This is a genomic window from Actinomadura sp. NPDC047616, from assembly GCF_040642915.1.
Lineage (GTDB): Bacteria > Actinomycetota > Actinomycetes > Streptosporangiales > Streptosporangiaceae > Spirillospora > Spirillospora miaoliensis.
The window spans coordinates 115,344-326,426 of the sequence record NZ_JBEYTB010000002.1; the positions used below are offsets into that span (position 1 = coordinate 115,344).

Here is a 211,083-nt window from a genome sequence, read left to right on the forward strand (position 1 = left end):
CATCGTCCACGCAGTCCTGCAGGCTGGAGTGCCCGAAGCGGAGCAGACCGATGAGGTGCTGAACGCCGCCGCCAACTGGGCCGACCGGCTCGGGCAGTGGTTCCACTCCACCAGCGATCCCGAACACGGCTACCGGCGGGCTCTGCTGCTGGCCACGGCGGCGCTGGACGACGCCCCCGCCGCGACCGTGTTCACCGCCGCGGACCGCTTGGCCGAGTCGGTGAACCTGCCCCGTCCGCAAGGTGCCCCCCTGGTCGGCCCCGAGATCGCGGCGGTCGTCTCCGACGCCGATGCCGAACTGCGGGAGGGCAGGGTCCGGTTCGGTCGCCCGTCCTACGCCGAGTCCGTCCTGGACTATGTGTGGCGGTACCGTCCCCATCTGCAGGCGGTGCTGAGGCGCTGGCTCATCGACCTGCCCAGCCCCGCGGACCCGGCGAGTGCGCGGGCCGCGGACAGCCTGACGGCTCTCGCCCTGCGTCAAGGCGACGTGGACCTGGTCACCGGCGCCGCCACGGCATGGGCCACCGGCTCACCCGCGCTGCGGCCGCTCGCGGTCACCTCGCTGACCGCGGCCGCGGTCAGCGAGCAGATCGGGCGGGCCGTCCGGCAGCGGCTCTACGAGTGGTCTCGATCGGGCGCCACGCCCGAGCAGCTTCATCTTGTGGTCGCCGAAGTGTGCTCCGGTCCGCTCGCCAGGGCGTACCCCCAGATCGCCCTCACCCGTCTCCGGCATCTCGCCGTCCGGGCCAGCGAGCGGGTCCGCGGGGCGAGCGTCGGCGCCATGGCCGCGCTGGCACGGGACCCCCGGATGCGCCACGCGGTGCTACGGGAGATCGCCTCGTGGGTTGCCGGCGAGGACCCGCGACGCTCCACAGGGGTGTGGGCCTTCCTGTCTCTCACCGCCCTGCGCGACGACCACGACACTGTCGTCGTCCTGGCCGTGCGGAGCAGCGCCATCGCCTCCCTGCTGACCTTCCTGTGGCGGGAAGCCCTCCGCGACGCCACGCACAAGCCGGCCGCGATCTCGGCGGCCGTCGCCTGGCTGGAGGCGGCGGCGCACGGAAACGCACCCGTGGAGACGGTCATCGAGATTCTCGCCGCGACCTGCAGGACCAACATCGATCTCGCCAACCTGAGCGAGGTCGTCCAGGTCTGGCGGGGCACGGCCGACGCGGCGCAGGAGTCCCGCGACTCGCTCGGCCTGGAACTGCTCGAGCGGGGGCAACGCCGCGTCCTGGCCCACCTCGCCACCGCTCCCCACCCTTCACACGCCTGAAGGAGAAGAAGGCATGAGGCGTCTGTTCGACATGCTGCTCGACGGCCTTTTCGCGCTGTTGCGTGTGTTGACCGAGCGCAACCGCCCCGGCGGGTCGGTCGCCACGTTGCAAGCCCGGGTGCCGAGCCGGTTGGAGGAGGCTTACTTCACCGCGTCGGTCCGGGCCGTCTGGGCGGTCGCCAATGCTCGAATCACGGCGGACCGGCGCTGGAGGACCGAGCAGCGGCTGCGCGACTGCGTACGGCAGGTTGCCTGTCAGCACTCGGTTCTGGAGGTGGGCGAGGCCGAGACCGCGGTCAATCTCGCGCTCCAGGATCTTCTGCCCGGCCTTGGGCTCGTCGCGGCCGAGGCCACGTTGACCGCCGAGCAGGGTGGCCGCGAGCTCGCCGAACAGATGGAGGCACTGAGTCGGGAGACGGCCCTGGCCGAGGCCGCGCAGCGGGCGAAGCTCGATCAGCTGCGGGTGCTCGGCGAACGTGTGCTCCCCGACCCGGCTCTGGCACGGCTGTGGTGGATGGACGGCAGGCCGGACAAGCTCACCGCCATGGTCGAGATGGACCACGTCTTCGAACGAGCCGCCGCCCTCGTCAGGCCGCACCCGGACGGTGGTCCCCCACAGGATCCGGTGCCCGGCCTGATCAACGAATTCTTGCGCGGGCTCGGCCCGCAACACCGTGACCTGCTGCTGCGCCAACTTCACCAGATCTTCCTCGGCTACGAACGGTCCGACCTCGCCGACATGATCGACCTCGGGGGTCAGGCTTCGAACGCTCCTCGCCCCCGCTGGACGAAACAACCAGAAGACCTCAACGGGCAAGTTCCGGGAAGCCACCAGAGCTGAGCACGGCCGCAGCCGCGAAGTCATGGATCCCAACGTTTCTGTCATGCCGCACACCTCGGCCCATCGACCGTGGTGAGGGCCCCCTGAACAGGCACGGGCGGTGCGCGGCGGCTCTGGAACTGCCCATCACACAGGCGTTGACCAGGAGATCAGCCACTGAGCAGAGCCAGGACTGTCGATCCGGCGCCGACCGCGGGATGTTCTCCCGGGCAAAGCGACCTGCCTCTGCCGAGACGCTGACAGGCCAGCCGGCCTGGTGACGTCTTGGCCGCCGGCTCCGGCGGAGCCCCTGGCCGCTGGCGGCCGTTCGAGAAGCGGGGAGGTGCGGTCGCGCCTTCTTGCGCCATCGGCCTCTTGGAGCGAGTCACCTGCTGCGTATGCACGGCACCCGCCTCTCGTCAGGGGACGTGGCCGTATAGCAGGGCGCGGCCGGAGAGAACCATCGGGGTAGCGCGGTGCGGAACCACCGTTCGCGGTGCACGCTCCCCTATCCCGGACGTCCGTGGCGTGTTGTGCGCGGCATCGGCCTTCCGGACGGCGGGGCGTCCTGCCCTCCGGGTGCTGTGCGTCCTGCGGTTGGCGGATACGTGAACGCGGGGGCGATGAGGGTCCTGTCTGACGGTTGCGGCAGCGGGATGTATGAACGGGGCCCTTTGGGCCATACACGTATCCGGATCATGCGGGGGGTGCGGGGCGTGGAGGAGGAGGGCAGGTGGCATGTCGGCGGGTGGCGCGGGCAGGCGGAACGTGCGTTTTCGCCGGTCGCGGTGGGGCGAAGACTGGCGGATGTATTGGCTGTGTCACGAAGGGGTTACTCTGGGCGGCGACCCAAAAGCACCTAATCGGACGGTCGATAATGGGGGGCTGCTTCGGCGGGTGTGCTGCCGGGAGCGGGGACGAGCGAGAGATGGGAGGGTCGGGTAGTGCCTGACCAGCGACGCGAGCAGTGGACCAGCCGGGGAGGCTTCCTGTTCGCGGCGATCGGATCGGCGATCGGGCTCGGGAACATCTGGCGGTTCCCCTACGTCGCGTACGACAACGGGGGCGGGGCGTTCCTCATCCCCTACCTGGTGGCGTTGCTCACCGCCGGGATTCCGCTGCTCATCCTGGAGTACACGATCGGGCACCGGTTCCGGGGGGCGCCGCCTGCGGCGTTCCGGCGGTTGTCGCGGCCCACCGAGGCGATCGGGTGGTGGCAGGTCGCGATCTGCTTCGTGGTGGCGGTGTACTACGCCGTCATCATGGCGTGGGCGGTGCGCTACATCGGCTTCTCCTTCGGAGAGCAGTGGGGGAACGACCCCGAGAAGTTCCTGAGCGCCAAGTTCCTGCAGGCGGCGGACGCGCCCGGCGGCATCTCCACGTACGTCGCGGGCGTTGCCTGGCCCTTGGTCGCGGTGTGGGTGGTGACCCTGGGGGTGCTGGCGCTCGGCATCGCGGGCGGCATCGAACGGGTCAACAAGATCTTCATTCCGCTGCTGGTGGTGCTGTTCGGCATCCTGGTGGTGCGGGCCCTGTTCCTGGACGGCGCCGCCACCGGCCTGGACGCGCTGTTCTCACCCGACTGGTCGAAGATCACCGAGGGGAGCGTGTGGGTCGCGGCCTACGGGCAGATCTTCTTCTCGCTGTCCATCGGCTTCGGCATCATGATCACCTACGCCTCGTATCTGCCCCGGCGGTCCGACCTGAGCGGGTCGGCGCTGGTGGCGGGATTCGCCAACAGCTCGTTCGAGCTGCTGGCGGGCATCGGCGTGTTCGCCGCGCTGGGTTTCATGGCGTCCGCGAGCGGCGTGCCGGTCGGCGAGGTCGCCGCGTCCGGGATCGGGCTCGCCTTCATCGCCTTCCCGAAGATCATTTCCTCCATGCCGGGCGGCGACGTGTTCGGGGTGCTGTTCTTCGGCTCCCTGGTGATCGCCGGGATGACCTCCCTGATCAGCATCGTGCAGGTCGTGGTGTCGGCCGTGCAGGACCGCTTCGGCCTGGGCCGCCGCACCTCGGTGCTGGGCGTCGGCGGCGCGGTGGCGGCCGTGTCGATCGCGCTGTTCCCCACCGACCAGGGCCTTTACCTGCTGGACGTGGTGGACCACTTCATCAACCAGTACGGCATCGTGCTGGCCGCCCTGGTGGTGCTGATCGTGGTCGGCTGGGTCCTGCGCCGCCTGCCCGCCATGCAGGAGCACGCCAACACGGCCTCGGCGGTCCGAGTCGGGACGTGGTGGCGGGTCTGCCTGGGCGTGATCACCCCGCTGATGCTGGGCTGGATGATGTGGGACAGCCTGCGCGGGGAGTTCGCCGAGAACTACGAGGGCTACCCGACCTGGTTCCTGAACGCGGCCGGCTGGGGCGTGGCGGGCGGCGTGATCGTCGTCGGCGCCGTCCTGGCGCTGCTGCTCCGGCGCCGCGCCACCACTGCCGAGGCCGAGCCGGCGTCCGCGCCCGGGGCCGTCCAGAAGGGAGCGAGCTGATGTCCGCCGACGCCATCATCATGATGATCGTGGCCATCCTCATCGTCTGGGGCGGCCTCGTCGCGGCCCTCTTCCGCCTGCGCGCCCACACCGACCACCCGGACACCTGAGCCTCACGGGCCGGCTCGCCGACGCCGCGGTGGTCACCCTGACCACCGCGGCCGAACGGCAGGCGCGGTCCCGCCCGGCCGCCACTCTCCGACGGCCGGCCGCCGCTCTCCGGCGGCCGGGCACTCTCCGGCGGCCGGGCCAGTGAGCCTCCCAACCACCACCCTGCGAAAGCCGACCATGACATCTCGCGGTCGGCACGCGCCAATGGGAAAGACTCTCGACGACCCAGTCACCCTGCAGCTGCCCCAGTCCCCGATCTGGCGGCCGTGTCGCCGAGGTGACAGCACGCGCACCGATCCCCGCACCCGACTGGAGCTACGGCGCTCGCCGCAACCACTGCGGCGCCGAGAACCGTGCCCTCTCCGGAACCTCCAAGAGCCCCCACGCCCGCGGCAGATCCAGGTCAGCCCGCCGTATCTGCGCTAGTCCCCGTCGCTTACAGACGCTCATCCACCCAATCCCGAACCGCGGCGACCCCAGCCACTCCAGCACCAGGCCGATGTCCTGCTCGCGCAGCACGCGCACGACGGTCGCGCCGAGGGACGCCGCCGTTCTGCCGGTGGCGATGACCAGGCGGGAGGGGATGTCGGAGGTATTGGCGTTATGGGCGTTGGGCCGTCCGTGCTCCCAGCGCACATCCACGGGTCATCTGAGCCATGACAACACCATCTCGGCGACCAGCGGGAGATCTCGGAGTCCAGACCTTGCGCGTCGCGGCGCCCGCGGTCGCTGGCATGCCTTCTCCGTCCCGGGGCCGGGCGCCGCGCGCCGCGGCCCGCGCAGTCCTTAGGCGATGGGCGCAGCACGATCATCGACTCGCCGAAGTGCTCGGCCACGGCGCGATGCCGCAGACCGATCTGACGATTTCCACGACTGTGGCGCCTTTCGCTGAGTGGAGCTCGGGCGTAGACAGCCGAGACGGTCGTCGATGTCGGTGTGGACGTAGTCCAGCCGATGCCGCGCACGTATTCGCTGCGGCCGTCGGCGCTCCAGCCGCCGCGATCGGCACAGGTGGGCGGCGTCGGAGCGGGTGACGCGTCGGCGCACGTGGCGAGGTCGGCAAGGTAACAGCCTCAGCGCAGATGGGCGGCCTCGGCACAGATGGCGCGCGTCGGCGCACGTGGCGGGGTCGGTGTAAGTGGCGGCTCGGGGAAGCGTGGGAGTTGGCGCCGTACGTCGGGCGAGGGCACGGCCGCTCGGTTGGTTCAGCAGGCGCTTGGTGGGGGCGGCGTAGGGGTTGATGGCATCGGGCAGGGCGGTGCGTGGTCGTTGCGTGTCGGGGTCCTACGCCATGGACTTTGACGTGTGGCGAGGCGAGTTGGTCCTGGTAGGTGACGTTTGCGGCGGGCGTTCATCGTGGGCGAAACCTCGAGTGTGAGCAATCGTCAACGCTGTGTAGTCAAATTGACTACGATCGTGAGTCTGAGATGTCCGCGGCGATCCCCCCGGGGCGGAGAATGAAGCACCTTCTGCCAGATCCCAGACGCGTCGGCCGGGTTCGGAAAGCGGTCGTGCGGTGCGCGTGCGGGCTGTTGGGCAGCGCGGCCATGGCGGGCGCCCTCTCCCTCGCCACGCCCGGGGCGGCGCACGCCACGGCCAGACCCGACCCCGATCGGCGCCATGTCCGGCCCGTGCCCTGCCGCCAGGCCCCGTACTTCGCCGACTGGTACACCGCCCGGCTCTGCAAGGACATGTGGGAGGCGATGCAGCGAAGATCATGGACGGACAGGCCTCGTCCAGGCCGGACTCCCCCTCGGCGATCCAACCAGGAGCGCCGGGAGCGGGCGCCTAAAGCGCAGCCTCGTCCTACGGCCGCGGCCCCTCGTCCGCCCAAGCCGGCTCCTTCCCGCGTCAGTCCTTCACCATCGGTGGCCAAGACCATGGCGCCGAGCTCCACTTCGGCGCCGGCCTCCGTGCGGCCGTCTCCTCGGGCCCAGGTTGACGAGGAGCAAGGCGGGGCGCGGTCCCTGCAACCGCTGCTGTTGATCGGCCTCCTCCTGCCCACCGTGGCGGCCATCGGGTACCCGCTGCGCCATCGCATCCTCGCGGCGGCCGCCTCGGCTCTGCTGGCGGGCTCCCCACCTGCCGAGGAGGAGCCGGCCGTGCCCTTCACCTATCGGCCGGCCCTCGATCCATTCACGCTCCCGCTGCTCTGCCTGACGGGCGAGGGCGCCGCCGCGAGCGCACGGGTCATGGCGCTGGCAGCCTTGGAGGAGTACCGGGACAGCGCCTTGGTGGTGATCCCCCGCCCCGACGCCACGATGCTGTTCGGCCTGGCCGAGGACGACCTCCTCGACGATTCCACGGACGGGCTGTTCATCCCGGGCAACCTCGACGCCGCCTTGGCCTACATGGAGACGGAACTGGCCATGCGCAGGGAGGCGACCGCCCCGCACGCACGCCGTCTCCTGCTGGTGGCCGACTGCGAGAAGGAGGCCGACCGGATCTCCCAGCTCCTCGCGCGCCACCCCGGCGACGTGTCCGCCGTGCTGCTGGGCGACTGGCCAGGCGAGCGGGTCACGGTGGACGACGATGGGCGAATCGACGCGCCGTCCAGCGTGGTCGGCGCACTCCCCGAACGCCTTCCCGCCATGTCCCGTACCGAGGCCCGCGACCGTCTGTACGCGGTCGTCCGGAACGACACCCCCAAGAAGCGGCGACGCGGCTCACGAACACCGAAGCGCGCCTGAACACACGACTGCACACTCAGCCCGCCTTGGGCACTACGCCTGGTCGTCCAGGATCGCGGCCAGTCCGTCGGCGGCCCGCCCCGAGGCCACCTGGTCATTGACTGTTGCACCGCGCAGGACAGTGCGCACCCCCGCAGCCAGGACCGACGGGCCACACGCCGCCGCCCTCACAAAGCCGGACCAGGCGGCCATTTCCTAGCCGCCACGAGCCGTCGCACGACGGTGCCCGGCTTCCTCGCAGCGAGCGTCGACAGGGCACGCCGCCATCTTCACGAGGCAGGGCCCGGCGGCCGTGCCGGCCGCCACGAGCCATCGCATGACGGTGCGGCCGCAGCCAGGACCGGCGCGGCACGCGGGCGCCTTCACAAGGCCGGACCAGGCGGACGTGTGCTGGCCGCCACAAACCGCCCACGACGGTGCCCGGCCGCAGCCAAGACCAACGCGCGGCATGCCGCCGCCTTCACGAGGCGGGGCCCGGCGCCCGTGTGCCGGCCGTCATGAGCCGCCGGACGACGGTGCCCGGCTTCCCGGCAGACAGGGCCGACGGGTGGCGCGTTGCCGCCTTTACGAGGGGGGCTGGCGGTCGTGTGCTGGCTGTCATGGGCCGTTGGATGACGGTGTGCGGGCGTAGACAGGGGCGATGGGTGGCGTGCGGACGCCTGCTGGGGCCAGGTGGTCGTGGCTTGGTCGCCTCGAGTCGGCGTGAGGTGGGTCTCGTCGGGGCGGGGAGGGAGGCTGGGGGGCGCCGCGGGCGGGGCACGCGCACGGCCCCGGACCGGCCGTGCGCAGCTGTGACGCCACCGGCAGGCGTGGGGAGGCCGACGGGCGAGGTGCGGGAGACTGCTTTGCTGCGTGGGTTTTGGGCCAGGTCTGGGGCGGTGCTTTTGGTGAGGGTGGCTTTTCCTGGCTATGCGGGGAGTTTTTCGGGTTGGGTGGTGGCTCTTGCGGTGGCCAGGGCGCGGAGGGCGCGGCCGGCGTCGGCCATTTTGGGTGGGGCGGCGGTTGCGCCTTCGAGGTAGGCGGTGCAGTGCCGCAGCCAGTCGCGGAGGGTGTTCTCGCAGCGGGTCTGGTTGCGGCGGGCTCTCAGCAGGGCCGCGCGGCGCTGCTCGTGGCGGACGCGCTCGGCGACGTCGTGGTCGGCGGCCAGGGCGCGGACGTCGTCGATGGAGTAGCGGCCCAGTTGGTCGGTGCCGAGTTCGCGCTCGGCGGCGATGCGTTCGAAGACGTCCTTGGGCCAGTCGAGAATCGTGGCGGCGCCGCGGGCGTCGACGGTGTCGAGGAGCGGGCCCTTGCGCGTGGCGACGACGGAGGTGATCGTCTCGGAGGTGAGGGCGTCCAGGTCCCGCAGCAGGTAGACCGGGTTGCCCTGGTAGCGGCTGATCACGGAGAGGTCGCCGCGGGCGACGAGGATCTCGATGTCGGCCCGGTCGACGTCGAGGCCGACCCGCAGGGCGAGCCGGGCCGCGGCCTTGGCGGCGCCGATCGGCGGCTGCTCGCCGAAGGCGGACAGGATCTGCGGCCTGCGGTCGGTGCAGCGCTCGGCCAGTTCGGCGGACCAGCGGCGTCCGTCGAGGTCGGGCTCGGGCAGGAGGCCGTGCTCCCGGGCCAGGCGCAGTTGCCAGGCGGTGATGCCCACCAGGGCGGCGAACTGGCGGAAGGCGTAGTGCGTCCGAGGGGTTTCGGGACTCATGAGGACTCCTTTCGTTGCCGTGAGTACATCGTTCGCCACGGACGGCGAAGAAAGAAGTAGAACCCCATTCTGTGGATAAGTTTTCGGTGGTGATCGGCGTGCGGGATGGAGGCGTAATGCGAAGGCTGGGTTTGGGGCTGGCGGCGTTGGGACGGCCCGCGTACATCAACGTGGGGCGTGGTGACCAGTTGCCGGATCGGCGCGGCGTCGAGGAGATGCGCGCGGCCACGTGGGATGTGCTGGACACCGCGTACGAGGCCGGGATCCGGTGGGTGGACGCGGCGCGGTCCTATGGGCTGGCCGAGGAGTTCCTCGGTGGGTGGCTCGACGCGCGGGGGCATGACGACGTCGTCGTGTCGAGCAAGTGGGGTTACGCCTACGTCGGTGGGTGGCGCATGGACGCCGACGTCCACGAGGTCAAGGAGCACAGCCTGGCCCGTTACCGGGCCCAGTACGCCGAGACCCGTGGCCTTCTGGGGAAGAGGCTGAGCGTCTACCAGGTGCACTCCCTGACCCATGACAGCCCGTTGTTCAGCGACGTGGCCCTGCAGGCCGCGCTGGCGGAGGCGGCGGATGAGGGTGTAAGGGTCGGGTTCTCCACGTCCGGGCCCCGGCAGGGCGACACCGTGCGCAAGGCGATGGAGCTCGAGGTGGCGGGGCGGCGGTTGTTCAACGCGGTGCAGTCAACGTGGAATCTGCTGGAGCCGTCTGTGGGGGACGCGCTGCGGGAGGCGCACGAGGCCGGGGCTCATGTGCTGGTGAAGGAGGCCATGGCCAACGGCAGGCTCGCCGTCCAGGCGCCGGAGGTGGTGCGGGATGTGGCGGCCCGGCATGGGGTGGGGCCGGACGCGGTCGCCCTTGCGGCGGTGCTGGCGCAGGAGTGGGCAGGAACCGTGTTGCTGGGGGCGGTGAGCCCGGCGCAGTTGGAGTCCAACCTGGCGGCCGCCACGGTGTCGCTGGGGGAAGAGGAGCTGGCGGAGGTCATGGCGTTGGCCGTACCGCCGGAACGGTACTGGGCCGAGCGTTCCGCGTTGCCGTGGGTGTGACGGCGGTCAGCGGGAGGACGCGTGTTGGGGCGTCGCACCGGAGGAGACCTCCAGCACGCCCGTCTCGGTCACCAGGGCGCTGACGAGCTTCGCCGGGGTGACGTCGAACGCCGGGTTGAACGCGCGGGCGCCGTCGGGGGCGGCGCGCGTGCCGTTCCAGGCGAGGATCTCCTCGGGGGCGCGCTCCTCGATGGGGATGTCGCCTCCCGAGGCGGTGTTCAGGTCGACGGTGCTCCAGGGGGCGGCGACGACGAACGGTATGCCCGCCTCGGCGCAGGCCAGGGCCACGCTCACGGTGCCGACCTTGTTGGCGGTGTCGCCGTTGGCGGCGATCCGGTCGGCGCCGACGACGGCGGCGTCGACCAGTCCGCGCAGGATGGTGGCGGGCGCCGCGCCGTCGGCCTGGATCAGGTAGGGGATGCCTGACTGCTCCAGCTCCCAGGCGGTGAGGCGTGAGCCCTGCAGTAGGGGGCGTGTCTCGTCGGCGTAGACGACCTCGATGCGGGCGCGGGCGTGCAGTTCGCGGACGACTCCCAGTGCCGTGCCCCAGCCTGCGGTGGCAAGGGCTCCCGCGTTGCAGTGGGTGAGGATGCGCAGGGGGCGGTCGGGGGTTCGGGCGAGGATCCAGTCCGCGCCGTGCCGCCCTATGGCACGGTTGCCGCGCACGTCCTCGTCCAGTAGGGCCTGCGCTTCGGCCACGACGGCGTCGAGTCCCTTGGGCACATGGGGCAGAACCCGGTCGACGCCGGCGGCGAGGTTGACGGCCGTGGGGCGGGCGTCACGGATCCGTTCGATGGCGGCGTCGCGGGTGGCGTCGTCCCAGTCTTCCCGTTCGGCCTGACGGATGGCGATGGCGACGCCGAACGCGCCCGCCACCCCCAGGGCGGGGGCACCGCGCACGGTCAGGTTCTGGATGGCGGCCACAAGGGTGTCGACGTCTCGTACGTCGAGGTGTTCCAGCCGGTGAGGCAGCACCGTCTGGTCGATCAGCCGCAGCCCCTGCCCCGTCCACTCGACGGCCTGTACGTCATGCGCCATGGCCGCAGCATACGAACCGCAGGGGCGTGACGCGATCGCCGCCTTCCCGCAGGGTTCCCCTCCCCTGTGTCTCTTGCCCGCGCTGGGTCGGTCGTCTCGGCGGGTTGGGCGCAGGCGGGCTGAGGGGTGTGACACGGGGGCGGGCTCTGTTGCCTGGCGCGGCGCTCCGGGTGCCGACGGGCCGGCGTCCGCCATCGTCCGGCGTTCGGTCGTTTCACCGGTCGGGGATGTTGGCGTGGGCGTAGGGATTCGGGAGGGCTGGGCGGATGCCGGCAGGGCGGTCGGGTGAAGGAATTTTGAGGCGGGGCTCTGGCCGCGGGAAGGCCTATGGCGCCGGGGGTTGCGCGATGGGGGCCGGGCGGCGCGGGGATGCGGTGTGACCTGGGATAACTTGACATGCATCGAACCTGTGTTCGACATTGGTGGCGGTGATCCGGGGGCGCGCGATCGTGGGCGGGAGGGACCGTGGCGGAGTTGGCGTCGGTGCGGTCCGGTGCCGTCGAGCACCCGGCGGCGGGGGGCGCGCCGTCGCAGGACGGGCCGCGGGCGGATCCGGGGGCTTCCCCGGTGGGGGCCCTGCGGAGCGCCTACGTGCGGCCGACGGGGACGCAGGAGGCGCCGCTGACGCACGCGGCTGCGCCTGCGTCCGGGGCGCCGGATGGCTGGGCGGGCGTGCGGCCTGGGTCGGCGGTGTCGGCGGAGACAGTGCCCGTGCTGCCCGCGTTGCGCGATGTCGTTCCCGGCGGGGGCCTGCGGGCGGGGTCTGTTGTGGGGGTGGACGGATTCGCGTCACTGGGTGTTGCGCTGGTCGCGGGGGTGTCGAAGTACGGGGGTGTTGAGGGGCAGGGCGGTTGGTGCGGCGTGGTGGGCATGCCTGACTTCGGGGTGCTGGCGGCCGCGGGGATGGGCGCGGAGCCCGAACGGCTGCTTCTGGTGGACGAGCCCGGTGAGCGGTGGCCGGATGTGGTGGCGGCGCTTGTCGAGGCCGTTGATCTGGTGCTGTTGCGTCCCCCGGCGGTCCCTTCGGGCGCGGCTGTGCGGCGGCTGTCGGCGCTGGCCCGCAGGCACGGCTGTGTGCTGGCGTTGTCGGGGCCGTACGGGCGTCAGTGGCCGGGAGTCCAGTTGCGGTTGCGCGTGGGCAAGGCGGAGTGGGCGGGCGTGGGTGACGGGCACGGTCTGCTGAGTGCGCGGCTCGCCCGTGTGGTGGCCGAGGGGCGCGAGGGCGGGCGCAGCGCCTGGGTGTGGTTGCCCGGACCGGACGGGACGGTGACCGCCGAGACGACCATGCGGCCCGCCCTGGAGGTCGTGGGATGAGCCGGGTGCTGGTGGTGTGGTGTCCGGACTGGCCGGTCACTGCGGTGGGGATCGACGCCGCGACGCCGGGGGCCGTGGTGGTGGAGGGCCGGGTGGCGGCGTGCAGTTCCGCCGCGCGGGCCGCGGGCGTGCGGCGGGGGCAGCGGATTCGGGACGCGCAGCGGCGCTGTCCGGATGTGGTGGTGCGGGACCGCGACAGTGACGCCGAGGGGCGGCTGTTCGAGAGCGTGGTCGAGGCGGTGGCCGAGCTCGCTCCCAAGGTGGAGGTGGTGCGCCCGGGGTTGTGCGCCGTCCCGGCGCGTGGTGCCGCTCGTTTCTATGGCGGCGAGGAGTCTCTGCGGCTGCTGGTTCAGGACGCCGTGGTGGAGGCGGGGTTCGACTGTGGGGTGGGCATAGCGGACGGGTTGTTCGCCGCGGAACTGGCCGCGCGTTCTGGCGGGGGCGGAGTCGTGGTCCCTGCCGGCGGGGCGGCGGCGTTCCTGGCGCCGTATCCGTTGTCGGTGCTGGACCGGCCGGAGCTGGCCGACCTCCTGCAGCGGCTGGGCGTCCGGACGCTGGGGGCGTTCGCGGCGTTGCCGTCCGGGCACGTGGCGGGGCGGTTCGGGGCGGACGGGGCGCTGGCGCACCGGCTGGCCCGGGGTGAGGAGCCGCGTCCGGTGGCGCCGGCCCCCGCGACCGCCGACCTGTCGGTCCGGGAGGAATTCGATCCGCCCGCCGCGCATGCCGAGCAGGTGGTGTTCACGGCCAAGCGGCTGGCCGCCGAGCTGCACGAGGGGATGGCCGCGGGCGGGCTGACCTGCGTGCGGCTGGAGGTGACGGCCGGGTTCGCCGACGGCGGCGTCCTGCGCAGGCTGTGGCGGCATGACGGGGCGCTGTCGGCGCTGGCGGTGGCCGAGCGGGTCCGGTGGCAGCTGTCGGCCTGGCGGGCGCCTGAGGAGGCCGTGGACGCCGTGTGGGGAGGCGTCGCGTGGTTGGAGCTGGCTCCGGACCAGCTCGTCCCGGACGAGGGCAGGCAGGAGGCGCTGTGGGGGCGGTCCACGGTGACCGAGCGCATCGCGCGGGCGGTGGACCGGATCCAGGCGCTGCTCGGCCACCGGGGCGTCACCCGGCCCGTGGTGACCGGCGGCCGGGGCCCGGGTGAGCGGGTGACGCGGGTGCCGGTCGGTGACCTGCCTCCGGCGGGGGTTCCGGACGGTCCGTGGCCGGGGCGGATCGGGGGCCCGGCTCCGGCGGTGGTCCCTCCGGTGCCGCGTTCCGCGGCGGTCACGGACGCCTCGGGTGAGGCCGTGGGGGTGTCGGCGCGGTGTGCGGTGTCGGCGCCGCCCGCGCATGTCGCCGTGGAGGGCGGCAGGGCCGAGCGGGTGACGGCGTGGACGGGGCCCTGGCCCGCGACCGAGTACTGGTGGGACGCCGAGCGCGCGCGGCGTCGGGCCCGGTTCCAGGTCGTCACGGCGGAGGGGCACGCCTACCTGCTGGCGGTGGAAGGGGGTCGCTGGCATGTGGAGGCCGTGTACGAGTGAGCGGGGCGGACGGCGTGGGCTGGAGTAATCCGCCGATTCCGTGGCGCGAATTCGAACGGCGGTTGTCGTGGGGGCAGGAGAGGCCGGCCGCGCAGGCTCAGGCGGTGCCGGAGCGGGCGGCGGCAAGGGCTGTGCAGCCTGCCGCCGTGCCCTGGGCAGAGCTGCACTGCCACTCGTCGTTCAGCTTCCTGGACGGGGCGAGCGACCCGGCCGCTCTGGTGGCGGAGGCGGCGCGGCTGGGAGTGGAGGCCATGGCGCTCACCGACCACGACGGGATGTACGGGGCGGTGCAGTTCGCGCAGGCGGCGTCCGAGGCGGGCATCGGGACGGTGTTCGGGGCTGAGCTGAGCCTGGGGCTGCCCGGGCCTCAGACGGGTGAGCCCGATCCGGCGGGCCGGCACCTGCTGGTGCTGGCGCGAGACCCGGAGGGTTACGCGCGGCTGTGTTCGTCCATCACCGCGGCGCAACTGGCGGGCGGGGAGAAGGGGCGGCCCGTCTATGACGTCGAGGCGCTCGCCGACGCCCACGGCGGTCATTGGGCCGTGCTGACCGGGTGCCGCAAGGGGGCGGTGCCCACCGCGCTGCAGCGGCAGGGGCCGGAGGCCGCGGAGCGGGAACTTCGCGGGCTGGTGGACATGTTCGGCCGGGGCAATGTGTTCGTCGAGCTGGTCGACCACGACCATCCGGACGACGATCCGCGTAACGACGCCTTGGCCGAACTGGCGGCCCGTGTGGGCGTGGCGGCGGTGGCGTCCAACAACGTGCACTTCGCGGCGCCCGGCGCGGACGCGCGCCTGGCACAGGCCCTGGCCGCCGTGCGTGCGCGGCGCAGCCTGGACGACATGGTGGGGTGGCTGCCCGCCAGTGGTACCGCGCATCTGCGCGGTGGGGCGGAGATGGCGGTGCGGCTCGCGCGGTTCCCCGGGGTGCGTGAGCGCACTGTGGAACTGGCCCGGGAATGCGTGTTCGACTTCGCCGTCGTGGCGCCGCGCCTGCCGGACTGGCCCGTCCCGGACGGCCACACCGAAGCGAGCTGGTTGCGGCACCTGGTGGCGGAGGGGGCACGGCAACGGTACGGGCCGCCCGAACGGGAACGCACCCCGGGCGCGTACGCCCAGATCGCCAAAGAGCTGGACGTGATAGAGGAGCTGGGCTTCCCCGGCTACTTCCTCATCGTGCACGACATCGTGGAGTTCTGCCGTAGCCGCGACATCCTGTGCCAGGGGCGGGGCTCGGCGGCCAACTCGGCGGTCTGCTACGCGCTCGGCATCACCGGGGTGGACGCGGTGCGGCACGGGCTGTTGTTCGAACGGTTCCTTTCCCCTGGGCGCGACGGGCCGCCCGACATCGACCTGGACATCGAGCACCGTCGCCGTGAGGAGGCCATCCAGTACGTCTACGAAAAGTACGGGCGCGAGTGCACAGCGCAGGTCGCCAACGTCATCAGTTACCGGCCGCGCATGGCCGTACGGGACGCGGCGCGCGCGCTCGGGTTCTCCCCCGGGCAGCAGGACGCCTGGTCGCGGGGCATCGATCCGCGTGATCCGGTCGGCGCGGAGGCCGACATCCCGGAGGCGGTGACGGAGCTGGCGCAACGCATGCTGACGTTGCCCCGGCACCTGGGCATCCACTCGGGGGGCATGGTGATAGCCGACCGGCCCGTCGGGGAGGTCTGCCCCATCGAGTGGGCGCGGATGCCCGGCCGCAGCGTCCTGCAGTGGGACAAGGACGACTGCGCGGCTGCGGGGCTGGTCAAGTTCGACCTGCTGGGGCTGGGCATGCTGGCCGCCCTGCACGACTGTTTCGACTTGGTGGCCGAACACCACGGCGAACGGTACGACCTGCAGTCCATCCCCCCGGAGGACCCCCTGGTCTACGACATGCTGTGCGACGCGGACACCGTCGGGGTGTTCCAGGTGGAGTCGCGGGCGCAGATGGCGACGCTGCCCCGGCTCAGGCCGCGCGAGTTCTACGACCTGGTGGTGGAGGTCGCGCTGATCAGGCCCGGCCCCATCCAGGGCGGTTCCGTCCACCCGTATCTGCGGCGCCGCAAGGGGGACGAGCCCGCCGAGTGCCCGCATCCGCTCATGGAGAACGCGCTGGCGCGCACCCTCGGCGTCCCGCTGTTCCAGGAGCAGATGATGCAGCTTGCCGTGGACTGCGCGGGCTTCTCCCCCGCCGAGGCCGACCAGCTTCGGCAGGCGATGGGCGCCAAGCGGGCGCCGGAGCGGGTGGAACGGCTGCGGGAGCGGCTGCTGAGCGGCATGGCCGAGCGGGGCGTCCCCGCCGACATCGCCGAGGACGTCTACGAGAAGATCCTCGGTTTCACCGGGTTCGGGTTCCCCGAGTCGCACGCGCAGAGCTTCGCGCACCTGGTGTATGCCAGCGCCTGGCTCAAGCGGCACCATCCCGCGGCGTTCACGGCCGCGCTGGTGCGCAACCAGCCGATGGGCTTCTACACGCCGCAGTCCCTACTGGCCGACGCCCGCCGCCACGGGGTGGAGGTGAGGGGCGTGGACATCAACGCCAGCGGTGCGCACCCCACCCTGGAGGAGCCCGTGCCGGTGCGGTCGAAGCATCCGCATGCGCCCAGCGCACCGCAGCCCGCGATCCGCCTGGGGCTGTCAGGCATACGCAACCTGAGCGAGGACACCGCCGAGTCCATCGCCGCAGGCCGCCCCTACGCGAGCATGGAGGATCTGGCCCGGCGCGTCCCCCTGTCGGCGGCGGCACTGGAGGCTCTGGCCACGGCCGGGGCGTTCGACTGTTTCGGCCTGGCGCGCAGGCAGGCCCTGTGGGCGGCGGGCGCGCTCGCCGGGAGCGGCCCCGGCCAGCTGGAGGGCGCCACCCCGGGGACGACCGCCCCGGCACTGCCCGCGATGACTCCCGTGGAGGAGACCTTGGCGGACCTGTGGGCCACGGGGGTCTCCCACACTCATCCCATGGCGCACGTGCGGGAAGCCTTGGACGAGCTGGGCGCGGTGCCCTCCGAGGGGCTCCCGCAGGTGCCCACCGAGACCAATGTGGTGGTGGCGGGCCTGGTCACCCACCGGCAACGACCCCCGACGGCTGGGGGAATCGTCTTCATGACGCTGGAGGACGAGACGGGCGTCATCAACGTGGTGTGCCCGCCGGCGGTGTTCCAGCGGCACCGGGGCCTGGCGGTCGACTCGCAGGCGCTGCTGGTGAACGGGCGCCTGGAGCGCGCCGACGGGGTCACCAACGTCCGCGCCACCCGGCTGCGCCGCCTTCCCGTCCCCGGCCGCGTCCGCGCCCGCAACTTCCACTGAGCCTAGGACCAGTCGGGGTGCCCCAGGGAGGTCGCGTTGGGAACGATGCGCTGGTCGCCGGAGCCGTCCGAGCGTACGGCGCGCAGGCGGGGCTCGGCGTAGCGGCCGCTGACGTAGGCGATCCACGCGCCGTTCCGTGACCACGTGGGGTCCATGTCGTGTCCGGCGCCGGCGGTGACGCGGTGGGCGCCGGTGCCGTCGGCGTTCGCCACCCATATGTCGGCCTGGGGGTAGGCGCCGCGCGTGTAGGCGAGGCGCCGTCCGTCCGAGGACCAGGCGGGGTCGACGGCGCGGACGCCGTCGCCGGTGAGCCTCGTCCACGGCTGGTCGGGGTGCCGCGGGTCGAGCGTGTAGATCTGCTCGGTGCCGCCGCGCTTGCTCCAGAACGCCAGCCGCCCCGTGGCCGACCACGCGGGGTCGTCCTTGTCGGCGGGGTCGTCGGTGAGCCGTGTCGGCGTCGCCTCGCCGACGGTGATGACGAAGATCTGCGCGACGCCGTTGTCGCGGCCCATGAACGCCAGCCGCCGGCCGTCCGGTGACCAGGTCACGCGCCCGCCCGATATCCGGTCGGTGACCTTGCGCGGATCGCTGCCGTCGGCGTTCATCACCCACGCCTCGGTGCGGCCGCCGCCCGACCGGGTGAACGCGATCCGCCTGCGGTCCGGCGACCATACGGGGAGCGTGTCGCATCGCGGGCCGTCCGCCAGCGTCGTGGGGGCGGCGGCGCCGGGGACATACGTGCCGATGTCGCCGTGGCATGTGCCGGGCCACCCTGGCTGGGCGTCGACCCTGACGAGCATGGGGTCCTTCGGCAGCGCCCCCGGGGTCGCCGCCCCGGTGTCGGACGCGCCGTCGTCGCCGTTCCCGACCAGCAGCACGACGCCTCCTGCGGTGACGGCCGTCACGAGCGCAGCCAAGCCCGCGAGCACGAAAGGACGCGTTGAACGGCGCCGAACAGGGCGCCCCTGGGTCTCCCTCGTGACCGTCGCCGATTCACTCGGCCCAGCCACCCCCGCTTCCCGCTGCGTCGCGGGGTCGCTTGGGGCGGCGGCCCCGGGTTCCCGCAGGGGCGCGGGGGCGCTTGGGGTGGCGGCCGCCGGTTCATGGAGGGTTGCGGGGGCGTGCCAGGATTCGTCGATGGTCGTGTTGACGTCGGCTTCCGTGCCAGCGCCCCCGGTGAGGGACAGAAGGAGGTCGCGGGCGCTGGGGCGGTGCGCGGGGTCCTTGGCGAGGGCGCCGCGGACGAGGCTCGCCAAAGGTTCGGTGAGCACGCCCAGGTCGGGTTCGGCGTGGACGGCGCGGGCGGCCATGAGCTGGAACGAGCCCTGCCCGTAGGGGTTGCGGCCGTTGGCGGCGTAGGCGACCAGGCAGCCCCAGGCGTAGACGTCGACGGCGGGGGTGGCGCGTTGCCCGAGGATCTGCTCGGGCGCGATCCAGCCGGGGCTGCCGATGACCTGGCCGGTGCGGGTGTGGGACGCGGCGGCGTCCAGGGCGCGGGCGATCCCGAAGTCGATCACGCGCGGGCCGGAGATGGACAGCAGCACGTTGCTGGGCTTGAGGTCGCGGTGGACGAGCCCGGCGGCGTGGATGCCGACCAGGGCGGCGGCCACGCCGACCGCGACGCCGTGCAGCATGCCGGGCGACAGCGGGCCGTTGTCGGTGACGTGACCCAGCAGCGACGGGCCCTCGATGTACTCGGTCACCAGGTAGGCCACGCCGTCGTCCTCGCCGTGTTCGAGGACCTGCGCGGTGCAGAACGCGGCGACCCGCTCGGCGTTGCGGGCCTCGTCGCGGAAGCGGGCGAGGAAGGCGGGGTCGCCGGCCAGCCCGGGACGCACCACCTTCACCGCGACCGGCCGTCCGTCCGGGCCGCGGCCCAGGTAGACCGCGCCCATGCCGCCCTCGCCGATCTTGGCTTCGATGCGGTACCGGCCCACCCGGGGCGGCAGGTCCGGCCGGGTTTGCCCTAGGTCCGCGCCAGGGGTCGGCGGGCCGTCCATGGCGATCCCCTTTCACCGCCGGGTGGCCTCCGCGAGGCCCGCCCTCCGCCGCCGGGACCCGCGGGGAGCTGCCGCCAGGTGGGCGGCTCGGGTCCTCCTGTGCTCACGATGGCAGACGCGCCGCCGAACGGCCACCCTCCGGCGCAGGTCAACGCTTCGTCAAATCCCGGCCCCCGCACCTTAAAGATCCGCCGGGTTCCCCGCACCCAGCCGTTTAATCGCCCATTTCGGCATTAACCTGGCACGTCGGCTCTGAGGCGAGCTCGCCAGAGTCAGGGTGCGGCCACCGTCGTCCACACCGTCCAGCGTCGCCTACGGAGGGAGTGCTCTGTTGTCCGGGACGCGCCGGCGGCTGACCGGCCTACGGCACGGTGCCGCGGCGACGGCGCTCGGGGCGGTGGTCCTCGCCGGATGCACCGCACAGCCGAGCAGGCACACCACGGCGCCCGAGGGCTCCATCACCACGATCCGCAGCACCGACCCGGCCGCGGTGCCCGGGATGACCACCGTGACGCGCCTCCAGCGGGACGAGCGCCACCGGGTGTTCACCGGGTACCCGGACGTCCCCGGCGCGCCCGAGCTGACGAAGGCGCTGGCCGCCGCCGTGGACGAGGAGGTGGCCCCGTTCGACTCCGCGACCGCCCGCACCGCGCCGTTGCCCGCCGGGGACGTGCCGGAGCTCAACGTCCAGTGGTCGCTGACGGCCGCGTCGGGCGACGTGGTCGGGGTCCGGCTGGTGACGTCCCGGTTCCTGGGCTCCACGGGGGGCGAGTCGCGGCGCACGCTGTGGTACGACGACGCCACCCGGACGGTGCACCCGTCCGCCGACCTGGTGAACGGGCCGCACGGGCTGGCCGCGCTGGCGCAGCGGGTCCGCGAGCACGTGGGCAGCCAGGCCAACCCCGCGCGGGTCCGGCCGGATCCCCGGCTGTTCTCCTCCATGGGCTTCAACTCCGAGGGCGACCTGGTGGTGGAGTTCAGCGACTACGCCATCGCGCCCGGGACGGCCGGACGGGTCGCCGTCGTGCTGGACGGCGCGGAGTTCGGACCGCTGCTGTCGGACTTCGGGCGGCGCGCGCGCCAGGCCGCCCTGGCCTACCGGCCGAAGCTGGCCTTGCGTCGGGGGGCGTCCGGCAGCCCGTCCCCCACCGACCTCCCGTCCCGCGCGCCGAACCTGGGCCCGCAGTCGGCCACGCCGCTCCCGTCCGTGGACTGCCGCCGGGCCAAGTGCGTGGCGCTGACGTTCGACGACGGCCCCGGGCCCTACACGGGGCGGCTGCTGGACACGCTGGCCGCCCACGGAGCCCGCGCCACGTTCTTCGTGGTGGGCGGTAACGCCGTCGTCCATCGCGACCTGCTGCGCCGGCAGGTCGCCGGGGGGCACGAGATCGGCAACCACACGCAGAACCACCGTGACCTGGGACGCATGCCCGCCCTTCAGGTCAACATGGACGTGCAGGGCACGCAGCAGATCGTGCGCGGCGCCGTGGGACGCGCACCGAGGCTGCTACGGCCGCCGTACGGCTCGACCAACGGCACGGTGGGGCGGGTCGCCGCGTCCCTGGGGCTGGTGCAGGCGACGTGGAACGTCGACGTCCACGACGAAACCACGGGCGACCCCCGGGCGATCGCGGACCGCACCGTGTCGTCGGCCCGCCCGGGCGCGGTCATCCTCCTGCACGACACTCGGCGCCCGACGGTGGAGGCCGTCCCGCGCATCCTGAACCGGCTCGCCCGGAAGGGCTACCGGTTCGTGACCGTCTCGCAGCTGATGAGCGGGCTCCACGTGCCCCCCGGAGGGATCTTCGGCGGACACGCCAACGGACGCTGAGCCCTCAGCCGGTGATCATGTCGAGGCGGCGCAGAATGACGCCCTCGCGCAGCGCCCAGGGGCAGATCTCCAGCTCCGCCAGGCCGAACAGGTCCATCACGGCGTCGGCGACGATCGCCCCCGCGGGCAGCAGCGGCGCCCGTTGCTCGGACACGCCGGGCAGGTCGGCCCGCTCGTCGACGGTCATGCGGGCCAGCTTCTCGGTCCACTCGACCAGGTCGGCATGGTGCAGCAGCCGCTTGGCGTAGGGGCCGTCCGACGTGGGGGCGGCCCCGGTGATGCGGGCCAGCTGCTTGAACGTCTTGGAGGTGGCCACGGCGTGGTCGGGCGGCCCGAACCGCACCACGTCGCCGACCCGGCGGGCGATCTCGGCGCGGACGTGGCGGCGCAGCGCCCGCAGCTCGTCGGGGGACGGCGGGTCGGCGGACAGGTGGTCGCGGGTGAGCCGCCCGGCGCCCAGCGGCAGTGAGATCGCCACGTCCGGGTCCTCGTCGATGCCCGCCGCGATCTCCAGCGAGCCGCCGCCGATGTCGATCACCAGCAGGCGTCCGGAGGACCAGCCGAACCAGCGCCGCACCGCCAGGAACGTCAGCCGCGCCTCGTCGGGGCCCGACAGCGCGCGGATGTCCACGCCGGCCCGCGCGCGGATCCGGGCGAGCACCTCCTCGCCGTTGACGGCGTCGCGCACGGCGGAGGTGGCGAAGGCGACCAGGTCCTCCACGCCCTTGTCCTCGGCGACCTGCAACGCCTCGTCGACGAACTCGTTCAGCCGGGACTCGCCCTCGTCCGACAGGCGGTCGCCGTCCAGATGGGCGGCCAGCCGCAGTTCCTCCTTGTGGGAGAAGGCGGGCAGAGGGCGCGCCCCTTGATGGGCGTCCACCACCAGGAGATGCACGGTGTTCGAGCCCACGTCCAGCACGCCGAGTCGCATGCCCAGACGCTATCGGACGGATGCGCCGCCCAATCGCACGGATCATGCGTTTCGTCCCGTCGCCGGAGCCCGCCGTGGTCCGGTGACGGGTGCCGGAGCGTTGCTACCGTGACCGGTGTGAACGAGGAAGGCGGGGCGCCGCGGAGCTGGCGGGTGCCGCCGGTGCACATCGCGGTCAAGGCGGGGGCCGCCGTGGTGGTGGCGACGCTGGCCGCGGTGTCGTCCGGCGACCGGCAGTTCCTGCTGCTGGCGGGGGTGGCCGCCTTCGGGCTGGCCGCGCTCGCCCTGCGGGACGTCCTGGCGCCGGTACGGGTCGCCGCCGACGCCGAGGGCGTGACCGTGGTGCGCGGGTACGCGGGGAGGCGCCGGCTGGCCTGGCCCGCGGTGGCGGCGATCCGGGTGGACGAGCGGCGGCGCCTGCTGCTGCACACCCGGCTGCTGGAGATCGAGACCGCCGACGACCTGTTCCTGTTCAGCTTCTTCGACCTGGGGGCCGACGTCCACGACGTGGCGGCCGACCTGGAACGGCTCCGGAGGCGCGCTGCATCCCGCCCCGATGGTTAGGCTTACCTAAGAGACCGTGCGCGGCGACCGGGAGGAGGCACGGGGACGCGATGCGTGACTCCTTCCTGGGCATGCCGCTGTGGCTCGCCGTCATCGCCTCCGTGCTCATCATCTTCGTGCGCGGCCAGGCGTACTACTGGATCGGCCGCGGGGTGGGGCCGCGCGTCTACGCCTCGCGCGTGGGGCGGCGGGTCGGCGAACACCACCTGCGCCGCGTCGAGGGTCTGGTGTCCCGGCGCGGGGCGCTGGCGGTGTTCGCGGCGCACTGGGTGGCGGGGCTCCGGCACGCCATCCCGATCTGCGCGGGCGTGACCCGCATGCCCATGCCCCGCTACCTGGTGGCCTCGGCGCTGGGGTCGTTGCTGTGGACGCCGCCGTGGGTGGTCGGCGGGTACGCGGTGGTGTGGGGATGGCTGGAGGTCTTCGGACGCTCGCCCTTGGCGGCAGCCGGCCTGGCGGCCGTGCTCGCCGTCGCCGTGGGCGCGCTGGTGGCCGTCCGGCGGCGCCGCCGGCGCAACGGCCGGGACGCCGATCAGAGCGGCAGTTCGTCGTCCGCCGTGGGGTAGGAGCTCTGCGCGCCCGGCTTGCGGACGGCCGCGGCCCCCACCCGCGCCGCGTAGCGCGCGGCCTCGTCCAGGGCGTCCCCATGGGCCAGGCGCAGGCACAACGCGGCGGTGAAGGCGTCCCCCGCGCCCGTGGTGTCCACGACCTCCACCTTGGGGGACGCGACGGAGACCACACCGGACGCGTCCGCCGTCAGCGCGCCGTCCCCGCCGAGTGTGATGACCACCGAACGGGGGCCGCGCTCCAGCAGCGCCTCGGCCATCGCCGAGGGGGTCTCGAACCTCTCCTCGCTGCCGCGTCCGAGCAGGAACGCCGCCTCGTGCTCGTTGACCACCAGCGGGTCGCACAGCGCCAGCAGCTCGCCCGGCACGGGGGCGGGCGGGGACAGGTTCAGCACGACGCGCGCCCCGGCGTCCGCGGCCGCCCGCGCGGCGGCCAGGACGGTCGGCACGGGGGTCTCGAGCTGGAACGACACGACCGCCGCCGAGGAGATCATGTCGCGTGCCGCGGCGACGTCGTCCGGGGCGAGGCGGGCGTTGGCGCCGGGCGAGACGATGATGCTGTTGTCGCCGTCCGGCCCCACGGTGATGAGGGCGACGCCGGACGGGCCGGGCGTGACGAGCAGGTGCTCCAGCCGCACCCCCGCGTCGGCGAGCGCCCCGCGCAGGAACTCGCCGTGCCCGTCGTCGCCGACCCGGGCCAGGATGCCGACCCGGCCGCCGAGCCGCGCCGCGGCCGCCGCCTGGTTGCCGCCCACGCCGCCCGGATACGTGGCCAGGTCGGACCCGAGCACGGTCTCGCCGGGCGCCGGGCGCCGCTCGACACCGACGACCAGATCCGCGTTGACCGATCCCACCACGACGACGTCGAACTCCTTCGACACCGCACCCTCCTCGCCACCGAGCCGTACGAACGTGGGCTCAAGCTTGCCACCTCGGTCAGGTGCCGGGATCGCAGGGTCGCAGGGACGCCAGGTCCACGACCTCGGACAACTCCTCGACGGTCGGGTAGTAGCCGCGGCCGACGCGGGCGCCTCCGTCGGTCACGAGGAACGCGCCCGGCACCCCCGCGGGCACGCCGGCGGCGTCCGCCCACACCCGGTGGGCGCCGCTCAGCCGGACGGCGGTGACCCGTAGCCCGCCCGGGCCCGCCCAGCAGCCGCGTTCACCGTCCCCCTGATCTCCCCCCACGAGATCAACATTACTTTCAGTGATCATGTGAATACGAAGCGGGGTTGTGATAGATGGGGCCGCTGAGGCCGGTGGGGTGATCGTCGTTAGACTCCGGATGTGCGGTGGTTCGCCTTGTTCGTGACTTTCGCGCTGGCCGGATCCGTTCTCACCGGCACGGCGCGCGCCGCCGCGCCTTCACCGACTCCGGCGAGCCTCGCCGACCGGCTCGCGCGGCTGCTGGCCGAGGACCCGATCCAGGTCACCGACCATGCCCCGCGGGCGTTGCCCTACGACGCGCACGAGCGGATCCGCGCCGCGGTGGCGCGGCTGGGCGTCCCGGCGTACGTGGTGGTGACGCCGAACTCAATGGCGACCTCGCCGAGGCACCGGGAGCTGATCGCGTCGCTGCACGACCGGCTCGGCAAGGACGGCATGTACATCATCACCGATCCGTCCGGGTACGGCACGGCGCGGCAGTTCGGTGGAACGCTGCCGGCCGATCGCGCGTGGACCGCGGCGTCCCTGCAGAAGGGACGGGACGAGGGGGCCGTGGAACAGATAGCGCGGTTCGTCGACATCGTGTCCGCGCCCGACGTGCAGCGCAGGATCGAGCAGGCCCGCGAGAGGGCGCGCGAGGACCGGCCCTCCGACGGCCCCAGCCGGAGCGACATCAGAGACCGCAAGGAGATGGCGGCGTTCGCGGCGGGCACCGCCCTGACCGGAGTGCCGCTGCTGGTGCTGTTGCTGCGCCGAAGGTCCCGCCGTAATCCGGCCCGGGCGGCTCGACGATGATCAGACGCTTGATGACGGTGCTCGTCGCCGCGCTGCTGCTCACCGGCCTCTGGGCGCCCGCGGGTCCCGCCATGGCGGCGCCACCGCCCGCGCCGCATGAGGAGGCCCGGTTCGCTCGGGTGGCGGCGGAGCTCGCCGAGGATCCGCTGTCCGTCGACATGTATCTGACGGACGCCCTCAGCCGAGCCGACCGCAAACGGGTCAAGGCCGAGATGGCCGAGACGGCCGAGCGCATCGGCGTTCCCGTGTTCGTCGTCGTCATGCCCAACTCGATGGACTCGGAGTCCTTCGGGTATGACGACGCGTTCCTGTTCGGCCTGCGTGAACGGGTGGGACGCGACGGCCTGTACATCCTCGTCAATGAGCACGGATACATAGAGGTTCTGCCGTTCCGCGTCCCGCGCGACATCCGCTACACGCCGAGGGAGGTCCGCTCCCCCGCCGACCTGGAAGCGCCCATGGCGGACGTGCCCGACCGGTTGCGGCGGCTGTTCGACACCGTGGCCTCGGCCCCGTCCGCCCCTGCCGGCACGCCCACCCTCTACAGCGCACCGCCGCCCTTCGGGCAGGAGGAACCGCCGTTGGAGGCCGAGTTCTGGGGGCCGTTCCTCACAGGGCTTCTCGCCGTCGGCCCCCTTGCGGCGTTGCTGCTGTTCGCGTTGGTCCGCGCCCCGACGGCAGGAATTCGCGCCCTGCGCGCGCGGCCCAAGACGCCACCCCGTAGGGAGACCAAACCCTCGGTGCGTTATCTGCGTACGCGCGCCGCCCGCACACTCGGCGAACTGCGCGACATGCTGCCCGACCACGAGGAGTCCCCCGGGCACGCCTATGCCGCCCGTGCCTACGACGCCGCACAGATCCTCTTCGACGACGTCGCCCAGGGCGCGGAGGACGCGGCGGACGCCGACGAGACCGTACTCGGCTTGGTGTGGGTGATCGTGCTGGCACGGCAGGGCCGGGAGGTGCTGGACGGGGCGAAGTCCCGCCCCTCGGCGCCGTGCTTCGTCAACCCGCTGCACGGGCCGTCCGCCGGGCGCCGCTACAACAAGGGGCACGGGACCCGCCCCGTGTGCGCGGACTGCGCCGCCGTGCCCCCGTCGTCGCTGGTGGACAGGGCGCTGCGAGTCCCCGGCGGCCGTCCCCACTACAGCGTCCCCGGGCGCTGGTCCAGGTTCGTGTCCGCGTCGCGCCGTCGCGAACTGCCCTCGGCCGTGCTGGAGTCTCTCGGTGTCGATTGAACACGGGTCGGTTGAACACGGGTCGGTTGAACGTCTTCCCGGCGTCCGGAGCGCGCCGTCGCCCGGTGAACGGATCGCGGCGTCGTTGCGCAGGTCGCCGATCTACGTGGACCCGTCGCTGGCGTCCGCCCTGCCGAAGGGGCGGCGGCAGGCGCTGCTGGCCCGCATGCGCCGGTCGCCGATCCGCGTCCACGTCGTGCTCGTGCCGCTGGTGAAGGGCGGCACCTGGGAGGACCCCGACCAGCTCCTCACCGTCGTGCACGACCGGCTCGGCCGCGACGGCGCGTACCTGTCCCTGGACGACTTCCAGGACCAGCTCGCGGCACGGCAGTGGGGCGGCACGCCCGAACAGCAGGAGAACACCCGGTACGCCGCGCAGGTGCCGTTCTTCCTGGACGAGATGAAGGACGCGCCGCTGGCCGACCGGCTGATCCGCGCCGTCGACCTGATCGCGGCGGGCCGGGGCAAGGCCGAGTACGACGCCGCCACCGCGCACCTGGGCCGGCCGCGTCCCTCCGCCGGCCGCGGCGGCGGGCCCGTCGGCTCCGACAGTTCCTCCGGCAGGGGCGGCGACGATGGCGGCGGAACGGTGCCCCTGGTCCTCGGGGCGGCAGGGCTGGGCGTGGCCGCCGTCGCCGGGCTGGCGGTGTGGCGGTGGCGGCGGACGGGCCGCGTCCCCGCGCCGTCGTCGCACCGGCTGCCGCGCACGGTGCTGGCCACCGCCCTGCGCGCGAACGAGGAGGAACTGCGCGAGCAGGCCGCCCGCGAGGTCGTGGCGTTCGGCGAGCTGCTGGACCGGACCGACGTCGACGCCTCGGCACCGCGCGTGCGGGCCCTGATGACCGAGGCGCTGGACGCCTACCAGGCGGCGGGCAAGGTGCTGGACGCGGCGCGCGGCCTGCCGGACCTGGCCGGGGTGCTCGTCCTGGTCGACCGGGGCTTGGACGCGCTGGCGTCGGCACAGTCGCTGGCGGACGGCGGCCGGGAGACCCCGGGCAGCCCGCTGTGCTTCTTCAACCCGCTGCACGGCGACTCGGCGGTCACCGTGAACTGGCGTCCGCTGGGCAGCCGCGAACGGCTGCGCGTCAAGGCGTGCCACGACTGCGCCAAGGCCGTCCGCGCCCGCCGCACCCCGCAGATGCTGCTCGACAGGGTGGACGGACGCGCGGTGCCGTACTACGAGGTCGACGCGGACGACAGCCTGTGGGCCCGCACGGGGTACGGGCAGCTGCGCGACGACCTCGTCCAGCGAGTACTGCGCGGCGACCTTCACCGGTGACCTCCCCCGGTGAGACGGGGCGGACACGGCCGGTGACACCCGGGGTTTCACCGGCCGTTGGGCTGCCGGTCGGACGATGCTCCCACGGCCCTCGAACACGTCGCCTGAAGTGGAGACGTGGACGTGACCCGCAGGAGTTTCCTGTCCATCGCGGGAGCGGCGACGGTGTCGGCTCCCCTGGCGCCTCTGCCCGCACGACGCCTCCAAGGCCGCGCCCTGACGGACCCGTTCGAACTCGGTGTCGCCTCCGGGGACCCCGCGCCTGACGGCGTGGTCCTGTGGACACGGCTGGCGCCGCGTCCGTTGGCCGAGGACGGTCACGGCGGCCTTCCCCGGCGGGACGTCGACGTGCAGTGGCAGGTGGCCGAGGACGAGCGGTTCCGCCGTATCGTGCGCGCGGGCCGTGCCACGGCCCGGTATGCCGACGCCGGAAGCGTCCATGTGGAGGTCGACGGTCTTCGCCCGGGGGCGGAGTACTTCTACCGGTTCCGGGCCGACGGGCACCTGTCCCCCACCGGCCGGACCCGTACCGCCCCCGCCCAGGGCGCGCTCACACCCGTGACGTTCGCGGCGGCCTCCTGCGCCAACTACGAACAGGGCTACTTCACCGCCTACCGCCGCCTGGCCGAACAGCACCCCGACCTGGTGGTGCACCTGGGCGACTACATCTACGAGGGCGCGGCCAAGGACGACGACCCGATGCGCATCGTCCGCAGGCACACCGGCCGTAGCACGTGCCTGACGCTCGCCGACTACAGGCGCCGCCACGCCCAGTACAAGTCCGACCCCGACCTGCGCACCGCCCATGCGACGGCCCCGTGGGCGGTGGTCTGGGACGACCACGAACTGCAGAACAACTGGGCGGGCGACAGCCCCGAAGCACGGGAACGAACTTTCGTCGCCCGCAGGCGGGCCGCCGTACGCGCCTATTACGAGAACATGCCGCTGCGGCGTTCGTCCCTACGCGGCCCCGGACGGATCCGCCTCACGCGACGCATCCAGTGGGGCGACCTGGCCGTGTTCCACATGCTCGACACCCGGCAGTTCCGCAGCGGGCAACCCTGCGACGACGGGTTGCGCCTCAACTGCGACGCACGGCTGAACGAAAAGCGCGTGCTCCTGGGTGACGGCCAGCTGCGCTGGCTCGACCAGGGGTTGCGTACGTCACGCGCCCGGTGGAACGTCCTGGCGCAGCAGGTCTTCCTGGCCCAGCGCGACCACCGGCTCGGCCCGGGGCGGGAGATGGCGCTGGACGGCTGGGACGGTTACGCCGCCGAACGAACCCGCCTGATGAACGCGCTCGTCTCGTCGGGTGCGCGCAATCCCGTCGTCCTCACCGGTGACGTGCACGTCGCCCACGCCAACGACCTGCTCGCCGATTTCGACGACCCGGACTCGGCGCACGTCGGGGTGGAGCTGGTCGCCACGTCCATCGCCAGCGAGGGCGACGGAGAACCCGACCCGTCCACCAACGCCGCCATCCGCGCCGAGAACCCGCACATCGCGCTCATCGACCAGCGCCGCGGCTACCTGCTGTGCAGGGCCGCACCCGGTGAGATGACGGCGGACTTCCATACGGTCCCCTACGTCACCCGCAGGGGCGCGCCCGTGTCCAGCGCCGTGCAGTTCACCGTTCACGACGGCGCGCGTTCGCTGGGCCGCCCGGCCTGACCCTTACGGCTCTCCGGCAGGGCCCGCCGGACGCCTCAGTTGCCTACGCGAGGCCGAGCATGAACGCGGACGGGCACCGGTCGGCATGTGCTCGTTCAACCCAGCGCGTAGCCCAGCAGGCCGTCCGTCGGCATCGGGAGCGTTGCGAGCGACGAGCCGCCGGACACCACCGTGACGGCCCCGGCGAAACCCCGCGCCCCGGGCGCACCCACGTACAGGGTCCGGTTGCGTATGAGCAGCGCCCACCCGAACTGGCTCCGGCCGCCCGGCTCGACGCGCAGGCCGCCCCGCTCCGACAACCCGCGATGACGCACGCCGCGCAACGTCCGCACGGCCCCCCGCCCCGGCGCCCCGATCGCCAGGTCCGCCACTGCGTCGCCGTCCAGATCGCCCGCCGCCAGCGCGGCGCCGAACCCGTCGTAGGCGCCGGGACGGCGCTGGGACACGATGGGGGCGCGCTGACGCATCGACGGCCCGTGCAGGACCTGCACCGCGCCCTCGGAGTGACCGGCCGGGGTGCGGCCGTCGTCCTCCCCCGGCACGCCGACGGCCAGGTCGTCGACGCCGTCATCGTCGAAGTCCCCGGCGGCCAGCGCCGCGCCGAAACGGTCGAACCGTTCGGGTGCGCCGTGCACGCCGGGCGCGGCCTGCGTGAGGCGCCGCGCGGCGCGGGTCAGCGGATCGAGGACGGTCACCGCGCCCTCGCCGTACTCCCCGTCGCCGGGCGCGCCGACGGCGATCTCCGCGCGGCCGTCGCCGTCGAAGTCGCCCGCCGCCAGCACCGCGCCGAAGTCGTCGGTGCCGACGGCGCCGGACGGCGCCCGCAGCAGCGGTCCGGGCCGCAGCCCGCGCGCCGCGCCGCGTCCGCGCAGCCCGAACACGGCCACGCCGCCGCCTCCCGGCAGTCCGGGCACGCCGACGAGGAGTTCGTCGTCCCGGTCGCCGTCGACGTCGGCCGCGGCGAGGGCCGCTCCGAAGCGGTCCGTGCCGTGGGGCCGCCGCAGCGTGCGCATCGACAGCAGCGGCCCCTCCACCGGCCCGGACGGCGACCCGAAGAAGACCTGGACGGCGCCCTGACCGTCGGTGCCCGAACGCCGCGCGCCGAACGTCTCGTCCGGCACGCCCACCGCCAGATCCCCGCAGCGGTCGCCGTTGAGGTCGCCGACCGCCAGCGCGGCGCCGAACCCGTCGCCGCGTTCGGCCGGGTCGGTGCCGCGCTGCGACAGCCGGACGACCCCGCCGCCGTGCCGCACGGCGACGGCGCCCGCCCGGGCCTGCCCGCCGACCGTCGCGTACGGGGCGCCCGCCGCCACGTCCTCGGCGCCGTCGCCGTCCAGGTCGGCCGTTGACGAGCCACGGCACGGACCCGCGGGCACGGCGTCGCGGACGGGCACGGCGGCGGCGATCGGGGCCGCCGGCCGCGGGGCCGGCGGGACGGGGGCGGACGACGCGGCGGCCACCGCCGCGAGGGCGGTGGCCGCCGTCAGCCTGAACGCGGGGCGGCGGGGGATGCTCACGCCCGGTAAGCTCCCCGCCGCCCGGAACGCCCGTCCACCGGCCGGGTGACCTCCGCGTTAAGGCTTCCCGACCGCCCGTGTCACGCGGGTAGAGGCACGCGGGTTCAGCCAAGGACCTCGAACGTCGCCGGGTCCGGGCCGAAGCGGGTGCCCTTGTCGAGGGCGGCGATCGCGGCCTTGTCCTCGTCGGTCAGCTCGAAGTCGAACACGTCGAAGTTCTCGGCGATGCGCGACGGGGTCGCCGACTTGGGGATGACCACGTTGCCCACCTCCAGGTGCCAGCGCAGCACCAGCTGCGCCGGGGTCTTGCCGTGCCTTCCGGCCAGGCGGGCGAGCTCGGCGTCCTCCAGCAGGCCCTGGCCCTGGCCGAGGGGGCTCCACGCCTCGGTGAGGATGCCGTGCTCGGCATGGAAGGCGCGCAGCTCCTCCTGCTGCAGGTACGGGTGCAGCTCGATCTGGTTGAGGACCGGCACCACCTCGGTCTCGTCGAACAGCCGGGTGAGCGTCTCGACGGTGAAGTTGGACACGCCGATGGCGCGGACGCGGCCGTCGGCGTACAGCTTCTCGAACGCGCGCCAGGTGTCGACGTACAGGTCGCGGCTCGGCATCGGCCAGTGGATGAGGTAGAGGTCCAGGTACTCCAGGCCGAGACGCTCCATGCTGGCGTCGAAGGCGCGCAACGTCGAGTCGTACCCCTGGTCGCTGTTCCACAGCTTGGTGGTGACGAACAGCTCCTCGCGCGGGACGCCCGAGTCGCGCAGGGCGCGGCCCGTGCCCTCCTCGTTCTCGTAGGCCGCGGCGGTGTCGACGCTGCGGTAGCCGGTCTCCAGCGCGACCTTGACGACCCGCTCGGCCTCGGCGTCCGGAACCTGCCACACACCGTAACCGAGCTGTGGCATGGTGACACCGTTGTTGAACGTGACGTTGGGAACGGTCACGAAATCCCCCTGCGTTAAATCAGTGTTTTGATCACTTATCCGATATCAGATCCCCACCATGCCCGAAAACTCCGGCCCCCAACACGGGCGGCGCGGTGGCCGGGGTCACAGCGTCGCCACGTCGTAGGCGACCTTGTGCTCGTCGAGATCGCGCAGGGCCTCGGGGGACGCCCCCGCGTCGACGATGACGCGTTCGAACTCGGCGAGCGGCGCCACCCGGTGCAGCGCCGTGCGGCCCAGCTTGGTGTGGTCGAGCAGCAGCACGTTGCGCGCCGCCGACGCCAGCATCGCGCGCTTCACCGACACGATGTGCTGCTCCTGGTGGAAGGCGTAGCCGGCCGACACCGCCGACGTCGACACGAAGCACAGGTCCACGCTGAGCGACTCGATCGCCTCCACGCAGGACACGCCCAGGAACGAGTCGTGCATGGCGTCGTAGTCGCCGCCCAGCGCCATCAGCCGGATCCCGCGGAACTGCGCCAGCAGGTTCAGCCCCTCCAGGAAGTTGGTGACCACCGTCAGCGGCGTCACCTCCGCCAGCCGCGCCGCCAGCGCCAGCGTGGTGGTCGAGTCGTCCAGCATCACCGCCATGCCCGGCTCGATCAGCCGGACGGCGCGCTCGGCCACCGCGTCCTTCTCCGCCCGCATCGACTTGCGGCGGTAGGCGACGTTGCTCTCGAACACCCCGGACGGCTGGGCGGTCACCCCGCCGCGGAACTTGCGGACCACCCCCTGGCGCTCCAGCTCGTCCAGGTCCCGATGGATCGTCATCAGGCTGACGCCGAACCGCTCGGCGAGGTCGGCGGCCGACGCCGACCCCTCCGACAGCACCTGCTCGGCGATCAGCCGCTGCCGCTCCGAAGGTCCCTGCGCCCGCCGCGAGGCGCCCCGCGCATCGCTCTCCCCTTGCTCCATGGCACCATCCTCGCGCGTGTGGCGACCTCCCCGCGCGCCCACCGCGCGCCCGCGGCGGGCCCGTCGTCGGCCTGTTCTCGATCTACCGGGGACGTCGTCGTCGCCGGCTCCGTCCGGCCACCGCGTTGAGCAGCGTGGAGGCGATCAGCAGCACGCCGAGGGCCAGCAGCTGGAAGCGCGAGCCCGCCGACCCCTCGAAGTACAGCAGGATCCCGGCGTTGAGCCACACCACCAGCAGCGCCGCGACGATCACGCCGCCGACCCGGCCGACGCCGCCGGTGATGGCGACCCCGCCCAGCACGGCGATGGTGATCGCGGGCAGCGCCATGCCGTTGCCGACGGTCCCGGCGTCGGGACGCGCCGAGGCGAACTGCCCCACCGTGACGACCGCCGCCACCCCCGACAGCAGCCCCGCCAGCGCGAACGCGCGGAACCGCACCCCGCCGACCGACAGCGCCGCGTACCGGGCCGCGGTCTCGTTGGTGCCGACCGCGTACAGCCGGCGCCCGAACGCGGTGCGGTTGACCAGCAGCCACACCAGCACGGCGCAGGGGATCAGGAAGGTGAAGAACTGCCTGGGCACCGGCGGCAGCCCGAGGGGCGGTTCGGTCATGCTGGTCAGGTCGTGCAGGTCCTGGACGGGCTTGGTGGAGATCGGCGCGTTGTCGTTGCTGACCAGCGCCAGCGAGCTGTAGGCGTACCCGGTGGCCAGCGTGGCGATCAGCGAGGGGAAGCCGAGCACGGCCACCAGGAACCCGTTGACCGCGCCGAGCGCCGTGCCGAACGCCAGCGCGGCGACCAGGGACGGCCACAGCGGCCAGCCCCATTCGCCCACCATGAACCCGAACGCCATGCCGGTCAGGCTCACCATCGCCCCGACCGACAGGTCGATGCCGCCCCGCCCGGAGAGGATCACCAGCATCTCGGCCAGCGCCAGGATGCACAGCGGCACGAACGACTCCAGCGCCGCCGCCATGTACGTGGCGTCGTACGGGCCGAGCAGGTAGCCGCCCCGGTCGAGGATCATCATCCAGGCGACCAGCACGACCAGCAGCAGGATCAGCAGCGCCACCCGGTCGTGCAGCAGCAGGCGGCCCAGCCGGGCCAGGGGCGAGGGCGGCCGCGCCCCCGACGCGTCGTCACGCGTGGTGGTGTCCGCGGGCTTACTCGTCGACTGCGGCGTCACAGGGACCGCCTCCGGCGCTCGCGCAGCAGGTCGGACCCGACCGCCACGAGGATGAACACTCCGATGAACAGCGAGGTCAGCTCGTTCGGCCAGCCCAGCAGGGTGACCGCGCTGGTGACGGTGCCGACCAGCAGCGCGCCCAGCACGGTGCCGAGCACGGTGCCGCGGCCGCCCTGGATGCTGGTGCCGCCGATCACCACGGCGGCGATGACCTGCAGTTCCATGCCGGTCCCGGCGCTCTGCGCGACCAGCCCGCCGCCGCCGATCACGCAGCAGGCGGCCAGCCCGGCCAGCAGCCCGGTCGCGGCGTACACGGTGAGCAGGCGCCGGGTGACGCGCACCCCGGCCAGCCGCGCCGCCTCGGCGTCGCCGCCGATCGCGTACAGGTGCCGCCCGGTCGGGACGTGCCGCATGTACGCCCACATCAGCGCGGCCAGCACGACCGCCAGCAGCCACGAGTGCGGCAGCCCGAACGTGCGGCCCTCGGCGCCGCCGCCCAGGAGGCCGAGCGTGCCGGGCACCCCGGCGACCTCCCGCCCGTCGAAGATCTGCAGCGCGACGAACCGGTACAGGTTGAGCGTGCCGAACGTAATGATGATCGGATGCACCCGGCCGTAGGCGACCAGCGCCCCGTTGAGCAGGCCGAGCACGCCGCCGACCAGCAGCGCCAGCCCGACCGCGGGCCCGAACGCCAGGCCGCCGTCACGCAGCTGCTGCGCCACGATCACCATCACCACGGCCATGGCGCTGCCGACCGACACGTCGATGCCCGCGGTGACGATGACCGCCGTCATCCCGACCCCGATGATCGTCACCGGCGCCACCGTGGCCAGGATGTTCTGCAGGTTGGACGCGGTGAAGAAGGTGTCGACCGACAGGCCCAGCGCCGTCCACAGCAGCGCGATCACACCGATCAGCACGACTTCCTGGCCCTCGATCGCGCCCGCCGCGGGACGCCGCGCCCAAGGCCGTGCGAGCGCCGTCATCGTTCCTCTCCGCTCTCGTCGGCCCGGCCGTCGTCCGCGCCCCGGCCCGTGTCCTGGCCTGCATCCTGGTCAGTGCCGTCGCCCGCGGCGTCGCCCGAGTCGCCCGCGGCGGCGGCCAGGACGTCCGCCTGCGCGGCGCCGTGCGGGAACTCGCCGACGATCCGCCCGCCCCGCACCACCAGGACGCGGTCGGCCAGGCGGATCGTCTCGGGCAGGTCGCTGGACACCACCAGCACGGCGCTGCCCTCGTCGGCCAGGCCGAGCACCAGGTCGTGGATCTCGTCCTTGGCGCCGACGTCCACGCCCTGGGTGGGCTCCTCCAGCACCAGCACGGGCGGCCGTTCCACGAGCTGGCGGGCGAGCACGACCTTCTGCTGGTTGCCGCCGGACAGCGTGCCGACCGGCGTCGCCGGGCCGGGCGCCTTGATCCGGATGCGGTCGATGAACTGGGAGGCGACGGCGCGTTCGCGGGCCCGGTCCACCCACACGCGGGCGCGGCTCAACACCGGCAGGTGCCCGACGGAGATGTTGAAGCCGATGCTCTTGGACGCGAACACGCCCTGGGCCTTGCGGTCGCCGGGCAGCATCGCCAGCCCGGCGGCGACCGCGTCCGCCGGCGTGCGGGGACGGACCTCACGGCCCGCCACGCGCAGCGTGCCGGCGTCCGGCGGGTCGATCCCGTACAGGGCCCGCGCGATCGCCCCGGTGCCGGACCCGACCAGCCCGAACAACGCGACGACCTCGCCGGCGCGCACCTGGAACGACACGTCGCGGAAGGCGTCGCGCCGCGACAGGCCGGCCGTCTCCAGCACCGCGGGACCGTCCGGCACGGCCCGCCGCTGCGCCGCGCCGACCGGCGTGTGCCCGACCATCAGCCGCGCGATCTCACGGATCGTCAGCTCGGCGGTCGGCCGCGTGGTGACCCGGGAGCCGTCCCGCATGACGGTGACGCGGTCGGAGATGACGGTCAGCTCGTCCAGCCGGTGGCTGATGTAGATGACGCCGACGCCGTGCGACCGCACCGACCGCAGCACGCCGAACAGCACCTCGATCTCGCGGTCGGTGAGGATGGCCGACGGCTCGTCCAGGATCAGCACCTTCGCCTCGTGCGCGAACGCCTTGGCGATCGACACCAGCTGCCGCTGCGCCACCGGCAGGTCGGCGACGCGCACGTCGGCCAGGCCGGGATCGAGGCCGAGGCGGCGCAGCAGCTCGACGGCGCGGCGGCGCTGCGCGGCCCGGTCGACCATGCCGCGGCGGCGCAGCTCCCGGCCGATGAAGATGTTCTCGGCGACCGGCAGCTCGCCGAACAGCTGCGGCTCCTGGTAGACGGTGGCGATCCCCGCCTCGAACGCCGCCGCCGTGCTGCCGCCGGGCAGCGTCCGCCCGGCCATCTCCACGGTGCCCGCGTCGGCCGCCTCCGCCCCCGAAATGATCTTGATGAGGGTGGACTTGCCCGCGCCGTTCTCGCCGACCAGCGCGTGCACCTCCCCCGCGCGCACCTCGAAGTCGACGCCGCGCAGCGCCTGCACGCCGCCGTAGCGGCGCCGGACGCCGGTCAGCCGCAGCAGCGGCTCCCCGGCGCCGTTGGTCTCCTCTTCCACCGGCCGGGCCTCTTAGTAGTTGTAGTTGCCGACGTTGTCCTTGGTGAGCCGCAGCGGGTCGCCGAGGAGCAGCATCTTCTGGTCGGGGAAGTACTTCACCGCGGGCAGCTTGTCGCTGACCTTGTTGGTGGCCTGCAGCGGGGTGCCCTTCTTCAGCTGGGTGCCGGCCCACACCGTCAGGTAGCCGAGCTGCTCGACGTCCCACAGGATCGAGGTGCTGGACGAGCCGTCCATCAGGTACGGCTTCATCGACGCCGGGGTGCCGACCCCGACGGTGAACACCTTGCCGATCTTGCCGGTCTCGCGGACGGCCTTGGCGACGCCCGGCGCCGAGGTGGTGCACTCGCCCACCAGCCCCGTCAGGTCGGGGTGGGCGTTCATCAGGTCCTTGGCCATCGAGGTGGCCTTGGCCTCGTCCTCGCCCGCGTAGACGACGTCGACGATCTTGGCGTCCGGGTACTTCTCGGCGGTGTGCTTGCGCTGCACCGCGATCCAGGAGTTGAGGTTCCCGGCGGTCTGCCCGCACGAGACGATGGCGTACTTGCCCTTGCCGCCCATCTTCTCCAGCAGCGCGTCGGTGACGGTCTGCCCGATGCCCTCGGCGGTGGCCTGGTTGACGAACAGCTCACGCACCGAGTTGGGCGCGTCGGTGTCGGACGTCATCACCTTGATGCCGCGGGACTGGGCGTCCTTGAGGATCGGCGCCATCGAGTCGGGGTCGTTGGGCGCGACCACCAGCACGTCCACCCGCTGCTGGATCAGCGACTTGACCACCTCGGTCTGCGCGCCCGGATCGGCCGTGGTGGGGCCCTTGTAGATCCACTCCACGCCCAGGTCGGCGGCCGCACGGCGCCCGCCGGTGTTCATCGCCTCGAAGTAGGGGATGCCCTGCAGCTTCGGCACGAACGCGACCTTGATCTTGCCGTCGCCCGAGCCGCCGGAGCCGGAGGCGTTCTCCTTCTTGCTGCACCCGGCGAGCCCCAGGCTCGCGGTGAGGGCGAACGCGACACCGACGGTGACCGTCCTGGTCAGCCTCATCATGATCTCCTTTCGTCGGCCAACGCCGCCTCTTGGTCTGCCGCCGCGAACGCGCGCAGACGGCCGTACAGGTCCGACCAGCGGTCCGCGCCGGACGGCTCGACCGTGCCGGTGCGCGTCCCGGCCCGTACCGCCGCGCGCGCCTCGTCCAGGCCGGACAGCTCGCCCAGCGCCATGAGCTGGGCGAGCACGTTGCCCAGCGCGGTGGCCTCGACCGGCCCGGTGACGACCGGCACCCCGGTCACCTCGGCGGTGAGCCGGTTGAGCAGCGCGTTGCGCGAGCCGCCGCCGACGATGTGCACGGCGGGCAGGGGGCGCCCGGTGACCTCGGCGATGTCGTCGAACGCGGCGCGGTAGCCCAGCGCCAGGCTGTCGAGCACGCACCGCACGACCTCGTCCGGCCCGGCCGGGACCGGCTGCCCGGTGCGGCGGCAGTAGTCGCGGATGCGCGCGGGCATGTCCCCCGGCTGCACGAACCCGGGGTGGTCGGGATTGACCACGCTGACGGCGGCCGGGGCCGCCTCGGCGAGGCGCACCAGGTCGTCGTAGCTGTACCGGTGGCCCTCGCGCGCCCACTGGCGGCGGCACTCCTGCAGCAGCCACAGGCCCATGCAGTTGCGCAGCAGCCGGATGGTGCCGCGCACACCGCCCTCGTTGGTGAGGTTGGCCTTGCGTGCCGCCTCGGTGACGACCGCCTCCCCGGTCTCCACGCCCACCAGCGACCAGGTGCCGGACGAGACGTATCCGGCGTCGGAGTGGACGAACGGCACGCTGACCACGGCGCTGGCGGTGTCGTGCGCGCCGGGGACGATCACCGTGGCGTCGGCGTAGGCGGGGTGGTCGAGCGCGGCGGGCAGCACCGGGCCGAGGGCGGTGCCCGCGTCCACCACCTCGGGCAGCATGTGCGTGGGCACGCCCAGGTCGTCCAGCAGCCCCGTCGCCCAGGCGCGGCGGGTCATGTCGTAGGCGCCCGTGGTGCTGACCGCGGTGTACTCGGCGACGGTCGCGCCCGACAGCCGGTGGTGGAACAGGTCGGCCATCATCAGCAGCGTCGTCGCGTCCTCCAGCACGCCGGCGTCGGCGTCGGCCATCAGCTGGTAGACGGCGTTGATCTCCATCAGCTGGGTGCCGGTGTCGGCGTACAGCCGTTCGGCGCCGACGCGGCGCACCGCGTCGGCGAGCACGCCCCGGGTGCGCGGGTCGCGGTAGCTGACCGGGTCGGCCAGCGGCTCCCCGTCGGCGTCGAGCAGGCCGTAGTCCAGGCCCCAGGTGTCGACGCCGACCGAGTCGACCCGGCCGGCGAGGGCGCCCGCCTTGGCCAGGCCCATGCGCACCTGCGACCACAGGTGCTCCAGGTCCCAGCGCAGCAGGCCGTCGGCGTGACGCGGACCGTTGGGAAAGCGGTGCACCTCGGTCAGCTCGACGCGGGACCCGTCGAACCGGCCGAGGACCACGCGGCCGCTCTCGGCGCCAAGATCGGCGGCGACGACGGCGCGGGAACGCCCGCTCATGTGCCCTCCAGCAGATAACACCCACGGTGATGGAGTTCACAGAGCCTGTAACACAGGGATCGGCACCGTCAAGAGCTCGTTACGGATTTGTGAAACGAGCCGGGGTGCTCCGGCAACGTCCCTGCAGAACGCCGTCCGGGCGCCCCTCATGAGGGCGCGCCAAGGAGGCCGGGGAGGCACCGCCCGGCCCGATCCGCTTGATTTGTTAACGCTTCCTGGCTATAACTTCACAGAACGAGCCGCGATCTGATGGGGGTGCCGTGCCCGATCATCCCGGCGACGCACACCCGCCGCGACCCGCTCGCCGGACCATGGCCACATGAGGCCGCAACGCGGCGTCACCGCTGCGTGGAACGTTACAACAAGCCGTACCCTCGGTTTGCCGGCGCATTGCAACCAGGTGGCGGTTCCGCCGGGGCCGCCGCGCGACAACGACGGGATGACCACGTGACAAGGCTGTTCGTAGCCCGGCACGGCGAGACGGTGTGGCACGCCGAGAACCGGTACGCGGGCGTCAGCGACATCGCGCTCAACGACACCGGCCGCCGCCAGGCCGAGGCGCTCGGCCGCTGGGCCGCCGGCGCCGGGATCGACGCGCTGTGGGCCTCCCCGCTCGGCCGTGCCCGCGCCACCGCCGCCCCGGCCGCCGCCGCGCTCGGCCTGCCGCTCAAGGTGGACGCCGACCTGACCGAGGTCGACTTCGGCTCCGCCGAGGGCCGCACGCTCTCCGAACTGCCCGCCGACCAGGTCGCCGCCTTCCGCGCCGACCCGGTCAACGCCCCGTTCCCCGGCGCCGAGGACCCGCGCAAGGCCGCCGCGCGCGGCGCCGCCGCCCTGCGCCACGTCGCCGCCGCGCACCCCGGCGAACGCGTCCTGGTCGTCGCGCACAACACCCTGCTGCGGCTCACCCTGTGCGAGCTGCTCGGCATCCCGCTGTCGCGCTACCGCCGCGTGTTCCCCAGAGTCCTCAACTGCGCGCTCACCGAGCTGGAGGTGAACGGGACGGAGACCGGCCTGATCGCCTACAACGTCCCGGCCTGACGCGCCCGCGCCACTGAACCCCCTGCTCCGCCGCGCTCCCGTCCGGGCGATCGCCGCGTCCCCAGGCCGCCACCGCCTCGCGCGCGCGGCCCAGCCACCGCAGCGGGTCGCCCCGGACGGCGCGTAACACGTAGCACCCCTCCTGCTCCAGGCACTGCACCGCACCGGGCCTACTCATCGGCGACTGATGAGTGTCCGACGCGCCTCCGCCGCACTGGCGGCGGGCCCGATGGCGGCCTGCTACTGGACGGTCCCGTCGCACTCCCGCCGGCACGTTGCCATGGCGCTCTCACCTGCCTGTGACCTGCAGGTTCACGGGCTTGAGTCCGCCGGGACGGGTCGGCCGGGACCGTATCACCCGAGGGTGACAGCTCGATGGCGGCGAGGTGGGGCGGGCGGGGCCCAAAATTCCGGGAGGGAGCGCTGTGACGGCGCGGGGGCCGCGTTGCCGCTGGGCGGTCTGGTCTGGTGGTGAACGCCCAGGTCACGGGAGTGGGCGCGGCGCGGGCAGGGCGGGCGGATCGGTGTGGCGGCCCCCGGCCTGGATTCGGGTTGGGCCCGTATCCGGCCACCACCGGCAAGGTGTCCTTAATGAACCCTTTCACTCGGGGGATTACCTAATTTACAGGACAGAAAAAGAGCGCTCCCGAATAGTTCACGCGCGGGTCGTGACAGCCGGTGGGGCCGCGGGTATCTTCAAGGTGCTCTGCCGCCGGGCATATCAGAAGGCCCCTTACCGAGGCGAGGAAAGTGTTGAACAGATCGGAAATTATTTCTCACGACGAGCTGCAATCGTGGCTTATTGACCGGATCGCGTTCTACCTCGACCGGCCCGCCGAGGACATCGACGCGTCGGTGGAACTGGCCCGGTACGGCATGGACTCGGTCTACGCCATCAGCGTCGTCAGTGACATCGAGGACCACCTCCAGGTGGAGGTCGACGTGGCCGAGGCGCGCCGCCGCGGCACCGTCGCCTCCCTGACCGACTACCTGCTCGGCCTCGTCGCGTGATGGCCGCCCTCCCCCGGCGGCTGGTGGTGTTCGGCGACAGCGTGGCGGAGGGGCGGGACGACCCGGACCCCGCCGGCGGCTGGATCGGCTGGGCGGGACGGCTCGCCGACCTGCTGGAACTGCCCCGCGACCGCGTCGCCAACTTCGGGCGGCCGGCGGCGACCATCGCGGACGTGACCGGCGAGCAGCTCGCCGCGGCCGGGGACGCACGACCGGGCCTGGTGGTGCTCAACTGCGGGATGAACGACGCCCTCGCGGGGTTCGACCGGGAACGGGTCGCGCACCGCGTCGCGGAGGTCTTCGGCTGGGCGAGCCGTGCCGGGGCGGTGGCGATCGCGGCGCCGGTGCCGTGTCCACCGTTCCTGGAACGGGTTCCCATGTCGGCTTTCCGCAGGAAGCGGACCCTGCAAAGAATTGACGAGTTCAACGCCGAGCTCCGCCAGGCCGCCGAGAAACACGATATGACCTTCCTGGCACCGGGCGCGGTCCGCGAGGTGGCCGATCCGGCACTGTGGAGCGCGGACGGAATCCATCTCAATCCGGCGGGACACGCCTATGTCGCGGAAGTGATCGCCCCCATCGCCAGAGACCTGCTCGGGGAGCGGCCGGTCGGCGCCCCCGCGGACCGAGGATGGACATGAAGAAAGCAATTTCCTTTCCCCGTTCGAGTTTCCGGGTCAATTTTCCGACGACGCGGATGCTGGTGCTGCCGCTCGCGCCGGTCCTGCTCGTGCAGGCGCGGCGGACGGCGCGCCGCACGCCGCGGCTCGATCCCGCGTCCGGTGCCGACCACGGCGTGGCCGGGGCGGGCGCGCCGGACCTGCGCCTCGTGGTGATCGGCGACTCCACCGCCGTGGGGGTGGGCGCGGCCGCGCACGCCGAGGCGCTGCCGGGGTTCCTGGCCGCCGCGCTGCGGGAACGGCTCGGCCGGAGCGTGGCCTGGTCGGTCACCGGGCGCAGCGGCGCGACGGCCCGCAGGGTCGTCACCGACCTGGTGCCCGCGCTGAACGGCGCGGCCCCGGACCTGGTCGTGGTCACCGTCGGGATCAACGACCTCATCCGGCGGCGTCCGCTCGGGACCTGGGCCGCCGACCTGACCGCGCTCGTCACCGCCGTGCGCGGCGCGTACCGCGACGCGACGGTGCTGGTCGCCGGGATGCCGCCGGTGCACCGGTTCCCGGCGCTCCCGCAGCCGCTGCGGCTGGTCATCGGCGCCCGGGCACGGGCGATGGACCGCGTCATGCGCGAGGTGGCGCACGCCCACGGGGCGCTGCACGCGCCCATGGACGAGGCCATGGCGCGCGACCGGCGGCTGTTCGCCGCCGACGGGTTCCATCCCTCCCCCGCCGGTTACCGGGCCTGGGCCGACGACCTGGCGCGGGCGGTCGCGGCGCACGTCCCGGAGGGCGCGCCGGCGGGAGGGCCGGGATCGTGACCGGAACGTTCCGGGCCGCGGTGGAGGCCGCCGATCTCGCCGCGATCGCCCGGACCCTGGACCCGGGCATCGAGTTCCACAGCCCGGTGGTGGTGCGGCCCTACCGGGGCCGGGACGCGGTCGTCCGGCTGCTCGGCGTCCTCGTGGAGGTCTTCGAGGACTTCCACTACACCGACGAGCTGGTCAGCGCCGTCCCGTCCGCGCCGGGCGGGAGCCCTCCGGGCCGCGCGCTGATCTTCCGCGCCCGTGCCGCGGGCAAGGCCGTGCAGGGCGTGGACCTGCTCGAGTTCGGGACGGACGGCCTGGTCACCGGGCTGACCGTGATGGTGCGGCCGCTGCCCGCGGCGATGACGCTCGCCCGGCTGGTCGGCCGGCGGCTGGAGGAGCCGGCGGCGCCCGCCGCGCCCTGACCGGGCGGCGACGCCGGACGCTACGGACCCAACGAAGGGGTCGCGAACATGGACAGTCACACCCGCACGCGAACCGTCCAGGCGCGGTTGTCCCCGGCGCACCGCATCGCCGCCGACCTGGACGCCTACCTGGGAGACCCGATGGACGACGGCGCCGGGCCGTTCTCCTACCGGGCGATCGTCGAGGCCGAGGAACGCGACGAGCTGCCGCCGGGGGCGGTGGAGGCGGTCCGGGCCTGGGGCTTCCCCGGCTACCTGGTGCCCCGCCACCTCGGCGGGCGGCTGACCACGCTGGAGGAGCTGTTCCTGGTCACCCGCGCCGTGTCGCGCCGCAGCGTCACGGTCGCGGTGATGTACGGCTCGGGCCTGCTGGCGGTCAACCCGGTATGGCTCTGGGGCGATCCCAGGCAGCAGAAGACGGTCGCCGAGGGGGTCCTGCGCGGCGACCTGGCCTGCTTCGGCGTCTCGGAGGCCGACCACGGCAGCGACGTGACGGCGTGCGAGGCGCGCGCCGAGGCGGCCGGGGACGGCCTGGTGCTCACCGGCGTCAAGTGGCCGGTCGGCAACGCCACCCGCGGACGGTTCGTCACCGCCTACGCCAGGACGGGCCCGCGGGACTTCTCCCTGCTCCTGGTCGACAAGGACGAGCTCGATCCGGCGAGCTGGTCGGCGCTTCCGCCGGTCCGGACGGTGGGACTGCGCGGCCACGACCTGAGCGGCGTGGAGTTCACCGGCGCGCGGCTGCCCGCCGGGTGCGTCATCGGACGGCCGGGCTCGGGGCTGGTCCAGACGCTCAAGACGCTGCAGATCACCCGGACCGCCATCGCCGCGCTGTCGCTCGGCACGATGGACGCGGTGGTGCGCATCGGCATGGAGTACGCGGGGCGCCGCACGCTCTACGGGGCGGAGATCTACCGGATTCCGGTCATCCGCGACCAGCTCCTCAAGGCGCACCTCGACCTGCTGGTCGCCGAGTGCGTCGCGCTTCCGGTGGCGCGTGCGCTGACGGTGGCGCCCGGACGGCTGAGCCTGTGGTCGTCCATCGTGAAGTACTTCGTGCCCGTACTGGGCGAGGAGGTCGTCGCGGGCGTCGGCACGGTGCTGGCGGCGCGCGGCTACCTGCGGGAGGGCGTGGCGCACGGCGCGTTCCAGAAGCTGCAGCGCGACCACGCCATCGCGAGCGTCTTCGAGGGGACGACGCACGTCAACCTCGCCAACGTCGCCGCCCAGCTGCCCTACCTCGCCGGGGCCACCGGCGACGGCCAGGGGGACGACGACCTGCTCGCCGACCTGTTCACCTGGACGCAGGCGCCGCCGCCCTGGCGTCCCGACGGCCGGTCGCTGCGGCTCACCAACGAGGGGCGGGACGAGATCGGGGCGCGGTTCGAGGAGACCGCCGGGGCCGTCGTGGCGGAGGCGGGGGTCCACGCGGCCCCGGGCGTGGCGGCCAGGCTCGCCGACCTGGTGTCCGTCGTCGACGACCTGCGTGCCGGGCTGCGCAAGGGCGTCCTGGCCGACCCGGACGACACGTCCTCGGTGGCGGCGCTGGGCCGGGCCCGCCGCTACTGCGAGATCCACGCGATGGTGTCGTGCATGCTCACCTGGCTGCACAACCACCGCGCGTTCGGCGGGGCGTTCGCCGACGGGCAGTGGCTCGTGCTGTGCCTGGAGCGGCTCGTGCAGGGCGTCCGTCCCGACACCGCGCTGTCCGAGCAGTTCGCGCCGCCGGTGGAGGACGCGATGTTCCGGTGCCGCGACGGGCGCCGCTGGTTCTCGCTGACGGCCCTGGCCGACGACGGAGGGGTGAGGTCGGATGCGTCCGCGCGGTGACTTCGTGTCGGTCGTCCGGGACGCCGTCGAGGAGCACGGGGACCGGCACGGCTTCACCTTCGTCAGCGAGGAACCGGGGCCGGGACGCCGGTACCGGGAGACCGGCCTCGGCTTCGCCGAACTCGACCGGCGGGCGCGCGTGCTGGCCTGCCTGCTGGAGGAGCGGGGCCTGCGGGACACGGCCGTCCTGCTGCTCTACCCGGAGGGGCTGGAGTTCCTGGCGGCGTTCCTCGGCTGCCTGTACGCCCGGGTCGTCGCCGTCCCGGCGCCACTGCCCGCGCTCGACGCCGGCCGCGCGGACCGCACCCTGCGGATCATCGACGACGCCGACGTCACCTGGATCCTCACCGACGCGGCGCACCGGGAGCCGCTCGAGGGGTGGCTGGCCGGCGCGGGGCTGACCGGGCGGGTCCGGTGCCTGGACACCGAGACGATCTCGGCCGATCCCGGTGCCGATCCGGGCGGCCGGCCGACGCCGCGCCTGGAATCGGGAACCCCGGCGTTCCTGCAGTACACCTCCGGCTCGACCAGCGCCCCCAAGGGCGTGCTCGTCACCCACGGCAACCTGCTCTGCAACGGCGAGGAGATCAGACGCCGCATCGACGGGTCGGCCGGCACCGTGGGGGTCGGCTGGGTGCCGCACTACCACGACATGGGCCTGGTGGGGCAGTTCCTGGAGCCGCTGTACCTCGGCTGCCGCTACGTGTTCACCTCCCCCATCACCTTCATCAAACGGCCCGTGCTGTGGCTGGAGCTGATCACCCGGCACCGCGCGACGATCACGGTGGCGCCGAACTTCGGCTACGAGCTGTGCCTGCGCCGGGTGACCGACGCGCAGCTCGACGGCCTCGACCTGGGGTCGCTGCGGACCGTCAAGAACGGGGCCGAGCCGGTGCGGGCCGCGACGCTGGAACGGATGGTGGAACGTTTCGGGGCGGTCGGGTTCCGGCGGGAGATGTGGATGCCCTGCTACGGGATGGCGGAGACGACGCTGCTCATCGCGGCCGCGCCGGCCGGCGCCGGCCCGGTGGTCCGCTCCTTCGACGCCGAGGCGCTCGGCCGCGGCGAGGCGGTCCCCGCCGCGTCCGCTCCGTCCGCTCCGTTCGAGCCGGTGGCCGCGCGCGGCGATGCGCCGACGGCACGGCCCGGGGCGTCGCGGGCCGGGGGCGCCGGAGTGCGGCGGCTGGTGAGCAGCGGGCGCCCGGTCACGCTGGACGTGCGGGTCGTCGACCCGCGGACCCGCGTCCCGCTCCCGGACGGGCGCGTCGGCGAGATCTGGGTCCGCGGCGGCAGCGTCGCCCACGGCTACTGGCGCGACCCCGAGGCGACGCGCGCGACGTTCGGCGCCCTCACCGCCGACGGCACCGGCCCCTACCTGCGCACCGGCGACCTGGGGTTCCGCGCGGACGGCGAGCTGTACGTCACCGGGCGGATCAAGGACCTCATCATCGTCAACGGCCGCAACCTGTACGCGCACGACATCGAGGAGGTGGCGCAGGCGGCGCACCCGGCCGCCCGCACGACCGCCGCGTTCCGCCTCGACGCGGACGAGAACGAGCCGGGAGGCGGCGAGCGGGTCGTGGTCGTGCAGGAGATCAGCACCGGCGCGGCGGGCGGGACGCCGCTGGGCGAACTGGCCGCGCTCACCAGGGAGCGCGTGGCCCGCGCGTTCGGGCTGCCCGCGGTGAGCGTCGTGCTGGCCAGGCGGGGCGCGGTGCGGCGGACGACCAGCGGCAAGACCCAGCGGCGGGCGACCCGGCGGGACTTCCTGGACGGGCGGATCGCCGTGCTCGCCGCCGACCTCGAACCCGGCCTGAAACTCGGTCTGGAACCCCGCGCCGTACCCCGCGCCGAATCCGGCGGGGCGGCGTCGCCCGCGGGCGACGGCTCCGGCGCTCTACTCATCTAAAAATTTCCTAGTCAAAACAGTGACTGTTCCGACAATTGGGTGCTAACGTCTGACACCACCCTGAGTCAAGCAGGGAGACATGGGCCATGGCGCTACGTCACGCGGTGCTCGCGGCGCTGCTCGACGGCGAGTACAGCGGCTACCAGCTCGCCAAGATCTTCGATGTGTCGGTCTCGAACTTCTGGCACGCCGTGCCGCAGCAGCTCTACGCCGAGCTGGCCAAGCTGGAGACCGAGGGGCTGATCAGCGGACGGCGCGTCATCCAGCACGACCGTCCCAACAAGCGGGTCTACACCGTCACGCCGGCCGGGCTGCGCGAGTTGGAACGGTTCGCCGCCACCGCGGCCAAGCCGGGGATCATCCGCGAGAACCTGCTGGTCATGGTGCAGGCCGTGGACCACATCTCCGCCGCACCCGTGATCGCCCAGCTGGAGGAACGCGCCGAGGTCTCGGCCGCGAAGATCGAGATCTTCCAGCGCACCCTCCAGCGCCTGCGCGGCGACATGGACGAGGAGACCTACCTGCGGCAGGGCTCCCCGATCGGCCCGTATCTCACCTGCCTGCGAGGCCTGCGGTTCGAGCAGGAGAACCACGAGTGGTTCCGGAGCACCGCCCGGCTCCTGCGCGAACGCACCGCGGCCCGTACCGAGGAGGGCGGATGACCGTGCCGTCCCCTCCGCGCCCCGCCCTGGGAGGCGTCCACCATGTCAGGCGACCACCGCACCATCGAACGACGAAGTAGCGACCCCCCGCGACCGGGCGTGGAGGCGCCGCCCCCGGCGACCGTCACGCTGCCGGTTCCCCCCGCGTCCCCGTCTCCGTCCCCCTTCCCCAGTGCCGCCCGCGTCCTGCTGGGCGAGCTGGGCCTGCGCGCGACGAGCGCGTCCGTTCCCCGGGCCCGCGGCTTCAGCCGGGCCCTTCTGATCGAGGCCGCCGGCCCCGCCCCCCACGTCCGCCAGGACGCCGAGGTGCTGGTGTCGGAGCTGGTCACCAACGCCGTGCGCCACGCCGCCGCGACCCGCGACGGCGACGGCGACGGCGGCGACAGTGACGACCACGACGGCGGCGCGCTGCGCCTGCGGCTGCTGCGGGTCGGCGCCCGGCTGCGGATCGAGGTCCACGACCCGAGCCCCTCCGTCCCGCGGGCCCGCCACGCCGACCTGCTGGAGGAGACGGGCCGCGGCTGGTTCCTGGTGGCGGCCATCGCGGACCGGCACGGCACCGAGCAGACCTCCTCCGGCAAGTCGGTCTGGTGCGAGATCCGCGCCTGGCCGGACACCGGATTCGCCTGACCCGGCGCCGAACCGGCCCGGCGCCGGGCACCCGCGCACCCTCGCCCGCCCTCGGGCTCACCACACGAACCGCCATTCCCGGAACGGAAACGCCATGCGGGTTTACATGCCTATTTACGGTTCGTCAGATACGGGGCGCAGACGGCTGAATCGGCAGCGATGGGGATGTCAATGTCCGTGGACTGGTACCGGGCGGACGGGAGACCCGCCACGGCGGACGAGGCGCAACGGCTTCTGCTCGACACGAACGCGCGCCTGCTCGCACAGGACGTCGTTCGCGTCGGGCCGGTCGTCGTTGTCGTCTCCACATGGTTCACCGTGACCGATCTGGGATTGGCGGCGAACGGAAGGCCACTGCTATGGCAGACACTTGTATCCGACCTGTCGATGCACGCCGACATCGGCCGGTACACCACTCGGGAGCGGGCCGAGCGCGGCCATCGGGAGGCGGTGGCGTTGATCACCGAACGGCTGCGCTCCCTGGTCGCGCGGGCCGCCACGGACGGAGCCCCGGACGGGGCCACGGACGACGCCGCGGACGGGGGGTGAGGTGATGGCCACCGACGGTCCGGTGTCCTTCCCGTCCGGGGCCGCCGCGCCGGACGACGCCGCGGACAGCGACCCGGAAAGGGGCGGGGCCGCCCGCGAGGACGCTCGGAAATCCGCCCGCAAGGGCCGCCGGAAGCGTCCGATACGCCTGCGGATCACGGCGCTGCTCGTGGTTCCGCTGGCGTCGCTGATCGCGTTGTGGGTCTTCGCCGCGAATCTCACGCTGGGCCCCGCGTTCGACAAATACGATTTCTCGACGACGTACGAGAAGATCGTCCAGCCGGGCCTTTATCTGGTGAACCAGCTCCAGCAGGAGCGTTCGCTGAGCGTCGTCGCGATGAGCGGCCGCGACGCGCAGTCCCGCCAGCGGCTCGGCGCGCAGCGGGCCCGGGTGAACGCCGTCCAGCAGGTCTTCCGCAGCAGCGCCCTGTCCCAGGACGCGACCGACGCCGCCAAGCCCGAGACCGAGCAGCGCCTGGCGGAGGCGCTGCGGTGGCTGGACCGGCTGCCGCAGTACCGGAGCCGTGTCGACGCCGGCGACGCGGGCGTGCTGGAGGTCATCGACGACTACAGCGCCGTCCTGGACAAGGTCATCCAGGTGTTCAGCGACCTGGTGCTGGTGAACGACCTGGCCATCTTCGAGCAGGGCCGGGCACTGATCGGCATGGGCAACGCGCGCGCCTACATGCTGCGCGAGGACGCGCTGATCGCGGCGGCGCAGCTGCGCGACGGGCGGCTGACCGCGGCCGAGCACCTGGCGTTCGTGCAGTGGGCGGCGGCGGGGCGGCGTGAGTTCGAGGCCGGGCTGGCGGACCTGGACGGCGCCACCCGCGCGCCGCTGCAACAACTGGCCGACTCCCCCGAGTACCGGCGGTACCGGGCCGCCGAGACGGCCGTCGTCAACTCCTCGGGCGGGCGGCTGCCGGCGGAGGCCGCGTCCTGGCGGGCGACCACGACGCAGCTGTCGCGGGTCTGGGAGCAGCGGCTCACCCAGTCCAGCGCGGCCCTGAACGACCTGGCCGAGCCGATCGGCGACCGGATCGTGCGGCGGCTGGTGCTGGCGGGCGGGTTCGGCCTGCTCGCGGTGGTCGCCTCCGTCGTGCTGTCGCTGCTGGCGGCGCGGGGGCTGTCGCGGGAGCTGCGCGGCCTGCAGCGGGCCGCGCTCGACCTGGCGACCGACCGCCTGCCGCGCGTGGTGGCGCGGCTGCGCCGCGGCGAGGAGGTGGACGTCGAGGCCGAGGCGCCGCCGCTGGTGATCGGCAGGACCAGGGAGGTGTCGCGGGTCGGCGAGGCGTTCACCGAGGTGCAGTACACCGCGATCGACACCGCCGTGCGGGAGGCGTACCTGCGGCAGGGCATCAGCCGGGTGTTCCTCAACGTCGCCTGGCGCAGCCAGTCGCTGCTGCACCGCCAGCTGCACATGCTGGACGAGATGGAGCGCCGCACGTCCGACCCGGAGGTGCTGGCGGACCTGTTCCGCCTGGACCACCTGACCACCCGCATGCGCCGCCACGCCGAGGGCCTGGTCATCCTGTCCGGCGCGACCCCGGCGCGCGGCTGGAGCAGGCCCGTGCACGTCGAGGACGTGCTGCGCGCCGCCGTCGCCGAGGTGGAGGACTACACCCGCGTCGAGGTGGTCGTGGTGTCGGCCGGCGCCGCGCTGATCGGGGAGGTGGTCGCCGACGTCGTCCACCTGCTGGCCGAGCTGATCGAGAACGCCACGGTGTTCTCGCCCGCGCCGACCGAGGTGCTGGTGCGCGGCGAGATGGGCGCCAACGGGTTCGCGGTCGACGTCATCGACCGCGGCATCGGGCTGGACCAGTCCGAGCTGGACGCGCTCAACCTGCGGCTGGCGCGGCCCCCCGAGTTCGACCTGGCCGTCACCGACCGGCTCGGCCTGTTCGTCGTCGGGCGGCTGGCCGGGCGGCACGGCATCCGGGTCGCGCTGCAGCCGTCGCTGTACGGCGGTGTCAGCGCGGTCGTGCTGATCCCGCGCACGCTGATCGTGAACGTGGAGCAGTCCGAGGACGAGGCGGTCCCGACGGCGGGCCCGCGACCGGCGCCCCAGCGGCCCGCGGCGCCCCAGCAACCGCCGCGCCCGCCCCGCGACGGCGGCGGCGCGGACGTCCCGCCGGGTGCCTGGTCGCCGCCGACGCCCCCGTCCACGGCGATGCTGAACGCGCCGCCCGCCGTCGACACCTGGGGGTCGGGGACGGGGCCGCCGTCCGACGCCCCGCCGTCGTTCGAGGGTGCCGTCACCTTCGACGCCACGAATCCGGGCCACGCGGCCGCTCCGCCGCCGCCCTACCAGGAGGGCACGGGCGCGTCGAACGGCGCGGGCGGTTCCGGCGGACGCGCACCGCTGCCGCGCCGCGTGCGGCAGGCGAACCTGGCGCCGCAGCTGCGCGAGGACGACGACGGCCCGCTCGCGGCGCCCACGCCGCAGGGCGAGGACCCGCTGGCGGCGTGGGAGCGGCGGTCGGCCGAGGCGTCGCGGGAGCTGTTCGCGTCCCTGCAGGCGGGCTGGCTGCGCGGCCGGGACGAGGACGAGGGGCCGGACCACCGGCAGGAAAGGGGAACGTCACCATGACGCAGCAGGAAGTGGCGGCCCAGCTGGGCTTTCTTCTGGACGATCTGGTGGACCGGGTGCCGCCGGTCCGCAAGGTCGTCGTCCTGTCCCGCGACGGGCTGGTGATGGGGGCGTCCCGGGACGTGGGCCGCGAGGACGCCGAGTACCTGGCCGCGCTGGCGTCCGGGTTCCACAGCCTGGCGGTCGGGGCCGGGCCGCATCTGGACGCGGGCGAGATCCGGCAGACGATCGTCGAGATGGACAAGGGGCTGTTCTTCGTCGTCCCGGCCGGGGCGAACAGCTGCCTGGCCCTGCTCAGCGACGCGGGCGCCAACGCGGGCCTGGTCGCCTACGAGATGACGATGCTGGTCAAGCGGGTCGGCCGGCAGCTGTCCACCGGGCTGCGCCAGAACGGACGAGGACAGGACGGACGGGGAACGGGCCCGGGGCCGGGATCCGGGTGAGCGGGCGTGGACCGCAGCGCCCCCGGCGGCCTCCCCGGTCCGGGCGGGGAGCGGTGGCTCGACGAGGCCGCCGGGCCGATCGTCCGCCCCTACGCGGTGACCCGCGGCCGGACCCGCCCGCACGGCGAGCCGCTGGACCTGGTCACCATCCTGGTCGCGACGGGCGCGGCGCCCGCCGAGCCGGAGCGCCTGTCGCGCGAGCGGCGCCGCCTGCTGGCGCTGTGCCGCCGCCCGTACACGGTCGCCGACCTGGCCTCCGACCTGGACCTGCCGCTCGGCGTGGTCCGGGTGCTGGCCGACGACCTGATCCAGGCGGGTCTGCTGGGCGTCCAGCGCTGGTCCGCCCCGGCCGCCCCCCACACCGATCCGAACCTGCTCAGGAGGGTCCTCGATGGAATCCGCGCGCTCTGAGCCGCCGGGCGGCCCGGCCGCCGGACCGCCCCCGCCCGCCGGGCCGCCGCCGGGCGCCGGGCCGCCGCCGGGCGCCGGGCCGCCGGAGGAGCGGCCGGGCGGCGACGGCCCGCGCGTCGCGCTGAAGATCCTGGTGGCCGGCGGGTTCGGGGTGGGCAAGACGACCCTCGTCGGCGCGGTCAGCGAGATCCGCCCGCTGCGCACCGAGGAGGCGCTCACCGACGTCGGCATCGGCGTCGACGACCTGGACGGCGTGGCGGCCAAGGCCACGACGACCGTGGCGATGGACTTCGGCCGCATCACGCTGCGCGACGGCGTGGCGATCTACCTGTTCGGCACGCCCGGCCAGGAGCGGTTCTGGTTCATGTGGAAGGAGCTGTCGCGCGGGGCGCTCGGCGCGGTGGTGCTGGCCGACACCCGGCGGCTGGCGGCCAGCTTCGCCTCGATCGACTACTTCGAGCGCCGCGGCACGCCGTTCGTGGTGGCGGTCAACTGCTTCGACGGCGCCGACCGGTACGAGCCGCCGGAGATCCGCGCCGCCCTGGACATCGACCCGCACGTGCCGGTGATCCTGTGCGACGCGCGGCGGCGCGGGTCGGCCAAGGAGGTGCTGGTGGGGCTGGTCGAGCACGCGCTGCGGCTGGCCGGGACGCCCCCGCCGCCCCGCCAGTGGCGGACGGGGTCGGACCCCGCCCGCATCTCGCCGTCCTAGAGGCCGCCTGGGGACGCGTCGTCCTCCGGGGCCTGCCAGGGCGGGCGCATGACGATCTCGTTGACCGGGACGTCGTGCCCGGACGCGCAGCGCACCTGCGCCGTGACGGCCTGGCCGCACCCGGAGTGCGTGAGGGCGACCTGCGGCCCCTCCTCGTGCGGCAGGTACCGCTCGCCCCACTCCATCAGGCTCACCAGGGTGGGCGCGAGGTCCAGGCCCATCTGGGTGAGGTGGTACTCGTAGCGGGTGCGCTGCCCGGGCTCCCGGTACGGCTTCCTGCTGAGCAGCCCGGCTTTGACCAGGTGCTGGAGCCGGGCGGTGACGGCCGACTCGGTCATGCCGAGGTTGCGCACGAAGTCGCCGAACCGGCTGGTGCCGAAGTACGCCTCGCTGAGCACCAGCACGGCCGACGGCGGGCCCAGCGCGGACAGCGTCCGCGCGACCGGGCAGTTCTGCATCGACCAGGTGGAGCGGTCGGCGAAGGTCCCCGCGAGCGTGATCGTCACCTTGGCGAGTATATGCCGACCGAGCAGGCTGGCTAGCGTTGACCGAAGTCAGCTCTCGGCGTACCGTCCCTGACTATGGCGAACCAAAGTCAGGTCCGTGCGCGGGCGGTGCTCGCGGTGCTGTGCGTCGCCTCCTTCATGGCCGGTCTCGACCTGTTCATCGTCAACGTGGCCTTCGAGGACATCGGCCGCGACTTCGCCGGGGAGTCGCCGGCCGACCTGTCGTGGGTGCTCAACGGCTACACGATCGTCTTCGCCGCGCTGCTGGTCCCGCTGGGCAGGCTGGCCGACCGCTACGGCCGCAGGACGGTGCTCGTCGCCGGCCTCGTCGTGTTCACCGTCGCCTCCCAGGCGTGCGCGGCGGCGCCGTCGCTGTGGTGGCTGGTCGCGTTCCGCGTCGTGCAGGCCGCGGGCGCGGCGGCCCTGGTGCCGACCGGCCTCGGGCTGCTGCTGTCGGTGTTCCCGCCGGGACGCCGGGCCGGTCCGGTGCGGATCTGGTCGGCGTCCTCGGCGCTGGCCGCCGCGGCCGGCCCGGCGGTCGGCGGGGTGCTGGTGGACGCCTCGTGGCGCTGGGTGTTCGAGGTCAACGTGCCGATCGGGGTGCTGGCGACCGTGCTGACGCTGCGGCTGGTGCCGGACTCGCGGGACGGCGCCGCCGCCCGCGTCCCCGACCTGCCGGGCGCGGCCCTGCTGGCCGTCTCGATCAGTCTGCTGGCCCTCGGGCTGGTGGAGGTCGACGACTGGCCGGGCGGGCGGGTCGCGCTGGCGCTGGCGGCGTCCGCGCTGGTGCTGGCCGCGTTCTGGGCGCGCACGCGGCGCCATCCCGCGCCGGTGATCGAGCCGTCCCTGCTGGCCGTGCGCGCCTTCGCCTGGTCGAACGCGGCCGTGCTGCTGTTCAGCGTGGCGTTCGCCGCCAACCTGCTGATCGGGGTGCTGTGGATGCAGCAGGTCTGGGGCTACTCGGCGATCCGGACGGGCCTGGGCGTCGCGCCGGGGCCGCTGATGGTCCCGGTCTTCGCGCTGGTCGCCGGGCGGCTGATCGCCAGGCGGGTCCCGGCCGGCGTGGTGACGGCCGCCGGCTGCCTGCTGTGCGCGGCGGGGGTGGCGATGATCGCCGACGGTCTCGTCGCCGACCCCCGGTACCTGACGGCGCTGCTGCCCGGCTGGCTCGTCGGCGGGATCGGCGTGGGCCTGGCCCTGCCCACGATCCTGTCGACGGCGACCGAGGACCTGCCCGAGCACCGCTTCGCGACGGGCAGCGCGCTGGTGAACATGAGCCGGCAGATCGGCGCCGTGCTGGGCGTGAGCCTGGCGGTGGCGGTGCTCGGCACTCCCCGCGGGTACGCCGAGGCGCATGACGCGTTCGTGCGCGCCTGGCTGACGGCCGGCGTGTTCATGCTGGTGGCGGCGGTCGCCGCGCTGGGCATGACACCGCGTCGCCGGGAGCCGGCCGCGAGCGCGCCGGGAGCGGAGGCGGAACCGGAGGCGAAGCCGGTCGGCAGCGCCTCGCCGTCGTGACGGGACGCGCCGGGAGGGCAGGGGGTGGGCCCTCCCGGCGCGTCCCGTCCTCAGTTCCTCAGTTCGTCAGTCGCCTACGAGGCGGTGCCGTGGAAGGTCCACGTGCCCGATCCCACGGTGCGGGTCGGGCCGCCGGGGACGTGCACCTCCGCGGTGCTGTTCGGCGGGACGGTGACCGTGAGGGTGATCCGCCCGTCCTCCTTGGTCCAGGACGTGCGGGCCTCGCCGTACGGGGTCTGCCGGGTGGCGGAGGCGCCGGTCAGGTCGCCGACGACGGACGGCTTGACCAGCAGCTTGCGGAAGCCGACCGAGCCGGGCGCCTGGTCCAGCCCGGCCAGGCGGCTGGTGAACCAGGAGTCGATCGTGCCCAGCATGAAGTGGTTCTGCGACTGGCCGCTGCCGCCGTCCCACATCTCGCCGAGCGCGGTGTTGCCGTGGACGACCTGGTAGCCGTAGCTGGGGCTGTCCGTCCGCGTGGCGATCTTGTAGACGACGTCGTCACGGCCGTTCTCCGACAGCACCCGGAACGCGGCGGGCAGGGAGATCTCGCCCAGCAGCAGGTGCCAGCCCGCCTGCTCGATGCTCCCGACGAGCTGGTCGAGCATCCGCTGCCTGTGCTCGGCCGGGACGGCGCCCATGTCGAGGGCGAGGGCCGTGGCGCCCTGGCCGCCGCCGCCGAACTTCCCGGTGGACGCGTCGTACTGCCGCTCCCACAGCGCCCGCTGCGACTGCGCCGCCTTGGCGCGGTAGGCCGCGGCGTCCTCCGGCTTGCCGAGCGTGTCGGCGATCTTGGCGAGGGTGTCCAGGACGCGCCAGTACCCGTAGGTGGCCGACACCATCTTCGGGAACGTGCGGTCCGGGGTGATCCAGTCGCCGAGGGTGTAGTCGGTGACGCCGTCCTGGACGCGCGTCTCCAGGTGCGCCAGGTAGCGCTGCATCGCCGGGTAGTGGGCGCGCATCGTCTCGGTGTCGCCGTAGGCGCGGTACAGCTGCCACGGCACGACGACGAACGCGCCGCCCCAGTTGGCGTCGTCGCGGTACGAGCCCGCGAGGGTGACGTAGTCGGGCACGGTGGAGGGGATCAGCCCGGTGTCGGTCTGGCCGTCGGCCATGTCCCGCACCACCTTGCGCAGCAGGCTGTGCACGTCGTAGTTGGCGGCGAGGGTGTCGCCGACCAGGTGCGTCTGCTCCAGCCAGCCGAGCTTCTCGCGGCTCGGGCAGTCGGTGAAGACGCTCATCATGTTGCCCTCGATGGCGCGGCGGATCAGCCCGTGGATGCCGTTGATGAGGGCGTTCGAGGACGTGAACGACCCGGCCGAGGCGTTGTCGGTGTGCAGGACGTGGCCCCGCACGGAGATGGTGGCGTCCTCCGGCAGGCCGCGCACCTCCAGGTAGCGGAAGCCGTGGTAGCTGAAACGCGGGTGCCAGGTCTCCTCGGCCGCGCTTCCCGTCGTGTACTGGTCCCAGACGGGGGCGCCGACGTTGCTCTTGAGCTGGTAGACGCGGCCGTCCTTGAGCGATTCGGCCGGGAGGACGCGCACGCTGGTGCCCTTGGGGGCCCTGACGGTGATCTCGGGCCAGCCGGCGATGTTGCGTCCCACGTCGAACACCTTGTAGCCGTCGCCCTCGCCGACGAGCCTGCCCGGCAGGGTCTCGATGATCCGGACGGGTTCGGCGACGCGTCCGCTGAGCGCCCTGGTGGGCGAGTCGACGGTGACGGCTGGACGCCAGCCGGGACGGGCCGCGCCGGGACGGTCCCAGTTCGGCGTCCGGCGGCGGGCGTCGTAGTCCTCTCCCCCGTACCAGTTGGAGAAGGTGGTGGGGCCGAGGGTGGTCCGCCAGTCCGCGCCGCTGGTGACGCGGACCTCGCGGCCGTCGTCCAGGGTGACCTCAAGCTGCGCGGTGAGCTTGGGGTCGCTGGTGGTGCGGGCGAACTTGCGGTAGCGGTCGGCGGTGGAGATGACGTTGGCGGCGCCGTTGCCGAGTTCCACGCTGATCGCGTTGGCGCCCCGGCGCAGCATCTTCGTCACGTCGTAGGTGGCGTACTGGACGCGGTCCTCGAAGTCGGTGTTGGCCGGTTCCAGGACGGCGTCGCCGACCCGCCTGCCGTTCAGCCTGACCTCGTAGACGCCCAGGCCGCTGATGTAGAGGCGGGCGCTGCGCGCGTTGCGCGGCAGGGTGAAGTCCTTGGCGAACTGCGGCATCGCCACGGGCACGGGCGACTGCGGCGGCTTCTGCCCGGTGACCGCTGCCAGGCGCGTGTGCGGGCCGTCGGCGGCGTCGGACGCCGAGACGGTGAAGTCGACCGGCGCGTAGGGCACCTCGCCGGTGTCGGCGGGCCGGTCGGTGCGCGGGTACAGCAGGATCTGGTCGAAGGCGCGCGCCGACTTCAGGTCGACGGTGAGGGTGATCGGCTTCCCGGACACGTCGGCCGTGGTGTGGGCGGAGCTGGACCAGCCCGCGAACTCCTGGTTGCTGGTCTGGGTGCCGTCGGTGAGGTACCGGGGCAGCCACTGCCGGTTGACCTGCCCGCTGGTGTCGGACGAGGTGACGGTCGTCCCGGCGGCCAGGTTGGTGTCCGGGGCGGCCGAGTCGCGCACCTCGATCTCGGCGAGCTGCAGGCGCCACGTCTTGTCCGGCAGGTTCTCCACCAGGGGCAGGCCCAGCTTGGTGACGTCGACGCGGACGTGGCGGGCGGTCGTCCTGGGCAGCTTGACCGCGATGGGCGTGGGCCGCTTCTCCTTGAAGCGCCAGTCCGGGTGGGTGATCCAGGACGCCGACCAGTCGGCGGGCGCCAGGCCCGTCTCGAACCAGGACGGCGACGACCAGGCCGAGGCGCGTCCGCCGGTCCACACGCGCATCCGCCAGTGCACCCGGGTGCGGCCGGCGACCGTCTTGCCGGCGTAGTCGACGCGCTGGGCGGCGGAGCCCACCTTTCCGGTGTCCCACAGGTCGGGGCGGCCGCGGCGCAGCAGGTCGGGGCTGGTGGCGGCCTGGATCTGGTAGGCGGTCTGGGTGACGCCGCGGCCGGCGGCGCGCAGCCGCCAGGTGAGCGGCGGGGTGGCGTCGTCGATGCCGAGGGCGGTGGTCAGGTCGGCGGCGCGCAGCCCGGTGGCGCCGGCGGCCGTCACGGCGGAGTCGGCGAGCGAGGACGGGGCCGGCCCCCAGGTCACCAGGCTCAGCGCCACGGCGGCGGCGACGGGACGGGCCATGAGGGGAATGCGCACGTCAGGCTCCCTGGGTCTCGGAGTGCAGCGCGGCGACGGCCGCCGCGGTCAGGGCGTGGTCGTAGACGCGGAAGTCGCGCACCCGGCCCCGCAGGAACGGGTGGCGGGTGTCCTGCGACCGGCCGAGGAAGTTCTGGGACGTGGCGCCGAGCGCGAGGGGGCTCATGACCGGGCCGTCCTTGCGTCCGGTCTCGGCGCCGTCCAGGTACAGGACGGCCGCGTCGCGGTTCACGGTCACCGCGACGTGGACCCAGCGTCCGGCGGGAAGCGCGCCGGACGCGTCGACGTAGTCCTCGCCGTCCATGCCGTACGTCTTCATGGAGAAGCGGGCGCGGCCCGATCCGGTGCGCGAGTTGACGTAGAAGAACGTGCGCCGGTTGAAGCCGAGGTCGAAGACCCGGGCGTTGTTGGTGATCGCGTCGGCGTGCACCCACAGGGCGACGGTGAGTTCGGCCAGTCCCGTGATGAGGCCGCGGGGCAGGACGACGTGCCCGCCCGTGCCGTCGAGGACCGCCGCCGAGCCGTCGTCGGCCCAGGTGGCGCCCTGGGCGAGGGCGACGTCGGGCCGGCGTCCCGTGGCCTCCTCGGCCGTGCCGTCGAGCGGGTAGTGCGCCACCAGCCGCCGGCGGCCGCGCGGGGCCGGGGTGAGCCAGTAGACGTTGTAGCGCTGGTGGTGGATCTCGGAGAACGGGCTCAGCTTCACCTCGGCGCCGTCGGCGCGCACCGTGTATCGCAGCGGGTCGCCGTCGCGGCGGAGGGAACGCGGGTCGATGGCGGGGAAGGTGTTGAGCTCCGTGTCGCCATAGCCTCCCGCCAGCACGACGGGCCCGTGGGTGACGGCCTGGATGTAGGGGTTGTCGGGCGCCTTGCGCCAGACGGGCGTCATCGGCGTCGTCAGCTCGACCACGTCGCCCTTGCGCCAGCGCCGCTCGATGGTGGCGTACGTGCCGGGACGCGCGGTCACCGGCACGGCCCTACCGTTCACCCTGATCCTCGCCCGGCCGCCGCAGAGTCCACTCGTAGTAGTCCATGTACGGCGCTTTGGCGGGGTCGTGCAGGAACAGCGACCGCGTCAGCTTGAGCATGTTGTAGGAGTTGCAGTTCTCGCAGGTGACGTCGCTGAGGCGGCTCACCAGCTCGCCGGGCGGGCCGAAGAACTCCTCGTTGCTGTTCCCGCCGATGACGTAGGTGTGGTCGTTGACCACGGTGTCCCAGAAGAACGCGGCGATGGCGCGGTAGCGGGACTCGCCGGTCGCCTCGTACTCGCGCACCGCACCGACGATCTTGGGGATCTGGGTGTTGGCGTGGTAGCCGTTCAGCGTGTCGCGGCGGTCGGCGAGCGGGCCGAAGATCTCCTCGTGGTCGAAACGGCGGGCCGCGCGCAGGTGCTCGGGGTCACCGGTGACCAGGTACAGCTCGGCGAGCACGTCGTTCATCCCGCCGAACTCCACCCGCAGCAGCGCCTGCATGCGGTCGGTGCCGAGCTTGGCCGTGCGGGCGGCGACCCACGACGCCATGCCGGTCACCACGTCCAGGGCCTGCCGGTTGCCGCTCAGCCGGTACTGGTCGAGCAGCCCCGCCATGATCTTGTGGATGGTGTAGTACGGCGCCCACGGCTTCTCCCCCGCCTCCAGGCGGTCGAAGACCTGCTCCTCGAACGCCGACAGGTAGCCGCGCGAGTATCCCGCCGACGGCGCCGCCGCCTGGCACTTGGCCAGTTCGGCGACCAGGTGACGGGCCTTGGCGGCGTAGGCGTCGTCGCCGGTGCCGGCGTGCGCCTGCGCCAGCGCCGACAGCAGGTGGCCGGTGGAGTGGCCGCGCAGCTGGATGTCGGGCGCCTCCCAGCCGCCGCACGGTTCGGCCGACGACGGCAGGCCCACGTTCAGGCGGAACGTGTGCAGCAGCCGGTCGACGTCGATGAACTTCAGGTAGGCGCAGGTGCGCGCCATGTTGTCGCGGAACGGGCCGTCCAGCAGCGTGACCGCCGACAGGGGGAACGGCGACAGGACGGGCGCGCGGCGGGCGTGCCCCTTGGCGGCGGTGGTCTCGGCGGTGGTCTCCGCGGCGGCGGACGCGGGACGCGCGACGACCGCCGCGGTGGCGGTCGCGCCGGCCGTGCCCAGGAAGGCGCGGCGGCTCACCCCTGCGTTCACGCCCGCTCACCCCGGATCGTGTGGGTGCCGTGCAGGTTCTTGACGTAGACGTACTCGCCGTCGCTGTAGGCCTGGTTTCCTCTGGCCTTGTTGCCGTCCCAGACCAGGCGGCCGTCCAGATAGACCTTCATGCGGGTGCCGAACGTCGGCACGCCCGCGCGGCCCGCCGCTCCGGGGGGCGCGGTCAGGCGCGCGGTGTAGGTGCCGTTGGCGACCGTCCAGGACGCGTCCACCGCGCCGCGCGTGGTGGTCAGGCGGCCCTGGGCGAACCGCAGGTCGGCCGTGTGCGGGACGAAGTCGAACGACCGTCCCCCGGGTGAGGTGGGGCGCAGGCCCAGCACGTAGTTGGTGAGGGCGGGCGTGGGGCCGGTGGCCCAGGCGTGGGCGAGGCTGACGTAGGAGCTGCAGAAGACGCAGCCGTCCTCCAGGTTGCGGAACGACTCCCAGAAGGTGCTGCGCGTGCCCTGGGGGTGGTTGAGCATGTAGCCCCACTGGCGGCGGATGATGTCCACCCCGGCCTGGTCGGCGGCCCGTCCGCCGGCGGCGAAGTGGGCGTTGACCTCCATCGACCCGGAGAACACGCCGGGGTTGCCCTTGTTCTCGGGGGCGGTGCTGGTGATGGAGTTCCAGTTGCCGGTCAGGTCGGTGCTGATGCGGCGGGCCTTGGCGGTGTCGGCCATGCCGTACCAGACGGCCAGGGAGTTGCCGTCCTGGGGGTGGACCGTGGAGTCGGGGTACTGCTTGTAGGCCCCGGCGGTCTCGTCCCACAGGTGGGTGTTGATGGCGGTGCGCAGCGCCTCGGCCCGCTGGGTGTAGGACGCGGCCAGGGCCGTGTCCTTCTGCACCTGGGCGAGCTGCGACCCCGTGGTGAGCACCCGCCACAGCAGCACGTTGGCGGTCAGGTTCTCGCCCTTGGGCAGGATCCGCACCGAGTCGGACGTCCCGGTGATGGACACCAGGCCGCGCTGGCTGAGCTTGGCGCCGGTGTAGTCGACGGCCTTGCGGTAGGCGTCCCAGACGGTGGCCAGCCAGGCGCGGTCGCCGGTGTAGAGGTAGTAGTCCCACGTGGCCGCGAGCGTCCACAGGTGGTAGGTGTCCGAGCCGTACTTGTTCAGCTCCGGCCCGGCGTAGGGCAGCTCACCGGTGTCGCGCTGGTGCTGGTAGACGGTGGTGAGGGCGTTGCGGGCCGACTCGGTGTCGTTGAACGCCGCGTACGCCGCCGGCACCTCGATGCCCAGGTCGCCGGGCCACACCGTACGGTCGCGCTTGGCGCCGTCCACCAGGATCGTGTCGCCGACCCCGATGTCCCCGGTGTTGTCCCACAGCGCGGCAGGGGCCTCCCAGATGCGGCCGGTCTTGGGCGAGATGGTGTTGAGCTGGATGGTGTAGGCGCCCGCGTACCAGATCCTGTTGAGCAGGTCGTCGCTGGAGTAGAAGTAGTTGGCGTAGCCGGCGGGGTTCTTCATCTTGGGCGCGGCCGTGTAGTGCACGGACACGCCGTCCAGGTCGACGCTTCCGGCGGACTCCAGGAACACCGTCAGGTAGCGGAAGCCGCCGCGCAGGTACTTGGCGGGGGTCGTGTAGGTGGTCTCGCCGTTGACGTCGACGCTGAGGGCCCCGTCGCGGCTGCGCGGGCCGCCGGTCGAGGCGTCGCTGGTGACACCGACGTACTCCGACGACTCGGAGAACGCCAGCCCGACCCGTTGCGCCCCCCGGGAGGAGGCGAAGCTCACGGTGGTCAGGCCCGTGACGTCCTTGCCGAAGTCGAGGGTGACGTAGGAGCCCGCCCCGGTGAGCGTGGTGCGGCGCCCCGACAGCACGTTCTGCGCGTTGGCGACCGTGCCGTTGGTGGTGTGTACGGCGACCGGACGCAGGGTGCGGGACGTGGGCGACAGGTTGTAGGCGTCCCACGGCCGCGCCCCCTGCCCGTTCTGGGCGGCGGCTGTGGCGGGCGGGGCGGTGAGGGTGAGCGGCACCGTCACGGCGGCCACGGCGAGGGCGGCCGTGGTTCTGGCATGGCGTCGCCTGGCTACGCTGTGCAGCATGAATTCCTCGCAATCAGAGGGTTGAGGGGGGTTCACCGTGCGGGAGGGCGGGGGCATCGCCCTCCCGCACTTGATTTCAGGTGGTCAGCTGATCCCGGGGGTCAGCGGACCGGCGCCTCGCCGTACGGGACGAGCCGCACCGGCCCGATCAGCCCGTAGGCCTGCCGGGACGCCTTGCCGTAGACGTCCGGGTCGGACACCCGCAGCCGGTTGTTGAGCGTCGTCGCGACCTCCACCTCGATGGTGTTGGCGCCCTGCCGCAGGTGGGGGCCGACGTCCACGACGGGGTTCATCAGGTCGACCGGCGGCAGGACCCGCCCGTTGACGATCACGCGGCTGGTGTCGAAGACCTTGCCGAGCTCCAGGTAGGCCCCGGCGCAGGCGCCGTCGGACCACTTCCTGTCGAGCTGGACGGTGGTGCGGTACCGGCCGACGCCGGACACGTCCGCCAGCTCGGGGATGTCCGGCCACGCCTTGAGGCCGTCCAGGTCCACCTCCCGCCGGGTCACGGCGGTCTCGGTCGCCGTCCTGCCCGGGCGCCAGTCCTCCACCTGGAGTTTCCAGGAGGTGAGGGTGAGGGCCGCCGGCAGCTCCCCGACCGTGGTGGAGACGGTGCGGCCGGTGGACAGCGTGGTGGTGTAGGCGCCGGGCTCGGTGGAGCGGACGACGAGACGGCCGCCGTCGTAGCGCACCTCGCCCGCGTCGGTGCGCGTGGCGTGCGGAACGCCGGTGCCGGGGCGGCCCAGGGCGATGACGGTGGTCTCGCTGGGCTGCAGGGCGACCCGCACGGTCACCTTGTCGCCGTCCTCGGTGTAGACGGCGATCCGCTCGGCCTCGCCCGTCCAGGGGTCGAGACGGAACGGCACGGCGCGCCGGTCGGCGCGCGTGAGGGTGACCTGGTGGTCGATGGCGGCCACCGGGGGCTTGACCGTCTCGGCGTGCTTGCCGTTGCACAGGTAGTAGTAGTCGACGTCGCCGGCGACGCGGTGCCCGTTGAGCAGGGTGGAGCTCTGGGCGTACTTGACGTCCGGCTCGACGCCCAGCGCGGCCAGCGCGCCCGGCACCTCGGTGTCCGCGGCGACGACGCGGACCTTGGGCTGGGCGAACAGCTCCTTGAGGACGGCGCGCAGCCGCTCGTTCTCCCCCGCCTTCGGCACGCCCGGGACGGTCGCGGCCGACCAGTCCCCCAGGAACACGATCGGCAGCCCCGCCTTGGTGAGGCGCAGCAGCTTCTCGGCCGACCTCACCGGGATCGTGCGGTCGCCCGAGGAGAAGCGGTCGGCCTCCACGAAGACCGCCTTGTAGGCGGGGCCCTTGGGGGCGAGCCTGCCGCCCGACACCGTGGCGCTGGGCAGTTCCAGGGTGGCGGCGCTGATGAACTGGTGCGTCCACCCCAGCGGCACGCCCGTGCCGGTGAACCAGCCCGCGCCGATACCGGTCTTGCTGTAGCCCTTCTGCCGGAACACGGCGATGTCGATGCGGTTCGTCCCGGACTGCATCACGTGGTGGACGCGGCCCAGGTAGGCGGCGATGTCGGGGGCGTGCCGCCAGGTCGGCTGGCGCGGCCCCCACGACTCGGCGTACCCGATCCCCCCGTTGTAGGGGGTGAACCCGGCGAAGCCCGGCCACGCCACACCCGGAGCGGTCGCGTACGAGAAGCCGTGCAGGACCGTCTGGTTGAGCCCGGCCGCGTACGCCCCGCCCATGGTGCGCAGCAGCTTGTCCCAGGTGGTGTTGTAGGCGCCGCCCTGGTACGCCCCCGCCTCGCACGACAGGATCTTGCGGCCCGCCATGTCGCGGCCCCCGGCCAGGACGCGGTAGTCGTCCAGGTTCTTGAAGCCCAGCGACTCGCCCTCCGGCACGTCGATGATCGCCGCGGTCTCGATCGCGTCGGTCTGCAGCCCGTACGGCTGGGCGCGGAACTGCAGGCCGATCGAGTGCGCCCACTCGGTGAGCGCGGCGAAGTGGTGCTCGTTGAACAGGTCCGACACCGTGAGCCAGAAGTCGTGCCGGGCCTGCCGGGTGATCTCGGGCTCGTAGGAGTAGAGCGTCCGCTCCTTGCACTGCACGATCACCGGCAGGTACGGCCACAGCGGGTAGCCGCGGCGGCGGGCGAACTCCTCGGGCAGGTCCGGCGTCCAGTTCAGCGCCTGGGTCTCCAGCTCGATGGAGTCCTCGAACAGCGTGCCGCCCGCCTGCCTGATCAGCTTGCGGATCCGCTTGGTCAGCAGCGTCGACTCCCAGAAGTCGATGACCGCCTTGGTCCCCGCAGGGCTGAAGTGGTCGACCACCGCGCAGTCGGGCGCCGAGTGCGGGCCGGACTCGGGACGCTGCCCGCTGCCGCGCCGCCAGTACGACAGCAGCACCCACGACCCGTCGCCGGGGGCCGTCCACTCGATCCGCCCGTCCCGGACCGTGGCGGTGAGGTCCGTGAACGAGTCGCGGGCCAGGCCCGTCTCGATGCGCGTGGAGTTGGCGGTGTCGACGCGGGCGGCGTGCACGGCCACCAGATGCCGGACGTGCACGTCCTCCTCGGCTGCGGCGACGGGCTCGGGCACGGGGCCGCTGTAGGTCTGCCCGCCGGTCACGGTGGCGCTGCCGTGCGCCAGCTCCTGCACGGCGGCCGGGCTGTCGGGGGTGATCGTCGGGACGGCCGCGGGCCAGGCCGGGCCGATCGTCAGGTCGACGGTGATGCCGCGCCTGCGCGCCTGGTCGAGGGCGGCCTCGACGCCCGCGTTCCACGCCGGGGTGCCCCAGCCGTGGCCCTCGGGGTCCAGGACGGACTTGTCGCGGATGCTGTGGTGCACGGCGACGATCTCCGCGCCGCCGAACCCGGCGGCGGCGATCTGGTCGATCTCCCGCCGGATCTCCGCCGGGTCGACCAGCCCGTCCGGCCACCACCAGCGGAACCGCGGCCGGACCGCGGCGTCCGGCCGGGCGAACGCCGCGAACGACGGGGCGCCGGCGCCCGCCCGCGCGGTGCCCGCGCCGCCCAGCGGCGAGTTCAGCGCCACGGCCGCGCTCGCCCCCGTCACGGCCGTGTACTGGATGAAACGCCGGCGGCTGACGCCGGCGCCGTCGTGCTTGCTCAAACGAACTCCTGGTCATGCGGGGTGGGTGGAACTGAACGCGAAGGTCCCCGCGCCGGCCTCGTGGACGGCGTGGCCGTCCTCGTGGCGCAGGAACCGGGCACCGGCCTGCAGCACGTGCCTGCGCGTGGGCCGGCCGGGGGTGGTGTTCTCCATGCGGGTCCCCCGAGTCAGCGGGCCGAGGAGTGGAAGGTGAGGCGGCCGGAGCCGACCTGGTACACGGCGTAGCCGTCGCGCATGCCCGTGAACCGGGCGGTGGACGCGGCGGGGCCGGTGACACGCACGTCGGCGGCGGCGCGGGCCGGGACGTGCACCTCGGCGGTCACGTTGACCGGCAGGTCCACCGACATCTGGAACGCGGTGCCGCGCCGGGTCCAGTCGACGCCCACGTCGCCGCGCTGCACCGGCACGGTGCCCGACGCGCGGTCCAGCCCGGACAGCGGCGGGCGCACCCGCACCCGCGCGGAGCCGGGCGCGGTGACCGACACGCCCAGCAGGGATTCCTGGACGTCCACGAGCGCGACCGACCCCCACGGGTGGGAGTGGCTCTGCCCGGTCTCGGGCGCGTCCCACGACTCCCAGGTGAACGTGCCGCCGCGCGCCAGGATGTTGCCCCAGCCGGGGCCCTCGGTGTCGGTGAGGCGTTCGACGACCTGGTCGGGGCGGTCGGCGAGGGACTTCATCAGCCCGTGCGAGGTGAACGGCCCCATCCGCATGCCGAGCCCGGCGACGTAGGACACGACGCGGTCGCGGTCGGCCGCCGGGGTGACGCCGTAGGCGACGGCGTAGGCGTTGGCGATCTGCGAGGCGTGCGTGCTCTGCGTGCCGTCGCTCCTGAGGCCGTCGATGTAGACGCCGTCGGGGCGGCGCAGCCTGGCGTTGACGGCGGCGGCCAGGTTCTGGGCGTCGCGGCGCAGCGCGGCTGCGTCGCCGCCCCTGCCCAGGGCGTCGGCGGCGCGGGCGGTGGCGTTGAACAGGTCGACGCCCAGCGCGTTGATGACCGTGCGGGCGGCGGTGTCCATGTCGTGGCCGTAGCGCATGGTCGCGGGCCAGTCGATGATGCCGTACTGGTACTGGCCCGAGCCGCCGGTCAGGCGGGTCACCAGGCCCGTGCCGGAGTCGATGTGGCGGCGCACGTAGTCGGCCACGGCGGTCATCACCGGGTACGCGGCGGCCAGGGTGCGCGCGTCGCCGGACCGCAGGTAGTACTCCCACACCCAGCCGGGGAACATCTCGGTGTAGTCGGGGATGTCGCGCTTGCCGTCGCCGTTGGGGTACACGGCGTTGAGGCGGCCGTCGGGCCAGTAGCGGGCCTGCGACTCGATGAACTCGGTGATGGCCTGCCGGGTGAGGCGGCGCTCCCCGTAGGCGGACATGGTGGCCAGGGAGATGTCGACCGCGTCGCCGAGGAACTGGCCCTTCTCCCGGGTGGGGGTGTCCAGGAACTGCCACTGCGACCCGTACAGCGCCGAGCGCCGCATCAGGTCGTAGGCGGCGTCCACGCCCTCGTCGGACGTGCGGAGCTTCGCGGTGCGCGACAGGTCCACCTCGGTGTGCTGCACGACCGCGCTGATGTCCTCGGGCTCGACGCCCGCGCCGGGCTCGATCTCGAAGTAGCGGAAGCCCATGTAGGTGAACGACCGGAACGTCTGGTCGCCGTCGCGCTGGGTGTGCCCGTAGGTCAGGTCGGTGTCCTGGTTGTCGTCCTTGGACCGCGACACCGACCCGTCGGCGGCCAGCACGTACCCCGCGTGCATGGCGACGTGGCGGCCCGCCTCGCCGTCGCGGAACCGCACGACCGGCATGCCCGGGATGATCTTCCCGAAGTCGGCGACCAGCGCGCCCGACTCCAGCCGCGTCACCTTCCGCGGGCGGATCACGGTGTGGGCGAGGTCGGTCTCCTGGCCGGTGAGGGTCTTGAACGGCCCGGCCGGGTGGGCGCCGACGACCTGCGGCGCCTGCCAGGACGAGTCGTCGAACCCGGGGCGGTCCCAGCCGAGCGGCTCGGCGGTGGCGTCGTACTCCTCCACGTAGTCGGCGCCGTCGCCGTTGCGGCGCGGGGCCGTCTTCCAGGGGCCGCGCGTCACCTTCCACGATCCGTCGGTGACGACGACCTGCCGGGTGCCGTCGGCGTGCTCGACCTCCAGCCGCACCAGCAGGCCGGGCTCGCCCTTGGGACGGCCCTGCCCGCCCCCGTGCCAGTGGTACTGCACGCCCAGCGCGGCCGGGCGGCCCTCCTTCAGCCGCGAGGTGACGTCCACGGTGCGGTAGTAGCCGCTGTCGGGGTATTCGTAGGCGGGGCCGTGGTCGACGACCTCGCCGTTGAGGTGGAGCGCGTACTGGTGGCTGGCGGAGATGTGCGCCCGGGCCCGGACGACGCGGGAGGCGCCGACGGTGAACTCCTTGCGGGCCAGGGTGTAGTCGTCGGCCTCGGCCGTGGTGCGCCGGATCCAGCTTGCCTGCCAGTCCTGGTCGCGCAGGCCGGTGTCGAACTCGGCCGGGCGCGACCAGGGGGAGACCTTGCCGGTGCGGTCCCACGTCCGCACCGTCCAGGTGTAGCCGGTGCCGGGGGTGAGGGCGGGCCCGCCGTACGGCACGTACTCCTGGCTGCCCGACGCGACCTTGCCGCTGTCCCACACGCGCGCGCCGCCGTCGGCGCGGACGACGACCTGGTAGGCGGTCTGCGTCTCGCCGGGGTCGACGTCGCGCGGCCGCCAGCCGAACAGCGGCGCGCCCTCCACGTTGAGGGGGCGGGCGCGGTCACCGACGCTCAGCTCGACGGGGGCCTTCGGCGCGTGGCCCGCGGCCTTGACGGCGGCCGAGGCCATCGAGCCCGGCAGCGCGACGGAGACGAGGGTCAGCGCCCCCGCCGCGACGGCCAGGGAACGGTGCGAGATGGCACGCATGAGACTCCTCGGGGGTGGTGGAGCGAAATGGGGGTGGGCGCGCGCGGCGGGGGGACGCGCGCCGGCTCGTCGTTACTGGGCGGGTGCGGAGAACCGGTACGTGCCGGAGCCGACGGTGAAGACCGCCGCACCGTCCTCCATGCGGGTGAAGCGGGCCCCGTCCTGGGTCACCTCGGCTGCGGCGCGGGCGGGCACCCACACCTCGGCCGTGGTGTTGACGGGGACGGACACGTCGAGGGTGAAGCGGCCGTCACGCGTGGTCCAGGACGTCTGGATCGGGCCGTAGGCCGAGTCGTAGCGTCCCGTGGCCCGGTGCACCTGGCCCCCGGGGCGGGGACGGATCACGGTGTGCCGGTAGCCGGGCTGTCCGGCGGCGATGCCCGTGATGTTCTGGTACATCCATTCGCCCACCGCTCCGTAGGCGTAGTGGTTGAAGGAGTTCATCGCCGCGTCCTGGAAGGACCCGTCGGGCTTGATGGAGTCCCAGCGCTCCCACATGGTGGTGGCTCCCTGGTCGATCTGGTAGCCCCAGGACGGGAACGTACGCTGGTGCAGCAGCCTGTAGGCCACGTCGGTGTGCCCGGTCTGGGTGAGGACGGGCAGCAGCTGGGGCGTGCCGAGGAATCCCGTGGACAGGTGCCAGTCGCGTGCCTTGATGAGCTCGACGAGCCGGTCCGCCGCGGGCTTGCGGGCCGACCCGGGCAGCAGGTCCATGGACAGGGCGAGCACGTAGGCGGTCTGGGTGTCGCCCTTCACCCGGCCGTCCTCCGACACGTACGCCTTGACGAACGCGTCGCGGACGCGCCCGGCCAGCTCGTCGTAGCGCTCGGCGTCGTCCTCCTTGCCGAGGGCACGGGCGACCTTGGCGACCAGCCCGGTGCTGTAGGCGAAGTAGGCGGTGCCGATGACGTCCTTGGGCGTCTCGTCGCCGACGTTCAGCCAGTCGCCGTAGCCGGAGGCGGGACGCAGCAGTCCGGTGCTGTTGGTCTCCAGGTAGGAGATCCACTTCTGCATGGCCGGGTAGTTGTCCTCCAGCACCTGCCGGTCGCCGTACGCCTGGTACAGGTTCCACGGGACGGTGACCCCGGCGTCGCCCCAGCCTGCGCTGCCGCCGCCGATGAACCCGACCTTCGGGGCCACGTCGGGGAACGCCCCGTCGGCGGCCTGGGCGTCGCGCATGTCCCGCATCCACTTGGTCAGGAAGCGGGCGGAGTCCATGTTGTAGGTGGCGGTACGGGAGAACACGTTGATGTCGCCCGTCCACCCCATGCGCTCGTCCCGGGCCGGGGTGTCGGTGGGGATGGACAGGAAGTTGCCGCGCTGCCCCCAGGTGATGTTGCTGTGCAGCTGGTTGAGCATCGGCACGTCCGTGGAGAACGACATCGTCAACGGCTCGGCCGTGTGCATGACGCGCCCCACGACGGCGTCGCGCGACGGGGTGCCGGGGTAGCCGGTGACCTCGACGTAGCGGAAGCCGTGGAAGGTGAAGCGCGGTTCGTAGGTCTGCGCGCCCCCGCCGTTGAGCGTGTAGGTGTCGGTGGCCTTGGCGGTGCGCAGGTTGCCGGTGTAGAGGGTGCCGTCCTTGTTGAGCACCTCCGCGTGCCGGATCGTGACGGTCTGCCCCGCCTTGCCGCCGCCGGGGATGCGCAGCCGCACCCGGCCGACCATGTTCTGGCCGAGGTCGAAGACGTGCACTCCCGGCTTGGGGCTGGTCACCTTCACCGGCGTGATGTCACGTTCCACCCGGGTGGGCGCGTCGAGCCGGCCGACGGGCCGGGCGGTGGCCTCGTCGTTGACGATGACCTGCTTCCAGGCCCGGTCGTCGAACCCGGGGCGCGTCCAGCCGGGGGTCTCCTCGCGGGCGTCGTACTGCTCGCCCATGAGCAGGTCCGAGGTCACGACGGGCCCGTCGGCGCTGCGCCAGGTGCGGTCGGTGACGATGCGCTGCGAGGTGCCGTCGGTGTAGTCGACGTCCAGTTCGGCCCGCAGCCACGGGCGCTCGCCGTACTGGTTCGGCCCGAAGATCGCGATGTGGCCGGAGTACCAGCCGGGCGCCACCGTCACGCCGATCGCGTTGCCGCCGCGCCGCAGCAGCCCGGTCACGTCGTACGCCTGGTACTGCACGCGCCTGCCGTAGTCGGTCCAGCCGGGCGCCAGCTCCTCGGTGCCGACGCGGCGGCCGTTGATCTCGGCCTGGTAGACGCCGAGCGCGGTCGAGTACAGCCGCGCCCGCCTGACCTTCTTGCCGAGGCTGAACTCCTTGCGCAGCTGCGGCGTGAACCCGTCGGGCCCGGTGGTCACGGTCGTGAACGAGAAGCGCCGGTCTCCCGCGACGGGTTTGCCGTCCCGGTACGCCTGCCCGTGCTCGTAGCCTCCGCCGGTGTGGCTCCACCAGCCGATCTGCCCGGACGGGTCGGACTGCTCGACGTAGTACGTCCCGGCGGGCGCGGGCTCGTCCAGCACGAGGGCGGCCTCGGCGTTGTCCGGGTGGTTCTCCACGCGGCTGCGCGCCAGCAGTTCGCCGCCGGGGCCGCCCCTGTAGAGGGAGACGGTGACGTCGGCGTCGGTGGTGTGCCAGGTGGGCATGGGGATGGACACCCGGCTGACGGGCCTGTCGGAGGTGAACGTCTGCCCCTGCGTGCTGCCCTGGGTGAGCTGGGACGGGTCGTTCTGCCCGGTGAACGACGTGGGCAGCGGGACGGGGGCGTCGTGGCCGATCCACTGGCCGCCCAGGGTCGCGCCGTCCAGCAGGCCGGTCTCCCACCACGTGGGCTTGCTCCACGGGGAGGGACGTCCGTGCACGTCCCACACCCGCACCGTCCAGTGGTAACGGGTCCTCGCCTTCAGCTCCGGCCCGCCGTAGGGGACGAGCACCGACTGCGAGGAGGACACCTTGCCGCTGTCCCACACGTCGGGCCTGCCGAGACGGCCCGGGTCGGTGGCCACGCGGATCTGGTAGGCGGTCTGGGCCTGACGGCGCGCGGCCGAGCCGAGCCGCCAGCTCAGCCGGGGACGCGGCGCGTCGATGCCGAGGGGACGATCGCCGTGCTCGGTGCGGGTCTGATCGACGTGCACGCCGTCACCGCCGGGGGCGGACGCGGCGGCAGGGGCCGCCGCCAGGGATCCGGCGAGCGTGACGGCCAGGACGGGGACGAGTAGTTGTCGGAACGGGAATCGCCGCATGGGCTCCTCCAGTTTTCGGGCGCGGTGAGGCGCCGCGTGCACGGATCCCCCGATCACGTTCACGTGGTGTCCGCAGCGTGAGCCGCGTCAGGAAGGCTCTAGGGCTTGACCACGACGAGTTCGACGTCCATCAGGTCGGCCAGGGCCCTCAGGTCGGGCACCAGGTGGCCGGTGGCCAGGGCCCAGTGGTGGGAGATGCCGGTGGCGCTCCACGCGTCGGTCCACTCCCCCGGGTCGCAGCCGAAGTCGACCCGCGAGGTGGTGTTGCCGATCTCCAGCAGCGGCCCGTCGACGACCTCGCCCTCGGACGCGACGAACGCGAACCGCCCGTCCCGCCGCTGGATGACGCCGAACGCGGTGACCGGCCCGTGCTTGACGTCGAACTCGACCGACACGCCGTAGCCGCGCTTGCCGTGGTAGACGCCGAGGCCGCGCAGCAGCGGGCGGCGGGCGCTGATCGCCAGGTGCGCGGGGCCGTCGTGGCCCATCTCGACATGCCCCCGCGTGAAGTCGAGCGCCTGGAGTTCGGTGAACGAGCCGCCCGCGCCGAGCCGGTCGGCGATCAGCATGGCCAGGGAGGTGCGCAGCTCGTACTCGCCCGCCGCCGGGACGCCGCGCGCGGTCAGCAGCGACGCGCCGAGGATCATCCCGGCGCCCAGCCGCTCGTGCACCTCGCCGTCGAGCCCGCGGTGGTAGTAGGCCAGCGAGTCCAGCGCGAAGTCCTCGACCAGCCGGTCCAGGCCCACCGACACGCGCGCCGCCCAGGTCAGGTCGGTGTCGTTGACGGACTCGGCGAACTCGAACACCTCCCGCGCCTGCTTCTTGCGGGCCTCGGTCTCGGCGTCGGTGACCTTGTCGACCCGCACCCGCAGGTCGTCGAACTCCAGCACCTCGACGTGCCCGCCGAAGTTGGCGGCCACCAGCGTCAGGTCGGTGGACACGTCCAGCATCCCCGGGTACAGGTGCCCCATCAGGCCGTGCCGCCCGCGCCGCAGCGCGGCCCGCACCCCGGCCGCGCGCACCCACCGGCCGATCTTCGCCCAGGCGCGCTCGTCCTCCAGGTAGCCCGACACCGACCGGAACGGCACGCCGCAGCGGGCGAACGCGTTGGCCATCTCCGGCAGCGGGCAGGCGCCGCAGTACGCCAGCCACTGCCCGGTGTCGAACGTGGCGTGGTCCATCGACTCGGTGGGCTGCAGGTTGATCAGCAGCACCGGGGCGCCGGACCGCTGCGCGACCGGCACCAGCATCGTCGCGGTCATGTAGGTGGTCAGGAATCCGACGATCAGGTCGCAGCCGGCCTCCCGCAGCCGCTCGGCGGCGGTCGCGCCCTCCCGCTCGTCGGAGATGAAGCCGACGTCGACGACCTCGGCGCCCAGGCCGCGCATGCGCTCCGACACGCGCTCGGCCGAGCGTTTCAGCTGGGGCAGCAGATCCGGGAACTGCGGCCAGTACGCGCCCAGTCCGCCGGCGACGAGGCCGACCCGGACGGGCGGGACGGTGATGCGATCGGATGTCAGGTCCAGGTGTGCCGTCACGGTTCGGTCCTCCTCGGACGTGCGGCTGGGTGGGACGACGGGGCCGGCGCGGCTCCTGCGCGACCGGCGCCGGCCCCGTCGGGTCTGGTGCGGGGGTCGCTACCGCAGGAACGCGGCGGCGACGCCCGCGTCCACGGGCACGTGCAGGCCCGTGGTGTGGGTCAGGTCCCCGCCGGTGAGGGCGAAGACGGCGGCGGCGACGTGCTCGGGCAGCACCTCGCGCTTGAGCAGCGTGCGCTGGGCGTAGTACTCGCCGAGCTTCTCCTCCTCCACGCCGTAGACGGCGGCGCGCTTGGCGCCCCAGCCCCCGGCGAAGATGCCCGACCCGCGCACCACGCCGTCGGGGTTGACGCCGTTGACGCGGATGCCGTGACCGCCGAGCTCGGCCGCCAGCAGCCGCACCTGGTGCGCCTGGTCGGCCTTGGTGGCGCCGTAGGCGATGTTGTTGGGCCCGGCGAACACGCCGTTCTTGGACACGATGTAGACGATGTCGCCGCCCATGTCCTGCTCGACCATGACGCGGGCGGTCTCCCGCGACACCAGGAACGAGCCGCGCGCCATCACGTCGTGCTGCAGGTCCCAGTCGGCGGCCGTGGTCTCCAGCAGCGGCTTGGAGATCGACAGGCCCGCGTTGTTGACGACCAGGTCGACGCCGCCGAACGCCAGCACGGCCGCGCGGACGGCCGCGGCGATCTGCTCCTCGTCGGTGACGTCCACGGCGACGGCGGTGGCGACGTCGCCGGGCCGCAGCGCCCCGGCCGTGTCGGCGATCTCCGCGGCGACCTTCTCGGCCGCGGCCAGGTCCCGGTCGGCGACGACCACGCACGCGCCCTCGGCGGCCAGGCGCCGGGCGGTGGCCGCACCGATGCCCGACCCGCCGCCGGTGACCAGCGCGACCCGCGTGGCCAGCGGCTTGGGCTTGGGCATGCGGCGGAGCTTGGCCTCCTCCAGCTCCCAGTACTCGATGCGGAACTTCTCCGACTCGGGGATCGGCTGGTAGGCGGACAGCGCCTCGGCCCCGCGCATCACGTTGATCGCGTTGACGTAGAACTCGCCGGCGACCCGCGCGGTCTGCTTGTTGGCGCCGAAGCTGAACATGCCCACGCCCGGGACGAGCACGATCGCCGGGTCGGCGCCGCGCATCGCCGGGGAGTCGGCGGTGGCGTGCCGCTGGTAGTAGGCGGCGTACTCCTCGCGGTAGGCGGCGTGCAGCTCGCGCAGCCGCGCCTTGACGTCCTCCAGCGGCGCCGACGGCGGCAGGTCCAGCACCATCGGCGCGACCTTGGTGCGCAGGAAGTGGTCCGGGCAGGACGTGCCGAGCGCGGCCAGCCGCGGGTGCTCGGCGCGGGAGACGAAGTCCAGCACCTCGGGGCTGTCGGTGTAGTGCCCCACCTGCGGCCGGTCCGTGGACGCCAGGCCCCGCACCAGCGGGAACAGCTCGGCGGCGCGGGCGTGCCGCTCGGCCTCGGGCAGCGGCTCGTAGCCCTCGACCACCGGGCCGAACGGCTCGGCCTTGCCGTTGCGGGCGATGAACTCCTCGGCGGTGCGGATGATCTCCAGCGAGTTGGCCTGGCACTCCTCGCTGGTGGCGCCCCAGGCGGTGATGCCGTGGCCGCCGAGGATCACGCCGATGGCCTGCGGGTTGTCCTTCTTGATCTGGGCGATGTCCAGGCCGAGCTGGAAGCCGGGCCGCCGCCACGGCACCCACACCACCCGGTCGCCGAAGATGCGCCGGGTCAGCTCCTCGCCGTCGGCGGCCGTGGCGATCGCGATGCCGGAGTCGGGGTGCAGGTGGTCGACGTGCGCGGCGTCCACCAGCCCGTGCATGGCCGTGTCGATGGACGGGGCCGCGCCGCCCTTGCCGTGCAGGCAGAAGTCGAACGCGGCGACCATCTCGTCCTCGCGCTCGACGCCCGGGTAGACGTCGACGAGTGCGCGCATGCGGTCCAGGCGCAGCACCGCAAGGCCCGCCTCGGTGAGGGTGCCCAGGTCGCCGCCCGAGCCCTTCACCCACATCAGCTCGACGTCCTGCGCGGTCACCGGGTCGGTGACGGTGCCCTTGGCGGAGGCGTTGCCGCCCGCGTAGTTGGTGTTGCGCGGGTCCGAGCCCAGGGTGTGGGCGCGTTCCAGCAACTGCTCCACTTCGCGTGGAGTGGAGGTCATTATTCGCTTCCCCTCGTCGTTACTTGCCGGTCAACTTGCTCGTCGTGAACGTGTAGGTGCCCGAGCCGGTCTCGACCCGGACGGTTCCGTCGCCGCCCGCGCCCAGGACGCGGACGCCGCGCGCGGCGGTCAGTGCGGAGCCGCCCTCGGTGACGGCCGCCGCGGATGCAGCCGGGATGCGGATCTCGGCGGTGGCGCCCACCGGGACGTCCACGTCCAGCCGCAGGCGGCCGTCCTCGCGCCGCCACCGCACCGCGACCTTCCCGTGCGGCGTGGCGGTGGAGCCCTCGGCGAACGTCAGGTCGCCCAGGACCTGGGGCGCGACCTGGATCCGGTCGAAGCCGGGCGCGGCGGGGCGGATGCCCGCCAGGTCCTCGAAGAACCACTCGCCGATGGCGCCGCCGAGGAAGACGTGGTCGCGGGACCGGGCGTCCAGGTCCCACCGCTCCCACAGCGTGGTGGCGCCGTTGTCGATCCAGTAGCCCCAGCTCGGGTAGGTGCGCCGCGTGGCGACCTTGTAGGCCAGCTCGCCGTGGCCGCGCGCGGTCAGCTCGGTGAGCAGGTACTTGGTGCCGAGCGCGCCGGTGTTGAGGTGGCCGCCGCGTTCGTTGATGTCGCGGACGAGCCGGTCGGTGACCGCCTTCTGCGACTCCTCGGGCGCCAGGCCGAGCGCCAGCGCGATCAGCGCGGAGGTCTGCCGGTAGCCCGGGTCGGAGCGGGTGACGTAGGCGTCGCCGCGCAGGAACTCCCGGTTGAAGGCGTCCTTCATCTTGGCGGCCTCGGCCCGGTAGCGGGCGGCGTCCTCGGCGTGGCCGAGGGTCTGCGCGATGTCGGCCAGGGTGACCGCGTTGGAGTAGGTGTAGGCGGTTCCGGCCAGGCGCATGTCCTCGGGGGTGTTGCCGCCGTAGCCGGGCGCCAGGTAGTCGTTCAGCGTGCTCGGGTACAGGCCGTCCTGGCCCCGCTTGAGCCAGTTGTCCAGGTAGTGGCGCATGGCCTGGTAGTTCTCGGCGAGCACGTCGCGGTCACCGTAGCGCAGGTACATCTGCCACGGGATGGTGAAGAACGAGGCGTGCCACGGCGGGGCGTGCCAGCCCGATCCCAGCCCCCAGCCGTTGTCGGGCACGATCACCGGCAGCAGCCCGTCGGACTGCCGCTGGCTGTCGCGGTGGTCGGTCATCCACTTGGTGAACAGCCGCCGCAGGTCGTACTCGGACATCTCCATCTCGGCCATGAGCTGGGCGTCGCCGGTCCAGCCGTTCTTCTCGTACATCGGCGTGTCGGTGGGGATGCCGTGCCAGTTGTTGACCACCGTCTGCCGCGTCGCCGTGCGGATCGTGTCGAACAGCGCGTTGGAGCTGCGGAACGAGCCGACGGACCGCAGGTCGGTCCGCACCTCGCGGCCGTCGAGGTCGGCGGCGGTGGGCGCCTCGCCCGGCCAGCCCGTCACCTCGACGTACTGGAAGCCCTTGTAGGTGTAGCGGGCCTCCCACGTCTCGCCGCCCGCGCGTCCGGCGAGGGTGTACTCGTCGGTCTGGAAGCGGCCGGTGACGTGCCCGCTGACGGCCTGGACGGTGCCGTCGGAGTTGAGCCGCTCGCCGTACTTGAGCCGCACTGTGGCGCCAGCCGGGCCGTCGACGCGGATGCGCGCCCAGCCCGCGATGTTGCGCGGCAGCTTGAACACGTACGTGCCCTGCTTGGGGTTGGTGACCTGCACCGGGCGCAGGGTGTCGGTGACCCGGATCGGCTCGTGCTCCTCCGGGACGACGGTGTCGGACGGGGCCTGCACGGTGGCGGCCCGCTGCCAGGACGAGTCGTCGTATCCGGGCCTGTCCCAGCCCGGACGTTCGGTGCGGGCGTCGTAGGACTCGCCGCCGTAGAGGGAGTCGAAGCGCACGGGGCCCTCGGCGTACCGCCACTGCCCGTCGGTGGCGACGGTCTGGGTGCTGCCGTCGGTGTAGGTGATGACGAGCTGGGCCAGCAGGCGCGGCTCGGCCGTCCAGGACGTCTTGTGCCAGTTCCAGACGTTCTGCTGGGTCATGCCGTAGAAGCCGCGCCCGAGCCGCGCGCCGATCGCGTTGCCGCCGCGCCGCAGCAGGCCGGTGACGTCGTGCGTGACGTACTCGACGCGCTTGTCGTACCGGGTGAACCCCGGCTGCAGCACCTCGTCCCCGACCTTCCTGCCGTTCAGCGTCAGGTCGACGTAGCCGCCGGCGGCGGCGTACAGCCGGGCCTTCGCCACCCGCTTGCCGGGGACGGTGAAGTCGCGGCGCAGCAGCGGCTCGGGCCGGGTCGGGCGTTCGGGCTGGACCTGGCCCCAGGGCCCGCTCCCCCAGGCCGCCAGCACCTTGGCCGCCGGCCAGGACGAGTCGTCGTACCCGGTGGCCTTCCAGTCCCCGCTGGGCGCCGAGTTCAGGGAGCGCCAGGTGCCGCCGGTGTCGAACTCGCCGGGGTTCTGGCCGGGCAGCTCCAGGCGGGCCAGCAGGCCGGCGGGGCCCTCCTTGCCGTTGGCGGCCTGCACGGCGATGACGTTGCGGCCCTGCCGGAGCTGAGCGGTCACGTCCACCGTGATGGGACGGCGCCAGTTCTCCTGCTCGGGTACCGGATCGCGGCCGCCGACCTCGGTGCCGTTGACCCAGGCGGTGAAGCCGTCGTCGGCGGTCATCACCAGCCGGGCGCCGGACGGCACGGCGGACAGGTCGAACGCGCCCCGGAAGTAGCGGGTCGCGGCGGGGGCACTGGTGGCCGGGTCGCCCTCCGGATACCAGATCCAGTCGGTGCCGGTCAGGTCCGGCAGGGCGGCGTCGGCGGCGGGCGCCCCGATCCACTGGCCGCGCCAGCCGTCGCGGGCCAGCGCGGTCTCGAACGAGGTGGTCCTGCTCCATCCCGTCCACGTGCCGCGCGCGTCGGCGACCTTGACGCGCCAGGTGTAGCGGGTGGCGGGCCGGAGCGCGGGCCCGCCGTAGCGGATCCCGTGGCCCGCGGACCCTCTGATCTCTCCGGAGTCCCAGACCTTGCGGCCGCCGTCCAGCGCGACGGCGATGCGGTAGGCGGTCTGGCGCTGGCCCCGCTCGGCGGACGCGAGCGTCCAGCCGAGGCGGGGCCTGGGGTCGGCGACGGACAGGGGGTCGGCGGCGTTCTCGGTTTCCAGGGCGGTGACGCGCAGCCCGGCGGCGGCGTGCGCGGGCGTGACAGGGGTGAGCAGGAGCACGAACGTCGTCGTCACCGCCGCTGCGCGGCGGGATCTGGACCAGGACCGGGGGGTGGGGGACAAGTCCGTCGCCTTCCGTCCGTCAGGAGAGCCTGAAGTCGATCACGCGGATGGATGAGGGGGTGGTTCCGGAGGACTTGCGCTGGTACATCACCGACAGCACGCCGTCGGTGGCGATCCGTGAGTCGTCGACGAGGACCTCGCCGAACGCGTTGAGGGTGCGGCCGCCGTCGTAGAAGGTGCCGTCGAACAGCAGCTTCCAGTCCGTCCAGCCGCTCGCCTTGCTGGCGGCGACGATCCGGCCGAACGGCATGACGACGTAGGCGTTGTCGTTCTTGTCGAACACGATGCGGGAGCGGCCGAACGCCTCGTTCGGCAGGACGCGGCGGCCGCGGGCACGGCGGCGAGGGCGAGCAGGGCGGCGGCGCCGAGCGTTGCCGCTCGCGCCCGGCGGCCGCGCGCCCTGCCCAGGGTGGTCACGCTCCCCACCCCGCCTGGGTGCCGCCGACCCGCTCGGCGACGATCCGCTCGAAGTAGCCGGACGCCTTGTAGGCGGCGACCGGGTCCGGGTGCAGGCCCATCTCCTCGCGCAGCTCGGCGAGCAGCGGCCGCACGTCGGTGTTGAACGCGTCCATGAACACCGCGTTCGCGGCGAGCACGTCGCCGGACCGCTGCGCCTCACGCAGCGCGTCGGCGTCCACCAGCAGCGCCTTGGCGGTGGCCTCCTGCACGTTCATCACCGAGCGGATCTGCCCCTGGATCTTCGGCTCGATGTTGTGGCACTGGTCGAGCATGAACGCGATCCCGGCCGCCGGCTCGTAGCCGCCGCCCCGCACCACCTCGTACATGATCCGGTACAGCTGGAACGGGTCGGCCGCGCCCACCATCAGGTCGTCGTCGGCGTAGAAGCGGGAGTTGAAGTCGAACCCGCCGAGCTTGCCCTCGCGCAGCAGGAACGCCACGATGAACTCGATGTTGGTGCCGGGCGCGTGGTGGCCGGTGTCCACCACGACCTGCGCCTTGGGGCCCAGCTTGAGGCAGTGCGCGTAGGAGGTGCCCCAGTCCGGCACGTCGGTGGTGTAGAACGCCGGCTCGAACAGCTTGTACTCCAGCAGCATCCGCTGGTCGTCGCCGAGCCGCTCGTACACCGCCTGCAGGGCCTCGAACAGGCGGTCCTGGCGTTCGCGGATGTCGTCCTGGCCCGGGTAGTTGGTGCCGTCGGAGAACCACAGCTTCAGGTCGCGCGAGCCGGTGGCGTCCATGATGTCGACGCACTCCAGCAGGTGGTTCAGCGCCTTCTTGCGGACGGCCGGGTCGGGGTTGGTGACACTGCCCAGCTTGTAGTCGTCGTCCTGGAAGACGTTGGAGTTGATCGCCCCGACCCGCACGCCGCGCTCCTCGGCGTAGTCGGCGAGGGCGGCGTAGTCGTCGACCGTGTCCCACGGGATGTGCAGCGCCACGCTCGGCGCCACCCCCGTGAAGCGGTGCACCTGCGCCGCGTCGTCGATCTTCTCCTGGGGGGTGCGCGGCACGCCCGGCTGGGGGAACACCTTGAAACGCGTCCCGGAGTTGCCGTAGGCCCAGGACGGAGTCTCGATGTGCTGGCGGCGCAGGGCGTCCTTCACCGCGCTGATGTCAGTCATGTGTTCCTTTCCCCGGTCCCCGGTCTCCCGGTGGCCGGTCTGCGGGGCCGTCCCGGGTGCTCCGGGACGGCCCGATCGTCCTAGTCCAGGTGGAAGACCTCGGTGAGCGGCAGCATCCCCTGGTCGGGGGCGCGGCCGTCCAGGTCCTCGAAGAACGGCGCCATCTCGGCCTGCCAGCGGGTGTTGACCTCGGTGCGGGCCATGCCCTCCAGCGCCTTGTCGAAGTCGTCGGTCTCCAGGTAGCCGACCAGCAGCCCGTCGTCGCGCAGGAAGAGCGAGTAGTTGCGCCAGCCGGTGTCGCGCAGGGCGGCCTGCATCTCCGGCCAGACGGCGGCGTGCCGCTCCCGGTACTCCTCGATCCGGTCCTGCCTGACCTTCAGGAGGAAACACACGCGTCGCATGGGCGCCCTCTCCCGCGGCTCAGAAGTCGTACTGGTCGATGTTGCTCTTGTCGAAGACGGTGGGCGGGCCGAGGATGACCTCGCCGTCCTTGCCGATGGTGCGCGAGCCGAGCTTGCCGGCCTTGAACGACTGGCCCTCGGCGCCGCTGATCTGCCCGGACGCCAGCGCGGCGGCCGCGTAGGAGGCCAGGTAGCCCAGGTTCTTGGGGTCCCACAGGGCGAACTTCTCGACGGTGCCGTCCTTGATGAACTTGCGCATCTGGTTGGGCGTGCCGAGGCCGGTCAGCACGACCTTGCCCTTGTACTCCGACCCGGAGATGTAGCGGGCGGCCGCGGCGATGCCCACGGTGGTCGGCGAGATGATGCCCTTGAGGTTCGGGTAGGCCTGCAGCAGGCCCTGGGTCTGCTGGAACGACTTCTGGTCGTCGTCGTCACCGTAGGCGATCTTGACGAGCTTCATCCCGGAGTACTCCGGCTTCTTCAGCTCGTCCTGCATGAACTTGATCCAGGTGTTCTGGTTGGTGGCGTTGGCCGTGGCGGACAGGATCGCGATCTCGCCCTTGCCGCCGATCTGGTCGGCCAGCAGCTTGACCTGGCTGCGGCCGATCTCCTCGGAGCTGGCCTGGTTGATGAACAGGTTGCGGCAGTCCTTGGAGGTGTCGGAGTCGTAGGCGACGACCTTGATGCCGCGGGACATGGCCTGCTTGAGCGGGCCGCACACCGCGTTGGGGTCGTTGGCGGCGATGAGGATGGCGTCCTGCCGCTGCTGCACCAGCGTGTTGATGTAGGACACCTGCGAGGACGCCGCCGCGTCGGACGGGCCGACCTCCTTGGCCTCGCCGGCGTACTCCTTGGCCGCGGCGATCCCGGCCTCGTCGACGATCTTCTCGTACGGGTTGTTGATCTGCTTGGGCAGGAAGGCGATCTTCAAGCCCTTCTTGATCTCCGCGTTGGGGTTGGCGGAGGCCGAGGCCGCCGCGCCCCCGCCCGCGGCGGGTTCGGCGGAGTCCTTGGTGGTGCCGCCGCACGCGGCCAGGCCGAGCGCGAGCACGCCGGCGCTCGCGATGGCGCTCACCGAACGCCAGGAGAGGACGGAACGGACGGTCATCTGTCGTGCCTTTCGCAAAGTCGCATCGGCGATGCGACGGGGTGGGTGTTGTGCAGCGGGGAGAGGGGTCGAGCCGTCAGGACGCGGCCTTCGCCGCGACGGGGGCCGCGGCACCGCCGCCCCGGGATCTGGCCTCGCGGACGATGGCGATCACCCGCGGGGTGAGGACCGACACCACCAGCAGCAGCCCGGTCACGATCGACTGAATCTCGTTGGCGACGTCGTTGAGCATCAGCAGGTTGCGCATCATGCCGATCAGCAGGACCCCGGCGAGCACGCCGCCCAGGGTGCCCTTGCCGCCGTCGAAGTCCACGCCGCCCAGCAGCACCGCCGCGATGACGGTCAGCTCCAGGCCCAGGCCGTTGTCGGCGCGGGCGCTGCCGTAGCGCAGCGTGTAGACGAGCCCGGCGAACGAGGCGACCAGCCCGGACAGCACGAACAGGATCAGCTTCAGGCGCTTGACGCGGATCCCGGCGAAGTACGCGGCCTCCTCCTGCGCGCCGATGGCGAACAGCGAGCGGCCCACGCCGGTGGCGTGGAGAACGACGGCGGTCGCCAGCGCCAGCACGGCGAACAGCGCGATCGGGTACGGGATCGGGGTGCCCGGCACGTTCTTGACCGCCAGGTCGGCGTACTGCTGCGGGAACTGCGAGACGGCCTCGGTGCCCAGCACCACGTACGCCAGCCCGCGGTAGAGCGTCATCGTGCCGATGGTGACGGCCAGCGACGGCAACCCGAGCCGGGTCACCAGCACGCCATTGACCAGCCCGCACACCACGCCGACCAGCAGCACCAGCGGGATGATCGTCTCGATGGGCATGCCGCCGTCCCACAGCTTGCCGACCAGCGCGCTGGACAGGCCGAGCACGGAGGCGACCGACAGGTCCACCTGCCCGCACACCACCAGCAGCGTCATCGGCAGCGCGATCAGCGCGATCTCGCTGAGGTCGCCGAGGGCGAAGGAGATGTTGTCGGAGTTGCCGAAGTCGGGCGACAGCCCGGCGCCGCCGAAGAACACCACGATGAGCAGCGCGGCGACGACCACGTCCCAGCGCACCAGGCGGCCGGGTTCGAACCCGCCCCGCTTGCGGACGGCCGTGTCAGCCATGGCGGCGGCTCCTCTTCTTCAGTGCCTGGGTGACGCGCAGGGCCAGCACCCGGTCCACGCTGATCGCCAGCAGGAGCAGCAGGCCGGTGATGGCGTCCTGCCAGAAGGAGTTGATCTTGAGGACCACCAGGGCGCTGCCGATGGTGGTGATGAGCAGGGCGCCGAGCGCGGCTCCGTAGACCGTGCCGACCCCGCCGGTGATCGCCACGCCGCCGACCACGACGGCGCTGACGACCTGCAGCTCCCAGCCGTTGGCGTTGTCGGCGACGACGGTGCCGAAGCGGGCCAGCCACAGCACCCCGGCCAGCCCGGCCAGGACTCCGCTGACCAGGTAGGCGGTGAAGATCCGGCGGCGCATCGGCACGCCGGCCAGGCGCGCGGCCTCCGGGTTGGAGCCGATGGCATAGAACTCGCGGCCCGAGGAGTAGGAGCGCAGGTAGTACCCGACCGCCAGCATGATCACGATGGTGATCAGCGGCAGGTACGGCACGCCCAGCAGGCTGCCGTTGCCGAGGTCGAGGATGCTCTCCGGCACGTTGGCGGCGTTGATCTGGTCGCCGTGCGCGATGTAGTAGTCGATGCCCTGGATCACGTACAGCATCCCGAGCGTGACCACCAGGGCGGGCACCCGCAGGAAGCTGATCAGCAGGCCGTTGACGATCCCGCACAGCGCGCCGATCCCGATGCCGACGGCCAGGGCCGGCAGCAGCCCGCGGTCGGTGCCGGAGACGAAGTCGCCGACGACGAACGCCACCAGGCCGACCACCGAGCCGACCGACAGGTCGATGTTGCGGGTGACGACCACGAGCGTCTGCCCGACGGCCAGCAGCGCCAGGATCGAGGCGTTGAGGAAGATGTCCTTGATGCCCTGCTCGGACAGGAAGCGCGGGTTGGCGATCGTGGTGCCGAGCACCAGCACCACCAGCGCCGCGGCGATGCTCAGCTCGCGGGCGCGCAGCACCAGGTCGACCAGCCGCCCGTTGCGCCTGCCGTTCTCCGCCGCCGACGGCGCCCCCGGCGACGTGGTGAGAGTGGCGCTCACGCCGCCTCCCCCAGGGTGCCGGCGCGGCCGGTGGCGGCGGCCATGACCGTCTCCTCGGTGGCCTCGGCGCGCGGGATCTCGGCGGTGAGCCGTCCCTCGTGCATGACCAGGACGCGGTCGGCCATGCCGAGCACCTCCGGCAGGTCGGACGAGATCATCAGGATGGCCAGGTTCTGCGCGGCCAGCTCCGACAGCAGCCGGTGCACCTCGGCCTTGGTGCCGACGTCGATGCCGCGGGTGGGCTCGTCGACGATCAGCACGGCCGGGTCGGTGGCCAGCCACTTGGCCAGCACGACCTTCTGCTGGTTGCCGCCCGACAGCACGCCCACCACGTCGCTCAGCCGGGCGTACTTCAGCTGCAGGCGCAGCGCCCAGTCGGCGGCGCGGTCGCGCTCCACCTTCCGGGAGATCAGCGGGCCGCGGCCGGTGGCGCGGCGCAGCGAGCGCAGCTGGGTCAGGCCCATGTTGCGCTCGATCGACATGTCCATGACCAGGCCCTGCTGGCGGCGGTCCTCGGGGACCAGCGCGATCCCGGCGGCCATGGCCGCGGTGGGGCTGGCCGGGGGCAGCGCCGTGCCGTTCACCTCGACCGCGCCGGCGTCCCAGCGGTCCACGCCGAAGATCGCGCGGGCGACCTCGCTGCGGCCCGCGCCGACCAGCCCGGCCAGCGCGACGATCTCGCCGCGGCGCACCTCGAACGACACGTCGGTGAACACGCCCTCGCGGGTCAGCCGGGACACCTTCAGCGCCACCTCGCCCGGCGTCACGTCCTGCTTGGGGTACAGCGCCTCGACCTCGCGGCCGACCATGCGCTGGACCAGGTCGTCGGGGGTGAGGTCGGCGACGGCCTCGGTGCCGATGTAGGTGCCGTCGCGCAGGGTGGTGACCCGCTGGCAGATCTCGAAGATCTCCTCCAGCCGGTGCGAGATGAACAGCACCGCGCAGCCCTGGTCGCGCAGCGTCCGGGTGACGGTGAACAGCCGGGCGACCTCCTGGCCGGTCAGCGCGGCGGTCGGCTCGTCCATGATCAGCACCCGGGCCTCGCGGGAGATGGCCTTGGCGATCTCGACGACCTGCTGGTCGGCGATGGACAGGCCGCGCGCGGGCTGCTGCGGGTCCAGGGCCACGCCGAGCCGCTCGAACAGCTTGGCGGTCTCGGCGTGCATGGCGCGGCGGTCGATGCGGCCGAGGGCGGTGCGGGGCTGGCGGCCCATGAAGATGTTCTCGGCGACCGACAGGTCGGGGAACAGCGTGGGCTCCTGGTAGATGACCGCGACGCCGGCGGCCTGCGCGTCGGCGGGGCCGTGGAAGGTCACCGGACGGCCCTCGACCCGCACCTCCCCGGTGTCGGGGCGGTGCACGCCTGCGAACGTTTTTACGACGGTCGACTTGCCGGCTCCGTTCTCGCCCGCCAGCGCGTGCACCTCGCCCGCGTGGAGCTCGATGGTCACGCCCTGCAGGGCTCGCACGGCGCCGAACGACTTGCTCACGTTGACCAGCGCCAGTGTCGGCGGAGCCGACCGAGCGGGTGCGCTCACGGCCGCCCTCCTCGGATGGGGGTTCGATGTCTCGTAGATGAAAAACGTTTTAAGGTGATGTTGCGGAGGACGGTAGATGTGACTCAACCCACTCGTCAAGAGGCCACTTACCCCGAAACCGCTGGAGCTCCGGTGGGACAAGGGCTGAAAGGTTCTTGCGACGGATGTGGCGCATGGGGCGGTCGACCGCACCGCGGGCCGCAAGATCGCCACTGCGGGGTTGACACGTTTTAACGGCATGTCCCAAAGTGAGCGGGCACACACCACAGACGGAAACCGACCCGGGGGCGGCAGATGAGCACAGACGGCACCGGCGAGGTACCCGCGCCGCGCCGGTCCGCGAGCAGGCGTCCGGCCACGCGCAACGGCGCCGGGGGCCCGGCGACCGTGGGCATCAAGCAGGTGGCGCGGCACGCGGGGGTGTCTCCCGGCACCGTCTCCAACGTGCTCAACCGTCCCGAACGGGTGGCCCCCGCCACCCGCGCCCGGGTCGAGCAGGTCATCCGCGAGCTGGGGTTCGTCCGGCACGGTTCGGCGTCGACGCTGCGCGCCGGGCACAGCCGCACGGTCGGGCTGATGGTGCTCGACCTGTCGAACCCGTTCTTCACCGAGGTCGCCCGCGGCGTCGAGGACGCGGCCAGCGAGCACGGCTACGCGGTGCTGCTGTCGTCGTCCGCCGAGTCCGACGAGCGCGAGCAGCGCAACCTGCGGGTGTTCGCCGAGCAGCGGGTCCGCGGCGTGCTGGTCACGCCCGTGGACGACGGGCGGCAGGCCGACCGGCTGCGCGAGCGCGACATCCCGGTCGTCCTGCTGGACCACCCCACGCCCCGCGCCAACCAGTGCTCGGTGGCGGTGGACGACGTGGCGGGCGGCGAGCTGGCGGTCGGCCGGCTGCTGGAGGACGGCGCCCGCTCGCTGGGGTTCGTCACCGGCCCGTCCGCGCTGCGGCAGTGCGCCGACCGCCGCAAGGGCGCGCTGCGGGCGCTGCGCGCGGCCGGGCTGCCGCGCGAGACGATGCGGGAGCTGACCGTCCCGGCGATGAACGCGCGCGCCGGCCAGGAGGCGGCGCGGCGGCTGCTGGCCGAAGGCTCCCTGCCCGACGCCATCTTCTGCGCCAACGACCTGCTCGCCCTGGGGGTGATGCGGGTACTGCTGCAGTCGGGGGTGAAGGTGCCCACCGACGTGGCGCTCATCGGCTACGACGACATCGAGTTCTCCGCGGCGGCCGCGGTGCCGCTCAGCTCGGTCCGCCAGCCCACCTACCAGCTGGGCCGGATCGCCACCGAACTGCTGCTGGAGGAGTGCGACGACCCCGAGGGGCACGCCCACCAGCAGGTGATGTTCCAGCCGGAGCTGGTGGTGCGCGAGTCCAGCCGCCGCGTCGGCGCGGAGGGCTCCGGCATCGCGGAGATCTCCGTCGGCGCGGGCGGCTCCGAGGAGGAGCGATGAAGGTCGCGCTGTTCATCACGTGCCTGAACGACACGATGTACCCCGGCACGGGCAAGGCGGTCGTGCGGCTGCTGACCCGGCTCGGGCACGAGGTCGAGTTCCCGCAGGCGCAGACGTGCTGCGGGCAGATGCACTTCAACACCGGCTACCGCAGGCAGGCCCTGCCGATGGTGCGCGGTTTCGCCGAGGCGTTCGCCGGATACGACGCGATCGTGACCCCGTCGGCGTCGTGCGGCGCGATGGTCCGCGACTGGCACCCCAAGCTGGCGGCCGACTCCGGCGACCGCGCCCTGGCCGCGCGCGTGGAGGCGCTGACGCCCAGGGTGTACGAGCTGTCGGAGTTCCTGGTCGACGTGCTCGGCGTGACCGACGTGGGCGCCTACTTCCCGTACCGCGTCACCTACCACCCCACCTGCCACTCGCTGCGCATGCTGCACGTGGGCGACCGGCCGCTGCGGCTGCTGCGCGCCGTGCGCGGCATCGACCTGGTGGAACTGCCCGAGGCGACCGAGTGCTGCGGCTTCGGCGGCACGTTCGCACTCAAGAACTCCGAGGTGTCGGCCGCCATGTGCGCCGACAAGGTGACCAACGTGCGCCGCACCGGCGCCGAGGCGCTGTGCTCGGCCGACAACTCCTGCCTGATGCACATCGGCGGGGCGCTGTCGCGTACCCGGTCCGGCGTGCGCACGGTGCACCTGGCCGAGATCCTCGCCTCCACAGAGGAGGACCGAACATGAGCACCGGCACGAGCGGCACCGCCGGCCGCATGCCGACGTACCTGGGGATGCCGGCGTTCCCGGACGCGGCGCGGCGCGCGGTGGGCGACACCCGGCTGCGCCGCAACCTGGCGCACGCCACGTCCACGATCCGCGGGCGCCGCGCGGCGGCCGTCGCCGAGCTGGACGACTGGGCCGCCCTACGCGAGGCGGGCAAGCAGATCAAGGACCACGTCCTGGCGAACCTCGGCCACTACCTGCGCCTGCTGGAGGAGAAGGTCACCGAGGCCGGGGGCACGGTGCACTGGGCGCGCGACGCCGCCGAGGCCAACCGGATCGTGACCGACCTGGTCCGGGCGACCGGCGAGACCGAGGTGGTCAAGGTCAAGTCGATGGCCACCCAGGAGATCGGGCTGAACGAGGCGCTGGCCGAGGCGGGCATCGCCGCCTACGAGACCGACCTGGCCGAGCTGATCGTGCAGCTCGGCGACGACCGCCCGTCGCACATCCTGGTCCCGGCCATCCACCGCAACCGCGCCGACATCCGCGACATCTTCCGCCGCACGATGCCGGACGCGCCGGCCGGGATGTCCGACTCGCCCGCCGAGCTGGCCGAGGCGGCGCGCCGGCACCTGCGCGCCAAGTTCCTGTCGGCGAAGGTGGCGGTGTCCGGGGTCAACTTCGCCGTCGCCGACACCGGCACCCTGGTGGTGCTGGAGTCGGAGGGCAACGGGCGGATGTGCCTGACGCTGCCCGAGACGCTGATCTCGGTGATGGGCATCGAGAAGATCGTGCCGAGCTGGCGCGACCTGGAGGTGTTCCTGCAGCTGCTCCCCCGCTCCTCGACGGCGGAGCGGATGAACCCCTACACCTCCACGTGGACCGGCAGCACCCCCGGCGACGGGCCGTCGGACTTCCATCTCGTCCTGCTGGACAACGGCCGCACCGCGACGCTGGCCGACGAGGTCGGGCGGCAGGCGCTGCGCTGCATCCGCTGCTCGGCCTGCCTGAACGTCTGCCCCGTCTACTCGCGCGCCGGCGGGCACGCCTACGGCTCGCCCTACCCGGGGCCGATCGGCGCGATCCTGTCGCCGCAGATCCGCGGCATCGGCTCGGACGTGGACGCCTCGCTGCCCTACGCGTCGACGCTGTGCGGGGCGTGCTTCGAGGCGTGCCCGGTGGCGATCGACATCCCCGAGGTGCTGGTGCACCTGCGCGCCCGCGCGGTGGAGAAGGGGCACAAGCATCCGCTGGAACGCGCGGTGATGGACGTCGCGGGGTGGACGCTGCGTTCGCCCGCCCGGCTGGCCCTGGCGCAGCGCGCCGCGTCCGCCGGCCGCCACGTGGTGGGCCGGCGCGGCCGCATCCGGCGCCTGCCCGGGCCGCTGAGCGCCTGGACCGACACCCGGGACGCGCCGGCGCCGCCCAGGGAGTCGTTCCGCGCCTGGTGGAACCGCACCGGAGGGAAGGGCGAATGAGCGGGCGGGCAGGCGCGAACGCGCGCGAGGAGATCCTCGGCCGGATCGAGCGGGTGACGGGCAGGCGCTCCGCCGCCGACGCGGCCGAGTCCTACGGCAGGATCGACCGCGGTTACCTGCGGCGTCACCACGGTGAGAAGATCCTGGAACTGTTCGCCGAACGGGTCGCCGACTACCGCGCCGCGGTGCGGCTGGTGTCCGCCGGCGAGCTGCCCGGCGCGGTGGCCGAGTCGCTGGCCGCGCGCGGTGGCGGGGCGTTCGCGGTGCCGTCGGGGCTGCCGGACGAGTGGCTGGCGCGGGTCCCGCCGGAGCGGATCTCGCGTGAGCCGTCCGTGGCCGAACTGGACGAGCTGGCGGGCGCGGTCACCGGCTGCGCCGCCGCGATCGCCGAGACCGGCACCATCGTGCTGGACCACGGGCCCGGCCAGGGGCCGCGCGCGCTGTCCCTGGTGCCCGACTACCACCTGATCGTGGTCACCGCCGACCAGGTCGCGGCCGACGTGCCCGAGGCGCTGGAGCGGCTCGACCCGTCCCGTCCCCTCACCTTCGTGTCCGGCCCCTCGGCGACCAGCGACATCGAACTGTCGCGCGTCGAGGGCGTGCACGGCCCCCGCACCCTGGAGGTACTGCTCGTCCCATGAACGCTTCATCCGCGGTGTTCGCCGCCGTCGACTTTGGGGCGTCCAGCGGGCGGGTGATGGCCGCGCGCGTCGGACCGGGAACCCTGGAGCTCGAGGAGCTGCGGCGTTTCCCCAACCGTCCCGTGCGGGTCGCGGGCACGTTGCACTGGGACATCCTGGGCCTGTACGGCAACGTGCTCGACGGGCTGCGTGCGGCGCCCGCCGGCCTGGTGTCGGTGGGCATCGACTCGTGGGCCGTCGACTACGGGCTGCTGGACGAGCGCGGCGCGCTGCTCGGCAACCCCGTGCACTACCGCGACGCGCGCACCGACGGCGTCATGGAACGGGTGCGCGCCGAACTCGGCGACGACCACCTGTACCAGGTGTCGGGGCTGCAGTTCCTGCCGTTCAACACCGTCTACCAGCTCGCGGCCGAGTCCGCAGACGTCCTCAAGCGCGCGCGGACGCTGCTGCTGATCCCTGACCTGGTGGGGTACTGGCTGACCGGGCGGGTCGGCGCCGAACGCACCAACGCGTCCACGACGGGGCTGCTCGACGTACGCGGGGGCGTGTGGTCGCGAGCCCTGCTGGACCGCCTGGGACTGCCCGCGGAACTGCTGCCCGACCTGCGCGAGCCTGGCGATGTGGTGGGGACGCTGCGCCCGGACGTGGCGGAGGAGACCGGCCTGCGCACGGACCTGCCGGTGACGGCCGTGGCGTCCCACGACACCGCCTCGGCCGTGGCCGCCGTACCCGCCTCCGGTGACCGTTTCGGCTACATCTCCTGCGGCACCTGGTCCCTGGTCGGTGTGGAGCTGCCCGCGCCCGTGCTGACGGAGGCCAGCCGCAAGGCCAACTTCACCAACGAGGGCGGGGTGGACGGCACCGTCCGCTACCTGCGCAACGTGATGGGGCTGTGGCTGGTGCAGGAGTGCCTGCGCGCCTGGGACTCCCCCGACCTTCCCTCGCTGCTGGCGGAGGCGGCACGGGTTCCGGCGTTGCGTTCGCTGATCGACCCGGACGACCCCGAGTTCCTGCCGCCGGGCGGCATGCCCGCGCGCATCGCCGCGCACTGCCGCCGCCGGGGCATGCCCGAGCCGAGCACCCGCGCCGAGATCGTGCGCTGCGTGCTCGACAGCCTGGCGCTGGCGCACCGCGCGGCCATCCGGCAGGCGGCGGAGCTGTCCGGCCGTGAGGTGGAGGTGGTGCACCTGGTCGGCGGCGGTTCCCGCAACGAGCTGTTGTGCCAGCTGACCGCGGACGCGTGCGGGCTGCCCGTCGTCGCCGGGCCGGTGGAGGCCACCGCGCTGGGCAACGTCCTGGTGCAGGCGCGCGCGCACGGGGTCGTGGGCGACCTGGCGGAGATGCGCGCGCTCGTCGCCGAGACGCAGTCCCTGCGCCGGTACGAGCCGCGCGGCGACGAGTCCACCTGGTCGGACGCGGCCGCCCGCATCGGCCTGGCCTGAGCCGTCCTCGCCCTGCTGGGGGGCAGCCCCTGACAGCCGCCAATATCGGTGTTTACCACGATGTGAGGGGCACCTGCGAACGAAGATCATCAAAGTGATCTCCGGTGCGGGTCCGGCCGGAGTGGCGCGGCGGCCGCCTCACCCCGCCGCGCGTCGGTGACCGCCGTCTCGAGGGATCACCTCTCCGGAGATCCCGTGCAGGAGTCTCGATGCCCGCTCCCCCCGGTCTGCGCCTGCCTCCGCCGCTGCAGGTCGCCTGGCTCGTCGCCGACCCCATGCGGTTCTTCGCCGCCGGGCGCCGCCACGGGCCCGTCTTCCAGATCCGGCTCCCCGGCATGCCGCCGGAGGTGTGCGTGGCGACCGCCGACCTGGCCGAGCAGGTGCTGGCCGCCGACGGCGCGGGGGGCCGCGCGGGGGCGGTGCGGCGCGGGTTCCTCGGCCCGCTGGTCGGCGAGGCGTCGCTGCTGACGCTGGACGAGGACCCGTGGTGGCGGCACCGGCGGCTGCTCAGCCCGCCGCTGCACGGGCGGGCGGTGGCGCGCTGGGCCGAGCGGGTGGCCGAGATCGCCGCCGCCGACGTCGACCGCTGGCCGCTCGGCGAGCCGTTCGCACTGCGCACCCGGATGGAGCGGATCACCCTCGAAGTGATCATGCGGGTGGTGTTCGGCATCCGCGACGCCGGACGGCTGCGCCGCCTGCGCGTCCTGCTGCCGCGGCTGGTGGCGCTCGGCGGGAACGCCGCCGTGGTGCGCCTGCCGCCCGGGCCGCGCGAGTGGCTGCTGACCTCGCCGCTGCCCCAGCGCGCCGGGTTCCTGCCCACCACCCGGTTCGCGCGGGTCCGCGCCCAGGTCGACGCGATCCTCTACGACGAGATGGCCCGGCGCCGCCGCGACCCCGACCCGGACGCGGGCGACGTGCTGTCGCAGCTGCTCGCGGCGCGGGACGAGGCGGGCGAGCCGCTGACCGACCGGGAGGTGCGCGACGAGCTGATCACCCTGCTGGTCGCCGGGCACGAGACCACGGCCACCGCCCTGGCCTGGACGTTCGAGCGCCTGGTGCGCACCCCCCGGGTGCTGGAACGGCTGCGCGACGAGATGGCGGCGGGCGACGGCCACGCCTACCTGGACGCGGTGATCAAGGAGTCGCTGCGGGTCCGCCCGGTGGTGCTGGCCACGCCCCGGGCGCTGGCCGAGCCGATGACGGTCGGCGGCCACCAGGTGCCCGCCGGGTGGTGCGTGGCGGCGATCATCCCGCTGGTGCACTCCGATCCGGAGGTGTTCCCCGAGCCCGGGGAGTTCCGGCCCGAGCGGTTCCTCGGCCCGGACGCGGCGAAGGCCAACCGGGCATGGCTGCCGTTCGGCGGCGGCCGCCGCTACTGCGCGGGCGCCCAGCTGGCGCTGCTGCAGATGCGGGTGATCGTCACCGAGGTGCTGCGCCGGGTGGAGCTGCGTCCCGCCGACCCCGCGCCCGAGCGCGTCCGCCTCAAGGCGGTCACGCTGGTTCCGGCCAGATCGACGCGCGTCGTCGCCACCCCGGCGGGGTCCCGCAGCGGCTCGGCCGTGACCTAGGTGGGCGAGGAGGCCGGCGAGTAGAAGGGTGACGGGTAGGCAACGCCTAACTGAAGACTGTTGACATCCCCCTGGTTAAGACGGTTGATAGCAGAGGGCAACCGCCGGGGACGCGACCGCAGCGGTCCGGACGGCGGTGGGCCGGAGCGCTTGACCGGCCACGCCGTCGGCCGAATCGGTAAAGTGTCCCCTGCGACTGCCCGAAGATCGAGGCAAGACAGCAGCTGAACGTCTTCATCGCGGCGTATCGACCGCCTTGTCACTACTGGTGGGGTGTGGACATGGAGGGTCGTACGGACCAGCATCCCGACGTCCTTCCGGCGGCCCTGCCGCTGGTCGGACGCCAGGGCGTGCTGCGTGCCCTGGAAGAGGCGCTGGACGCCACGGCCGAGGGCGCGTTCCGGTTCGTCGCCCTCGTCGGCGAGCCGGGAGCGGGCAAGACCCGCCTGCTGAGCGAGCTGTCGGGGGCCGCCGCGGCGCGCAAGCTGCCCACCCGCGCGGGCCGCGCCGCCGAGTTCGAACAGGAGATGCCGTTCGGCGCCGTCGTCGACGCCCTCGACGACCACCTGGAGGAGCATCTGCCGGACCTCGGGCCGGGCGCGACCCGGCTGCTGTCGGCGGTGTTCCCGGCCCTGGCCGCCGCGCCCGCCGCGCCCGCGACCACCGGCCCGGCCGCCGAGACCGCCGACGGGCGGCGGGTCGCCCGCTACCAGCTGTACCGGACCGTGCGGCGGCTGCTGGAGGAGCTGGCCGCCGCGTCCGGCCTGGTGCTGATACTGGACGACCTGCACTGGGCCGACGAGGCCACCATCGAGCTGCTGGACCACCTGGTGCGGCACCCGCCGCGCGCCAGGGTGACGCTCGCCGTGGCGTACCGGCCCGCGCAGGCGTCGCCGCGGCTGGCCGCGCTGGTCGAGGACGCGGTGCAGAACGCGCGCGCCCTGCGGGTCCCGGTCGACCCGCTCACCGAGGAGCAGGTCGCGCAGCTGCTCGGCCTGCGGGAGCCCGACGCGCGCTGCCGCGAGCTGTACCGTGCCAGCGGCGGCAACCCCTTCTACCTGGAGGCGCTGGCGCGCAGCCCGCAGCGGCCCGTCACCGGCCCGGGCGACGGCGACCTGCCGCCCGCGGTGCAGGCCGCCCTGGTGCTGGAGCTGAGCGGCCTGTCGCGGACCGCGCTGCTGGTGGCGCAGGGCGCGGCGGTCGCCGCCGACGAGTTCGACCCGGCGCTGGCCGCGGTGGCCGCCGAGGTGTCCGAGGACGCCACGTTGTCGGCGCTGGACGAGCTGGTCGCCCGTGACATCGTGCGGCCGATGGCCGAGCGGTTCCGCTTCCGCCACCCGCTGGTGCGGCACGCCGCCTACGGGTCGGCCGCGGCCGGGTGGCGGCTGGCCGCGCACGGCCGTATCGCCGCCTACCTGGCGAGGATCGGCGCGCCCGCCGCGATGCGCGCCCGGCACGTGGAACGGTCGGGGCGGGTCGGCGACCCGGCGGCGATCGCCACGCTGGTGGAGGCGGCCCGCACGTTCACCGCGCAGGCCCCGGTCACCGCGGCGCACTGGCTGCGGGCCGCGCTGCGGCTGATGCCGGAGAACATGCCCGAGCCTCCCGAGCCGACCGAGGGCCGCGAGCCGCTGCCGTCCCGGCTGGGCCTGCTGATGGAGCTGGCGCAGGTGGAGTCGCTCGGCGGGCGGCTGACCGAGGGGCGCGAGACGGCCCGCACGCTGCTGCGGCTGCTGCCGCCCGACGACTACGACCGCCGCGTCACGGCGGCGCGGCTGTGCGCGCTGATGGAACGGCTGCTGGGCCGTCCGCACGAGGCGCGGGCGCTGCTGCTGGACGAGCTGCGCCGCATCCCCGACCCGGCGTCGCCGACCGGCGTGCCGCTGCGGCTGCGGCTGGTGGCCGAGAGCCTGTTCCGCGGCGACTTCCGCGCGGCCCACGCCGTTCTGGAGAACATGCCCGAGAACGGCGGGGACGGCTGGCCGTCCGCCGTGCGGATGGCGGTCACGGCGCTGCGGCCGATGTCGTCGTTCCTGTCGGGCGACCTGGCCGGCGCCGTCCGGCACGCCGAGACCGCCGACCGGCTGGTGGCCGAGGCGACCGACGACGAGCTGGCCGAATGGCTGGACGCGGTGGCCTGGCTGTGCTGGGCCGAGCACATGATGGGCCGCTACGCCGCGTCCCGGCGGCACTTCGAGCGCGCGGTGTCGGTCGCCCGCGCCACCGGCCAGACCTACATCCTGGCCACCCTGCTGACCGGGCAGGCCCGCGCCTCCACCATGGAGGGCCGGCTCACCGAGGCCATGATGATCGCCGAAGAGGCCGCCGAGACGGCCCGGCTCCTGGGCGCGGCGCCCCAGCTGGCGGGGGCGCTGACCCAGCAGTCCCTGACCGTCGGCCTGGCCGGTGACGCCAAGGAGGCGCTGCGGCTGGCCGACGAGGCGATGCGCGCCGGCGCCGACGGCGGCGAGTGGTACGGCGCGCAGGCCCAGTACGCGCGGGCGCGGGCGCTGCTCGGCCTGTCGCGGGTCGACGAGGGCGTCGAGGCCATGATGGAGGCCTGCAACGGCTTCGGCGAGGTGATCCTGCTCGACCCCGACGCCCGCCTGGCCTGCTGCGAGATCATGGCCGAGGTCGCCGCGCAGCAGGGCCGCGACGAGGACGCCGCGCTGTGGGCCGGGCGCGCCGAGCAGGTCGCCAACCCGCAGCTGGACAGCGACCGCGCGCGGGCCATGCTGGCGCGCTCGTACGCCGGCATGGCCGCCGACCCGAAGACGGCCGCGCGCCTGGCCCGTGAGGCCGCCGCGCTGTTCGAGGCGTGCTACGCCCGGGTGGACGCGGGGCGGGCGCGGCTGGCCGCCGGGGTCGCCGCGGCCAGGGCCAAGGACCGCGCCGCGGCCCGGGACGACCTGCGCGCCGCCGCCGATGTCTTCGCCGCGTGCGGCGCCCGCCTGCTGCACTCCAGGACCACGTTCGAGCAGCGGCGCGTCGGCATCCGCACGCCCGGCCCGGCCGGGCGGGGCGCGTCGGGACGCCGGGGCGGCGACGAGCAGTTCGGCCTGTCCCAGCGGGAGTTCGAGGTCGCCATGCTCGTCTCCGACGGCCTGACCAACCAGCAGATCGCCGAGCGCCTGTTCATCAGCGTCCGCACCGTCGAGACGCACCTGTCGCACATCTTCTCCAAGCTCGACATCACCTCGCGGGTGAACCTGGTGAAGGCGCTGGCCCGGCTGCAGGCCGACACGCAGGAGGAGTAGCGCGTCCTCGCGGCGGCGCGCGCGGCGGGAGCGCACGCGGCCGGGCGGTGCCGCGCGGCGACGACGCGCTCGTGGACGGGCTCGGCGCACCGTTGAAACGAGCGCGGTCTCCGGTGCGTCACATGACGCTGAAGGGCCCTCCGGAGAATCACGCACGACACGTCCTCCGGAACGGCACCGTGGAAGTCAGGGTTTACCACGATGTCCCCGCACCCGGGGGGACGCCATGGTTGTTCCCGAGCTGGGGAGGTCGATGGACATGGAGCGACCCGTCGCGCGCTACACGCACGAAGGCGTGGAGAAGGCCGAGATCTCGGTGCACCCGTTCTCCACCGAGGACGGTCTCGGGCTGAGCCTGACGCGTTTCCACCGCGCCGACTGCGACGACGTCGTGCTGCTCCTGCACGGGCTGCCGGCGTCCAGCGACATGTTCATCATGCCCGAGCACTACAACATGACGAACTTCCTGCTGGACAACGGGTACACCGACGTCTGGGCGCTGGACTTCCGGATGAGCAACCGGTTCCCCTACAACGCCGAGACCAACCGGTTCAGCCTCGACGACATCGCGCTGTACGACCACCCCGCCGCCCTGCGGGAGCTGCGCCGCCACATCGGCGACCGGCGGGTGCACGTCGTCGCGCAGTGCCTGGGCGCGGTGTCGTTCTTCATGAGCATGGCCGCGGGCCTGGTCACCGACGTCACCAGCGCGGTGTCCAACAGCGTCTCGCTGGTCACGCGGGTGCCCGCCTGGTCGCGGCTGAAGCTGAACTTCGGCCCCGGCATCGTCGAGTACGGGTTCGGGGTGTCGGTGCTGGACGCCTACTCGGCCTCGGCGGCCCGCTTCACCCGCAACCGGATGATCTCCCGGCTGGTCTCGGCGGTGCACCGCGAGTGCGACAACCCCGACTGCCACATGGTCAGCTTCATGTGGGGCAGCGGGCGTCCGGCGATGTTCTACGACCACGACAACCTGGCGCCCGAGACGCACCAGCGGTGGGCCGACCTGTTCCCCGTGACGGGGCTGAGCTACTACCGGCACATCCGCAAGATGGTCAAGGCCGGGTACGCGGTGAAGAACCTGCCGGGCGACCCGCGCTACGCCGCGCTGCCCGACAACTACCTGCGCGACGCCCCCGAGAACCTGCCGCCCAGCCTGTTCCTGACCGGCTCGGACAACCGCGTGTTCACCGACTCCAACATCGTCTGCCACCGGATCCTGTCGCGCAGGGCGCCCGGCCGGCACTCGCTGAAGATCCTGCCCCGGTACTCCCACGTGGACCCGATCGTCGGCCGCAACGCGCACATCGACGTGTTCCCGGCCATCCTGGCGCACATCCAGGAGCACAGCCACGCCCGGCAGGTGGCCTGATGGAGCACGTCGACACGGTGGTCGTCGGGTCCGGGTTCGGCGGCTCGGTGGCCGCGTACCGGATGGCCGAGGCCGGGCGGTCGGTCGTGCTGCTGGAGCGCGGCCGCCCGTACCCGCCCGGCACCTTCCCCCGCTCCCCCGCCGAGATCGGCCGGGCGTTCTGGGACCCCGAGGCCGGGCTGTACGGGATGTTCGACGTCTGGAGCTTCAAGGGCTTCGACTCGGTGGTGTCGTCCGGCCTGGGCGGCGGGTCGCTCATCTACGCCAACGTGCTGCTGCGCAAGGACGAGCGGTGGTTCGTCACCGACCTTCCCGGCGGCGGGCACGAGGTGTGGCCGGTGAGCCGTGACGACCTCGACCCGCACTACGACGCGGTCGAGAAGATGATCGGCACCGACGTCTACCCGCTCGACCGGCCGCCCTACGACCACACGCCCAAGGCGCACGCGATGCAGGACGCCGCCGCCGAGCTGGGGCTGCACTACAGCCTGCCCCCGCTGGGGATCAGCTTCGCCCCGTCGCGCGGCGCCGAGCCGGCGGTGGGCCTGCCGCTCGCCGAGCCGTCCTACGGCAACGTGCACGGCGTGCAGCGGCGCACGTGCCGGCTGTGCGGCGAGTGCGACATCGGCTGCAACGACGGCGCCAAGAACAGCCTCGACCACACCTACCTGTCGGCGGCCGCGTTCCACGGCGCCGACCTGCGCACCGAGCACGAGGTCAAGGGGTTCCGGCCGCGGCCCGGCGGCGGTTACGAGGTCGACTACGTCCACCACGACGTGAACGTCAGGAAGGACAGGCGGCCGGTCCGGACGATCGCGTGCGAGCGGCTGATCCTGGCGGCGGGCACGTACGGCACGACGTTCCTGCTGCTGAAGTCGCGGGCGGCGCTGCCGAAGCTGAGCAGGGCGCTCGGCACCCGGTTCAGCGGCAACGGCGACCTGCTGACGTTCCTGCTCAAGGCCAAGGACCGCGACCGGGTCCGGCCGCTGGACGCCAGCCGCGGCCCGGTCATCACCAGCGCGATCCGGCTGCCCGACAGCCTGGACGGCACGCCGGGCGCCGGGCCCGGCGCCTACATCCAGGACGGCGGCTACCCCGCGTTCGTCGACTGGATGGTGCCGGGGCTGGAGCCCGACGAGCAGGTCGTGCGGGTCGTCAAGTTCCTGTGGCAGCGGTTCGTCGAGTTCTTCAAGGACGCGCCCGACACCAACGTGTCCCAGGAGCTGTCGGACCTGATCGGCGACGGGGCGCTGTCGGTCAGCTCGCTGCCGCTGCTGGGCATGGGCCGCGACACCGCCGACGGGCGGCTGGAGCTCAAGGGCGGGCGGCTGAACGCGTCGTGGAGCACCGAGTCCAGCCAGGCGCACTACGCGCGGCTGCGCAAGACCATGCGGGGCATGGCCGACGTGCTCGGCGCGGAGTACGCCGACAACCCGATGTGGTTCCGCAAGCGGGTCATCACCGTGCATCCGCTGGGCGGCGCGCCGATGGGACGGCATGAGGGCGAGGGCGTCTGCGACGCCTTCGGCGAGGTGTTCGGGTATCCCGGTCTGTTCATCGCCGACGGGGCGGCGATGCCGGGGCCGGTGGGCCCGAACCCCTCGCTGACGATCGCGGCGATGGCCGACCGCCTGAGCTGCCGGGCGCTGGAGAGCACCGCGAGCCGGGGCCTGGGGACGTGCCCCCCGCCGCGCGAGGGCACCGGCGCACAGGAGACGGGGGACACGCGGGACACGGGGGCCGGGCCGGCCTCGGGGGAGGCCGGCCCGCCTGGAGGGGCGGGGAACGACACGGCGTACGGGGCGGATTCGGGGCGCCCCGAGCGGGGCCGGGGGACGTCCCCCGGGGCGGCCGCCCGTACGTCGCTGTCGTTCACCGAGGTGATGAAGGGGTTCGTGACGTTCGGCGAGGGCGACCCGCGCGCGGGCGAGCTCGCCGAGGCGCGCGAGCGCATCACGTTCCGCCTCACCATCACCGCCGACGACGTCGACCGTTTCCTGGACGAGCCCGAGCACACCGCACGGGCCGACGGGTGGGTGGAGTCCGCCGGCTGCGGGGGCCGGCGGTCCGTCCTGCGGGGCTGGTTCAACTGCTTCGCGCCGGCGGGCGCGGACGACCGCCGCCTGATGAAGTACCGGCTGTACTTCACCGACGGCGAGGGCCGGCCCCGCACCCTGACCGGGCAGAAGAACGTGCTGCACGGCCCGCCCACGCGGATCTGGCCGGACACCTCGACCCTGTACGTGCGGATCCTGGACGGGCACGTGGCCGAGGGCGAGGACGCCGAGGCGGTGGCCGCCGGGGTGATGCACATCCGGCTGCCCGACTTCGCCCGCCAGCTGACGACGTTCCGCACGTCCGGTGAGGACGGCGCGGCGGCGCTGGTGCGGTTCGGCCGGTTCTTCGCCGGCGAGTTGTGGGAGGTGTACGGCCCCGACGCGGCGTGACGGGGATCGCGTCAGGGCCGGACAAACGCGCGGCGCGAGGGAACTGCGGGGTGCCCTCGCGCCGCGCCTTTACTTCACGTGGCGGGGCCGCCGTGCCGCGCGCGGGCGCGGCGGGTCAGGACGCGGGTGCCTGCCCGTAGAGGCGTTCGACGTGCAGCCTCACCACCAGCCGCTGGTCGTCGACCATGGCGCGGCGGTAGTCGTCCCAGTCGGGGTGCTCGCCGCGCACGGCCCGGTAGAGGTCGACCAGTTCACCGACGGCGGCGTCGTGCGGGTCGGCGGCGACCGCCGACAGCTCGGCGGTGCCCTCGGCGACCGCGTACGCCCAGCCGTCGGAGGTCGTGACGTGCAGGCTGGCGCGCGGGTCGCGGCGCAGGTTGCGGGTCTTGGCGCGGGTGTCGGTGACCGACACGCGGATCAGCCGCCGGTCGGGGTCGAAGTGGTAGGTCACGTTGGACAGCTGCGGCCGCCCGTCCTTCCTGATCGTGACCAGCACGCCCAGGTGCCGGTCGGCCACCAGCTTCGCCAGGGCCGCCTCGTCCGCCATCGTGTGCCTCCCGTGGAACGCGTCGGATGTCCGTCTGGTCAACCTCCGGGGCGCGGCGCGGCTTCCCGCATCCCGCGCCCGGACCGTTGAACCCTTCCCGCTCGGCGCCCCGTACTGCCTTCCGACGCGGCACCACGCCACAGCGGAGGAAGCACATGAACGTCCGGGGACGGGTCGTCCTCATGGGGACCGTGGTCGCGGCCTGCACGACGCTTGCGGGCTGCGGTCTGTTCGGCGGCGCCCCGCGGGGCGCGGCGCCGGCCGGTCCGCCCTCGGGCGCCGCCGCCGTGGGGGCCGCCGGTGACCAGCCGTCGTCGGGCGGGTGGCCCTGGCGGGGGACGCCGCCCATCGAACCCCGGGGCGCCGCCACCCCGACCGGGCTGCGCGCGATGCAGGACAACCAGCTCGGCACGATCCTGGTCGACAACCGGGGACGCGCCGTCTACCGGTACGACCGGGACAGCCCCCGCCCGTCGCTGTCCCGGTGCGTGGGGCCGTGCGCGCAGACGTGGCCGCCCGTGCTGTGGACGCCGGCTCTGAACGTCTCGGGCGTGGAGCGGGCCAGGATCGGCCGGATCAGGCGGGCCGACGGCGCCCTGCAGGTCACCGTGGGCGGCTGGCCGCTCTACCACTACTCCCGGGACACCGTCCCCGGCGACCAGAACGGTCAGGGCGTGAACAACCTCTGGTTCGTCGTCAGGCCCAACGGCACCAGGTCCCAGGCGGGCACCGGCACGGCCGACGCCGGGGCGGGTGACGCCGGTACGGGCACGGGCCTCGGCACCGGCGCGGGCGCGGGCACGGGCCTCGGCACCGGGGCGGGCGCGGGCACGGGCCTCGGCACCGGGGCGGGCGCGGGTGCCGGGACCGGGGCGGGCGCGGGCGGCGGCTCCGGTGGTGGTGTCGGCGGCGCGCCCGGTGCGGGGGCCGTCCCCGGTAGCTGACCCGCGTCCCTTCCCGACCTTCCGTTCCCCCCATCAGCGGAGATCCCCGAATGGCCCACAGATCCTCGACCACCGTGGCGGCGCGCCGCCGCCCGCGCGGCGGTGACGGCGGCACCGGACCGTGGAGCTGGTTCCGCGGTCCCCGCCCCGCCGACGCCGTGGACGACCAGGTGATCGTCACCGAGCTGTACCGCGTGTACGGCCGTCCGCTGCTGTCGTTCGTGCTGCGGCTGACCGGCGGCGACCGGCACTGGGCCGAGGACGTCGTCCAGGAGACGATGATCCGGGCCTGGCGCAGCGCGCACCAGCTCGACGCCAACGCGACGTCGCTGCTGCCGTGGCTGGCCACCGTCGCGCGCCGCATCGTCATCGACGACCAGCGCCGCAAGAACGCCCGGCCGCAGGAGGCGGGCGAGGGCCCGCTGGAGAACATGCGCGCCCCCGACGGGTTGGAGGACCTCCTGCGATCAGTCGTCGTGTCCGAGGCCCTCCAGTCGCTGTCCCCCGCCCACCGCGAGATCCTCAACGAGACCTTCTTCCGGGACCGTTCGGTCAACGAGGCCGCCAAGCAGCTGGGCATCCCCGTCGGCACGGTCAAGTCCCGGGTCTACTACGCGCTCCGGGCGCTGCGCGTGGCCCTGGAGGAAAGGGGCGTCACGCCGTGACCACCGGCACATCGCACATCGACGTCGGCGCCTACGCCCTCGGCCTGCTGGAGGAGCCGGACCGGCGCGCGTTCGAGGCCCACCTGTCGGCCTGCATGCCCTGCCACGAGGAGCTGGCCGTGCTGCGCGGGGTCGCGGCGCAGCTGCACGGCATGCCGCCCATCGAGGACCCACGCGACGTCACGCCGGTCCCTCCGCCGCCCGAGGTGGTGTCCGACCTGCTGCGGCACCGGGCGCGCAAGGTGCGGCGCGGCCGGGCCGGGCGCGCGCTGGCCGGCGTCGCGGCCGGGGTGGTGCTGCTGGCGGGCGCGTTCGGCACCGGGGTCACCATGGCCGGGGACCGGACCGGCGACGGCGGCGGCACCGGTGACGGGGGCGCCGCGGCCGTCGGCGCCGGCCCGTCGGTGCGGGTCGTGGACGGCAGCGTCGAGACGCTCATGCGGGACGGGCATCGCGTCACCGCCTCCGATCCCGGCACCGGCGTGACGGGCACGGTCGCAATGGAGTCCAAGCTGTGGGGCAGCCGGGTGGGGCTGCGCCTGTCCAAGGTGCGCGGCCCGCTGCAGTGCGAGCTGGTCGCCGTCGACCGGGCGGGCCGCGCGCACACGGTGGCGGGCTGGTCGGTGCCGGCCAAGGGCTACGGGCTGCCGGGCTCCCCCGCCCCGCTGACGCTGCAGGGCGGCACCGCGCTGACGCCCGCCGAGATCGCCCGCTTCGAGGTGCGGACGATAGGCCAGGGCGGGGGCCGCACCCTGCTCACCGTGCCCACCTGAGCCCGCGGGGAGGCGCCGCGTGTCGCCCGCCCTGCGGCGGTGCCTCCCCGCTTCCGCACCCGGGCCCGGAGCGCTGCCTGGGCCGGTGTCCGACCTATCCCCCGCCTTGGCTCGGACGCCGCCCTTTCCGGGCCGTTGGGTGGACGGCTGCACGGCCACGATCCGTCCTCGTGGCCGTGCAGTCCGTTCATTGGGCCGGGGACGTCTCCCCGGGGAGCAGGGCTGCGCGGTGACGGGCGAGGGCCAGCGCGGGATAGCACTCCTGGGGCAGCGGCTGGTCTGCGTTGTCGAGAGCGGCGCGCAGCCGGGGCCCGACGGCCGCCGGGTCGTAGGGCTGCACGACGCACAGTTCGGCCTGCATCGCCTGGCGGGCGGCGGCCATGAGCGCGGGCACGTCCCCCACGATGACGACCTCGCTCGGGACGTCGCCGTGTCCGAGCCGTACGGCGAGCGCGTGCAGAGCGGATCCGTCGGGGGTGTAGCGGAATTCGCAGATGAGCCTGTCGCCGTCCAAAGGCCCCTCTTGGACGAGCCACACCTGCCCTGGGGTGACCTGGCCGAGCCGGCGCGCCCAGGGCGGTTCGTCGTCGGGAGTGCGGGTCGCGCTTCGGGCGGCGCGGGCGGCCGCCGGACGGGCCTCGGCCGGTCCGATCGCGGCGAGCGCGCGCAGGAACAGGCGCGCGGCGGGCGTCCCGGCGGACCGCAGCGTGGTGATCAGGTCCGCGAGGGCGGCGCGGCGCGCGGCGGGGTTCGGGGCCGCCGCCTCCAGCGTGCCGAGCTGCGCGGACGTCCACACCTCGGCCCGCAGCGCGTCGGGCAGCCCGGGCAGCTCGCCGGCGGCCCGCACGTACGCCTCGTAGACCTCGCGCAGGGCGGGCAGCATGAGCCGGGGGCGGCCGCCGGGCGGGGCGTCCGGTCGGGTGGTGCTCATCGGTTCAGGTTAGGCGACCCCGGCGGGCGCCCGGACCCCGGCGGGTGCCAGGGCCGGTGCCCGGGTCCCGCCCGGCGCGGGTGCCGTGCGCGCGCCGGGCGGGACGGGTTCGTCAGCGGCTCAGCCTCCGGTGCCGGCGCGCCGCCAGCGGCAGGAACACCGCCGTGATCAGCAGCGGCCAGGCCACGGCCAGCGCCAGGCTGTGCTCGGCGGCCCAGGAGCCGTCCGTCGCCGGGCCCGGGTTGCCGAACAGCTCGCGCGCGGCGGTGACCGTGGCCGACATGGGGTTCCACTCGGCGATCGCGCCGAGCCAGCCGGGCATCGTGCTCGGCGCGATCATCGCGCTGGACAGGAAGCTGACCGGCCAGACCAGGATCTGCACCGCCACCAGCGACTCCGGCCCCTTGGCGGCCAGGCCGAGGTAGAGGCCGACCCACAGCAGCGACCAGCGCAGCAGCAACAGCAGCCCGAAGGCGGCCAGGGCGCGGCCCGCGCCCTCGTTCCAGCCCCAGCCGATCAGCATGCCGGTGCCGGCCGTGACCAGCAGGTTCAGCGTCGACTGGAGCATGTCGGCGACGGCCCGTCCGGCCACCATCGCCGTGGCGGACACGGGCATGGCGCGGAACCGGTCGGTGACGCCCTTGGCGGCGTCCCCGGAGACCGCGGCGAACGTGGCCTCCACCCCGAAGATCATGATCATGGCGAACATCCCGGGCATGATGAACTCCCGGTAGTTCCCGCCGCCCGGCACGTGCATCTGGCCGCCGAACACATAGCCCATGATCAGCACGACCATCACCGCGAACATCAGGTCCCCGGCCAGCTTGCCCGGCTGCCGCGACCAGTGCGCCAGCGACCGGCCGGTGATCGTCCAGGTGTCGGCCAGCGCCCAGCGCAGCCTGCCGAGCGCGCCCGCCGGGGGCTCGGGGACCCGCCCGTCGAAGGTGAGCGCGCTCATGCCGCCACCTCCGCGGCGGGACGCTCCCCGGTGAGCCGCAGGAACACCTCGTCCAGTGTCGGCCGGCGCAGCCCGATGTCGGCGACCGCGACGCCCGCGTCGTCCAGGGCGCGCACCGCCTCGGTCAGCGCGGCCACCCGGTCGGTGACGGGCGCGCCGACGCGCCCGGTGTCGGCGTCGACGTCGGGCGCGGTGCCGCTGACCCTCTCGACGACGGCCGCCGCGGCGGGCACCGCGGCCGGGTCGGCCACCACCACGTCGAGGCGGTCGCCGCCGACCCGTTCCTTGAGCCGGTCCGGGCTGCCCTCGGCGATGACGCGGCCGTGGTCGATCAGCGAGAGGGTGTCGGCGAGCCGGTCGGCCTCCTCCAGGTACTGGGTGGTGAGCAGGACGGTGGTGCCCCCGGCGACCAGGCCGCGCACCGCCTCCCACACCTCGATGCGGCTGCGCGGGTCCAGGCCGGTGGTCGGCTCGTCCAGGAACAGCACGGGCGGCGCCAGGATCATGCTGGCGGCCAGGTCGAGCCGGCGCCGCATGCCGCCGGAGTACTTCCCGGCGGGCCGGTCGGCGGCGTCGCCGAGCCGGAACCGGTCGAGCAGCTCGTCGGCCCGGCGCCGGGCCGCGGCCGCTCCGAGGTGGTAGAGCCGCCCGAACATCACCAGGTTCTGGCGGCCGCTGAGGATCTCGTCGACCGCGGCGTGCTGCCCCACCAGCCCGATGCGCGCCCGGACGCGGGCGGCCTGCCGCGTCACGTCGTACCCGGCGACCTCGGCGCGGCCCCCGTCGGGCCGCACGAGCGTGGTGAGGACGCGGACCGTCGTCGTCTTCCCCGCCCCGTTGGGCCCGAGCAGCCCGTGCACGGTTCCGGCGGGGACGGCCAGGTCGACCCCGGCCAGGGCCTCGGTGTCGCCGTACCGCTTGCGCAGCCCCTCGGCGACGACCGCGTGCTGGGTCGTGCTCATCCGCCCACTCCTTCTCTGTATGCCGTACGGAGTTAATGCCCGGCGAGTATAACGTACGCCGTACAGAGTTTTGTTCCGCAGCATGCCTCCGGGCGCGGGCGGGTCCTCAACGCACGCCGGTCCTTTGCGAGGATGGGCGGGTGACCACCGAGTACAGCGGGACCGGAGACCCCCGGCGCAGCCTGGAACTGCTGTGGGGCGGACAGGAGCGACGACCCCGGCGCGGCCCGCGTCCCCGCCTGACCGTGGAGCGGATCGCCACCGTCGCGATCGGCATCGCCGACGCCGAGGGCCTGGAGGCGCTGTCCATGCGGCGCATCGCCGAGGAGCTCGGCGTGTCCACGATGTCGATCTACACCTACGTGCCGGGCAAGGCCGAGCTGATCGACGTCATGCTGGACCGCGCCTACGGCGAGCCCGCCCCGTCCGACGAGGTGCCCGGCGGCTGGCGGGCGCGGCTGGAGCACATGGCGCGCGAGCACTGGGCGCTGTACCACCGCCATCCCTGGATGCTGCAGGTGTCCACCGGGCGCCCGCCGCTCGGCCCGAACCTGCTGGACAAGTACGAGTCCGAGCTGCGCGCCGTGGACGGCCTGGGCCTGACCGACGTGGAGATGGACTCGGTGGTCGCCCTGGTGACCGGGTTCGCCCAGAGCGCGGCGCGCACGTCGGTCGAGCTGGCGCAGGCCGAGCGGCGCACCGGCTTGACCGACGAGCAGTGGTGGGAGGCGACCGCGCCCGTCCTGGACAAGTACGTCGACGCCGGCCGCTACCCGCTCGGCAGCCGGATCGGCACGTCCGCGGCCAAGGAGTACGGCGGCACCATCGGGCCCGAGCACGCCTTCGAGTTCGGCCTGGGCCGGGTGCTGGACGGCATCGAGGTCCTGATCCGCTCCCGCACCGGCGACGCCTGACCCGCCTCGCGCCCGGCCGCCGCCGCGGCGGGTGCGGCGGCGGGGTCAGCGGGCGCGGCGGGCCTTGGCGTGACGGGTCGGTTCGGCCGTCGCGGGGTCCTCCGGCCAGGGGTGACGCGGGTAGCGGCCGCGCAGTTCCGCCCGTACGGCCCGGTAGCCGTCCCGCCAGAAGGAGGCGAGGTCGGCGGTGACGGCGGCGGGACGCCCGGCCGGTGACAGCAGGTGCACCACCAGCGGGACGCGCCCGCCGGCCAGCCGGGGCGCGGCGTCCCAGCCGAACAGCTCCTGCAGCTTGACCGCCAGCACGGGACGCTCCCCGGAGTAGTCGACGCGGACACGGGACCCGGACGGCACCTCGACGCGCTCGGGCGCCAGCTCGTCCAGCCGTGCCGCGCAATCCCAGGGCGGCAGGGCGCGCAGCGCGGCGGCCACGTCGAGGCGGGCCAGGTCGGCGCGGCGGCGGGCCCCGGCCGCCGTGATCCAGTCGGCGGCGTGCTCGACCAGGGACGCGTCGTCCACCATCGGCCACGGGTCCCCGAGCGCGCGGCGGCAGAACGCCAGCCGCTCGCGCAGCGCGACGGCGGCGGGCGTCCAGGTCAGCAGGCCCAGCCCCTCGGCGCGCAGGCCGTCCAGCAGCGCCGCCCGCACCCGCTCCGGATCGGGCCCGGGCAGCGGACGCACCGTCAGCTCGATCGCGCCGAGCCGCTCGACGCGCCGGGCGGCCACGTCGCCGTCCCGCCAGGCGACCTCCTCGTCCTCCTCCAGCAGCGGCGCGGCGGCGAGCCGGGCGATGTCCTCGTCGATGACGACGGCCTGCCGGACCCGCGCGGAGGCGGCCCCGGCGGGACGATCGGCCACCGCGACGGCCAGCCATTCGGCGCGGGCGGCGGCCAACGCCGACCCGTCGGCCAGGGCGGCACCGGTGCCCGAGGCCATCAGGTAGCCGCCGTCGGGCCGAATCCGCGCCACACGCTCCGGAAACGCCAACGCGACGACCGTGCCCGCCACCGCGTCGTCATGCCCCGCGGCCAGCGGCGGGCCGTCCGGCAGGGCGTTCTGCAGGCGTCTGGCCTCGTCGCGCCAGCGGGCGGCGTGGGCGTCGGCGGGCGGCCCGGGGCGGCGCAGCGTGCGCCACACCGCGGTGAGGTCGTCGCCCGCGCCGCGCGGCGGCGGCTCCGACAGCAACGCGACCACCTGCGCGGCGGCACGGGCCCCGACCCGCGCGGCGCCGTCCACCAGCGCCCGCGCCAGGCGTGGATGGACGCCGGCGCGCGCGAGCGCACGTCCGCGTTCGGTGACCCTGCCGTCGCCGTCCACCGCGCCGATGGCGCGCAGCGTGCCGTGCGCGGCGCGCATCGCCGCCTGCGGAGGGGCGTCCAGCAGCGCCAGGCCGGCCGCGTCCGGGTCGCCCCAGCAGGCGGCGTGCAGCGCGAAGGCGGTCAGGTCGGCCAGCTCGATCTCGGGGCGGGGACGGGCGGGCAGCCGTTCGTGCTCGGCCTGGGTCCAGCAGCGGTAGACCGCGCCGGGGGCCTCGCGTCCGGCGCGTCCGGCGCGCTGCTCGGCCGCGGCGCGCGAGACCCGCACGGTGGTCAGGGCGCCGAGGCCGCGGGCGTGGTCGGTGCGGGGTTCGCGCGCCAGCCCCGAGTCGACCACGACGCGCACGCCCGGCACGGTGAGGCTGGACTCGGCCACCGAGGTCGCCAGCACCACTCGCCGCCGCTCCCCCGGCGCCAGCACGGCGTCCTGCACGGCGGCCGGCGCCTGGCCGTGCACCTGCAGCACGTCCACGCCCGCGCCGGACAGCAGCCCGGCCACCCGGGCGATCTCCCCGGCGCCCGGCAGGAAGCACAGCACGTCGCCGTCGCGTTCGGCGAGGGCCCGGCGCACGGTCGCGGCGACATGGCCCAGCAGCGCCGGGTCGACGCGCATGCCGTGCGGCGGCGCGGGCGGCCGCTCCGGCGCCGCCCAGATCACCTCGACCGGATGCAGCGCCGCCTCGGTCTCCACGACGGGCGCGGGGACGCCGTCCGCGCCGTCGGCGTGGGCGCCGCCCAGCAGGCGCGCCCACGGCGCGGTGTCGGCGGTGGCGGACGCGGCGACCAGGCGCAGTTCGGGACGCAGCGCGGCGCGCACGTCGAGGAGGAAGGCCATCGCGGTGTCGGCGTCCAGGTGCCGCTCGTGGCACTCGTCGAGGACGACCGTGGCGACGCCGGCCAGTTCCGGCTCGTCCTGCAGCCGCCGCAGCAGCACCCCCGTGGTCACCACCTCGATCCGCGTGCCGGGACGGTGCTCGCCGCGCACGCTGACGCCGACCCGTCCGCCGACCCGCTCCCCCAGCAGCCAGGCCATGCGGCGCGCGGCGGCCCGCGCGGCCAGGCGCCGCGGCTCCACCACGATCACCTTGCCGCCCGGGTCGGCGGGCCCGTCCGGCGGCAGCAGCCCCGCCAGCGCCGGCGGGACGAGCGTCGTCTTGCCCGTGCCCGGGGGCGCCGCCAGCACGGCGACGCCGCGTTCGTCCAACGCCGCGCGCAGCCCGGGCAGCGCTCGGCGCACGGGCAGCGCGGTCAGGGCCGCTCGGAGACGTTCGTCAGGCACCGCTCCAGTGTGCCGGGCGTCCGGTGGCGGTCATGCCGCCGCGTCGTCCATGATGTGAGAAACACCACGCGCGAAAAGGGCTCCCGACCCTTGCGGTGATAGTTGCACCGCGTATTTCAGCAGTGCGCGTAGAACGTTCTAAAGCAGCCGCCGAGAACACGCGACAGATGCTTCGTCGCGCTCCGGCGACCAGCGATATCTCTTCCACCGCAGTTGCTTTCCGGACGGAAGCTCCTCACCGGGGGACGACAGCGGGCCGGAGCTCAGGTATCCCGATAATCGAGTCGTCATCGCAGGCGCAGGGAAGGATTCGGGATGTTCGGCAGCTCCATCTACCTCCGCGACAGGGAGGCCTTCACCGGCGGATCCCCGCAGGCGGTGTACGAGGAACTGTGGCAGCGCGACCGAAAGGGCAGGCTGCGCACCCGCGCCATTCTCGCCGGTGTGACGCTTGTGCTCTGCGCGGTACTGGTGAACGGTGTTTTCGCCGTCGCCATGGCGTTGCTGGTCGCGGGGGCCGACGCGACGGTGCAGTGGTGGCTGTACCACCGTTCCCATGTGTGGCGGCGTGGGCTGCGCGGCGACCAGCGCATGGCCCGGCTGCTGCGCTTCACGCTGGAGCGGCGCGGGCACCGGGTCCTGCACGCCCGCACCATTCCCGGCCACGGCACCGCCGACCAGGTGCTCGTCGGCCCCGGCGGGGTGTGGCTGATCCGCAACGACGCCTGGCACCCCGAGACCGAGATCGGCAGGTTCGGCGGACGGCTGTTCATCGACGGGCGCACCCGCACCGCCATGACGCGCGAGCTGAAGGAGGCCGCCGCCACCGCCGGGCGGCTCATCTCCGAGCGCGCCGACATGGAGCTGAAGGTGGTGCCCGTCCACGCGGTGCACGGCGGCAAGCTGCTCAAGAGCCCGTTCACCGCCGACGGCATCCTGTTCGCCCGGCCGCTGCGGCTGCTGCTGTGGATCCGCCGCCACCCGCACGCCGTCCTGTCCCCCGAGGACGTCGAGACGGTCGCCCGCGCGGCCGTGCACGCGCTCCCCATCGGCGGCCGCACCATGACGTCCGAAGCCGCCTGAACGTCCTCCGCACCGGCCGTACGCCACCCGAGGACGCCGAGACGGTCATCCGGGCCGCCGCACCCCGCACCAATGCCCGCCGTCTGTCGCTGGCGCGCCGCCACCCGCGGACGGCGACGCGCCAGCCAACGCCCTCAGCTCCTCCTCGGCACGTCCGCCGGTCATGGGCGCTGAGGATGAGCGGTGGATCGGGCAGGGGTTCGTTCAGCTCGTGCGACGGCCGGTGCGCCACAGCCAGTACAGGCCGATGACGGGCAGCACCAGGGGGATGAACCCGTAGCCCTGGCCGTACACCGACCACACCGTCTCGTCGGGGAACGCCTCCTTGTCGGCGAGACTCAGCGACCCGACGGCGAGCACGCCCACCAGCTCGATCGAGCAGGACGCCAGCGCCACCCGCCGTGACGTGCGTCCGCCCAGGGCGAGCGCCACGGTGGCCAGCACGTACACGGCCGCGGCGAACGCCGACAGCGAGTAGGCGACGGGCGCGTCGGAGAAGCGGGTCGCCATCTGCACCGCGGCGCGCGCCCCGGCCGCCAGCGCGAAGATCCCGTACACGGCGACCAGGATCCGCCCGGGGCCGCTGCCCGTCCCGGCCTCCTCGGCCGTCCCGGCGGTCTTCTCGCGCACGTCCTCAGACAACGGTGCCCTCCCACAGCTGCCCGAGACGCACCACCATCACCGACACGGCCAGGCACGCCACCACGATGACGCCCGGGCCCCAGCGGGTCCGTTCGAGCAGCCCCCAGCCCGCGCTGACGACGGGGATGAGCACGACGCCGATGAGGTAGCCGACGAAGGTGGCGGTGTCGCCGGGCCCCTCGTCGCCGGACAGCTTGACGAAGCCCACCACCATCTGGGCGACCAGCAGCGCCTCCAGGACGCCCAGGGCGGCCAGGTGGTCCCAGCCCATCGCCCGGTCGCGCAGGGTCGTCACCAGGCTGTAGGCGGCTGCCAGCAACGACGCGATGATGATCACGGTGGAGAGGGCGCTCGACATAGCAGTCCCGAGACTACTACCGCCTGTAGAGCACCGGCCGTCCGGTCCCGTGGAATCATGAACGGCGTGAACGCGCTCGACGGCCTCATCCTGACCCGGCACGGGGAGAGCACCGGCAACCTCGCCTACCGCGCGGTGCAGGGCACCGACGCCGAGGAGACCGAGATCCCCGAACGCGACGCCGACATCCCCCTCACCGACACCGGACGGCTCCAGGCCGCCGCCTTCGGCCGCTGGCTGGCGGAACTGCCCGACGACGAGCGTCCCACCAGGGTCGTCACGTCCCCCTACCTGCGCGCCCGGGACACCGCCCGCATCGCCCTCGCGCAGACCCCGTTCGGGCCGGACGAGCCGGGCGGGCTGCGCATCGAGATGGACGAACGGCTGCGCGACCGCGAGCAGGGCATCCTGGAGGGCCTCACCCCTCTCGGCGTGCGCCGCCGCCATCCGCAGGAGGCCGCGCGCATGCGGCGCCTGGGCAAGTTCTACTACCGCCCCCCGGGCGGCGAGTCCTGGACGGACCTGGCCCTGCGGCTGCGCAGCTTCTACCGCGACCTGGACCTGTCGTCGCCGGGCGCCCGGGTCCTGGTGGTCGCGCACGACGCGATCGTGGTGATGACCCGGTACATCGTCGAGGACCTGTCCGAGCAGGAGATCATGGAGATCGAGAAGGATCCCATCGGCAACTGCTCGGTGACCCGCTGGCAGCGCCACGGAGGCATGCTGCGCCCCGCCGCCTTCAACGACTGCCCCCACCTGCTCGACGCCGATCCCGCCACCCCGTGACCCCCGGGCGGGCCCCGGCACGGTGACGCCCCCGGACTTTTCGGAGTCGAACTCACAGAACGCGTCCGAATCACGTCGGACGGCAAGCGGAATTGACCGGCCCCGGCATTTGCACGGTGGGTGCGTAAACGGTCGCAACGTGCTCGCGGCCGTCGAACCGCTAAAGGCTCGGACGCGGATCGCGGCCGGCGCGTAAGGCGCCGGGCGCCGCGGCCGTCCGTCCTGGGCGACGAGGACACGACGCGCCTGGCATTGGCACCCCCATGTCGCACCTGACCTGGCAACACGTGCGCCCGCCCCTGAACCGGCTCCCTTTGCGCACGCCCGACTGATCTTGAGTGCGGACTGTGCGTCCACGCACGTTCACTGAAACAACGTCAACCGTTATGCGGGAGTTCGCCTAAAGTTTAAAGACCCTCTCCGCCGCGTTCCGAGGAGCCTCTATGACCGTGGTCTCAGGTCTCGTCCGATACGTCGCCGCGGAGGCGGAGCGCCGCCTGCGAGAGGGACTCGACCTGATGTCCCGGCTCGGACAGGACCGGACCCGGCTGGACGCCTACGACGAACGCCTGCGCCGCATGGAGCAGACCCTCGACGGCCAGCAGGCCGAACTGCGCTCCCTGCGCGCCGACCTCGACTCGCTGGTCACCCAGCTCAACGACCGCGTCCTGCCCCGCCTCGACGAACGCATGGACGACACCGAACGCGACCTCGCCACCGTCGCCACCGGCGTGCTCCGCCAGGGCCGCGACAACGCGGCCAACGGCACCCGCCTGGAGACCGTCGAACAACGCGTCGGCGACCTGCGCTCCCGCCTGTCCCGCGTGGAACAGCGGGCCGGCCTGTGGCGCGACCTCCAGGCCAACCTCGCCCGCCTCGGAGAGGACCTCGACGCCCTGCGCACCCGCCTCACCGCCACCGACAACCCGCTGGGCACCGAGGCCCGCCCCTGACCCGCCACACATCGGAAGGGCTGCTTCCTGGTGGCGTCGCCCGATCGCCATCGGCCGCAAGCCCCGCGCCATGTGGGTGATGACCTTCCACTCGGCGTGCGCGCGGATCCTGCGCCGCGGGCCAAGCCTCGGCTTCCCCTCCAGCCTCTCGATCCACGACCAGGCCGACGCGCAGCGGCCGATGGCCGTGATCCCGGTGGCGGCCGGCCTCCCGCCGACGGGCAGAATATGCGCATGGCCCAGTCTTCGACCGTGAGCGGTCGCGTGATCGTGGTGGCGGGCGCGGGCGGTCCCGCAGGTCAGGCCGTGGTGCGCCGGCTGGCGGCGGACGGCGCGCGGGTGGTGGCGGCCGACGTGCGCCCGCAGCGGTGGGAGGAGCACAACGTGTTCCCCGCGGTCGTCGACCTGCTCGACGCCGACGGCACCCGCGCCTGGGCGGACGAGGTCGCCGCCGAGCACGGTGCCGTGGACGGGCTGATCCACCTGGTGGGCGGCTGGCGCGGCGCCAAGTCCTTCGCCGACACCGACCTGGCCGACTGGTCGCTGCTGCACGACCTGCTGATCCGCACGCTGCAGCACACCACGCTGGCGTTCCACCAGCAGCTGCGCCGCTCCCCCGCTGGACGGTTCGCGATCGTGTCGCAGCCCGGCGCGCGGCGTCCCACCCAGAGCAACGCCGTGTACGCCACCGCCAAGGCGGCGGCCGAGACGTGGACGCTGGCGCTGGCCGACGCGCTGTCCGGCAGCTCCGCGGCGGCGACGATCCTCGTCGTCAAGGCCCTGCTGACCGACGCCATGAGGCAGGACGCCCCGGACGCCGACTACTCCGGACACACCCACGTCGACGACCTGGCCAAGGCCGTTACCGCACTCTGGGACCGCCCCGCCGACGAGCTGAACGGACGACGTCTTGACCTCACCGGCTCCTGACGGCACCCGCGCACCGGACGCCGGCTTCGCCAGCGACAACTGCGCAGGGGCGCACCCGGAGATCCTCGCCGCCCTGACCGCGGCCAACCAGGGCTACCAGGGCGCCTACGGAGACGACGCGTACACCGCACGGCTGCGCGAGGTCGTCCGGCGGCACTTCGGCGACCAGGCCGAGGTGTTCCCCGTCTTCAACGGCACCGGCGCCAACGTCGTCGCCCTCCAGGCGATGTCGGAACGGTGGAGCTCGGTGATCTGCGCCGAGGGCTCCCACATCAACGTGGACGAGTGCGGCGCCGCCGAGAAGGTCGCCGGGCTCAAGCTGGTCCCGGTGCCCGCACCGGACGGCAGGCTGACACCCGAGCTGGTCGACCGGTACGCCTGGGGCTGGGGCGACGTGCACCACGCGCAGCCCAGCGTCGTGTCCCTGACGCAGAGCACGGAGCTGGGCACCGTCTACACCGCCGAGCAGCTCGCGGCACTCACCGCCTGCGCCCACGAGCGCGGCATGCGCGTTCACATGGACGGCGCCCGTCTCGCCAACGCCGCGGCCTCGCTCGACGTCCCCCTCCGCGCCCTCACCACCGACGTCGGGGTGGACGTGCTGTCGTTCGGCGGCACCAAGAACGGCCTGCTTCTGGGCGAGGCCGTCGTCGTGCTCGACCCCGCGGCGGTACGCGGCCTGCCCTTCCTGCGCAAGGCGGGCATGCAACTGGCGTCCAAGATGCGCTTCATCTCCGCCCAACTCGTCGCGCTCCTCGACGGGGACCTGTGGCTGCGCAACGCCCGCCACGCGAACGCAATGGCCCAGCGCCTGGCCGAGGCCGTCCGTCCCCTCCCCGGAGTGCGCATCACCCGCCCCGTCGAATCGAACGCGGTCTTCGCCACCCTCTCCAGCAAGGCCGCCGCCCGCCTGCGCGAGCACTACACCTTTTCGACCTGGGACGAGCAGACCGGCGAGGTCCGCTGGATGTGCTCATTCGCCACGACGGAACACGAGGTCCAAGCCTTCACCTCCGCCCTCTCCAAAGCCCTCACCGCCTGACACCCCCACGGCGAACGCCCCCCGGCTCACGACACAAAGACGCCCTTCAACAACAGGCCACCTGGGGAGAAGCCCCCGGCAACAACGCGAAATCCGCACGGCGCACATCGCGGCGGTGAAATGCAGGGCGGGTCCGTTGCAGGCAGGCGTCTTCTGCCCTCGAGAGACCGAGGCGGGGTGCTGGATGAACAGGCGCTTGGTCGGCGGGTTATCGTGTCACCGAACACGATTCGGTACAGGAGGCGAGCCGGATGGCCAACCGCACGTTCGTCGTCGGCGTCGGCATGACCAAGTTCGAGAAGCCGGGCTCCCGCGACTGGGAGTACCCGGACATGGCCAAGGAGGCGGTCGGCAAGGCTCTCGAGGACGCCGGGATCGCCTATGACCGGATCCAGCAGGCGTACGCGGGCTCCATGTACGGCGCGATGGGGCAGCGTGCGCTCTATGAGGTCGGCATGACCGGCATCCCGGTGATGACGGTCGCCAACGCGTGCGCCACCGGCTCCAGCGCCCTGTTCCTGGCCCGCCAGGCGGTCAAGGGCGGCCTGGCCGACTGCGTCCTCGCCCTGGGGATGGAGAAGATGCAGAAGGGCTCGCTCGGCGCGGGCGTCGGCAAGTCCAGGGTCACGATCATCGACCACCATCTGACGTCGATGACGGCGGGACGCCCATGGGAGATGGACAAGGCACCCATGCCGCAGATGTTCGGCAACGCGGGGCGTGAGCACATGGAGAAGTACGGGTCGACGCCCGAGCACTACGCCTGGATCGGCTGGAAGAACCACAAGCACTCGGTCAACAACCCGTACGCCCAGTTCCAGGACGAGTACACGCTCGAAGACATCCGGAACGCGCCGATGATCTACGAGCCGCTCACCAAGCTGCAGTGCTCCCCCACCTCCGACGGCGCCGCCGCCGCGATCGTGGTCAGCGAGCGGTTCCTGGAGGAGCACGACCTCGCCGGCCGGGCCGTCGAGATCGCCGGGCACCACATCGCCACCGACACCCCCGACAGCTTCGCTGACCACTCCTCCATCCAGGTCGTGGGCTTCGGCTGCTCCCGGCGCGCCGCCCGCGCCGCCATGGACGAGGCCGAGGTGTCGATCGACGACGTCGACGTCATCGAGCTGCACGACTGCTTCAGCGCCAACGAACTGATCACGTACGAGGCGCTGGGCATGGCAGCCGAGGGCGAGGGCCACAAACTCGTCGACGACCAGGCCACCACGTACGGCGGCCGGTGGGTCGTCAACCCGTCCGGCGGCCTGATCTCCAAGGGCCACCCGCTGGGCGCCACCGGCCTCGCCCAGTGCGCCGAACTCACCTGGCAGTTGCGCGGCGAGGCGGACGCGCGCCAGGTGGAAGGCGCCCGGGTCGCCCTCCAGCACAACATCGGCCTGGGCAGCGCCTGCGCCGTGGCCGTCTACAAGCCCGCAACGTAAGCGCACCCATCCGCCACGGGAGGCGCCCCCTGGCCCACCCGCACAAACCCACCACTCCTGACCTCGCCCAGCGGCCGATACAGCACAGACACTGACAACCCAGGTCCCCACCGCCAAAACCGCAGCCCTCCTGGCGCCGGACCACTGGCCCATCGCTTCTGCCGCAAGCCCCACCGCGACCTGGCCTCGCTCGGGGGCGTGCAGACGCCTCCGGCGGCCAGGCGCAGAACGCCGAGCTGACCGGCCAGGCAGAACCGGCGAACCCGCCCCCCTGCCGCCACGGCGGCAGGGGGGCGGCATCGCCCACCGACGTGCGACTGACAGCGCAACGCCGCCCGAACGACGCGGGCACCCCCGCCAATCACCGCCCACGCCGCAACCACCCGAACACCACAGAGCCCCACCGCCAATCACCACCACCGCAGAAAGGCCGCACGCATCACCCAAGCGCCCCCCACAGTGATCGAGCGGACTGGACTTTGGCGGGGGGCGCGGTTGATTTCGTCCGCGAGGACGAAGTTGACGAAGACGGAGCCGGGGTTCAGAGCCTCGGCCCGGCGGCTGGGGCGTCGGAAAGGAACGATGCGGAGCCCGCATCTGACACCGGGGTGCCCCGCAACCCGTGAGACAAATATTGACTTTCGTCTCACGACCTCTACTCTGGGGGCACCCGTCAGGGAGGTGCGATGTCCGCCTCGTCCACCCGCCCGGCGGCCGGGGCGCCGCTGGGGCCGGGGTCGCTGCTCTGGAAGTACGCCTCCGACCTGCGCTCTCTGTTGCCCGGCGCCGCCGCGGGGCTGATGCAGCTGATGCATCCGGGCATCGGCGCGGGGGTGGCCGAGCACTCGGCGTTCTTCGACGCGCCGTTCGACCGGATCTACCGGTCCGTTCCGCAGATCTGGGCGACGATCCTGACCCCGGACGGCGAGCGGCGCGGCCACGCGATCCGTGACCTGCACCGCGGCGTAGGCGGGGTCGACGAGCACGACCGCCGCTACCACGCGCTGGAGCCGGAGACGTTCTGGTGGGCGCACGCCACGTTCACCTGGGAGATCTTCAAGGCCGCCGAGATGTTCCACCCGGAGACGCTCAAGGCCGAGGACCGCCGGCGTCTGTACGACGAGACCGTCACCTGGTACTCCCGCTATGGGGTCAGCATGCGCCCGGTGCCTGCCGACTACGCGGCCTTCCAGTCGAAGTTCTGGCACATCTGCGCCAAGGTTCTGGAACTCACCCCGGCGGCGGCGCGCGCCCTGGACATCGCCAGATACGGATCCGACACCATCTCCCTCATGCCGGTGGGCGGGCCGCGGCTGGAGCGGGCCGGACGCCTGTTCGCCGAACGGCCCTTGCGCCTGGTGACGTTCGGATGCCTGCCGCCGATCGTCCGGGAACGCTTCGACATCCCGTGGAGCGCCACCGACCAACTCCGTTTCGCAGCCTTCGCCGTGGCCAGCCGCCAGGGCTACCGCATGCTCCCAACGCGTCTCAATCACTGGACGATGCGCAACACCCTGCGCTACATCGGCTCCCAAACCCGTGCCCAGCGCTACCAACCCGCCGCCTAAACCACTCCCCCACCAAAAACGACCCCGCGCACTCGCCAGCCGCTGCATCAGCACGCATCAAGCAGCCGCACCGACCAGTGGAGGACGTGGAACTCCTGCTTCGTGGCCGGTCTTCCCAACATCCGATGAGCGTTGGCCTCGGGTGAATCGGATGGTCGCATAACCTTCAGCCAGGAAGCCGACAACTAGGGGTGTGGAGACCATAGGCGCCGGCGCCGACCCGACGGTTTCCGCCAGGTGCGCGGCACCCGAGCAGGCGGACCCCGGCGGTGCCGCCGCGACTCCAGACGCAGTTCCCGCCCTGGTGCGAGCGGTCCGCCGGAGGCGCCGTGCCCTTGTCGGCCTGCTGGTCCTCGTCATCGTGATCGTCCTCGCGGTCGTGTACGGCACCGCCCCGCTCCGCGCGGCGGCGGCCGCGTTGCACGACGTGCGCTGGGAACTGGTACCGGCGTTGGCGCTCCTTTCAGTGCTGCACTACGTATTCGCGGCGGTGGCACTGCGCGGGGCGGCCGGGTGCCGGCTGCCGCTGCTCGAGACGACGCTTGCCCAGTTCACGGCCGCCGCGGCCAACCGCGTCACACCCGGTGGCCTCGGTGCCGTCGCCGTCAACACCCGCTACCTGGTCTGCCACGGAATGCCCTTGGCGCGCGCGGCCGTCGCCGTGGCGGTGCTGCAGGTGGCGGGTGTTCCCGCGGACCTGCTCATGATGAGCGCGCTGCTCGCCCTGGGCGGAGGGGACAGCCGCATGCTGGACGCGATGGGCAGCCACGCCGCCGCCGTCGTCGAGTTGCTGCCGTCCTGGCCGTTGGTCGCCGCGGCGGGGCTCCTGCTGCCCGCCGCGGTCCTGTGGGGGCGTCGCGCCGTCCGTTCGGCCGTGGTGGGACGGGCACTGGAGGGAGTGACCGGCCTTTGCCGCCGCCCCGGCGATCTCGTGCTCACCCTGGTGGCCTCCGCCTCCACCACGTTCGTGCTCGGCCTGGCGTTCGGAATCAGCGTGCTGGCCGTCCCCGGCGCCACGGCCGGCGCCGGCGACATGATGGCGCTTGTCACGGCCTACCTGGTCGGCGCGGCGGCGGGCGCGGCCCTGCCCACGCCAGGGGGCATGGGCTCCACCGAGGCCGCGTTGGTGGCCGCGCTCGCCGCCCTGGGCGTCGCCGCCGCTCCCGCGTTGCAGGCCGTGCTGCTGTTCCGGCTGGTCACGTACTGGGCGCCGGTTCCGGTGGGCCTGCTGACCTCCCGCACCCTGCGGATCAGTCGCGGATCAGCTCTTCCAGACAGTCCTGGAACTCCTGCGTGATGTGAACGGCCAGCGAGTCGTCCGGTGACTGCTCGACCGTCCCCGCCAGCGACAGCACGCCCTCGTGCCAGCGGTAGATGTGCGGCTGCACCGAACGCGGCCCTTGCTGGTACTCCTCCCACGCGAGCTCGATGAGCCTGTTGATGGCGCCGGGAATCGCCGCCTGCTCCAGCGGCGCCGCGTGCACCACGCTCTGCGTGGGGATGGCGAGCAGCACCCCGTACGGTCCGGTCACCGGGTAGTCCCCCACCCACAGGGCGTGCCCGGTGACATAGGCGGTGTCGCCGTACAGGGACGCGAGCCGGGTGCCGTCGACGGGCTGGACGTGGGCGTCCAGTGGCCCGTCTGACCGGACGTTCTCCCGCGCCACACGGAACAGCTCGTCCCGGTCGACCGGCCATCCCTTCACCATCTCGGTGGTCAGCACCATCAGCGTCGTGGGCTTGTCGATCACCACGACCTCGCTGAGCCCGGGCGCCACGGGACGGCGCACGATGTCCAGTTCGTCGCCGATGTCCTCGGCGTACACGCGCATCCGCAGCAGCGACCGCACCGACGTGTAGTCGTCGAGGTCCAGGCCGCCGTCGTCCAGGTCGGCTTCGGTGGCGGCGATGAGGCTGCCGAGGAAGTCGGCCACCAGCGCGGGCCACTGGTCGCGCGGCTCGCGCGCGGTCCACTGCCGCAGGTTGGTGAGCCGGATGCGGTAGGGGGTGTCGTCGGCGCGGTCCGGCCGGGACACCTCGACCTCGTCCGCGCTGATCAGCGCGCAGGCATAGCCGTAGTGCTCCAGCACCGTCAGCACCAATGGGAGAAGCGGGTCGTCCCCGACGACGGACCCGGCGTCCCCGTCGTGGGACTCCATGTGACCCCTCAGAACGGACCATCCGATGTTGGGGACAGCCTACGTGATCTAGGTGCCCGCCATGATGCCGTAGGGCCTGCCGGACGGTTCGCCGTACGCAGGCGGCTCTCCGGGCTCCGGCCGAGCCCGCCCGGCTTCTGACGCGGCTGCGCGCTGTGGCATCGGGGTGGAGAGGACAAGCCTTGAGGCAGGCCGCCGGCCCAGCGAGCAGCGTTTTCAACGCGAGGGCCAGTCGCTGTAGAAGTCCAGTGGCCACGAGCACCCCAGGGTGGCGGCGACGCGTCTTGTCGTGCGTCAGGTTTTGATGCGGCGGTTCAGGCGGGCCAGGTGGGAGGCGATGCGGTTCAGTGTGGCGTCGTCGAGGCTCCAGCCGCGTTGCAGGAGGGCCGTGAGCAAGGCCTCCAGGTAGGGAGCTGGCCGGGCGAGCAGGTCTTTGGTGACGGGGATGACTTCCCATTTCTCCTCCTTTCGCAGCCATCGGCGGCGGCGTTCGTCGTGTGCCCGGGCCTGGGCGCCGGTGTGGTGGCGTTCGCCGTCGTACTCCAGACCGACGCGTAACTGCTCGTAACCCAGGTCGACGAACAGCGGCTCCCCGTAGGGGGCGGCGACGCCGATCTGAGTGCGAGGCCGGGGGAAGCCCGTGTCGACGACCATCACCCGCGTCCAGCTCTCGCCAGGAGACGCGGCGCCGCTGTCGCCGAGGCGCAGTACGTCGCGCAGCCGCCGGGCATTGGGGCGTCCGGCGAGGTCGCGGGCCATGGCTGCCAGGGAGGCCGGATCAACGCCCCGCCGCAGGAACTGGTCGAGTGCCGCCACCGCCTCGCGGCGCGGCAGCCAGCGGGCGCAGTCGAGCGCCGTGCGCGCCATGGAGGTCACCCTGACGCCGGCCTCCTCCACGATGTCCTCGGCCGGTAATTCGTCCGGCGGCAGATCGTGGCCGGGCCGCACCAGTTCCACGTCCCACTGCCACTGGTTCACCCCGGGAGGCAGCACGTCCAGCCCCCAGATCCAGGCGGCGGTCCTGCGGGCGATGACCGCGTGCGGCGCCAGCAGGCGGCTGATCATCGACGCCCTGGCGGCCAGGGAGTCCGCCCGCTCGAATTCGAGGTCGGTTTCGGCGGTGACGGGGACGGCGAGTCCGTTCCGGATGCGCTTCCAGGTGAGGTTGCCGGCGCGTCCGCCGGCCGATGCGAACGTTTCCATGGCGACGATGATGCGCCTTCACGAGGATCCAGCGGAAGGCACCTCGAGATCTGTGGATAACCTCGTGACGCACGCCAGAATGCCTGACTTAGCAGGTTATAGTGGCGATCGCGAGAATGGAGGCGATAAATATGCTTTTGGAGCACCGGGGGCAGCGGCCCGCCGTCCACGAATCCGCGTACATCGCGCCCACGGCGGTGTTGTGCGGAGCAGTGGCGGTGGGCAAAGGAGCCCGCATCCTGCATGGCGCGGTACTGACCGCCGAGGACGGTCAGGTGCGCGTGGGCGAGAACGTGGTCGTGATGGAGAACGCGTTGGTGCGTGGCCGCAGGGAGCATCCCGCCGTGGTGGGCGACGCCGTGCTGATAGGGCCGCACGCACACGTCAACGGCGCGACGATCGAGGACGAGGTATTCGTGGCGACGGGCGTATCAGTCTTCCCCGGCGCCGTGGCCGGTACCCGCTCGGAGCTGCGCATCAACAGCGTTCTGCACGTCAATTCACGGCTCGCCCCGGACACGGTCCTGCCGATCGGGTGGATAGCCGCAGGAGATCCGGCGGCGTTGTTCTCCCCCGACCGGCACGACCAGCTGTGGGAGGTACAACGGGACCTGGATTTTCCGGGCACCGTGTACGGCGTCCCACGGGGGACATCACTGCGGGAGATAATGGCCCGGCAGGTCGATTTCTATGGGACGCACAAGGGGGATCGTCGCGTCGGTTAGTGCGACCTGCAGGGCGCGCCGAACCGTCACCGGTTCACCCGCGATCAGGCCGCTGCCGCGGCCCACTCCCCGATCTTCTTTATCAACGCAGGCGGGGCGGCGGCTTCCGCATGGCCGAACGAGGGCTCAATCCACAGTTCTCGTGGGTCGCGCGCCGCCTCGTACAACTGGTGGGCGTGCTCAAGGGGGAAGAAAGGATCGGCATCCCCGTGCACCACCAGCAGCGGTGTGGGGGCGATACGGCCTGCGACTTCGTAGGGCGCCTCGGGAACGGGATCCCATCCGCTGGCCGCGATCCGGGTACGGCGGGCGAGCCTGACCGCCAGGCGCCCCGTGCGCCGTTCGATCGCCCAGTGGACGCGTCGCATCGGCGTCGTCCCCCGGTAGTACCAGCGGGCGGGCGCGCTGATGGAAGCGACGCAGTCCACGCCTCCGTGCAGCGCCGCATGCCTTACGGCGACCGCTCCTCCCATGGAGAAACCGGCCACGGCGACACGCTCGTACCCACGTCTACGCGCCGCCGCGACAGCCGCCTCCACGTCCAGAACCTCGCGGTCACCGACCGTCGACAGGCCGCCGGACCTGCCATGGCCCCGGAAGTCGAGGCCGATGACGCCGCCGTAGCGGTTGAGCACGCCGGCGATGCGGCGCAACGTCGGCTGCCGCCAGGAGCAGGTGAACCCGTGCGCCAGTACGAAGCACAAGCCCTTCTCTCCAGGCAGGTGGGCGGCGTCTATGCGTACGGCGTCACTGGTGTAGAGCGTCATAGGTTCCAGGGATTGCACACTGACAATGATCCGTCATCGTCTGGTCCGCCCCTGCACCCGACCAGGGCCGACCGTGTCTGACGGCCACTGCTGAGCAGCGCGCGTCGTCCACCATCCGCGCGGACGGACCGGAAGACCGGCGCCGACCGCCCGCCTCCCGCAGCGCACTCACGAAGACACCGAGTGATCATTTGCGACGTTCGCGCAGGTCAGCAGCGTTTTACGGCAAGGACCAGGCGTGGCTCGGCAATTTTTTCGTGCATGCCCGTCGGAGCAGACGGCCGCCGAGCGATGAAGGGGGTATGAGCCGACCAGCACGGGTGGAACCGGATCCGGGTGCGGCGCTGCTGGACTTGTACGACACGGCGCTGCCCCAGGTCTATGGGTATCTGCTGTCCCGATGCGGTCGGCGGGCCCTGGCCGAGGACCTCACCGCCGAGACGTTCCTGGCCGCCGTCGAGGCGGTCCGCAAGGTCCCTCCAGCGGAGCTGTCCACGGCATGGCTGGTGCAAGTGGCCCGGCACAAGCTCATCGACCATTGGCGGCGAGCCGCGCGGGAGGAACGCGGGCTGCGCACGGTGGACGCCGAGCCGGACGAGCCGAACGACCCTTGGGAGGAACGCCTGGACGCGTTACTGGCGCATGAGGTGCTCGCTGCGCTCGGACCGCACCACCGCGCCGCCCTCACCCTGCGCTACCTCGACGGACTGCCGGTCCCCAAGGTCGCCGAGCACCTCGACCGCACCGTGCACGCCACCGAGGCGCTGCTGGTCCGGGCCAGGGCCGCGTTCCGTCGCGAGTACGCACGGCAGTGCCCGCCACCTGACAGGCCGCGGCCGCCGACCTGCCGTGGACGACAAGACGACCGCCGCAAGCCCGGAGAGGAGGGCCGCGATGACTGATCCACTGGAGGCCCTCCGTGCCCCAATCGAACCCGTCGATCCCGATCCCGCCTTCGCGGCGCGACTGCGCGAACGCGTGCGGCGCGCGCTGCTGGAACCGAAAGGAGCCGGCATGACCACCGACACCCGCGACGTCGTGTCCCCGGTCGAGGCCAGGCTGCACACGCTGACGCCGTACCTGTGCGTCGACGACGGGCAGCGCGCCCTGGAGTGGTACAGCCGGGCGTTCGGCGCCCGCCTGCGCACCGAGCCGACGGTGATGGAGGACGGCCGGGTGGGGCACGCCGAGCTCGCCATCGGCGACTCGGTGCTGATGCTCGCCGACGAGTGGCCCGAGCTCGGGCTCGTCGGGCCGCGGAGACGCGGCGGTCCGAGCCAGTCGATCTACCTGACCGTCCCGGACGTGGACACGGTCGTCGACCGCGCGGTGGAACTCGGCGCCGAGCTGTCCCGTCCGGTCGCCGACCACCCCTACGGACGCAACGGCGTGATCCACGATCCCTTCGGCCACCGCTGGATGATCACAACACCGCCGTCGTCGGCCCGCCCCACTCTCACGCTCCGGCACGGCGACATCGGATACATGGCGCTGTGGGTGCCCGACGTCCAGCGGGCCGCCGACTTCTACGGCCCGGTGCTGGGCTGGCGCTTCACCGCCGGCAGCGCTCCGCAGGGCCGCCGGGTCGAGGGTCCGTCCGGCCGGCACATCGGTCTGTGGGGCGACCAGGACCACGCCACCCTGTTCCCCTGCTTCACGGTCGACGACGTCCATACGGCGGTGCGCCGGGTGCGCCAGGCCGGCGGTGAGGCGGAGGAGCCCACGCGCGCGCCGTACGGGCTGGCCTCGAACTGCACCGACGACCAAGGCATGCCGTTCGCCCTCCTGCAGACCACCGACGACATGACGGCCCCGGCCCAGCCCGCGCCCGGTTCGGTGGCCTACCTGACCTTCGAGGTCCCCGACTCCGAGCGGTTCCGCGCCTTCTTCCGCGCCGTTCTGGGCTGGACCTTCAGTCCCGGCCGGGTCCCCGACGGCTGGAACGTCCTCAACGGCGGCACCGAGGTCCGGCCGATGAGCGGACTGCACGGAGGGCACGACCGTTCCAGGGTGGTTCCCATGTACGCGGTCGACGACATCGAGGCGGCCGTCGCCCGCGTCCGGGCCTCCGGCGGCGAGTGCAGTGCCCCCGAAGCGCAGCATTACGGCATCAGCTCCGTATGCACCGACAACCAAGGAAGCCGCTTCTACCTGGGCCAACTCCGGTAATCCCAGGTCGGCAAAGGAGGCCGACCCCTCGAACAAACCCTGGAGAGAACGCCTCGTGGATGTCGTCGCGGATCTCCCAGCGGATGCGCAGGCGGCGGAACCAGTGCAGCAGGCCGATGGTGCGTTCGAGGACGTAGCGCTGCACGCCCAGGCCGGAGCCGTGCGGGGCGCCGCGGCGGGCGATGCGCGGCTTGATGCCCTTGCCCCACAGCAGGCGCCGGTACGTGTCGTGGTCGTAGCCGCGGTCGGCCAGCAGGCACTGCGGGCGGCGGCGGGGCCGTCCCACCCGGCCGCGGTCGGCGGCACCGCCTCCAGCGGCGGCATCGGCTGAGTGACGTCATTCCAGTTGTCCGCCGGTCAACGCCACGGCGAGGGGGATGCCGTGGCCGTCGGTCAGCACGTGGTGCTGTGAGCCCGATCGGCCACGGTCGACCGGGCTCGGCCCGATTTCAGTCCGCCCTAGAGCGCCCGCACATGGGAGCTGCCGATCATCGCCCTCGACCAGTCCAGCCGCCCGGCGGCGTGCAGTTCGTCCAGCAGCAGCCGGTGCAACCTGCCCCACACGCCGGCCCGGTGCCATTCGGCCAGACGGCGCCAGCACGTCATCCCAGAGCCGAACACGCGGTGGCCGTCTCATTTCACGACGCCACGCCCTCTGACCTGCACGAACTCGTACACCACCTCCGTGGACGCAACCTCGGGGCACCGGACGCTACGCGAGGCGTTCGCTGTCGGCTTCACCTTGACCGCTAATTTCCGCAGCGGGTTTTGTGCGTCCACCACGAAGACAGCGTCACCACCTGCGTGCACGGTGCTCGCCGACTACTGCGTGGTCATGGTGCGTCCGGCGCTCGCGTTGGGCGAAGTCGTCAAGGACTGACAGTGATGATGTTCATGAGCGTCTCCCGCCGGGGTCTGCCCCTAGGACTGACTGACTTCGGGTCTTGAACGGGATGTGTCGGCCTCGGCGGGAGACGCTCATGTGCACTCACCGGACGTGGCGGGGTGACCTCATAGGAGCCTGGCCAGAGGCCCCATCACTGTCTTGTCCGTCCGCTCGGCTGGTGCGTGCCGCCCTGCCCCCAGCGACGAGCGACAGGACGACGATGCCTCCCATTACACCGGAAGACGCGGCGATCAGCGAGGTCGCCGGTGGGGTCGACACCCACTGCGGCACTCACACCGCGGCCGTGATCGACATGGTCGGGCGGGTGCTGGGCACCGAGCAGTTCCCCGCCACGGCGGCCGGGTATGCCGATCTGCTGGCCCTGGATGCGCGGCTTCGGGCGCCTGGTGCGGGTCGGTGTGGAGGGCACCGGCGTGTACGGGGCCGGGCTGGCCCGGCTGCTGCGCGACGAGCACGTCCAGGTGATCGAGGTGGACCGGCCCGACCGCAAGGCCCGCCGGTTCCAGGGCAAGTCCGACCCGATCGACGCGATCGCCGCCGCCAAGGCCGCGCTGGCCGGGGAGCGGACCGGTGTGCCCAAGCGGCGTGACGGCCGCATCGAGGCGCTGCGGAACCTGCGGGTGGCCCGCCGCAGCGCCGTCGATCAGCGCGCCGACGCCCAGCGCCAGATCAAGGCCCTGGTCGTCACCGCCCCCGACGACCTGCGCGGACGGCTGCGCGGACGGCTGCGCGGCCTGCCCGTCAAGGAACTGATCGCCACCTGCGCGGCCCTGCGGCCCGACCGGGCCGGCGCCGCGTCCCCGGCCACCGCCGCCAAGATCGCCCTGCGGTCACTGGCCCGCCGCCACCAGCGGCTGGCCGAAGAGATCGCCGACCTCGACGAGCTCCTGGAGCCCCTGGTGGCCGCCATCAACCCCCGCCTGGCCGCCGCCAACGGCGTCGGCACCGACGTCGCCGGCCGGCTCCTGGTCACCGCCGGCCAGAACCACGACCGGCTGCGCTCGGAGGCGGCCTTCGCCATGCTCTGCGGCGCCGCCCCGATCCCCGCCTCCTCCGGCCGCACCACCCGCCACCGCCTCAACCGCGGCGGCGACCGCCAGGCCAACGCCGCCCTCTACCGCATCGTGCTGTGCCGCCTGCGCTGGGACCCCCGCACCCGCGCCTACGCCGAGCGACGCACCAACCAAGGACTGTCCAAGAAAGAGATCATCCGCTGCCTGAAGCGCTACATCGCCCGCGAGCTCTATCAACTCATCACATCAAACGATCTTGAACTCGCCGCTTGACATCCATAGGAGCATCCCCCGAGACGCAAGCGGCCCGTGTCCGACAGGACGCGGGCCGGTGCATCACGGGGGGCTCGCCGTCGGCGCGGCTGATGCGGTGCGGTCCTCGTGGGTCAGGCCGGGGCCGGTTTCGCGGGGTGAGGGGACAGCACGGCGAAGGCTTCGGCGATGAGGGCCGAGCGGTCGGCGGTGCCGTCGGAGCGGAGCCATTCGCGGGCGGCCGCGTCGAGGGCGGCTCCGGCGGCCGCGGTGAGCAGGTCGGCGGTGAAGGCGTCCAGGGTGGAGCCGGGACGTTCCCGCAGGGCCGTCGCGATGCGGGCACGCAGTTCGTCGCGTTTCTGGTGGAGGCGGGCCCGCAGCGCCGGGGTCGTCTCGATCAGGCGCAGGCCGGTCAGTTCGCGCTGCGCGGCATGGATGCGGCCCTCCCAGTCGCGCAGCACCAGGTGCAGGCACGTCCACGGGTCCTCGCCGGCGGGCCGTTCCCGGATGGCGTCGGCGATCTGGTCGGCGAGTTCGTCGACGTCGCCGAACAGCACGTCCTCCTTGGTCGGGAAGTAGCGGAAGAAGCTGCGCTTGGACAGGCCCGCGGCGGCGGCGATGTCCTCCACGGTGGTGCGTTCGTAGCCGTGCTCGACGAACAACCCCAGTGCCAGCTCCGCCAGTTCGGCGCGTACCGCCCGCCGTGTCCGTTCCCGCAGCCCGGTCGTCTCCGCTCGTGTCATGCACCGAGGATAAGTTATGGCACTGAACGCCATAGATGACACTGAGTGTCATAGCATGGCGAGCCGGCGAGCCGTGAGGAGACGACGATGCATGGAAAGACCGCCCTGGTCACCGGAAGCACAGCGGGGATCGGCCGCGAGACCGCGCGCGGCCTGGCCCGGCTCGGGGCCCACGTGCTCCTGGTCGGACGGGATCCGGAACGCGCGCGCACCGCCGCGGCCGAACTGGAGGCCGCGGGTCCCGGCCGCGTCACGGCTCTCACCGCGGACCTCTCCACCCTGGACGGTCTGCGCCGTCTCGCCGGACAGGTGGCCGAACGGCACGACCGCCTCGACGCGCTGGTCAACAACGCCGGAGGCATGAACGCGCGCCGCCACCTCACCGGAGACGGCGTCGAGGCGACGTTCGCCGTCAATGTCCTCGCCCCGTACGCCCTCACCTGCCTGCTGCTGCCGATGCTGCGCGCGGCGGACGGTGCGCGCGTGGTCAATCTCACCGGCGGCATGCCGGGCGGGCCGATCGACCCGGACAACCTGCAGGCCGAGAAGACCTTCCTCGGCTGGACGTTCGCTCACTACAACCACGCCAAGACGGCGCTGATGGCGATGAGCCACCGGTTCGCCGGGCGGTTGCGGGACGACGGGGTGACCGTGAACGTCGCCTACCCCGGCCACGCCTACACGCCCGGCAACCGCGCCACGCCCATGCGCGCGTTCCCCTATGCCTACCGGCCCGTCGCGCCGCTCATCAGGCTGGTGGGGCCGTTGCTGCTGTCGGATCTGGCCAAGGCATCGCGGTCCAGCGTCCATCTGGCGTCCAGCCCGGAGGTGGAAGGGGTCACGGGCGCGTACTTCGACGCCAAGGCCCGGCGGACGTCCTGGCCTTCGGGCGCACTGGACGAGCGCGGCCAGGAGGCCGTCTGGTCCCTGTGCGAACGGCTCACCGGCCTCACCCCGTCGTGAGCGATGGGAGCCTCCATGCCGCGATCGGACGCCGACGGGAGGCGGGCCCTCGCAGGCGCCCGGCGAGTACACAGCGGCCGGCGAACGAGCCGGAGCAGGCGCCGGCCGCCGTCAAGTACTGAGCCCTTGCCTTGGGGCGGCCCTCTCGTTTTATCCTCGTGTGGCGAGTAAATATCGGGAGGGACCTATGCGAGACCTGGCGGAGGTGGCGGCGGTCCTGTTCGACATGGACGGCACGCTGGTCGACTCCGACGCGGCGGTGGAGCGGGCGTGGCGCGCGTGGGCCGCCGAGCACGGCGTGCCGGTCGCGGACGTGCTGGCGATCATGCACGGCAGTCCGGGCGAGCGCACCGTGCGGCGCCTGCTGCCCCACCTGGACGACGAGGCGGTCGCCGCGTCGGCGGCGCGGCAGATCGCGCTGGAGTACGACGACCTGGACGACATCGTGCCCATCGCGGGCGCGGCCGATCTGCTGGCTCTGCTCGCCCGGTGGGACCTGCCGTGGGCGGTGGTGACCAGCGCCGACGTGCGGCTGGCCAAGGCGCGGCTGGGCGCGGCGGGCCTGCCCGAGCCGCCGTTGCTGATCACCATCGAGGACGTCCGGCGGGGCAAGCCCGACCCGGAGGGGTACCTGCGGGCGGCCGAGCTGCTGGGGGTCGATCCGGCGCGCTGCCTGGTCGTCGAGGACAGCGTGCCGGGCATCGAGGCGGGCCGGGCGGCGGGCGCCACCGTGGCGGCGTTGCGCGGCCTGCCCGGCGATCTGCGGATCGGCGACCTCGGCGGGCTCGCGCATTTGATGGCGCGGGCGCGGCGGCGGCCGTGGTGGCGGGACGCGGTCGGCTACCAGGTGTACCTGCCGTCGTTCGCCGACTCCGACGGCGACGGCTGGGGCGACCTGCCCGGCGTCACGGCCCGGCTCGACCACCTGGCCGGGCTCGGGGTGGACGTGCTGTGGCTGACGCCGTTCTTCCCGTCGCCGATGCGGGACCACGGCTACGACGTGTCCGACCTGAGGGGTGTGGACGAGCGCTACGGCGGCGAGGCGGCGCTGCGCGAGCTGCTGGACGCGGCCCACGCCCGTGGCATGCGCGTCATCGGTGACCTGGTGGTCAACCACACCAGCGACCGGCATCCGTGGTTCCAGGCCGCGGCGGCGTCGCGCACCGGCCCGTACCGCGACTACTACATCTGGCGCGACCCGGCGCCGGACGGCGGCCCGCCCAACAACTGGCTGTCGCACTTCGGCGGCCCGGCATGGACGTTCAGCCCGGAGACCGGCCAGTACTACCTGCATCTGTTCCGGCCCGAGCAGCCCGACCTGAACTGGCGTAACCCGGCCGTCGCCGACGAGGTCGACGCGGTGCTCGACCACTGGTTCGCCTTCGGCCTGGACGGGTTCCGCATCGACACGGCCGCCTACCTGGTCAAGCATCCCGAACTGCCGGACAACCCGCCGCTGCCCGACGGCGCGGCGCCGTCGTTCGGGGGCGTGACGGCCGACTGGAACCGGCAGGACCACCGGTACGACATCCACCAGCCGGACGTGCACGCCGTCCACGAGCGGTGGCGGCGCGTGGCCGACCGGCACGGCGCGTTCCTGGTCGGCGAGATCTACGAACTGGATCCGGTGCGGCTGGCCGCGTACGTGGAGGGTGAGCGGCTGCACTCGTCGTTCTGGTTCGGCCTGGTGGAGACGGGGTGGGAACCCGCGCGCGTCCATGACGCCACCGTCGCCGCCGCCGCGGCGTCGCCACGCCTGTCGTGGGTGCAGGGCAACCACGACCGTTCGCGCGCCGCCACCAGGTACGGGGGCGGAACCCCAGGGCGGCGTCGCTCGCTGGCTCTGCACGTGCTCATGGCCGTGCTGCCCGGCACCATGTGGTTCTACCAGGGCGAGGAGCTCGGGCTGGGCAACGGCGTCGTTCCGTCCGGGCAGGGGCAGGACCCGCTGGGCGCCGCCCAACCCGACCAGGGGCGCGACGTCGCCCGGACGCCGATGCCGTGGACGCCCGGCCCCGGTCTGGGATTCACCACGGGCCGCCCCTGGCTGCCGGAGGGCGGACGCTCCCCCGGCGACACGGTGTCGGCGCAGCTGGCGCAGCCGTCGTCGCATCTGAACGCCGTCCGCAGGCTGCTGGCCGCGCGCCGGTGGGCCCATCTGCGCTTCGAGCGTGACGAGGACGTCGCGCAGCTCGTCGCCGAGTCACCAGACGACGGCTACCTCGTCTACCGCAGGGGCGGGCTGTGGGCGGTGCTGAACCTCGACGACGAGGCGGGCCCCGAGTTCGATCTCCCGGCCCCGGCCGTGTTCGACACCGACGATCCCGCCGTCACCCCTGGCGCGCCCCAGTCCGGACGCGTGCGCCTGGCACCCCAGCAAGCGCTCCTGCTGGCCGACGTCGAACCGGCGCCATGAGCGAGGTCGTCCCCTTCCGGATCGAGACGTCCGAAGAGCAGCTCGCCGACCTGCGCTCCCGGTTGCGGCGCAGCCGCTGGCCCGACGCGGAGACGGTCGACGACTGGTCGCAGGGCGTCCCCTTGCACTACCTGAAGGAGCTGTGCGGTTACTGGGCGGACGGCTACGACTGGCGGGCCACCGAACGGCGGCTGAACGCCCTCCCCCAGTTCCGCACGGTCATCGACGGGGTCGGCGTCCACTTCCTGCATGTGCGCTCACCGCGCCCGGACGCGCTGCCGCTGCTGGTCACGCACGGCTGGCCGGGGTCGGTCGTGGAGTTCCTCAAGGTGATCGGGCCGCTCAGCGATCCGGCCGCGTACGGGGGCGACGCGTCCGACGCCTTCCATGTCGTCTGCCCGTCGCTCCCCGGCTACGGATACAGCGACAAGCCCGAGCGGCCCGGCTGGGGCGTGCAGCGCATCGCCGACGCCTGGGCCGTGCTGATGGAGCGCCTCGGGTACGAACGGTACGGCGCGCTCGGGCATGACTGGGGGACGAGCGTTTCCACGCTTCTCGCGCAGCGCGCCCCCGGCCACGTGGCGGGAATCCATCTCGTCCCTCCCCTGGCGGCTCCCGACCCGGCGACCTTCGGCGACCTGACCGAGGCGGAACGGGCGGCCCTGGCCGACCTGGAGCGCGCGCGGGAACACGAGTCGGGTTACTCGGGTCAGATGGGCACCCGGCCGCAGACGCTCGGGTACGGGCTGGCGGACTCCCCCGCCGGGCTGTGCGCGTGGATCGTGGAGAAGTTCCGGGCGTGGAGCGACTGCGACGGCCATCCGGAGAACGTGTTCACCCGCGACGAGCTGCTCGACAACGTCATGCTCTACTGGCTGCCCGGCACGGCGGCGTCGGCGGCGCGGCTGTACTGGGAGAGCATCCGCGAGGTGTCGGAGTGGTTCACCGCGTCCACGACCGACACGGTGACGGTGCCGACCGGCTGCTCGGTCTTCCCCCGGGAGGTGCCCCGGCCGTCGCGCCGCTGGGCGGCGCGGCGCTTCACCGACATCAGGCACTGGAGCGAGCCGGACAGGGGCGGGCACTTCGCCGCGATGGAGCAACCGGACGTGCTGGTTGAGGAGGTCCGCCGTTTCTTCCGGCACGTCCGGTGAGCCCGGCGGGTCAGCCGGTGTCGGCGAGCCACGACTCCAGGCCCTCGTCGGTGAGCAGGGCGTCGAAGGCGGCCTCGGCGGCGCCGGTGACGGGGCTGAGCGGGCCGAGCGTCGACGACAGCAGCGGCGGCGGGTCGGCGCGGCGGAACCGCATCAGGCCCGCGCGGTATCCGGCGTTCAGGTCGTCCGCTGCCGTCGTGGCCAGTTCGATGGCCAGCCCGGACAGGCTCACCACGTCGGGGTCGAGGGCGTTGACGAGGCCGCCGACGCCGCGTCCCAGCGCGCGGGCGGCGGCGGCCACGGCGGCGCGGGCGGACGGGTCGCCGCCGGCGGCGGCCCGGAGGGTGCGTTCGGCGGTGGTGCGGGGGTCGCGCGGCGGGGGCTGGCCGAGCACCCGCGCCATGGCGCGGCCGTCGACCTCCAGGTCCCAGCAGCCGTGCGCGCCGCAGGGGCATGCGCGCGCGGGGTCGCCGAACGGCATGTGCCCGAACTCGCCGCCCGCGCCGGTCGCGCCGTCGACGGGCCGTCCGTCCACGACGAGGATGCCGCCGACGCCGACCTCGACGGTCAGGTGCAGCACCACGCGGGCGCCGACGCCGACGCCGCGCCGGGCCTCGGCCAGCCCGGACAGGGACGCGTCGTTGCCGACCAGCAGGGGCGTGCCGGAGCCGGGCAGCAGCCGCCGCAGGTCCACCTCGCTCCAGCCCATCCCGGATGCCTGCATGACCGTGCCGCCCCGTACCGTGCCCGCGACCGCGACCGACACGGCGCGCACGCGCGGGCCGTACCGCCGCCGCACGGCCGCGACCTTGCCGCGCAGGTGGTCGAGCACGGCGTCGGCGTCGCGGTCGGGATGCCGCCCGGACTCCAGGCCGGCGATGCGTCCGCCGAGTTCGACCGTCGCCACGCGCCAGTGCTCGTGGCCGATGTCGACGACGCAGACCAGCGGGCCGCGCGGGTGGGCCACCAGGGCGGGCGAGGGACGGCCCCGCTCGCCGGTGGGACGCGGGTCGGCCTCGGCGACCAGCCGTGCCGCCTTCAGCCGCGCGGTGATCTCGGTGGCCGAGCCGCTGCTGAGGCCGAGGGCGCGCGCCACGTCGGCCCGGGTGGCCGCGGGGTGCGCGTGGACGTGACGGAGCACCGCCAGCGCCCCTTGCCGCCGCTGGCTGCGGGCCCGATGCGCGGTCTGCTGCATGGTGACATCCTCGCCCACGGCGATTATCCTCGTGGCACGAGCATATTCCACCCCCCGGGGAGGCCGTCAGGTGACCAGGACCACCGGGACGCTGACCCGGTACGCGGCACTCGGCTGCCTCGGCTACGTGCTGGCCGGGCTCGGCGCGATCCTGCCCGAGCTGCGCGCCGAGCGTGACCTGCCGCGCGGCGAGGCCGCCCTCTACCCGTCGGGCTTCGCGCTGGGCCTGGTCGTGGTGGGGCTGGTCGGGCCCCGCCTGGTGCGGCGGCTCGGCGCGGCGGCGCTGCCGGTGTGCCTGGCGGCGCTGGCGGGCGGGTGCGCGCTGCTGGCGTTCGGCGGCGGCCGCGTCGACGGCGGCGCGGGCGCCGTGCTGCTGGGGCTGGGCGGCGCGGGGCTGGTGCAGATCGTGCCCGCCGAGCTGCGCGCCGCGCACGCCGACGGCGGCACGGTCGCGATCGGCGAGGCCAACGCGGTGTCCAGCGCGGCCTCGGTGCTCGCGCCCCTGGTGATCGGGTTCGTGCTCGGCCAGGGCCTGGGCTGGCGGGCCGGGTTCCTCGTCCCGCCGGTGGCCGTGGCCGCCGTCCTGCTGGTCGTGCTGGTGCCCGGGCGCGCACCGGCCGTCGTCCCACCGGACGGCGACGCCGGCGCCGGACGCGCGCCACGCGCCTTCCGCACTCTGTGGGTCGATCTGGTGCTGGCCGTGGCGGTCGAGTTCTGTGTGCTGTTCTGGGCGGCGGACTTCCTGCACACCGGCAAGGGCCTGCCGTCCGGGGGCGCGGCGGTCGCCTCCACGGGATTCGTGCTCGGCATGGCCGTGGGACGGGCGCTGGTCGCCCGCGCCATCCGGCTCGCGGGCGACGACCTGCGCCTGCTCTGCTCCGCCACCGCCCTGGCCACCGTGGGGTTCGCCGTGTTCTGGGCGGTGCCGGCGGCGTTCGCCGCCGTGGGCGGGCTGTTCGTCACCGGCCTCGGCGTGGCCCTGCTCTACCCGGTGACGCTGGGCCAGGCCCTGGCCGCCTGGCCCGAACGCCCCGTGCGCGCCGCCGCGCGCTGCGCGCTGGCCTCGGGTGTCGCGGTCGGCGCGGGCCCGCCGCTGCTGGGCTCGCTCGCCGACCTGTCCGGGATGCGCGCCGCGTTCCTGCTCGCGCCGACACTGCTCCTGGTGCTGCTGACCCGGTGCGTCCTGCGGCTGGTGTCGCGGAACGCGGCGAGCCGTTCCGAACCGGCGTGAGCGCCGTGCGGCGGGAATCTTCCCCCGATTTCACCGGGTTTTCCGTTGAGCGGAAAAGCGGGCTTCGCGGTCGTGGCCCTGAGCACAATGCTGGAGCAGCATGACCCTCACCCGACAGCTGCTGATCGCAGGCAAGGACGTGCCCGCCCGCTCGGGCCGCACGACGCGGGACGTCGCCCCCTACACGGGCGAGACGTACGCGACCGTGGCGGCCGCCGGGCCCGAGGACGTGACGCTCGCCGTCGACGCCGCGCAGGCCGCGTTCGAGGACTGGGCCGCGGTCACCCCCTTCGCCCGCCGGGCGATCTTCCTCAGGGCCGCCGACCTGCTGGAGGAGCGCGGCGAGCAGGCCGCCGACCTGATGGCCGGCGAGGTGGGCGGCACCCGGCCGTGGGCGCACTTCAACGTCGCGCTGGCCGCCGGCATCCTGCGCGAGGCCGCCGCCGCGATCACCGCACCGCGCGGCGAGGTGCTGTCGGCGCAGGAGGAGGGCGCGCTCGGGCTGGCGGTGCGCGAGCCGGTCGGCGTGGTCGCCGCGTTCTCCCCGTGGAACGCCCCCATCATCCTGGGCGTGCGGGCGGTGGCGGCGGCGCTGGCGGCGGGCAACGCGGTGGTGCTCAAGCCCAGTGAGGACGCCCCGCTGGCCTGCGGATACTTCGTGGCCGACGTGCTGCGCGACGCCGGGCTGCCGGACGGGGCGCTCAACGTGGTCAGCAACGACCCGGCCGACGCCGCCGCGGTCGCCGACGCGCTCATCGCCGACCCGCGGGTGCGCGCGGTCAACTTCACCGGTTCGACGAACGTGGGCCGGATCATCGGCGAGAAGGCGGCCCGTCACCTCAAGCCCGCGGTGCTGGAGCTGGGCGGCAAGAACGCCATCATCGTGCTGGACGACGCCGACGTGGACTACGCCGTCGACGCCGCCGCGTTCGGGGTGTTCATGAACGCCGGGCAGATCTGCATGTCCGGCGACCGGGTGCTGGTGCACGAGTCGCTGGCCGAGGAGTTCACCGCCAGGTTCACCGCGAAGGTGGCGGGGCTGCCGTCCGGCACCCCCGCCGACCCCACCACCGTCATCGGCCCGCTGATCTCGGCGGACGCGGCGCGCCGCGTGGCGGCCCTGGTCCGCGACGCGGTCGGCAAGGGCGCCCGGGTGCTGACCGGCGGCGGCGAGCCGGACGGCGCGGTGCACCCGGCGACCGTGCTGACCGACGTGCCCAAGGACGCCGACCTGTACTACGCCGAGGCGTTCGGCCCGGTCTGCGTGGTCGACACCTTCGCCACCGACGACGAGGCCGTGGCGCTGGCCAACGACACCGACAACGGCCTCACCGCCGGCATCATCACCGAGAACGCCACGCACGGGCTGAGGGTGGCCCGGCGCATCCACACCGGCATCGTGCACGTCAACGACCAGTCGGTGGCCGACGAGCCGCAGGCCCCGTTCGGCGGGTTCAAGGCGTCCGGGTACGGGCGGTTCGGCGGACGGTGGGGCATCGAGGCGTTCACCAACACCCGCTGGGTCACGGTCGCCACGCAGCACGCCCACTACCCGTTCTGACCCCCGTTCGCGAGCGGCCGCGGCCTTTCAGGGAAGGCGGCGGTCCGGCGCCGTTCGCGGCCCAGGCGCCCCCGTGGCCCGGGCCGCGCGCGGGTCACTCCCTCAGCGGGAAGGGCAGGGCGGGGATCCAGGTCCGCCACGCCTTCTCCAGCCGCCCGTCGGCGATCACCGCCGCGAGCGCGCCGTCGATCCGCCGCAGCGTGTCGGGACGGTCCTTGGCGACGGCCACGCCCCACCGGTTGCCGGTCGGCACGGTGAACGCGACCTCGAAGGCTGGGTCGGCGCCGAGCGGGGCGAACACCACGTCGTCGTCGACGACGGCGTCGACCTCGCCGCGGCGCAGCGCGTCCAGCATGTCGCCGAACACGTCGTCGGTGCCGCCGTCGAACGGCACGGTGACCGCGCCGGGGAACGTCTCGGCCAGCGCCATGTTCGTGCTCCCGGCGATCGCGGCGACCCGGCGCCCCCGCAGGTCGCCGGGGGCCGTCACGCCCGCGCCGCGCCGCGTCAGCACCGACTCGTCGAAGACCGCGTACGGGCGGGTGAAGTCGACATGGCGGCGCCGCCGCTCGGTGATGCCCTGGCCGCACCAGATGCCGTCCACCTCGTGGGCCTGGACGGCGGGGACCATCTCGGCCCACGGCAGGAACGCCCACTCCAGCGGGCGGCCCAGCACCGCGGCGACCAGCGCGGCGGCGTCCGGTTCGTAGCCCTGCCGCGTCACGCCGTCGGGGCTGCGCGTGAACAGCGGCGGCGCGTGCGCGTCGATGCAGGCCAGGCGCAGCGGCTCGGCGGCGGTCACGGCAGCGCCTCGGTGTACATGTCGCGCTCCCAGTCGGTGACGGCGCCGCAGAACCGCGCCCACTCGTCGTGCTTGAGCGCCAGGTACAGCTCGGCCATCTCCTCCGGCATGCTGGAGCGGACGACCTCGTCGGCGGCGAAGGCGTTCAGGGCGTCGCCGAGGGTGAGCGGCAGCGGCCCGAACTTCGAGACCGAGGCGTCGGTGCTGTCGCCCGAGTGCGGTTCGCCCGGGTCGATGCCGTTGTCGAGGCCGTCCTGGATCGCGGCGATCAGGGCGGCGTGCGACAGGTACGGGTTGACGCTGGCGTCGGGCAGCTTGCACTCCAGCCGCCCGTTGGCCGACAGCCGCACCGTGCAGGTCTTGTTGTCCATCCCCCAGTTGATCTGGGCGGGCGCGAACTGCCCCACGTCCCAGTACCGCTTGTAGGAGTTGACGGTGGGCCCCATCAGCGCCATCGATCCCGCGGCGTGGGCGAGGACGCCGCCCAGGACGTGCCGTCCCGTCTCGGTGAGGTGCAGCTCGCGGACGGCCGGGTCGGCGAGCACGTTCTCCTCGCCGCGCCACACGCTGAAGTTGTGGTGGCAGCCGTTGCCCATCATCCCGGTGAACGGCTTGGGCATGAAGCTGGCGGTGACGCCCAGCTCGCGCGCCACCTGGCGGCAGATCTGCCGGTAGGTGACCAGCCGGTCGGCGGTGCGGTCGGCGTGGTCGAAGTTCCAGTTCAGCTCCAGCTGGCCCGGGTCCTCGTAGTCGCCCTCCACCATGTCGAAGCCGAGCTGCTGGGCGTACCGGATGACCCGCTGGTAGATCGGGCGCATCAGCTCCAGGCAGTCGGCGTGGTAGGACGGGCTGGACCCTGGCCGCACCCGCACCTTCAGGCCCTCCCCCAGCCAGCTCATCTCCGGTTCGCAGCCGGTGCGCAGGTGCAGGCCCGTCCGCTCGGTGAACGCGGCGTGCACGCGCTTGAGGTTGCCGCGCGCGTCGTGCGCAAGGTGGCGTCCGCCGACCTCGGGCAGGTGCTCGGGCTCGTACACCTGGCAGAAGAACCGGGCGACCGTGCGGTCCCAGGGCAGCACGGCGAAGGTGTCCAGGTCGGGCAGCGCGGTGAACTCGGGCGCCTGCGTCCCGCCGCCGAGCAGGGCGCCCTCGCGGGTGACCTGCAGGTCGGCGACGGCGGTGCGGTGCATGTTCACGCCGCGTTCCAGGTTGCGGTGCAGGTGCCGGGCGGGGACGACCTTGCCGAGCACCCGCCCGGTCAGCGAGACGGTCTGGTAGTAGACGAACTCCACCCCGGTCTGCTGGATCTGGCCGACGATCTCGCGTACCGCCGCCTCGTCGGCGTTGCGCTCGCGGTGCTCGTCCAGCGGAGTGATCCCCGTCGCCGCCGGCTCCTGCGGGACGTCGGAATCGTGGGTCACGGGCATCTGTGCGGATCTCCTCAGGGGGCGGGCGTGAAGGTGACGGGCAGCTCGATCGGGCCGGTGTTGCCGCTGCGCGGCATCCACCGCGCCCCGTCGCCGGGACGCGGGTCGCGCATGCGGCGCGCCAGCAGCGGCAGGGCCTGGCTCATGTCGCAGCGGGCGACCAGGTGGCCAAGGCAGTAGTGGATGCCGCCGCCGAACCCGAAATGCGGGGGGCGTTCGGCGGTGATGTCGAACCGGTCGCCGTCCGGGACGGCGCGCGGGTCGGTGCCGGACGACTCGGTGAACAGGTGCAGGGTGGTGCCCGCGGCGATGTCCAGGCCCTGGAAGGTGAAGTCCTCCAGCGCCTCCCGGGTCACCCACGTGGTGGTGGGGTTGACCCGCATGACCTCCTCCACGGCCGCGCCGCCCAGCTCGGGACGCTCGGCCAGCAGCCGCCACTGCGCGGGATGGTCCATGAAGGTCTGCATGGCCAGGCCGAGCTGGTTGCGCGTCGTGTCGTACCCGCCGAAGATCAGCAGGACGAGGGAGTCGCGCAGCTCGGTCTCGGTGAGCCGGTCCTCGTCGTCGCGGGCCCGCAGCAGCGCGGTGACGAAGTCGTCGTGGGGGTCGTGGCGGCGCTTGGCGACGACCTCGTCCACGTAGCCGTAGAGCCGGTCCAGCGCGGCCTCGATCGCGGGCAGGTCGTCGCGGATGGTGACGTTCATGGCCAGCCCGATCGTGCCCGAGTCGCGGGCGATGACCGGCCACTCCTCCTCCGGCAGCCCCAGCATGATCGCGATGACGCGGGCGGCGTAGGGGGAGGCGAACTCGGACACGAACTCGCAGCGGTCCGGTTCCGCGAACCCGTCGACCAGCTCGGCGGCCAGGGCCTGGAAGCGCGGCACCAGCCCGTCGACGAGCCGGCGGGAGAACGCGGGGTTCAGCAGGCGGCGCAGCCGGTGGTGGTCCTGGCCCTCCTTGTTGAGCACCCAGTTCGACCACCAGTCGGCGAACGGGCCGCTGGTGATGCCGTGGTGCGCGGGCCACCGCACGCTGCCCTGCCGCAGCTTGGGATGGCGCAGCAGCTCGCGGGTCTCCTCGTAGCGCAGCACGGCGATGCCGTAGCTGGTCTCGGCGTACCAGTCCCGCTCACGCGCCTGCCGCACCAGTTCGGACTGCACGGAGAACGACGGGTCGGCGATGTCGAAGTACACCGGGGCACCCCCTTTCAGGTTGAGGCCGTCCGCGGACGCGGATCGACGGCGGCTGTCGCGGTGGCGGGGACGGCGTCGCCCGCGGGCGCGTCGCCGCGTCCGTAGTGGCGGGTCAGCGCCATGTAGGCCAGGCCCACGGAGACGACGACCGCACCGGACAGCGCGACGATCCAGTTGTCGTACCAGGGCGCGTCGGGGGTGCGCGGCCAGGCCATGTTGACCATCGCCGACACCCCGTACACCAGCGCGGCCGCGTTCACCGCCAGGCCCCACCGGCCGAGCGTGAACGGCCCGGCCGGACGCCAGCCCTTCAGCCGGGCCCGCAGCGCCGCCAGCACCACCATCTGGAAGGCGAGGTAGATGCCCAGCGACGCGAACGAGATGATCTTCGTCAGGGCGTCCGCGGACAGCTTGGAGCCCAGCACCACCAGCGCGGGCACCACGCCCGCCACCAGCAGCGCGTACGGCGGCACGTGCCGGGTGGCCGACACCCGCCGCAGCACGCCGCTGCCTGCGATCATGTCGTCCCGGGCGTATGCGTACAGCAGGCGGGACGCGGCTGCCTGCAGGCTCATCGCGCAGGACACGAACGAGATCAGCACGATGCCGAGCACGACCTTCGTCCCGGCCGACCCGAACGCGGCGGTCAGCGAGGTGGTGACCGGGTCGGGGTCGGCGCCGGAGATCACCGCGCCGACGTCGGCGACCGACAGCACCAGCGCCAGCGCGACGAACGTGGCCGCGGCCCCGCCGACGTAGATCGTCATGCGCATCGCCCGGGGGATGCGGCGCGCCGGGTCGCGGACCTCCTCGGCGACGTCGCCGCACGCCTCGAACCCGTAGTACTGGAACACCCCGATGAGCCCGGCCGCCAGGAAGGCCGCCGCGTACGAGCCGCCGCCCGCCGCGCCGAAGTCGTCGAACAGCGCGCCGAGGCCGTGGTGCCGCTCGGTGAGCAGCAGCCAGCCGCCGACCGCCAGCGCGCCGACCAGCTCGGCGGTGAACCCGATAATGGCGGCGCGGGCCAGGGTGCGGGTGCCGGAGAAGTTGATGACGGTGGCGATCACCAGGATCACCAGCGCGCAGGCGATCGTGTTGTTCGCGGTCGGCCGCACGCCCAGCAGCGAGGCGGCGTACGGCCCGGCGCCGTAGGCGACGCTGGCGATGGTGACCAGCAGCGCGATCAGGTAGACCCAGCCGCTCAGCCACGCCCAGCGGCGGCCCCACAGGCGGCGCGCCCACGGGTACAGGCCGCCGCTGACCGGGTACTGGGAGACGATCTCGCCGAACACCAGCGCGACCAGCAGCTGGCCGAGCCCGGCGACCAGGAAGCTCCAGATCATCGGGGGGCCGCCGGTGGCCAGCGAGAACGCGAACAGCGCGTACACGCCCACCACGGGCGACAGGTAGGTGAAACCGAGCGAGAAGTTGGCCCACAGGCTCATGTCGCGGCGGAAGCGCGACGTGTAGCCGAGGGCGGCCAGGCGGGCGTCGTCGTCGGACGCCGGGGGTCGGGACGCCGAGGGGTTCGGCGCCGAGGGGTCGGATGTCGGGGGTTCGAAGGTGGGGGATTCGGAGGTGGGGGGTCGGTGCGGAACTGCGTCACTGGGGGATGTGGAGGACACGGCAGACTCTCCCTCATGGGAAGGCGGCGGCCGAGCTGTAGGGCCGGACGAGACACCCCGCCGCGGGGTACGCGGCGGAGAACGGGGCGGCTGGATCGGCGGAACGGATCCCGGTGCGGCGCCTGTCCTGGGAAGCTGACGTCGGCTGATGCCCTGCAGTAGCATCTGCCGAAAACTTACGGGACCAGATGTTTGTTGACAAGGGGCCGCCGCCATGCCCGCGCCGGACGCGTCCGCGATCACCCGGCTCGCCGTGTTCACGCCGCTGGACAGCCTGGGCCGGGCCGAGCTGATCACGCGGCGGCTGGCCGACGCGATCTGTCTCGGGCTGCTGGCCGACGGCGAGCAGCTGCCCAGCGAGGCCGACCTGGCCGACCAGCTCGGCGTGGCCATCGCCACGGTCCGCGAGGCGCTCGGCGAGCTGCGCCGCCAGGGGCTGATCGTCACCCGCCGCGGCCGGGGCGGCGGCAGCTTCGTGCGCGGGCCGTCGCCCCGCGAGACCGCGACCCACCGGCGCGAACGGCTGCGCGAGCTGTCCGTGGAGGACCTGCGCGACCTCGGCGACCACTACGCCTCGCTGGCCGCCGGCGCCGCCCTGCTGGCCGCCGACCGCGCCTCACCCGAGGACGTGCGGCGCCTGACGGACGCCGCCGAGGCGTTCGCCGCCGCCGAGGACCCCGACCGGCGGCACCGCACCGACGGCCGCTTCCACGTCGAGGTGGCCGCGGCGGCCCACTCGGCCCGGCTGACCCGCGCCGAGATCGCCATGCAGACCGAGATCGGCCCGCTGCTGTGGCTGCCGGGCGCCGACGCCGCCGTCGGCGGCCGGATGGCCGAGCAGCACCACCGGATCGCCGGGGCGATCGGGGCGGGCGAGGGCGAGCACGCCGCGCGGCTGGCCCGCGAACACGTGACCGAGGCCATCGAGCGGCTCATCGAGCTGCACCTCAACCTGATGGGACGGTGAGAGCGGTGACGCAGGCATCGGCGCAGGCGCTGGCGCGGGCAGCCGCCGCGAGCCGGCGGGTCGGCGACGTCTTCGACGCGGTGCTGGACGCGGTGGAGGGCTTGGGCGCCCGCGCCGCGGCGCTGATCCGCGCGGCCGACCGGCCCGACCGCAGAACCGTGGCGCCGCTGCGCGAGGACGCGGTGGCGCTGATCGCACGGCACGCGGTGCTGGTGAGCGGGTCCGGGTTCGTCGCCGCGCCCGACGTGCTGGCGGACGCGCCGATGTGGCTGGAATGGTGGCAGACGACCGGGGATTCCGACGTGCCCGAACGCCTGGTCGTCGAGCTGGACCCGGCCCGCCCCGGGTTCTACGACTACACGCGGCACGGCTGGTTCACGGTGCCGCGCGACACCGGCCGCGCCCACGTGCACGGCCCGTACGTCGACTACTACGGAACCGACCAGTACATCCTCACGATGTCCACGCCCGTGCTCGACGGGGCGCGGTTCCTGGGCATCACCGGCGCGGACCTGTTCGTGCGCCGCCTGGAGGGCTCGGTGCTGCCGCTGATGCCGCCCGGCGCCGTGCTGGTCAACGCGCAGGGGCGGATCATCGTGTCCAAGTCGGCCCGCCACGTGACCGGCGCCCTGCTGCGCGGCCTCGCGCCGGAGGCCGTCCGGGAGGCCGGAGGAGGCGAGGTCGCCGAGGACGGCGAGCGCCTGCTGGCCCGCTGCGGCCGGCTGCCCTTCTTCCTGGTGACGATTCCCTGACCTCGCCCGGATTGGCGGCAATTGCCGCATTATCCGGATATAAACGGCGCCATCCACGAAAGTTGCAGCGACCATTTCGGCGCCATTTTTCTTGATCATTATTTGCGCGCCGGATTTTCCAGGCCGAAATCGCATCATCTCCCTTCCCGTGCGCGATGAATTCGCTACTGTATGTCGCCCATCGGCCCCCGTGTGTGGAGGATGCCCATGTCCGGCCCGCCGCATCAGCACCCCGGAGGTATCGCGACGGATACCGCGACGGGCACCGCGACCGCGGTGCAGCCGTGGCTGCTGGTGCTGCCCACGGCCGCGATGGCGCTGCTCGCGTGGGTGACGGCGGTGCTGCTGGTGGTGGCCGACCCGTCGGCCACCGGCACCCGGGTGGTGCTGGCCATGGCGGGCACGGGCACCGTCGTGCTGCTGGCCGCGACCGTGTACGGGGCCCGCGACGCCGCGCGCCGCGTCCGGCAGCGGGTGGACGCGCTGCGCGCGCTGAGCGCCCACGGCCGAGCCGACCTGCGGGCGCTGATGACCCGGCTGGAGAACGGCGAACGCCCCACGCCGCGCCGCGTGGCCCCGCCGCCCGCCGAGGCCGCCGACGCCGACCCGTTCACGCTGCTCGCGCTGGACCTGCACCGGGAACGGCACGCGGCGCGCGAGGCGGTCGTGCGGGCGGCGAGCCTGACGTCCGGCACCGGGGCCGACCGGCAGGTGGAGGTGTTCGTCAACGTGGCGCGGCGGATGCAGTCGCTGGTGCACCGCGAGATCGGGCTGCTGGACGAGCTGGAGGCCCGGGTGGAGGACCCCGAGCTGCTCAAGGGCCTGTTCACCGTCGACCACCTGGCCACCCGGATGCGCCGCCAGTCCGAGAGCCTGGCGGTGCTCGGCGGCGCGTCGTCCCGGCGGCAGTGGACCCGTCCGGTGGACATGTACGAGGTGCTGCGCTCGTCGGTCGCCGAGGTGGAGCAGTACCCGCGGGTCAAGGTCGTGCCGCCGGTGCTGGGGGCGCTGCGCGGCGACGCGGTCGCCGACGTGATCCACCTGGTGGCCGAGCTGATCGAGAACGCCACCCGGTTCTCCCCGCCGCACACCCACGTGCTGCTGCGCACCGAGCGGGTCACCGCCGGGCTGGCGGTCGAGGTGGAGGACCGCGGCCTCGGCATGGCGGCCGCCGAGCAGCGCCGGATGAACGAGCTGCTGGCCGACCCCGACCGGGTCAGCGTCGACGAGCTGCTGCGCGACGGCCGCATCGGCCTGTTCGTGGTCGCCGCGCTGGCCCGCCGGCACGGGGTGCGGGTGCGGCTGCGCAGCAACGTCTTCGGCGGCACCCAGGCCGTCGCCGTCCTGCCGAACGAGCTGGTCGCCTCGGCGCCGCGCGAGACCCCGGCGGCGATTCCGGCCCCGGCCCCGACACCCACCCCGGCACCGGCCCCGCCGGCGGGCGCGCCGGGCGCGCCCCCGGCCCCGGCGCCCGCCGCGCGTCCGGTGGAGCCGCGGTACTCCTCGCCGACGCGCGAGACGGCGCGCGAGGTCCCGGCCGTCCCCGTCGCGCACGCGGGCGGTCCGGGTGCGGAGACGGCGTCCGGCGGTGCTGGCGCGGCGCCGCCGGACGTCCCGCACCGGCCTTCCGCCGCCGATTCCGCCTCCCCGGCCCCTCCCGTCGATCACGCCGAGCGGCCGCCGCTGCCCGCGCGCGAGGCGCAGACGCATCTGGCGCCGCAGCTGCGCGAGGCGCCCGCGCCGAGGCGCGAGGAGGACGGGCCGCTGCACTCCCCCGGCCTCATGGCGGCGTTCCGCGGCGGCGTCAGGCGCGCCGAACGGGAGGACGGCGGCCACGACCCCGGCGTCCCCGCCGGCCCTCCCGGCACGCCCAGCTGACCGTCCCGCCGAAGCGTGCGTCCCACGCGGCAAAGGAGTGTCCTTCCATCATGGTGAGCGCTGTGCCCCCGAGCCAGGGATCGGATCTGACCTGGCTGCTGAGCGATCTGGTCCAGCGGGTGCGCCACACCCGCAGCGCCGTGCTGCTGTCGTCCGACGGGCTGACCAGGGCCGCGCACGGGCTGGACCAGGACGGCGCCGAGCGGATGGCGGCCATCGCCTCCGGGCTGATCTCGCTGGCCCGCAGCGCCGGCGCCGAGTTCGGCGGCGGCGACCTGGTGCGCCAGGTGGTGGCCGAACTGGAGGAGGCGCTGCTGTTCGTCTCCTCGGCCGGGTTCGGCTCGGTGCTGGCGGTGCTGGCCGGCCGGGAGGCGGACGCGGGCGTCCTCGGCTACGAGATGGCCCAGCTGATCAAGAGCGTCCGCCCGTTCCTGGCCACCCCGGCGCGGGAGACGGCCGCGGGCGCCGCGCGTCCCCCGGTCCGGTGACCCATGGCCGTCTCGGGGCAGGAGCCGTGGCTGGACGGCGACGCCGGGCGGCTGGTGCGCCCGTACCAGGTGAGCGGCGGGCGCACCCGTCCCGCCCATCCGCTGGACCTGCTGTCGCTGGTGAAGGCGACCGGGCGGGAGGCGGCGCCGCGGCACGGCCCCGAGCACGCCCGGATCCTGGAGCTGTGCCGCCGCGCGCCGGTCCCGGTGGCCGAGCTCGCCGCGCACCTGCGGCTGCCGGTGGCGGTGGCGAAGGTGCTGGTGGCCGACCTGATCGACCACGGCGCCGTGCAGACCCGGCATCCGGGCGCGGCGGCCGATCCGTCCGACCCCATCGTCTTGGAGGCGCTTCTCGATGGCCTGCGGCAACGCCTGTGACGACGAGTTCCCCGCGGCGGTCAAGGTGCTGGTCGCCGGCGGGTTCGGCGTGGGCAAGACGACCTTCATCGGCGCGGTCAGCGAGATCACCCCGCTGAGCACCGAGGAGCTGATCACCGCGGCGAGCGTCGGCACCGACAGCCTGGCGGGCGTGGCCGGCAAGTCCACCACCACGGTGGCGTTCGACTTCGGCCGCATCACCGTGGACGCGCGGCACGTGCTGTACCTCTTCGGCACGCCCGGGCAGGAGCGGTTCTGGTTCCTGTGGAACGAGCTGTCCAACGGCGCGCTGGGCGCGGTGGTGCTGGTGGACACCCGGCGGCTGACCGCCTCGTTCGAGGCGGTGGACTTCTTCGAGCGCCGCGGCATCCCGTTCCTGGTCGCGATCAACGAGTTCGAGGGGGCGTTCCGCTACGACCCCGAGGAGGTGCGGTCGGCGCTGCGCCTCGGCCCGGACGTGCCGGTGGTGCCGTGCGACGCCCGTGTCGCGCGTTCGGCCACGTCGGTGCTGGTGGCGCTGGTGCGTCACCTGCTCGCCCGCGCGCTGTCGTCCCGTCCCGTCTAGTCCGATCCCCCCGATGTGCGAGGAGCCCCCTGCCATGTTCTACGAACGACTGCTGACGCCCGTCGACGAGGAGGCGCCGCGCCGTGTGCTGCGGCTGCGCGAGCTTCGGCTCGGTGACGTGCCCGACCCCGAGTTCGACGCGTTCGCCCACGACCTGGCCCGGGTCACCGGCGCCCCGTTCGCGATGGTCAACTTCATCGACGAGCGGCGCCAGTTCTTCGCCGGGCTGTACGTGGCGCCCGACGCCGAGGCGGTGTCGGCGGTCGGCGAGCCGATCGAGGTGGGCCGGGAGATGGCCCGCGACCACGGCTGGTGCCCGCACGTGGTCGTCCGGCGGCTGCCGCTGGTGCTGGACGACGTGTGCGACTACCCGCGGTTCGCCGGGAACCCGGTGGTCGACACGATCGGCATCCGCTCGTACATGGGCGCGCCGCTGATCGACCGTTCCGGGGTCGCGCTCGGCACGATCTGCGTGGTGGACCGGGAGCCGCGGCCGTGGGGCCGTCCCGGGCTGGAGCTGATCAAGGCGCGGGCTGCGGAGATGGTGAAGCTGATCCACCGTCGCGAGGACCTGGCCACCGGCTGATCCCGGCGCCGCCCGCGCCGGCGGGCGCTCAGGCGAGGGCGTCGGCGTCCTGCGGGGCGGCGAAGCGGCGCGACCACTGCCCCTTGGCCGTGCCGAGCGCCACCTCGCCGAGCCGCAGCAGCTGCACCTCGGACGTCCCGGCGGGCGCGAAGATGTGGAAGGCGTCGCGCAGGTACCGTTCGACGGGCCGGTCGGTGAACAACCCGCACGCGGCGTGCACCTCCATCGCGTCGCGGGCACTGTCGATGGCGTGCTCGACGTTGACGAGCTTGGCGTTCATCAGCTCGGCGTCGCACGGCTCGCCCCGGTCCAGCAGATGGACGGCGTGGTAGGCGGCGACCCGGGCGGTCATCAGCCGCGACTGCATCCGTCCCAGCTTCAGCTTGACGGACGGCAGCTCGGCCAGCGGCCTGCCGTAGCGGTGCCGGCGGGCGGTGAACGCGCCGGTGTCCTCGACGACGGCGCGGTGGATGCCCAGGGACACCGCGGTCAGGTTGGGACGCCCGTACAGAACGCTGGAGGAGTACGCCACGTGCAGGCCGTCGCCCTCGGCGCCGAGCCGGTTGGCGGCCGGGACGCGGCAGCCGTCGAAGCGCAGCTCGCCGAAGCCGAAGCCGTGCAGGCCCATGGCGGGACGGTGCGGGCCGACGGTCAGCCCGGGCCGGTCGGCCTCCACCAGGAACGCCGACAGCCCGTCCGAGCCGGGTCCGGTGCGCACCACCACGCCGTGCAGGTCGCCGACGTGGCTGTTGCCGACGTACACCTTGCGGCCGTTGAGGACGTAGTCGTCGCCGTCGCGGACGGCGCTGGAGGTCATGCCGAGGACGTGGCCGCCGGACTCCGGTTCGGTCACCGCGATGGTGGGCAGGCACTCACCCGCCGCGATCGCCGGCAGCCAGGTCTTCTTCTGCTCCTCGCTGCCGAAGTGCACGATCTTGGCCACGCCCAGCTGGGAGGCCTGCACCATGGCGCCCATGGCGGCGCTGACCCGCGACAGCTCCTCGATGATGATGGTCTTGGCGAGGTGCCCCTGACCCATGCCGCCGTAGCGGCGGGTGATCGTCGCGCCGATCCAGCCCTGCCGGGCGATCAGCCGGGCGAGGCGGTGCTGGACGGTACGGGACTCCTCCATCTCCGGGACGCGGGGCCGCACCTCGGCCTCCGCGAACTCCCTGACCTGCCGCCGTAGCCGCTCGTGACGCTCCGTGGTGAACGGAGTCACCATGCGGATCTCCTCACCGTCGTCTGAGCCCCCGAATTTGGACGCCCCAGACTATACAGCTACGCACAGTGACTGCTATGTCACATAAGCCTGACTGCGTGGGAGTTGCAGATTGGCGGCGCCGACAGAGCCCCCAGGCCGGGGACGCGCGCCGTTCCGCGCGGGGCGGCGCCGGCCGCCCCGCGCGACGCGCGTCACACGCGCTGGACCGCGACGGTGACCGGGTCGCCGTCGCCGACCTCGCCGGTGTGGACGGCGGAGTCCGGGAGGCCGCCGAAGCCCAGCTTCTCGGCGAGGGTCTCGCGCGCGATGAACTCGCCGTGCGCCTCCACGGCGGCGGCCACGTCGGGCGAGCCGTCGACGGCGACGGTGATCCGGTCGGAGACGTGCAGGCCGAGCTCGCGCCGGGCGGTCTGGATGACGCGCACCAGGTCGCGGGCCAGGCCCTCGACGCGCAGTTCGGGGGTGACCTCGGTGTCCAGGACGACCACGCCGTCGCTGATCAGGGCGGCCTGGCCGGAGTCGCGCGGCACCAGGCGCGTCTCGTACTCGCCCTCCTCCAGCACGACGCCCCCGGCGACGATCCGGCCGTCGCGCTCCTGCCAGTCGCCGCTCTTGACAGCGCGGATGACCTTCTGGGTGTCCTTGCCCAGGCGGGGGCCGAGCACGCGGGGCAGCACGGTCAGCACGCGCTCGGCGTGCCCGGCGGCGTCGTCGCTCAGCTCCACGCTCTTGACGTTCACCTCGTCGGCGACCAGGTCCAGGTACGGGCGCAGCGTGTCGGCGTCGGCCGCGGCGACCGTCAGGCTGCGCAGCGGCAGCCGGACCCGCACGTCGGCGGCCTTGCGCAGCGACAGCGTGGCCGAGCACACCTCGCGGGCGCGGTCCATGCCGCCGGCGAGCGCGTCGTCGGACGGGAAGACGTCCGCGTCCGGCCAGTCGGTCAGGTGCACCGACTCGCCGCCGGTCAGGCCGCGCCACGCCTTCTCGGCGGTCAGCGGCAGCAGCGGCGCCGCCACCCGGAACAGCGTCTCCAGCACCGTGTAGAGGGTGTCGAACGCGTCGGCGTCGCCGTCCCAGAACCGGGCGCGGGACCGGCGCACGTACCAGTTGGTCAGCGTGTCCAGGAACTGGCGGACGCGCTGGCAGGCGGCGCCGAGCGCGTAGCCGTCCAGGTCGGCGCGGACGTCGCGCACCAGCCGCCCGGTCTTGACGAGGATGTAGCGGTCCAGGACGTGCTCGGAGTCGGTGCGGAACCGCGCCTCGTACGGGGTGGCGTTGGCGTACAGGGCGAAGAAGTGCCAGGCGTTCCACATCGGCTTGATCACCTGGCGGACGGCGTCGCGGATGCCCGCCTCGGTCACCGGCATGTCCCCGCCCGACACCACCGGCGAGCTGAGCAGGAACCAGCGCATGGCGTCGGCGCCGTACCGGTCGAACATCTCGTAGACGTCCGGGTAGTTGCGCAGCTTCTTGGACATCTTGCGGCCGTCCTCGCCGAGGAGGATGCCGTGCGCCAGGCAGGTGCGGAACGCGGGCCGGTCGAACAGGGCCGTGGCCAGCACGTGCAGGTAGTAGAACCAGGCGCGGGTCTGGCCCTGGTACTCGACGATGAAGTCGCCCGGGTAGTGGTCGTCGAACCACTCGCCGTTCTCGAAGGGGTAGTGCACCTGCGCGAACGGCATGGAGCCCGACTCGAACCAGCAGTCCAGCACCGCCGGGACGCGGCGCATCATCGACCTGCCGGTGGGGTCGTCGGGGTTGGGCCGCACCAGCTCGTCGACGGTGGGCCGGTGCAGGTCGGCGGGGCGCACGCCGAAGTCGCGCTCGATCTCGTCCAGCGACCCGTACACGTCGACGCGCGGGTAGTTCGGGTCGTCGGACTTCCAGACCGGGATGGGCGAGCCCCAGAACCGGTTGCGGCTGATCGACCAGTCCCTGGCGCCCTCCAGCCACTTGCCGAACGCGCCCTTCTTGACGTGCCCGGGCACCCAGTTGATCTCGTCGTTCAGCTCGACCATCCGGTCGCGGAACTTGGTGACGGCCACGAACCAGCTGGACATGGCCTTGTAGATCAGCGGGGTGTCGCAGCGCCAGCAGTGCGGGTAGGAGTGGGCGTAGGAGTCGTGCCGCAGCAGCGCGCCGCGGGCCCGCAGGTCGCGGACGATCTGCTTGTTGGCGTCGAAGATCTGCTGCCCGGCGTAGTCGGGCACCTGGGCGGTGAAGCGGGCGGCGTCGTCCACGGTGACCACGGTGGGGATGCCGGCGGCGTCACAGGCCCGCTGGTCGTCCTCGCCGAACGCGGGCGCCATGTGCACGATGCCGGTGCCGCTGTCGGTGGTGACGAAGTCGCCGGCGAGCACCTGGAAGGCGTTCTCGGTGCCCGCGAGGAAGTCGAACGGGGGCCGGTAGGCGCGGCCGACGAGGTCGGCGCCGCGCAGCCGGCGCACGACGTCCGGCTCGGCGCCCTCGGCGGCCAGCTCCTTGCGGTAGTTGCCGAGCAGGGCCTCGGCGATGACGTACTCCCTGCCCTCGTGGGCGACGACGGCGTAGTCGATGTCGGGTCCGACGGCGACGGCGAGGTTGCTGGGCAGCGTCCACGGGGTGGTGGTCCACACCAGCAGGGTCTCGCCGGTCTCCAGCTCGAAGCCGACCGTGACGGACGGGTCGACGCGTTCGCGGTAGGAGTCGTCCATGCCGGTCTCGGCGTTGGACAGCGGGGTCTCGCAGCGCCAGCAGTACGCCAGGACCTGGAAGCCCTCGTAGATCAGGCCCTTGTCGTGGAGGGTCTTGAACGCCCACATGACGCTTTCCATGAAGTCCAGGTTGAGCGTCTTGTAGTCGTTGGCGAAGTCGACCCAGCGGGCCTGGCGGGTCACATACCGTTCCCACTCCCCCACGTACCGCAGGACCGACTCGCGGCAGGCGTCGTTGAACCGCTTGACGCCCATCTCGAGGATCTCGGTCTTGGTGGTGATGCCGAGCTGCTTCTCGGCCTCGACCTCGGCGGGCAGGCCGTGGCAGTCCCAGCCGAAGCGGCGTTCCACGCGGCGGCCGATCATCGTGCGGTAGCGCGGGACGACGTCCTTGATGTACCCGGTCAGCAGGTGGCCGTAGTGGGGCAGCCCGTTGGCGAACGGCGGCCCGTCGTAGAACACGTACTCGTTGGAGCCGCTCTGCCCGGCCGGACGCGCGTCCACCGACCGGCGGAAGGTGTCGCCCTCGGCCCAGAGGTCGAGAATCTCGCGCTCGACCTGGGGAAAGGACGGGCTCCCCTCGACCGCGTTCCCTCGGCCGTCCCTGGGATACATGGACGTCACCCTCCTCACGGAATCGCCCGCCCCGCCGACGGCGGGCGGACACGAAAAGGACCGGCGCCGAGCCGGTCGAAACAGGAAAAAGGCGGGGGCCGAGGATGCCGGCGCCCCGTCTCCGGCCGCGTCACCGCACAGAGCACGGCCGATCACCCATGATAGCGAGGCTCCATGCCTGTCTGCGGGGGGAACGACCGGCGTCGGCCGGTACGCCCGGGCCGTACTCGGGAGACCGAATAGTGTGCGGGTATGGGCGATATCGCTGCCGCGCTGGAACGTGTCCTCCCCGCCGACCGGGTCGTCACCGACCCCGGGATCCTGGCGTCCTACGCCCACGACGAGGCCGCCTGGGCGCCCTACGAGACGCCCGCCGCGGTGGTGCGGCCGAGGGAGACCGCCGAGGTGGCGGCCGTGGTGGCGTGCTGCGCCGAGCACGGCGCGCCGGTGGTGCCGCGCGGGGCGGGCACCGGGCTGTCGGGCGGCGCCAACGCCGTCGCGGGCGGCGTGGTGATCTCGTTCGAGGCGATGAACCGGATCCTGCGGATCGACGCGAACGAGCGGCTGGCGGTGGTGCAGCCCGGCGTGGTCAACGACGACCTGCGCGCGGCGTGCGCGGAGCACGGGCTGTGGTACCCGCCGGACCCGGCCAGCTCCCCGTGGTCGACGATCGGCGGGAACGTCGCCACCAACGCGGGCGGGGTGTGCTGCGTGAAGTACGGCGTCACCCGTGACTACGTGCTGGCCCTGGAGGCGGTCATGGGCCGCGGCGAGGTGGTGCGGCTGGGCCGCCGCACCGCCAAGGGCGTGGCCGGGTACGACCTGGCCGGGCTGCTGGTCGGGTCGGAGGGCACGCTCGGCGTGATCACCGAGGTGACGGTGCGGCTGCGCGGCGCGCGGGCCGCCGAGCGCACCGTCGTCGGCTGCTTCGACGCGCTGACCGACGCGGGGCGGGCCGTCGCCGCCGTGACGTCCCGCGGGGTGGTGCCGAGCGCGCTGGAGCTGGTCGACCGGTACTGCCTGCGCGCCGTCGACGACTGGAAGCACATGGGGCTGGCCGACAACGGCGACGTGCTGCTGCTGGCGCGCTGCGACGCGCCGGGCGCGGCCGGGGACGAGGAGGCCGACGCCGTCCTGGCGTGCTTCGAGTCGGCGGGCGCCACGTGGAGCGCGCGGTCCACCGACCAGGCGGAGGCGGACGCGCTCTTCGCGGCGCGGCGCCTGGCCTACCCGGCGCTGGAGCGGCTCGGCCCGGTGCTGACCGAGGACGTCTGCGTGCCGCGCATGCTGGTGCCGGAGATGCTGGGCCGGATCGAGCGGATCGGCGCCGAGGAGGAGATCCGGATCGCCAACATCGCGCACGCCGGGGACGGCAACCTGCATCCGCTGATGATCGTCCCGGCGGGCGACGAGGCGGCGCGGACGCGGGCGCGGCGGGCGTTCGACCGGATCATCGACGCGGCGCTGGAGCTGGGCGGCACCGTCACCGGCGAGCACGGGGTGGGGCTGCTGAAGATGCGCGGGCTGGCCGCCGAGGCGGGTCCGGCGGTGCTGGCCCTGCACCGCGCCGTCAAGGACGCCCTCGACCCGGCCGGGATCTTCAACCCGGGCAAGGTGTTCGACTGAGGACGGCGCGGCCGCCCGCGCCGGTCCGGTGGCCGCCGGCCGCCCGCGGGTTTTGCATCGTTCGATCCAAAACGTGGTAGCGTGCCGGCATGGCGCGACCGAGACAGTTCGACGAGGACCGGGCGGTGGAGGCGGCGATGCGCGCCTTCTGGGCCGCCGGGTACGAGGCGACCTCCACCGAGGACCTGTGCGCGGCCACGGGCCTGGGCCGCAGCAGCGTCTACAACACCTTCCGCAGCAAGCGCGACCTGTTCGGCAGGGCCCTGCGCCGCTACGCCGAGGCCAAGGACGCCGACACGATGGAGGTGCTGGAGTCCGACCTGCCCACCAGGGAGAAGGTACGGACGCTGATGTGGCGGGCCGTCGAGCCCGACCCGGACGATCCGGCGGGCTGCCTGGTGGTCAACTCGCTCGTCGAGCTGGGCCCGCGCGACCCCGAGACCGCCGCGTGGCTGCGCCGCAACTACGACCTGCGCTTCGAGGCGCTGCGCGCGGCGATCGACCGGGGACGCCGCAGCGGTGAGATCGACCCCGGCAAGGACCCCGCCGCCCTGGCCCACTTCGTCATCGCCACCATCGGCGGGATGCGGGTGGCCGCGCGGGGCGGCGCCGGGCGCGACGTCCTGGAGGCGATCGCCCGCACCGCCCTGGACGCACTGTGACGCCCGGGCGGCCCTGACCGCCGCGAGCGCCGGGCGGCCGCCGTGCCGCCCTTTCTTTCACCCTCATATTGAACTGATCAATCCAAAACAGAAGGGACCCCCATGCCACCGGCCGTCTACGTCCTGGGCCTGGCGATCTTCGCCCAGGGCACCTCGGAGCTGATGCTCGCCGGGCTGCTGCCCGGCATGGCCGCCGACCTCGGCGTGTCCGTCCCGCAGGCGGGCCTGCTGATCTCGGCGTTCGCCGCCGGGATGCTGGTCGGCGCGCCGCTGCTGGCGGTGCTGACCCTGCGCTGGCCCCGCCGCGCCACCCTGCTGGCCTTCCTGGCGATCTTCGCGCTGACCCACGTGGCGGGAGCGCTGGCCCCCGGCTACTGGGCGCTGCTGGCGACCCGCGCGCTCGGCGCGTTCGTGTACGCCGGGTTCTGGGCCGTCGCCTCGGTCACGGCGGTGGGGCTGGTGGCGGAGAACGCGCGCGGCAAGGCGATGAGCGTCGTCGCGGGCGGGCTGACCGTCGCCACCATCGTCGGGCTGCCCGGCGGCACGCTCATCGGCCAGAATCTCGGCTGGCGGGCGGCGTTCTGGGCGGTGGCCGCACTGTCGGCGCTCGCCATGGCCGGGGTGCTGGCGACGCTGCCGGGCGGCCGTCCCGCCCCGGACGCCGTGCCCCGGCTGGGCGAGGAGCTGCGCGCCATGGCCAACCCGCGGCTCTGGCTCGCCTACGGCACGACCGCGCTGTCCACGGGAGCGCTGCTGGTGACGTTCAGCTACCTGGGCGCGATGCTCACCGACACCACCGGGCTGGCCGAACGCTGGGTGCCCGCCGTGCTGGTGCTGTACGGGGTCGGGTCGTTCCTCGGCATCGCCGTCGGCGGCCGCACGTCCGACCGGCACCCCTTCGGCACGCTGTACACGGGCGTCTCGGGGGCCGTCGTCGTCTCCGCGGCCCTGGCGCTGTCGCTGGGCACGCCCGCGCTGGCCGTTCCGCTGGTCTTCCTGCTGGGCGCGTTCGGCTTCGCCACCAACCCGGCGCTGAACACCCGGGTGTTCGCCCTGGCCGGCCGGGCGCCGACGCTGGCGGCCGCCACCAACTTCTCGGCGTTCAACGTCGGGATCACCGCGGGCCCCTGGCTGGGCGGCCTGGCGATCGGCGCGGGCGCGGGGTACCCGGCGGTCGGGTGGATCGGTGCCGGGCTGGGCGCCGTCGCGCTCGCCACGGTGGCGCTCGGCGCCGCCCTGAACCGCCGCTCCGCGGCCGTGCCCGCCGCGGCGGAGGCGCCGGTGAGTACCGCGGCGCCGACCACCTAGGTACTTGTACGGGGCTGGAACCCCGTCGTGCGGCGGATGCCCCCGCGCCCCCGTGTCACGCAGACTTCCCTTCCAGACGTTCACGGAATGCACCGACAGGATGGTGATCATGGCGAGGGAGGATGCGGGGGCGCGGCTGTCGCCCCGGCTGGGACGGCTCACGCCGCGCGAGCGCTGGCGCCGCGCCCGGCTGCAGGCGTGCTCCTGGCTGCTGACCGGCGTGTACCGGAGCGCGGCGGCGCATCCGGCGGTGTGGCGGTTCACCGCCCGCCACTACCATCCGGCGCTCGACCGGCTGGCCGCCCGCCACGCGCGGGTGGCGTGCGCGTTCGCCGCCGTCGACGTGCCCGCCTACCGCGACTTCGTGCGGCGGGCGGACGCCGCCCGGCCCCGCCGCCTGGCCGACTTCCCCGAGACGACCAAGCGGAACTACGCGAGCGTCTACGACGAGGCCAGCCGGTGCCAGGAGGGGCGGCTGCACCGGCCCGGCGTGATCGTGGACGAGTCGTCCGGTTCCACCGGCAAGCCGTACAACTGGGTGCGCGGCCCGCGCGAGCTGAAGCAGATCCACCGCAACGCCGCCGGGTACATCGAGCTGGTCTTCCCCGGCAGGCGGCTGTTCGTGATCAACGCCTACTCGATGGGCGCGTGGGCCACCGGCACCACCACCGGCGCGGCGATGGCCCGCATCGCGATGGTCAAGAACACCGGCCCGGACCTGGAGAAGATCGTCGACACGCTGGAGCACTTCGGCCCCGGCTTCGACTACGTCGTCGCCGCCTACCCGCCGTTCCTCAAGCACCTGGTGGACCGGCTGGACGCGCTCGGCTTCCCCTGGCGGGAGTACCGGATCCGGGGCATGGTCGGCGGCGAGGGGATGACCGAGGCGCTGCGCGACTACCTGGAGCGGCGCCTGGAGGAGGTCCGCTCCGGTTACGGCGCCAGCGACCTGACGATCGGGATGGGCGCCGAGACCGGGTTCACGGTGTGGCTGCGCAAGCGGCTGGCCGTCGACGCCGAGCTGCGCCGCGAGCTGCTGGGCGAGCACGAGCAGCGACTCCCGATGATCTTCCACTACAACCCGCTGGAGACGTACCTGGAGGTCAACGCGCGCGGCGAGCTGCTGTGCACGATCAACAGCAAGACCTGCCTGCAGCCCAAGCTGCGCTACAACGTCGGCGACGAGGCGCTGCTGCACCCGCTGACCAGGGTCCGGGAGATCATCCGGCGGGACCCGGAGCGGTGGGCCGAGTGCCGCCGCGCCACCGGCGACGAGAGGATGGCGCTGCCGCTGCTGTTCCTGTTCGGGCGGGCCGACAGCACGATCTCCTACATGGGCGCCAACCTCTACCCGCAGGACGTGGAGAACGGCCTGTACGCGGGCAACCCGTACGCCGCCGACATCGCGCGGTTCTGCCTGTCGCTGGAGGAGCTGCCGGACCTGGAGTCGCGTCCCGTCGTCAACATCGAGCTGCGGGAGGGCTCGGATCTGGACGAGACGGCGGTCGCCAGGCTGGCGCGGATCTGCCGCGACGGCGTCCGCGACCACCTGGCCGCGGTGTCCCGCGACTTCGCCGAGTCGCTGAGGGAGGATCCGGCGGCCGGCGACCTGCGGGTGCGGGTGTTCCGGCCGGGCGAGGGCCCGTTCGCGGGCACCGGCAGGCTCAAGAACGTCTACCTGGTCGAGGACGCCCCGGCGGCGGGCGCCGCGCGGCACGCGAGGGCCTGCTGATGCGCACCACCGACTTCAGCAGGGCGCCCCGGCAGGGGCAGGCGACGGCGATGTTCGTCGGCGCCACCCGGTACCGCGGCCCGCTGTCGATCCTCACCCTGAGCCTGACCTGGTTCCGGATGGTCCGCGACATGAAGCGGATGCGCGGCTACTGCTGGCACAAGGTGTACTGGGAGTTCCCGTTCACGCTGGGCACGCTGGCGTTCTTCGAGGACCGCGACGCGCTGCTGCTGTTCGCGCGCAGCCGCCACCACCGCAGGCTGATGCGCTGGGTGACCGACGGCACGAAGAACGCCACCGGCGGCTACATCCGCATCTACAACGCCGAACCGCACGGCTACAGCAACGGCGTGTGGCGCGCCGAGGAGAACGTCATGGCGCACATTCCCGAGTTCACGCCGCTCAGCCACGAGGAGCAGGGCCCGCCGGTCGCCCGTGACGGCCGATGACCTTCACCTTCGAGGCCGTGCGGACGCGACGCGGGCTGCGCGAGTTCACCGAGCTCACACGCCGCCTCCACGGCGGGAACGAACGATTCGTGCCGCCGCTGCGACAGCAGATCCGCGGCTGGTTCCGCGGCGAGGTGCCGGGCGTGCGGCTGTACGTGCTGCGCGACGCGGCGGGCGAGGTCGTGGCGCGCACGACCCTGCACACCGACGCCGCCTTCGACGCCAAGATCGGCCGTCCCGCCCAGCTGTTCGGGCTCACCGAGTTCGTGGACGACGAGCGCGCCGCACGCGCGTTGTTCGACGCGATCCGCGCGGCGGGGGCCAAGGCCGGGAAGGCCACGGCGTTCGGGCCGGTGTCGCTGCTGCCCAACCAGTCCGGCGGCGTCATCACCTCCGGGTTCTCCGAGCGCGGGTTCATCGACAGCGCGTGGAACCCCGCGTACTACCCGCGCGCCTACGAGGCGTACGGGTTCGCCCGGCGGTTCGAGTCCGACACGTGGATCTGCCCGGTCACCGCCGACCCCGACGAGGTGTTCGGCTTCGACGACGCCCGTGCCGCCGCGGAGGACCTGGTGGTGCACCGCGGCTCGCGCAGGCGGTTCCGCGAGCAGCTGCCGATCCTGCGGGAGATGCTGAACGCCTCCTTCGCCCGGCTCGGCTACTACACCGAGATCTCCGCCGAGCAGCTGGACCGGGCCACCGACGGCCTTTCCCACCTGATCGACGAGTCGCTGCTGCTCTACCTGACCAAGGCGGGACGTCCCATCGCGTTCGTGCTGTGCGTGCCGGACATCTCCGAGTTCGTCGCGGGCGTGGACGGCGACCTGAACCTGCCCAACCAGGTGCGGCTGCTGCTGACCCGCTCCCGGCACCGCCGCGACGCCGTCCTGATCGTCAAGGGCACGGTGCCGGACGAGCAGGGACGCGGCTACATGCGGCTGCTGTCCCGGGAGCTGCTGCGCAACCTGCGCGCCGGCGGCTACCGGACGCTGCGCAGCACGTTCGTGGAGCGCGCCAACGCCGGATCGGCCGCGCAGTACGTCGCGATGGGCGGCAGGCCGCTGCACGGCTACACCTTCTACGAGACGGACCTGCGCTACGACACGGACCTGCGCTACGAGACGGACCTGCGCTACGACACGGACCTGCGGTGAACCCCGGCGACCTGCGCGCGCTCGAACCCGACTTCTGGCGGGCGCCCAGCGCGCACAACACCCAGCCGTGGACGCTGCGCTACCGCGACGGCTCCGCCGAGATCGGCTGGGACCCGGCGCACGCGCTTCCCGTGGCCGACCCGACCGGACGCGACCTGCGGCTGGGCCTGGGCGCGTTCACCGAGACGTGCCTGATCGTGTGCGCCGACGCGGGCCTGGCCGTCGGCTTCCGCCCCGACTACGACCAGGCGCGGCGGCGGATCGGTCACCTGGTGGCCGCCGACGAGCCGTACCGCACCCCGTTCGGTGTCGGCGACGTGCGCGCCCGCCGCTCCGGCCGCGTGCCCTACCGGCCCGGGCGGCTCGACGACGCCGCGTTCACGACCGTCGCCGAACTCGCCGAGGCGGCCGGAGCCCGGACGCTGCGGCTGCCCTGCCGCCGGCTGGCCGGGCTGCTGTACGACGCCGACCGGCACATGTTCGGCGACCCCGCCGTGACCCGCGAGCTGCGCGCCTGGCTGCGCCTGACCCCCCGCGATCCCCGCTACGACCGGGACGGCCTCACCGACCGGGCCCTGCGGCTCGGCCGCGCCGAGGCGCTCGGGCTGCGCGCCGTCCTGTCGCCGCGCGCGTACCCGCTGCTGCGGCGCGTCGGCCTGCCGCGCCTGCTCGCGGCGGCCTCGCGGGGCCTGCTCAACTACGACGGCGACGTGCTGGTGCTCGTCGGGCCGGCCGGCTGCCCGCCCGAGGGGCAGGTCGCGATGGGGCGGGTGCTGATGCGGCAGTGGCTGGCGCTGTCCCGCCTCGGCCACACCACCCATCCGCTGAGCCAGATCATCGACGCGCCCGCCACGCGCGCCACACTCGCCCGCCTGCTCGACGTGGACGACCCGGCGCGGCTGCTCAGCATCGTGCGGGTCGGGCGGCCCGCCGAGCCGCCGCCCCGGTCGGCACGCCGCGTTCGCTGAACCGCGGGCCCCGGCAGGAATCAGGCCGGGGGCGCGGTGACGGCGCGGCCCGTGCGCAGGGCCGAGGCGATGCTGGCGCGCAGGGCGTGTTCGGCGCGGCGGGCGTCGTCGGCCAGCCGCCTGATCTCCTCGCGGGCCAGGTCGTGGCCGACGGTGCGGGCCAGCAGGTCCTGGTAGCGGGCGTTCTGCTCGGGCAGCCGCCGCAGCACCCGCCACTCATGGAAGGCGTCGTCGGCCTCCCGGGCCCGCTGGGCGTACTCCTCCAGCGCCTCGATCCGCTCGGTGATCGCCCGCACCGACAGCTCCAGGGCGCGGTGCTGCGGCTCCAGCAGCTCGCGGACGGACTCGGTCAGCCGCTCGGGCTGCTGGGCGCGGCGCTCACGGCGCAGCCGGGTGTGCTCGGCCAGTGCGCAGGCGACCGCCCACTCCTGGCGCGGCAGCACCACCGCGTTGTTGACGTCGTCGAGCAGCCCGGCGCTGTGCGCCTTGGACCCCAGGATCGTGTCGATCGCCCGCTGGGCCCGCACCAGCAGCCGGGCGGCGGGCCGGTCGAAGTCGGCGGGCAGCAGGTAGCGGCCGTGGTGCGCGCGGGCCGCCCGGGACGCGTCGGGCTCGCGCAGGTGCCGCACCGCGCCGGCCGCCCAGGCGACGAAGCTGACGGCCGCCAGCGCCACCGCGGCCCTGCCCATGCCGAGCAGGATCAGCACGACCTGCACGGCGGGGGTGAGCATCATCGCGGCCACCGCCGCGCGGCCCCACCGGAACACCCCGCCCATCAGGTCGTCCTCGTCCAGCGAGGCCAGGAAGAACAGCCGCAGCCAGCCGCCGGGCAGCACGCCGTAGAAGAACGCGAACACCGGGATCCAGACCGACCGGGCCGCGATCGTGGCGGCGCTCGCGCGCGGCGGGGACGGGGCGGGCAGGCTCGCCGCGGTCAGCCGTTCCGGCGCCGCCGCCAGCAGCGCCCGGTCGCCGCTGGGGATGGCCGGGTCGAAGACGGGACGGGGACATTTATCGTCGGTCATGGGCACTCCCGGCGGGTAGGGAAAACCGTAAAACCGATGCCCTGTCGTCCCTGTCACGTGTGACGGGACTTACTCCAGAATGCCAAAGAGACCCCGCCCGATGGCACCCCCCTCATCGCCCCCCTCGCCGGCCCCTCGCGGCCCCGGCGCGGCGTGACCCCGAGTGGCGGACGGGAGATCGGGGATATGGAGGATCTCCGGGAGCCCCGTACGGGAGGGAGGTTCGGTGGACCTGGCGCTCGGGCTGCCGGCCGTCGTGGCGCTGACCGCCGCGACCGGGTACTTCGTGGCCCAGGAGTTCGTCTTCGTCACCGCGGACCGCCCCGCGCTGGAGGCGCTGGCGGCGCGGGGCGACCGGCGCGCGGCCCGCGCCGTGCGGGTGATGGAGCGGCTGTCGTTCATGCTGTCCGGCGCCCAGCTCGGCATCACCGTGACCGCCCTGGTCGTGGGGTTCATCGCCAAGCCGGCGCTGGCCGACCTGATCGCCCCGGCGCTGACGGCGGCCGGGGTGCCGACGGGCGCGGTCGGCGGGATCGCCGTGGCCCTCGGCTTCCTGCTCGCCACGGTGATCCAGATGGTGCTGGGCGAGCTGTTCCCCAAGAACCTGGCGCTGGCCAGGGCCGACACGATGGCCCGCGCGCTGGCCTCCTCCACCCTGGTCTACCTGGCGGTGGCGGCGCCGCTGATCCGGCTGTTCGACGCCTCGGCCAACCGGCTGCTGCGCGCGGCCGGCATCGAGCCGGTGGAGGAGCTGCACCACGGCGCCACGCTGGAGGAGCTCGGCCACATCATCGGCGAGTCCGGCGAGCAGCTGGAGGAGGAGCACGCCGACCTGCTGGAACGGGCGCTGGCGTTCCCCGACCGCACCGCCGGGGAGGTGATGGTGCCGCGGGTGGACGTGGTGACCGTCCCGGGCGACACGCCGGTCGCCCGGATGGCCGAGGTGATCGCCGGGGCCGGGCACAGCCGCTACCCGGTGGTCGGCGACAGCGTCGACGACGTGCTGGGCGTGGTCGGCCTGGAGGAGCTGGTGCGGCTGCCTCCCGACGCGCGCACCCCCGTGCGGGACGTCGCGCGGCCCGTTTTGATGCTGCCGAGCACGCTGCCGCTGCCGGACGTGGTGGTGCGCCTGCAGGCGAGTGGGACGGCTGTGGCGTTCGTGATCGACGAGTACGGCGGTTTCGCGGGCCTGATCACCTGGGAGGACGTGGCCGAGGAGCTGGTCGGGGAGATCGCCGACGAGCTGGAGGCGGCCGGCGTCCCGGCGCAGCGGCGCGGCCAGTGGTGGATCACCGACGCGGGGCTGCGGGTGGACGAGGTGGCGCACGAGACCGGCATCGCGCTGCCCGAGGGCGACTACGAGACGGTGGCCGGGCTGCTGCTGCGGCGCCTGGGCCGGGTCGCCGAGCCGGGCGACGTCGTCACCGTGGACCTGCCGCCGACCCGCCTGGACGAGCCGCCGCGCCGGGCGGTGGTGGAGGTGGTGACGGTGCACCGGCACGTCCCCGAGACGATACGGATCCGGGTGACGGCCGCGGTGCCGGAGAGCGAGGAGAGGGGGGCGGAGTGAACCTGTCCACGGGCCTTGCGGTGACGGTGGGGCTGCTGGCGGGCAACGGGTTCTTCGTCGCCTCGGAGTTCGCGCTGGTGGCGGCCAGGCGGCCGCGGCTGGAGCGGGCCGCGGCGCGCGGCAGCCGGGCCGCCGCGTCGGCGGTGGCGGGCATCCGCGAGCTGTCGCTGATGCTGGCCGGGGCGCAGCTGGGCATCACCATGTGCTCGCTGGGGCTGGGCCTGGTGTCCGAGCCGGTGATCGCGCACACGCTGACACCGCTCGCGCACGCGGCCGGGCTGCCGGCCGCGGCCGCGCACGCCGTGGCGTTCGTGCTCGCGCTCGGCCTGGTGACGTTCCTGCACATGGTGCTGGGCGAGATGGCGCCCAAGTCGTGGGCGATCACGCGTCCGGAGCGGTCGGCGATGCTGCTGGCACCGCCGTTCCGGGCGTTCTCGGCGGTGACCCGGCCGGTGCTGGCGGTGCTGAACGCCGCCACCAACCTGCTGCTGCGCCTGGTCGGCGTCCCGCCGCGCGACACCGCGAGCGTGTCGCGCACGCCCGAGCAGCTGCGCAGCCTGGTGGTGGAGTCGCGGCGGCTGGGGCTGATCGGGGAGACGGACCTGCGGCTGCTCACCGCCGCGCTGGACGCGCCGCGCGCCCCGCTGGCGGGCCTGGTGATGCCGGTCGGCGACATCGTCGCGGTGCCCGCCGCCGCCACCCCGCGGGAGATCGTCGACACCGCCGCCCGGCACGGCCTGATCCGCCTCATGGTGCGGGGCCCCGGCCGGGGCGGCGCCGCGCGCATGGTGCACGTGCGGGACGCGTACGTGGCGCGGGCCCGGGGCGCCCGGACGACGGCGGGCGAGCTGGCCCACCCGGTGCCCGCCCTGCCGATCGCCACCCCGGTCGCCGAGGCGGTGGCGGCGCTGCGCGCCCACCACAGCCAGCTCGGCCTGGTCCTGGCCCCCGACGGCCGCCCCGCCGGGTTGATCAACCTTGACGATCTGCTGACCACGCTGCTCACCCCCGCCTGATCGGCGTGCCCACCCGGGCGCTGTCAACATGGGTTGACATCGCCATGCTGTCAACCTACATTGACACCATGGACGACGGAGTGACGCTCGCCAAGGAGGCGGGCAGCCAGGACCCGGCCGTCGGTCTGCGGGCCGTGCGCGCGCTGCGCGAACTGGCCGAACGACTGGAGGCGCTGCAGGTGGCCAACGCCCGCGAGCGGGGCTGGTCCTGGCAGGAGATCGCAGTGTGCCTGGGGGTCAGCCGCCAGGCGGTCCACAAGAAGCACGGCGGCGGCCGGCGGATCCTGACGAAGGAGCGATGAGGCGATGTTCGAGCGGTTCACCAAGGACGCCCGGGCGGTGGTGGTGCTGGCGCAGGAGGAGGCGGCGCGGGAACTGGGCCACCGGCACATCGGCCCGGAACACCTGCTGCTCGCCCTCGTCCAGGACGCCGGCCCGGCGGGCCGGGCGTTGCGGGGGCACGGGCTGGAGGCCCACGACCTGCGGACCCGGCTGGCCCGCACCACGGCCGGCGGGGACCCTCTCGACCCCGAGGCGCTGCTGTCCATCGGCATCGACCTGGACGCGGTGCGCCAGGCCGCCGAGGAGTCCTTCGGCGCCGGCGCCCTGGACGCCCCGCCCGGCCGGTGGCGCCCGGGCAGGCGCTCGCACGTGCCGTTCACCAAGGGCGCCAAGAAGTCCCTGGAACTGAGCCTGCGGCACGCGCTCAGGCTCAAGCACAAGAGCATCGGCACCGGCCACATCCTGCTGGGCGTGCTGCACGACGAGGACAACCCCGCCGTGTCGATCCTGAAGATCTCCGGCGTGGACGTGGACGCCCTGCGCGCCGACGTGACGCGGCTGATCACCAGCGAGGCCGCCTGACCTGGGCCGGCGTCCCGCCCCCGGCCGGGGGCGGGACGCATGGGCGGGGCGCTGCGGGGTACGGCGCGGAGAACCTGACCGCCGACAGCGCAAGGAGGCGATCATGCGGGTCGTCGTCGTGGGAGCCACGGGCAACGTGGGCACCAGCACCGCCCAGGCGCTGGCCGCCGACGTGCGGATCACCTCGATCCTGGGGATCGCCCGCCGCCGTCCCCGGCTGCGGATCGACAAGACCGAGTGGGCGCGGGCCGACGTCACCGACGCCGACCTGACGAGCCTGTTCCGGGGCGCGGACGCCGTCGTCCACCTGGCCTGGCTGTTCCAGCCCACGCACACGCCGACGATCACCTGGCGGGCCAACGTGGTGGGCAGCGCCCGCGTGTTCCAGGCGGTGGCCGACGCGGGCGTGCCCGCGCTGGTGTACGCCTCGTCCGTCGGCGCCTACTCCCCCGGGCCCGACGACCGTCCCGTGGACGAGTCGTGGCCCACGCACAGCTGGCCCACCGCCGCCTACGGCCGGGAGAAGGCCTACGTGGAACGGCTGCTGGACGCCTTCGAGGCCGAGCATCCCGGCTGCCGGGTGGTGCGCATGCGCCCCGGGTTCATCTTCAAGCGGGAGTCGGCGTCCGGCCAGCGGCGGCTGTTCGCCGGGCCGCTCCTGCCGAACCCGCTGGTGCGGCCGGGCCTGATCCCGGTGGTGCCGGACGTGCCCGGGCTGCGGTTCCAGGCGCTGCACACCGACGACGTCGCGCAGGCGTACCGGCTGGCGGTCACCGAGGACGTGCGGGGCCCGTTCAACCTGGCCGCCGACCCGGTGATCGGCCCGGACGAGCTGGCGCAACTGCTGCACGCGCGCAAGGTCCGCCTGCCCGCGCGCGGGGCCAAGGCCGCGCTGACCGTCGCGTGGGAGCTCGGCCTGGTGCCGGCCTCGCCGCAGCTGCTCGACCTGGCCCTGCACCTGCCGGTCATGGACATCACCCGGGCCCGCACCGAGCTCGGGTGGATGCCCCGGTACAGCGCGATGGACGCGCTGCGCGAGTTCCTCGACGGGCTGCGCAGCGGCGCGGGCATGGACACTCCCCCGCTGTCGCCCGAGACCGGCGGCCCGATGCGCCTGCGCGAGCTGGTGACCGGGGTGGGCCGGCGCCCCTAACGGCGTCCGGCCCAGTCCGCGGCCGGGTCCGCGGTCAGGTGCACGGCAGGGTGCGAGGCCGGGGGCGCGGTCAGGCGCGGGGCGCGACGGTGAAGCGGCGCAGCTCCAGCGCCGGGTTCGTCGCACGGACCGCGGCGATGCGCTCGGCCGACACCGGGGCGACCGCCGTCCCGGTGCCCTCGCCCAGCGACGCCACGACCACGCCCATCGGGTCGACGATCATGCTGTTGCCGGCGCCGGTCGGGGCGTGCTGGTCGGCCGCGGCCACGTAGATGGTGTTCTCGATGGCGCGGGCGCGCACCAGGGTGCGCCAGTGGTCCTCCTTGAGCGGGCCCGGCACCCAGTCGGCGGGCAGCGCCAGCACGTCCACGCCCGCGTCCACCAGCCGCCGCGTCACCTCCGGGAAGCGCACGTCGTAGCAGGTCTGCAGGCCGAACCGCAGGCCGTCGACGGTGAACGTCTCCGGCTCGGCGATCTCGCCGGGACGGATCACGTCCGACTCGCGCATGCCGAACGCGTCGTACAGGTGGATCTTGCGGTAGGTCGCGGCGATCTTCCCGTCCGGGCCGACGGCCAGCAGCGTGTTGGAGATGCGGCCGGGGTCGTCGGTGCGCTCGTTCATCCCGGCGACGACGTGCACGCCGTGCCGCCGGGCCACCTCGGCCAGCCCGGCGGTGAACGGGCCGTCCAGGTCCTCGGCGGACGCGACGAACCGCTCGTCCATGCGCGGCGCGGTGAACATCGAGTACTCGGGCAGCACCACCACCCGGGCGCCCCGGGCCGCCGCCTCCTCGACCAGCTTGCGCAGGCCCGCCAGGTTCTGCTCCTTGTCGACCCCGGGCGCGAACTGCGCGACGGCCACCTGGACCATGGAACCCCTCCCAGATCAGAGCCGGTTGACGCCGGTGACGCGGACGACCGCCTCACCCGCCTCGTCCGAGCCTGTCAGATCCACCTCGGCGCTGATACCCCAGTCGTGGTCGCCCGCCGGGTCGTCGAAGACCTGCCGGACCCGCCACAGGGCCTCCTCCGGCACCTCCTCGATCATCAGCAGCTTGGGGCCGCGCGCGTCGGGGCCGGTGAGCAGGTCGTCGTGCTCGTCCCAGTACGCCTCCATCGCCTCGGCCCACCCGTCGGCGCCCAGCTCCGGGTCCAGCTCGCCCAGCTCGTCGTACCGCTCCAGCGCGGCCAGCTCCACCCGGCGGAACATCGCGTTGCGCACCAGCACCCGGAACGCCCGGGCGTTGGCGGTGACCTTGGTGACCTTCTCCTCGATCGGCTCCTGGACGGGCCCGTCCTCGGGATGGGCGAGCTGCTCCCACTCGTCCAGCAGGCTGGAGTCGACCTGGCGGACCAGCTCGCCCAGCCAGGCGATGAGGTCCATCAGCTCGTCGGTCTTGAACGTCTCGGGGACGGTCTGCTGCAGCGCCTTGTAGGCGCCCGACAGGTAGCGCAGCAGCAGCCCCTCCGCCCGGGCCAGCTCGTAGTGGGAGATGTACTCGGTGAACGTCATCGCCCGCTCGTACATGTCCCGCACGATCGACTTGGGGCTGAGCGGATGGTCGCCGACCCACGGGTGCCCGGCCCGGTAGGTCTCGTACGCCGCCGCCAGCTCCTCCTCCAGGGGCTTGGGATAGGTGACGTCCTGGAGCAGCTCCATCCGCTCCTCGTACTCGATGCCCTCGGCCTTCATCTCGGCGACGGCCTCGCCGCGGGCCTTGTTCTCCTGCGCGGCAAGGATCTGCCGCGGGTCGTCCAGCGTCGCCTCGATCACCGACAGCACGTCCAGCGCGTACGTGGGCGAGGAGGGGTCCAGGATCTCGAACGCGGCCAGCGCGAACGTCGACAGCGCCTGGTTGAGGGCGAAGTCCTCCTGCAGGTCGACGGTGATGCGCGCGTAGCGGCCCTGCTCGTCGGGCTCGTCCAGCACCTCCACGATCCCGCCCGCCAGCAGCGACCGGTAGATCGCGATGGCGCGGGAGATGTGCCGGCGCTGCGCGGCCCGGTCCTCGTGGTTGTCGGTGAGCAGCTTCTTCATCGCCTGGAACGCGTTGCCCGGACGGGCGATCACCGACAGCAGCATGGCGTGGCTGACCTGGAACCGGGACCGCAGCATCTCCGGCTCGGCGGACTGCAGCTTGCGGAAGGTGTCCTCGTCCCAGCCGACGAACCCCTCCGGGGGCTTCTTGCGCTGCACCTTGCGCCGCTTCTTGGGGTCGTCGCCCGCCTTGGCCAGCGCCTTCTCGTTCTCGACGACGTGGTCGGGGGCCTGCGCCACCACGTACCCGACGGTGTCGAACCCGGCGCGCCCGGCCCGTCCGGCGATCTGGTGGAACTCGCGGGCCCGCAGGCGGCGCACCCGGTGCCCGTCGTACTTGCTCAGCGCCGTGAACACCACCGTGCGGATCGGCACGTTCACGCCGACGCCGAGGGTGTCCGTCCCGCAGATCACCTTGAGCAGCCCCGCCTGCGCCAGCCGCTCCACCAGCCGCCGGTACTTGGGCAGCATCCCGGCGTGGTGCACGCCGATGCCGTGCCGCACGAACCGCGACAGGTTGCGGCCGAACTTGGTGGTGAACCGGAAGTTGCCGATCATCTCGGCGATCTGCTGCTTCTCCGCCTTGGAGCACACGTTGACGCTCATCAGCGCCTGCGCCCGCTCGATCGCCGCGGCCTGGGTGAAGTGCACCAGGTAGATCGGGGCCTTCTGCTCGCCCAGCAGCTCCTCGATCGTCTCGTGCAGCGGGGTGGTGCGGTAGTCGTAGATCAGCGGGACGGGCCGCTCGGCCGACGACACCAGCGCGGTCTCCCGTCCGGTGCGCCGGGTCAGGTCCTTCTGGAAGAACGACACGTCGCCGAGCGTCGCCGACATCAGCAGGAACTGCGCCTGCGGCAGCTCCAGCAGCGGGATCTGCCACGCCCAGCCGCGCTCGGGCTCGGCGTAGAAGTGGAACTCGTCCATCACCACGAGGCCGATGTCGGCGTCGGCGCCGTCGCGCAGGGCGATGTTGGCCAGCACCTCGGCGGTGCAGCAGATGATCGGCGCGTCGGCGTTGACGCTGGCGTCGCCGGTCATCATGCCGACGTTCTCCCGGCCGAACATCTCGCACAGGTCGAAGAACTTCTCCGACACCAGCGCCTTGATCGGCGCGGTGTAGAAGCCCACCTGGTCGCGTGCCAGGCTCGCGAACAGCGCCCCCGCCGCCACCAGGCTCTTGCCCGATCCGGTCGGTGTGGCCAGGATCACGTTGGCGCCGGAGACCACCTCGATCAGCGCCTCCTCCTGCGCGGGATACAGGGTGATCCCGCGTCCCGACACCCATCGTCCGAACGCCTCGAACAGCGAGTCGGGGTCGACGTCGGTACCGGAGGGAAGATGATCGATGAGGTTCACGCCTTCCATCCTGCCCGTGTCCGCCGGGTGCCCGCGCCACGACCGCCCACAAGGACGGGCGGCACGGGGCCGCCCCCGAGCGGTGGCCCCGTGCCGCCACCCGCGTCACCTGCGGCGCGGCGGTCCGCCGGCGCCCGGATCGGCGGCGGCCTCCGCGTCCGGTTCCGGCGGGCGGCGCAGCGGCGTGCCGCAGGTCAGGCCGGCGGGGTCCAGGCCCAGCGCCGCCGCGGCGGTGGCACCGACGTCGGCGAGGCTCTCCGCGTCGGGCAGGAGCCGCGGTTCCGCGGCCTCCGGGCGGTGGACGATCACCGGGACGTATTCGCGGGTGTGGTACGAGTGCCCGATGGCCGGATCGTTCCCGTGGTCGCCGGTGACGATCAGGCGGTCGCCGGGAGAGTCGAGGACGGCGACCAGTTCCGCCAGACCGGCGTCCACCCGCTCCAGCAGGGTGCCGTAGCGGGCGGGGTCCTGCTGGTGGCCCGCCAGGTCGGTCTCCTGGACGTTGGCGACGACCAGGGCGTCGCCGCCGGCCCGCGCGGCGCGCAGGGTGTGGGCGAGCACCTCGGCGGTGGGCACGGCGGGGCGGCGCACGGCCGCGTCGCAGGACAGGATGTCGGCGGCCTTGCCGACCAGGGTGACGGGGACACCGGCGCGCGCGGCCAGGTTCGGCAGCTGCCTGGTGGGATCCAGCGGCACGCCGAGGTGCTGGACCCGCAGGCCGCCGTTGCGGTAGAAGCCGCTGGCCGGGGTGTCCAGGCCGACGGTGCCGCCGTCGCCGTCGCGCACATGGCGGTGCAGCGGGCCGTCCGCGTGCCCCCCGACGGCGATGACGCGGGCGACGGGCGCGACCCGGCGGACGGTGCGGGCGATCGCCAGGATGCCGTCGAACGGCAGATCCTCCAGACGGCCGGAGACGTTCCAGTTGATGCCCGGGTCGGCTTCGAGGTTGTCGTGGACGAGCACCGTCTCGTCGACGACCAGCACGGGGCGGCCGTCCAGCCGTCGCACGGTGCGCCCGGCCGCCTCCAGCGCCGCGGTCACCTCCTCCAGACGCTCCCCCAGCGTCGACACCGTCACCGCGCTGAAGTCCGCGCCCATCATGGTCTGGTGGCCGGCGAAGGAGTCGGCGCCGGGGTAGCCGAGGGCGGCGCGGCCGGCCGCGACGGGCAGCGTCGGCCGTCCGGCGAGATCGCGGTGCGGGTGCAGCAGCCCCAGGCCCAGCGCCTCCAGTGTCGGCAGCCGCAGCGGTCGCCTAGCGGCGGCGCCGAAACGGTCCAGCGTGTGCCCGAGGGTGTCGGCGTGGGCGTCGCCGGGGCGCAGCGCGCCCGCGTCGGGCATCGCCCCGATCCCGAAGCCGTCGATGACGACGATGACCGTCCTGCTCATGACCGGCCTCCGTGCACGGGCCGTCCGAACGGGTCGTACAGGCCGGTCAGCACGGGGCGGCCGTCGGTGGAGAGCCCGCTGACGACGGCGACGTGGCTGCGGGTGACGAAGACCTGCGTGCGGAAGGCGAGCACCGCCGTGTCCCCGACCTGCGCCGTCCCCGGGCGGCGGGGTCTTTCCAGCAGCCGGTAGTAGTCGATGTTCTCGGCGGGTGCGTCCTGCACGGGCAGCCGTTCTCCCGAACGCGGCAGGTAGGCGGCGGTGACGGTGCCGCGCGGGTAGAAACCGCCGCCGAAGAGGGCCGGGCGGCCGTCGGCGAGGATGTGGGCGACCTCGCTGACGTACACGTAGGCGGGTCTCTCCGGCTGGGACGGGTCGGCGCTGTGCAGCGGTGTCGTGCCGGTCAGGGCGTGGCCCGGCTCGCCGTGCGTGGCGCCGCGCCGGGCGAGGAGCGGCAGCGTCGCGGCGCAGGTGGCGCCGGGCGCGCTGAGCTTGAGCGGGCCGTGGCCCCGTCCGGCCAGCAGGTCGCGGGCCGCCAGGACCCGGTCGAAGGTGGCCGTCGGGTGCGCCTCACCGCTGTCCGGGTCGCAGGTGAGGCAGGGGAACGCGGTGACGCCGGCGATGCGGACGCCGGGCAGCCGCTCGACCTCCTCGGCGAAGGCGTCGAGGTGTCCCGGCGGGACACCGCCCTCCTGGCCGGGGAAGGCGGCGCCGGGCGCCCCCTCGATCCGCACCAGGACGTCCTGGACGATGCCCTGGCGCCGGGCCTCGGCGGACACCGCGCGGGCGTTGGCGGTGTCGAAGACGGTCACGGCCTCGGGCCGCCAGGCCAGCATCTCCGGCAGCGCGCGGCGCGGAATCTGCACCAGGTGCCCCAGGTTGCCGGCTCGCGCGCCGGCCGCGTGCAGGGCGCGGGCCTCGGGCGGGTCGATGGCCGCGAACCTGGGAATGTGCCGGGCGACGGCCCGGATCAGCTCGGGGTTGCGGCCGACCTGCTTGACGACGAACCACAGGCGCAGGCCGAGCCCGTCGGCCCGCGCGGCGAGCACCGCGGCGTTCTCCTCGACGGCGTCGAGGTCCATGACGTACGTGTCGGGCGGGATGCGTCCGTCGCGGTGCAACGCGGCGGCGGTCTCGGCGAGACGCGGATTGCGGGCCAGGACGGCGTCAAGGAACAAAGGTCAGTCTTTCTGGGAGGGCGGGTGGTCCAGGTCGCGCAGCGCGCGGCGCAGGATGTCCAGCACGAGGTCCGCGCCGGCCCGCATGGGGTTGACGCGCACCGTCCAGTCGGCCAGGCCGGGGGCGTCGGCCAGCGACGAGCTGGACATCCGGTAGAACAGCGGGGCGATCTCGTAACGCGAGCTGGAGCCGACCGGGTACGGGGCGGCGCCGTGGCGGGCGGCGACGGCGGGCAGGGCGCGGGCGACGGGCCGGTCGAGCAGGACGAGCACGCAGCGGTCCTGGACGTTGGCGACACGGACGTCGGCGACGCCGTCGACCTCGCCGCCGGCGAGGCGCTCGGCGATCTCCGCCACGACCCGCGACTGCACCGACCACATCACCGGCACGTGCGTGAGGGCCCGCAGCGCGTCCAGCGCCTGGTGCCCCTGGACCTGGCCGCCGCCGGAGTAGTTGTCGTGGTGCAGGCGCTCGACCAGGTCGGCGGCGCCGACGACGGCGCCGACCCCCTCGGGTCCGTGCAGCTTGAACAGCGAGAAGCAGGAGGCGTCCGCGCCCACCTCGACGCCGCAGGCCGGGACGCGCATGGCCGTGTAGTTGTCGTCGACGATCGTGCGCACGCCCGCGGCGCGGCAGGCGGTCACGACGGCGGCCAGGTCGTAGGAGTCGGTGAGCCGCTGCCTGCTGTGCTGCGCGTACGCCCACCGGAACCGCCCGCCGGCCAGGGCCCGTTCGAGCGCCGCCGGGTCGTTGAAGTCGACCTCGACGACGTCGACGCCGAGGGTCCGCAGGGTGGTGGCGGTGGTGGCGTAGACGGGGGCGCGGTGGACGAGCAGCGGGTCACCGGGCTTCACCGCCGCGACGAGGGCGGCGCGGATGGCGCCGGTGCCCGCGCCCTGGACGAGCGCGGCGGCCTCGGCGCCGAAGAAGTCGGCGAGGACCGCCTCCACCCGCGCGGTGGTGCGGGGCCGTCCCGTCCCGGGCACCACGCCCAGGTCGGTGGTGAACAGCTGCTCGCCCTCGAAGTGGGCGGCGGTGCACTCCAGGAGACGGAACTGCCGCGCCACCGCGTCCGGCAGCGGCACCGTGGCCAGGGGGAAGGTCTGCGGAAGCCGGGGCCGCATCAGAACTCCTCGGTGGTCGCACCGGTCAGGAAACGCAGCGGGTTGCGGCGTGTCAGCAGGTCGACGAGGTCGTCGTCGACACCGGCCGCCCGCGCCCGGGGCAGGAACGAGCGGAACAGGTGCCCGTACCCGTGGCCGCCGTGCCCGCGCAGGTAGGTGTGGCGGGAGATGTCGCAGCTGAGCAGCACCCGGTCGGCGTGCCCGGCGTCCAGCAGCGCCAGCAGCAGCCGCAGCCGCCGTTCGTCGCTCTGGTAGGGCTCCTTGCCGATGGTGTCGAAGGCGACGTACGCGCCCGCCGCCGCCAGCTCGCGGTGCGTGGCCGGATCGTCGAGCAGGTCCTGGTGCCCGATGCAGATCCGGTGCGCGGGCAGCCCGGCGCCGGTCAGCAGCTCCAGCTGGGCCGGGCCGCCGCGGCCCAGGTGGGCGTGGGTGGCCAGCGGCAGGTCCGCGGCGGTCGCGGCGCGGGCCGCGGCCGTCAGGACGCGGCGTTCGGCCCGGGTGGGCTCGGCGTGGCTGCCGACCTCCGCGATCAGGCCGGGGCGGACGCCCGTGCCGTCCAGCCCGTCCTCGATGTCGGCCAGCAGCATCCCGGTCAGCGTGTCCACGTCGGCCGCGGCGACCTCGTCGGGGTGGAACGGTTCGTAGTACCACCCGGTGGACGCCACCACGGCGACCTGCGCCTGCCGGGAGATCCGGGCGAGGGCGGCGGCGTCGCGTCCCATCCCCCGGCAGGTCTGCTCCACCACCAGCGACAGGCCGTGCTCCGCGCGCAGGCCGGCCAGTTCCGCCGCGATCGCCGTCCGGTGCCCTTCGGCGAGGACGGCCTGACCGTCGCCGTCGCGGCGCAGGTCGAGCGCCAGATGCTCGTGGGCGAGCACGGGCCCGTCCACCCGGTCCGCGGCCAGCGGCCCGGTGACGGTTCGGATGCGGTGCATGACGGTCATCGCTCCCGCCGGTCAGGACTTGATCGGGGTGAACAGGTCGAGCCAGTACAGGACGTTCAGCAGCACGCCGCCGACGAGCACCGCGGCGGGCGCCGCCGCCATGCGGACCACCTTGCGGCCCATCGCCTCGTTCAGCAGGTACAGCCCGCCGACGATGAGGATGCCGAGGCCGCCGCCCATGGTGTTGGCGGCCATCAGGGAACCGAACAGGATCGCCAGTTCGATCGTGTCGCTGATCGCGCCGCGCAGGTGCTCGGAGCTGTCGCGGACCGAGGGCAGCCGTCCCAGCGCCCGGCCGATGGCCGACAGCGCCAGGACCTCGGCGGCGAACACCAGCGCGCCGCAGACCACCGCGAGGTACGGGCTGGGCAGCAGATAGCCGATCGGGTAGACCAGGGTGAGTCCGGCGATGCCGTACGCGCCCGACGCCAATGCCGTGGTGGCGATCAGCGGGACGAAACCGAACACCCGGTAGAAGTCGACCTGGGCCGCCCCGCTGTGGTCGCCCTTCGCTATGAGGAAGCTGGTGGCCTCGCCACCGCCGAAGACGTGCATCTGCGCCAGCAGGCACACGCCCGCGCCCAGCAGCATGAACAACGGCAGGTGCCGGCGCAGCCGCAGGGCGTTGGCGCTGAACAGCGACGCCATGGGGTCGTCCGCGCCGGAGGGCTCGGCGGCCGCCGGGGTGGCGGCCGGTGTCCCCGGCGCGGTCGCGGCCGCGGCCCGCTCCTCGCGGCGCCGCCTGACGTCCTGGGCCACGGCGAAACCGATGAGCATCAGCACGCCGACCGCCATGGCCAGGGCACCGGCGAACATCTTCGGCCAGAGCTTCATCGTCATCACCACGAGCACCAGCTCGATGACGCCCGCGACCGCGCCGCGCACCCGGCCGAACTGCCTGACGATGGCCAGCACCGGGAACAGCGTGAACAGGAACAGGATCGGCGTCGACATCTCCTGCATGGCCGTCAGGAAGTCGACCGGCAGTTCGTGGGCCGCGCTGTTGGCGCCCCCGAGGGCGAAGACGACGATCGCGCCCCATCCGGCGCCGAGGAGCGGCGCGAGCCACCGCCTGGGCGCCAGGAGCCCGAGGACGTCGGTGGGCAGGAACAGCAGCCAGGGGTTCAGCACTCCGGTGGACAGCGCCATCGGCGCGCCCAGCCCGAAGATGAACCCCGCTGACAGCCCGAACGACACCGCGGCGGTGGCGCCGCGCGTGGATCCGCCCCGGATGAAGTCGAGCAGGAACGGGCGCACGCCGTCGTTGAAGACGGCCAGCGCCAGGTGGGAGATGAGCGCTGTCAGCGCGCACAGGACGATGACCGTCAGTTCCTGTGACAGCGTGAAGCTCAGGCTTTCGCCCGCTGCGAGCATGGGTCTCACGGGTCACTTCCTCGATCGCGGACCGGTGTGTCAGCGGGCGTGCGCGACGATGGCGCGCGCGATGACGGGGGCGACGGCGTCGATCTGGTCCAGGGCGAACCCGAAGACCTTCTTGCCCTCGGTGAGCAGGGCCTGGACGTCGGCCTCGGTCGGCACGGACCGGCCGAAGGTGTGGCAGGCCTCCCTGCCCATCAGGCCGACCAGGACGCCGAGGGAGGCGCCCGCGCCGGTGTGGCAGGTGCCGAGGTAGTAGTCGGCCTGCCCGGCCCGCAGCCTCATCGCCGCCTCCATGTCGTTGCTGACGGCCACCTCGAGGGTCTCGGGCGCGACCTGGGCGACGGTCCGCGCGACGTCGACCTTGCCGACGCCGCCCGACAGGATCTTGATCATCGTGCTCGCCTTCTTCCGGGGCTGGGGGTGGGGGTCAGGTGGGCGAACGCTGTGCCAGGACGGCCAGATGCAGGCCCAGATAGTTGATCTCGGATTCGGGGAGGGCGGTGCCGAGCCGCCGCTCGGCCCGCGCGGCCAGCGCCCGGGCGCGCCGCACCGCCTCGGGATGGTCGGCGAGTTCGGCGGCGACCTGCGCGTCGGCGGAGGTCTGCTCGATCGGCTCGCCGTCCACCAGCCGGGTCAGGGCCATCATCAGGTGGCTGGTGAGCATGCCCGCGCTGTCCTCGGTGACCGGACGGCCCTCGGCGGCCAGGGCCTCCAGCTCCGCCGTCACGAAGTCGGCGACCTCCCGCCGCACCTGGCCGGTCTCGGTGAACAGGCGGATCCGCCGAGCGAGCCGCGATTCCATGAGCTTCCCTTCGCCAACGGTCCCGGGGCCGTCCCTCGGGAGGACACGACGGGGTCAGTAGGTGGGCAGACGATCCCCGCGCACGACCTGGCGCTGCACTTCGGTGATCAGGGACATGTCCACCGTCTCGCGCAGCACCGTGAACCGCCCGGCCTCACCGGCCCGCGTCAGGAACGCCGCGCTGGAGTTGCGCTGCGCCAGCTCGCGGGTGATGCGGTCGTCGAGCGGGAGGGCCCGGACGCCCGGCCCGAGGCGGTCCTGGACCTCGTCCAGGTTCCACACCGTGGCGTCCACCTCGCCCCGCTCGAACAGGCTGCGGAGCTGCATGTAGGACGCCTCCACCCAGACGACGTCCTCGCCACGGCCGGTGAACGCGCGCTCGGCGAGCACGCGCTGGTCCTCCGAGGCGGAATCGACGGCCACCCGCAGGCCGGGAGCGTCCACCGTGACGCCGTCCCGCAGCAGCAGCCCGTGCGACCCGACATAGGTCTCCGCTCCCAGATCGGCCACCAGTTCCACCGGATGGCTCTCCACGAGCCGATCGGCGGCCAGCCGCGAGGCCACGACCACGTCGGCCTTGCCCTCCAGCAGCGCCGCCACCCGCGCCGTGGCCCCCCGCATGAAGGTGACCGCGAACGGAAGCCCGGCGGCCTCGTACGCGGCGCGCAGCCCGGACGCCAAGCCCTCGTACCGCCGCGAGTACGGCAGCGGCATGGCGGCCAGCACCGTCCCGAGCCCCGCCAGCCGCCACAGCCGCGCGCGGTCCGCCCGCACCAGGAAGGTGCCCAGGTGACCACGGGCGACCGTCTCGATCGCCCCGGTGTCCTCCAGCGTCTGCAGCGCGGCCTGCGCGGTGCCGTTGCCCACGCCCATCTGCTCGGCGTAGTCCTTCAGGCGCGGCAGCCGGGCGTCCTCCGCCTGATCCAGAAGCATGGCGGCCAGCCGCCGCGTCGCCAGGCCGTTGCGCGTCAGCAGCCGATCCTCAAGGTCGTCCACGATCAGGACAATAACCAGAATCCTGGATACTGCACAAGCCCCCCGAATCGGCACCGTTCGAATCGCCGAGCCGCCATGCCGTCGTCCCGACGGGGCGCCTCGTTGATGAGTTGAAGTTGATGAGGCGAAGGTGTCCGGCGGCCGGGTCCGAGGGCAGATGGTCGTCGACTACTGGGTGGAGTCGCAGGGCGGGTAGGCCTTCGGGGCGCGTTGCTCGGTGGCCTCGATGTAGTCGGCGAGGGCCTGGCGGGAACGGACGAGAGTGTCGATGTGCTCGTCCAGGCCGTGCAGGCGTGCGCGCAGGGCGTCCAGGAGTTCGGGGCACGGCTCCAGGTCGGGGGCCGGGCCGGTGACGCAGGGAAGCAGGTAGGCGATGTCGTCGGTCGACAGCCCGGCTCCGAGCAGCTTCCTGATCTGGTGCACGGTCAGGACGGCGTCGTCGGTGTACTCGCGGTAGCCGCCGGCGCTCCGACACGGCGTGAGCAGGCCCTGCGCCTCGTAGTAGCGCAGCTGATGCGTACGGACTCCGGTGCGCCGACTGAGTTCGCCGATCAGCATGCCCGCTTCTCTCCTTGACCTTCATACCGGTGTGAACGTTGAGGATTCTCGCATGTCCGCCAACTCACTCAGAGGGAGCGAATAATGCGGAATCACGAGGAGAGCCGTACTCCGGTGACGGTCATCGGTCTGGGGCTGATGGGGCAGGCGCTGGCCGGGGCGTTCCTGCGCGAGGGGCACCCCACGACGGTGTGGAACCGTACGGCGGCGAAGGCCGGACAGCTCGTCTCCCAGGGCGCGAAGCTCGCCGGCTCGGTCGCCGAGGCCGTCGCGGCCAGCCCGCTCGTGGTCGTCTGCGTCACGGACTACGACGCCGTGCGCAAGCTTCTCGAACCGCTGGGCGAGGTCGTCGACGGCCGGGTCCTGGTGAACCTGACCTCGGGCACGTCCCAGGAGGCCCGCCAGACCGCCGAGTGGGCGGAGCGGCAGGGCGCCGCCTACCTCGACGGCGCGATCATGGCCATTCCCCAGGCGATCGGCACGGCGGAGGCGCTCGTCCTCTACAGCGGGCCGCGATCGGCCTTCGACCTGCGCGAACCCGCCCTGCGGAGCCTCGGCGCGGGAATGATGTACCTCAGTGCCGACCACGGCCTGTCCTCGTTGTACGACGCGGCGGGGCTGACCTTGATGTGGAGCGTTCTGAACGGGTTCCTGCACGGCGCCGCCCTGCTCGGCGCGGCGGGCGTGGACGCCTCGACGTTCGCCTCGTTCGCCCGGCAGAACATCGGGACCGTCGCCGACTGGCTCCCCGGGTACGCGCAGCAGATCGACGACCGCGAGTACCCGGCCCCCGACGCCACGATCGGCACCCACCTGGCCGCGATGGAGCACCTCATCCACGAGAGCGAGGCCCTCGGGATCAACGCCGACCTGCCGAGGTTCTTCAAGGCCCTGGGCGACCGCGCCGTGGCCGAGGGACGCGGCGGCGACGGCTACGCGGCGCTGGTCGAGCTGTTCCGCGGCGCCTCAGAGGTGCGGGCATGACGGCGTTCGACCCGCGTGCTCTGCTCGCCGAGAGCCGGCTCGGCGTCCTCGCGACCATCAAGTCGGACGGCCGCCCGCAGCTCTCCCCCGTCATGCCCTTCTACGACCGGGAGGCCGACGTCATCTACGTTTCGATGGCCGAGGGACGGGCCAAGACGGCGAACCTGCGCCGGGACCCGTGGGCCGCGCTGGAGGTCACCGCACCCGACGGCTGGTCGTGGGCCACCGCCGAGGGCACGGTGACGCTCACCGGCCCGGGAACCGACCCTCATGGCCCCGAGGTCGAGGCCTTGGTGCGCTACTACCGCATCGCGGCCGGGGAGCACCCGGACTGGGACGAGTACCGGTCCGTGATGGTGTCCGACCGCAGGGTGCTGATGACGATGGCCGTCGACCACGTCTACGGCGCCGAGATCCGCTGAGGGGGTCGGCCACGAATGTCCGCCGGGGTTCGGCCGGCGGCTTCGGCGAGGGAGGGCGCTCCGCCGCGCGGCGGAGCGCCCTCCGCAGGCGGACCGCCCGCGTGCGCGGCGGCCCCGGGCGCTCCATGGACTACGCTCGCCCGAGTTCATGAACGGACATCGTGACCGACGACGGGGGCACGAACGATGACCGCGACCGGCGTGGAGGACGAGAGGCGACTCCGGCGCCGTCAGGACTGCGCGGGCCGCCGGTGAAGGGGTTCGCGCGGCGGGAGTTCCAGCTGGTGCTGCTCCGGCGGATGGCCGACTACCAGCCGGACCTGGTGGCCGGGGCCGTGCGTGCGCTGGGGTCGTCCCGCACGGAGATGCGCGAGGTGAACGCGCGGTGGCAGCGGATCGTCCGGTCGCGGACGTTTCCGCCCGGCCGGCGCCGCCACGAGGCCGTGCTCGGGCCGCCGGCCGGCACCCGCGAACAGCGGATCGGGGACGCGGTGTGCGAGGCGGCGTGGTGGCCGCCGTTCGCGCTGTGGCCGGACCTGCGGTTCGAGATCCTGGTCGGCCCGGGCGGGTCGGTGCTGCACGAGTGGCTGGTCAGGCCCGACGACGCGGCCGTGCCGCAGGTGAGGGGCGTCGGGGACCTGGAGCCGTGGTGCTGCGTCGTCGGCGATCTGGAGCGGTGGTTCGGGGACGTCCGGCACCATCCCGGTGAGGTGCCGAGCCGGTGGCACGCCGGGTTCACCACGGCGGACGGCGAGTCCTACGTGGCGCATTTCGTCTGGGGGCTGCTCCAGCAGGTGGTCAGCGTGGGTTGATCGCCGCGGGCCCCCGGCCGCCGTCGTACTCCGCCTGGGCCGCCAGAAGGGCGCCGGCGTGGCATCGGATCCAGGCGGCGAGGGCTTCGAGCGGCTCGGTGACGCCGCGGCCGAGGTCGGTGAGGCCGTAGGTGACCTTGGGCGGCGCGGACGGCTCCACGGTGCGCGTGACCAGGCCGTCGCGCACGAGGGTGCGCAGCGTCTGGGACAGCATCTTCTCGCTGATCCCCTCGATCTTCCCGCGCAGTTCGTAGAAGCGCAGGTCCCCGTCACGCATCGCGGTCAGGACGCGCACGCCCCAGCGGCTGGTGACGTGGTCGAGCACCGCGCGGGCCGGGCATTCCCTGTGAATGGTGTCACTCATCGTCGCGGCGCCGTACCCGTGGACTGGAGGTTTCCCTGGCGGTCGAGACCTTACCCGAAGGTATGTCCCTTCGAAAAGTTAGCTCGATCGCCTAGCGTCGTCGCGCGACCGGGAACAAAGGAGGCGGTCATGGGTCAGGTGGCTCTGATCACCGGTGCGAGCAGGGGCATCGGTGCGGCGACGGCGGTGCGGCTGGGCCGCAGGGGTTTTCACGTGGTGGTGAACTACCGCGGGGACGCGGCGGCGGCGCGGAAGGTCGTCGAGGAGATCGAGGCGTCGGGCGGGACGGCCCGCGCGGTGCGGGCGGACGTGCGCGATCCGCGGGACGCGGCGCGGCTGGTGGACGCCTGCGACGGGCTGGCCGTCCTGGTCTGCAACGCCAATGTCCAGCCGCCGTTCGCCGCGTTCGCGGACATGCCGTGGGAGGCGTTCCAGGAGAAGGTGGACGGTGAGCTGGCCGCCGCCTTCCACGTCAGCAAGCACGCCCTGGAGGTGATGCGGACGCGGCGGAGCGGACGCGTCGTGTACGTGTCCAGTCTCAGCGCCGAGCTCACCCGGCCGGGGGCCATCGCCCACGCGACCGCCAAGGCCGCGCTGGACGCGTTCGCCCGGCACGTGGCGATGGAGGTGGGGGCGGACGGGATCGCCGTCAATGTCGTGGCACCGGGCGCGGTCCGCACCGACGCCACCGCGCACATGCTGACCCCTGAGCGGGAGGCCGCCATCGCGAAGACGTCGGTGCTGGGGCGGATGGTGGAGCCCGACGACGTCGCCTCGGTCATCGCCGCGCTGGTGACGGGTGAGATCGCCGCCGTCGCCGGGACGCGCATCCCGGTCGACGCCGGTTTCCGCGTGCTGGGTGGACAGTCCCGATAGGCCGGCCCGCCCACCGGCCGTGCCGCGCCTTCACCCCGATTTGAGGTTTCCGGGAAGGAACAGGCCCCTGACCACGCGAGGCGGCACTCAAAAGCCCAATAACCACTTCAATGAGACACTTGAAGTGCAGAAAGAAATGCCTGGAAGGGGTGCCGGTGAAATTCGTGCTCGAAGTGGATATGGGCGAGAAGGCGTTCGACGGGAACGCCGCCGCCGAGCTGGGGCGCATCCTCAGGTACTGGGCGGGGAATCTGAAGCACTACGCCCTGGAGCCCGGTGACGGGTCGGAGATCTACGACTCGGCGTACCGGCAGGTCGGCCAGTGGGCGATCGTCCAGGAGCAGGGCGCGTCGTGACGCGCCGGCGTCGTCCCCCGGCGCGGGAGCCCGGGGGACGACGCGCGAGGCTCAGGCCTCGACTTCGGAGCGGTCGCCGCCCCAGAGGGTGTGGAAGGAGCCCTCGCGGTCGACGCGCCGGTAGGTGTGGGCGCCGAAGAAGTCGCGCTGCCCCTGGGTGAGGGCCGCGGGCAGGCGCTCGGCGCGCAGCGAGTCGTAGTAGGCCAGCGCACTGGAGAAGCCGGGCGCCGGGATGCCCAGCTGCGCGGCGGTGGTGACGACGCGGCGCCAGGCGTCCTGGGCGGCGCCGACCGCCTCGGCGAAGTGGTCGTCGGTCAGCAGCGTCGGCGTCCGCGGGTCGGCCTCGTAGGCGGCCCGGATGCGGTCCAGGAAGCGGGCGCGGATGATGCAGCCGCCGCGCCAGATCGTGGCCATCTGCCCCAGGTCGATGTTCCAGCCGTACTCTTCGCTGCCGGCCTGGATCTGGTGGAAGCCCTGCGCGTAGGCGACGACCTTCGAGGCGTACAGGGCCTGCTCCACGTCGTCGGCGAAACCGGACAGGTAGCGCACGTCGTTCTGCGGGCCGGGCAGGCCGCGCGCCGCCCGGCGCAGGTCCGCGTGGCCGGAGACGGACCGCGCGAACACCGCCTCGGCGATGCCCGACACCGGGACGCCGAGGTCGAGGGCGGTCTGCACGGTCCAGCGGCCGGTGCCCTTCTGCTCGGCCTGGTCCAGCACCACGTCGACGAACGGGCGGCCGGTGGCGGCGTCGGTGTGCGCCAGCACCTCGGCGGTGATCTCGATGAGGTAGGACTCCAGCCGCCCGGTGTTCCAGGTGCGGAACACCTCGGCGATCTCGGCCGGGGACAGCCCGGCGGCATGCCGCAGCAGGTCGTAGGACTCGGCGATCAGCTGCATGTCGGCGTACTCGATGCCGTTGTGCACCATCTTCACGAAGTGCCCGGCGCCGTCCGGCCCGACGTGGACGCAGCACGGCGTGCCGTCGACCTTGGCGGCGATGTCCTCCAGCAGCGGGCCGAGCGCCTCGTAGGACTCGGCCGAACCGCCCGGCATGATGCTCGGGCCGTGCAGCGCGCCCTCCTCGCCGCCGGAGATGCCGGTGCCGACGAAGTGCAGCCCGCGTTCGCGCAGCGCCGCCTCGCGCCGCCGGGTGTCGGCGAAGTGCGCGTTCCCCCCGTCGACGATCATGTCGCCCGGTTCCAGCAGCGGCGCGAACTCCTCGATGACCGCGTCGGTCGGCGCCCCCGCCTTCACCATGATCACCAGGCGGCGGGGGCGTTCCAGCGACGCCACGAACTCCTCGGGCGTCTCGGCGGGGACGAACGTCCCCTCGTCCCCGAACTCGGTCACCAGCGCCTTGGTGCGGGCCTCGGTGCGGTTGTGCACGGCCACCGGATGCCCGTGCCGGGCGAGGTTGCGGGCCAGGTTCCGGCCCATCACCGCCAACCCGGTGACACCTATGCGCGCCTTGCTCATTGGCATGTCTCCTCTTCGTTCGGGCCCCACACCCGTGGGTACGCGGGTGGGGTAGCCCACTGTTCGGTCAACCGGGCGGCCGCATGCCCTTGTTCCTTTCAGGGAACTGGACGCATCGTAGAGATCGCGGAGCCGCGAGGGGGAAAGCCATGCTGGGACTGCCGCAATCGGTCGACGCCTGCCTGTTCGACCTGGACGGCGTACTTACCCGTACGGCCGCTGTGCACGCCGCCGCGTGGAAGCGGATGTTCGACGAGTACCTGCGGGCGCGGGCGGAGGCCACCGGTACGCCGTTCGTCCCGTTCGACGAGGTCGGCGACTACGGCAAGTACGTGGACGGCAAACGCCGCGAGGACGGGACGCGCTCGTTCCTGACCTCCCGCGGCATCACGCTGCCCGAGGGCAGACCCGATGATCCGCCCGACGCCGAGACCATCCGAGGCCTCGGCAACCGCAAGAACCAGCTCGTCCTCAAGCTGCTGGAGGAGAAGGGCGTCGAGGTGTTCGACGGGTCGGTGGCGTACGTGCGGGCCTGCCGGGAGGCCGGGCTGCGCACCGCCGTGGTGTCGTCCAGCGCCAACACCGTCCAGGTGCTGGCCGCGGCGGGCATCACCGGCCTGTTCGACGCGCGCGTCGACGGGGTGATCGCCCAGGAACGCGATCTGCCCGGCAAGCCCGCGCCCGACATGTTCCTGGCGGGGGCCGAGGCGGTCGGGGTGCCGGCGGCGCGCGCGGCGGTGTTCGAGGACGCGCTGGCAGGTGTCGAGGCGGGTCATGCGGGGGACTTCGCCTACGTCGTGGGCGTGGACCGGGTCGGCGGCGACCACCGGGAGGCGCTGGCACGGCACGGAGCCGACATCGTGGTCGGGGACCTATCCGAACTTCTGGAGGACAAGTGAGCGACGGGCGCGGGGGCCGTCACACCACCAAGGTGGATCTGCCGGTGTTCACGGTCGAGCCGTGGTGCGTGCGGGAACCGGAACTGCGGCTGGACCGCCTGGCGCAGAGCGAGTCGGTCTTCGCTCTGTCGAACGGGCACATGGGGCTGCGCGGCAACCTGGACGAGGGCGACCCGCACGGGCTGCCCGGCAGTTACCTCAACTCGTTCTACGAGCTGCGGCCGCTGCCGCACGCCGAGGCCGGGTACGGCTACCCCGAGTCGGGGCAGACCGTTATCAACGTCACCAACGGCAAGCTGATCCGGCTGCTGGTGGACGACGAGCCGTTCGACGTGCGGTACGGGCGGCTCGACTCGCACGAGCGCATCCTGGACATGCGGGCGGGCACGCTGACCCGCCAGGTGGAGTGGACCTCGCCCGCCGGGCGCTCGGTGCGCGTCACCTCGGTGCGGCTGGTGTCGCTGACCCAGCGCGCCATCGCCGCGATCTGCTACGACGTCGAGCCGGTCGACCACTCGGTGCGCGTGGTGGCGCAGTCGGAGCTGGTGGCCAACGAGTCGCTGCCCGACCTCGGCCGCGACCCGCGCACCGCCGCGGTGCTGGAGTCGCCGCTGGTCAGCGAGGAGCACGTCACCAACCACACCAAGGCGGTCCTGGTCCACCGCACCCGGCACAGCGGGCTGCGCATGGCCGCCGCGATGGACCATCACATCGAGGGTCCCGACCACATGGCGACCGACATCGAGAGCTACCCGGACGTCGCGCGGCTCACCGTGGCCACGCGGCTGGAGCCGGGGCAGCGGCTGCGGATCGTCAAGTACCTGGCGTACGGGTGGTCGAGCCGGCGGTCCCGTCCCACGCTGCACGACCAGGTGGTGGCGGCGCTGGCGGCGGCCCGGCACACCGGCTGGGACGGCCTGCTGGAGGAGCAGCGCGCCTACCTCGACGACTTCTGGAGCGGCGCCGACGTGGAGGTCGACGGCGACGCCGAGGTGCAGCAGGCGGTGCGGTTCGGGCTGTTCCACATCCTGCAGGCCGGCGCGCGCGCCGAACGCCGGATGATCCCCGCCAAGGGCCTGACCGGGCCCGGGTACGACGGGCACACCTTCTGGGACACCGAGACGTTCGTGCTGCCCGTGCTGACCTACACCCACCCGTCGTCGGCGGCCGACACGCTGCGGTGGCGGCACATGACGCTGGGCCTGGCCCGGGAGCGCGCCCACCAGCTCGGCCTGGCGGGCGCGGCGTTCCCCTGGCGGACGATCCGCGGGCAGGAGTGCTCGGGCTACTGGCCCGCGGGCACCGCCGCGTTCCACATCAACGCCGACATCGCCGACGCCGTCGTGCGGTACGTGGACGCCACCGGCGACGAGGAGTTCGAACGGGAGACCGGCCTGGAGCTGCTGGTGGAGACGGCGCGGCTGTGGCGCGGCCTCGGCCACCACGACGTGGAGGGCGTGTTCCGCATCGACGGCGTCACCGGGCCCGACGAGTACAGCTCGATCGCCGACAACAACGTCTACACCAACCTGATGGCGCGGCGGAACCTGCGGGAGGCCGCCGCGATGGCCATGCGCCACCCGGACCTGGCCGAGCGGCTCGGCGTCAGCACCGAGGAGGCCGCGTCGTGGCGGGACGCGGCGGCGGCCATGATGATCCCCTACGACGAGCGGCTGGGCGTGCACCCGCAGAGCGAGGGGTTCACCAACCACGCGCGGTGGGACTTCGCGGCCACCAAGCCCGAGCACTACCCGCTGCTGCTGAACTACCCGTACTTCGACCTGTACCGCAAGCAGGTCGTCAAGCAGGCCGACCTGGTGCTGGCCATGCACATGTGCGGGGAGGCGTTCACCTACGAGCAGAAGGTCCGCAACTTCGACTACTACGAGGCGCTGACGGTGCGGGACTCCTCGCTGTCCGCGCAGACCCAGGCGGTGATCGCCGCGGAGGTGGGGCAGCTGGACCTGGCGCACGACTACCTCGGCGAGACCGCGCTGATGGACCTGCACGACCTCAACCGCAACACCCGTGACGGCCTGCACATCGCCTCGATGGCGGGCGCGTGGAGCGGGCTGGTCGCCGGGTTCGGCGGGATGCGCGCGGCCGACGGGGTGCTGCGGTTCGCGCCGCGGCTGCCCGGCGGCATCAGCCGGCTGGCGTTCTCCATGCGCTACCGGGGCAACCGGCTGAAGGTCACCGTGACCGGCGAGTCGGCCTGCTACGAGCTGCTGGAGGGCGAGGGCCTGCGGCTCTTCCACTACGACCAGGAGTTCGAGCTGGCCGACAAGCCGGTGGAGATGGACGTCCCGCACGTGCCGAGCAGCCCGCGGCCCAGCCAGCCGGTCGGGCGGGAGCCGGCGCCGCGCCGCGTCGACCCGCACGGTCACGGCCGGGACCGCAACCACCGGGCGTTCCAGCAGCCGCGCACGTCGCACGCCCGCTGACGGCGGCGCCGCCGGTCCTGTGCGGTCGCCGGGCCGGCGGCCGTTTCAGCAGTCGGTGGAGCAGGAGCCGGCGGCGGCGGAGGCGGCGGCGTCCTCGCGGGCCGCGTGCGGGCGGCGGGAGCGCTCGCCGTGGCGGACGAGCAGGCGGCGGGGGCCCGGGCCCTCGTCGCCGAGCCGGTCGTAGGGGTTGGCCAGCGCGCACTTGTTGATCGACAGGCAGCCGCAGCCGATGCAGTCGGTGAGGTCGTCGCGCAGGCGCTCCAGCTGCGCGATGCGCTCGTCGAGGTCGGCGCGCCACATCTCGGACAGGCGGGCCCAGTCCTCCACCGTGGGGGTGCGGCCCTCGGGCAGCGTGGCCAGCGCCTTCTTGATCTCGCTGAGCGGGATGCCGACCCGCTGGGAGACCCTGATGAAGGAGACCCGGCGCAGCGTGTCACGGCTGAAGCGGCGCTGGTTGCCGGCGGTGCGGCGGCTGCTGATCAGTCCCTTGGACTCGTAGAAGTGCAGCGCCGACACCGACACGCCGCTGCGTTCGGCGAGCTGGCCGACGGTGAGCTCGTGCACCCTGTGCTCCAGCCGCGTCATGGGACGCATCCTAAACGACCGGAATGCCGGTCGAACGAGTCCGGCACGTCCGGCGGCGGCCGCCGGACGTGCCGGAGACGGGGCTACGGGTGCGCGGGGGACGCGCCGCCGGGCCGCATGCCGGGCCGGGTCATCTCCCGGGCCAGGCGGCGCAGCCGGAACGCGGCACCGACCATCGCGGCGCCGAACACGATGGAGAAGAACCCGATCATCCAGACGACCGCCAGCGCGCCGGACACCGGCCACACCAGCAGCAGCACCCCGAACAGCACCGACACGGCGCCGCTGAGCGCGTACAGCCACTCGCCCCGGATCACGTGCCGCAGCCGGATCGCCGCGACGATCTCCAGCACACCGGTGACCAGCGCCCACACCGCGATGAGGAACAGCAGCGCCAGCCCGGTGATCCCGGGCCACACCAGCGCGACGATCCCCAGCACGATGCCGCACACGCCGGCCACGCCCAGCCATGCGCGCGACTCCCCCGGCACGCCGCGCGCCGCGGCGACCAGCGAGCCGACCCCGTCCACCAGCGCGTACGCGCCGAACAGCAGCACCAGGGTCAGCACGGTGATGCCCGGCCAGATCCAGGCGATCAGGCCGAACAGGATCGCGACCGCCCCGCGCAGCGCCAGCGTCCACCAGCCTCGGGCCAGCAGGTCGTCCATGGGGTCCTCCCCGGGAGAAATCGTCCTGTCTGCGTAACGTCGCCGGAGACGCGGCCCGACAAGCCCAACAAGTGGTGCAAATAGGACAAAAAGCCGCGAGGTCACACCCGTGGGTGTGACCTCGCGGCCTGCGCCCGGCGGGCCCGCCGCGTTCCCGGGGCTCCCTACGCCCCGCCGCGACCGCCCGCGGGCGTCACTCGCCGAGGCGGTGCAGCAGGGCGCGGTACTCGTCCCACAGTTCCTTGGGCAGGTGGTCGCCGAAGGTCTCGAAGAACGCGGGGACCAGCGCGGCCTCCTGCTTCCACACCTCGGGGTCGACGCTCAGCAGCGTGTCCAGGGCGGCCTCGTCCAGGTCCAGGCCCTCGGTGTCCAGCGACTCGCGGGTGGGCAGGTGGCCGATCGGGGACTTGACCGCGTCGGCCCGCCCGTTGAGCCGCTCGACGATCCACTTGAGCACCCGGCTGTTCTCGCCGAAGCCCGGCCAGATGAACCTGCCGTCGGCGTCCTTGCGGAACCAGTTGACGTAGTAGATGCGCGGCAGCTTCTCGGCCTCGGTGGAGCGGCCGATCTTCAGCCAGTGGCCGAAGTAGTCGCCCATGTTGTAGCCGCAGAACGGCAGCATGGCGAACGGGTCGCGGCGCAGCTCGCCGACGGTGCCCTCGGCCGCGGCGGTCTTCTCCGAGGCCACGTTGGCGCCCAGGAACACCCCGTGCTGCCAGTCGAACGACTCGGTGACCAGCGGAACCGCGCTGGCGCGGCGGCCGCCGAACAGGATCGCCGAGATCGGCACGCCCTTGGGGTCCTGCCACTCGGGCGCGATGATCGGGCACTGCCCGGCCGGGGTGGTGAAGCGGGCGTTCGGGTGCGCCGCCGGGGTGCCGGACTCGGGCGTCCAGTCGTTGCCCTTCCAGTCGGTCAGATGCGCGGGCGGCTCCTCGGTCAGGCCCTCCCACCACACGTCGCCGTCGTCGGTGAGCGCGACGTTGGTGAAGATGCTGTTGCCCCACAGCGTCTTGACGGCGTTGGCGTTGGTGCCCTCGCCGGTGCCGGGGGCGACGCCGAAGAACCCGGCCTCGGGGTTGATCGCGTACAGCCGGCCGTCCTCGCCGAAGCGCATCCAGGCGATGTCGTCGCCGATCGTCTCGACCTTCCAGCCCGGGATCGTGGGCTGGAGCATGGCCAGGTTGGTCTTGCCGCAGGCGGACGGGAACGCGGCGGCGACATAGCGGGTCTCGCCGTCCGGCGGGGTCAGCTTGAGGATGAGCATGTGCTCGGCCAGCCAGCCCTCGTCACGGGCCATGGTGGAGGCGATGCGCAGCGCGTAGCACTTCTTGCCCAGCAGCGCGTTGCCGCCGTAGCCGGACCCATAGGACCAGATCTCCCGGGTCTCGGGGAAGTGCGAGATGTACTTGGTGCTGTTGCACGGCCACGGCACGTCCTGCTGGCCGGGCTCCAGCGGCGCGCCCACCGAGTGGACGCACCGGACGAACGAGCCGCGCTCCTCGATCAGCCGCAACGCGTCGGTGCCCATCCGCGTCATGATCCGCATCGACACGGCGACGTACGGCGAGTCGGTGATCTCCACCCCGAGCTGGGAGATCTTGCCGCCCAGCGGACCCATGCAGAACGGCACCACGTACATGGTGCGCCCGCGCATGCAGCCGTCGAACAGCTCCCGGAAGGTGGCGCGCATCTCGTCCGGGGCGATCCAGTTGTTGGTGGGACCGGCGTCCTCCTCCTTTTCGGAGCAGATGAAGGTGCGGTCCTCGACGCGGGCCACGTCACTGGGATCGGAGGCGGCGTAGAAGCTGTTGGGACGCTTGGCGGGATTGAGCCGTTTGAAGGTTCCCTGCTCGACGAGAAGGTCGGTCAGGCGCTCCCATTCCGCGTCCGAGCCGTCGCACCATTCGATCCGATCGGGACGGGTGAGCTCGGCGATCCCGCGCACCCAGTCAATCAGCTCGAGGTGACTGGTCGGGGCCTGGTCCGGGCCGGTGGCCGAGGACGCGGTGACCTGGTGGGACACGGGCTACTCCTTCAGCAGTTCGCAGGATCTCTGCATCATGAACAAACCCGCTCGTTTTTTCCATTTGGTCTGGACCACTTGTAGCGGGTCATTGGGAGCAGACCTACCCATTTGTGACTGATATCACCGGCCGAGGCGTTCGGAAAGCGCTTCCATCGCGCCGTTGCATGAGAAGGTTCAAGCCGGGTAAACCCTTGTTTCGGTGGCCTTCAAGGCCGCCCAAACCGGGCTGCCCGGGGTCAATTCGAGTTCGGCGACGGCGGCCGGCGTCACATCGGCGGCCGCGGCGAGCGGCGGCCCGTCGAGGCGGACGCGCACGCGGTCGCCCTGCCGCTCCACCGCCGCCACCCGCGCCCGCCAGACGTTGCGGGGGCTGCCTTCGGGACGGGACCGGTACAACGCGACCGCGGCTGGCTCAAAAGCCAGGAAAACCTCTCCCTGCAGATGGTCAACCGTGTCCACCACCATGCCACCTCCCTCGTCCCCGCCCCCGATCCGCACCGAGGAGCCCTCGGCACGGCCCCGGTAGAGGTTGAGCCCCACCAGGCGCGCCACGTACTCGGTGCGGGGATGCCGGGCCACGTCGGCGGGGCGTCCCTGCTGCACCGGCCGCCCGTCCTCCAGCACCACCAGCCGGTCGGCCAGCACCATGGCGTCCAGCGGGTCGTGCGTCACCAGCACGGCGGCGCCCTCGAATCCTTCCAGGCGGCGCCGCAGCGCGGACCGGATCTCCAGCCGGGTGTGCGCGTCCAGCGCCGACAACGGCTCGTCCAGCAGCAGCAGGCGCGGCCCCACGGCCAGGGCCCGCGCCAGCGCGACGCGCTGGGCCTGACCACCCGACAGCGCACGCGGCCGCACCGAGGCGTACTCGGCCAGGCCGACCTGCTCCAGCCACCCGGCGGCGACGCGGCGCGCCTCACGCTTGCGCACGCCCTGGCAGCGCAGCCCGAACGCGACATTCTCCAAGGCGCTCAGATGCGGGAACAGCAGGTAGTCCTGGAACACCATGCCGATACCGCGCCGCTCGGGGGGCAGCGGGCGCAGTTCCCTGCCGTCCACGCGGATGTGCCCGTCGGCCATGGGGACGAGCCCGGCCAGCGCGCGCAGCGCCGTGCTCTTGCCCGCCCCGTTGGGCCCCAGCAGGGCGACCACCTCGCCGGGACCGGCCGTCAGTTCCAGGTCCAGTTCGAAGCCGCCGCGCCGTACCAGCAGCCGCGCGTCGAGCCCGCTGCGGCCGGCGGCCCACTCCCGCCGGTCTCCCGTCACCGGTGCGCCAGGACGGCTCATGCGTTCACCCACCGGTCGCGCAGGGCGGCCAGGACGAGCACCGACACCGCCAGCAGCACCAGGCTCAGCACGATCGCCGCCTGCGGGTCGGTCTCCAGGGCCAGGTAGACGGCCAGCGGCATCGTCTGGGTGCGGCCGGGGAAGTTGCCCGCGAACGTGATCGTCGCGCCGAACTCGCCCAGCGCCCGCGCCCAGCACAGGATGGCGCCCGCCAGCACGCCCGGGGCGACCAGCGGCAGCGTCACCCGGCGGAACGTCGTCCAGCGGGTGGCGCCCAGCGTGGCCGCCGCCTCCTCGTAGCGCAGGTCGGCGGCGCGCAGCGCGCCCTCCACGCTGATCACCAGGAACGGCATCGCCACGAACGTCTCGGCGAGCACCACGCCGGCGGTGGTGAACGGCAGCGTGATGCCGAACGCCTCGTCCAGCCACTGCCCGACCAGCCCACGGCGGCCCAGCACCAGCAGCAGCGCCACGCCGCCGACCACGGGCGGCAGCACGAGCGGGACGGTCACCAGGGCCCGCACGAGCCGGGCGCCGGGGAACGGCACCCGCGCCAGCAGCCACGCCAGCGGCACGCCCAGCACCAGGCACACGCCGGTGGCGACGGTCGCGGTGAGCAGCGACAGCCGCAGCGCCTCCAGCACCTGCGGCTCGGCCAGGCGGGTGCCCAGCGTCGACCACGGCGCGCGCACCAGCAGCCCGACCAGCGGCAGCACCAGGAACGCCAGGCCGGCCAGCGCGGGCAGCACCAGCATCCACGGCGGACGCCCCAACCCGCGTTCGCGCGCCGCCCCGGCGGCGGGCGGGCGGACGGTGCCGGGCGCCCGGGTCACGGCGCCTCGAATCCCGCCCGGGTCAGCGCCGTGCGGCCCTGCTGCGACAGCACCAGCCCGACGAACTCCCTGGCCAGGGCGGGCTGCGGAGCCTCGGCCAGCGGCGCGATCGGGTAGTCGTTGACCGCCTTGGCCGACTCGGGGAACTCCACGCCCGTCACCTGCCCGGACGCGGCCCGCACGTCGGTGCGGTAGACCAGCCCGGCATCGGCCTCGCCCATCCGGACCTTGGTGAGCACGGCCTTGACGTCCTGCTCGCGCGACACCGGCGTGACCTTCACGCCGCCCGCCCGCAACGCCTGGCCGGCGGCGGCGCCGCAGGGCACCTGCTCGGCGCACAGCACGACCTTCAGCCCGCGCGCGGCCAGGTCCGGCAGCGCCCTGACCTTGCCCGCCTCGTTCTTGGGAACGGCGATGACCAGCCGGTTCCTCGCGAAGACCGCCGGCCGCCCGGACGCGGCGCCCTTGTCGGTGACGGTCTTCATCGTGGCGGGGCTGGCGGCGGCGAACACGTCCGCCGGGGCGCCCTGCACGATCTGCTGCGCGAGGGTGGAGCTGCCGCCGAAGTTGAACCGCACCTTCACGCCCGGGTGCGAGCCCTCGAACGTCTCGCCCAGCGCGGTGAACGTCTCGGTCAGGGACGCCGCGGCGAACACCGTGAGGGTCCTCCCGTCCTTCCCGGCGCCCGCGGAGGCGCCGCCGTCGTCGACGTCGCCGCAGCCGGACAGGGCCAGTGCGGCGGCGGCCAGCAGGGCCGGCGCCACGGCCGGGATCGGTACGCGCTTCACCACGGTTCTGCGGTCCTCTCGCGTTCGCCGAGTCCGTCCGGGCGGGCTCAGCCGAGGTCGGGCAGTTCGACGACGACGTTGGTGGACTTCACGACGGCCTCGGCGAGCACGCCGACCTCCAGGGCCAGCTCGTCGGCCGCCTCCCGGCTCATCAGCGACACCACGCGGAACGGGCCGGCCTGGATCTCCACCTGGGCCATCACCCCGTCCCGGCGCACGTCGGTGACGATGCCGCGCATCCGGTTGCGCGCGGAGGAGAACCGCTCCCCCGGCTCGCCGTCGCCCCCGCGCCGCCCCTGGTCGCGGACGAACGCGGCCAGCTCGGCGCCGGGGACGCGCCGGTGCCCGTGCTCGTCGCGGACGGCGGGCAGCCGCCCGCCGTCCACCCAGCGGCGGACGGTGTCCGCACTGACCCCCAGCAGCGCGGCCGCCTCACTGATCCGGAACGTCGTCACGAGGCCAAGCGTAGACCTCGGCAGATACGAAGGAAACATGGCGGAACTCACCGCAGATGCAGGGCGTGCCGCCCGAGAGCTCTCGCAGATGCGGCTAGTCGTCGACGAGCGCCTGGGTGAGCATGCCGAGGGTGGACCAGTCGGCCGACCCGTCCCGGAGCAGCGCCCCGAACGTGGTGATCTCGATATGGGTGCGCTCGCCGTCGGCGGCCACGCCGTGCGGCCCGGCCGCCGCGCGCAGCCGCGCCAGCTCCGGCTCGGTGATCTCGGCGGAGAACAGGTGGGCGCGGTGCGCCGACAGGGTGGCGGTGAGCTGCCGTTCGCCGTGCGGGCGCAGCCGCGCGGCGTCCAGGACCAGGCCGGTCTCCTCGGCCAGCTCGGCCGCCGCCGTGGCCCGCGGGTCGGCCGCCCGGGGCCCGCGCGCCGAACCGCCGGGCAGCTCGTGGACGAACCCGTCGGGCGTCGCGGCGGGGCCGCGGAACTCCCGCACCAGCACCACGGTCGTGTCGTCGAGCGTCGCCCCGCGCCGGTACAGCGCGACCACGCCGACGTCCGGCCGGGACAGGACGATCTCGTTGTCCTTGATCCGGTCTTCGGCGGCCACGTGCATCCGGACGCGCAGGGCCCAGTGGTCGCCGTGCCGCCACACCACGCGCGCGCCGCGCAGGGTGTTGCCCGCCGCGCGCTGCGCGCCGTACCAGCGCTGAAACGGCTCGGTGCGCCACACCAGCAGGGGGACGGCGCACTCGCCGCCCGAACGGGGCGCGCCCGCGCCGATCCGCTCCAGCGCCGCCGCCACCGTGCCGGGCAGGTCGCCGGCCGTGGGCACGCCGTACTTGTCCGCGTAGTGCCGCAGGTAGGAGTTCTTGGGCGCGTCCGGGGGCGCGCCGAACACGACCCGGCCGCTGTCGTGCCACATCCCCCACTCGACGTTGGTGGTGAACGCGGGCATCGTCTTCAGGTCGCGCGGCACGTAGAACAGCACCTCGTCGGACAGGTGCAGGCAGCGCTCCTCCCACTCGACCTGGTCGGTGTAGTCCTCGTAGCGGTCATGCCGGTGCTCGGGCACGAACACCACCAGCCGCCCGGGGTGGCGCCAGCGTGCGCGCAGCTCGCCGACCGCCTCGGGCCGCCAGGACGGGACGTCGGGGGTCCGGGGGGTGGGGCCGGCCAGGAACACCGCCGCGCTCCAGGCGTCCGGCGGTTCCTCACGGGCGTGCACGACGACGACCTCACTGCCCACGATCGTCTTTCCTCCTCGCATGCCGTCCTTGATGGCCGGGTTGTATGACCGGGTTGGATACCAAATGACGTGCTTGGACCCGAACCTTACGGGTAAAGGGGCTCCAACAAACACATCACGTTCGCCCGGTCAGGAGGAGATCATGACTGGGACCATGCGGGCTCCGCGCACCCGGGGCCTCCTCAGCGGGATCCTTCTCGTGCTGCTGGGGCTGTGGGGCGCCCTGCTGCCGTTCATCGGCCCCTACGCCCACTTCGGCTTCGCACCCGACGAGCCCTGGGTGTACACCGCCGCACGGCTGCAGCTGAGCATACTTCCCGGGATCGCCACGGTCATCGGCGGGCTGATCCTGCTCGTCAGCGCGAACCGCGCGGTCGCGATGTTCGGGGCCTGGCTGGCCGCCCTCGCCGGCGCCTGGTTCGTCGTGGGCCACACGCTCGGGATGCTCTGGGGCCTCGGCACTGCCGGCGCCCCCCTCGGACCGAGCACCGCCAAGCGCGTGACCGAGCAGATCGCCGGGTTCAGCGGCCTCGGCGTGGTGATCGTGTTCCTCGCCGCGTTCGCCCTGGGCCGCTTCGCCGTGGTCGGCGTGCGGGAGGCCCGGCGTGCCGCGGAGACGGCGGCCGCCCGCGAGGCCGCCGCACGCGACGCCGCGGCACGGCCCGGCGCGGCACGGCCCGGCGCAGGCCAGGCCGGCCCCACTCAGCCGATCGCCCCGACGCACGGACGTTACGGCCGGGGGTCAGGCTACGGGCCCGCGCCCGGCACCGAATCCCCGCCGCGGGGCGAACCCTCGTCGCCGCCCCCCGGCGCCCCTCCGCCCGCCCACGAAACCACGGGACAGCAGGCGCCCGCGCCCGGAGCGGGATGGGCGGGCCCGGTGCCCGCCGAACAGCACGACGAGCGGGTCGCCGGTGAACGCCGCGACCAGCACCATCCCTGACCTGGCGGCCGCGACGCGCGTCGCGCGCCGGGCATGAGCAACCGCTCCGTGCGGGACATCCGCGCCCCCCGCACGGAGCGGCGCCATGTCCGGGGCGTGTCCGGCGGCCGCGTCGTCAGCGGTCGCGGGCGCGCATGTTGCGGACGGTCTTGGTGGGCTCGTAGGCGCGCCTGTCGTCGTCCACCGGTACGTCGTCGCGGTCGGTGAACATCGCCACGAAGGCGACCAGGAGGCCGACGGCGCCGATCCACGGCTCGCGCCAGGCGAAGCTGAGCGCCACACAGGCCGCCGCGCACCCGAGCAACAGCAGGAACCTCACCCGCAAACTAGAACATGTTCTCGTTGCCGCGTCAACGAGAACATGTCCCTCACTTGCGCTTGCCGCGCTTCTCCCGAATGCGCATCGTGATGTCGATGGGCGTGCCGGCGAAGCCGAACTCCTCGCGCAGGCGCCGTTCGATGAACCGCCGGTAGCCCTCCTCCAGGAAGCCGGTGGTGAACAGCACGAACCGGGGCGGCCGCACGCCCGCCTGGGTGGCGAACAGCACCCGGGGCTGCTTGCCGCCCCGGATCGGGTGCGGGTGCGCGGCCACCAGGTCGGCGAAGAACTGGTTGAGCTTGGACGTGGGCACGCGGGTGCCCCAGCCGTCCAGCGCCGTGTCCAGGGCGGGCACCAGCTTGTCCACGTGCCGTCCGGTGCGGGCGGAGATGTTGACGCGCGGCGCCCACCGGGCGTTGTGCAGCTGCCGGTCGATCTCGCGTTCGAGGTAGTGGCGGCGCTCCTCGTCCAGCAGGTCCCACTTGTTGTAGGCGATCACCAGCGCCCGGCCGGACTCGATCACCATCGACACGATCCGCAGGTCCTGCTCGGCCAGCGACTCCGACGCGTCGATCAGCACCACCGCCACCTCGGCCCGCTCCAGCGCCGACTGGGTGCGCAGCGTGGCGTAGAAGTCGGCGCCCTGGTTCTCCCGGTGGCGCCGCCGGATGCCCGCGGTGTCGATGAACCGCCACTCGCGGCCGCCCAGCTCGATCAGCTCGTCCACCGGGTCGCGGGTCGTGCCGGCGACCGAGTCGACCACCGCGCGCTTCTCCCCCGCCAGCTGGTTGAGCAGGCTGGACTTGCCGACGTTGGGACGGCCCAGCAGTGCCACCCGGCGCGGCCCCCCGGCCTCGGCGAACGTCTCGGGCGGCGGCTCGGCGGGCAGCGCGTCCAGCACCGCGTCCAGCAGGTCGCCGCTGCCGCGGCCGTGCAGGGCGCTGACCGGGTGCGGCTCGCCGATGCCCAGCGACCACAGCATGGCCGCGTCGGCCTCGGTCGCCACGTCGTCCACCTTGTTGGCGACCAGCACCACCGGCTTGCCGGACCGGCGCAGGATCTCCACCACGGCCTCGTCGACGTCGGTGGCGCCCACCGTCGCGTCCACCACGAACATCACCACGTCGGCCAGGTCGACCGCCAGCCGCGCCTGCTCGGCGATCGCGGCGGCCAGGCCGGAGGCGTCCGGCAGCCAGCCGCCGGTGTCGACGACGGTGAAGCGGCGGCCGCTCCAGTTGGCCTCGTAGGCGACGCGGTCGCGGGTCACGCCCGGCACGTCCTCCACGACCGCCTCACGGCGGCCCAGGATCCGGTTGACCAGGGTCGACTTGCCGACGTTGGGACGGCCCACCACGGCCACGACCGGAGCCGGCGCCGCCTCGTCCGCGGCCGCCGGGCCGTCCACCGTCTCGATCTCGTATTCGCTCACTGTTCCCCGCTCGCCTTCGAGGCGCCACGCGCGGCGCCGGCTGCCCTCCTCGTCCGTCCGTTCCGCGGACCGTCCTAGCCCGGCCGTGCCCGGCTAGGACGCGTCCTTCGCCAGCCGCACGACCGTCTCGATCACCTCGTCCAAAGTCAGCTCGGTCGAGTCGATCTCGTGCGCGTCCTCGGCCCTGGCCAGCGGCGAGGCCGCCCGGGTGGAGTCGAGCCGGTCGCGGCGGGCCTGCTCGGCGCGCGTCACCGTCACCGTGGCGCCGGGGTCGGCGGCCAGGTCCCTGGCGCGCCGGGCCGCGCGGGCCTCCTCGCTGGCCGTCAGGAAGATCTTGACGGGCGCGTCGGGCGCCACGACGGTGCCGATGTCGCGGCCCTCCACGACGATGCCGCCCGCGCCGATGATCTCGCGCTGGAGCGCCACCAGCCGCTCGCGCACCCGCGGCACGGCGCTGACCGCGCTGACCGCGTTGGTCACCTCGCGGGTGCGGATGGCGGCGGACACGTCCGTGCCGTCCACCGCGATGGTGGGCGCGTCGGGGTCGGTGCCGGACTCGATCACCGGCTCCCCGGCGCGGGCCGCGACCGCCTCGGCGTCCTCGACCGGCACGCCCGCCCGCAGCATCCACCAGGTCATGGCGCGGTACATGGCGCCGGTGTCGAGGTAGCGCAGCCCCAGCGCGCGGGCCACGCCCTTGGAGGCGCTGGACTTGCCCGACCCGGAGGGGCCGTCCATGGCGATGACGAGCGGCACGATCGCTCCCTTTCCGTGATGCGGCGGCTTGCCCGCGAGTCTCCCGCGGCGGGCGCGCGGACGGCCCCGGGGGGTGCCGACGGCCGTTCCCCCGTCGCGCCAGCGTACCCGTGCGCGCGGCCCCGTCGGGCCCGCTCCGGGCCGTTGCGAGCCGTTATGGCCCGTTATGGACCGTTATGCCAGGCCGGGGACCGACCAGCCGCGCGAGCGCAGCTCCTCGGCCAGCCGCTGCGCGGCCTCGGGCTTGACCGAGATCTCCAGCACGCCCAGCGGGCGGCCCGGGGAGTGCTCGATCGTGACGTCCTCGATGTTGACCCCGGCCACGCCCGCCGCCTGGAAGATCATGGCCAGCTCGCCGGGGCGGTCGGGGATGACCACCTGCACCGCGGCGTAGGCGGACGGGTCGCCGCCGTGCTTGCCGGGGATGCGCGAGCGGCCCGCGTTGCCGCGCAGCAGCAGGTCGGCGACGTGGGTGGCGGCCTCCTCGCTGCCGTCGCGCAGCAGCGAGGCCGCCACGGCCAGGTCGGTGGCCACGGCCTCCAGCACGTCGGCGACGGGGGCGGCGTTGCCGGCCAGGATGCCGATCCACAGCCGCGGGTCGCCGGCGGCGATGCGGGTCACGTCCCGCAGGCCCTGCCCGGCCAGGCCGAGCGCCATGTCGTCGGCGCCGGTCAGCCGGGCGGCGACCGCGGCCGACACCACGTGCGGGGCGTGCGAGACCAGCGCGACGGCGCGGTCGTGCTCCTCGGCGTCGACGGTGACGGGCTCGGCGCCGCACGCCCGGGCCAGCGCGACCACCGTTTCGACGGCCTCCGGCTCCGACTCGGCGGGCGGGCACAGCGCCCACGAGCGGCCGAGGAACAGGTCGGCGCGGGCCGCCGCCGGGCCGGAGCGCTCGCGCCCGGCCAGCGGATGGCCCGGCACGAACGTGCCCAGGTCGCAGCCCAGGTCGCGCGCCTGCCGCAGCGGCAGCGCCTTGACGCTGGCCACGTCGGTGTAGACCTTGGCCAGCCCGCGCTTCTGCGCGTCCAGCAGGGTGACGGCCACGGCGGCGGGCGGGACGGCCAGCACCGCCAGGTCGGCGGGCCCCGCGGTGGGATCGGCGGGGGCGTCGCCGTCCGGCAGGGCCGTGCCCGCGCCCAGCTCGACGGCCATCGCCAGCGCGGCGGCGTCGCGGTCGGTCAGTTGCACCTCGGCGCCGCGCTCGCGCATGGCCAGGGCGATCGAGGTGCCGATCAGCCCCGCCCCGATCACCACGATCCGCCGTGGAAAGCCCTCTTCAGCCACCCGACAAGGGTAGCGGCCCCGGATGCCCGCCCGTGCCGCGCCGCGAACCGCTCACCGCGCCGGGTTCACCGCGCCTTTCACCGCGCCGGGTTCACTGCGCGATGTCGAGCCGCAGCGCGATCGCGCCGCGCAGATAGACGTGCTGGACCTCCGAGCGGGGACGGTCGGTCTCCACATGCGCCATCAGCCGGATGACCCGCGGCAGCGCGTGCGGCACGCCGATCTCGCTGGCGCACAGCAGCGGGACCTCGTGGAAGCCCAGCTTGCGCGCCGCCAGCGCCGGAAACTCGGCGGCCAGGTCGGGCGTCGCGGTGAAGATCACGCTGATGACGTCGTCGGTGGTCAGCGCGTTGCGCGTCATCACCTCGGTCACCAGTTCGGTGGTGGCCGCCAGGATCTGGTCCCGGTCGTCGGCGTCCACCTGCGTCGCCCCACGGATCGCGCGTACCGCCACGTTCACACCTCCTACAGGCCCACGGCCTTGTACAGCTCGCCGATCTCCCTGACCGTCAGCGCCCGGACGGTGCCGGGTCGCAGCTGGCCGAGTTTGACCGGCCCGAACTCGACGCGGGCCAGCTGCTGCACGGGGAACCCGACGTGCTTGAGCATCCGCCGCACGATGTGCTTGCGGCCCTCGTGCAGGGTGATCTCCACCAGCACCCGCTTGCCGACCTGGTCGAACACCCGGAACCGGTCCGCCTTGGCGGGACCGTCGTCCAGCGTGACGCCGGCCTTGAGCCGCCGCCCCAGGTCCCGCGGGATGGGCCCGTGGATCTCGGCCAGGTAGGTCTTCTGCACGCCGTAGCTGGGGTGCATGAGGCGGTGCGCCAGCTCCCCGTCGTTGGTGAGCAGGATCAGGCCCTCGGTGTCGGTGTCCAGGCGGCCGACGTGGAACAGCCGCTCGGGCACCTCCACGAAGTCGGCCAGCGACCTGCGGCCCCGCTCGTCGGACATGGTGCTGACGACGCCGCGCGGCTTGTTGACGGCGTAGTAGCGCATCTCGGCGCGGGTCTCCACGCGGCGGCCGTCGACGTGGATGACGTCGCGCTGGGGGTCCACGCGCTCGCCGAAGCGGAACACCTTCTCGCCGTTGACGCTGACGCGGCCCTCGCCGATCAGCTCCTCGCAGTGGCGGCGGCTGCCGATGCCGGCGTCGGCGAGCACCTTCTGCAACCGTACGCCCTGGTTGTCGGTCACTTTCCCTCAACTGTGTCGTCTGGCAGGTCTTCGGGCAGGTAGGGGGCGAGGTCGGGCAGCTCGTCCAAACTGCGCAACCCCAGCCGCTCCAGGAAGTACCCCGTGGTGCGGTACAGGTGCGCCTGCGACTCGGGGTCCTGGCCCGCGTCCTCGATCAGCCCCCGCAGCATCAGCGTCCGGATCACCCCGTCGCTGTTGACGCCGCGGATCGCCGAGACCCGGGCCCGGCTCACCGGCTGGCGGTAGGCCACCACGGCGAGGGTCTCCAGCGCCGCCTGGGTGAGGCGGGCCTGCTGACCGTCGGTGACGAAGCGCTCGACCACCGGGGCGCACACGTCCCGAGTGTAGAAACGCCAGCCGCCCGCCACCTCCCGAAGGTCGAACCCGCGGCCCTGGGCGGTGTATTCCGCGGCCAGTTCCCGCAGCGTGGCGGCGATCTCCTGGCGCGGACGCTCCAGCAGTTGCGCGAGTGTGACCTCGCTCACCGGCTCGTCCACCACCAGCAGGATCGCCTCGATCGAGGCCCGCAGCCCCGGCCCCTCGTCCTGCTCGGACGGGGCGGGGCCCGCGTCCGGGGGCGGCGCGTCCCCGGCCGGCGGGGGCGGCGGGGCAGGCTCGGCGGGGACGCCCTCGGGGGCGTCCTCGCGGGGTGGTTCAGTCATCGGTCTTGTCTTTCTCCGGCTCTCGGGAGCCTTCGTAGTCGTCGCCGACGACGACGTCGCCGTCGTCGGTGCCGGTCCAGGTGATGTGCAGCTCGCCCAGCGGCTCGGCCTGCTCGAACGCGACCGCCTTCTCGCGGTACAGCTCCAGCAGCGCCAGGAACCGCGCGACGATCTCGAAGGTGCCCGCGCAGTCCTCGGTGAGCACGCGGAAGGTGGTGGCGCGCAGCTCGCGCAGCCGTTCCACCACGATCGCGGCCTGCTCGCGGACGCTGGCCTTGGGCTGGTAGATGTGCTCGACCGAGACGGTCGGGGGCGCCTTGGGGGTGAGGGCCTTGGCGGCCAGGCGGGCGAACTCGGCGGGCCCGAGCCCGAGGAGCACCTCGGGCAGCAGGCCGGCGAAGCGGGGCTCCATCGGCACCATGCGCGGGAACCGCCGTCCCTGCTCGGCCATCCGGCCCGCCAGGAACCGCGCGACCTCCTTGAAGGCCCGGTACTGCAGCAGCCGCGCGAACAGCAGGTCGCGGGCCTCCAGCAGGGCCAGGTCCTCCTCGTCGTCGACCTCGCCCGACGGCAGCAGCCGCGCCGCCTTGAGGTCCAGCAGGGTGGCGGCGACCAGCAGGAAGTGGCTGGCCTGGTCCAGGTCCCAGTCCTTGCCGTGCGAGCGGATGTGGGCGATGAAGTCGTCGGTGACCTTGGCCAGCGACACCTCGGTGATGTCCAGCTTGTGCTTGGAGATCAGGCCGAGCAGCAGGTCGAACGGGCCCTCGAAGTTGTCCAGCTGGACGCGGAAGCCACGGCCCTCCTCGGCCTGCGGCTCCTGCGACGTCTGGTCCACCTCGCTCACGGTAGCGGAGTCCGGCCGCGGCCGCGTCCACCGGCCGCGGCGAGCGTCTGCGCAGGCGGAGGGGCGGGCCGCGCCCCGGTGGGATGCGGCCCGCCCCCTGGAGTGGATCAGTGGACGAGGGTGCGGCCCGCCGGCCGGGCGGCCCCGGGGGACGGCGGCTCGGCCTCGGACAGCGCCAGGCGGGCGTGCAGGCGCTCCAGCGGGCCGGGCAGCCACCAGCTGCGGCGTCCCAGCAGCGTCATGGTCGCCGGGACGAGCAGCATCCGCACCACCGTCGCGTCCAGCACGATCGCCGTCACCAGGCCCAGCCCGATCGCCTTGACGGGCGCGAAGCCGCCGAGCGCGAAGCCGGCGAACACCACCGCGATCATCAGGGCGGCGGCGGTGATGATGCCGCCGGTGCGGCGCAGGCCCTCGGCGACCGCGACCCGCGGGGCGTCCCCGGCGAGCCACCGCTCGCGGATCCGCGACAGCAGGAACACCTCGTAGTCCACCGACAGCCCGAACGCGATCGCGCCGATCAGCACCGGGACGGTCAGGTGCACGTACCCCATGCCCTCGGTGCCCAGCGGCCCGGCCAGGTGCCCGTCCTGGAAGACCCACACGACGACGCCGAGGGCGGAGCCGATGCTGAGCAGGTTCGTCAGCACCGCCTTGACCGGCAGCAGCACCGACCCGGTGAACGCGAACAGCAGCAGCAGCGTGCCGAGCGCGACCGCCGCGGCCGCCCACGGCAACCGGTCGGCCAGCATCGCCCGGTAGTCGATCAGCTGGGCGGTGTCGCCGGTGACCTGGACGGGGAACGGCGTGCGCAGGTCGCGGACGGCGTGGACGGCGTCGCGCACGGCCGGGTCGTCGGCCTCGCCGCGCGGGGTGGCGAACAGCAGGGTCCTCGTGGATCCGAGCCGGTCGGTGCCGACCTCGGCGATGCCGGGCATGGCGGCGATCGTCTGCCGCAGGGTCGCCACGCGGGGGTCGCCGGGAGGGGCGTCGGCGACCACCTGGATGTCGCCCGTCCAGCGGGCCCGCTCGGGGAAGTGGGTGTTCAGCTCCGTCCACAGCCGGCGGGTGTCGGTGGAGTCGGGCAGCATCCGCGCGTCGCCCAGGGAGATGTGCAGGCCCAGGACGGGCGCCGCGAGGGTGGCCAGGGCGGCGGCGGTGGCCGCCAGCGTCAGCAGCGGGCGGCGCTGCACGGCGCGGGCCACCCGGGCGAAGGCACCGCCGCGCCCTCGTGTCCCGGCCGGGGCGATGCGGTGGCCGAACCGGGCGAGCAGCGCGGGCAGCAGCGTCAGCGCGGCGAGCATGTCGACCAGGACGACGGCGGTGCCGGCCAGGCCCATCGACCGCAGGAACGGGTCGGGGAAGATCACCAGTCCGAGGAGGGCGACCGCGACGGTCAGCCCGGAGAACATCACGGTGCGGCCCGCGGTGGCGGCGGTGCGCGCCACGGCCGCCGCCACGTCTGCCGCCACGTCCGGGTCGGCGCCGCGCTCCTCCCGGAACCGGTTGACCATCAGCAGCGCGTAGTCGACGGCCAGCCCGACCGCGAGCATCGTGGTGACCTGGATGGCGTAGACCGAGATGTCGGTGAGGGCGCTGAAGGCGTACAGGATCCCGAACGTCGCCCCCGTGCCGATCATCGCGACGAGCAGCGGCAGCCCGGCCGCCAGCAGCCCGCCGAACACCACCAGCAGCAGCACCAGCACCACCGGCATGCTCAGCATCTCGGCGCGGGCCACGTCCCGCTGCGCCTGCCCGTTGAACTCCGCCCCCGACAGCGGTCCCCCGGCGACCGTCACGGTCGCGCCGTCCACGTCGCGCAGGCGGTCGGCGGCGGCCTCGGCGGCCTTCTCCGCTTCGTCACCCGGGGTGAGCGCGACCTCCACCAGCAGCGCCCGCCCGGTGGTCCGGGACGGCAGCGGCCCGCTCACCTCCACGACGCCGGGCACGGCCCGCACGGCGCCGATCGCCGCGTCCACCTCGCGCCGCAGCGCGGGGTCGCTCACCGGACGTCCCGCCACGATGGCGGTGATCCGTTCGGGACGCGGGGCGTTGTCGTCGAGCCACCGCGCGGCGCGACCCGACTCGCTGCCGGGAACGCTGCCGACGTCGCCCACCAGGGCGCCGAACACCCTGCCGCCGACACCGAAGCCCGCGCCGACGACGGCGAGCCACAGCACGACGACCAGCCACGGGCGTCGCGCGGAGAAACCAGAGATCCTGCGAAGCATGACGGCCTCCAACGGCCTCCGACCGGAAATGCCGTCTCAAAGGCTCGTCCGGAACGCCGTCGAACGGATCGCCGCCGAGAGCGGAATCGCGGCCCCTCTTCGGAGCGGTGCGCGGCGGGCGCGGCTCCCTCTCAGGAGGGGTCAGGCGTGCGCGGGCGGCGCCGTCTCCCCCGGCCGCACCAGGCCGGTCTCGTAGGCCAGCACGACCGCCTGCACCCGGTCGCGCAGGTGCAGCTTGCTCAGCAGGCTGCTGACGTGCGTCTTGACGGTGTGCTCGGTGACGAACATGGCGCGGGCGATCTCGGCGTTGGACATGCCGCGCGCGACGTGCCGCAGCGTGTCGGTCTCGCGGGCGGTCAGCGTCGCCAGCCGGGGGTCCTCCGCGCCCGGGGCGGACGAGCCGGCGGCGCCCGCGGCGGGAGTGCCGGACCGCCCGACCACGTCGGCGATCAGCCGCCGCGTCACCGACGGCGCGAGCAGCGCCTCGCCGCCGGCCACCACGCGCACCGCGTCCACCAGTTCGCGGCGCCGCATGTCCTTCAGCAGGAACCCGCTCGCCCCGGCGCGCAGCGCCTGGTAGACGTACTCGTCCAGGTCGAACGTCGTCAGCACCAGCACCCGGGCGTCGGTGTCGCGGCAGATCGCGGCGGTCGCCGCGATGCCGTCGACGTGCGGCATGCGCACGTCCATCAGCACCACGTCGGGACGCAGCTCGCGCGCCTTGCCGATCGCCTCGGCGCCGTCGGCGGCCTCCCCGACGACCGCCAGGTCCGGCTCGTCGGACAGGATCATCGCGAAACCGTCGCGCACCAGCGCCTGGTCGTCGGCGATGAGCACGCGGATCGGTGCGTCGGCGGGCACGTCCTCACTCTAGGGGCAGAACGGCCGCCACGCGGAAGCCCCGGCCGTCCGGACCCGGCCCGTAACTCAGCTCGCCGCCCGCGGCGGCGACCCGTTCCCGCATCCCGGTCAGGCCGTGCCCGCCACCGGCGTGCGCGCCGTCGGCACCGCCCGCGCCGTTCGGGCCGGTCGCACCGTTCGCGCTGTTCTGGCCGTTCGCGCCGTTCGGGCCGTTCGGGCCGGAGCCGTCGTCGTGCACCTCCAGGCGCAGCGCCCCGCCGTCCCACCGCAGCCGTACGCGAGCGCTGCCCGCCCCGGCGTGCTTGACGGTGTTGGTCAGCGACTCCTGGACGACGCGGTACGCGGTCGCGGCCAGGTCGGGCGGGACGCGCCGCGCCCGGCCGTCCTCCTCCAGCGTGACGTCCAGGCCGGCGCGCCGCACCCCCGCCACCAGCGTCGGCAGGGCGTCCAGGCCGGGCTGGGGCTGGCGGGACGGCTCGTCGGCGCGCAGCACGCCGAGCGTGCGGCGCAGCTGCGCCAGCGCCTCGCGCGCCGTGCCGGCGATGGTGTCGAACATCTCCTCGGCCCGGGCCGGGTCGTTGCGCACCGCCACCGGCCCCGCCTCGGCCTGGATGGCGACCATGCTCATCGAATGGGCGAGGATGTCGTGCATCTCGCGGGCGATCCGCTGGCGTTCGCGGGTGGCGGCGGCGTCCTGCTCCTCGGCGAGGCGGCGCGCGCGTTCCTCCAGCATCGCGATGCGGTCGCGGCGCGCGCGGGCGGAGGTGCCCATCGCGTACGCCACGAGGAACGGCGCGGCCGCCACGACCAGCTTGCCCCCGATGCCGCCCGGGCCGAGGCTCTGACCGGCGCCGAGCAGCACCGACACCGTGATGGCGGCGGCGCTGACCGCCCCCGCGACCAGCCGCCGCACCGGCGGGCACAGCGCGGCGAAGGTGTAGGTGGCCACCAGCTGCGCCGCGGGCAGATCGGTGAAGGAGTCGGTCAGGTCCATCGTCAGGGTGCCGGCACCGACGACCCCGGTGATCCAGAACGGGTGCCGTCGCCGCCACAGCAGCGGCACCGACCCGGCCGTGGCGAGCAGCGCCACCCACCAGGTCAGGCAGCCGTCGACCGCGGCGTGCACGGTCACGTAGGCGCCGCACACCGCGGCGATGACCGCGTCGACCGCGCTCGGCGGCAGGGCGCGGGCGCGTTCGGCGAGACGCCGCGTACGGGCGATGAGGGTCGCCACGTCGTCTCCTCGCTGCGGGGAGGGGTGGCCGCCCCCAAGTATCGCCGCGCGGAACGGACGCGTCCTCACTCCTGAGAGTGAGGACGGGGCGTCACTTGGCGGCGGCCTCGGCCGCGGCCCAGCGCTGCAGCACCTCGCGGGCCAGGCTGCGGTAGGCGTTGGCGCCCATCGAGCTGGGGTCGAAGAACGTGATGGGCTCGCCCGCGACGGTGGCGTCGGGGAACCGCACCGTGCGGTTGATGACGGTGTGGAACACCTTGTCGCCGAACGCCTCGACGATGCGGCCGAGCACCTCGCGGGTGTGCAGGGTGCGCGAGTCGTACATGGTGCCGAGCACCCCGTCGATCTGCAGGTCGGGGTTGATGCGCGACTGGACCTTGTCGATGGTCTCCATGAGCAGCGCCACGCCCCGCATCGCGAAGTACTCGCACTCCAGCGGGATCAGCACGCCCTGGCTGGCGGCCAGCGCGTTGACGGTGAGCAGGCCCAGCGACGGCTGGCAGTCGATGAGGATGTAGTCGTAGTGCGGCACCGCCGACTTCAGCGCGCCCGCCAGGATGTACTCGCGGCCCACCTCGTGCACCAGCTGCACCTCGGCGCCGGACAGGTCGATGTTGCTGGGCAGCAGGTCCATGCCGTCGACACCGGTGTCGATGACGACGTCCTCCCACTCGGTGTCGTGCTCGAGCAGCAGGTTGTGGATGGTGATGTCGAGCTGGCGCGGGTCGCCCTTGCCGAGCCCGACCGACAGCGCGCCCTGCGGGTCGAAGTCCACCAGCAGCACGCGGCGGCCGTACTCGGCCAGCGCGGCGCCCAGGTTGATGGTGGTGGTGGTCTTGCCGACCCCGCCCTTCTGGTTGCAGATCGACACCACGCGGGCCGGTCCGTGCTCGTCCAGCGGTTCGGGCTCGGGGAAGTTGGGCACCGGACGCTGCGTCGGTCCGAGGGCAAGACTCGGATCGGTCTCAATGGTGGCGGAGGACAGGACTCCCCCCGCAGCCTGTGTGCTGGTCACCAGATCCCTCCCCGGGTGGCCCGGAAAATGCCATCCAGATCCGGGACTCTAGGGCTTGACACGGCGCCTCTCAAGCCGACGCGCGCCGATGGGCGTGTTTTGTCTGGCCCTGATACGTCCCGTTCATCCGCCGGCCTCAGCCGCGGGCGCGGGGATGGGACGTGGCGTACACCTCGCGCAGCATCTGCACGGTGACCAGCGTGTAGACCTGCGTGGTGGTCACCGACGCGTGGCCCAGCAGCTCCTGCACGACCCGCACGTCCGCGCCCCCGTCCAGCAGGTGCGTGGCGAACGAGTGCCGCAGTGTGTGCGGAGAGACGTTCTTCAGGTCGGCGCGTTCGGCGGCGGCGCGCAGCACCATCCAGGCGCCCTGCCGCGACAGGCGCCCGCCGCGCGCGTTCAGGAACAGCGCGGGGCCGCCGCGTCCCGCCGCGCTCAGCTCGGGACGGGCCCGCACCAGGTACGCCTCGACGGCGCGGCGCGCGTAGTCGCCCATCGGCACCACGCGGGTCTTGCCGCCCTTGCCGCGCACGCGGGCGAACCCCTCGTCCAGGTCCAGGTCGTCGACGTCCAGGCCGACGGCCTCGGAGATGCGCACGCCCGACCCGTACAGCAGTTCCAGCAGGGCCCGGTCGCGCAGTCCGCGCGCGGTGGCGTCGCCGCCCGGGCCCGCCGCCGCGGCCAGCAGCCGTTCGACGTCGTCGATGGAGATGGCCTTGGGCAGCCGCCGCGGCGGCGTGGGCGGGCGGACGTCACGGGCCGGGTCGCCGGGGGCCAGTCCCTCGCGCAGCGCGAAGCGGTGCAGCCCGCGCACGGCCACCACCGCGCGGGCCGCCGACCCGGCCGACAGCGGCGGATGGTCGGCGTCGCCCTCGCGCAGCCCGACCAGGAACGCCCGCACGTCGTCCTCGCCGACCTGGTCGATGGCGGTGCGGCCGCGCGCGGTCAGCACCGCCAGGTAGCGGCGCAGGTCACGGCGGTAGGAGCTGAGGGTGTTGGCGGCCAGGCCCCGTTCGACGGCCAGGTGCCCCAGGTAGGTGAGCACGGCCGAGCGCAGCGCGGACGCGCCGCCGTCCGGGCCGCCGCCGGGACCGGGGGCGCCGTCGAGGTCGTCGGCGTCCCCCTGCCCGGCGCGCTGCCCGGCCTGCTGCCCGGCGCGCTGCCCGGCCTGCTGCCCGGCGTGCTGCCCGGCCTGATGTGCGTCGTGCCGTGCGTCGTCCTGTCCGGCTCCAGGGGGCGCGGCGTTCCGGCCGGGCGTGCTCGGTGACAGTGCGGCACCTCTTCCGGGCGGGGTGACCGACAGGGACCTGCCCATCATGCCGCCTTCGACGGCGCCGCGAGACCCGATCGACACGCCGCCCGGCCCGCATGTCGCGCCCGCCCGGGGCCGCGCCGCGGTCAGTCCTCGGGGGCGTCCACGGGACGCAGGTCGCGGAAGCCGCGCGCCCGCGCCGCCTGCACGGCCAGCACGCCCAGCGAGGCGATCATGTTGTGGATCTCCCCGGCGAGCACCTTGCGGACCGCCTCGTCCAGCGGCACCCACACCACCGGCATGTCGGCCTCCTCGTGCACCCGCTCGAAGCCGATCTCCTCGGCGGGCACCTCGGTGAGGTCGCGGGCCAGGAAGATGCGGACCCGCTCGTCGGACATGCCCGAGGACGGCAGCACGTCGGCCAGGGTGTCCCAGCGGTCGGCGCGGTACCCGGCCTCCTCCAGCAGCTCGCGTTCGGCCAGCTTGTGCAGCGGCTCTCCGGGCACGTCGCGCAGCCCGGCGGGCGCCTCCCACAGCAGCCGGCCCACCGGGTGCCGGTACTGGCGCAGCAGCAGCACCCGGTCGGCGTCGTCGAGCGCGATGATGCCGACCGAGCCGGGATGCTCGATGACGTCCCGCTGGGCGACCTCCATGCGGTCGCCGTTGGGCATGCGGACGCGGTCGCGGCGCACGCGGAACACGTGCCCGCGGAACTCCTCGCCGCTGCCGACGACCTCCCACCGCTCGGGCCGGTCGCGCACGTCGTCCGGGCCGAGCCCGCCGGCACCGGAGCCGCCGGTCACGGGGCCGCCGGTCACGGGGCGGTCACCGCGTCGGCGCGGCCCCGCACGGCGGCGTAGTCCAGCGCCGCGGAGATCAGGCCGGTGAACAGCGGGTGCGGACGGGTCGGGCGGGACCGGAACTCCGGGTGCGCCTGCGTGCCGACGAAGAACGGGTGCGCCTCGCGCGGCAGCTCCACGTACTCCACCAGGCGGCCGTCCGGCGACAGACCGGAGAAGCTCAGCCCGGCCTGCTCCAGCCGGTCGCGGTAGGCGTTGTTGACCTCGTAGCGGTGCCGGTGCCGCTCGGACGCCTTGGCCTCCCCGTACAGCTCGCGCACGATCGAGCCCTCGGCCAGGTCGGCCGGGTACAGGCCGAGGCGCATCGTGCCGCCCATGTCGCGCTCGCCGGCGACCACGTCGACCTGGTCGGCCATGGTCGCCACGACCGGGTGCGGGGTGGCCGGGTCGAACTCGGCGCTGCCCGCGTCGGCCAGCCCGCCCAGCGACCGGGCCGCCTCGATCACCATGCACTGCAGGCCCAGGCAGATGCCCAGCAGCGGGATGCGGTTCTCCCGGGCGTGCCGCACCGCGCCGATCTTGCCCTCGATGCCGCGCACGCCGAACCCGCCGGGGATCAGCACGCCGTCGACGCCGTCCAGCTCGCGGCGGGCGCCCTCGGGGGTCTCGCAGTCGTCGCTCTTGACCCAGCGGATGTTGACGCGCGCGTCGTTGCCGAACCCGCCGTGCCGCAGCGCCTCGGTCACCGACAGGTACGCGTCGGGCAGGTCGATGTACTTGCCGACCAGCGCGATCGTGACCTCGCGGGCGGGCCGGTGCACCCGGCGCAGCAGTTCGTCCCAGGCGCCCCAGTCGACGTCGCGGAACGGCAGCCCCAGGCGGCGCACCACGTAGGCGTCCAGGCCCTCGGTGTGCAGGACCTTGGGGATGTCGTAGATGCTGGCGGCGTCCACCGCCGACACCACGGCCTCGCGGTCGACGTCGCACATCAGGCTGATCTTGTTGCGCAGCCCGTCGGTGATCGGCCGGTCCGAGCGGCACACGATCGCGTCGGGCTGGATGCCGATGGAGCGCAGCGCCGACACCGAGTGCTGGGTCGGCTTGGTCTTCAGCTCCCCGGACGGGCCGATGTACGGCAGCAGCGACACGTGCAGGAAGAAGCAGTTCTCCCGGCCGATCTCGTGCCGGATCTGGCGTACCGACTCCAGGAACGGCAGCGACTCGATGTCGCCGACCGTGCCGCCGACCTCGGTGATGACGATGTCGACGTCGCCGTCGGCCATGCCGCGGATGCGGTCCTTGATCTCGTTGGTGATGTGCGGGATCACCTGCACGGTGTCGCCGAGGTACTCGCCGCGCCGCTCCTTGGCGATCACGTTGGAGTAGACCTGGCCGGTGGTGACGTTGGCCGAACCGTGCAGTTCGGTGTCGAGGAAACGTTCGTAGTGCCCGATGTCCAGGTCGGTCTCGGCGCCGTCGTCGGTCACGAAGACCTCGCCGTGCTGGAACGGGTTCATGGTGCCGGGGTCGACGTTGAGGTACGGATCCAGCTTCTGCATGGTGACCCGCAGGCCCCGCAGGGCCAGAAGCCGCCCCAGGCTGGACGCCGTCAGTCCCTTGCCGAGGCTGGAGGCGACACCGCCGGTGACGAACAGATGCTTGGTAGGACGTGATCTACCAGTGGCTGCCGATGGCAAGAAGGCGCTCCCGTGGTCGCTGCTGAGGCGGCGTTCATCGCGTGTTCATCGCAAGGTGTCCACCGCACTGTCCACGGGCCACCAGGATATCAGCCGCGAGTGCCCACCGCCGTCCGGGACGCGTTCCCCGCCCCGTCCCCGACTCCCGGTCGGAGGCGAAAGCCCCCGCCCATGGCCGTTTCCGGCCTCGGGACGGGGGCGCCGCCGTCGATCCGGCGGCCGGATCCGCGGCTCGGATCCGGCCGTGGCGTCCGCGGCCCTGATCCGCGGGCCCGCGCGCGGGCTCGCGGACCGGGCTCGCGGACCGGGCTCGCGGCGCGGCGGTCAGATCCGCGGGGCCGCGGTCGGCATGATCGTGCGCAGCTGCCGGGTGAGCTCGTCGATCAGCGAGCGGGCCTGGTCGGCGGCGTTGCGGGCGCTGTCGCGCTCCTGCGACAGCTCGGCGATGGCCGCGCGCTGCTCGGTGACCGCCTGCGCGAGCTGGTCGACCCACTGCTCGCGCTCGCCGAGCTTCTCGGCGACCGCGTCGCGCTCGGCGGCCATCTGCCGCATGCCCGCCATGGCCTTGTCACGCTCGCGCTCGGCCGACTCGGCCCGGCCGCGCGCCAGCGTCAGCTCCGACTCGGCCTGCGCCTGCGCCTGCAGCGCGGCGTCGCGCGCCCGTTCGGCCGCCTCCCGGGCCCGGTCGGCCGCGTCGCGCGCCTGCTCCAGCTGGGCGCGGCTCTGCTCGAGCTGAGCGCGGGTCTGCTCCAGCTGGGCGCGGGCCGCGACGGCGGCGTCGCGCTCGCGTTCGGCCTTCTTGGCGGCCTCCAGCGACTGCGCGGCCGTGTCGAGGGCCTGCTCGCGCTCTTTGCCGGCCTTCTGCACCAGCCGGTCGGCGTCGGCCACCCGCCGGTCGGCCTCGGCGGCCCGCCGGTCGGCGTCCGTGGCGCGGCGCTCGGCCTCCTGGGCCCGCCGTTCGGCCTCCTGCGCGCGCAGCTCGGCCTCCCCGGCGCGGCGCCGGGCGTCCTCGGACTCCTTGGCGGCCGCCGCGGCGACCTGCTGCAGGTTCTTGGCGGTCAGCTCGGCGTCGGCGGCCTTGGCGCGCAGCGCCGACAGCTCGCCGTGCGCGCTCTCCAGCGCCCGCGACAGCTCGGCGGCCTGCTCGGCGAGCCGGTCGCGCTCGGCCTCGGCGGCGCGCCGCGCGGTGACGGCGTCCTCGACGGCGCGCAGGGCGTCGTCGCGGGCCTCGCTCATCGCGTCGCGCTGCGCCATGGCCTGCCGGACGGTGGCCTCGGCCTCGGCGACCCTGCGCTCGGCCTGCTCGGCCTGCGCCTGGGCCTGCTCCATCTGCGCGCGGGCCTGTTCCATCTGGGCGCGGGCCTGCTCGGCCTGCACGCGCGCCTGCTCGGCCTGGGCGCGGGCCTGCTCGGCCTGTCCGCGTGCCTGGTCGGCCTGGACGCGTCCCTGCTGGGCCTGGTTCCAGGCGGCGGCCGCGTCGCGCTGGGCGGTCTCCTTCTCGGCCTGCATGGCGGCCTTCTCGGCCTGCATGGCCGCGATCTGGGACTGCGCCTCGCTCTGCGCCTCGGCCAGCCGCCGCTCGGCCTCCAGCGCACGCCGGTCGGCCTCC

At 73.4% G+C, this 211,083-nt stretch carries 176 protein-coding genes and 3 pseudogenes (1 of these 179 cut by a window edge); 89 read left to right on the forward strand and 90 right to left on the reverse strand.

Annotated elements, in window-relative coordinates; all coding sequences use genetic code 11:
- The 5 genes from ABZ801_RS04885 to ABZ801_RS04905 form a co-directional block, all read left to right on the forward strand.
- A protein-coding gene (locus ABZ801_RS04885) for a hypothetical protein (RefSeq protein ID WP_360692942.1) crosses the window boundary here: on the forward strand, positions 1 to 1,276 show its 3' portion. 665 nt of this gene lie to the left of the window's left edge; 1,276 of the gene's 1,941 nt are visible here — the last part of the coding sequence; its start codon lies beyond the left edge, outside the window; it ends in the stop codon at positions 1,274 to 1,276.
- A gap of 13 nt (positions 1,277 to 1,289) precedes the next feature.
- Complete coding sequence (locus tag ABZ801_RS04890) at positions 1,290 to 2,117, forward strand: hypothetical protein (RefSeq protein ID WP_360692945.1); 828 nt, start codon at positions 1,290 to 1,292, stop codon at positions 2,115 to 2,117.
- Between the two features lie 923 nt (positions 2,118 to 3,040).
- Positions 3,041 to 4,579: a sodium-dependent transporter gene (locus ABZ801_RS04895; protein ID WP_360692948.1), complete on the forward strand. Its 1,539-nt coding sequence runs from the start codon at positions 3,041 to 3,043 to the stop codon at positions 4,577 to 4,579.
- The gene (locus ABZ801_RS04900) at positions 4,579 to 4,689 is read left to right on the forward strand and encodes a methionine/alanine import family NSS transporter small subunit (RefSeq protein WP_344950817.1); all 111 of its coding nucleotides are present in this window, start codon (positions 4,579 to 4,581) and stop codon (positions 4,687 to 4,689) included. Before ABZ801_RS04895 ends, ABZ801_RS04900 begins: the two co-directional genes overlap by 1 nt.
- A 1,983-nt stretch (positions 4,690 to 6,672) precedes the next feature.
- Positions 6,673 to 7,380 (forward strand): hypothetical protein, encoded by a 708-nt coding sequence (locus ABZ801_RS04905; protein WP_360692951.1) that lies wholly within the window; start codon positions 6,673 to 6,675, stop codon positions 7,378 to 7,380.
- Between the two features lie 907 nt (positions 7,381 to 8,287).
- Here ABZ801_RS04905 and ABZ801_RS04910 read toward each other — a convergent pair.
- Entirely contained in the window at positions 8,288 to 9,070 is a 783-nt protein-coding gene (locus ABZ801_RS04910) for a hypothetical protein (RefSeq protein WP_360692954.1), read from the reverse strand.
- A gap of 116 nt (positions 9,071 to 9,186) precedes the next feature.
- Between ABZ801_RS04910 and ABZ801_RS04915 the strand changes: the two genes are divergently transcribed.
- Positions 9,187 to 10,116, forward strand: a complete 930-nt coding sequence (locus ABZ801_RS04915) for an aldo/keto reductase (RefSeq protein ID WP_360692957.1) — start codon at positions 9,187 to 9,189, stop codon at positions 10,114 to 10,116.
- A 6-nt stretch (positions 10,117 to 10,122) separates the two neighbouring features.
- Here ABZ801_RS04915 and mtnA read toward each other — a convergent pair whose 3' ends face one another.
- On the reverse strand, positions 10,123 to 11,154 hold the full coding sequence (mtnA, locus tag ABZ801_RS04920) for an S-methyl-5-thioribose-1-phosphate isomerase (RefSeq protein ID WP_360692960.1): 1,032 nt from the start codon (positions 11,152 to 11,154) through the stop codon (positions 10,123 to 10,125).
- A gap of 870 nt (positions 11,155 to 12,024) precedes the next feature.
- On the opposite strand from mtnA, the gene ABZ801_RS04925 reads away from it, so the two are divergent.
- The 3 genes from ABZ801_RS04925 to ABZ801_RS04935 all read left to right on the forward strand — a co-directional run bounded on the left by ABZ801_RS04925 (position 12,025) and on the right by ABZ801_RS04935 (position 17,278).
- Entirely contained in the window at positions 12,025 to 12,468 is a 444-nt protein-coding gene (locus tag ABZ801_RS04925; RefSeq protein ID WP_360692962.1) for a hypothetical protein, read from the forward strand.
- Positions 12,465 to 13,988: a DNA polymerase Y family protein gene (locus tag ABZ801_RS04930; RefSeq protein WP_360692965.1), complete on the forward strand. Its 1,524-nt coding sequence runs from the start codon at positions 12,465 to 12,467 to the stop codon at positions 13,986 to 13,988. Before ABZ801_RS04925 ends, ABZ801_RS04930 begins: the two co-directional genes overlap by 4 nt.
- Positions 13,989 to 14,134: 146 nt before the next feature.
- Positions 14,135 to 17,278, forward strand: coding sequence for an error-prone DNA polymerase (locus ABZ801_RS04935; RefSeq protein ID WP_360692968.1), 3,144 nt, complete (start codon positions 14,135 to 14,137; stop codon positions 17,276 to 17,278).
- Between the two features lie 2 nt (positions 17,279 to 17,280).
- On the opposite strand, the gene ABZ801_RS04940 is transcribed toward ABZ801_RS04935, so the two are convergent.
- Positions 17,281 to 19,278 carry a protein kinase gene (locus tag ABZ801_RS04940; protein ID WP_360692971.1) on the reverse strand — a complete coding sequence of 666 codons (1,998 nt, stop codon included), beginning with the start codon at positions 19,276 to 19,278 and terminating at the stop codon, positions 17,281 to 17,283.
- 331 nt (positions 19,279 to 19,609) lie between these two features.
- On the opposite strand from ABZ801_RS04940, the gene ABZ801_RS04945 reads away from it, so the two are divergent.
- The gene (locus tag ABZ801_RS04945) at positions 19,610 to 21,109 is read left to right on the forward strand and encodes a polysaccharide deacetylase family protein (RefSeq protein WP_360692974.1); all 1,500 of its coding nucleotides are present in this window, start codon (positions 19,610 to 19,612) and stop codon (positions 21,107 to 21,109) included.
- Positions 21,110 to 21,113: 4 nt separating this feature from the next.
- On the opposite strand, the gene ABZ801_RS04950 is transcribed toward ABZ801_RS04945, so the two are convergent.
- A complete protein-coding gene (locus tag ABZ801_RS04950) occupies positions 21,114 to 22,040 on the reverse strand; it encodes a Ppx/GppA phosphatase family protein (protein WP_360692977.1) in 927 nt (308 codons plus the stop codon).
- Positions 22,041 to 22,157: 117 nt separating this feature from the next.
- On the opposite strand from ABZ801_RS04950, the gene ABZ801_RS04955 reads away from it, so the two are divergent.
- Both ABZ801_RS04955 and ABZ801_RS04960 read left to right on the forward strand, forming a co-directional pair.
- Positions 22,158 to 22,604: a PH domain-containing protein gene (locus tag ABZ801_RS04955; protein ID WP_344958606.1), complete on the forward strand. Its 447-nt coding sequence runs from the start codon at positions 22,158 to 22,160 to the stop codon at positions 22,602 to 22,604.
- 50 nt (positions 22,605 to 22,654) lie between these two features.
- Positions 22,655 to 23,170, forward strand: a complete 516-nt coding sequence (locus ABZ801_RS04960; RefSeq protein WP_360692981.1) for a DedA family protein — start codon at positions 22,655 to 22,657, stop codon at positions 23,168 to 23,170.
- Here the strand turns inward: ABZ801_RS04960 and ABZ801_RS04965 are convergent.
- Positions 23,137 to 24,051, reverse strand: a complete 915-nt coding sequence (locus tag ABZ801_RS04965) for a ribokinase (protein WP_360692984.1) — start codon at positions 24,049 to 24,051, stop codon at positions 23,137 to 23,139. The genes ABZ801_RS04960 and ABZ801_RS04965 overlap by 34 nt on opposite strands.
- A 55-nt stretch (positions 24,052 to 24,106) precedes the next feature.
- Entirely contained in the window at positions 24,107 to 24,358 is a 252-nt protein-coding gene (locus ABZ801_RS04970) for a hypothetical protein (RefSeq protein WP_360692987.1), read from the reverse strand.
- 114 nt (positions 24,359 to 24,472) lie between these two features.
- Between ABZ801_RS04970 and ABZ801_RS04975 the strand changes: the two genes are divergently transcribed.
- The 4 genes from ABZ801_RS04975 (at position 24,473) to ABZ801_RS04990 (ending at position 29,320) form a co-directional block, all read left to right on the forward strand.
- Entirely contained in the window at positions 24,473 to 25,132 is a 660-nt protein-coding gene (locus ABZ801_RS04975) for a hypothetical protein (RefSeq protein WP_360692990.1), read from the forward strand.
- A gap of 11 nt (positions 25,133 to 25,143) precedes the next feature.
- Positions 25,144 to 26,370, forward strand: coding sequence for a hypothetical protein (locus ABZ801_RS04980; RefSeq protein ID WP_360692993.1), 1,227 nt, complete (start codon positions 25,144 to 25,146; stop codon positions 26,368 to 26,370).
- Between the two features lie 85 nt (positions 26,371 to 26,455).
- Positions 26,456 to 27,649: a hypothetical protein gene (locus ABZ801_RS04985; protein WP_360692996.1), complete on the forward strand. Its 1,194-nt coding sequence runs from the start codon at positions 26,456 to 26,458 to the stop codon at positions 27,647 to 27,649.
- A 123-nt stretch (positions 27,650 to 27,772) separates the two neighbouring features.
- Positions 27,773 to 29,320, forward strand: coding sequence for an alkaline phosphatase D family protein (locus ABZ801_RS04990; RefSeq protein WP_360692999.1), 1,548 nt, complete (start codon positions 27,773 to 27,775; stop codon positions 29,318 to 29,320).
- 95 nt (positions 29,321 to 29,415) lie between these two features.
- On the opposite strand, the gene ABZ801_RS04995 is transcribed toward ABZ801_RS04990, so the two are convergent.
- The 8 genes from ABZ801_RS04995 to ABZ801_RS05030 form a co-directional block, all read right to left on the reverse strand.
- Positions 29,416 to 30,837, reverse strand: a complete 1,422-nt coding sequence (locus ABZ801_RS04995; RefSeq protein ID WP_360693002.1) for an FG-GAP repeat protein — start codon at positions 30,835 to 30,837, stop codon at positions 29,416 to 29,418.
- A 104-nt stretch (positions 30,838 to 30,941) separates the two neighbouring features.
- Positions 30,942 to 31,736, reverse strand: a complete 795-nt coding sequence (locus ABZ801_RS05000; protein ID WP_360694131.1) for an aldo/keto reductase — start codon at positions 31,734 to 31,736, stop codon at positions 30,942 to 30,944.
- A gap of 144 nt (positions 31,737 to 31,880) precedes the next feature.
- The gene (locus tag ABZ801_RS05005) at positions 31,881 to 32,690 is read right to left on the reverse strand and encodes a DeoR/GlpR family DNA-binding transcription regulator (protein WP_360693005.1); all 810 of its coding nucleotides are present in this window, start codon (positions 32,688 to 32,690) and stop codon (positions 31,881 to 31,883) included.
- Positions 32,691 to 32,772: 82 nt separating this feature from the next.
- Positions 32,773 to 33,876: an ABC transporter permease gene (locus ABZ801_RS05010; RefSeq protein ID WP_360693008.1), complete on the reverse strand. Its 1,104-nt coding sequence runs from the start codon at positions 33,874 to 33,876 to the stop codon at positions 32,773 to 32,775.
- Positions 33,873 to 34,862 (reverse strand): ABC transporter permease, encoded by a 990-nt coding sequence (locus ABZ801_RS05015; protein WP_360693011.1) that lies wholly within the window; start codon positions 34,860 to 34,862, stop codon positions 33,873 to 33,875. Before ABZ801_RS05015 ends, ABZ801_RS05010 begins: the two co-directional genes overlap by 4 nt.
- Positions 34,859 to 36,466: a sugar ABC transporter ATP-binding protein gene (locus ABZ801_RS05020; protein ID WP_360693014.1), complete on the reverse strand. Its 1,608-nt coding sequence runs from the start codon at positions 36,464 to 36,466 to the stop codon at positions 34,859 to 34,861. The genes ABZ801_RS05015 and ABZ801_RS05020 overlap by 4 nt, the downstream gene beginning before the upstream one ends.
- A 12-nt stretch (positions 36,467 to 36,478) precedes the next feature.
- Complete coding sequence (locus ABZ801_RS05025) at positions 36,479 to 37,504, reverse strand: autoinducer 2 ABC transporter substrate-binding protein (protein WP_344958635.1); 1,026 nt, start codon at positions 37,502 to 37,504, stop codon at positions 36,479 to 36,481.
- Positions 37,504 to 39,015 (reverse strand): rhamnulokinase family protein, encoded by a 1,512-nt coding sequence (locus tag ABZ801_RS05030; protein ID WP_360693017.1) that lies wholly within the window; start codon positions 39,013 to 39,015, stop codon positions 37,504 to 37,506. The genes ABZ801_RS05025 and ABZ801_RS05030 overlap by 1 nt, the downstream gene beginning before the upstream one ends.
- Positions 39,016 to 39,462: 447 nt before the next feature.
- Between ABZ801_RS05030 and ABZ801_RS05035 the strand changes: the two genes are divergently transcribed.
- The 14 genes from ABZ801_RS05035 to ABZ801_RS05100 all read left to right on the forward strand — a co-directional run bounded on the left by ABZ801_RS05035 (position 39,463) and on the right by ABZ801_RS05100 (position 52,648).
- Entirely contained in the window at positions 39,463 to 40,056 is a 594-nt protein-coding gene (locus ABZ801_RS05035; protein ID WP_360693020.1) for a histidine phosphatase family protein, read from the forward strand.
- 750 nt (positions 40,057 to 40,806) lie between these two features.
- The gene (locus tag ABZ801_RS05040) at positions 40,807 to 41,067 is read left to right on the forward strand and encodes an acyl carrier protein (RefSeq protein ID WP_360693023.1); all 261 of its coding nucleotides are present in this window, start codon (positions 40,807 to 40,809) and stop codon (positions 41,065 to 41,067) included.
- A complete protein-coding gene (locus ABZ801_RS05045) occupies positions 41,067 to 41,708 on the forward strand; it encodes an SGNH/GDSL hydrolase family protein (protein WP_360693026.1) in 642 nt (213 codons plus the stop codon). The genes ABZ801_RS05040 and ABZ801_RS05045 overlap by 1 nt, the downstream gene beginning before the upstream one ends.
- The gene (locus tag ABZ801_RS05050; RefSeq protein WP_360693029.1) at positions 41,705 to 42,502 is read left to right on the forward strand and encodes an SGNH/GDSL hydrolase family protein; all 798 of its coding nucleotides are present in this window, start codon (positions 41,705 to 41,707) and stop codon (positions 42,500 to 42,502) included. Before ABZ801_RS05045 ends, ABZ801_RS05050 begins: the two co-directional genes overlap by 4 nt.
- Positions 42,499 to 42,912: a nuclear transport factor 2 family protein gene (locus tag ABZ801_RS05055; protein ID WP_360693032.1), complete on the forward strand. Its 414-nt coding sequence runs from the start codon at positions 42,499 to 42,501 to the stop codon at positions 42,910 to 42,912. Before ABZ801_RS05050 ends, ABZ801_RS05055 begins: the two co-directional genes overlap by 4 nt.
- Positions 42,913 to 42,960: 48 nt before the next feature.
- On the forward strand, positions 42,961 to 44,742 hold the full coding sequence (locus ABZ801_RS05060) for an acyl-CoA dehydrogenase family protein (protein WP_360693035.1): 1,782 nt from the start codon (positions 42,961 to 42,963) through the stop codon (positions 44,740 to 44,742).
- Positions 44,726 to 46,651, forward strand: coding sequence for a fatty acyl-AMP ligase (locus tag ABZ801_RS05065; RefSeq protein WP_360693038.1), 1,926 nt, complete (start codon positions 44,726 to 44,728; stop codon positions 46,649 to 46,651). Before ABZ801_RS05060 ends, ABZ801_RS05065 begins: the two co-directional genes overlap by 17 nt.
- An 86-nt stretch (positions 46,652 to 46,737) precedes the next feature.
- Positions 46,738 to 47,313 (forward strand): PadR family transcriptional regulator, encoded by a 576-nt coding sequence (locus ABZ801_RS05070; RefSeq protein ID WP_360693041.1) that lies wholly within the window; start codon positions 46,738 to 46,740, stop codon positions 47,311 to 47,313.
- Positions 47,314 to 47,355: 42 nt separating this feature from the next.
- A complete protein-coding gene (locus tag ABZ801_RS05075; protein WP_360693044.1) occupies positions 47,356 to 47,943 on the forward strand; it encodes an ATP-binding protein in 588 nt (195 codons plus the stop codon).
- 171 nt (positions 47,944 to 48,114) lie between these two features.
- Positions 48,115 to 48,492, forward strand: a complete 378-nt coding sequence (locus tag ABZ801_RS05080) for a hypothetical protein (protein ID WP_360693047.1) — start codon at positions 48,115 to 48,117, stop codon at positions 48,490 to 48,492.
- Between the two features lie 4 nt (positions 48,493 to 48,496).
- On the forward strand, positions 48,497 to 51,082 hold the full coding sequence (locus ABZ801_RS05085) for a nitrate- and nitrite sensing domain-containing protein (protein WP_360693050.1): 2,586 nt from the start codon (positions 48,497 to 48,499) through the stop codon (positions 51,080 to 51,082).
- The gene (locus tag ABZ801_RS05090; protein ID WP_344957961.1) at positions 51,079 to 51,525 is read left to right on the forward strand and encodes a roadblock/LC7 domain-containing protein; all 447 of its coding nucleotides are present in this window, start codon (positions 51,079 to 51,081) and stop codon (positions 51,523 to 51,525) included. The genes ABZ801_RS05085 and ABZ801_RS05090 overlap by 4 nt, the downstream gene beginning before the upstream one ends.
- A 6-nt stretch (positions 51,526 to 51,531) precedes the next feature.
- Complete coding sequence (locus ABZ801_RS05095) at positions 51,532 to 51,936, forward strand: DUF742 domain-containing protein (protein WP_344957959.1); 405 nt, start codon at positions 51,532 to 51,534, stop codon at positions 51,934 to 51,936.
- Complete coding sequence (locus tag ABZ801_RS05100) at positions 51,917 to 52,648, forward strand: ATP/GTP-binding protein (protein ID WP_360693055.1); 732 nt, start codon at positions 51,917 to 51,919, stop codon at positions 52,646 to 52,648. The genes ABZ801_RS05095 and ABZ801_RS05100 overlap by 20 nt, the downstream gene beginning before the upstream one ends.
- Here the strand turns inward: ABZ801_RS05100 and ABZ801_RS05105 are convergent.
- Positions 52,645 to 53,154 (reverse strand): helix-turn-helix domain-containing protein, encoded by a 510-nt coding sequence (locus ABZ801_RS05105; RefSeq protein ID WP_360693058.1) that lies wholly within the window; start codon positions 53,152 to 53,154, stop codon positions 52,645 to 52,647. The two genes, ABZ801_RS05100 and ABZ801_RS05105, sit on opposite strands and share 4 nt — an antisense overlap.
- 75 nt (positions 53,155 to 53,229) lie before the next feature.
- On the opposite strand from ABZ801_RS05105, the gene ABZ801_RS05110 reads away from it, so the two are divergent.
- Positions 53,230 to 54,672, forward strand: coding sequence for an MFS transporter (locus ABZ801_RS05110; RefSeq protein ID WP_360693061.1), 1,443 nt, complete (start codon positions 53,230 to 53,232; stop codon positions 54,670 to 54,672).
- A 74-nt stretch (positions 54,673 to 54,746) separates the two neighbouring features.
- Here ABZ801_RS05110 and ABZ801_RS05115 read toward each other — a convergent pair whose 3' ends face one another.
- From ABZ801_RS05115 to ABZ801_RS05200, 18 genes are all read right to left on the reverse strand, one after another.
- Positions 54,747 to 57,899, reverse strand: a complete 3,153-nt coding sequence (locus ABZ801_RS05115) for a family 78 glycoside hydrolase catalytic domain (RefSeq protein WP_360693064.1) — start codon at positions 57,897 to 57,899, stop codon at positions 54,747 to 54,749.
- A gap of 1 nt (position 57,900) precedes the next feature.
- On the reverse strand, positions 57,901 to 58,884 hold the full coding sequence (locus ABZ801_RS05120) for a LamG-like jellyroll fold domain-containing protein (RefSeq protein ID WP_360693067.1): 984 nt from the start codon (positions 58,882 to 58,884) through the stop codon (positions 57,901 to 57,903).
- Positions 58,874 to 60,052, reverse strand: a complete 1,179-nt coding sequence (locus ABZ801_RS05125) for a beta-L-arabinofuranosidase domain-containing protein (protein ID WP_360693070.1) — start codon at positions 60,050 to 60,052, stop codon at positions 58,874 to 58,876. Before ABZ801_RS05125 ends, ABZ801_RS05120 begins: the two co-directional genes overlap by 11 nt.
- Positions 60,049 to 62,097 (reverse strand): trehalase family glycosidase, encoded by a 2,049-nt coding sequence (locus tag ABZ801_RS05130; RefSeq protein WP_360693073.1) that lies wholly within the window; start codon positions 62,095 to 62,097, stop codon positions 60,049 to 60,051. Before ABZ801_RS05130 ends, ABZ801_RS05125 begins: the two co-directional genes overlap by 4 nt.
- Before the next feature lie 101 nt (positions 62,098 to 62,198).
- The gene (locus tag ABZ801_RS05135; protein ID WP_360693076.1) at positions 62,199 to 65,189 is read right to left on the reverse strand and encodes a glycosyl hydrolase; all 2,991 of its coding nucleotides are present in this window, start codon (positions 65,187 to 65,189) and stop codon (positions 62,199 to 62,201) included.
- 12 nt (positions 65,190 to 65,201) lie between these two features.
- On the reverse strand, positions 65,202 to 65,342 hold the full coding sequence (locus ABZ801_RS05140) for a hypothetical protein (protein ID WP_360693078.1): 141 nt from the start codon (positions 65,340 to 65,342) through the stop codon (positions 65,202 to 65,204).
- Positions 65,343 to 65,356: 14 nt separating this feature from the next.
- Positions 65,357 to 68,092 carry a family 78 glycoside hydrolase catalytic domain gene (locus ABZ801_RS05145; protein ID WP_360693080.1) on the reverse strand — a complete coding sequence of 912 codons (2,736 nt, stop codon included), beginning with the start codon at positions 68,090 to 68,092 and terminating at the stop codon, positions 65,357 to 65,359.
- 72 nt (positions 68,093 to 68,164) lie between these two features.
- Positions 68,165 to 71,275 carry a glycoside hydrolase family 78 protein gene (locus ABZ801_RS05150; RefSeq protein ID WP_360693083.1) on the reverse strand — a complete coding sequence of 1,037 codons (3,111 nt, stop codon included), beginning with the start codon at positions 71,273 to 71,275 and terminating at the stop codon, positions 68,165 to 68,167.
- Positions 71,276 to 71,373: 98 nt separating this feature from the next.
- Positions 71,374 to 72,813 carry an L-fucose/L-arabinose isomerase family protein gene (locus ABZ801_RS05155; RefSeq protein ID WP_360693086.1) on the reverse strand — a complete coding sequence of 480 codons (1,440 nt, stop codon included), beginning with the start codon at positions 72,811 to 72,813 and terminating at the stop codon, positions 71,374 to 71,376.
- Between the two features lie 99 nt (positions 72,814 to 72,912).
- Entirely contained in the window at positions 72,913 to 74,976 is a 2,064-nt protein-coding gene (locus ABZ801_RS05160; protein WP_344951632.1) for a bifunctional aldolase/short-chain dehydrogenase, read from the reverse strand.
- 19 nt (positions 74,977 to 74,995) lie between these two features.
- Positions 74,996 to 78,199 (reverse strand): family 78 glycoside hydrolase catalytic domain, encoded by a 3,204-nt coding sequence (locus tag ABZ801_RS05165; protein ID WP_360693089.1) that lies wholly within the window; start codon positions 78,197 to 78,199, stop codon positions 74,996 to 74,998.
- A gap of 67 nt (positions 78,200 to 78,266) precedes the next feature.
- Positions 78,267 to 78,530 carry a hypothetical protein gene (locus tag ABZ801_RS05170; RefSeq protein ID WP_360693092.1) on the reverse strand — a complete coding sequence of 88 codons (264 nt, stop codon included), beginning with the start codon at positions 78,528 to 78,530 and terminating at the stop codon, positions 78,267 to 78,269.
- Positions 78,531 to 78,660: 130 nt separating this feature from the next.
- Positions 78,661 to 79,827, reverse strand: coding sequence for an L-rhamnose isomerase (gene rhaI, locus ABZ801_RS05175; protein WP_344951641.1), 1,167 nt, complete (start codon positions 79,825 to 79,827; stop codon positions 78,661 to 78,663).
- An 80-nt stretch (positions 79,828 to 79,907) separates the two neighbouring features.
- Complete coding sequence (locus ABZ801_RS05180; protein ID WP_360693095.1) at positions 79,908 to 80,228, reverse strand: L-rhamnose mutarotase; 321 nt, start codon at positions 80,226 to 80,228, stop codon at positions 79,908 to 79,910.
- A 19-nt stretch (positions 80,229 to 80,247) separates the two neighbouring features.
- Positions 80,248 to 81,336, reverse strand: coding sequence for a rhamnose ABC transporter substrate-binding protein (rhaS, locus tag ABZ801_RS05185; RefSeq protein WP_344951647.1), 1,089 nt, complete (start codon positions 81,334 to 81,336; stop codon positions 80,248 to 80,250).
- Between the two features lie 76 nt (positions 81,337 to 81,412).
- Positions 81,413 to 82,444 (reverse strand): ABC transporter permease, encoded by a 1,032-nt coding sequence (locus ABZ801_RS05190; protein ID WP_360693098.1) that lies wholly within the window; start codon positions 82,442 to 82,444, stop codon positions 81,413 to 81,415.
- Positions 82,437 to 83,486, reverse strand: a complete 1,050-nt coding sequence (locus ABZ801_RS05195) for an ABC transporter permease (RefSeq protein ID WP_360693101.1) — start codon at positions 83,484 to 83,486, stop codon at positions 82,437 to 82,439. Before ABZ801_RS05195 ends, ABZ801_RS05190 begins: the two co-directional genes overlap by 8 nt.
- Positions 83,483 to 84,976 carry a sugar ABC transporter ATP-binding protein gene (locus tag ABZ801_RS05200; protein WP_344952121.1) on the reverse strand — a complete coding sequence of 498 codons (1,494 nt, stop codon included), beginning with the start codon at positions 84,974 to 84,976 and terminating at the stop codon, positions 83,483 to 83,485. Before ABZ801_RS05200 ends, ABZ801_RS05195 begins: the two co-directional genes overlap by 4 nt.
- Before the next feature lie 342 nt (positions 84,977 to 85,318).
- On the opposite strand from ABZ801_RS05200, the gene ABZ801_RS05205 reads away from it, so the two are divergent.
- The 9 genes from ABZ801_RS05205 to ABZ801_RS05245 all read left to right on the forward strand — a co-directional run bounded on the left by ABZ801_RS05205 (position 85,319) and on the right by ABZ801_RS05245 (position 99,397).
- Positions 85,319 to 86,473 (forward strand): substrate-binding domain-containing protein, encoded by a 1,155-nt coding sequence (locus ABZ801_RS05205; protein ID WP_360693104.1) that lies wholly within the window; start codon positions 85,319 to 85,321, stop codon positions 86,471 to 86,473.
- Positions 86,470 to 87,210, forward strand: a complete 741-nt coding sequence (locus ABZ801_RS05210) for a (Fe-S)-binding protein (protein ID WP_360693107.1) — start codon at positions 86,470 to 86,472, stop codon at positions 87,208 to 87,210. The genes ABZ801_RS05205 and ABZ801_RS05210 overlap by 4 nt, the downstream gene beginning before the upstream one ends.
- Before the next feature lie 47 nt (positions 87,211 to 87,257).
- Positions 87,258 to 88,667, forward strand: coding sequence for a LutB/LldF family L-lactate oxidation iron-sulfur protein (locus tag ABZ801_RS05215; protein ID WP_344952124.1), 1,410 nt, complete (start codon positions 87,258 to 87,260; stop codon positions 88,665 to 88,667).
- Entirely contained in the window at positions 88,664 to 89,308 is a 645-nt protein-coding gene (locus ABZ801_RS05220; RefSeq protein ID WP_360693110.1) for a lactate utilization protein C, read from the forward strand. The genes ABZ801_RS05215 and ABZ801_RS05220 overlap by 4 nt, the downstream gene beginning before the upstream one ends.
- Complete coding sequence (locus tag ABZ801_RS05225; RefSeq protein ID WP_360693113.1) at positions 89,305 to 90,753, forward strand: rhamnulokinase family protein; 1,449 nt, start codon at positions 89,305 to 89,307, stop codon at positions 90,751 to 90,753. Before ABZ801_RS05220 ends, ABZ801_RS05225 begins: the two co-directional genes overlap by 4 nt.
- A gap of 209 nt (positions 90,754 to 90,962) precedes the next feature.
- Entirely contained in the window at positions 90,963 to 92,321 is a 1,359-nt protein-coding gene (locus tag ABZ801_RS05230) for a cytochrome P450 (RefSeq protein WP_360693116.1), read from the forward strand.
- 281 nt (positions 92,322 to 92,602) lie between these two features.
- Positions 92,603 to 95,578: an AAA family ATPase gene (locus ABZ801_RS05235; protein ID WP_360693119.1), complete on the forward strand. Its 2,976-nt coding sequence runs from the start codon at positions 92,603 to 92,605 to the stop codon at positions 95,576 to 95,578.
- A gap of 259 nt (positions 95,579 to 95,837) precedes the next feature.
- On the forward strand, positions 95,838 to 96,950 hold the full coding sequence (locus tag ABZ801_RS05240; RefSeq protein ID WP_344951673.1) for an alpha/beta fold hydrolase: 1,113 nt from the start codon (positions 95,838 to 95,840) through the stop codon (positions 96,948 to 96,950).
- Positions 96,950 to 99,397, forward strand: a complete 2,448-nt coding sequence (locus ABZ801_RS05245) for a GMC family oxidoreductase (protein ID WP_360693123.1) — start codon at positions 96,950 to 96,952, stop codon at positions 99,395 to 99,397. Before ABZ801_RS05240 ends, ABZ801_RS05245 begins: the two co-directional genes overlap by 1 nt.
- Positions 99,398 to 99,512: 115 nt before the next feature.
- Here ABZ801_RS05245 and ABZ801_RS05250 read toward each other — a convergent pair whose 3' ends face one another.
- Positions 99,513 to 99,944: a PPOX class F420-dependent oxidoreductase gene (locus ABZ801_RS05250; RefSeq protein WP_360693126.1), complete on the reverse strand. Its 432-nt coding sequence runs from the start codon at positions 99,942 to 99,944 to the stop codon at positions 99,513 to 99,515.
- 155 nt (positions 99,945 to 100,099) lie between these two features.
- Between ABZ801_RS05250 and ABZ801_RS05255 the strand changes: the two genes are divergently transcribed.
- Genes ABZ801_RS05255 through ABZ801_RS05265 form a run of 3 tightly spaced genes read left to right on the forward strand, consistent with a single transcriptional unit; the run spans position 100,100 to position 102,326 of the window.
- Positions 100,100 to 100,888, forward strand: a complete 789-nt coding sequence (locus tag ABZ801_RS05255) for a hypothetical protein (RefSeq protein WP_360693129.1) — start codon at positions 100,100 to 100,102, stop codon at positions 100,886 to 100,888.
- A gap of 50 nt (positions 100,889 to 100,938) precedes the next feature.
- Complete coding sequence (locus ABZ801_RS05260) at positions 100,939 to 101,553, forward strand: sigma-70 family RNA polymerase sigma factor (protein WP_344951683.1); 615 nt, start codon at positions 100,939 to 100,941, stop codon at positions 101,551 to 101,553.
- The gene (locus tag ABZ801_RS05265; protein ID WP_360693135.1) at positions 101,550 to 102,326 is read left to right on the forward strand and encodes a zf-HC2 domain-containing protein; all 777 of its coding nucleotides are present in this window, start codon (positions 101,550 to 101,552) and stop codon (positions 102,324 to 102,326) included. Before ABZ801_RS05260 ends, ABZ801_RS05265 begins: the two co-directional genes overlap by 4 nt.
- 187 nt (positions 102,327 to 102,513) lie before the next feature.
- Here the strand turns inward: ABZ801_RS05265 and ABZ801_RS05270 are convergent, their stop codons facing one another.
- The 3 genes from ABZ801_RS05270 to ABZ801_RS05280 form a co-directional block, all read right to left on the reverse strand.
- Positions 102,514 to 103,257, reverse strand: a complete 744-nt coding sequence (locus ABZ801_RS05270; protein WP_360693138.1) for a hypothetical protein — start codon at positions 103,255 to 103,257, stop codon at positions 102,514 to 102,516.
- Positions 103,258 to 103,369: 112 nt separating this feature from the next.
- Complete coding sequence (locus ABZ801_RS05275) at positions 103,370 to 104,215, reverse strand: ABC transporter permease (RefSeq protein WP_344951691.1); 846 nt, start codon at positions 104,213 to 104,215, stop codon at positions 103,370 to 103,372.
- Positions 104,212 to 105,177 (reverse strand): ATP-binding cassette domain-containing protein, encoded by a 966-nt coding sequence (locus ABZ801_RS05280; protein WP_360693141.1) that lies wholly within the window; start codon positions 105,175 to 105,177, stop codon positions 104,212 to 104,214. Before ABZ801_RS05280 ends, ABZ801_RS05275 begins: the two co-directional genes overlap by 4 nt.
- 140 nt (positions 105,178 to 105,317) lie before the next feature.
- Between ABZ801_RS05280 and ABZ801_RS05285 the strand changes: the two genes are divergently transcribed.
- Positions 105,318 to 106,091 carry a TetR/AcrR family transcriptional regulator gene (locus ABZ801_RS05285; RefSeq protein WP_344951697.1) on the forward strand — a complete coding sequence of 258 codons (774 nt, stop codon included), beginning with the start codon at positions 105,318 to 105,320 and terminating at the stop codon, positions 106,089 to 106,091.
- A gap of 45 nt (positions 106,092 to 106,136) precedes the next feature.
- On the opposite strand, the gene hrpB is transcribed toward ABZ801_RS05285, so the two are convergent.
- Entirely contained in the window at positions 106,137 to 108,686 is a 2,550-nt protein-coding gene (gene hrpB / locus ABZ801_RS05290) for an ATP-dependent helicase HrpB (protein WP_360693144.1), read from the reverse strand.
- A 315-nt stretch (positions 108,687 to 109,001) separates the two neighbouring features.
- On the opposite strand from hrpB, the gene ABZ801_RS05295 reads away from it, so the two are divergent.
- Positions 109,002 to 109,769, forward strand: a complete 768-nt coding sequence (locus ABZ801_RS05295) for a nuclease-related domain-containing protein (RefSeq protein WP_360693147.1) — start codon at positions 109,002 to 109,004, stop codon at positions 109,767 to 109,769.
- A 204-nt stretch (positions 109,770 to 109,973) separates the two neighbouring features.
- Here the strand turns inward: ABZ801_RS05295 and ABZ801_RS05300 are convergent, their stop codons facing one another.
- Positions 109,974 to 110,411 carry a hypothetical protein gene (locus tag ABZ801_RS05300; RefSeq protein ID WP_360693150.1) on the reverse strand — a complete coding sequence of 146 codons (438 nt, stop codon included), beginning with the start codon at positions 110,409 to 110,411 and terminating at the stop codon, positions 109,974 to 109,976.
- Positions 110,404 to 110,769: a hypothetical protein gene (locus ABZ801_RS05305; RefSeq protein ID WP_360693153.1), complete on the reverse strand. Its 366-nt coding sequence runs from the start codon at positions 110,767 to 110,769 to the stop codon at positions 110,404 to 110,406. The genes ABZ801_RS05300 and ABZ801_RS05305 overlap by 8 nt, the downstream gene beginning before the upstream one ends.
- Before the next feature lie 57 nt (positions 110,770 to 110,826).
- Between ABZ801_RS05305 and ABZ801_RS05310 the strand changes: the two genes are divergently transcribed.
- The 7 genes from ABZ801_RS05310 to ABZ801_RS05340 all read left to right on the forward strand — a co-directional run bounded on the left by ABZ801_RS05310 (position 110,827) and on the right by ABZ801_RS05340 (position 118,787).
- The gene (locus ABZ801_RS05310) at positions 110,827 to 111,555 is read left to right on the forward strand and encodes a histidine phosphatase family protein (RefSeq protein ID WP_360693156.1); all 729 of its coding nucleotides are present in this window, start codon (positions 110,827 to 110,829) and stop codon (positions 111,553 to 111,555) included.
- A gap of 443 nt (positions 111,556 to 111,998) precedes the next feature.
- Positions 111,999 to 112,508 carry a hypothetical protein gene (locus tag ABZ801_RS05315; protein ID WP_360693159.1) on the forward strand — a complete coding sequence of 170 codons (510 nt, stop codon included), beginning with the start codon at positions 111,999 to 112,001 and terminating at the stop codon, positions 112,506 to 112,508.
- 252 nt (positions 112,509 to 112,760) lie between these two features.
- Complete coding sequence (locus tag ABZ801_RS05320) at positions 112,761 to 113,438, forward strand: SDR family NAD(P)-dependent oxidoreductase (protein WP_360693162.1); 678 nt, start codon at positions 112,761 to 112,763, stop codon at positions 113,436 to 113,438.
- The gene (locus ABZ801_RS05325; protein WP_360693165.1) at positions 113,419 to 114,480 is read left to right on the forward strand and encodes a low specificity L-threonine aldolase; all 1,062 of its coding nucleotides are present in this window, start codon (positions 113,419 to 113,421) and stop codon (positions 114,478 to 114,480) included. The genes ABZ801_RS05320 and ABZ801_RS05325 overlap by 20 nt, the downstream gene beginning before the upstream one ends.
- A 251-nt stretch (positions 114,481 to 114,731) precedes the next feature.
- A complete protein-coding gene (locus ABZ801_RS05330) occupies positions 114,732 to 115,922 on the forward strand; it encodes a lipid-transfer protein (protein WP_360693168.1) in 1,191 nt (396 codons plus the stop codon).
- A gap of 686 nt (positions 115,923 to 116,608) precedes the next feature.
- Complete coding sequence (locus tag ABZ801_RS05335) at positions 116,609 to 117,490, forward strand: oxygenase MpaB family protein (RefSeq protein ID WP_360693172.1); 882 nt, start codon at positions 116,609 to 116,611, stop codon at positions 117,488 to 117,490.
- A 304-nt stretch (positions 117,491 to 117,794) separates the two neighbouring features.
- Positions 117,795 to 118,787 carry a lysylphosphatidylglycerol synthase domain-containing protein gene (locus ABZ801_RS05340; RefSeq protein WP_360693175.1) on the forward strand — a complete coding sequence of 331 codons (993 nt, stop codon included), beginning with the start codon at positions 117,795 to 117,797 and terminating at the stop codon, positions 118,785 to 118,787.
- Here the strand turns inward: ABZ801_RS05340 and ABZ801_RS05345 are convergent.
- On the reverse strand, positions 118,741 to 119,649 hold the full coding sequence (locus ABZ801_RS05345) for a hypothetical protein (RefSeq protein ID WP_360693177.1): 909 nt from the start codon (positions 119,647 to 119,649) through the stop codon (positions 118,741 to 118,743). The two genes, ABZ801_RS05340 and ABZ801_RS05345, sit on opposite strands and share 47 nt — an antisense overlap.
- A gap of 294 nt (positions 119,650 to 119,943) precedes the next feature.
- On the reverse strand, positions 119,944 to 120,852 hold the full coding sequence (locus ABZ801_RS05350; RefSeq protein ID WP_360693180.1) for a hypothetical protein: 909 nt from the start codon (positions 120,850 to 120,852) through the stop codon (positions 119,944 to 119,946).
- Between the two features lie 131 nt (positions 120,853 to 120,983).
- Here ABZ801_RS05350 and ABZ801_RS05355 point away from each other — a divergent pair, with 131 nt between their 5' ends.
- Positions 120,984 to 121,577, forward strand: a complete 594-nt coding sequence (locus ABZ801_RS05355; protein WP_360693183.1) for a gamma carbonic anhydrase family protein — start codon at positions 120,984 to 120,986, stop codon at positions 121,575 to 121,577.
- Positions 121,578 to 121,621: 44 nt separating this feature from the next.
- Here ABZ801_RS05355 and ABZ801_RS05360 read toward each other — a convergent pair whose 3' ends face one another.
- The gene (locus ABZ801_RS05360) at positions 121,622 to 122,344 is read right to left on the reverse strand and encodes an alpha/beta fold hydrolase (RefSeq protein WP_344951738.1); all 723 of its coding nucleotides are present in this window, start codon (positions 122,342 to 122,344) and stop codon (positions 121,622 to 121,624) included.
- Positions 122,345 to 122,646: 302 nt separating this feature from the next.
- On the opposite strand from ABZ801_RS05360, the gene ABZ801_RS05365 reads away from it, so the two are divergent.
- Together ABZ801_RS05365 and ABZ801_RS05370 are read left to right on the forward strand one after the other, a co-directional pair.
- A complete protein-coding gene (locus tag ABZ801_RS05365) occupies positions 122,647 to 123,246 on the forward strand; it encodes a sigma-70 family RNA polymerase sigma factor (protein ID WP_360693187.1) in 600 nt (199 codons plus the stop codon).
- Positions 123,239 to 124,513: a VOC family protein gene (locus ABZ801_RS05370; protein WP_360693190.1), complete on the forward strand. Its 1,275-nt coding sequence runs from the start codon at positions 123,239 to 123,241 to the stop codon at positions 124,511 to 124,513. The genes ABZ801_RS05365 and ABZ801_RS05370 overlap by 8 nt, the downstream gene beginning before the upstream one ends.
- On the opposite strand, the pseudogene ABZ801_RS05375 reads toward ABZ801_RS05370, so the two are convergent.
- Positions 124,455 to 125,125 (reverse strand): annotated as a pseudogene (locus ABZ801_RS05375) (IS5 family transposase); the annotation flags it as partial. The gene ABZ801_RS05370 and the pseudogene ABZ801_RS05375 sit on opposite strands and share 59 nt — an antisense overlap.
- Positions 125,126 to 125,198: 73 nt before the next feature.
- Between ABZ801_RS05375 and ABZ801_RS05380 the strand changes: the two are divergent.
- Positions 125,199 to 125,393, forward strand: coding sequence for a hypothetical protein (locus tag ABZ801_RS05380; protein WP_360693193.1), 195 nt, complete (start codon positions 125,199 to 125,201; stop codon positions 125,391 to 125,393).
- Between the two features lie 226 nt (positions 125,394 to 125,619).
- Positions 125,620 to 126,706 (forward strand): annotated as a pseudogene (locus ABZ801_RS05385) (IS110 family transposase).
- Between the two features lie 113 nt (positions 126,707 to 126,819).
- On the opposite strand, the gene ABZ801_RS05390 reads toward ABZ801_RS05385, so the two are convergent.
- Positions 126,820 to 127,428 carry a TetR family transcriptional regulator gene (locus ABZ801_RS05390; protein ID WP_344951748.1) on the reverse strand — a complete coding sequence of 203 codons (609 nt, stop codon included), beginning with the start codon at positions 127,426 to 127,428 and terminating at the stop codon, positions 126,820 to 126,822.
- 87 nt (positions 127,429 to 127,515) lie between these two features.
- On the opposite strand from ABZ801_RS05390, the gene ABZ801_RS05395 reads away from it, so the two are divergent.
- From ABZ801_RS05395 to ABZ801_RS05405, 3 genes are all read left to right on the forward strand, one after another.
- Positions 127,516 to 128,391 carry an SDR family NAD(P)-dependent oxidoreductase gene (locus tag ABZ801_RS05395; protein WP_360693196.1) on the forward strand — a complete coding sequence of 292 codons (876 nt, stop codon included), beginning with the start codon at positions 127,516 to 127,518 and terminating at the stop codon, positions 128,389 to 128,391.
- 187 nt (positions 128,392 to 128,578) lie between these two features.
- Positions 128,579 to 130,807 (forward strand): HAD-IA family hydrolase, encoded by a 2,229-nt coding sequence (locus ABZ801_RS05400; protein ID WP_360693199.1) that lies wholly within the window; start codon positions 128,579 to 128,581, stop codon positions 130,805 to 130,807.
- On the forward strand, positions 130,804 to 131,961 hold the full coding sequence (locus tag ABZ801_RS05405; protein ID WP_360693202.1) for an epoxide hydrolase: 1,158 nt from the start codon (positions 130,804 to 130,806) through the stop codon (positions 131,959 to 131,961). Before ABZ801_RS05400 ends, ABZ801_RS05405 begins: the two co-directional genes overlap by 4 nt.
- Before the next feature lie 10 nt (positions 131,962 to 131,971).
- On the opposite strand, the gene ABZ801_RS05410 is transcribed toward ABZ801_RS05405, so the two are convergent.
- A complete protein-coding gene (locus ABZ801_RS05410) occupies positions 131,972 to 133,174 on the reverse strand; it encodes an ROK family transcriptional regulator (RefSeq protein ID WP_360693205.1) in 1,203 nt (400 codons plus the stop codon).
- Between the two features lie 52 nt (positions 133,175 to 133,226).
- Between ABZ801_RS05410 and ABZ801_RS05415 the strand changes: the two genes are divergently transcribed.
- Both ABZ801_RS05415 and ABZ801_RS05420 read left to right on the forward strand, forming a co-directional pair.
- Positions 133,227 to 134,387 carry an MFS transporter gene (locus ABZ801_RS05415; protein ID WP_360693207.1) on the forward strand — a complete coding sequence of 387 codons (1,161 nt, stop codon included), beginning with the start codon at positions 133,227 to 133,229 and terminating at the stop codon, positions 134,385 to 134,387.
- 100 nt (positions 134,388 to 134,487) lie between these two features.
- Positions 134,488 to 135,948, forward strand: coding sequence for an aldehyde dehydrogenase family protein (locus ABZ801_RS05420; protein WP_344951765.1), 1,461 nt, complete (start codon positions 134,488 to 134,490; stop codon positions 135,946 to 135,948).
- 94 nt (positions 135,949 to 136,042) lie between these two features.
- Here ABZ801_RS05420 and ABZ801_RS05425 read toward each other — a convergent pair whose 3' ends face one another.
- Genes ABZ801_RS05425 through ABZ801_RS05440 form a run of 4 tightly spaced genes read right to left on the reverse strand, consistent with a single transcriptional unit; the run spans position 136,043 to position 140,992 of the window.
- Entirely contained in the window at positions 136,043 to 136,750 is a 708-nt protein-coding gene (locus ABZ801_RS05425) for an ABC transporter substrate-binding protein (protein WP_344951769.1), read from the reverse strand.
- Positions 136,747 to 138,174, reverse strand: coding sequence for a glutamine synthetase family protein (locus ABZ801_RS05430; protein WP_344951771.1), 1,428 nt, complete (start codon positions 138,172 to 138,174; stop codon positions 136,747 to 136,749). The genes ABZ801_RS05425 and ABZ801_RS05430 overlap by 4 nt, the downstream gene beginning before the upstream one ends.
- 14 nt (positions 138,175 to 138,188) lie before the next feature.
- Positions 138,189 to 139,367, reverse strand: coding sequence for a cytochrome P450 (locus ABZ801_RS05435; RefSeq protein ID WP_360693211.1), 1,179 nt, complete (start codon positions 139,365 to 139,367; stop codon positions 138,189 to 138,191).
- A 14-nt stretch (positions 139,368 to 139,381) separates the two neighbouring features.
- Positions 139,382 to 140,992 (reverse strand): APC family permease, encoded by a 1,611-nt coding sequence (locus ABZ801_RS05440; RefSeq protein WP_360693214.1) that lies wholly within the window; start codon positions 140,990 to 140,992, stop codon positions 139,382 to 139,384.
- Between the two features lie 214 nt (positions 140,993 to 141,206).
- Here ABZ801_RS05440 and ABZ801_RS05445 point away from each other — a divergent pair, with 214 nt between their 5' ends.
- The 7 genes from ABZ801_RS05445 to ABZ801_RS05475 all read left to right on the forward strand — a co-directional run bounded on the left by ABZ801_RS05445 (position 141,207) and on the right by ABZ801_RS05475 (position 146,606).
- Positions 141,207 to 141,959 (forward strand): FCD domain-containing protein, encoded by a 753-nt coding sequence (locus ABZ801_RS05445; protein WP_344951780.1) that lies wholly within the window; start codon positions 141,207 to 141,209, stop codon positions 141,957 to 141,959.
- Between the two features lie 5 nt (positions 141,960 to 141,964).
- The gene (locus tag ABZ801_RS05450; protein WP_344951783.1) at positions 141,965 to 142,711 is read left to right on the forward strand and encodes a hypothetical protein; all 747 of its coding nucleotides are present in this window, start codon (positions 141,965 to 141,967) and stop codon (positions 142,709 to 142,711) included.
- A 207-nt stretch (positions 142,712 to 142,918) separates the two neighbouring features.
- Positions 142,919 to 144,589: an ATP-binding protein gene (locus ABZ801_RS05455; RefSeq protein WP_360693218.1), complete on the forward strand. Its 1,671-nt coding sequence runs from the start codon at positions 142,919 to 142,921 to the stop codon at positions 144,587 to 144,589.
- 50 nt (positions 144,590 to 144,639) lie between these two features.
- Complete coding sequence (locus ABZ801_RS05460; RefSeq protein WP_344951789.1) at positions 144,640 to 145,077, forward strand: roadblock/LC7 domain-containing protein; 438 nt, start codon at positions 144,640 to 144,642, stop codon at positions 145,075 to 145,077.
- A 3-nt stretch (positions 145,078 to 145,080) separates the two neighbouring features.
- Positions 145,081 to 145,455, forward strand: coding sequence for a DUF742 domain-containing protein (locus ABZ801_RS05465; RefSeq protein WP_344951791.1), 375 nt, complete (start codon positions 145,081 to 145,083; stop codon positions 145,453 to 145,455).
- Positions 145,433 to 146,020, forward strand: coding sequence for an ATP/GTP-binding protein (locus ABZ801_RS05470; protein WP_344951794.1), 588 nt, complete (start codon positions 145,433 to 145,435; stop codon positions 146,018 to 146,020). Before ABZ801_RS05465 ends, ABZ801_RS05470 begins: the two co-directional genes overlap by 23 nt.
- Before the next feature lie 34 nt (positions 146,021 to 146,054).
- Positions 146,055 to 146,606 carry a GAF domain-containing protein gene (locus ABZ801_RS05475; protein ID WP_360693223.1) on the forward strand — a complete coding sequence of 184 codons (552 nt, stop codon included), beginning with the start codon at positions 146,055 to 146,057 and terminating at the stop codon, positions 146,604 to 146,606.
- A 28-nt stretch (positions 146,607 to 146,634) separates the two neighbouring features.
- Here the strand turns inward: ABZ801_RS05475 and ABZ801_RS05480 are convergent, their stop codons facing one another.
- Together ABZ801_RS05480 and ileS are read right to left on the reverse strand one after the other, a co-directional pair.
- The gene (locus ABZ801_RS05480) at positions 146,635 to 147,831 is read right to left on the reverse strand and encodes an acyl-CoA dehydrogenase family protein (RefSeq protein ID WP_360693226.1); all 1,197 of its coding nucleotides are present in this window, start codon (positions 147,829 to 147,831) and stop codon (positions 146,635 to 146,637) included.
- 191 nt (positions 147,832 to 148,022) lie between these two features.
- Entirely contained in the window at positions 148,023 to 151,139 is a 3,117-nt protein-coding gene (gene ileS / locus ABZ801_RS05485) for an isoleucine--tRNA ligase (RefSeq protein ID WP_360693229.1), read from the reverse strand.
- Between the two features lie 252 nt (positions 151,140 to 151,391).
- Here ileS and ABZ801_RS05490 point away from each other — a divergent pair, with 252 nt between their 5' ends.
- From ABZ801_RS05490 to ABZ801_RS05520, 7 genes are all read left to right on the forward strand, one after another.
- Positions 151,392 to 152,765, forward strand: coding sequence for an FAD-linked oxidase C-terminal domain-containing protein (locus ABZ801_RS05490; protein WP_344951805.1), 1,374 nt, complete (start codon positions 151,392 to 151,394; stop codon positions 152,763 to 152,765).
- Between the two features lie 89 nt (positions 152,766 to 152,854).
- On the forward strand, positions 152,855 to 153,427 hold the full coding sequence (locus tag ABZ801_RS05495) for a TetR/AcrR family transcriptional regulator (protein WP_360693232.1): 573 nt from the start codon (positions 152,855 to 152,857) through the stop codon (positions 153,425 to 153,427).
- Positions 153,428 to 153,529: 102 nt separating this feature from the next.
- Complete coding sequence (locus ABZ801_RS05500; RefSeq protein WP_360693235.1) at positions 153,530 to 154,735, forward strand: Cmx/CmrA family chloramphenicol efflux MFS transporter; 1,206 nt, start codon at positions 153,530 to 153,532, stop codon at positions 154,733 to 154,735.
- A 109-nt stretch (positions 154,736 to 154,844) separates the two neighbouring features.
- Entirely contained in the window at positions 154,845 to 156,467 is a 1,623-nt protein-coding gene (locus ABZ801_RS05505; protein ID WP_360693238.1) for a phenylacetate--CoA ligase family protein, read from the forward strand.
- Positions 156,467 to 156,916 (forward strand): DUF4188 domain-containing protein, encoded by a 450-nt coding sequence (locus tag ABZ801_RS05510; protein WP_344951817.1) that lies wholly within the window; start codon positions 156,467 to 156,469, stop codon positions 156,914 to 156,916. Before ABZ801_RS05505 ends, ABZ801_RS05510 begins: the two co-directional genes overlap by 1 nt.
- Entirely contained in the window at positions 156,913 to 158,070 is a 1,158-nt protein-coding gene (locus ABZ801_RS05515; RefSeq protein ID WP_360693241.1) for a hypothetical protein, read from the forward strand. The genes ABZ801_RS05510 and ABZ801_RS05515 overlap by 4 nt, the downstream gene beginning before the upstream one ends.
- Positions 158,067 to 159,038 (forward strand): hypothetical protein, encoded by a 972-nt coding sequence (locus tag ABZ801_RS05520; protein WP_360693244.1) that lies wholly within the window; start codon positions 158,067 to 158,069, stop codon positions 159,036 to 159,038. The genes ABZ801_RS05515 and ABZ801_RS05520 overlap by 4 nt, the downstream gene beginning before the upstream one ends.
- 20 nt (positions 159,039 to 159,058) lie before the next feature.
- Here ABZ801_RS05520 and ABZ801_RS05525 read toward each other — a convergent pair whose 3' ends face one another.
- Positions 159,059 to 160,063: a hypothetical protein gene (locus tag ABZ801_RS05525; protein ID WP_344951825.1), complete on the reverse strand. Its 1,005-nt coding sequence runs from the start codon at positions 160,061 to 160,063 to the stop codon at positions 159,059 to 159,061.
- Positions 160,064 to 160,289: 226 nt separating this feature from the next.
- Between ABZ801_RS05525 and ABZ801_RS05530 the strand changes: the two genes are divergently transcribed.
- The 5 genes from ABZ801_RS05530 (at position 160,290) to ABZ801_RS05550 (ending at position 164,666) form a co-directional block, all read left to right on the forward strand.
- Positions 160,290 to 161,633: a hemolysin family protein gene (locus ABZ801_RS05530; protein WP_360693247.1), complete on the forward strand. Its 1,344-nt coding sequence runs from the start codon at positions 160,290 to 160,292 to the stop codon at positions 161,631 to 161,633.
- A complete protein-coding gene (locus ABZ801_RS05535; RefSeq protein WP_360693250.1) occupies positions 161,630 to 162,649 on the forward strand; it encodes a CNNM domain-containing protein in 1,020 nt (339 codons plus the stop codon). The genes ABZ801_RS05530 and ABZ801_RS05535 overlap by 4 nt, the downstream gene beginning before the upstream one ends.
- Before the next feature lie 68 nt (positions 162,650 to 162,717).
- Positions 162,718 to 162,951 carry a helix-turn-helix domain-containing protein gene (locus ABZ801_RS05540; protein ID WP_344951833.1) on the forward strand — a complete coding sequence of 78 codons (234 nt, stop codon included), beginning with the start codon at positions 162,718 to 162,720 and terminating at the stop codon, positions 162,949 to 162,951.
- A 4-nt stretch (positions 162,952 to 162,955) separates the two neighbouring features.
- The gene (locus ABZ801_RS05545; RefSeq protein WP_360693254.1) at positions 162,956 to 163,513 is read left to right on the forward strand and encodes a Clp protease N-terminal domain-containing protein; all 558 of its coding nucleotides are present in this window, start codon (positions 162,956 to 162,958) and stop codon (positions 163,511 to 163,513) included.
- A gap of 103 nt (positions 163,514 to 163,616) precedes the next feature.
- Complete coding sequence (locus tag ABZ801_RS05550; protein WP_344951839.1) at positions 163,617 to 164,666, forward strand: NAD-dependent epimerase/dehydratase family protein; 1,050 nt, start codon at positions 163,617 to 163,619, stop codon at positions 164,664 to 164,666.
- A 70-nt stretch (positions 164,667 to 164,736) separates the two neighbouring features.
- On the opposite strand, the gene ABZ801_RS05555 is transcribed toward ABZ801_RS05550, so the two are convergent.
- The 11 genes from ABZ801_RS05555 to ABZ801_RS05605 all read right to left on the reverse strand — a co-directional run bounded on the left by ABZ801_RS05555 (position 164,737) and on the right by ABZ801_RS05605 (position 176,429).
- Positions 164,737 to 165,537 carry a carbon-nitrogen hydrolase family protein gene (locus tag ABZ801_RS05555; protein ID WP_360693258.1) on the reverse strand — a complete coding sequence of 267 codons (801 nt, stop codon included), beginning with the start codon at positions 165,535 to 165,537 and terminating at the stop codon, positions 164,737 to 164,739.
- Positions 165,538 to 165,552: 15 nt separating this feature from the next.
- Positions 165,553 to 168,069: a DUF3516 domain-containing protein gene (locus ABZ801_RS05560; RefSeq protein ID WP_344951845.1), complete on the reverse strand. Its 2,517-nt coding sequence runs from the start codon at positions 168,067 to 168,069 to the stop codon at positions 165,553 to 165,555.
- Positions 168,070 to 168,165: 96 nt separating this feature from the next.
- Positions 168,166 to 169,446 (reverse strand): phosphopentomutase, encoded by a 1,281-nt coding sequence (locus ABZ801_RS05565; RefSeq protein ID WP_360693262.1) that lies wholly within the window; start codon positions 169,444 to 169,446, stop codon positions 168,166 to 168,168.
- Positions 169,443 to 170,624: an alanine racemase gene (locus ABZ801_RS05570; protein ID WP_360693265.1), complete on the reverse strand. Its 1,182-nt coding sequence runs from the start codon at positions 170,622 to 170,624 to the stop codon at positions 169,443 to 169,445. Before ABZ801_RS05570 ends, ABZ801_RS05565 begins: the two co-directional genes overlap by 4 nt.
- A gap of 3 nt (positions 170,625 to 170,627) precedes the next feature.
- The gene (locus tag ABZ801_RS05575) at positions 170,628 to 171,749 is read right to left on the reverse strand and encodes an aminotransferase class V-fold PLP-dependent enzyme (protein ID WP_360693268.1); all 1,122 of its coding nucleotides are present in this window, start codon (positions 171,747 to 171,749) and stop codon (positions 170,628 to 170,630) included.
- Positions 171,749 to 172,693, reverse strand: a complete 945-nt coding sequence (locus ABZ801_RS05580) for an aryldialkylphosphatase (RefSeq protein ID WP_360693272.1) — start codon at positions 172,691 to 172,693, stop codon at positions 171,749 to 171,751. The genes ABZ801_RS05575 and ABZ801_RS05580 overlap by 1 nt, the downstream gene beginning before the upstream one ends.
- Positions 172,694 to 172,705: 12 nt before the next feature.
- On the reverse strand, positions 172,706 to 174,067 hold the full coding sequence (locus ABZ801_RS05585; RefSeq protein ID WP_360694135.1) for a YhfT family protein: 1,362 nt from the start codon (positions 174,065 to 174,067) through the stop codon (positions 172,706 to 172,708).
- A gap of 39 nt (positions 174,068 to 174,106) precedes the next feature.
- A complete protein-coding gene (locus ABZ801_RS05590; RefSeq protein ID WP_360693275.1) occupies positions 174,107 to 174,466 on the reverse strand; it encodes a DUF2620 domain-containing protein in 360 nt (119 codons plus the stop codon).
- A 34-nt stretch (positions 174,467 to 174,500) separates the two neighbouring features.
- Complete coding sequence (locus ABZ801_RS05595; RefSeq protein WP_360693278.1) at positions 174,501 to 174,875, reverse strand: PRD domain-containing protein; 375 nt, start codon at positions 174,873 to 174,875, stop codon at positions 174,501 to 174,503.
- Between the two features lie 54 nt (positions 174,876 to 174,929).
- On the reverse strand, positions 174,930 to 175,871 hold the full coding sequence (yhfZ, locus tag ABZ801_RS05600; protein ID WP_360693281.1) for a GntR family transcriptional regulator YhfZ: 942 nt from the start codon (positions 175,869 to 175,871) through the stop codon (positions 174,930 to 174,932).
- A gap of 168 nt (positions 175,872 to 176,039) precedes the next feature.
- Positions 176,040 to 176,429, reverse strand: a complete 390-nt coding sequence (locus ABZ801_RS05605; RefSeq protein WP_360693284.1) for a MerR family transcriptional regulator — start codon at positions 176,427 to 176,429, stop codon at positions 176,040 to 176,042.
- Between the two features lie 114 nt (positions 176,430 to 176,543).
- Here ABZ801_RS05605 and ABZ801_RS05610 point away from each other — a divergent pair, with 114 nt between their 5' ends.
- The 3 genes from ABZ801_RS05610 to ABZ801_RS05620 all read left to right on the forward strand — a co-directional run bounded on the left by ABZ801_RS05610 (position 176,544) and on the right by ABZ801_RS05620 (position 178,647).
- Complete coding sequence (locus ABZ801_RS05610) at positions 176,544 to 177,413, forward strand: NAD(P)-binding domain-containing protein (protein WP_360693287.1); 870 nt, start codon at positions 176,544 to 176,546, stop codon at positions 177,411 to 177,413.
- Entirely contained in the window at positions 177,410 to 177,835 is a 426-nt protein-coding gene (locus tag ABZ801_RS05615) for a PPOX class F420-dependent oxidoreductase (protein ID WP_360693291.1), read from the forward strand. Before ABZ801_RS05610 ends, ABZ801_RS05615 begins: the two co-directional genes overlap by 4 nt.
- A gap of 251 nt (positions 177,836 to 178,086) precedes the next feature.
- Positions 178,087 to 178,647, forward strand: coding sequence for a hypothetical protein (locus ABZ801_RS05620; protein ID WP_360693294.1), 561 nt, complete (start codon positions 178,087 to 178,089; stop codon positions 178,645 to 178,647).
- Here the strand turns inward: ABZ801_RS05620 and ABZ801_RS05625 are convergent.
- Positions 178,634 to 179,011, reverse strand: a complete 378-nt coding sequence (locus ABZ801_RS05625; RefSeq protein WP_360693299.1) for a helix-turn-helix domain-containing protein — start codon at positions 179,009 to 179,011, stop codon at positions 178,634 to 178,636. The genes ABZ801_RS05620 and ABZ801_RS05625 overlap by 14 nt on opposite strands.
- A 129-nt stretch (positions 179,012 to 179,140) precedes the next feature.
- On the opposite strand from ABZ801_RS05625, the gene ABZ801_RS05630 reads away from it, so the two are divergent.
- Both ABZ801_RS05630 and ABZ801_RS05635 read left to right on the forward strand, forming a co-directional pair.
- Positions 179,141 to 179,887 (forward strand): SDR family oxidoreductase, encoded by a 747-nt coding sequence (locus tag ABZ801_RS05630; RefSeq protein ID WP_360693302.1) that lies wholly within the window; start codon positions 179,141 to 179,143, stop codon positions 179,885 to 179,887.
- Between the two features lie 164 nt (positions 179,888 to 180,051).
- Entirely contained in the window at positions 180,052 to 180,243 is a 192-nt protein-coding gene (locus ABZ801_RS05635) for a hypothetical protein (protein WP_360693305.1), read from the forward strand.
- Positions 180,244 to 180,294: 51 nt separating this feature from the next.
- On the opposite strand, the gene gndA is transcribed toward ABZ801_RS05635, so the two are convergent.
- On the reverse strand, positions 180,295 to 181,719 hold the full coding sequence (gene gndA / locus ABZ801_RS05640; protein WP_344951886.1) for an NADP-dependent phosphogluconate dehydrogenase: 1,425 nt from the start codon (positions 181,717 to 181,719) through the stop codon (positions 180,295 to 180,297).
- 149 nt (positions 181,720 to 181,868) lie between these two features.
- Here gndA and ABZ801_RS05645 point away from each other — a divergent pair, with 149 nt between their 5' ends.
- On the forward strand, positions 181,869 to 182,618 hold the full coding sequence (locus ABZ801_RS05645) for a beta-phosphoglucomutase family hydrolase (protein ID WP_360693308.1): 750 nt from the start codon (positions 181,869 to 181,871) through the stop codon (positions 182,616 to 182,618).
- Positions 182,615 to 185,062, forward strand: coding sequence for a glycoside hydrolase family 65 protein (locus ABZ801_RS05650; protein ID WP_360693311.1), 2,448 nt, complete (start codon positions 182,615 to 182,617; stop codon positions 185,060 to 185,062). Before ABZ801_RS05645 ends, ABZ801_RS05650 begins: the two co-directional genes overlap by 4 nt.
- 45 nt (positions 185,063 to 185,107) lie before the next feature.
- Here ABZ801_RS05650 and soxR read toward each other — a convergent pair whose 3' ends face one another.
- The 8 genes from soxR to ABZ801_RS05690 form a co-directional block, all read right to left on the reverse strand.
- On the reverse strand, positions 185,108 to 185,656 hold the full coding sequence (gene soxR / locus ABZ801_RS05655) for a redox-sensitive transcriptional activator SoxR (RefSeq protein WP_360693314.1): 549 nt from the start codon (positions 185,654 to 185,656) through the stop codon (positions 185,108 to 185,110).
- A gap of 74 nt (positions 185,657 to 185,730) precedes the next feature.
- Positions 185,731 to 186,315 (reverse strand): HdeD family acid-resistance protein, encoded by a 585-nt coding sequence (locus ABZ801_RS05660; RefSeq protein ID WP_344951896.1) that lies wholly within the window; start codon positions 186,313 to 186,315, stop codon positions 185,731 to 185,733.
- A 193-nt stretch (positions 186,316 to 186,508) separates the two neighbouring features.
- On the reverse strand, positions 186,509 to 188,341 hold the full coding sequence (locus ABZ801_RS05665; RefSeq protein WP_360693319.1) for a phosphoenolpyruvate carboxykinase (GTP): 1,833 nt from the start codon (positions 188,339 to 188,341) through the stop codon (positions 186,509 to 186,511).
- A 177-nt stretch (positions 188,342 to 188,518) separates the two neighbouring features.
- Positions 188,519 to 189,628: an ABC transporter ATP-binding protein gene (locus ABZ801_RS05670; protein WP_360693322.1), complete on the reverse strand. Its 1,110-nt coding sequence runs from the start codon at positions 189,626 to 189,628 to the stop codon at positions 188,519 to 188,521.
- On the reverse strand, positions 189,625 to 190,383 hold the full coding sequence (locus ABZ801_RS05675) for an ABC transporter permease (protein ID WP_360694138.1): 759 nt from the start codon (positions 190,381 to 190,383) through the stop codon (positions 189,625 to 189,627). Before ABZ801_RS05675 ends, ABZ801_RS05670 begins: the two co-directional genes overlap by 4 nt.
- Before the next feature lie 74 nt (positions 190,384 to 190,457).
- Positions 190,458 to 191,249: a molybdate ABC transporter substrate-binding protein gene (gene modA, locus ABZ801_RS05680; protein WP_360693325.1), complete on the reverse strand. Its 792-nt coding sequence runs from the start codon at positions 191,247 to 191,249 to the stop codon at positions 190,458 to 190,460.
- A gap of 47 nt (positions 191,250 to 191,296) precedes the next feature.
- Positions 191,297 to 191,704: a helix-turn-helix domain-containing protein gene (locus ABZ801_RS05685; RefSeq protein ID WP_344951907.1), complete on the reverse strand. Its 408-nt coding sequence runs from the start codon at positions 191,702 to 191,704 to the stop codon at positions 191,297 to 191,299.
- Between the two features lie 94 nt (positions 191,705 to 191,798).
- Positions 191,799 to 192,968 (reverse strand): nucleoside 2-deoxyribosyltransferase domain-containing protein, encoded by a 1,170-nt coding sequence (locus ABZ801_RS05690; RefSeq protein WP_360693328.1) that lies wholly within the window; start codon positions 192,966 to 192,968, stop codon positions 191,799 to 191,801.
- A 121-nt stretch (positions 192,969 to 193,089) separates the two neighbouring features.
- Here ABZ801_RS05690 and ABZ801_RS05695 point away from each other — a divergent pair, with 121 nt between their 5' ends.
- Entirely contained in the window at positions 193,090 to 193,890 is an 801-nt protein-coding gene (locus ABZ801_RS05695; protein ID WP_360693332.1) for a hypothetical protein, read from the forward strand.
- Positions 193,891 to 194,005: 115 nt separating this feature from the next.
- Here the strand turns inward: ABZ801_RS05695 and ABZ801_RS05700 are convergent, their stop codons facing one another.
- The 16 genes and pseudogenes from ABZ801_RS05700 to ABZ801_RS05775 all read right to left on the reverse strand — a co-directional run.
- Positions 194,006 to 194,209 carry a hypothetical protein gene (locus ABZ801_RS05700; RefSeq protein WP_344951916.1) on the reverse strand — a complete coding sequence of 68 codons (204 nt, stop codon included), beginning with the start codon at positions 194,207 to 194,209 and terminating at the stop codon, positions 194,006 to 194,008.
- 49 nt (positions 194,210 to 194,258) lie between these two features.
- Positions 194,259 to 195,638 (reverse strand): ribosome biogenesis GTPase Der, encoded by a 1,380-nt coding sequence (gene der / locus ABZ801_RS05705; RefSeq protein ID WP_360693336.1) that lies wholly within the window; start codon positions 195,636 to 195,638, stop codon positions 194,259 to 194,261.
- Between the two features lie 93 nt (positions 195,639 to 195,731).
- Complete coding sequence (gene cmk, locus ABZ801_RS05710) at positions 195,732 to 196,394, reverse strand: (d)CMP kinase (RefSeq protein ID WP_360693339.1); 663 nt, start codon at positions 196,392 to 196,394, stop codon at positions 195,732 to 195,734.
- Between the two features lie 174 nt (positions 196,395 to 196,568).
- Positions 196,569 to 197,681, reverse strand: coding sequence for a prephenate dehydrogenase (locus ABZ801_RS05715; protein WP_360693342.1), 1,113 nt, complete (start codon positions 197,679 to 197,681; stop codon positions 196,569 to 196,571).
- Between the two features lie 91 nt (positions 197,682 to 197,772).
- Positions 197,773 to 198,135: a chorismate mutase gene (aroH, locus tag ABZ801_RS05720; protein ID WP_360693344.1), complete on the reverse strand. Its 363-nt coding sequence runs from the start codon at positions 198,133 to 198,135 to the stop codon at positions 197,773 to 197,775.
- Positions 198,136 to 198,146: 11 nt separating this feature from the next.
- On the reverse strand, positions 198,147 to 198,878 hold the full coding sequence (locus ABZ801_RS05725) for a pseudouridine synthase (protein ID WP_344951931.1): 732 nt from the start codon (positions 198,876 to 198,878) through the stop codon (positions 198,147 to 198,149).
- Positions 198,875 to 199,540 (reverse strand): SMC-Scp complex subunit ScpB, encoded by a 666-nt coding sequence (gene scpB, locus ABZ801_RS05730; protein ID WP_360693348.1) that lies wholly within the window; start codon positions 199,538 to 199,540, stop codon positions 198,875 to 198,877. Before scpB ends, ABZ801_RS05725 begins: the two co-directional genes overlap by 4 nt.
- The gene (locus ABZ801_RS05735; protein ID WP_344951937.1) at positions 199,533 to 200,375 is read right to left on the reverse strand and encodes a segregation/condensation protein A; all 843 of its coding nucleotides are present in this window, start codon (positions 200,373 to 200,375) and stop codon (positions 199,533 to 199,535) included. The genes scpB and ABZ801_RS05735 overlap by 8 nt, the downstream gene beginning before the upstream one ends.
- Before the next feature lie 116 nt (positions 200,376 to 200,491).
- Positions 200,492 to 202,615 carry an MMPL family transporter gene (locus ABZ801_RS05740; protein WP_360693352.1) on the reverse strand — a complete coding sequence of 708 codons (2,124 nt, stop codon included), beginning with the start codon at positions 202,613 to 202,615 and terminating at the stop codon, positions 200,492 to 200,494.
- A gap of 141 nt (positions 202,616 to 202,756) precedes the next feature.
- Positions 202,757 to 203,476 carry a response regulator transcription factor gene (locus ABZ801_RS05745; RefSeq protein ID WP_360693355.1) on the reverse strand — a complete coding sequence of 240 codons (720 nt, stop codon included), beginning with the start codon at positions 203,474 to 203,476 and terminating at the stop codon, positions 202,757 to 202,759.
- 4 nt (positions 203,477 to 203,480) lie between these two features.
- On the reverse strand, positions 203,481 to 204,710 hold the full coding sequence (locus ABZ801_RS05750) for a sensor histidine kinase (protein WP_360693358.1): 1,230 nt from the start codon (positions 204,708 to 204,710) through the stop codon (positions 203,481 to 203,483).
- Positions 204,711 to 204,801: 91 nt separating this feature from the next.
- Positions 204,802 to 205,680 (reverse strand): ParA family protein, encoded by an 879-nt coding sequence (locus ABZ801_RS05755; RefSeq protein ID WP_344952132.1) that lies wholly within the window; start codon positions 205,678 to 205,680, stop codon positions 204,802 to 204,804.
- Between the two features lie 181 nt (positions 205,681 to 205,861).
- Positions 205,862 to 206,782 (reverse strand): site-specific tyrosine recombinase XerD, encoded by a 921-nt coding sequence (gene xerD / locus ABZ801_RS05760; protein ID WP_360694142.1) that lies wholly within the window; start codon positions 206,780 to 206,782, stop codon positions 205,862 to 205,864.
- A gap of 341 nt (positions 206,783 to 207,123) precedes the next feature.
- The gene (locus ABZ801_RS05765; protein WP_360693361.1) at positions 207,124 to 207,795 is read right to left on the reverse strand and encodes an NUDIX hydrolase; all 672 of its coding nucleotides are present in this window, start codon (positions 207,793 to 207,795) and stop codon (positions 207,124 to 207,126) included.
- The gene (locus tag ABZ801_RS05770) at positions 207,792 to 209,474 is read right to left on the reverse strand and encodes a CTP synthase (protein WP_360693364.1); all 1,683 of its coding nucleotides are present in this window, start codon (positions 209,472 to 209,474) and stop codon (positions 207,792 to 207,794) included. The genes ABZ801_RS05765 and ABZ801_RS05770 overlap by 4 nt, the downstream gene beginning before the upstream one ends.
- Before the next feature lie 324 nt (positions 209,475 to 209,798).
- Positions 209,799 to 211,083, reverse strand: a pseudogene (locus ABZ801_RS05775) (hypothetical protein); the annotation flags it as partial.

Coding starts and splice junctions, on each gene's coding strand:
- ABZ801_RS04890 (WP_360692945.1), top strand. CDS start 1,290: ATGAGGCGTCTGTTCGACATGCTGCTCGACGGCCTTTTCGCGCTGTTG.
- ABZ801_RS05500 (WP_360693235.1), top strand. CDS start 153,530: ATGCCACCGGCCGTCTACGTCCTGGGCCTGGCGATCTTCGCCCAGGGC.
- ABZ801_RS04925 (WP_360692962.1), top strand. CDS start 12,025: ATGCCTGACTTCGGGGTGCTGGCGGCCGCGGGGATGGGCGCGGAGCCC.
- ABZ801_RS05250 (WP_360693126.1), bottom strand. CDS start 99,944: ATGGCGGACGAGGCGGCCCTGGCGAAGCTGGTGGCCGACCGGCACCTG.
- ABZ801_RS05245 (WP_360693123.1), top strand. CDS start 96,950: ATGGAGCACGTCGACACGGTGGTCGTCGGGTCCGGGTTCGGCGGCTCG.
- ABZ801_RS05350 (WP_360693180.1), bottom strand. CDS start 120,852: ATGGAAACGTTCGCATCGGCCGGCGGACGCGCCGGCAACCTCACCTGG.
- ABZ801_RS05065 (WP_360693038.1), top strand. CDS start 44,726: ATGCGTCCGCGCGGTGACTTCGTGTCGGTCGTCCGGGACGCCGTCGAG.
- ABZ801_RS05540 (WP_344951833.1), top strand. CDS start 162,718: ATGGACGACGGAGTGACGCTCGCCAAGGAGGCGGGCAGCCAGGACCCG.
- ABZ801_RS05740 (WP_360693352.1), bottom strand. CDS start 202,615: ATGCTTCGCAGGATCTCTGGTTTCTCCGCGCGACGCCCGTGGCTGGTC.
- ABZ801_RS04940 (WP_360692971.1), bottom strand. CDS start 19,278: ATGGACGGCCCGCCGACCCCTGGCGCGGACCTAGGGCAAACCCGGCCG.
- ABZ801_RS05590 (WP_360693275.1), bottom strand. CDS start 174,466: ATGATCAAGATCCTGTCGGGCGGCGTCGGCAAGGTCGACGTCGCGCGG.
- ABZ801_RS05030 (WP_360693017.1), bottom strand. CDS start 39,015: ATGAGCGGGCGTTCCCGCGCCGTCGTCGCCGCCGATCTTGGCGCCGAG.
- rhaI (WP_344951641.1), bottom strand. CDS start 79,827: ATGACTGACATCAGCGCGGTGAAGGACGCCCTGCGCCGCCAGCACATC.
- ABZ801_RS05420 (WP_344951765.1), top strand. CDS start 134,488: ATGACCCTCACCCGACAGCTGCTGATCGCAGGCAAGGACGTGCCCGCC.
- ABZ801_RS05330 (WP_360693168.1), top strand. CDS start 114,732: ATGGCCAACCGCACGTTCGTCGTCGGCGTCGGCATGACCAAGTTCGAG.
- ABZ801_RS05365 (WP_360693187.1), top strand. CDS start 122,647: ATGAGCCGACCAGCACGGGTGGAACCGGATCCGGGTGCGGCGCTGCTG.
- ABZ801_RS05275 (WP_344951691.1), bottom strand. CDS start 104,215: ATGAGCGCGCTCACCTTCGACGGGCGGGTCCCCGAGCCCCCGGCGGGC.
- ABZ801_RS05080 (WP_360693047.1), top strand. CDS start 48,115: ATGTCCGTGGACTGGTACCGGGCGGACGGGAGACCCGCCACGGCGGAC.
- ABZ801_RS05240 (WP_344951673.1), top strand. CDS start 95,838: ATGGAGCGACCCGTCGCGCGCTACACGCACGAAGGCGTGGAGAAGGCC.
- ABZ801_RS05110 (WP_360693061.1), top strand. CDS start 53,230: ATGGCGAACCAAAGTCAGGTCCGTGCGCGGGCGGTGCTCGCGGTGCTG.
- ABZ801_RS05445 (WP_344951780.1), top strand. CDS start 141,207: ATGCCCGCGCCGGACGCGTCCGCGATCACCCGGCTCGCCGTGTTCACG.
- ABZ801_RS05510 (WP_344951817.1), top strand. CDS start 156,467: ATGCGCACCACCGACTTCAGCAGGGCGCCCCGGCAGGGGCAGGCGACG.
- ABZ801_RS05550 (WP_344951839.1), top strand. CDS start 163,617: ATGCGGGTCGTCGTCGTGGGAGCCACGGGCAACGTGGGCACCAGCACC.
- ABZ801_RS04980 (WP_360692993.1), top strand. CDS start 25,144: ATGACGGTGCTCGTCGCCGCGCTGCTGCTCACCGGCCTCTGGGCGCCC.
- rhaS (WP_344951647.1), bottom strand. CDS start 81,336: ATGACCGTCCGTTCCGTCCTCTCCTGGCGTTCGGTGAGCGCCATCGCG.
- ABZ801_RS05050 (WP_360693029.1), top strand. CDS start 41,705: ATGAAGAAAGCAATTTCCTTTCCCCGTTCGAGTTTCCGGGTCAATTTT.
- ABZ801_RS05140 (WP_360693078.1), bottom strand. CDS start 65,342: ATGGAGAACACCACCCCCGGCCGGCCCACGCGCAGGCACGTGCTGCAG.
- ABZ801_RS05190 (WP_360693098.1), bottom strand. CDS start 82,444: ATGGCTGACACGGCCGTCCGCAAGCGGGGCGGGTTCGAACCCGGCCGC.
- ABZ801_RS05360 (WP_344951738.1), bottom strand. CDS start 122,344: ATGACGCTCTACACCAGTGACGCCGTACGCATAGACGCCGCCCACCTG.
- ABZ801_RS05295 (WP_360693147.1), top strand. CDS start 109,002: ATGTTCGGCAGCTCCATCTACCTCCGCGACAGGGAGGCCTTCACCGGC.
- ileS (WP_360693229.1), bottom strand. CDS start 151,139: ATGTATCCCAGGGACGGCCGAGGGAACGCGGTCGAGGGGAGCCCGTCC.
- ABZ801_RS04930 (WP_360692965.1), top strand. CDS start 12,465: ATGAGCCGGGTGCTGGTGGTGTGGTGTCCGGACTGGCCGGTCACTGCG.
- ABZ801_RS05475 (WP_360693223.1), top strand. CDS start 146,055: ATGTTCTACGAACGACTGCTGACGCCCGTCGACGAGGAGGCGCCGCGC.
- ABZ801_RS05605 (WP_360693284.1), bottom strand. CDS start 176,429: ATGCTGATCGGCGAACTCAGTCGGCGCACCGGAGTCCGTACGCATCAG.
- ABZ801_RS05690 (WP_360693328.1), bottom strand. CDS start 192,968: ATGCGAGGAGGAAAGACGATCGTGGGCAGTGAGGTCGTCGTCGTGCAC.
- ABZ801_RS05220 (WP_360693110.1), top strand. CDS start 88,664: ATGAGCGGGCGGGCAGGCGCGAACGCGCGCGAGGAGATCCTCGGCCGG.
- ABZ801_RS05000 (WP_360694131.1), bottom strand. CDS start 31,736: ATGCCACAGCTCGGTTACGGTGTGTGGCAGGTTCCGGACGCCGAGGCC.
- ABZ801_RS05480 (WP_360693226.1), bottom strand. CDS start 147,831: ATGGTGACTCCGTTCACCACGGAGCGTCACGAGCGGCTACGGCGGCAG.
- ABZ801_RS05675 (WP_360694138.1), bottom strand. CDS start 190,383: ATGCTGGTGCTGCCCGCGCTGGCCGGCCTGGCGTTCCTGGTGCTGCCG.
- scpB (WP_360693348.1), bottom strand. CDS start 199,540: ATGACTGAACCACCCCGCGAGGACGCCCCCGAGGGCGTCCCCGCCGAG.
- ABZ801_RS05525 (WP_344951825.1), bottom strand. CDS start 160,063: ATGACCGACGATAAATGTCCCCGTCCCGTCTTCGACCCGGCCATCCCC.
- ABZ801_RS05280 (WP_360693141.1), bottom strand. CDS start 105,177: ATGAGCACGACCCAGCACGCGGTCGTCGCCGAGGGGCTGCGCAAGCGG.
- ABZ801_RS05505 (WP_360693238.1), top strand. CDS start 154,845: ATGGCGAGGGAGGATGCGGGGGCGCGGCTGTCGCCCCGGCTGGGACGG.
- ABZ801_RS05315 (WP_360693159.1), top strand. CDS start 111,999: ATGACCGTGGTCTCAGGTCTCGTCCGATACGTCGCCGCGGAGGCGGAG.
- mtnA (WP_360692960.1), bottom strand. CDS start 11,154: ATGGCGCATGACGTACAGGCCGTCGAGTGGACGGGGCAGGGGCTGCGG.
- ABZ801_RS05180 (WP_360693095.1), bottom strand. CDS start 80,228: ATGCGACGCGTGTGTTTCCTCCTGAAGGTCAGGCAGGACCGGATCGAG.
- ABZ801_RS05070 (WP_360693041.1), top strand. CDS start 46,738: ATGGCGCTACGTCACGCGGTGCTCGCGGCGCTGCTCGACGGCGAGTAC.
- ABZ801_RS05430 (WP_344951771.1), bottom strand. CDS start 138,174: ATGCCCGTGACCCACGATTCCGACGTCCCGCAGGAGCCGGCGGCGACG.
- ABZ801_RS05515 (WP_360693241.1), top strand. CDS start 156,913: ATGACCTTCACCTTCGAGGCCGTGCGGACGCGACGCGGGCTGCGCGAG.
- ABZ801_RS05015 (WP_360693011.1), bottom strand. CDS start 34,862: ATGACGGCGCTCGCACGGCCTTGGGCGCGGCGTCCCGCGGCGGGCGCG.
- ABZ801_RS05260 (WP_344951683.1), top strand. CDS start 100,939: ATGGCCCACAGATCCTCGACCACCGTGGCGGCGCGCCGCCGCCCGCGC.
- ABZ801_RS05215 (WP_344952124.1), top strand. CDS start 87,258: ATGCCGGCGTTCCCGGACGCGGCGCGGCGCGCGGTGGGCGACACCCGG.
- ABZ801_RS05235 (WP_360693119.1), top strand. CDS start 92,603: ATGGAGGGTCGTACGGACCAGCATCCCGACGTCCTTCCGGCGGCCCTG.
- ABZ801_RS05695 (WP_360693332.1), top strand. CDS start 193,090: ATGACTGGGACCATGCGGGCTCCGCGCACCCGGGGCCTCCTCAGCGGG.
- ABZ801_RS05090 (WP_344957961.1), top strand. CDS start 51,079: ATGACGCAGCAGGAAGTGGCGGCCCAGCTGGGCTTTCTTCTGGACGAT.
- ABZ801_RS05615 (WP_360693291.1), top strand. CDS start 177,410: ATGACGGCGTTCGACCCGCGTGCTCTGCTCGCCGAGAGCCGGCTCGGC.
- gndA (WP_344951886.1), bottom strand. CDS start 181,719: ATGAGCAAGGCGCGCATAGGTGTCACCGGGTTGGCGGTGATGGGCCGG.
- ABZ801_RS05145 (WP_360693080.1), bottom strand. CDS start 68,092: ATGCGTGCCATCTCGCACCGTTCCCTGGCCGTCGCGGCGGGGGCGCTG.
- ABZ801_RS04915 (WP_360692957.1), top strand. CDS start 9,187: ATGCGAAGGCTGGGTTTGGGGCTGGCGGCGTTGGGACGGCCCGCGTAC.
- ABZ801_RS05355 (WP_360693183.1), top strand. CDS start 120,984: ATGCTTTTGGAGCACCGGGGGCAGCGGCCCGCCGTCCACGAATCCGCG.
- ABZ801_RS05405 (WP_360693202.1), top strand. CDS start 130,804: ATGAGCGAGGTCGTCCCCTTCCGGATCGAGACGTCCGAAGAGCAGCTC.
- ABZ801_RS05465 (WP_344951791.1), top strand. CDS start 145,081: ATGGCCGTCTCGGGGCAGGAGCCGTGGCTGGACGGCGACGCCGGGCGG.
- ABZ801_RS04960 (WP_360692981.1), top strand. CDS start 22,655: ATGCGTGACTCCTTCCTGGGCATGCCGCTGTGGCTCGCCGTCATCGCC.
- ABZ801_RS05625 (WP_360693299.1), bottom strand. CDS start 179,011: ATGAGTGACACCATTCACAGGGAATGCCCGGCCCGCGCGGTGCTCGAC.
- ABZ801_RS05455 (WP_360693218.1), top strand. CDS start 142,919: ATGTCCGGCCCGCCGCATCAGCACCCCGGAGGTATCGCGACGGATACC.
- ABZ801_RS05555 (WP_360693258.1), bottom strand. CDS start 165,537: ATGGTCCAGGTGGCCGTCGCGCAGTTCGCGCCCGGGGTCGACAAGGAG.
- ABZ801_RS05305 (WP_360693153.1), bottom strand. CDS start 110,769: ATGTCGAGCGCCCTCTCCACCGTGATCATCATCGCGTCGTTGCTGGCA.
- ABZ801_RS05645 (WP_360693308.1), top strand. CDS start 181,869: ATGCTGGGACTGCCGCAATCGGTCGACGCCTGCCTGTTCGACCTGGAC.
- ABZ801_RS05495 (WP_360693232.1), top strand. CDS start 152,855: ATGGCGCGACCGAGACAGTTCGACGAGGACCGGGCGGTGGAGGCGGCG.
- ABZ801_RS05545 (WP_360693254.1), top strand. CDS start 162,956: ATGTTCGAGCGGTTCACCAAGGACGCCCGGGCGGTGGTGGTGCTGGCG.
- ABZ801_RS05490 (WP_344951805.1), top strand. CDS start 151,392: ATGGGCGATATCGCTGCCGCGCTGGAACGTGTCCTCCCCGCCGACCGG.
- ABZ801_RS05025 (WP_344958635.1), bottom strand. CDS start 37,504: ATGAGGCTGACCAGGACGGTCACCGTCGGTGTCGCGTTCGCCCTCACC.
- ABZ801_RS05660 (WP_344951896.1), bottom strand. CDS start 186,315: ATGGACGACCTGCTGGCCCGAGGCTGGTGGACGCTGGCGCTGCGCGGG.
- ABZ801_RS05595 (WP_360693278.1), bottom strand. CDS start 174,875: ATGGAATCGCGGCTCGCTCGGCGGATCCGCCTGTTCACCGAGACCGGC.
- ABZ801_RS05565 (WP_360693262.1), bottom strand. CDS start 169,446: ATGAGCAGGACGGTCATCGTCGTCATCGACGGCTTCGGGATCGGGGCG.
- ABZ801_RS05575 (WP_360693268.1), bottom strand. CDS start 171,749: ATGCGGCCCCGGCTTCCGCAGACCTTCCCCCTGGCCACGGTGCCGCTG.
- ABZ801_RS05130 (WP_360693073.1), bottom strand. CDS start 62,097: ATGCTGCACAGCGTAGCCAGGCGACGCCATGCCAGAACCACGGCCGCC.
- ABZ801_RS04900 (WP_344950817.1), top strand. CDS start 4,579: ATGTCCGCCGACGCCATCATCATGATGATCGTGGCCATCCTCATCGTC.
- ABZ801_RS05580 (WP_360693272.1), bottom strand. CDS start 172,693: ATGACCGTCATGCACCGCATCCGAACCGTCACCGGGCCGCTGGCCGCG.
- ABZ801_RS05400 (WP_360693199.1), top strand. CDS start 128,579: ATGCGAGACCTGGCGGAGGTGGCGGCGGTCCTGTTCGACATGGACGGC.
- ABZ801_RS05460 (WP_344951789.1), top strand. CDS start 144,640: ATGGTGAGCGCTGTGCCCCCGAGCCAGGGATCGGATCTGACCTGGCTG.
- ABZ801_RS04950 (WP_360692977.1), bottom strand. CDS start 22,040: ATGCGACTCGGCGTGCTGGACGTGGGCTCGAACACCGTGCATCTCCTG.
- ABZ801_RS05100 (WP_360693055.1), top strand. CDS start 51,917: ATGGAATCCGCGCGCTCTGAGCCGCCGGGCGGCCCGGCCGCCGGACCG.
- ABZ801_RS05150 (WP_360693083.1), bottom strand. CDS start 71,275: ATGCGGCGATTCCCGTTCCGACAACTACTCGTCCCCGTCCTGGCCGTC.
- ABZ801_RS05670 (WP_360693322.1), bottom strand. CDS start 189,628: ATGAGCCGTCCTGGCGCACCGGTGACGGGAGACCGGCGGGAGTGGGCC.
- ABZ801_RS05160 (WP_344951632.1), bottom strand. CDS start 74,976: ATGACCTCCACTCCACGCGAAGTGGAGCAGTTGCTGGAACGCGCCCAC.
- ABZ801_RS05075 (WP_360693044.1), top strand. CDS start 47,356: ATGTCAGGCGACCACCGCACCATCGAACGACGAAGTAGCGACCCCCCG.
- ABZ801_RS05370 (WP_360693190.1), top strand. CDS start 123,239: ATGACTGATCCACTGGAGGCCCTCCGTGCCCCAATCGAACCCGTCGAT.
- ABZ801_RS05225 (WP_360693113.1), top strand. CDS start 89,305: ATGAACGCTTCATCCGCGGTGTTCGCCGCCGTCGACTTTGGGGCGTCC.
- soxR (WP_360693314.1), bottom strand. CDS start 185,656: ATGCGTCCCATGACGCGGCTGGAGCACAGGGTGCACGAGCTCACCGTC.
- ABZ801_RS04910 (WP_360692954.1), bottom strand. CDS start 9,070: ATGAGTCCCGAAACCCCTCGGACGCACTACGCCTTCCGCCAGTTCGCC.
- ABZ801_RS05390 (WP_344951748.1), bottom strand. CDS start 127,428: ATGACACGAGCGGAGACGACCGGGCTGCGGGAACGGACACGGCGGGCG.
- ABZ801_RS05230 (WP_360693116.1), top strand. CDS start 90,963: ATGCCCGCTCCCCCCGGTCTGCGCCTGCCTCCGCCGCTGCAGGTCGCC.
- ABZ801_RS05335 (WP_360693172.1), top strand. CDS start 116,609: ATGTCCGCCTCGTCCACCCGCCCGGCGGCCGGGGCGCCGCTGGGGCCG.
- ABZ801_RS05060 (WP_360693035.1), top strand. CDS start 42,961: ATGGACAGTCACACCCGCACGCGAACCGTCCAGGCGCGGTTGTCCCCG.
- ABZ801_RS05345 (WP_360693177.1), bottom strand. CDS start 119,649: ATGGAGTCCCACGACGGGGACGCCGGGTCCGTCGTCGGGGACGACCCG.
- ABZ801_RS05585 (WP_360694135.1), bottom strand. CDS start 174,067: ATGCTCGCAGCGGGCGAAAGCCTGAGCTTCACGCTGTCACAGGAACTG.
- ABZ801_RS05210 (WP_360693107.1), top strand. CDS start 86,470: ATGAAGGTCGCGCTGTTCATCACGTGCCTGAACGACACGATGTACCCC.
- ABZ801_RS05310 (WP_360693156.1), top strand. CDS start 110,827: ATGAACGGCGTGAACGCGCTCGACGGCCTCATCCTGACCCGGCACGGG.
- ABZ801_RS05270 (WP_360693138.1), bottom strand. CDS start 103,257: ATGAGCACCACCCGACCGGACGCCCCGCCCGGCGGCCGCCCCCGGCTC.
- ABZ801_RS05560 (WP_344951845.1), bottom strand. CDS start 168,069: ATGGAAGGCGTGAACCTCATCGATCATCTTCCCTCCGGTACCGACGTC.
- ABZ801_RS05045 (WP_360693026.1), top strand. CDS start 41,067: ATGGCCGCCCTCCCCCGGCGGCTGGTGGTGTTCGGCGACAGCGTGGCG.
- ABZ801_RS05005 (WP_360693005.1), bottom strand. CDS start 32,690: ATGGAGCAAGGGGAGAGCGATGCGCGGGGCGCCTCGCGGCGGGCGCAG.
- ABZ801_RS05205 (WP_360693104.1), top strand. CDS start 85,319: ATGAGCACAGACGGCACCGGCGAGGTACCCGCGCCGCGCCGGTCCGCG.
- ABZ801_RS05395 (WP_360693196.1), top strand. CDS start 127,516: ATGCATGGAAAGACCGCCCTGGTCACCGGAAGCACAGCGGGGATCGGC.
- ABZ801_RS05085 (WP_360693050.1), top strand. CDS start 48,497: ATGGCCACCGACGGTCCGGTGTCCTTCCCGTCCGGGGCCGCCGCGCCG.
- ABZ801_RS05255 (WP_360693129.1), top strand. CDS start 100,100: ATGAACGTCCGGGGACGGGTCGTCCTCATGGGGACCGTGGTCGCGGCC.
- ABZ801_RS05630 (WP_360693302.1), top strand. CDS start 179,141: ATGGGTCAGGTGGCTCTGATCACCGGTGCGAGCAGGGGCATCGGTGCG.
- ABZ801_RS05470 (WP_344951794.1), top strand. CDS start 145,433: ATGGCCTGCGGCAACGCCTGTGACGACGAGTTCCCCGCGGCGGTCAAG.